We start from the raw sequence: 224,220 nt of genomic DNA, 5'->3' as shown, positions 1-224,220 counted from the left end.
GGACACCACGCGCCGGGCGTTGAAGGTCGCGCTGCTCGACGAGAACGGCAAACAGGTCGAATCACGCAGCCCGGCGATCTCCGAGACCATGACGATCAAATTCGGCGGATTGCCTCCTGGCGCCTACTACGTGCAGGTCAGCGGCATCTCGGCGGGTGCTCCGGTGGTGCCGGTGACCTCGGCGGCGCTGGTCATGGATTGCCCCGGCGTCTGACCGGGAGGACGATGCTCCTGGCACGCGAGGAGGCGAGATGACCACGATCAAGCCAACGCCGGTGGTACCTCATCCCGGGGCTGCGCGCGCACGGCCGAAGGGGTCGTACTTCCTCTCGCTGTTCAAGACGACAGATCCCAAGCAGATCGGGATCATGTACCTGACCACGTCGTTCGCGTTCTTCATGATCGGCGGCGTGATGGCGCTGCTGATGCGCGGCGAGCTGGCGCGGCCGGGTCTGCAGTACCTGTCGAACGAGCAGTTCAACCAGCTGTTCACCATGCACGGCACGATCATGCTGTTGCTCTACGCGACGCCGATCCTGTTCGGGTTCGCGAACTTCATCCTGCCGCTGCAGATCGGCTCGCCGGACGTCGCGTTCCCGCGCCTCAACGCCTTCTCCTACTGGCTGTACCTGTTCGGCGGCATCACCGTCGTCGCCGGGTTCGTGACGCCGGGTGGCGCGGCCGACTTCGGCTGGTTCGCCTACACGCCGCTGTCCTCCGCGGTGCACTCGCCGGGCGTCGGCGCGGACCTGTGGATCATGGGCCTCGCGGTGTCCGGTCTGGGCACGATCCTCGGCGCGGTCAACATGACGACGACGGTCGTGACGCTGCGGGCGCCGGGCATGACGATGTTCCGGATGCCGATCTTCACCTGGAACATCCTGGTGACGTCCGTGCTGATCCTGCTGGCCTTCCCGATCCTGACCGCGGCGCTCATGGGCCTCGCGGCGGACCGGCACCTCGGGGCGCACGTGTTCGACCCGGCCAACGGCGGCGTGATCCTGTGGCAGCACCTGTTCTGGTTCTTCGGCCATCCCGAGGTGTACATCGTCGCGTTGCCGTTCTTCGGGATCGTGACGGAGATCTTCCCGGTGTTCAGCCGCAAACCGCTGTTCGGCTACAAAGGACTGGTGTTCGCGACGCTGGCGATCGCGATGCTGTCCGTGGCCGTGTGGGCGCACCACATGTACGCCACGGGCGCGATCCTGCTGCCGTTCTTCGCCCTGATGACGTTCCTCATCGCCGTGCCGACCGGGATCAAGTTCTTCAACTGGATCGGCACGATGTGGAAGGGACAGCTGACGTTCGAGACGCCGATGCTGTTCAGCGTCGGCTTCCTGATCACGTTCCTCTTCGGCGGCCTGACCGGCATCCTGCTGGCGTCACCGCCGGTCGACTTCCACGTGTCGGACACGTACTTCGTGGTGGCGCACTTCCACTACGTGCTGTTCGGCACGATCGTGTTCGCGACCTACGCCGGCATCTACTTCTGGTTCCCGAAGATGACGGGCCGCATGCTCAACGAGCCGCTGGGGAAGCTGCACTTCTGGACCACGTTCTTCGGCTTCCACGGCACGTTCCTCGTCCAGCACTGGCTGGGCAACGAGGGCATGCCGCGCCGCTACGCCGACTATCTGGAGTCGGACGGCTTCACGACGCTGAACACCATCTCCACGATCGGCTCATTCCTGCTCGGCGCCTCCGTGCTGCCGTTCGTCTACAACGTCTTCAAGTCCTACCGCTACGGCGATCCGGCACCGCAGGACGACCCGTGGGGCTACGGCAACTCGCTGGAGTGGGCGACCACGTCTCCACCGCCGCGGCACAACTTCAAGGAGCTGCCGCGGATCCGGTCGGAGCGCCCGGCGTTCGAGCTGCACTACCCGCACATGGTCGAGCGGATGCGCGAGGAGTCGCACTTCTCCCTGCTGCATCCCGGAAGGCGCGAGGTCGGCAAGGACGAGCCGACCGAAAAGGCGCTGGCCTCAACGCATCGGGAGATGGACACCGAGTAGCACCCGGATGGTGTCGGTGAGCACGCTGATCGAGGGCTCACCGTCGACGAACCGCTGCACGCCAAGCCCCACGCCGAGGCTGAGCAGCGCGCGGGCGACGTTCTCGGTGGGCAGCACGGGCCGCAGGCCGAGCTCCTCGGCCTGGTGGTCGATGAGGCCCCGCAGCGCGTCCACGACCGAGTTGGCACGCCGGGCGAGCTCCTGGCGCAGCTCGGGGTCCTTGCGCGCCTGCAGGGCGAACTCGACCTCGAACCGCGTGCGCGGCGCGTCGCCGATCATGGTCTCGGCGTAGGCCTCGAAGGCCTGGAGGCGTTCTTCGATGGTGGTGCCGGTCGTGAAGACCTCGGCGATCCGCGTGATGCGCTCGGCGTAGAGGGCGTCGAGGACCACCAGGCAGAGCTCGTCCTTGCTGCCGAAGTTCGAGTACACCGCGCCCTTGGAGAAGCCGGCCGCGTCGGCGACCTTCTCGAGCGACGTGGCGTGGTAGCCGTCGCGCAGGAACAGCTTCTGGGCCGTCCCGCTCAGCAACGTCCTGGTGCGCGCCTGGCTCTCCGCGCGGGTCAACCGTGCCATGCCTGGGAGCATACGTTGACATGCCATTGGAATCGAAATACCGTCAGTATCTGTGGACGTACTCGTCATCGGAGCGGGACCAGCGGGCATCGGTGCGGCCATCAGGCTGCGCGAACTGGGATTCGACGCGCACGTGATCGAGAAGGCGCCGTCCCTGGGCGGGACGTGGCGGGACAACGTCTATCCGGGGTGCGCGTGCGACATCCCGTCGGCGCTGTACTCGTACTCGTTCGCGCCACGGCGGTGGAGCGCGGCGTTCTCGGGACAGCCGGAGATCCTGGCTTATCTGCGGGAGACGGCTGCGTCCTTCGGGGTTGAGCCGCAGTACGACACGGAGATGCTGGACGCGGTCTGGGACGGGTCGCGCTGGCAGGTCACCACGACCTCAGGAGTCATCTCCGCGCGTGTGCTGGTGTCGGCCACCGGGCCGTGGCACGAGCCGAAGATCCCCCTGGACGCGTCGGTGTTCCAGGGCGAGGTGTTCCACTCCGCGCGGTGGCGCGACTTCTCCGGGCGCCGGGTCGCAGTGGTCGGCACGGGCGCGTCGGCGGTGCAGTTCGTGCCGGAGATCCAGCCACGCGTCGATCAGCTGTTCCTGTTCCAGCGCACGGCTCCCTGGGTGTTGCCGAAGCCGTCGCTGAAGCTGCCGCGGTCGGTCGTGTTCGGCTTCCTGGAGCTGTTCAGCTTCGGGTTCCGGCACCCGGCGGCGATGAAGGTGGTGCAGCGGCTCGGGTTGCTGCATCTGCGGCGAGCGATCCGGGATCGCGCTCTGCGTTCCGTGCTCACCCCCGACTTCGTGCTGGGGTGCAAGCGGTTGCTGATGTCGAACACCTACTACCCCGCGCTGGCGCAGCCGAACGTGTCCGTTGTGCCGCACGCCGTTCAGGGCTTCACCGCGGACGGGATCATCGGCGCGGACGGCGTGGAGCGCAAGGTCGACACGATCATCTTCGGCACGGGTTTCCACTTCAGCGACCCGCCGATCGCGTCTCGCGTGCGGGCCGGCGGGGCCTCGCTGGCTTCGGTGTGGCGCGGCAGCCCGCAGGCGTACCTGGGGACGTCCGTGCACGGGTTCCCGAACCTGTTCCTGTTGCTGGGTCCCAATCTCGGCACCGGGCACTCGTCGGCGTTCACGATCATCGAGACCCAGCTGCGCTACATCGCCTCGGCGTTGACCGCGTTGCGTGATCGCGACTGGCCCGTCGCCGACGTGCGCCCGCCGGTGCAGGCGGCGTTCAACTCGTCGGTGCAGGTGGCGTTGCAGCGCACTGTCTACAACGCCGGTGGCTGCACCTCGTACTACCTCGACGCCAACGGCCGGAACTCGACGATGTGGCCGTGGTCGACCATCCGCATGATGCGCCGCATCCGTTCGTTCAACCCGGCCGACTACGACCTCACTCAACGCCGGCCAGGCACCATCCCCGCTTCGACGACGGCCTTGCTCAACGGCCCCGCCAGCTCCACATAACGCCGCTTTTCGTGCTCCGACAACACGTCGTAGGCAGGCGCGTTCATGCGGTCGGTCTCGTCCTCGATGCTCTGCCGCAGCTCGCGCCCGGCCTCCGACAGCAGCTGCTCGTCGTCGACCAGGCCACGCTTCCGCAGATCCTCGACCGTCTCCGCCCACTGCTCCTCGGACCACCCGCGCGTCTTCCGCAACGTCTCGGCCGGGATCTCCCCTTCGGCCGCGTGCAGCACGAGCGCCTCGATACCGGTGATGTTGTGCCGCAGCAACGCCGCGAGGTGCCCGTCCCCGCGGAACTCGCGCAGCAACGTCTGCGCGTGCCACAGCTGCAGACGGGTCTCCTCGGGCCACGGCAAACTCGCGTGCGCGGCGAACAACGTCCGCCCGTGCAACATCTCCCCGGCCCGCTCGGCGGCCTTCCTGGCGAGCTCGGTGATCTCCTTGAGGTCGTCCGGCAGCACCTTCTTGAGCGCCTCGTCCGCGGCCTCGAGCCTCATCTCGAGCATCCGCTCGGGCGTGACCGTCTCCCACACCTGCGGAATCCGCGCCCGGACCAGCGCGGGGTTGAAGTTGTAGAACGTGGAGATCACAACCTCGGCGCCGGCCGCCCCGAGCGCCGCCGCCCGTGAAGCGAAGTACCCGCCGGCCCGATCCAGCCCCGCGGCCGCGTACCGGCTGTCCGCCTCGGGAGCGAAGTAGATCATCGCGTGCACGGCTTCGAGCGAACGCCACAAGGTCCTGATCATGCTTCCAACCTAGATCGTCCCCACGTCGTTCGTCAGTCCCCAAAACTGTCAGACCCCTCTGCCACGCTGAGGAACGTGGAAACCTTCTGGCCCCTGATAGCCGCCGCCCGCTCCGCAGTCCCCGACCCCACCGACTGCTGCGCCGTGGCCACCGCCGCCACCCGCCTGCTAGCCGGCGCGCCGCCCGCCCAGATCGTCGCGACCCAGCAAACCCTGTGGGACCTCCTGGCGCTCTCGTACCGGAACCCGCTGTGGGCAGCCGCCTACCTGATGAACGGCGGCTGCTCGGACGACGGCTTCGACTACTTCCGCGGCTGGCTCCTCCTGCAGGGCGAGGAGGTCTTCACGGCCGCCGTGGCGTCCCCCGACACCCTCGCCACCCTGCCGGCCGTGGTGTCGGCAGCCGAGTCGGGCCTGGAGTTCGAGTGCGAGGCAGCACTCTCCATCGCGTGGGACGCACACCTCGCCGCCACCGGCATGAAGCTGCCGGAGGACGCCTTCACGATCCGCTACCCGGAGCTCGACCCGGACTGGGACTTCGCGTTCGACGACGAGGCGGAGATGGGGCGCCGGTTGCCGCGGTTGGCCGCGCTCTACGACGTCTGACCCACGCGCGAAGCCGACCCGACCCGAGCCGACTCACACGCCTGAGCCGACCCACGCACCTGAGCCGCCCGCGCCGAGTTGCCCTCGCACACGAGCGGCCCCACGCGCCTGGGCCGACCCGCGATCCGAACCGACCCACGCACCCGAGCGGACCCGATCACCCCAAGCAGACCGCACATCCAGACTGCCGGCCAGCCCGACCGGCCCCACCCATCCTCGCCAACCCGATCACCCCACGCTGGCCGTACATCCAGATTGGCCGACACACCCGAGCTGATCTACCCGCCCGAACTGACTCGCCCGCGCCGACTCGCCCGCCAGGGCTCGCCGGCCATCCGCCCGAGCGACCGAACGGTCACCTCCGGCCGCGTGCCGCCACGAGGACCCCGAACGCCACGTGGTCCAGCCACTGCGGCACCCGCGGCAGCGCACGGATCTGTGAGTTGCGCCGCCCGATGACCTCCAGATCCAGGGCCGCGATCAGCAACCCTGCCACCGCCCCGCCGACCACACCCCGCACCCCGAGCCGCGTCAGCACGAACGCCCACCACGCCGACACGGCCAGGTGGACCGCCACACCCGCGCCGGCACCGCCACCCACCAGCGAACCGGCGGCCCTGGTCGCGCGCAACGGGTCGTCGCCGGTCGCCAGCGCATGGACGGTCGACGGCACGCCGCTCAGCACCGCGGCGAGGACGAACCTGTGGAGCGGCACTATCGCCCTCCGTTCCCCGGCCCCCGCGTTCCACCTCTCTGCGGGAGAAAGATGACCATGATTTCGTGACATCCAACAGACGGTGCCGGGCGTGGATCCGGACAGGTTTCACTCGTCCGAGTGGAACCGCCAGCACCTCCGGCAAGCCTCAGCGGCGGCACGAACCGTCAGCGGCGCCGCCGAGACCTCAAGTAGTCGCTGACCACCGCAGCACCCAGCCCATCCTCATCCGGCGACACCACACGCCCACCACCCCGCCGAGCCACGATGTCGACGAACGCGGCCAACCGCGGGTCATCACCCAGCTTGAACACCGAGATCGTCGCCCCGAGCCGGGCCAGCGAGTCCACCTCGTTCAGCGTCTTCGTCAACGTCCGAGGCAGCGGCGGATAGTTGAACTCCGCGTCACCCTCAGGCTCCAGGTGCGCGGTCGGCTCACCATCGGTCACGACCAGCACCACAGGCTGCGCATCGGGATGACGGCGGACATGGCGGCCCGCCAGCAGCAGCGCGTGGTGCAGGTTCGTGCCCTGCTCCCACACACCCTCCAGGGCGGTCAGCTGACCGATGTCCACGGCCTCGGCGTAGCGGCCGAACGTCACGAGCTGAAGGGCGTCGGTGCGGAAACGGGTGCGCACGAGGTGATGTAGCGCCAAGGCCGTGCGCTTCATCGGTACCCAACGGCCGTCCTGCACCATCGACCATGAGGTGTCCACGCACAGAGCGACGGCCGCGCGCGTGCGGTGTTCGGTCTCCGAAACCTCCAGATCTACTACGTCCAAGGACATCGAGCCGGAGCGCAGTACGGCGTTGCGCAGGGTTCGCGGCACGTCCCAGGGTTCGGTGTCGCCGAACTGCCAGGGACGGGTGGAACCCATCAGCTCGCCCGCGGCACCGGCGGACACCGTGTCGCGGGAACCCTGCGAGGAGCGCAGCTGGTCGACCACGCCGCGCAGGGCGGTCTCGCCCAGGCGCCGCAACGCCTTGGGCGTCAGCCGCAACGAGCCGTCCGGCGCGCGCTCCAGGATGTTCTGTTGCCGCAGGGCTTTCTCCAGCTCCGCCAGCCGGCGGGCGTCGACCGAGGCCGACGCGCCCAGCTGGCGTTCCAGCGCCTCCAGGTCGATGTCCTCCAGGCGCGCGCCGGGATACGACTGCGAGAGCTGTTCAGCGAGCGCGTCCAGCTCGGCGAGGTCCGACATCGCCTGCGCGCCTTCGCCCAGGCCCAGCGGGTCCTGGCCGCGGAAGCGGGCGGAGGAGGTCCAGTCCTCGCCGGGACGCAGCCGTTGCAGCAGCGAGTCCAGAGTGGACAGCTGGGAGCCGATACCACCGAAAGCCTGCTGGGACAACGCCGACAGCTCGGCGCGCTGGGCATCGGTCATCGAGTTCATCATGCGTTGCGCGGCTGCGGAACGGGCGGCCAGGGCGTCGATCAGCTCGTCGACGTTGCGGGGCTTCTCCGGGAAGAACTCGCCGTGCTTGCGCATGAACTCGTCGAACAGGCGCGGCGTGTCCGGGGAGCCGGCGGCGTGGGCCTCCAGCAACGAGTTGAGGTCGCGCAACATGCGCTGGATGCGGCGGACGTCATCGGAGTCCACATTGGACAGGGCTTCCTTCATGCCCTGGAAGCGCTGGTCCAGCAGTTCGCGGCCGAGCAGGTCGCGGATCTGCTCGAACGCGGCACGGGCATCGGGAGAACGCCAGTCGTACGACGACAGTTCCTGCACGGCGGCGGCGGTTCCGGGCGGCAGCGCGTCGAGCTGGGCCTCGCGGAAGCGCGCGTCGTCGGACGGGTCCGGGAACAACGCGCGGCGCTCCGCCGACAACGCCTCGTCCAGCAACCGGCGGACCTCGGACAGCGTGCCGTCCAGCCGGTGGCGGCGCTGGATCGACGCGCGGCGCTGCCACAGGCGCGAGGTCAGGTCGTCCAGCCCGCGTGTTCCGTCGACACCGCGCCGCAGCAGCTCGCGCAGGGCCGAGGAAGGTGAGGCGCCCTCCATGATCTCGCGGCCGAGCTCGTCCACGGCCGCACGCAGGTCCACCGGCGGCGCCAGCGGGTCGGCGCCGCCGCTCCAGCGTCCGTAGCGGTATTTCATCCGTACACCGCTCGGTCGTCGTCGGAGGACGTGTCCTTCGCCAAATGGCGGGTCAGGTACAGCGACTCCAGGGCCAGCTCCACGGCCGAGGCGATGCGGCCCACCGGGTCCTTCGGGCCGGCGCCCAGGCGGGCGGCCACCTCGTGCAGGATCGGCAGTTCCGGCAGCGCGGCCAGGATGTCGCCGGCGTGCACGCGGTCGCCGGTCGCCACCGGGTGGCCGTCGGAGACGACCTCGGCCAGCGCGCGCAGGTTCAGGCCCGCCAGGCGAGCTCGGGCGGTGTCGGCGATCGAACGGCGCAGCAGGTGGACCAGGACCTCGTCCTCGCGGCCCTCCTCCCCCGCCTCGAACTCCAGCTTGCCGCGCAGCACGTCCGGGACCGACTCCAGGTCGATCGGGCGGGCGATGGCCGGGGACTCGCCGATCAGCGCGGAACGGCGCAGTGCCGACGCCGCAACGGTTTCCGCCGCCGCGACGGCGAACCGCGCGGAGACGCCGGAGCGCTGGTCGATGGACGACGACTCGCGCAGGTGGCGGACGAAACGGGCGATGATCTCCAGCAGATGGTCGCCCACCTCCGCGACGAGATCGGCTTCCTGACGGACCAGGTCCACCTCGGCGTCGATGTCCAACGGGTAGTGCGTGCGCACCTCGGCGCCGAAGCGGTCCTTCAGCGGGGTGATGATGCGGCCGCGGTTCGTGTAGTCCTCGGGGTTCGCGGTGGCGACGAGCAGCACGTCCAGCGGCAGGCGCAGCGTGTAGCCGCGGACCTGGATGTCGCGCTCCTCCATCACGTTCAGCAGTGCGACCTGGATGCGTTCGGCCAGGTCAGGCAGCTCGTTGATGGCGATGATGCCGCGGTGGGCACGCGGGAGCAGGCCGTAGTGGATCGTCTCCGGGTCGCCCAGCGAGCGGCCCTCGGCCACCTTCACCGGGTCGACGTCGCCGACCAGGTCACCGACCGACGTGTCCGGCGTCGCGAGCTTCTCGGCATAACGCTCGTCGCGGTGCCGCCACACCACGGGCAGGTCGTCGCCCAGCTCGGCAGCGCGGCGCCGCGACTCGGGCGTGATCGGGTCGAGCGGGTGTTCGCCCAGCTCAGAGCCCTCGATGACGGGGGTCCACTCGTCCAGCAACGAGATCAGGGTGCGCAACAGCCGGGTCTTGCCCTGACCGCGCTCACCGAGCAGGACGACGTCGTGGCCGGCCAGCAGCGCGCGTTCCAGCTGCGGGAGCACCGTGCGGTCGAACCCGACGATGCCGGGCCACGGGTTGCGCCCCTCGCGCAGTGCCGCGAGGAGGTTCTCCCTGATCTCGGTCTTGACGCCGCGCGGCAGGTGCCCGGCGGCGCGCAGTTCGCCCGCCGTGCGGGCCAGGTTCTGGGTCACGCAGACGACGCTACGCAACCGAACCTGACCCGTCGACGTGGAGCGACTCCAGCGTCTACGAAACAGCTGCGTTCATCGCGTTCAGGAGAATCCGCGACATCCGCGGGTCATGGGCCAGCGCACCGTTGAAACACAGGGAACCCGCGCTGAACACCCATCCGCCGTTCGGCTTCGGCAGCACGCACATCTCGGCGCCGCGGTGCTGTACGCCGTGAGCGAACTGGACGACGCCCGGTGCCTCGGCGCCCGCACCGGCGCGCGTGTCGACCTCCCAGCCGCTGGCCGCGAAGTTGTACCCGGTCTTGCCGAACTCGTCGCCGACCGCGAGCCCGGTGCCCTCCAGGACGGGTGCTCGGCGTCCACCACGTACGGATGCATGTCCATGTAGGAGTAGCTGTCGTACGCCACGCCGAGCACCAACGACTCCGGCCGGCCCTGATCGCGCCACAGCCACCGGTTGCCGTCCACGTTGCAGCACGTGCGGTCCCGCCTGGGCGAGGTGGTCGACGCGCTCGTACATGCCGTTGCCACCGGTGTAGGTCACGCGATCGCCACCCGCGAGGTAGTTCTCCACGGCGTCCCGCATCTGCGGCGTCCAGTACTCGGGGTGCGTGGCGAGAACCAGCACCTTGTACTGCGACAGCCAGGCCGGGTTGTGCAGGTCCGTGTCCTGGTAGCAGTCGTAGGCGACGTTGTTGTCGGAGAACCACTTCAGCAGCAGCAAGTCGCCGTAGAACCGGACGTCGATGAACCCGGGCGCCTCGATGTAGGCGTTGGCGAACGGCCGCTGAGTGGTGATGCGGCGGCGCGCGGCGCGATCGTCCACGTGTACTGGAAGTGCCCGCCCCAGTGGTTGTAGGCGTTGTGCGTCAGGTACGGCAGCAGCAGCGCGACCTTGTGCCGAGGCTGCTGCGGCTTCACCACGAACGGGATGTACTGCCGCATTCCGTACGCGCCTTCGAGCTTCACGACGTGGAACCCGGACTCCCAGGAACCCCCGGGTACGGTGGAGTCCGTCTGCCAGTTGCAGCCGTTGGCCCGGTAGCCCTGCTGCAGCAGCTGCCTGCGGCCGGTGAACGTGCGCGGCGCCCACACCTCATGCGCGCCACCCTGCTCGATCACGACCGGGAGCTGTCCGCCTTCCGGGACCGACCAGCTCGTGTAGCCCTGCAGGTTCGCGGCCCTGGTCACGGTGAAGCCGGTGCCGACGAGCGCGCCGTTGCCGTTGATCCACACGACGCCGTCGCGGTCGACCGTGGTGTGGTTCCTGAGCTTGTACCAGCGCAGCTCGTGGTCGGGCTGGTTGTGGTCCTTGTTGACCCACACCGTAGAAAATGCCGTCCCAGCCACCGAACACGTACGAGTACTAACCGAAACCGCGGTGTGAGCACCCACTTGTGCCACCAGATCGTGCCGTCACCGCAGAAGCCGAAGATCTGGCCGTCCTGCGACGCGAGCACCGTGGGGGTGGATCTGCCAGCCGGAGCCGATCTCGCGGCCGTTGCCGTCCGCCCAGTTGTACGTGCCGGTGTCGCGGCCGAGGTGCTTGAACCACTTCAACCGGCCGTCGGCGTACAGCGTGCAGATCACGCCGTTGCCGCCGGGCACCATCTGCAGCAGCCGCTGTTCCGGGTCGTCCACCGCCGCGTGCGCTGTCCCCTGGTCCGGCGAGCGCCGCGGCCGTCCCCCTGAAGACGGTTCTGCGCGCGAATCTCCTGTTTTCTGAATCCCCCAGACCCATGACCGCATCCTGCAGGAGAATGCGTGGCGATGAGCAACAGTGTCGATTTCAAGTGGGCCCCCTCGCCCGCGGACTGGCGTGCCAGCCTGCGTGCGATGGTGCCGATGTTCAAGTGGGCGCCCTGGTTCGCGGTGGTGCTCGGCGGGTTCTCGCTCGTGCTGCTGTTCGGCTTCGACGACGCCATGTTCCCCGTCGCGCTGTTCGGCCTGGTGTGCGCGTTGGTCATCGGCTTCATGGAGCCGGTCGCGGTGTGGTGGCGCTTCTCGTCCGACGAGATGATCAGCCGGACCGTGGTGGGCAGCGCGGACGACCAGTCGTTCCGGATGGCCGTGGGCAACGCGGTGCGCGAGGAGATCGTCTGGGAGGAGCTGCCCGGCTGGACCGAGACGCGGCAGGGTTTCGTGCTGGAGGCGCTCGACGACGGCGCGGCGTCGCTGTCGGTGCCGCACCGGGCCTTCGCGTCCGATGAGGACCTCTCGTCGTTCCGGACGCTGCTGGAACAGCACATCGGCCCCGCGAAGCAGGTGTCTCGGATCGGGCACACCGGGTGGGGCAGCCGGGGCGCGGCAACGTAATCTCGTCGGGTGTCCTGTGCGAGTGCCACGCTGGTCGTGTGGACGTCGGGATGGCTGCACGGTCTGGCCGCCTCCGACGACGTCCTCGACGCCCTGCACACGTGGGCCGAGCAGCACGAGGTGGTGGCCGACGACGACGGCACCGCCACGGCGCTCGACCTGCCCGGTCCCGACGAGGCCCCGGTGGGCCCCGCCCTGCTGCTCGCGTCCTTGCGGCGCGCGGGCGCGACCTCGGCGCGGCTCGTGCTGCCCGTACCGGGTGACGTGCGTGGACTGGGCGGCAAGGGCCCGCTCTCGACGTGCGCGCTGCGCTCCGGTGAGGCGCTCGTGATCCCGTCCGTGCACGTCGGCCTGGTGCCGAAGATCGTGGCCGACGGCGTGATGCGGTGGACGGTGTTCGACCTGCCGTCGTCCAACGGCCTGGAGCACATCCCGATCGGCGAGGCCGAGCAGGGACTGGGCGCCGCCCTGCGCGAGGCGACGGCCGCGCTGGCGTCCCTCGACGTGGCCAAGCACCGCCCGAACGTGCGCAAGGAGATCGCCGAGCTCGCGGCCGCGCACTCCTCGCTGCCGTGGCCTGACGCGATGCCGCCGCGCGCGCTGCGGGTGCTGCAGCGGGCCGCCGAGGTGGACGCGATCCTGTCCGTCGCCAGGTCGGACTCGCCCGGTGGCGCGATGTCGGCGTCGGCGATGTCGGCGCGGACCGATGCGCTGCGTCCCGTGTCGGAGGCCGTGCGACGCGCACGGTGCGCGGCGGTCGACGAGGCCGTGCGCGTGCTGGCGGACACCGGCGCCGGGCGGCACTGACCCAAACGAGTGGTTCTCCACCGCTGACCTCGCGAGAAGCCGCAACTCCCCCAGAACTGTCGGTGCCCCCTCCTAAAGTGCGCTCAGGGGAGGACGCCGGATGGAGGACGTCGACCAGCGCCGGTCGAGCACAGCGCCGCGCTACGCGGGTGCGGTCATGCTGGCCGCCGTCGCCGGGCACCTGTTGTCCGAGGCGGCGACGGGGTCGCTCGCGACGTGGCAGTCCTGGGTGCTCTACGGCATCGGCGCGTTCCTGCTGGTGCTGTCGGCCTCCGCGATCGAGCAGCTGAACCGGTTGGTGAAACGCATCCGGTTGCGCTGGGTCGTGTTCACCGCGGTGCTGGTCGTCGCGGCCGCGGTGATCGCACTCGCCGCCCCGCCGGTGATCGCGTACGGCCGGGTGCTGCTGCTCGGGTGCCCGCAACCGACCGAGGTGCGGGTGCTGACGTCGGCGGACGTCCTGCCCGCGATCGGGGACGTGGCGCGCCGGTTCGAGCAGCACACGGCGGAGCGCAACCACGGCTGCCGCACCGCGCGTCTGTACGTGTACTCCGCGCCGGGCAACCTCGGTGCGCTGGCGTTGCGCTCGTCGTGGTCCTCCCAGGCGCTGCGCGAGGTCGGCCCGCACCCGGACGTGTGGCTGCCGGACTCCACCACCGAGACCGCGGAGGTGGTGCGCCGCACCGGCCGCGTCGGCTCCGCGGTGCGGATCGAGCAGGGTGAGTCCGTCGCCTTCTCCCCAGTCGTCCTCGCGGTGCCCGCCGCCGTGGGCCGCGACGTCGTCTCCAGCACGCCGGAGAAGTGGGGCGAGCTGCTGACCAAGGTCGCCGGCACGGGGCTCCCGATCGGCCGCCAGAACCCGCTGACGTCGGCCGACGCCAGGCTGGCCACGCACGCCCTGTACGAGACGCTGGAGCCGGCCGTCGTGGAACGCCGCGTCGACGAGGCCACGCGGCTCTCCCCCGCCTCCGCGCAGATCACGACCGAGCAGGTGTTGCTGCGCCACAACAAGACCAGCTGCCCCGCCGAGCCCTGCCTGGTCGCGCTGTACCCGTCCGACACCTACCGCGCCGACTACCCGGTGAACCTCGTCGAGTGGGACGCCCCGGACACCTCCAACCACGCGGCCCGCGCACCGGCGAGACAGTTCCGGGCCTGGCTGACCACCGCGGAGGGCATGACCGCGCTGAACACCGCCGGCCTGCGCCCCTCACGGCAGACCGCGGGCGCCGAGTTCCGCGAGGAGCACGGCGTGCAGGCCGGCCTGGCCCTGGACCGCGACGAGGCCGCGCCGCCCGAGTCCGCGTGGCCCGAGTTCCAGCGCAGGTACGACCAGGCCAAAAGGGACGGCCGCATCTGGCTGACCCTCGACGCGTCCGGCTCGATGACCGAACAGACCGCCACCGGCGACACCCGCTTCGACGTGGCGGTGGCCGGCGTGCGCAAAGCCCTGACCCAGATGGGCGTCCGCGACACCTACGGCCTGTCCGTCTTCAGCGACAACGAGGTCAGGCCGGTGATCCCGCTGGGCCGCCGCGACCGCGACGCCGCCGCGGCCACCCTCAGCGCGGTCCGGCCCAGCGGCGGCACTCCGTTGCACCAGGCGATCCTCGACAGCGTCGACCGGGTGGGCGCGAACGACGCCGGCCACATCAGCGCCGTGATCGCCCTGACCGACGGCGAGGACACGACCAGCGCCCACACGCGCCAGGACGTGGTGGAAGCCGTGCGGCGCAAGGGAGTTCGCGTTTTCGTGATCGCGGTGGGCGACGCCAGCTGCGCGGCCCACGCCCTGACGACCATCACCGACGCGTCCGGTGGCGAGTGCCGCGACTCGACGGTCGACACGCTGGGCGACGACCTGGCTGGCCTGTTCCGCAAACTCTGGGGAGGCGCCGGATGAGGTGGCTGAAGCGGATCTGGGCCGCGCGCCCCAGGCTGGGCCCGCCGGGCGTCGTCTGGGCGAACCGCTCGTGGCTCGCGATGGGCCTGGCGGTCGGGGTCGTGCTGACGATCCTGTTCACCAACGGTGTGCAGCCGCTGTTCCGCGAGTCCACCGAGTGGGAGAAGGGCAAGCTGGTCGTCCTCAGCGGCCGCGACCAGAGCGACGACGGCCAGCGGCGGGCGCTGATCAACCAGTGGAACGCCGAGCACCCCGAACACCCGGCCGAGATCGTGGAGCTGCCGCTCGAGGCGGACGGGCAGCGCAGCGAGATGATCGCGCGGGCCGAGGAACGGGTTCCGAACGTCGACGTGTTCAACCTCGACGTGACGTGGACGGCCGAGTTCGCCCAGTCCGGCCACCTCAGACCGCTGGAGGGTGTGGACACCAGCGGGTTCCTCCGCCGGCCGCTGGAGAGCTGCCGCTACCAGGGCGTGCTGTGGGCGTTGCCGTTCAACACGGACGCGGGTTTGCTGTTCTACCGCAAGGAGTTCGTGCGGGAGGAGCCGCTCGAGCTGGAGGAGATCACAACCGTTTCGACGAAAACCCTGCGCGCGCAACAGGACGCGCGGCTCGCGGCCGGCTACGCGGGCCAGTTCGCGGACTACGAGGGCCTGACGGTGAACGCCCTGGAGCTGATCTGGGTGGAGAAGGGCGAGGTGGTCGACGAGACCGGCAAGGTCGTCATCGACTCCGACCGCACGCGGCGCGCCCTGCGCTGGCTCGCCGACGGGCTCAAGGGCGACAAGCCCGTGGTGCTGCCGGAGTCGCGGTCGCACACGGAACTGCTGAGCACACAGGCGTTCCGCGACGGCAAGGTCGTCTTCATGCGCAACTGGCCGGTCAACCACCGCGTGCTGCAGGGCAACCAGCAGGAGTCCGCCGGCCGGCCCCGGCTCGACTTCGAGGTGGCCCCGCTGCCCGGCCCGAGCGTCCTGGGTGGACAGAACCTGGCGATCTCCGCCAAGTCCGCGAAACCCCGCGCCGCCAAGGCGCTGATCGAGTTCCTCACGAGCCCGCGCAGCCAGCAGCTGCTCTTCGAACGGGGCGGCCTCGCCGCCACCCGCGGCATCGTCTACCAGGACAGCCGCGTCGCCACCGAGCACCCGTACGCCCGCACGCTGCTCAGGGCCATCGAGAACGCCCGATTACGTCCGGTCACTCCGTACTACTCGCGCTTCAGCGACGAGTTCCGCGCCATCGTCCGGTTCGCCATCGACCACGACGGCGAGCTCCCGGCGGGCGCCGAACAGTCGCTCATCGGAGCCCTGCAAGGGCGATGACCACACGGTCGGGTCATCTGCGCCCGAACATCCACGTGGCCGCCACCGCCGCTGAAAGGCTGCGTTCGTGGCACCACGCACCTGGCGATCACGGCAGGACTCGTACTCGCAGCCGTTGTCCGTTCGTACTGACGCGCAATTCCGTTGAAGACAACGACGCGCAGGAGAGCTACCTCGGCGTGTTCGTGGACGCCCGGTACTTCGGCGAGGTCGAGGCACAGCGGGCCCGGCTGGTCAGGAAGACCCGCCTCGAGGTGATGTACCTCGAGGACGACTTCGCGACCATGCAGGCGGAGTGCCGGGCGAAGGTGACTTCCTCGACCGCGGTGACGACCTGCGTCGCGACGCTCAGCGCGGTCGCCAGAGCCCGTCTGGTGCACAAACCGACCGGCGCGTCATGATCACGGCGTCCGCCTGCGCAACGTCACCGCACCGAGGACCAGCGCCAGCAGCCCGCACGCCGCCACGATCGACAGGTCCTTCACCAGTTCGCCCGTGATGTCGGAGGACGCCGTCACCGCGGTCAGCGCGTCGACCGCGTACGACAACGGCATGACGTTCGACAGCCACTCCAGCACCGGGGTCATCTCGGAGCGCGGCGAGAACAGTCCGCACAACAACACCTGCGGCATCACGAACAGCGGCATGAACTGCACGGCCTGGAACTCGGTGCGGGCGAAGGCGCTCGCGAACAGGCCGAGAGCCGTGCCCAGCAACGCGTCCAGCCCCGCGATGACCACGAGCAGCCACACCGAGCCGCCGATCGACAGCCCGAGCCAGGACAGCGACACCCCGACCGCGACGAGGACCTGGACCAGCGCCACCACGCCGAACGCGAGCGCGTAACCGAAGAGCAGGTCCAGCTTGGCGATCGGCATCGTCATCAGGCGTTCCAGCGTCGCCGTCGTGCGTTCCCGCAACGTGGTGATCGACGTGACGATGAACATGATCGCGAACGGGAAAACGGCCAGCAACGCGGGAGCGGCGCGGCTGAAGGCGGCCTCGGAGTTGAAGACGAAGCGCAGCAGGACCAGCAGCAGCGACGGCATGAGCACCATCAGGGCGACGGTGCGGCGGTCGTGGCGGAACTGGTTGAGGATCCGCGCGGTCGTGGCGAGCAGGATCGAGGTGTTCACGCCGCCTCCCTCGCCCGGACCAGCGAGAGGAAGGCCTGCTCCAGGTCGTCCGTGCCAGTCGTGGACAGCAACGAGCCCGGCGTGTCGTCGGCGAGCAGGGCACCATCGCGCATCAGCAGCAACCGCGAGCAGCGAGCGGCTTCGTCCATGACATGACTGGACACCAGCAACGTGACACCGCGCGAGGCCAACGTGCGGAACAACGTCCACAACTCGTCACGCAGCAACGGATCGAGGCCGACCGTCGGCTCGTCGAGCACCACCAGCTCAGGCGTGCCAAGCAGTGCCACCGCGAGGCTCGTCCGGGACAACTCGCCGCCGGACAACGACGACACGAGCTGAGAGGCGTTCGCCGCCAGCCCGACCTCGTCGATCACACGCGCCACGTCGGAACGGGGAGCGCGCAGCACCGAGCAGAAGTAGCGCAGGTTCTCCGCCACGGTGAGGTCGGCGTAGACCGCGGGGTTCTGCGTCGCGTACCCGATCCTGTTGCGCAGGCCGGGGTTGCCGGCGGGCGAGCCGAGCACCGTCACCGAGCCGGACTCGACGATCTGCACGCCGACGATCGAACGCATCAGGGTCGTCTTGCCGCAGCCAGACGGGCCGAGCAGCCCGGTGACACCGCCCTGCGGGATCGTGCAGCTCACGTCCCGCAGGACCAGACGCTTGCCCCGGCGGACCCGGAGCCCGGTGACCTCAACGGCCGCGGAACTGGTCATCGACCAATTCTTCACCCGTTGAAAACGGTGGTCTAGTGGTGTTGCCGGGGAATTCGCGGTCAGACGGGTGCATCGTGCCGCGAGGCACCCTGCTGAGCGTGAATCACCTCGCCAACGGTCCGGAACGCACCACTAGCTCCGGACGGGCCTCTTGACCGGTTCGCAACACAACGGCGCGCACGGCTCGCCGTTGACCGTGCAGCCCGCGGCGACGAACTCCGAGAGCTTCCGCGCGGGCACACCGGACGTGTGCTCGGCGACCAGCTCCACGACCAGCTCGGCGAAGCGCGGGTCCGAGTTCGGGGTGGCGGCGCGGGCGAACTCCATGCCGAGCTCGGCGGCCCGGTCGCGGGCCTCGGTGTCGAGGTCCCACACCACCTCGAGGTGGTCGGACACGAACCCGATCGGGCACACGACGACCCCGGTGACGCCCTTGGCGTGCAGGGCTTCGATGTGGTCGACGACGTCCGGTTCGAGCCACGGGATCTGCGGCGGGCCGGACCGCGACTGCCACACCACGTCGTACTCGGTGACGCCCAGCTCGGCGGCGACCAGGCGGGAGGCCTCGACGACCTGGCGCGAGTACCGGTAGCCGCCCTCGGCGGGCGGTCCGGCGGCCTTGTCGGCGGACACCGGCACCGAGTGCGCGGTGAAGACCACCCGGTACGACCCCGTCAACGACGAGGCGGCGGCACGGACGGCGTCGGCGAAGGCGCCGATGAACAGCGGGTGGTCGAAGAACTGGCGCAGCTTCACCAGCTCGGGACCGCCGGGAACGGCCTGCAGCGCCCGCACGATGTCCTCGTCGTACTGCCGGCACGCGGAATAGCCGCCGTAGGCGCTCGTCGGGAACACCAGCGCCCGCTGGACGCCGTCGGCCTTCATCTGCGCGACGGTGTCCTCGACCATCGGGTGCCAGTTGCGGTTGCCGAAGTAGATCGGCAGCTCGAAGCCGCGGGCCTTGACCGCCTCGATGGCGTCGAGGTTCAGGCGGTTGATCGGCGACACGCCGCCGAAGTGCTGGTAGTGGGCCTCGACCTCGTCCAGCCGCTCCGGCGGCACGCCACGTCCGCGGACCACGTTCTCCAGGAAGGGGCGGACGTCCTCAGGACCCTCTGGGCCACCGAACGACAACCAGAGCAGCGCATCGAAACTCACCGCCCCATCCAATCAGACGCCAGATCGGCTCACACGACGAGCCGGTGAGGTGTCAGAGACCGAGGAAGTGCACACCGCCGTCGACGAAGACCATCGAACCCGTGGTGGCGGGGAACCAGTCGGACAGCAGGCCGCAGACCGACTTCGCGACCGGCGTGGGGTCGTCGACGTCCCAGCTCAGCGGAGCCTTCTCGCCCCACATCTTCTCGAGCTCGGAGAAGCCGGGGATGGACTTCGCGGCCATGGTGCGCACCGGGCCCGCCGAGATGAGGTTCACGCGGATGCCGTCGGGACCGAGGTCGCGCGCCATGTAGCGGTTGATCGACTCGAACGCCGCCTTCGCCGCGCCCATCCAGTTGTAGGCGGGCCAGGCCTGACGGGCGTCGAAGTCGAGGCCCACGACCGAGGAACCGTGCGACAGCAACGGGCGGACGGCCTGCACGAGCGCCTTGTACGAGTATGCCGAGACGTGCATCGCGACGGAGACGTCCTCCCACGGCGCGTCCATGAACGGCGCGCCGAGGCAGCTCTGCGGGGCGAAGCCGATGGCGTGCACGACACCGTCGAGGCCGTCGACGTGCTCACGCACGCGGTCGGCCAGCGTGTCCAGGTGCTCCTGGTTCTGCACGTCGAGCTCGACCACGGGTGCGGGCTTGGGCAGGCGCTGGGCGATCCGCTGCACGAGGCTCATCCGGCCGAACCCGGTCAGCACGACCTCGGCGCCCTGCTCCTGGGCGACGCGTGCGACGTGGAAGGCGATCGACGCGTCGGTGATCACACCGGTGATCAGCAGTCGCTTGCCTTCGAGCAGTCCGGTCACTTGACTAAACCCTTTCGCAGTACGAAAACTCGGAAAACTTTCAGTGGCCCATGCCGAGGCCGCCGTCGACCGGCAGCACGGCACCGTTGATGTAGCCCGCCTCGTTCGCCGCGAGGAACGTGACGGCGCGCGCGATCTCGTCCGCCGCACCGTAACGACCGGCCGGGATCTGCTTCAGCGCGGCCTCGCGGACGGCCTCCGGCAGCTCGGCCGTCATGTCGGTGGTGATGAAGCCGGGCGTGACGACGTTCGCGGTGATGTTGCGCGAGCCGAGCTCCAGCGCGATCGACCGCGCCATGCCGACCATGCCCGCCTTGGACGCGGCGTAGTTGACCTGGCCGGCGCCACCGGTGAGACCCACGACGGACGAGATGAAGATGATGCGGCCGAACTTCTTGCGCAGCATGCCGCGGGAGGCGCGCTGGGCGAAGCGGAACGCGCCGGTCAGGTTCGCGTCGACGACCTGGGTGAACTGCTCCTCGCTCATGCGCAGCAGCAGCGTGTCCTGGGTGATGCCCGCGTTGCAGACCAGCACCTCGACCGGTCCGTGCGCGGCCTCGACCTCGGTGAACGCCGCGTCGATCTCCTCCGAGTTCGTCACGTCGCACTTCACGCCGAGCAGGCCTTCCGGAGCGCCGGAACCGCGGTGGGTCACCGCGACCTTGTCGCCCTGCGCCGCGAACGCCTGCGCGATCGCGAGGCCGATGCCGCGGTTGCCTCCGGTGACCAGAACGGACCGACTCACTAGCTCTCCCGAGAATCGCTGCTGGTTGATCTGGGTGAGGCTATCGGCTACCGGCAGGTAGGCCGGTATCGGCGCAAGCCATCTCACATCCGGCCAGGCATGATCGGGTGATGCGGGCGTTTCTCGATCAACTTCGCCGTCACGTGGACGGCGACGTCCTCGACGACCCGGCGAGCCGGGCCCTGTACTCGGCGGACGCGTCGAACTACCGCCACGTGCCGCGTGTCGTCGTCCGTCCACGCACGACCGACGCCGTGGTCACGGCCGTCGGGCTGGCCGCGGAGCACCGCGTGCCCATCACCAGCCGCGGCGCGGGGACGTCCATCGCGGGCAACGCGTGCGGCACCGGTCTGGTGATCGACTTCAGTCGGTACCTGAACGCGATCGACATCGACGGCGACAGGGCCCGCGTGCAACCCGGCGCGGTGCTCGACCGCGTGAACTCCCTGGCGGGCGACCACGTCTTCGGCCCGGATCCGTCCACGCACTCGCGCTGCACGATCGGCGGGATGATCGGCAACAACGCGTGCGGCGCGCACTCGGTGAAGTGGGGCAAGACCAGCGAGAACGTCACGAACCTGCACGTGCTGACCGCCGACGGGCGCACGTTCGACACGACGAGCCCGCCCGCGTTCGACCTGCCGTCGTTCGACCCGGCGTGGTTTCCCCGGCTCAGCCGCCGGGTCAGCGGGTACGCCCTGGACGCGCCGACGCTGACCCAGCAGCTCGTCGGCACCGAGGGCACCTGTGTCGTGGTGCTGGGCGCCGAGCTGAAGCTGGTTCGCCGTCCCGAGCGGCGCGTGCTGGTCGTGCTCGGCTTCGCGGACACCTACGACGCCGCCGACCAGGTCACCCAGATCGAAGACGCGCTGGCGGTCGAGGGCATCGACGAGGCGCTTGTGCGCAACGTGCGGGTGCGCCCTGACCTGCCGGAAGGCCGCAGCTGGCTGTTCGTGGAGGTCGAGGACCACCCCGAGCGCGTCGCCAGGCTCACCAGGAACTCGATGATCATCCACGATCCCGCGCACCAGCGGGCGCTCTGGCGGATCCGCGAGGACGGTGCCGGACTCGCCACCCGCATGCCCGACGGCGGCGAGGCGTGGTCGGGCTGGGAGGACGCGGCCGTCCCGCCGGACCGTCTCGGCGCCTACCTGCGCGAGTTCGACCAGCTGCTCGCGAAGCACGGCCGGCGCGGCATCACCTACGGCCACTACGGCGAGGGCTGCCTGCACGTCCGCATCGACTTCGACCTGGCGAACGGCTACCGCGAGTTCCTGGAGGACGCCGCCGACCTGGTGGTGAGCCACGGCGGCAGCCTCTCCGGCGAGCACGGCGACGGCCAGGCGCGGTCCGAACTGCTCAGCCGCATGTACCCGCCCGAGGCGATCAGCGCGTTCCAGGACTTCAAGAACGCGTTCGATCCGGGCAACCTGCTGAACCCCGGCCGGATCGTGCAGCCGCGAAAGCTCGACGAGGACCTGCGGATTCTCGTTGCACCACCCCGGATTCCGACACGTGCGGAATTCGCGAGCGACACACGGCGGTGCGTCGGTGTCGGCAAGTGCCTGAACACCAAGGGCGGCGTGATGTGCCCGAGCTACCGGGTCACGCGAGAGGAGAAGCACTCCACGCGCGGCCGGGCGCACCTGCTGTTCGAGATGCTCGCGGGTGACGTGATCAAGGACGGCTGGCGGTCTCCGGAGGTCGCCGAGGCACTGGACCTCTGCCTGGGCTGCAAGGGCTGCAAGCGCGACTGCCCCGTCGACGTCGACATGGCGAGCTACAAGGCGGAGTTCCTGCACGAGCACTACAAGGGGCGCGTGCGGCCGCGGTCGCACTACGCGATGGGCTGGCTGCCGACCTGGCTGAAGTACGGGCTGGTCAACCGGTTCACCGCTCGGTTCGGCCGGTTCGCCGGGATCACGCCCGAACGCGAGCTGCCCACGCCGACCACTCCCCTGGTCCGCCAGCTGCACCCGCTCGGCAAGGGCGATCCGGTGCTGCTGTTCCCGGACACGTTCACGAACTTCTTCGAGCCGGGCATCGGCATCGACGCCGCCAACGTCCTGGCGCACCTCGGAAACCGCGTCGAGATCCCGTCCGCCAACGTCTGTTGTGGACTGACGTGGCACTCGACCGGCCAGCTCGCCAAGGCCCGCCGCGTGGTCGAACGCACCGCGCGGGCCCTGCTGCCGTGGACGAGCCGGGGCATCCCGGTGATCGGCCTGGAGCCGAGCTGCACGGCGTTCCTCAAGACGGAGGCCCCGAAACTCTCCGACGACCGTGCCGTGCGAGCGCTTGCCGACGCCACCCGGACGTTCGCATCGCACGTCGCACCGAAGCTGCCCGTGCTGGAAGGCGCACGGGAGGCCGTCGTGCAGACCCACTGCCACCAGTACGCGGAACTCGGCTTCGACCCGGACCGCGAGGCGATGACCAAGGCCGGGATCGCGCCGAGGATCGTCGAGGGCTGCTGCGGCCTCGCGGGCAACTTCGGGTTCGAGCAGGGACACTACGAGGTCTCGATCGCGTGCGCCGAGCAGGACCTGCTGCCCGCCCTCCGGGACGACGAGGACGCGGTGGTCATCGCGGACGGCTTCAGCTGCCGCACGCAGATCCGCCACACCACCGACCGCGAACCGCTGCACCTGGCCACCGTGCTCGCGACCCGACTCGGTGTGATCAACCACTGACCAACCGGCGTCGCCCATCGTCCCGGGCATGCACAAGAGGATTGGTGCCGCCGTCCTAACGGCCGCGGCGATCGCCGTGACCTTCACGGGCGCGGCGCAGGCCGAGTCGAACCCGCACTGCGGCAGCGTCACGCAGATCGGTTCCACGAAGCACATCAAGTCGGGCGGCGAGACCGTCGCCTCGGTCAAGCAGTTCAAGGGCTGCAACAAGAACTACGGCTACGTCTACGTCTGGGACTCCTGGAAGGCCGAGCACGGCAGCAAGTTCCGCGCCGCCGCGGGCATCTACACCCGCACCAGCGAGGGCCCGCTCGGCTACAGCGGTCCCGGCGAAGGCGGCCAGGAGGCGTGGTCGAACAGCTCGAACACGCTGTCGGTGTGCACCAGGGGCTACGGCTCGGTGATCTCCGCGTCCCACTCGTACACCGGCATGACCGAGGAGCGGTGCTGACATGCGGAAGCTGAGTGCGGTCGTCCTCGGGGCCGCCGCGATCGGGATGACCTTCACCGGTGCGGCACAGGCCGAGACGAACCCCCGGTGCTCGAGCGTCACGCAGATCGGCGCCACGAAGCACATCAAGTCGGGCGGCGAGACCGTCGCCTCGGTCAAGCAGTTCAAGAGCTGCAACAAGAACTGGGGCTACATCTACGTCTGGGATTCGTTGAAGTCCGGCCACCGCAACTTCGTCGCCTCCGTAGCCGTCACCAGGGGTGACGGTGCGATCGACGAGAACAGCGGCGCACGCGGCCGACAGGAGGTGTGGTCGCGGGGCGCGAACACGCTGCAGGTTCTGCACCATGGCGTACGGCTCGGTCTCCGGTGGAGGCGCCGCCTTCACCGAGGAGCGGTGCTGAGCTCGTGGAGAGAGGCGGAGGGCGGTCGCCGCAAGACCGCCCTCCGCGTGGTGTGTGCTCGAACGCGGCTAGTCCTTGTCCAGTACCGAGTCCTTCGAGGTCTCGCGCATGAACCCGTAGACCAGCAACGAGATCAGCACGCACCCGGCGACGTAGTAGAAGAACACCGACTCCATGCCGGCCTGCTTGAACCACAGCGCCACGTACTCGGCGGTCCCGCCGAAGATCGCCACCGTCAGCGCGTACGGCAGACCGACCCCCAGCGCGCGGATGTTCGTCGGGAACAGCTCGGCCTTCACGATCGCGTTGATCGACGTGTAGCCGGTGACGATCACCAGGCCGCCCAGCATCAACAGGAACGCCGGGAACGCCTCGGACGTCTTCGCGAGCGTGGACAACAGCGGCACCGTCACCAGCGTGCCGAGCACACCGAACCCGAGCAGCAGCGGACGGCGCCCGATCCGGTCGGACAGCGCACCCGCGATCGGCTGCAGCACCACGAAGACCAGCAGCGCGGCGAAGTTGATCCAGCTGACCGTCGCGGCGTCGATCTTGCTGGTGTTCACCATGAACTTCTGCAGGTAGGTCGTGTAGGTGTAGAACGCGACCGTGCCGCCCAGCGTCAGGCCGACGACCAGCAGGCATTCCTTGGGGTGCTTGAGCAACGCCCGGAAGGTGCCCTTTTGGGGGTTGTCCTTCTGCCGCTCGAAGTTCTCCGACTCGTCCATCCCGCGCCGCAGCCACATCACGACGATCGCGCCGGTCGCGCCGATGACGAACGCGATCCGCCAGCCCCACTCCGTCATCTCGGGCTTGGAGAGGAACTGCTGCAGCACGATCTGCACGCCCAGCGCCACCAGCTGACCGGCCGTCAGCGTCACGTACTGGCAGCTCGAGTAGAACCCGCGGCGGCGCGGTGAGGCCACTTCGGACAGATAGGTCGCCGACGTCGCGTACTCGCCACCGACGGACAGACCCTGCAGCAACCGCGCCAGCACCAGCAGGACGGGCGCGGCTACACCGATCGTGGCGTACGACGGGGTCAGCGCGATGATCAGCGAGCCGAGCGCCATCAGGGTGACCGAGAGGGTCAGAGCCGCCCTGCGGCCGTGGCGGTCCGCGTAACGGCCGAGCAGCCACCCGCCCAGCGGTCGCATGAGGAACCCGACGGCGAACACGGCGGCGGTGTTGAGCAGCTGCGCGGTCTGGTCGCCTTTGGGGAAGAACGCCGCCGCGAAATAGATGCTGAACGCGGTGTACGCGTACCAGTCGTACCACTCGATCAAATTCCCGACTGATCCGCGCAGCACGTTCGCCACCACTCGGCGTTCGGCGCGTTTCTCCTGAACGACTGTCATGGCCGACACGATCTCGGCGCCGCCACACCCCTCACAACCTGGGCAGAAGCTTCTTTACATTCACTTAGGCGCGTCGAGATACACCGGAAACGACCATCTGGGGCGATACTTCTCCCATGCGGGTGCTGTTGGTCGAAGACGACGACGGTGTCGCCGACGCCCTGGTGGAAGCGCTGCGGGCGAACGGCCACCGGCCTGCCCGCGTGCGCAGAGGCGCCGACGCGCTGATCGCCCACCGCGACGCGGACGTGGTGCTGCTCGACCTCGGCCTGCCCGACCAGGACGGCCTGGAGGTGCTGCGCAAGCTCCGCAAGATCGACCCGGTGCCGGTGCTCGTGCTGACCGCGCGCGGCGACGAGCGGACCGTGGTGCGCGGGCTGCGCCTGGGTGCGGACGACTACCTGGTCAAGCCGGTGCGGCTGGCGGAACTGCTGGCGCGCATCGACGCGGTGGCGCGGCGCAGTGCGGCACGGTCGCAGGAGCCGGGCGACGTCGTGCGGGTGTCCGATGTGGAGATCGACCTGCAGAGCCGCCAGGTCCAGGTGGGCGGGCGCGAGATCTCGTTGACCACCAAGGAGTTCGACGTTCTGGCGGTGCTCGCGCGCCGGCCGGGCACCGCGGTGAGCCGTCAGCAGCTGATGGACGAGGTGTGGGGCAACGCCTTCGTGGCGGTGTCGCGCACGCTCGACGTCCACCTCACGCAGTTGCGGGCCAAGCTCGACCGGCCAGGACTGCTGCACACGATCCGCGGTTTCGGCTACCGGCTCGGTGAATAGATGCGGCAACGGCTTCTGTTGGTGCTGCTGCTCTTCTCGCTCTCGGCCGTCACCGCGTTCGCCGTCCCGCTGCTGATGAGCACCGCCTCCGAGCGCACCCAGCAGTTCGTGATCAGCCGCACCGCCGACCTCGACCGCTTCGCCACCCTGCCCGCCGACGTCGTGGTGTCCGAGGCCTTGCGGTACCACGAGATCTACGGCGAGGAGGTCGTGGTCGTCAACGCGGCGGGCGAACCCGTCGTCGAGGCCGGGATGAAGATCGCCGAGGTGTCCGCGCAGATCGACGCCGCCCTGCGCAACCAGCCTGCCGCACCCGTGCCGACGGTCATGCCGTGGAGCGGCGGCGACGTCCTGTTCGCCCGCCCGGTCGGCACCGGCACGAAGGTCGCGGGCGCCGTCGTGCTGCGCGCCTCGACCAGCGTCGCAGCCCTGGACGTGGCCCGCCGGTGGGCGTTCGTGCTGGCAGGAGCGTTGCTTGCGGCCTGCGCGTGCGTCCTGCTGGCCCTGGTGGTCGCCCGCTGGCTGCTGCGGCCGCTGAAGGAACTCGATCGCGGCGTCCGCGCGGTCGCCGAGGGCCAGCGCCGTACACACGTCGCCGACACCGCCGGCCCGGCCGAGCTGCGGGCGTTGTCCGAGTCGTTCAACCGCATGTCCGACGCCGTGGCCGAGGCCGCCGACCAGCAACGACGGCTGATCGCCGACGCCTCGCACCAGCTGCGCAACCCGATGGCGGCCCTGCGGCTGCGCGTGGACATGCTGCCTTCCAACGGGTCACTCCTGACCGAGGTCGAACGCCTGGAGTCGCTGCTGGACGGCCTCCTGGCTCTGGCCTCCGCCGAGAGCACCGCCACCGAACGCGCGGCGGGAGGCGTGGAACCGGAGCTGGCCGATCTGCAGGTGGTCGCACACGACCGCGTCGACGCGTGGCGCGCGGCAGCTCACTCGGCCGGCGCGACGATCACCGTCGAGGACCGGGCGGCCGGACTGGTGCGGTGCGCGGTGTCGGACCTCGCGCAGGTGCTGGACGTGTTGCTGGACAACGCCATCAAGTACGGCGGACCGGAGATCACGGTGATCTGCGACCGGGCAACGCTGATCGTCAGGGACAACGGTGACGGACTGTCCGAAGAGGACATCGCGCGGGCAACCGAACGGTTCTGGCGCGGCGACGACTCGCAGCGCGGTACGGGACTCGGGCTGGCCATCGCGGAGAGGATCGTGACGGCGCACGACGGAACCTTGACGCTGCGCAGCGACGATACCGTCGGTGGCCTGGTCGTGACGGTGGAACTGCCGAAGGAGCCGTTGCTGTGAAACGACGAACGTTCCTCCTCGGCGCCCTTGCCCTCACCGCCTGCGGCACCAGCGAGCCGTCCGGCACGATCCGCATCGCCGGCGGCGAGCCAGGCGGCTTCTACCACGACTTCGCCGCCCTGATCTCCCGCCTCTCCCCCAGTCCGCTGACCATCATCCCGGTCCAGACCGGCGGCAGCGCCGACAACCTCAAACACCTCCGCGAGGGCACGGCCGAGCTCGCGCTGACCCTGAGCGACAGCGCCCACCTGGAGCCCGGCCTCGTCGCCGTGGGCCGCGTCTACGAGAACTACCTGCAACTCGTGGTCCTCGACTCGTCCCCGTACCGGTCCGCCGCCGACCTGATCGGCAAACCGGTGTCCCTGGGCGCGGCCGGCTCCGGCGCCGCCCTGCAGGGCGAACGGCTCGCGCTGGGCGTGAAAGAAGAGCACTACCCGTTGCGCAACGCCATCGACGCCCTCAAAGCCGGCGAGATCGCGGCGCTCCTGTGGTCCGGCGGCGTGCCCACCCCGGAGCTCAACAAGGCCAGCGGCATCCGGCTCCTGCCGCTCGACAGCTTCCTGCCCAGGCTCCGGCAGGACTACGGCAAGGTCTACGAACGCGTCGACGTGCGGATGGGCGTGTACGGCTCCAACGCCGACATCCCCACCATCGGCACCCCGAACCTGCTGGTGTGCCGGCCGGACCTGAGCACGGAGTACGCGGGCGCCGTCGTGCGGCTGCTGGTCGCCAAGGCGGCGCAGCTCGTGCCCGACCAGGCCCTCGGCACGCAGTACCTCGACGTGCGCAGTCTCATCGACACGGGCAAAGTGCCACTGCATCCAGGCGCGGCGGCGGAATACCGGAGGTTGCACGGGTGATCATCACGATGGCGTCGATCTCGCTGGACGGGTTCTTCGAAGGACCCGGCCACGACATCAGCTGGCACCACATGAGCGAGGACATGCACGACTACGTCAACGCCGACCTGGCGACGATGAGCGCGCTGCTCGACGGCCGCCGCACGCACGAGCTGATGCTGGAGGCGTGGCCGCACGCCGAGGACAACCCCGACTTCACACCGAAAATGCGCGAGTTCGCCCCGATCTGGCGCAACGTGCGCAAGATCATCTACTCGCGCACGCGAACGTTCACCGAGTGGAACAGCGAGACCCGCACCGAGGTCGACGCGGACGAGATCAGGAACCTGCCGGGTGACAGCATGGTCGGCGGCCCCAACCTGCTGGAGACGTTCTTCGAGCACGACCTGGTCGACGAGATCAGGCTCTACGTCAACCCGGTCGCGATCGGCGCGGGCACCCCGTTCTTCAAGAAGCCGAACGCCCTGGCGCTCAAGGGCACCAGGGCGTTCGACAACGGAGTCGTGCTGCTGACCTACGGCAGGCGTTGACCGAGCAACAAAGCTGCCGCCGCCGCGAACATCGCCGTCATCGTGCCGAGCAACAGCCACGGCTTCGACGCGTCTGCCTGCTTCTTCTCGTAGCCGATCTGCTCGCCGAGCGTGTCGTAGACGCGGCGCAGCTCCTCGGCGGAGGCGGCCTTGAAGAACTCGCCACCGGAGAGCTTCGCGATCTCCTTCATCGAGTCGTCGTCGACGGGCACGGACTGCTGGCGGCCCTCGATGTCGACCACGCCGTCCTCGGTGCCGAACGAGATCGTGGAGATCGGGACTCCGGCCTTCTTGGCGTCCTCCGCCGCGTCGAAGGCCTTGCGGGTGCCGACCGTCTCCTTGCCGTCCGTCATCAGCACGATGCGGGCGGGTGGCGGACCCTCGGCGCCGCCGACGACCTTGCCGAACGAGTCGATCGACGCCAGCGCCGCCATGATCGCGTCACCGGTCGCGGTCGACTGGGCGAGCTTCAGGCCGTCGATCGACTGCGTGACGGCCGTGCGGTCCGTCGTCGGCGCCACCAGCACGGTGGCCGAGCCGGCGAACGAGATCAGGCCCAGGTTGATGCCGGGGGTGAGGCCCTCGGCGAACGACTTGGCGGCCACCTGCGCGGCCTCCAGCCGGGACGGCTTCACGTCCGTGGCCTTCATCGACAGCGACACGTCGACGACCATCATCACGGTCGCCCGGTTGCGCGGCACCCTCTGCTCGGACGTCGGACCGGCCAGCGCGACCGTCAGCAACGCCAGCGCGGCCAGCAGGAACGCCGCCGGCACGTGCCGCGACCAGCGTTCCCGCTTGGGCGCGACCTTCTCCAGCAGCTCCAGGTTCGTGAACCGCAGCACCCGCTTGCGCCGCATCCGCTGCACCACCACGTAGGCGGCGGCGAGCAGTGCGACCGCGATGAGCAGAAGGAACCACCACGGGGCGACGAAGTTCGAGAAGCTCACGCGACACCCCCTGACCAGCGGCGCTTGCGCGCCACCACGAAGCGGACGGTGTCCGCGATCCAGTCCGAGTCGGTCCGCAGCACCAGATGCCCGGCCCCCGCCCGGCGCAAACCCGCGGCGACCTCTGCGCGGTGTTCCGCGGCCGCCGCGTTGAACTCCTTGCGCAGCAACGCCGACGCCGTCACCTCGCGCTGGCGGCCAGTCTCCGGGTCGGACAGCACGACGGTGCCGACCTCTGGCAGGTCGACGTCACGCGGGTCCACGATCTCGATGGCGACGATGTCGTGCCGCGCGGACAACGCGCGCAGCGGACGTTGCCACTCCATGCCACCGAGGAAGTCCGAGATGACCACGATCAGGCCGCGCCGCCGTGGTGGCCTGCGCAGCTGTTCCAGCAACGCCGCCAGGTCGCCGCGTGTGCCCTCCTCGGCCCGCGGCAGCTCGGCGATCTTGCGAATCATGCCCCGCGCGTGCGCCAGCCCACCGCGGGCCGGGATGCGCATGCTCTCGGCGCCCGTCGAGACCGCCGCGCCGATCCGGTTGCCGCCGCCGCGCGTCAGGTGCGCGACCGCGGCCGTCGCGGCGATGGCCAGGTCGCGCTTCTCGCAGACCGCGGTGCCGAAGTCGAGTGACGGCGACAGGTCGATCGCGAGCCAGGTCTCCAGCTCGCGGTCCGCGACCGTCTCGCGGATGTGCGGCACCGTGGTGCGCGCGGTGACCGCCCAGTCCATCCGGCGCACGTCGTCGCCCGGCTGGTAGGTCCTGGCCTCGCCCGGTTCGGTGCCGGGCCCCGGCACGAGGCCGAGGTGGTTGCCCTGCAGCAGGCCGTCGAGGCGGCGCCGCACGTCGAGCTCCAGCATCCGCAGGGCGGCTTCCATCCGGACGCCGCGCAGGATGGGCGGCGCCCACGAGGGGCGCTCCTTCTCGGCCTTCGCTGAAGCGTCTTTGGGGCTCACTGCCTACCAGCCGCGACCGGCTGCTGCGGACGGGCCGACACCTGCGGCAACGGCACGATCTGCAGCACTCGGGTGATGATGTGGTCGATCGGCACGCCGTCGGCCAGCGCGTCGTAGGAGAGCACCAGGCGGTGGCGCAGCACGTCCGGCACCACGTCCACGACGTCCTGCGGCAGCACGTAGTCGCGGCCGCGGACCAGCGCGAGGCCGCGGGCGGCGGCGATGATGCCGAGCGACGCACGCGGCGAGGCACCGTAGGCGACCCAGCCGGCGACGTCGGTGAGGCCGTGCTCGCCGGGCGCGCGGGTCGCGATCACGAGGCGCACCACGTAGTCGACGAGCGCGTGGTGGACGAAGACGCGCGACGCCACGCCCTGCAGGCGCACCAGTTCCTCAGGCGAGAGGACCTGGCTCGGCGTGGGCGCCTCGACGCCCATGCGGTAGACGATCTCGCGCTCTTCCTCGGCGGTCGGGTACTCGACCTGGATCTTGAACAGGAACCTGTCGCGCTGCGCCTCCGGCAGCGGGTACACGCCCTCGTTCTCGATCGGGTTCTGCGTGGCCAGCACCAGGAACGGGTTGGGCATCGGGAACGTCCGGCCACCGATCGACACGTGCCGCTCGGCCATCACCTCGAGCATCGCCGACTGCACCTTGGCGGGCGCGCGGTTGATCTCGTCGGCGAGCACGAAGTTCGCGACGACGGGGCCGAGCTCGACGTCGAACGCCTCGCTGGACTGGCGGTAGATGCGGGTGCCGAGGATGTCGGCGGGCACCAGGTCGGGCGTGAACTGCACGCGCGAGAACGATCCGCCGACCACGCGGGCGAACGTCTCGACGGCGAGCGTCTTCGCGACGCCCGGCACACCTTCGAGCAGCAGGTGGCCCTTGGCCAGCAGACCCACGAGCATCCGCTCGACGAGCCGGTCCTGGCCGACGATGACCCGCTTCACCTCGAACACGGTGCGTTCGAGCAGCTGGGCGTCACGAGCCGGGGTGACGGGCGCCGATGCGTTCGGCGTTGCCTCGGCGGCGGGCTCGGTCACGTGCGGGCCTCCATGCGGAACAGGGTTTTACCGATAGTGGAACAGTCTTGCTCTTCGCCTGTTCAACCGCTGTGAAGGGTGTCCAGGTCGGCCGGTGTGTCGACGTCACGCGCCTCACCGGGCAAAGCGGACACCTCCACCGGGTTCAACTGCTGCAGAGTCTTGCGCAGCGGCAGATCGCGTGGATCTTCAGGTAGGGCTCCGCGCAGCTCGGCCGTGTTCCACATGCCGATCAGCCACTGCGTGCGATCGTCCTTGAGCACAGCGTTGCCGCCGGCTTCGCGCAGCCTGGCGATCGTGTTCCTGGTGAGACCGGGCTGGTCGACCGCAAGGACCGCGACCCGTTCGGCGGTGACCTCACGCAGTCCCGCGGCGAGCCCGGCGAGCGGGCCACCGCCGGGCGGGTCCTCACGCGTCCAGATGACGCCGGGAAGATCTTTCTCCGGTCCCACCACGATGATCTGACTCGCATCGTCCACAACGGACAGCACGTGGTCGAGCAGCGTCGCGTCCCGATAGGACAGTGCGGCCTTGTCGACGCCGCCGAGCCGTTCGCCCTTGCCGCCGGTGAGGATGATCGCCGCGTAGGTCATGTGCTCTTCCCGTCGATGTGGGCCGCGACGCCTTCCAGGAACAGGTGCAGGCCGAAGTCGAAGTCCGCCCCGAGGTCCTCGACGTCGAGCACGTCGTCCAGGTCGAACACGCCGGCCTCGACGACCTTGGCGAGCGCGGGCATTTTGCGGGGGTCGACGACCTCGCGCAGCTTCTGCCCGTACTGGTGGTTGAACTGGGCCGGGTCCTCCTCGAACCCCTGGGACAGCGTGAAGCTCAGCCGCGCCTCGCCCTGCACGAAGGTCGAGAGGCCCATCACGACGCCGATCTTCTCCCCCGGCTCCAGCGGCACGCCTTCGAGGGCGGTGAGCGCGCTGTCCAGCCAGGCGAGGTTCTTCGGGCCGGACGGCGGGCCGCTGATCGGGATCTGCAGGAACCACGGGCGCCTGCGGATGGCCGTGAGCACCGCTCTCGCCCAGAACCCGAGCTTGTCGCGCCACTCGCCGTCGGGCAGCGGCGGCGGTTCCTCCATCGCCGCGTCCCACATCAACGCGAGCAGTTCGTCCTTGTTCTTCACGTGCCGGTAGAGGGCCATCGTCGCGTTGCCCATCTCCTGCGCGACCCGTGCCATCGACACGGCGGCCAGACCCTCGGCGTCCGCGATCGCGATGGCAGCCCGCGTGATGTCGGCGGCGTCGATGGTCGGCTTGCGCCCCCTCTTCATACCCCCTAGTCAAACAGATGCGTATGTCATACGCTAATTCAGGTTTTGCGTATGAGGTACGCATAAAGGGGGTGGCGAGTGATCGTCGAAACAGCAGGGCTGAGGAAGAGTTACGGCAAGAACACCGTGCTCACCGGCCTGGATCTGAAGGTGGCGGAGGGATCGGTGCTCGCGTTGCTCGGGCCGAACGGTGCGGGCAAGACGACCACGATCCGGATTCTCAACACGCTGACCAGGCCGGACGGCGGCACGGCGCGCATCGCCGGGTTCGACGTGGTGCGCGAGCCGGGGAAAGTGCGCGGCGTGATCAGCCTGACCGGCCAGTACGCGGCCGTGGACGACGAGCAGACCGGCCGGGAGAACCTGGTGATGATCGCCCGGCTGCGCCGGTTCTCCCGCGCGGCGGCCCGTGCTCGTGCGGTGGAGTTGCTGGAGCGGTTCGACCTGGTGGGCGCCGCCGACCGCAGGGTCCGCACCTACTCCGGCGGCATGCGGCGGCGGCTGGACCTCGCGATGAGCCTGGTCTCCCGGCCCCGGCTGCTGTTCCTGGACGAGCCGACGACGGGGCTCGACCCGATGAGCCGCACGACGATGTGGGACGCCATCGGTGAGCTGGTGCGCGAGGGCGTGACGATCTTCCTCACGACCCAGTACCTGGAGGAGGCAGACCGGCTCGCGGACCGGATCGTGGTGCTGCACCGCGGCGACGTCGTCGCGGACGGCACGGCCGACGCGCTCAAGAACCAGGTCGGCGGCACCCGCCTCGACCTGGACTTCGCCACCGCGCTCGACGCGGGGCGCGCGGAGGCCCTGCTCGGTGGCGTGCGGGCCGAGTCACGGCTCAGCGTGCCGTCCGACGGCAGCGCGGCCCACCTGCACCGGGTGCTGGACGATTTGCTGGTCGCGGGCGTGCGCACGGAACGCGTGTCCACCCACCGACCGACCCTCGACGACGTCTTCACCAGCCTGACCAGGGTGGCGGCATGACCGGAACGCTCACGATGGTCGGCCGCAGCGTCCGGCTGAGCCGCCGCAACCTCGACACGCTCCTCATGTCGATCTTGCTCCCGGTGATGATGATGGCGCTGTTCGTCTACGTCTTCGGCGGCGCGATCGCCACGGGAACGTCCTATGTGAACTACGTGGTGCCCGGAATCATCGTGCTGTGCACCGGTTACGGCGCCACGTCCACGGCCATGTCGGTGGCCGACGACATGAAGAAGGGCGCCGTCGACCGGTTCCGTTCGATGCCGATCAGCAGCTTCGCCGTGCTGACGGGTCACGTGACGGCGTCGGTCGCGCGCAACGCCCTCGCCACGGCGATCGTCGTGCTGGTCGCCGTGGGGATGGGGTTCCGGCCCACGGCGACCGTGCTCGGCTGGGTGCTCGCGATGGGTTTGCTGCTGCTGTACGTGCTGGCGCTGTCGTGGCTCGCCGCGGGCTTCGGCGTCATCGCGCGGTCGGTGGAGTCGGCGAGCGTGCTCGGCTTCTTCATGCTGTTCCTGCCGTACCTGAGCAGCGCTTTCGTGCCGACCACGACCATGCCCGCGGTGCTGCGGGCGGTCAGCGAGCACCAGCCGATCACCCCGATCATCGAGACGGTGCGGACGTTGCTGGCCGGCCAGCGCGCGGACGCGGGGTGGCTCGCGCTGGCGTGGTCGGGCGGGTTGCTGGTGGTGGCCTTCGCGTTCGCCACCTGGTTGTTCCGGCGGATCAGCTCCCGTTGAGGTGAAGGGCGTCGAGGCGGGTGAGCTCCTCGGAGGTCAGGCTCAGTTCGCCCGCCGCGACGTTCTGCCGCAGGTGCTCCGGGTCGCCTGTACCGGGGATGACGAGCACGTGCGGTCCGCGCGCGAGCGTCCAGGCGAGGCGGACCTGCGCTGGCGAGACGCCGTGGGCGCGCGCGATCTCCGTGACGTCGTCGTCGTCCGCCGACGTCCCGGCCTCCTTGTTCGCGCCCGCGAGCGCGAAGAACGGCACGAACGCGATACCTCTGTCCCCGCAGACGCCCAGGAAGTCGTCCTGTTCCGGGTGGTGGCCGAGCCCGTACGAGTTCTGCACGCACACCACGGGCGCGATCTTCTGCGCCTGGTCCAGGTGGTGCGGCCGGACGTTCGACAGCCCGAGGTGCCGGATCAGCCCCTCCTGGCGCAGCGCCGCGAGCCGCTCGAAGTGCCGGCTGATGTCGTCGAGCCCGCTCACCCGCAGGTTCACGACGTCGAGGTGGTCCCTGCCGAGCTGACGCAGGTTCTCCTCGACCTGGCCGCGCAGCTGGTCCGGCGTGGCGAGCGGCAGCCACTCCCCCTGCGGCGTTCTGCTCGGCCCGACCTTGGTGGTGATCACCAGGTCGTCCGGGTACGGCGACAGCGCACTGTTGATCAGCTCGTTGGCCGACCTCGTGGCGGAGAAGTAGAACGCGGCCGTGTCCACGTGGTTGACGCCCAGCTCGACCGCCGTGCGGAGCACCTCGATCGCCTGCGCGCGGTCCCGGGGTTTCGCGTTGGGATCGAACGCGCCTCCCTGCTGCGGCAGGCGCATCGCGCCGAAACCTATCCGATTCACCGTCAGGTCACCCAGTCGCCACGTCACCCTTCCCACTGTGCCAGCCTTGACGTCGTGGGACTGTTCACCCTCGACGAGGCCCGAGCCGAGCTCGCCAGGTTGCTGCCGGTGCTGGACGAGATCGTGCGTCTGCGCGCCGACGCCGCCGAACTGGCCGTCGGCTCGTCCTCTTTGGGCGGGCTGCCGGAGTTCAAGGCCGCGCAGGCACGGCTCGACGAGCTGCTGGAGGCCGTCCAGCAGACCGGGGCCGAGCTGAAGGGCTTCGCCCCGCTGCTGGTCGACTTCCCGTCCGAGCTGGACGGTGTGCCGGTCCTGTTGTGCTGGCTGGAGGGTGACCGGACGCTGGACTGGTACCACCGCGCCGACGTGGGGTTCGCGGGCCGCCGCCCTCTCTAGTGCCGCGACAGCCAACCTTCGCCGCGTCTTCGACGCTCAGCGGGCCACCTCGCGACCGTCTGACCACCGAACACGGGGCAAAGGCCGACTGCCACGGCACTAGCGCGGTGCGAGGAAACCCGCGACCAGCAGCATGCTGATCAGTCCCGCGATGAGTCCCAGCGCCGCCAGGTACTGCTTGGCGGTGGTGCGGCCGGGCATCCGGTGCAGGATGACCCCGCCCGCGACCGACAGGGCGATCGCGATCGGCACCAGCGCCCGCCACGCCTTGTCCCACGTGAACGGCAGGTAGTCGTCCGCGCCGTACAGCGACAGGATCAGCGCGGGCAGACCGAGTCCGGCGGCGGCCGCGGCGGCGAGCATGTTGAACCGTTGCTGCGACTCGCCTTCCTGCGCGACGGCGAACGTCGACACGCTGCTCAGCAACGACTGCAGCCGCGTGACCTCGTCGCCGAGCTCGACGTCCATGGCCTCGCAGTGCCCTCTCGCGCCAGGGTTCCTGACCTCGCGGAGCGTGTCACGGGCCTGGTCACGGGCGCGGCTGACCGCGATCGAGAGCTCGACGAGCTGGGCCATCACCATCCGCAGCGCGGTGTTCCTGCGCTGCGCCAGCAAGTCGGCGACCTGCCGTTCCATCTCGTAGCGCAGTCCTCGCAGCTCCGCGACCGTGTTCCGCGGCCCCTCGGCGATGGCTTTCGAGATGACGCCGGGCCTGTCGTCGCCGTCGGGGATCAGGTGGGCGGGGTGCCGCAGCAGCTCGGCCACGCCGTCACCGGGCCACGACTCGCGGTGCCAGCCGCCGTTCTCCCGCCAGGCCGCCCTGACCAGCACGTCGATCCGGGCGCCGTCCGTGCGCGCCTGTCCCACGAGGATCCTGCGCACCTCGCCCTTCGTGACGCGCACGAACGGCACGGCGTCCCCGGCGAGGCCCTCCCCCACCGACACCGTCACCTGAGCGCCCAGGTCCGGGTCCACGGGATCACCCGCCAGCACGCGCAAGTCCACGTCGTGATCTTCGCATGGTGACCGGATCCGTCCGCTCCTCGGCCGGGTCGTGCCTGTCTCGGCAGCCGGGCGACGGCGAGGCTTGCTGCCATGAAGCGAGCATTGATCGTCATCGACGTGCAGGAGTCGTTCCGCCAGCGCGCCAACTGGGCGGAGGTGTCCGACCCGGACGTCGTGGGCAAGGTGAACCAGCTGGTCGACATGACCAGGGACGCCGGTGATCTGGTGGTGTGGGTGTTGCACTCCGAGCCCGGCACCGGCGGCGTGTTCGACCCCGCGCTGGGCCACGTGCGCCTCATCGACGGGCTCAAGCCGCTGGACGACGAGCCGGTCCTGACCAAGACCGCGCACAACGCGTTCACCACGACGAACCTGCAGCAGACGCTCACCATGCGGGGCGTGCGGGAGCTGCTGATCAGCGGCATCCGGACCGAGCAGTGCTGCGAGACGACCACGCGCGTGGGGTCGGACCTCGGGTTCGACATGACGTTCGTGACCGACGCGACCGCGACCATGCCGATGGAGCACTGGCGGACCGGGAAGGTGCTCGGGGTCGAGGAGATCATCGAGCGGACCGAGTACGTGCTGGCCGGTCGGTTCGCGCGGATCTCGGATGTCGCTACGCTGACCGGATCGTGACCAGAGTCGTTTTCCTGCTCGTACCGGGAGTGCACCTGCTCGACCTCGCGGGGCCGGCGCAGGTGTTCTCCAGCGCGGCCGACCTCGTGGGCGGGTACGCGCTGGAGTACGTGGGCGACTCGGAGTCCGTGCCCAGCCATCAGGGTGTGCCGCTGGGCGCGACGACCGAGCTGCCCTCGCTCGACGTGCACGACCTCGTGTTCGTGCCGGGATGGCGCTCGCCGAAGATCGCCGGGACCGGACCGTTGAGCGGCCGGGCGTTGGCGTGGTTGCGCGCGCACCACGCGGACGGAGGCACGGTCGCGAGTGTGTGCGCCGGTGCGGATGTGCTGGGCCGCGCCGGTCTGCTCGACGGTCGGCGTTGCACCACGCACCACGAACTGCAGGACGAGCTCGAACGGCGCTATCCGCATGCACGGGTCGTCAGGGACGTGCTGTTCGTGGAGGACGATCGGATCGTCACGTCGGCGGGCATCGCGAGCGGCATCGACCTCGCGCTGAACCTGGTCGCCACCCGGCACGGGCCAGCGGTTGCCGCCGCCATCGCACGCACCATGGTCGTCTACGCGCGCAGGAACGGTGACGACCAGCAGGCCAGTGTGCTGCTGCGGCACCGTTCGCACGTCAACGAAACCGTGCACCGCATTCAGGACGTCATCGAGTCGCGCCTCACCGACCGGCTTTCGCTCACCGAACTGGCCACTGTCGCCGGATGCAGCGAACGGACCGTCACGCGGTTGTTCGGCAAGGCGACGGGCATGACGCCGTTGCGGTACCAGCAGGCGTTGCGCGTCGAACGGGCCGAGCACCTCATCGGGCAGGGTGCCACGGTCGAGACCGCCGCGCGCAACGTCGGCTTCGAGGACGCCCGCATGTTGCGCCGCCTGCGTTCCCGCTGAAAATTGTCAGACCCGAGGCATAGTGTGACCCGCGTGACGACTCTGGCGAACCGCCCCAACACCGCGTTGCTCGTGATCGACGTGCAGAACGGCGTGGTGAACCACGCGCACAACCGCGACGAGGTCGTGGCCAACGTCGCCACGCTCGTCGACAAGGCCCGTGCGGCCGGTGTCGACGTCGTGTGGGTGCAGCACAGCAACGCCGAACACATGCCGAAGAACTCCGACGGCTGGCAGTTCGTGGCCGAGCTCGAGGTCGCCGAGGGCGAACCGGTGGTGCACAAGACGTACGCCGACTCCTTCGAGGACACCGACCTCGAGGAAGTGCTGGCGGGCAAGGGAATCGGCAGTCTCGTGGTCTCCGGCGCGCAGACCGACGAGTGCATCCGCTCGACCCTGCACGGCGCGGTCGTCCGCGGCTACGACGCTCTGCTCGTGAGCGACGCGCACACCACGGAGGACCTGTCCGAGTGGGGCGCCCCCACTCCGGACAAGGTCATCGCGCACACCAACCTCTACTGGGAGAACCACACCGCGCCCGGCCGCGCGGCGGGTGTCGTCAAGACCGAGGACGCCTTCAAGCCAGCCGGTTGATCTCGTCGCTGCGCAGCAACTTCGGAGCCTGAGCACCCTTGGCCAGCGCCACCATGGCACGGCCGAGGTTCTCGGTGCTCGTGACGTACGCGGGCGCCACCCGCCGCAGCAACGGGAACAGCCACGACGACCACGAATAGAGGTAGCGGTAGATCCGGGTGCGCGAGGTGATCCCGTGCCGCGGCTGGATGAATCCGGGCCGCACGACGAACACCGGCCGGTCCAGCGCCAGCAGCTCGTTCTCGGTCCGGCCCTTCACCCGCGCCCACATCGTCTTGCTCTCGGCGTTCGCGCCCTCGCCCGACACGTACACATACGTGCCACCGACAACACGTGCGGCCTCAAGCGCGTAGTCGTGCGTCACGGGCAGGTACTCGGCCTCGGTCAGACCCGCTGATGTCACGCCCATGCAGTAGAAGCACGCGTCGGCGCCGGCCAGTTCATCGGCAACCGGTGACAGGTCACGGAAATCGGCGTGCACGACGTGCCGGCGCCTGACGTCCGTCACGTCCATCGGGGCACGCCCCACGGTGACCACCGAGTCGACGTCGGGGTCGAGCAGGCACTCGCGCAGCGCACCCTGACCCACCATGCCGGACGCGCCGAACACCACGATCTTCACGCCGCCAATCTAGCTGTTCGGGCACCCGCACCCCCGGCGGTGAGGCATCCTGGCGACATGGACGTCTCCGCGCAGCTGGCGAGCGTTTTCACGGCCGCCGCGCCTCGCCCCGAACTCGCCGAGCACCTGAACGTGTTCGAGCCGTTGATCGGCAGCTGGTCGCTGGTCGTGCAGAACTTCGGCGAGGACGGGACCGTCCAGACCACCGACGCCGAATGGCACTTCGGCTGGGCTCTGGACGGACGGGCGCTCGCCGACGTGTGGATCAGCCCGGCCAGGGCGAGCCGGTCCGGCGACACGGACGGCGAATGGGGCCTGAGCCTGCGGTTCTACGACCCGGAGCTCGGCGCGTTCCGGTCGACCTGGCTCGGGCCCGGCCGCGGCTGGGTGATCCCGTTCATCGGCAGGCGGACCGAGGACGGCTTCGCTCTCGAAGGCGACAAGAACGGCGTCCGGCTGCGCTGGATCTTCTCGGAGCTCACCGCCGAGAGCTTCTCGTGGCGCGCGGAGGAGACGGAGCCGGGCGCGGACGAGCCCTTTGTGCGCCAACGCTTCCAGGCTCGCCGCACATCCTGGCAAACCGGTGGACACCGCCCGCCACACTGAGCAGATGAACCGGACCGTGTATCGCCGCGCACCGGGCCCAGTGCCCGTCCTCGGACAGAACCTCCGCCTCGTCGACGACGAAGACGACGCCGCCCTGGCCGACCTCATGGAACGCGCCTATGCCGGCACCATCGACGAACACCTCGGCGGCAACAGCGACGGCGCCGTCGAGATCGCGGACTGGCGGCCCGACGCGGTGCCGCACGCGAGCTTCGTGGCGGAGGAGGACGGGATCGTGGCCGCGTCGCTCATCTCCAAGAACGGCGACGACTTCTGGCTCGCCTACGTCATCACGCATCCCGAGTGGAAGGGCCGCGGCCTCGGCACCGCCGTCGTCGCCGCGTCCCTGCGCGCCCTCGACGCCCCTGTCCTCGCCGGCTGCACCGACGGCAACACGCCCTCGGAGCGCCTCCTGGCCACCCTCGGCTTCACGCCAGTGCCGCGCTGACCCGTTCCTCGTCCCCGGTCGCCAGCAGGTCCAGCAGCGCGCCCCGCAGCAACGCGAGCTCCCGCGTCCGCTGAGCGAGCCCGGCAGGGGTGTCGCGCACATCTTCGGGCTGCGCTGAAGCAAGCACCTCCAGCCAGTCCTCTACGGTCGCGCGCGCAAAGCCGGCCCACGGCCCGTCGGGCTCCACGAGAGAGCGGGCGTAAGCCTCCAGCCACAACGTCAGCAACGGCCGATGCGCCGGCGCGGACAGCCACTCCCACAACCGCGCCACGACCCCGGGCCCGGTGCCGATGTCGGCGAGCAACGCCAGCTCATCCGCACGCGCCCGCGCCAGCAACGCCCTGACCAGGCCTTCCTTGCTGCCGAACAGGTACAGCAGCACCCGTGTGCTCGACCCGATGGCCGCCGCCAGCGGCCGCAGCGACACGTCCGCCAGCCCGTGCGTGAGCACGTACCGGTAGGCGGCTTCGAGCAGTTCGGTCTCCCGCGCGGACGGCATGAGCGCTATCTTCGCATTACTGAAACACTCGTGTCAGTGGAGGTACGTCATGCTGATCCGCCCGCTCGGCCGGCCCGGCGACCTGGGCTGGGTGGTCCAGGCGCACGGCGAGCTCTACGCCGCCGAGCACGACTGGGACACCTCGTTCGAGGCGCTGGTCGCCAAGATCGTCGGCGACTACGCGGCGGACCACGACGACGCCAGGGAGGCCGCCTGGATCGCCGAGCTCGACGGTGAACGCGTCGGCTGCGTGTTCTGCGTGCGCGAGGACGACACGACGGCCAAGCTGCGAGTGCTGCTCGTGCACCCGAAGGCACGCGGCCTCGGCGCGGGCAACCAGCTCGTCGACACGTGCGTCAGGTTCGCGCGCGACGCCGGGTACGAGCGCATGGTCTTGTGGACGGTCGACGGACTCACTTCGGCCAGGAAGATCTATGAGGCGCACGGGTTCGAACTGGTCGAGAAGACGCCTCAGCACAGCTTCGGTCACGACGTCGTCGGACAGCGCTGGGAACGGGCACTTCAGCCCTGAACAGTGGATTTCATCAGCACCACATAGTCGTCGAACAGACCGCTGACACCTTTCCCCTCGCAACACCGAACAACACGGAGGGGAACAGAGCATGAGGAACTCAGCTCGCGCCATCGTCGGGGTCGCGGCCGCGGCACTCGCGGGGCTGGACCCTCCTCGACAACCCCGGCGACGACCGGAAGCGCGGCCGCACGGACGTCTACGACAAGACGCTGTCCGACCTCGGCACTGTCACGTCGGTCGACATCTACTTCGCCAACAACGACGACAGCCCGCACTGGTGTCTCGAGGAGATCACCATCCGCAGGCCGGACGGCGTGACGACGATCCACCCGTTCCACAACTGGCTCACGCGGGCGTACTCGAAGACCGCCCCGCTGCGGCTCGCCGCGGCCTGAGCAGGTCTCCCGGTGGCCCGCCCCTGCGGCGGGTCACCGGGTCCCACTACAGCATGCGCGTCACGAACGGCATGATCCCGCCGTACCGCACGGGCGAAATCCGCACCACGGCACCGGAATGCGGCGCTTCGACCATCATTCCGCCGCCCAGGTACAGCGCCACGTGCGTGCCGCCACCGGGACCCCAGAAGATCATGTCTCCCGGCGCCATCTGCGACAGCGGAACCTTGCGTCCCGAGTTGTACTGGTAGCCGCTGTAGTGCGGCAGATACACGCCGACACCGGCGAACGCGTACATCATCAGCCCCGAGCAGTCGAAGCCGATCTTGCGGTAGTCGCCGAACGAGTCGGCTACGCCGCCGTCGCGCACGCCATAAGTGGGGCCGTAATAGTTGCCACCGCCCCACGCGTAGATGACGCCGCGCTGCGACAACGCGCGGTTGATCACCGTCTGCACGCGACTGCCGGACGGCGCGGCCGGAGCGGCGACCGGACGCCGTGGAGCCTGAGCGGCGGCCTGGACGGCTGCGGCAGCGGCGGCACGGCGAGCGTTCTCTTCTTCTTCGCGCTTCTTCGCCTCGACCCACTGGCCGTACTGACGGCGTTGCGCCTCAAGGCTGTTGACCTCACCGCGCGCGGCGACGAGCTCACGTTCCACAGCGTCCTTATCGGACTGAAGCTGCGCCGTGGCGGCGGCCTGAGCCGTGTGCGCGTCCACCGCCACCTGCTGCGCCTGCTCCGCGACCTTCTTCGCCTCGTCGGCGGCCGCCTGCTTCGCCTCGGACTTCTGCAGCGCGGCACGGGCGGCGGCGTCGAGGTTCGCGGCGACGCCCTGGTCGCGGGTCACCTGCTCCAGCTGGTTCAGGCTGGACGACGACACCGCCTCCAGCAGCTGGGCCCGGGCCAGCAGGTCCTCCGGCGACTTGGCCCCGAAGTACGCGGAGAAGGAACCGACGGTGCTGCCCTGCGCGTAGGAAGCCGCCGCGAACTCGTCCAGCGCGCGCCGACTTTCCTCCACGGCCCGAGAAGCGGCATCGGCCTGCACGCGCGCGGCTGTTGCCTCACGACGGGCGGCTTCGGCCTCCGAGATGGCCGTCTCGAGGTCGACGCGGGCCTTGTTGGCCAGCTCGCGCTTGTAGGAGACATCGTCCATCAGCTCCTGCAGGCGTGACTCGGCCTGGGTCAGCCGGCCGGTCAGCTCGCCCACGCGGGCGGCCTTCGCGTCGGCTTCGGCTCGCGACGCCGAGATCTCCGCGTCACCGGGGTTCGGCGGAGGCGGCGGCACGGCGGCGGCCGTCCCCGTGAGGACGGCTGACATCAGTACCACCACGGCGGAGAGTCTTGTCAACACCGGACATCACCTCCGACCGCATTAGACCAATCAGACTCATTCGGCGCATCTGGAACTAACGCACCGTCAACCACTCGTGTCACAGTGGAACACGCGTGGTAGTCCTTTTGGGACGATCGGAGTCCGGCGTGTCGCCGGAGTGGCGTAGTGCCGTGGCTCTAGTTGACGCCGCGGTCGCGCCCGGCCCAGTACGGTTCGCGGAGCTTGAACTTCTGGATCTTGCCGGTCGCCGTGCGCGGGATCGTGTCGCGGAACTCCACCGACGTCGGCGCCTTGTACCCGGCGAGCCGTTCCTTGCAGTGCTTGATCAGGTCGGCCTCGGTGACTTCCCCGGAGCGCACGACCAACGCCTTGATCGTTTCACCCCACTTCTCGTCGGGCACGCCGATGACCGCGACCTCGGCGACGGCCGGGTGCGAGAAGAGGCAGTCCTCGACCTCGATCGACGAGACGTTCTCACCGCCGGTGATGATCACGTCCTTCTTGCGGTCCGAGATCGTCAGGTAGCCCTCGTCGTCGAAGTGCCCGCCGTCGCCGGTGTGGAACCAGCCGTCCTCGATGGCCTCCGCGGTCGCCGAGGGGTTGTCCCAGTAGCCCTCCATGACCACGTTCGACCGCGCGAGCACCTCACCGGTGTCGGAGATCCGCAGCTGAGCGCCCAGCGCCGGCGCGCCCGCCCGCGACTGCTTCTTCGCCTTCTCCTCGCCGGACGGTCCCGGCTGGGCCCGGTTGAACGTGAGCAGCGGCGCCGTCTCGGTCAGGCCGTAGATCTGCAGGAACTCCCACCCGAGCTCCTCGGTCACCCGCTGGATCGTGCGCGAGGGCGGCGGCGCGCCGGCACACACGATCCGTACGGTGTCACGGCCGGGGATCTCGCCGTCCCACGACTGAGCGGCGTCCAGCACGGCGTTCCACACGGCCGGTGCACCGCACATCAGCGTGACGCCGTGGTCGCGCACGCGGCGCAGGATCTCGGCGCCGTCGACCTTGCGCAGCACGACCTGCGGCACGCCCAGGCCGGCGAGCCCGAACGGCATGCCCCAGCCGTTGCAGTGGAACATCGGCAGGACGTGCATGTACACGTCGCCCTCCCACGCACGGGTGTGCATGGCGAACGTGACCGCGTTCAGCCAGATGTTGCGGTGCGTGAGCTGCACGCCCTTGGGCCGCGCGGTGGTGCCGGACGTGTAGTTGATGGTCGCGGTCGCGTCCTCCGACGGATCGCTCCACGGCCGTGGCTCCGCATCGAACCGGAGCAGCGACTCCGACTCCTCGCCGAACGTGAACCGGTGCCGTGCCGTCACGTCGTCGAGCGACAGCTCCGGATCGACGAACAACGCCGAGGCGCCGCTGTGCTCGACGATGTACTTCACCTCGTCGGGTCGCAGGCGGAAGTTCACCGGCACGCAGATCCGCCCGCTGCCGGGCACCGCGTGCAGCAGCTCCAGCAACCGCGCCGAGTTGTGGCTGACGACGGCGATCCGCTCGCCCTCGCCGATGCCCAGGGCGTCCAGCCCGGCCCGCCACGCCCGCACACGGGTCGCCATCTCCGCATACGTCGTCGTCTCGACCGGCTTGGCCGGCTGGTCGGGTTCGTCGATGGTCGCGGTCGTCGCGGCGAACGCGAACGACGCCCGGTCCAGGAAGTCCGTGGTGATCAGCGGTACGCGCATGAACCCGACCCTACGACCAGGTGCTCGGATCTCCCCAGGACGAGAATCGGGCTCCCCCGGATGGAGGAACCGAGCTGAGGTCGGGCAGCACCTCACCGACGGGTTCGTGCAGGACAACGGCCGCCAGCGGGTCGTACGGGGTCGGTTCGGCGTTGCAGATGATGACCTGCGCGCCCGCCTTCGCCGCCAGCGGCACGAGCCCCGCCGCGGGCTGCACCGACAGCGACGTTCCCGCGACCAGCAGCACGTCGCAGTCCAGCGCGGCGAGCCGGGCGCGGCGCAGCACCTCGCCGTCGAGCTCCTGTCCGAACGAGATCGTGGCCGACTTGAGGATTCCGCCGCAGCGCAGGCAAGCGGGCTCCGGCTCTCCGTCGGCGACGCGCTTCAACGCGTCGCGCATCGGGCCCGCGGCACCACATGCGAGGCACACGGTCGCGTGCAACGTGCCGTGCAGCTCCAGCACGCGATGCGGATCGGAGCCGGCTTTCTGGTGCAGGCCGTCGATGTTCTGCGTGACGACGGTGCGCAGCCGCCCGGACCGTTCCAGCTCCACCAGTGCCTTGTGCGCGGGATTGGGTTTCGCCGTCCACACGGGACTGTCGAGCCGCGTGCGCCACGCGAGCCTGCGCACCTCGGGATCGGCGAGGTAGGTGTCGAGCGACGCGGCCCGTCCGGCGTCGGCGTCACGCGTCCACATCCCGTCCGCACTGCGGAAGTCCGGGATGCCCGAATCGGTGGAGACTCCGGCGCCGGTCAGCACGGTGATCCGGTGCGCGGACGCGACCAGCGCCCGTGCCGCTGTGCACGCGTCCGAGACCATCGGTTCACACTAGTCCGGTGCGCAGCGCAGTGGGAGCCGCGATCGCGGCAGTGGGCTTGATCACTTCCATCACCGGAACCTTCCTTCCCTGGCTGAAGTCCGGATCGACCACGAGGGACAGTTACGAGGTGCTTTCGCTGCGTGATCTCGCCGGGTTGGACGGGGTGGCGGGCGGTGTCGTCACGTCGGTCTGGGTGGGTCTCACGCCGCTCGCGATGATCGCGGTGGCGCTGTACGTGGTCCGATTTCGTCGAATTGCCGCGTGCGTGGCGCTTCTCTTTGGCACGATCGGTGGAACCGTGGCCCTGCTAGCCGCGGTCCAAGGGGATAGCAAGGGTGCATTGGTCGGAATCAGCATCGCCGGACCGGTCGTCACCCTTGCCGGTGCCGTACTGACGATCGTGGGGGCGATCACGGTGCTCACCTCCAACAGGCGCAGCGCAGTGAGAACTCCGGGAGGAAATCCGTGAGCTACCCAGGTGGTGGCGGCGGCCAGTGGCAGCCGCAGAACAACCCGTACGGGCAGCAGCCCCAGCAGGGCGGCTACCCGCAGACGGGACCTCAGCCCCAGCAGGGCGGGTACCCGCAGGGTCCGCCGCAGACGGGGCCGCAGGGTTTCCCGCAGCAGGGCTACCCGCAGCAGGGTTATCCGCAGACGGGGCCGCAGGGCTTTCCGCAGCAGGGCTTCGAGCAGCAGCCGTACGGCTACGCCCCGACGGGTGGCGAGCCGCCGAAGAAGAAGCGCACCGGCCTGGTCATCACGGCCGTCGTCGCCGTGCTGCTCCTCGTGGGCGGCGCTGTCACGTTCTTCGCGCTGAAGAAGTCCGACCCGGCGGCGAACGCGGGCAAGGACACCCCGGCCGTCGCGGCGAAGAACCTCATCGAGCAGCTCGGCAGCGGTGACGTCGTCGGCATCATGGCGTCGCTGGCGCCGGCAGAGGCCGCGCTGTCGAAGGACTACATGGACTCGATGACGAAGGAGATGAAGCGTCTCGAGATCCTGAAGCCCGACGCCGACCCGAACAAGATGTCGGGCATCGAGTTCAAGAGCGAGAACATCAAGTTCGACGAGGCCAAGGCCGAGAAGATCAACGACCGCCTCACCATCAACAAGCTGGTCGAGGGCAAGATCACGGTCACCTCGGACATCTCGAAGGTCCCGCTGACCGACAAGCTGATGGACGCGATCGGCGACAAGGTCAGCCTGACCAAGTCCGAGACGAAGACCTGGGACATCACCGCCGAGGTCCAGAAGCGCGGCACGCCGATCGGCATCGCGACCATCAAGGTCGGCGACGAGTGGTACCCGAGCGCCTTCTACACGATCGCCAACGTGGGGCTGGAGGAGGAGAAGCTCAAGTGGCCGCAGCAGGGCTTCGCGCCGCAGGGCGCGGGTTCGGCGCAGGAGGCGGCCAAGCAGCTCGTCACCGCCGCGATGGACGGCGACCTGAAGCAGGTCATCTCGCTGCTGCCGCCGGACGAGGCCGGTGTGCTGCAGGACCTCGGCCCGGTGCTGCTGGAGCAGGCGGGCAAGATGGGCCCGACCGGCGTCAAGCTGAACGAGCTGGAGACCGACGTCAAGGACGTGACCGGCGGCAAGCAGGTCACGGTCAAGAAGCTGTCGGTGACCGTCGAGGGCGAGACCGTCACGGTCTCCCGCGAAGGTGACTGCTACGCGGCCGAGGTGCCGGGCCAGGGCTCGCAGAAGATGTGTGCCGACGACATCACCCAGCTCCTTCAGCAGCAGGGCCGCGGCAAGATCCCTGCCCCGGCCGTCGAGGTCATCGGCCGCGTGGCCGCGTCGGTCATGAAGACCGGTGTCGGCGTCGTCGCGACCGAGGTCGACGGCAAGTGGTACGTGAGCCCGATCCGCTCCTACTACGAGCTGGCGCTGACGGTGTTCCGCGGCTTCGAGCCCAAGGACGTCGACGCGCTGATCGAGCTGCTCAAGAAGTAAAACCACAGGTCAACCACGGCCCTGTCACCCGCAACAGCGCGGTGACAGGGCCGTGGCAGTTCACGCGCCGAGTGTTGGCGCCATGGACACTCAGGTTCTGATCATCGGCGCCGGGCCGACCGGCCTCACCCTCGCCCTCGACCTCTCCCGCCGCGGCGTCCCGTTCCGCATCGTCGACGCCTCGTCCGCGCCGTTCGCCGGCTCACGCGGCAAGGGCCTGCAGCCGCGGTCGATGGAGGTCTTCCACGACCTGGGCGTCATCGAGCCCGTTCTGGCGTCCGGCCGGTTCCACATGACGATGCGGGCCTACAACGGTCGCGAAGTGTTGCGCGAGTGGGATGTGCACGAGGGCCGCCACCCCACCACCGACCGCCCGTACGCGAGCACGATGCTCATCCCGCAGTTCCGCGTCGAGCAGATCCTGCGGGAGGCGTTGCCACAGCCGGTCGAGTACGGCACGGCGCTGACGTCGTTCAGCCAGGACGACGACGGCGTCACCGCGGTGATCGGCTCCGAGACCGTGCGCGCCAAGTACCTCGTGGGTTGCGACGGCGGGAAGTCGTTCGTGCGCAAGCGTCTCGGCGTGCAGTTCGTCGGCGAGACGCGGGAAGACCTGCGGATGCTCGTGGGCGACGTCCGGGTCTCCGGGCTGGACCGCGAGCACTGGCACAGCTGGGGCGGCAGCCCCGACCGGTGGCTCGCCCTGTGCCCGTTGCCCGGCACGGACCTCTTCCAGTTCCAGGCGGCCGGCGACGGCGAGCCGTCGCTCGAGCTGTACCAGCGGATCGTCCGCGAGCGCACCGGCCTCGACGACGTCGTGCTGCACGACGCGACGTGGATGTCGTTGTACCGCACCAACATCCGCATGGTCGACCGCTTCCGCGCCGGCCGTGTCTTCCTCGCGGGCGACGCGGCGCACGTGCACTCCCCCGCCGGAGCGCAGGGCATGAACACCGGCATCCAGGACGCCTACAACCTGGGCTGGAAGGTCGCGACGGAAACGCTGCTCGACACCTACGAGTCCGAGCGCAAGCCCGTCGCCGAGTGGCTGCTGGGCCTGACGACGAAGATCATGACGTCCGGCGACCCGTTCGCCAAGCGCGACGACGAGACCCTGCAGCTCTCGTTGTCGTACCGGACCTCCGACGGCCCGGGCCTGCAGCCCGGCGACCGCATGCCCGACGGCGAGACCGAGCAGGGCCGGATCTTCGATCTGTTGCGCGGCCCCGACTTCGTGACGCTGGACTTCCCCGACGGGCCTGTGCTGGTGCGCCCGGACGGCTACGTCGCGGCGATCGGCAGGTCAGCGATCGACGCCTACTTCGGCGCGCACCCGGTCACGCAACTGCACCACCGCCGGGTCGCTGCTCGGACCGCCGCGTAGCCGTTCCGCCTCGGCCAGGGCCTCCCCCGCGCCACGGGGGTCGCCCTGGGCGACCAGCCAGTCCGCGTACCACTCCAGCACCATCGCGCGGGCCGGTCCGTCCGCGCTCTTGCTGACGGTGTCGAGCGCCGCCGCGTGGTGCTCGCCCGCCGCGCCGAGCCGGCCGAGGCGGGTCAGCGCCAGCCCGAGTCCGGCGTGGACGGTCGCGCGGAACTGGGTCGCCTGCGAGTCCTCCGTGGCGTCGAGCGCCTGCTGGTAGAGCCTGACGGCTTCGGCGAAGTCACCGTTCCAGTACGCCATCTCGCCGTTGACCTGCAGCACACGCCCCCGGTCGAGGCCCAGCTCCGGCGCCCGCACCAGGCCGAGATCCTCGCGAGCCCCTTGCAGGTCACCGATCCGGATCTTCAAGCGCGCCGTCTGCACCAGCACCGACATCGGCACCAGCACGGAGTCCGGCTCGCCCAGCTCCTCGGCGACCTTGCGCGCCTCGGACACGGCCTCGAAGCCCTCGGCGAACGCGCCGCGGTTGACCAGCACCATGACCAGGCACGACAGCCCGAACACGATGGCCCACCGGTCGCCCACCCGCCGGAACCCGTCGAGCGCCTCGCGGTACGCGGCCTCGGCCCGCGGCGCCGAACCGTCGCTGAACTCGCCCGCCACGACGCCCCGGATGAGCGCCGAGAACGCCCGCATCCACTCGTCCCGCGAGCCCTCCAGCCGGTCGGCCAGCGCGGCGAGCCTGTTCCCGAGCTCGGCCTCACCCCACACCTGACCGCTGGTGAGCATCAGCGCGCACAGGGCGGTGGGCACGTCCGCCTGCCACAGCCGCTCGGCCGCCGCGAGAGCCTCGGGCGTGCCCAGTGACGTCAGCACCTCCGACAGCGGATCGTCCGGCGTGAGCGGCGCCCAGCGGCGGATCTCCTCGAACCGCTTGGTCATCACCAGCAGGTGCCAGGTCCGCGCGGCCATCATCCGGCGGGCGAGCTCCGCGTCGTGCTGGACGGCCCACGACTGGGCGGCGTCGAGGTTGGCGCGTTCGGCGTCGAAGACCTTGAGCGCTTCGAGCTGGCGTGGCCCTCGCAGCAACGGCTCGTGCTGCTCGGCCAGCGCCACGTAGTACTCGGCGTGCTTGGCGGGATCGGCCTGGCCCTGCTCCAACGCGTACTCGCGCACGGTCTCCAGCAGCCGGTAGCGCTCGTCCGACCTGACGACCAGCGACTTCTCGACCAACGCGGCCAGCAGGTCCTCGGTGTCCCAGAGATCCTGATCTTGTCGGGGCTCCTGAGTACGTTGAGATGCAGGGGTTCCCAGCCCGGGGGTACCCCTGCGCAAGCCTGCCCCGCACACCGCGTGCACCGCCGCGGCCGTGGCCCCGCCGACGAAAACACCCAGCCGCGCCAGCAACAACCGTTCAGCGGAGTCGAGCAGCTCCCAGCTCCAGTCGATCACCGCGCGCAGCGTCCGATGCCGGGCGGGACCCGTCCGCGAACCCCGGTCCAGCAACCGCAACCGGCTGTCCACCCGAGCCTCGAGCTGCGCGGCCGACAACGACCGGGCCCGAGCCGCGGCCAGCTCCAGAGCCAGCGGAATCCCGTCCAGCGCGGCACAGACCCGCCGCACGTCAAGATCGAGCGCAACGCCGACCCGCGCCGTGAACAACCGCACCGCGTGGTCCAGGTCCAACGGCGAGACCGGATGCACGACCTCCCCGGGAATCCCCAACGGCTCCCGCGAGGTGGCCAGCACCCGGACCTCCGGCGCCGAGGCCAGCAGCTCGACACAGAGCGCGGCCGCCGACGAGACCACGTGCTCGCAGTTGTCCAGCACCACCAACGACGATCCGAGCCGCGAGAACACCGGCGTCGCCAACGGGTTCGGTCCCAACGCCGCGTCCAGCGCCGCCAACGGCTCAGCCGCGGAGTCCAGCTCGACGAACCACGCCTCGGGAACCGAAGCCGCGCAGGTCAGCGCCAGCCGGGTCTTTCCCACCCCGCCGAACCCGGTCAGGGTCACCAACCGGTTGTCCCGCAACAACGACGACAACCGCGCCAGGTCCTCGTCCCGCCCGAAGAACGACCCGACGGCAGCAGGCAGGTTCCCCCGCCCCGACCGCTCCCGCAACACGGTCAGATGAGCGGCGGCCAGCGCCTCCCCTGGACCCACCCCGAGCTCGTCGGCCAGCGATGCACGGACCCGCGCGAAAACCTCCAGCGCGTCCGACCTTCGTCCGGCCGCGTGCAAGGCCAGCATCAACCGCGCCTGCACGTCCTCCCGCAAAGGATGCGCGGCGGCCAGCGCCTCCAGCCCGGCCAGGTCGTTCCGCAACAACGCCAGCCGCACACCCTCGCCCACCGCGAACGGCGCTCCCTCGAACGCCGCCCCGCGCCACAACGCCGCGGACCGGGTCCGCGCGAACTCCTCGACGTCGGTCGACGCCTCCAGCCGGTACCCGAGCGCGTGCGAAGACACCACCGAAGCGCCGACGGTCCGCCGCAACCGCGACACCAACGACTGCAACGCCGCCGGACCATCGGCAGGCGGCTCGTCCGCCCACAGGTCCGCGATCAGCCGCTCGGCGGCCACGATCCGGCCGGGCTCCATCGCGAGCCGCAGCAGCAACCATCGCAGCCGCTTCCCGCGCACCTCCACCGGAACGCCGTCGACGAGGACCTGCAACGGCCCGAGAACGTTGACCCGCGTCAAGCCCGCCGCACTCCCACGACGACAGCACCGGACACCAACGCGGCCCCGACCACGGCGGCCCACAGCACCGAGAGCGAGAAACTGTTGTGCCCCAAAGCATCCAGCACCCACCCGAGCGGAGTCACCCGCCCCAGCGGATACGTCAGCACCACCACGGCGAACACCGCCAGCACCGTTCGTCCGATCGCGTCGAACACCGGCCGCGCGAACATCAGCCCCACCCCGACGCCGAGCAACGCACAGGCCGTGTGCGCGGCCAGCCCGATCAGGAACTCGCCGAACGTGTACGGGTGCGGGTTCGTCACCACCGGCCACACCGCCGCCAGCAACGCCATCGCCAGCGCGATCGCCACCGCGACCAACGCCGCGGCGGTCAGCACCCGGGACCACCCGCCGGCGGACACCACGGTGATCCCGCGCCGCACCACGTCCTCGGAGGTCGCCACGACCACGGCCATCCACGCCGCGACCGGGTACAGCAACGCGGACGAACCCGCGTAGGCCTCCAGCGGCTGCCCGGCGTCGCTGGAGAACAACATCCCCATCACGCCGAGGAACACCAGCAGCGGCGCCAGGAAACGCTGCCCGCGGAAGACGTCGGCCGCGAGGTACCGCACCAGGGAGATCACCGCACGCTCCGCACCGAACACCCGAGCCGCAACGCCTCGGCCAGCACGTGGTCGCTCCGGTCCGGCGCCACCACCACCCGAGCCGACGACCCCCGCGACAACACCGACCGCACGCCTTCCAACGCCTCCAAGGCCTCCAGCCCGACCACCCGGCTGAGCTCGATCGTCACGTGCCCACCGGCGAGGTCCACCCGCGTGGCCGACGCGAGGTGCCCTTCGTGGTCGGACACCAGGGCCGTCCGTCCCTCCAGCAACGACACCAGCTCCGCCGACGCCGCGGGATCGAGCCCGGTCCACGGCTCGTCGAGCACCAGGAGGTCGGCAGCCAGAAACGCCTGCGCCAGCGCGACCTTCTGCGCGTTCCCCTTCGACAGCTCGGCCATCGGCGCCGTCAGCGACCCCACGAACCCCAGTCGTTCCAACACGTCGCCGGCCGCCGCACGCCGGATCCGCCCCATGTGCGCCAAATAGGACGAAGCAGACATCTTCACGTCCGATGGAAACCGCTCCGGCACGTAGCCGACGGAGGCAGGCCGGACCACCCGCCCCGAAGTCGGCTTCAGCACCCCGGCGGCGATCTTGAGCAGGGTCGACTTGCCGGTGCCGTTCGCGCCGGTCAGCACCACCAGGCCGGAGACTTCCAAAGTGAGGTCGCGCAGCACCCAGGGCCCACGCCCGTACCGCTTGGAGACCTGATCGAGGAGCACCCCGTCAAGATAGCCATCCATGACACCTCTCCCGCTCGCTTTGGCGTGCGTCTGGCTCGGCATGGTCGTCGCGATCGCCGTCGAGGCGCCGCTGAAGTTCCGCGCCCCGGCATCACGCTGCCGCTCGGCCTCGGCATCGGCCGGCTCGTGTTCCGCGCCCTCAACGCGTCCGAGATCGTGCTCGCGACCGCCACCGCCATCACGTTCGCGCTCGCTCCGCGTCCGCTCGCGGCAACCGTTCTGCTCGTGGCGCTCGCCGTCACCCTGGCCGTCCAGGTGGTCGTGCTGCGGCCGCGGCTCGAGGCCAGGTCCGCACTGATCATCGACGGAGTGACGCCTCCGAAGTCCCGCGCGCACCTCGCCTACATCGCGCTCGAAGGCGCGAAGGTCCTGATGCTGGCCACGTTCGGAATCGTGCTCATGTTCGCCGGGTGAGACTCACCGGCCGCACCCGAAAGTACGTTGGGTTTGCGGCACCACCAGGCCTTCGGTAGTCCGATTAGGACAGATCATGCGCGTGAGGATGTCACCGTGTTTGTGGAGGTGGACGGAATCTCCGGTGTCGAGGCGTCCGACTCGACGCGAAGTCTCGGCCGCGACGCCGGAAACAGGCCGCGCTCCGAGTGGAGAAGCAGAGCGACGCCACCATCGACGCCCTGCTGAGCGGCCTGCGCGTCGAGAAGATCGGCCGCACCCACAACGCCGTTCCCGGTGTCCAGCTGCGCACCAGCCGGTCCACCGCGGGCGCACTCGCCACCTCACCGCCGAACAGCTGGGTGCGATGAGGATCGTCACCACAACACCACCGGGAACCGCGCCCAGCAGGCGGAGGTGACAGCGCCGGCCGCGCGGCCGCGACCGGGGAGAGGCCCGGTGACTTAGGTCAGCCTTCCTTGAAGTCGAATACAGGACGCGCGTACTGTTTACGTCGCGAGGGCGGTTCTGCACGAGCACCAAGCGTGTAGAAGACTCGTCCTGTTCCCCAAGAACTGACCAGCGCTGTCCAGATGGAGTTGCACGTGACTGCACCAGCGAGCAAGGACAGCTTCGGCGCCCGCGGAACGCTCAACGTCGGTGACGCCTCGTACGAGGTGTTCCGGCTGAGCGCCGTGGAGGGCGCGGAGCGTCTTCCGTTCAGCCTGAAGATCCTGCTGGAGAACCTGCTGCGGACCGAGGACGGCGCGAACATCACCGCCGACCACGTGCGCGCGCTCGCCAACTGGGACCCGGCCGCCGAGCCCAGCACCGAGATCCAGTTCACGCCCGCCCGTGTCGTCATGCAGGACTTCACCGGTGTGCCGTGCGTCGTCGACCTCGCCACCATGCGCGAGGCCGTGACCCAGCTCGGCGGTGACGCCGAGAAGGTGAACCCGCTCGCGCCCGCCGAGCTCGTGATCGACCACTCGGTCATCGCCGACATCTTCGGCCGCCCGGACGCGTTCGAGCTGAACGTCGACCTGGAGTACGAGCGCAACAGGGAGCGCTACCAGTTCCTGCGCTGGGGCCAGACGGCGTTCGACGAGTTCAAGGTCGTCCCGCCCGGCACCGGCATCGTGCACCAGGTCAACATCGAGCACCTCGCTCGCGTCGTCATGGTCCGCAACGGCCAGGCGTACCCCGACACCCTGGTGGGCACGGACTCGCACACCACGATGGTCAACGGCATCGGCGTGCTGGGCTGGGGCGTCGGCGGCATCGAGGCCGAGGCCGCGATGCTCGGCCAGCCGGTCTCCATGCTGATCCCGCGCGTCGTGGGCTTCAAGCTCTCCGGTGAGCTGCCTCCCGGCGCCACCGCGACCGACCTCGTGCTCACGATCACCGAGATGCTGCGCAAGCAGGGTGTCGTCGGCAAGTTCGTCGAGTTCTACGGCGAGGGCGTCAGCGCCGTGCCGCTGGCGAACCGCGCCACGATCGGCAACATGTCGCCGGAGTTCGGCTCCACGGTCGGCATCTTCCCGATCGACGGCGAGACCATCGACTACCTGCGCCTGACCGGCCGTTCCGAGGAGCAGATCGCGCTCGTCGAGGCCTACGCCAAGGAGCAGGGCCTCTGGCACGACCCGTCCCGCGAGCCGGTGTTCTCCGAGACGCTGGAGCTGGACCTGGCGACGGTCGTCCCGTCCATCGCCGGCCCGAAGCGCCCGCAGGACCGCATCGAGCTGACCAACGCCAAGGAGGCGTTCCGCCAGGCCCTGGGCGCCTACGTCGCGCACACCGAGTCCCCGGCGCTGTCCGGTGTGGACGAGGCGGTCGACGAGACGTTCCCGGCCAGCGACCCGGTCGCCATCCACGAGGGCGACAACGGCTCGGGCGCACCGAAGGTGTTCCAGTCCGCCGCGGAGGGCGCCACCGGCCGCGTGTCCAACCCGGTCAAGGTCACCGTCGACGGCAACGAGTTCGAGCTGGACCACGGCGCCGTCGCGATCGCCGCGATCACGTCGTGCACCAACACCTCGAACCCGTCCGTGATGCTGGGCGCCGCCCTGCTCGCGAAGAAGGCCGTCGAGCGCGGCCTCGAGCGCAAGCCGTGGGTCAAGACGACCCTGGCGCCGGGCTCGAAGGTCGTCATGGACTACTACGAGCGCGCGGGCCTCATGCCGTACCTGGAGAAGCTCGGCTTCCACCTGGTCGGCTACGGCTGCACCACCTGCATCGGCAACTCGGGCCCGCTGCAGGAGGAGATCTCGGCAGGCGTGCAGGAAGGCGATCTCGCGGTCGTCTCGGTGCTGTCCGGCAACCGCAACTTCGAGGGCCGGATCAACCCGGACATCAAGATGAACTACCTCGCGTCGCCGCCGCTCGTCGTGGCGTACGCGCTGGCCGGTTCGATGGACAAGGACATCACCACCGAGCCGCTCGGCACCGACCCCGAGGGCAAGCCGGTCTACCTGTCGGAGATCTGGCCGTCGCCCGCCGAGATCGCCGAGGTCATCTCGACCTCGATCTCCGCGGAGGGCTTCACCAAGGGCTACACCAACGTGTTCTCCGGCGACGAGCGCTGGCAGTCGCTGCCCACGCCGACCGGCAACACGTTCGAGTGGGACCCCCAGTCCACCTACGTGCGCAAGCCCCCGTACTTCGAGGGCATGGAGATGGAGCCGAAGCCGGTCACCGACATCTCGGGTGCCCGCGTCCTCGCGCTGCTGGGTGACTCGGTCACCACGGACCACATCTCCCCCGCCGGTTCGATCAAGGCCGACTCGCCCGCGGGCAAGTACCTGACCGAGCACGGTGTGGAGCGCAAGGACTTCAACTCCTACGGCTCCCGCCGCGGCAACCACGAGGTGATGATCCGCGGCACGTTCGCGAACATCCGCCTGCGCAACCTCCTGCTCGACGACGTCCAGGGCGGCTTCACCCGCAACTTCCTGGAGGCCGACGCCCCGCAGACGACGATCTACGACGCGTCGGTGGCCTACGCGGAGGCCGGCGTCCCGCTGGTCGTCCTGGCGGGCAAGGAGTACGGCTCTGGCTCGTCGCGCGACTGGGCGGCCAAGGGCACCTCGCTGCTCGGCGTCCGCGCCGTCATCGCCGAGTCCTACGAGCGCATCCACCGCTCGAACCTCATCGGCATGGGCGTCCTGCCGCTGCAGTTCCCGGCGGGCGACAACGCCGCGTCGCTGGGCCTGGACGGCACCGAGACGTTCGACTTCGCCGGCATCACGGAGCTGAACAACGGCACCACGCCGTCGACGGTGCACGTGACCGCGACGAAGGCCGACGGCTCGAAGGTCGAGTTCGACGCGGTCGTCCGCATCGACACGCCCGGTGAGGCCGACTACTACCGCAACGGCGGCATCATGCAGTACGTGCTGCGCAAGATGGTCCGCAGCTAGTCAGCTGAATTGAGAAAGGGCCGCTCACCGCAGGTGGGCGGCCCTTTTCACGTTCACAGAATTATTCCCACAGTAATCTCGTGAATGCGCGTTGCATGTGATGTAACAAATTTCCGATCCGCTCGATTTCCCGAGGAACACCCTTACTACGGGAAGCGGTGAGACATTTGTTGAATCGTCCACGAGCACTGCTGGCCGCCGCCGGTCTCGGGGCGGCTCTGTGTGTCGCCCCGGCGATCCAGGCCGGTGCCGCGACGGAGTCCACCTACGTCGTCCTCTACCACGAGGGCGCATCGTCGTCGAACGCCGCGAACACCATCGCGAGCGCCGGCGGCACCGTCGTCGCGAACTACAGCCAGATCGGCGTCGTGATCGCCCGGTCGTCGAACAGTGGTTTCGCCTCCGCGTTGAAGCAGAACGGCAACGTCGAGGGCGTCGCCGCGACGACGGGGCTCGGCGTCCGGGTCGCACCGGAGCAGGACAGTGCCGCCGAGGACGTGGCAGCCGCCGCCACGTGGGGCGACTCGCTGTCGGGTCTGCAGTGGGACATGCAGCAGATCAACGTGCCGCAGGCGCACCAGGTGACGCCCGGCAGCAAGCAGGTCGTCGTCGCCACGCTGGACACCGGCCTCGACTTCACCCACCCGGACCTCGCACCGAACTACGACGCGGCCCGCAGCGCCGACTGCTCGAGCGGCGCGCCGGCACCGCTGCTGCCCGGCAACGACCAGAACGGCCACGGCACCCACACCGCGGGCACCATCGCCGCTGCCGCCAACGGCACCGGCATCGTCGGTGTCGCGCCGAACGTGCGTCTCGCGGGCGTGAAGACGAGCAACGACGACGGCTACTTCTTCCCGGAGATGGTCGTCTGCGCCTACATGTGGTCCGCCACGAAGGGCATCAACGTCACCAACAACAGCTACTTCGCCGACCCGTGGCTGTTCAACTGCCGCAACGACGCCGAGCAGCGCGCCATCTGGAAGGCCGAGCGCAGGGCCATCCGGTACGCACAGTCCAAGGGAGTGCTGGTGGTGGCCTCCCAGGGCAACGACAGCACGGACCTGTCGCACCCGCGCGTCGACGTGATCAGCCCCGACTACCCGCCCGGCAACGAGCAGGAGCGGGAGATCACCAACGCGTGCTCGGTCGTCCCGGTCGAGGTTCCCGGTGTCGTCGGCGTGACGGCGACGGGCAACAAGCGGTTCAAGTCGTACTACTCCAGCTACGGCATCTCGACCGCCGACGTCGCCGCGCCCGGCGGTGACGCGATCCTGCAGCTGACGCCGGCCGCCCCCAACGGCCGTGTGCTGTCGACCTACCCGAGCTACCGGCCGTGCACGCGGCAGGTGATCGAGAACGGCGCGAAGTACTGCTACCTGCAGGGCACCTCGATGGCCGCGCCGCACGTGGCCGGTGTCGCCGCACTGCTGCTGAGCCAGCGGGGCGGCGCGGGTGCCGCCGCCAAGCTCCAGCAGGCGACCAACCCGCTCCCGTGCCCGGACACGTCGATCTACGCGGCTTTCCCGCAGAACAGCGGGGAACCGCAGACGTGCCAGGGCGGAACGGCGCACAACAGCTTCTACGGCGCGGGTGAGATCGACGCCCTCAAGGCCGTGAGCTGACAGGTGGGGCCGCTCACCGGATCACGATGAGCGGCCCCTCACCGTTGGATCTACGATTCCCCGCACCTCATCGGGCTGGAGGAATCATGAGCTTCAGCGTTCTCGGCGACCTCAACTGGTTCGCCGTCATCGTCGCCACCATCGTCTACTTCGGACTGGGCGGCCTCTGGTACGCCGAGTTCCTCTTCGGCAAGGCCTGGCAGAGAGCCATGGGCTGGGACGGCAACGCCCCCGAGGGCGCGGGTGCCGGCATCTACGTCGTCCCGCTCGCCACCTGCTTCGTCGCCACCCTCGCGACGGCGATGATCGCCGCGGCCACCGGCACGGACACCGTCGGCGAGGGCATCGTGCTCGCGATCGTCGTCGGCATCGGCCTGTCCGCCGCGGTCCTGGCGGTCACCGGGATGTTCGACTCGACCAAACCGGCCGCGATGACCACCGTCGCGATCAGCGCCGGCTACCACTTCACCGGCTTGCTGCTGGCCTCCGTCATCCTCGCGCTCTGGCAGTAACGGCGCGCGTTCACCCCGCGATGCCAAGTCACCCTGACATCGCGGGAGACCCCTCATGACCTTGAGCGTGCTCGGCGACCTGAACTGGTTAGCCGTCATCGTGGCCACGATCGCGTACTTCGCGCTGGGTGCCTTGTGGTACGCGGAGTTCGCCTTCGGCAGGGCCTGGCAGCGGTCCGCCGGCTGGGACCTCAACCCACCGGAGAACGCGGGCGTGGGCATCTACGCCGTGCCGCTGGCCACCTGTTTCGCCGCCACGCTCGCGACGGCGATGATCGCTGCCGCGTCCGGCACCGGCAACGTCATGAAAGGCATCCTGCTCGGGCTGGTCGTGGGCATCGGCGTCGCGCTTCCGGTGATCTTCGTGACCGGCACCTTCGACATGACGAAGCCCGCACCGAAGACCTTCGCGGCCATCAGCGCGGGCTATCACATCGTCGGGCTCGCGCTCGTGGGCGCGATCCTGGGTCTCTGGAGCTAGACCCCGTTGCGCCGGGCGTACCTGGCCGCCTCCGCCCGGTCCGGGACACGCAGTTTGCGCAGCACGGCGGCGACGTGGTGCTCGACGGTCCGGCGGGACAGGAACAGCTCCTCGGCGATCTCCGTGTTGCGCCGCCCGTCGGCGAGCAGGGTCAGCACCTCGCGTTCCCGCGCGCTGAGGCCGTCCGCGCCGGTGGTGCCCGGCCGCCGCGGGATGTCGCGAACTCCGCGCCGGCGCAGGCGGCTGGCGGTGGCGTCGCGCATCGGCAGGGCTCCGAGCCGGTCGAACTCGGCGAGAGCTTCGCGCAGGAGCCTTTCGTCGCCGCTGTCGATCAGGGCGAGCGCTGCCTCGTACGGGCAGCCGACCTCCCGCCACCTCAGCGCCGCCTCCTCGGGCAAACCGTTGAGCTGCAACCGATACGGCTCAGCCACTCCGGCCGGCACCGCCGATCCGGCGCCGGTCTGCGCCAGCAGGTGGGCGAGCGCGCCCAGGTGCCACGGCTCCCCCTGCTCCTGTGCCGCAGGCAGAGCAGTGGTGACGATGGTGCGCAGTTGAGCGAGATCGCCTGCGTACCAAGCGGTTTCCGCCAGTGCACGCGTCGCACCGACCAGCCACCCGACCACGGGTTCGGCGTCGACCATGGCCGGTTGCACGCGCGTGAGCAGCTCGTGCGAGTCCGGGTCGCCGCGGCGGGCCCGCAGGGTGCACAGCACCACCATGCTGATCATCGTGCGGCCGTCGTCCACGGCAGCCGACCGCAGCACCTCGGAGGCGAGCGCCTCGGCCTCGTCCCAGCGGCCCTGGTCGAGCAGCGCCCGTGCCCGGAACGCGCGCAGCCACTGGCGCCAGATCTCCTGGCCGTGGTCTTCGGTGAACGCGATCGCCTCCGTGTACCAGCGGTCGGCCTGCCCGTACCAGCGACGCGTCACGCAGATCAGCTGCGCCCAGAAGTAGGCGAGCCCGGCCTCGTCGTACGCACCGGCCGCGCAGGCCAGCCGAACGGTCTCCGCGATGAGGTCGAGGCCTCGCTGATCCCCGTTCTGCGCACGGCCGATGCCGATCGACAGGGCGGCCAACGCGCGCACGAGCGGACTCTCACCGATGGCCGCACGCTCTCCCCACGCGATGGCCTCGTCGTTGCGGAACCCCATTGCCGCGAACTTCCCGCGCACGGCACAGGCGAGAGCGAAGTCGGGTCCGGGTGGCAGGCCGCTGAGCACCTGGATGGCCTGATCGCTCGACCGTTCGCCGAGCGGGATCTCCCTCGCGAGGTGCAGGGCGGTGATCGCGAGACCCACCAGCGCCGCGCCCTGGCCGCGCCGGTCACCGATCGCCGTCCGCGCCGCGACGGCCTCCCGCCACCAGCGCAGCGCGCCTTCCAGGTCGTCGGCCAGATGACATTGCCGGCCGAGCCCTTCCAGCAACTCCGCTCGTAGCGCGCTGTCTCCACACACGTCCAACGCACGCCGCAGTTGCGCGGCCGCTTCTTTGTGCGCGCCCAGCGTCGAGGCCTGCTCGGCGGCCGCACGGGCGTGGGTGAGCAACGCGGTCCAGTCCTGGGCCAGCAACGCGTGGTCTGCCAGCCGGGCGGGCTCCACCTCTCCTTGCGGACGGCCTGCCAGCACGGTCAGCGCCTGCCGGTGCAGCCGTGCCGCGCGTCCCGGTGCGATCGCCTCCTCGACCGCCACGCGGGCGAGCTCGTGCCGGAACGACACCAGCCCGCGGTCGGCGACCACCAGGCCTCGATCGGCGCACTCGTCGAGGTCGGCAGGCGGACGGCCCGACACCGCCTCCACCACCCACGGCGCGGCCCGGGATCCGAGACAGGCCAGAGCGTCGAGCACCTCGCGCGCACCGGGGGTCAGCCGGGCCGCCCTGGCCAGCACCGCGTCCCGAACCGTGCCGGGAACGGCACCGGCGCCGTCGCACAGCACCTCTGTCACGAAGAACGCGTTGCCGCCCGTGCGGTCGTGCAGTTCGGCGGGATCGACTCCAGACCCTTCCGCCAGTGCGGTGACCGCGGCGAGCGAGAGCGGCGGCACGGTCAGTCTGCGCACCACGGGCACGGTTGACAGATCACCGGCCATCACGCGCAACGGATGGCGGACGCCGACCTCGTCGTCCCGGTAGGCCACGACGACCATCGCCGGGCACCGCTCGATGCGCCGCCCCAGGAACCGCAGCAGGTCGAGCGTGCCCTCGTCGGCCCACTGCGCGTCGTCCAGCACGACCAGGGTGGGAGTGTCGCGCAGCTCGTCGAGCAACAGCTGCCTGATCTCGACCGGGTCGCCGCTGAGTCCCATGTCTCGCAGCGAACCCAGCGGTACCGGAGTCGTGAGCGGCTCGCAGGTGCCGTGCAGCAGACGTCCGGTGACGTGACTCGCGAACGCGGCGACCAACGCCGTCTTGCCCGCTCCCGCGTCACCGCCCACGAGCACGAGCCGGCCGTGTCCGGCGGCGGCCTCGTCCCACCACGAGGCCAGCGCGGCACTCTCGCGGTCACGCTCCACCAGCGCGGTTGTGCCCACGCGCTGATGGTAGGTAGTCGGCGGAGGGAATGGGTACTCACCACGGATGTCAGCGGCATGCGCTCGGCCGCACCCTCCTGAGCATGGACTACGACGTGATCATCGTGGGAGCGAGCATCGCCGGCTGTACCGCGGCGACCGAGTACGGGCGCGCGGGTCTTCGGGTGGCGTTGCTGGAACGGCATCGCAGCCCTCAGGCGCACAAGACGCTGTGCGGGCACTTCATCCTCGGCGGCACGCACGAGGTGCTGCGGAGACTCGGGTTCTGGCAGCCCATGCTCGACCGAGGCGCGGCCGTCACCACCGGGCTCGGCGTGTGGACGGACGCCGGGTGGATCGCGCCGGCGCCCGGCCACGGTGTGCCGCCCGCGATCAGCCTGCGCCGCAGCAAGCTCGACCCGTTGCTGCGGGAGATCGCGGCCGGCACGCCGGGCGTGGACCTCCTGATGGGACATCGGGTCACCGGGCTCGTCGAGTCCGGCGTCGTCACGGACGCCGGAACGACGTTGCGGGCCCGTCTCGTCGTCGGTGCGGACGGCCACCACTCGACTGTCGCGCGCCTCGCCGGTGTGCCCGAGGACGTCGCGCCGAACGAGCGCTTCCTGTTCTGGGCCTACTACGAGGGCGCGGAGATGACCGGCCCCGGTGACGGCCAGGTGTGGCAGCTGGATCCCGACATCGCCGTGTGCGTGCAGGTGGACGACGGGCTCACGCTCGTGGGCGTCTTCCCGGCGAAGGAGCGGCTGGCCGAGTTCGCCGACGACCGGCTCGCGGCGTTCGACAGGTTCGTCGCACGCCTGCCCGGCGGCCCGTCCCTCTCCGGCGCCCGCAGGGTGTCGAACCTGGTCGGCACCACCGACTACCCGTGCGTCCGGCGCGATCCCGTGCCACGGCCGTGGCTTGCCCTGATCGGTGACGCGGCCACGGCATCGGACCCCGTGCCGGCCGTGGGGTGCGGGTGGGCGTTCCGCAGCGCGGCGTGGCTCACGGACGCCACCGCCGGACCGCTGCGCGACGGCGGTGACCTCGGTCGTGCGTTGCGCCGCTACCGCCGTGCGCACCAGTTCATCGACAAGTACGACGACATCGGACGCCAGGACGCGCTCGCCACCCCGCCGAACGCGCTTCAGCGCGCCATCCGCGCCGCCGCGGTCAGCGACCCGTGGATCGCCCGCAGGCTGGCCGCCTTCGGGATGCGGGCCGAGGCGCCGTCGGTGCTGCTCAACCCGAAGGTCGTCGCGCGGGCACTGCTCACTCGCCGGGCAGCTCGGCCGGCGTGACGCGGCGGCCCGCGATGGCCCGCAGCGTCTCCCAGTCCGGTTGGGCCGTGGCGGGGTCGTCCGGCCAGGCGCCGACGACCTCGCCCGCCCACTGCGCCCACCGTTCCAGCATGTCCGCGAGGTCGGTCATGAACCTGCCGGTGAGCGTGATGGCGGCGAGGCGCTCGGGAAACGGGCCGCCCTGCTCGGTGTAGAGGCGGGCGAACGCGACGTTCTCGGCGTTCTGGCGCGCCGCCCACGATCGGATCGCGTCGATGTTGGCCATGACGTCGTCCGTGGTGGCGTGCTCGGCGAAGAAGACCTTGAGCATCGCCTCGAACTCCACCACCGGTCCCGCACCCGGCTCGGCCAGCCAGCGCGCCAGGATCTCGCGGCCCTGCGCGGTGATCGAGTAGGTCGTGCGGGGGCGCTTGCCGACGCTGCCGGCCGTTGCCTCCGCCAGACCCAGCGCGACGAGCCGTTTCGGCTCCTCGTAGATCCGGCTCGCGGCGCGCGGCCAGTAGTGCTTGAGGCTGCGGTCCATCTGTTTTGCCAGCTCGTACGTAGTCCACGGCTTGATTGCGAGCAAGCCCAGAACGGCGTACGAGGTGGTGGTGAGCTCCCTTGACATCATCCTCCTGACAGGAGTAAATAATGCTCCAGTCCGGAGTATAGGGGCCGAGTGAAGGGCACCGCCATGCCGACGTTCTCGAAGGTCTCCCACATCTCGTTCTCCGCCCGCGACGCGGAACGCAGCGCCGCGTGGTGGCGCGACGTCTTCGACATGAAGGACCTCGACCGGGCGCAGGGCGACGGGTGGCGGGCGATCCTGCTCATCCACCCGCCGACCGCGACGATCATCGAGTTCCAGCAGCACGACGCGAATCGGGGCGAGCGGTTCGACCCGGCGCGCACCGGCTTCGACCACCTGGGGTTCAAGGTCGACGACCCGGCCGAGCTCGACGGGTGGCAGCGGCACTTCGAGGAGCACGGCGTCACGTTCACACCGGTGGTGCACCGCGAGTACGGGTCGGTGCTGACGTTCAAGGACCCGGACGGCATCCAGTTCGAGATGTTCTACCGGGCCGGGCACCCCTGAGCTACCTGCGCCAGAACAAGTGGTGCGTCACGCCGCTCGGGCTGGGAACCACGTCCAGGTGGAACCGGTCGAGCAGCTCGTCCGGCGACTCCCAGAGCCGCAGTCCCGACCCGAGCTTCAGCGGCGAGACCGCCACGTGCAGCGTGTCGACGAGGTCGGCGTCGAGGAACTCCCGGATCGTCGTGACGCCGCCGCCGAGCCGCACGTCCTTGCCCTGCGCGGCCTCCCGAGCCTGCTCGAGCACCGCGGCCGGATCGCCGTCGACGAAGTGGAACGTGGTGTCGCCCAGCGTGAAGGACGGCCGCGGGTGGTGGGTCAGCACGAACACCGGCGTGTGGAACGGCGGCTCGTCGCCCCACCAGCCCTGCCACTCGTGGTCGGTCCACGGTCCGCGCTGGGGCCCGAACTTGTTGCGGCCCATGATCTCGGCGCCGATGTTGTGCGTGAAGTCCCGCGTGAAGTAGTCGTCGAGGCCCCGGCTGCCACCGGGATCGGTGCGGTTGGGCCAGCTCGCGGTGGCACCGGCCCAGGCGAACAGCCGCTCGGGCGCGACGTCGAGGCCGAACGGGTTCTCGAGGCTCTGGTCCTCGCCGGCAGCGATCCCGTCGCTCGAGACCATGAAGTTCTGCACTCGCAGCAGTTGAGTCATGTCCGTGCAGACTCCCTCAGCCGGCGGAACTCATCGCTGGTTCTGCGCCGCCTTGTGCAACTCACGCAGCGCGCGCACGGACGACACGGCGTACTCGCGGTCCACGGCCTGCACGGCCATCACCGAGATGTACTCGTCCTCCGGCAGCTCCAGGCGGGCCCACGCGGCACCGTCCGGGAAGCTCACCGAGAGCACGTCCTTCCAGTCGAAGTGGTGGGACGTCACGACGTTGCGCACGTCGACACCCGAGGCGTCGGCGGTGACGCGGGGGCGGGTCAGCAGCAGCACGCCGCCCGCCAGCAGGAAGCCCAGGATGATCATGGCGACCTGGTCGGACGTCCGGAAGATCACGCCGGTCGGGGTGTTGCCCAGCAGCAGCCCGACCACGGTGAACACGGCGACCAGGCCGATCGCGCACGCCCACGCGACGCGGCGGATCTTCTTGGGGCGGAAGACGAGGGTGGTCACTCGAACCCCCGCTCGGTCCACGGCTGACGCAGGCCGCGCAGCACCAGCGCGGTGTCGATCGCGGCCACGGTCGCCTCGTACCCCTTGTCCTCCACCGAGTCCGGCAGGCCGGCACGGGCCAGCGCCTGTTCCTCGGTGTCGCACGTCAGCACGCCGTTGCCGACCGGCGTCGACTCGTCCAGCGCGACCCGCGTGAGGCCGTCGGTCACCGAGTCGCACACGTACTCGAAGTGCGGGGTGCCACCGCGGATCACGACGCCCAGCGCGACGACGGCGTCGTGGTGGCGCGCGAGCTCCTGCACCACAACGGGAAGCTCGATCGCGCCCGCGACGCGCACGACGGTCGTGTCCGCACAGCCCGCGTCCTTCGCCGCCTCCAGCGCGCGTTCGACGAGCTGGTCGGTGATCTTGGTGTGCCAGCGCGTCGCCGCTATCGCGACGCTCAGGCCCTTGCCGTCGAGCTGTGTCTGCTCAGGACGGCCCTCGCCACTCATTCCTGGTCCTCCGTAGCGGAAACAACGGCCTCGTACTGCTCCAGCTGGTGCAGCTCGTGACCCATCCGGTCGCGCTTGGTGCGCAGGTACCGCAGGTTCTCCGGGTTCGGGGAGATCGGCAGCGGCACCCGGTCGAGCACCCGCAGACCGTATCCGGCCTCCAGACCGACGCGCTTGGCCGGGTTGTTCGTGAGCAGCCGCATGGACTTGATACCGAGGTCCACGAGGATCTGCGCGCCCGTGCCGTAGTCGCGGGCGTCGGCGGGAACGCCCAGCGCGAGGTTCGCGTCCACGGTGTCCGCGCCCTGGTCCTGCAGCTGGTAGGCCTGCAGCTTGTGCATCAGCCCGATGCCGCGGCCCTCGTGCCCGCGCATGTACAGCACGACGCCACGTCCTTGTGCTGCAACGGCTTCCAGTGCCGCGTCGAGCTGCGGGCCGCAGTCGCAGCGCAGTGAGCCGAAGACGTCACCGGTGAGGCACTCGGAGTGCACGCGCACCAGCACGTCCTCGCCGTCGCCGATCTCGCCGTACACCAGCGCGACGTGCTCGATGCCGTCGAGCAGGCTGTCGTAGCCGACGGCGGTGAACACGCCGTGCGCCGTCGGGATCCGCGCCTCCGCGACCCGTTCGACCTGGGTCTCGACCCGGCGGCGGTACGCGATCAGGTCGGCGATCGTGATCAGCGCGAGGTCGTGGTCCGCGGCGAACACTTCCAGCTCGTCGCGGCGGGCCATGTCGCCCTCGTCCTTCTGCGACACGATCTCGCAGAGCACACCCGCGGGTGACAACCCGGCCAGCCGCGACAGGTCGACGGCGGCCTCGGTGTGACCGGGACGGCGCAGCACGCCACCGGCCTTGGCGCGCAACGGCACGACGTGACCGGGACGGTTGAAGTCGCTGGCCTTCGAGGTCGGGTCGGCGAGCAGCCGGATCGTGCGGGCGCGGTCCGCGGCCGAGATGCCGGTGCTGACGCCCTCACGCGCGTCGACGGTGACGGTGTACGCGGTGCCCCGCACGTCCTGGTTGGTGTGGAACATCGGCGGCAGGTCGAGGCGGTCGCAGTCGGCCTCGGTGAGCGGCACGCAGATGTAACCGGACGTGTAGCGCACCATGAACGCGAGCAGCTCCGGCGTCGCCTTCTCGGCGGCGAAGATCAGGTCGCCCTCGTTCTCGCGGTCCTCGTCGTCGACGACGACCACGGGACGACCGGCGGCGATGTCCTTGATCGCCCGCTCGATTTCCGCGAACTCCGTGCTCACTGGGCCTCCTCGCCCGCAATGGCCCGCAGGTGCGGGATGGCCAGTCGTTCAACGTACTTCGCGAGCACGTCGACCTCCAGGTTCACCAGGTCGCCGGGCAGGCGGTGCCCGAGCGTGGTGAGTTCGAGCGTCGTGGGGATGAGGCTCACGGTGAACTGGTCCTCGGAGACGGTCACGACCGTCAGCGAGACGCCGTCGACGGTGATGGAGCCCTTCTCCACGACGTAGCGGGCGAGCTGGGGCGGCAGTCCGATGTGGACGATCTCCCAGTGCTCCGCCTTCTCCCGCGCGAGAATCGTGCCCGTGCCGTCGACGTGACCCTGCACGATGTGGCCGCCGAGGCGCTGGCCGACCGCGGCCGCGCGCTCCAGGTTGACCCGGTCGCCCTGGGCGACCTTCGCGAGGCTGCTGCGCACGAGCGTCTCGCGCATCACGTCGGCGGTGAAGGTGTCGTTCTCGACCTCCACGACGGTGAGGCAGACGCCGTTCACAGCGATGGAGTCGCCGTGCTTGGCGTCGCTGGTCACGATCGGTCCCGCGATGCGGATCCGTGCCGCGTCGGGCAGATCCTCCGTCGCGACCACGTGGCCGAGTTCCTCGACGATCCCGGTGAACACCGCTCCTCCTAAGTTTGCGGAACCGCGCTGATCCGCAAGTCCGGTCCGCTCATGGTGACGTCTTGCACGGTCAACCGGACAGCGTCCGTGATGGTTGACACGCCCGCGCCGAGGATCGCCGCGGGCCCGTCCCCGAGGATCGCCGGCGCGATGTAGGCGAGCACGCGGTCGATTCTCCCAGCGCGCAGGAACGCGCCGGCCACAGTTGACCCGCCTTCGAGCAGGACGTCCACCACACCTCGAGCGGCGAGCGCGCTCAGCACCTCGTCCGGGTCGTGCGTGCGCAGGTGCAGCGCGGTGTGCCGGAGCTTGGCCCCGTCCGGCAGGTCGCTCATGCCCATCACCACGGGCAACGGCTGGCGGGGCAACGGCATTCCGTCGTCGTCCCTGGCCGTCAGCGCGGGATCGTCCTTCTTGACCGTGTTCGTGCCGACGATGATGGCGTCCAGCTTCGCGCGCATGGCGTGGACCTCCTTGCGGGAGGTCTCCGAGCTGATCCACTGGCTGGTGCCGTCCTGCGCCGCGATCCGGCCGTCGAGCGACGCGGCGTACTTCCACGTGACGTGCGGGCGTCCCGTTCTGGCGAAGTGCAGCCACGCCCGGAGCGGGCCGTTGCCGATCTGGTCCGCGAGCAGGCCGCTCGTCACCGTGATGCCGGCCCGTTCCAGCTGGGCCGCGCCGCCCCCGGCGTCCGGGTTCGGGTCGCTGACGGCGTGGATGACGTGCTTGACGCCGGCTTCGACGAGCGCCTCGGTGCACGGCGGCGTGCGGCCGAAGTGGGAGCACGGCTCGAGGGTGACCACCGCCGTGCCGCCGCGGGCCCTCGTGCCGGCTTCCTTGAGCGCCATGACCTCGGCGTGCGGGCCACCGGGTGGCTGCGTGCCACCGAAACCGACCGGTCTGCCGTGTTCGTCCAGGACGACGCAGCCGACCGGCGGGTTGGGGCTGGTGGTGCCCCGCACCCGCTCGCTCTCCGCGATGGCGAGCACCATCGCGTCCTCGGGCGTCACCTCGCCCCGGCTGCCTGGGCGCGCAGGGCCTCGACGGCCTTGCCGGGATCGGCGGCGTCGTAGACGGCGGACCCGGCGACGAAGCAGTCCACTCCGGCCTGCGCGGCCTGTTCGATCGTGTCGGCGTTGATGCCGCCGTCGATCTCCACGATCAGCTTGAGGTGCCCGGTGTCGACGAGACGACGGGCCGTCCTCACCTTCTCGAGCACGTCGGCCATGAACTTCTGCCCGCCGAAGCCGGGCTCGACCGACATGACGAGCAGCGTGTCGTAGTGCTTGAGCACGTCGACGTACGGCTCCAGCGGCGTGCCCGGCTTGATGCTGAGCCCGGCCTTCGCACCCGCCGCCCTGAGGTTCCTGGCCAGCGCGACGGGATCGTCGGCCGCCTCGACGTGCACGGTCACGTTGTACGCGCCCGCCTCTGCGTACCCGATGGCCCAGCGGTCCGGGTCGTCGATCATCAGGTGGCAGTCGATCGGGATGTCGGTCACCTTGAGCAGCGACTTCACCACGGGCAGGCCGAGCGTCAGGTTCGGCACGAAGTGGTTGTCCATGACGTCGACGTGGATCCAGTCCGACGTGGGCACCGCGGCGAGCTCGTCGGCGAGCCGCGCGAAGTCGGCGGACAGGATGCTGGGGGCGATCATCGGCGTGTGGACCACAAGGGTGAAGTCTAGGTGTCCAGCAGGTCGAGCAGCCTGCCGGGAGCCTCGTCAGTGACCACCACGACACCCGCTCCGGTGAGCGTCGCGACGTGCGTCTCCCACATCGGGTGCCGGCGCTTGTCCGCGTTGGCCTGGGGCATGACGACGACCTTGCATCCCTCGACGCCGATGGCCTCGTTCAACGCGGTCAGCGCCTGGTTGTCGCCGATGCCCAGGGCCAGCTTGGCCACCGAGTTCGCGCTGGCGGGGGCGAAGATGACCGCGTCCGGCGTCGGGTAGGGCTTGGGCTGGCTCGGCAGGCGCGGGGTCCAGCGGATGTCGAGGTCCGTGAGGGCCTGGAGCTTGTCCAGCTCGCCCGCTTCCTCGAACCACGGGACCACGGTCGGGGTCAGCGTGATGGCGAGCCGCCAGCCCCGCTGTGCCGCGGGTTCGGCAAGGTCCTTCCTGAACCAAATTTCGACGCCGCCGCAGCCGCTTGCGACGAGTCCGAGCAGTCCACGTGTCATTGCGCCGATGTTAGGCGGATCGTCCGGGGTGGACGATCATCGGGGAACGACGCGGAAATCGCCTGCCGTGGTCGACTTCTGCTCGCCGTTCGCAACCCGGTCCACGACGAGAGCGAAGCGGCAGTCGCGGCCCTCGGTGACCAACCCGATCTCGAACACCTCGGGATCACCGCGGCGCACGCGGTACGGGGACGTCGACGTGGCCGCGTCCTCCCCTGGTCTCACCGGTTTCGGCCGCGGCGTGAGCCGCGGTGTCGAAGCCGATCGTGAACTCCCGCACCGGCACCTCACCGGGTGCGCACGGTGCGCCTGGGACCCGATCCGCGCGCTCCGGGCGTGGACGTCCCTTTCAGCTCCACCCGGATCCCGACGACCACGACCTCCGCGGTGCTGGCGTTCTGAGCCACGAGTGCGCCACACGATCGTGGCCGCTACCACCACGACCAGGGCACCGACAGCTCCCTCGGCCACCCTCCGTCACCGCCGAGCCGGAGAGCAGCCGATGTGCACGTCACCGTGGATGTCACCGATCTGGGTGACGCCACCGTGCACGTCACCGGCCGTGTTGCCGCCCGGATCCCCCGCGCCCATCAACCGCCCGGAACTGTCAGACCCCGTCACTACCGTCGTTCACGAGCGCTCGAACAGGGCGTCGCAGCACCGCGCAGAACATCGCGTCGGTGCCGTGCAGATGAGGCCAGAGCTGAACGTGCGGCCCTTCCCCGAGGTCCGGAACTCCCGGGAAGAACTCCCGCGCGTCCAGCACTTCGGCCCCCGTCCGCCGGGCGACGTCCGTCACCACCCCGACGGTCTCCGAGAGATGAGGTGAGCACACGACATAACCGACCACGCCGCCAGGACGCACCAGTCGCAACGCCTCGGTGAGCAGTTCGTGCTGCAGCTTCGTGAGCGTGCCGACGTCGGTGGGCTGGCGCCTCCACCGCGCCTCCGGGCGCCTGCGCAGTGCACCGAGACCGGTGCAGGGCGCGTCGACCAGTACGCGGTCGAACGCCCCTTCGACGAAGTCGGTCTCGCGGCCGTCGGCCACGTGCACGGTCACCGGCAGGCCTGAGGTGATCTTGCGCACGAGCTCGGCGCGATGGGGTGCCTTCTCCACGGCGATCAGCTCGCCGCCTTCGAGGCCGACCAGGGCGGCGAGCAGCGCGGCCTTGCCGCCGGGGCCCGCGCAGAGGTCCAGCCAGCGGTCGTCCGTACCCCCGCCGGCATCACCCTCGCCGCCTTCCAGAGGCGCGCGGGTGAGGGCCAGGGCGCACAGCTGGCTGCCCTCGTCCTGCACGTTGGCGAGGCGTTCCCGGACGGGCTCGAGATCGCCCGGGTCGCCCGCCCCGGCCTCCAGGTGCACGCCGTAGGGCGAGTAGGGCGCCACGTCGCCGCCGACGATCGCGGCGAGCTCGTCGGCGCTCACCTCGCCGGGACGTGCGACCAGGTGCACGGCCGGTCGGGCGTCGTCGGCCTCCAGGGCGCGCTTCAGCGGCTCGTCCCGGCTGCCGAGGGCCTCCGCGAACGCCTGCGCGATCCAGCGCGGGTGGGCGTGGGTGAAGGCGAGGTTGCCGATCGGATCTGTGTCCGGGTCGGGCGCCAGCTCGTCGACCCACGCGGCCTCGTCCTGCTCGGCGATCCGGCGCAGGACGGCGTTGACGAAGCCCGCGATCCCGGAGCCGAGCTCGGCCCGCACGAGGTCGACGGTCGAGGCGACCGCCGCGTGTGCCGGAATGCGGGTGCGTAGCAGCTGATACGCACCGAGCCGCAACGCGTCGAGCGCCGAGCCGTCCACTTCGGACAGCGGGCGGTCGGAGCACGCCTCGATGACGGCGTCGAGCAGGCCCTGGGCTCGCGCCGCGCCGTAGGTGAGCTCGGTGGCCAGCGCGGCATCACGGCCTGTGATGCGGCGCTCGCGCAACAGCTGTGGCAGCACGAGGTTCGCGTACGCGTCGCGCTGCCGCACGGCCCGCAACGTCTCCAGCGCGGCGAGGCGTGCCGGGTCCTCCACGGGCGGCCGGGAGGGTCCGGTGCGCCGGCGCGGCGGGTGTGGCCTGCGCGGGCGGGAAGGCTTGGAAGCTCCTCGCGAGTAGCCGGTCATGCGATGTGTTCCCCTGCCTCGATGCGCACGCCGCGGGCCCAGTCGGTGGCGGCCATGCGCTTCTTTCCCTGCGCCTGGACCTCACCGAGGGCCACGGCGGTGGTCGCCGTGCCGACGAGCACGCGCTTGCGTTCGACGAGCACCTCGCCCGCGGGCAGCGTCACGTCGTCCACGGGTGTCACCGGGCCGAGCTTCAGCCGCTCGCCCCGGAACTCGGCCCACGCGCCGGGCTCCGGCGTCACGGCGCGCGCCAGGCGGTCGACGACCACGGCGGGCGCGGTGAAGTCGAGGCGTGCGTCCTCGACGGTGATCTTGGCGGCGTACGTGACGCCGTCGGCCGGCTGCTCGACGGCACGCAGGGTGCCGTCCTCGATGCCGTCCACAGTGGACAGCAGCAGCTGGGCGCCCGACTCGGACAGCCGGGCCAGCAGGTCGCCGGAGGTGTCGCGCTCGCGCACCTTCTCGGTGACCACGCCGAACACCGGGCCGGCGTCGAGCTCGCGCACGATCCGGAACGTCGAGGCGCCCGTGATGTCGTCGCCGTTGCGCACGGCGGCCTGCACCGGCGCGGCACCGCGCCACGCGGGCAGCACGGAGAAGTGGAGGTTGACCCAGCCGAACCGCGGGATGTCGAGCGTCCGCTGCGGCAGCAGGTTGCCGTAGGCGACGACCGGGCAGAGGTCGGGCTCGAGCGCGCGCAGGCGGTCCAGGAAGTCCGGGTCGCCGGCCTTGGCGGGCGTCAGCACCTCGATGCCGTGCTCGTCGGCGAGCGCGGCGACGGGCGAGCGCTCCAGCTTGCGGCCGCGGCCGGAGGGGGCGTCGGGACGGGTGACCACGGCGACGACGTCGTGGCGGGGAGAGTCGATGAAGGCGCGCAGCGAGGGAAGTGCGACCTCGGGCGTACCGGCGAACACGAGTCGCATGGTCAGCTGGACCTGCCGAAGAGTGGGTGCGGGCTCTGCTTCAAGGTGGGGACCGTACCGTCGAACCACTCGGACTGCCGGATTTCCCGCATGGCCTGCTTGCGGGTCTCGGCGTCGAGGCGGTCGAGGAACAGCACGCCGTCGAGGTGGTCCGTCTCGTGCTGGATGCAGCGGGCCAGCGTCTCGGTGCCCTCGACCTCGACCGGCTCACCGTGCATGTTCCAGCCCTTGGCCACGACGTGCAGGTGGCGCTTGCAGTCCCACGACATGCCGGGGATGGACAGGCAGCCCTCGGGGCCGTCCTGCATCTCCTCGCCGACCACGTCCCACGTCGGGTTGACGAGGTGTCCCGCGAAGCCGTCGCAGTGGTAGGTGAACACCCGCAGTCCAACGCCGAGCTGAGGCGCGGCGAGTCCCGCTCCGCCCGCGTTCTGCATCGAGTCCCACAGGTCCTTGACCAGGGTGCGCAGCTCCTTGTCGAAGTCGGTGACCTCGACGGCGGGGGTGCGCAACACCGGGTCGCCGAACAGGCGGATGGGTTGGACGGTCACGCAATGCTCCTCGTGGTGGACTGGAGGCCAGTCTACGAGGAGCGCGGTCAGTGCTCGGACGCGCTGCCGAGGAAGATCACGCCTACCAGCGCCACGACGAAATGACCGGTGAAACGCAGCGCCGTGAGCACCGGGCGGAACAACGCGTGGAAGTTGAAGTGGGCCGCCGCAGTGCCGGTGAAAGTCGTCGTCGTCATGCCACACACTGTGCCGTTCGCGCAGGTCAGCCCACATCGGCTCGCAGTATCGAGCTTCGGTCAGCCCGAGGTAGGAAGATCGGGTGCAACACTCGGCCGGAAGGTGGACACCTCCAGGTCATGAGGCTGATGCGACCGAGCTGGGAGGGGGCGGCCGCAGTGCCCGACGACGCCCCGCCGGACGCCGAACTGTGGGCACGAGGCGACGAGCAGGCGTTCGGCTTGCTGTACGACCGCTACGCCGAGGCGGTGTGGAACCACGCCTACCGGCTGACCGCGTCGTGGTCGACGGCGGAGGATCTGACCTCGGCGACCTTCTTGACGGCCTGGCGCCGCCGGGCCGAGATGACCCTGGTGCGGGACAGCGCGCTGCCGTGGCTGTTCACCGTCGCGGGCAACCTGGCGAGGTCCGAGTTCCGCCGCAAAGCCAGGTTCACCCGTCTCCTGCTGCGCGTGCCCCGCAACGACGTGCAGCGCGACCACGCGGACGAGGTCGCGTCGGCCCTCGACCACGAGGCGCGGCTGAGCCGGGTGCTGCGGGCCGTCGAACGCCTCCCCCGCGCCGAACGCGAGGCGGTGCAGCTCGTCCTGCTCGGCGAACTGTCCGCCGCGGAAGCCGCGGAGGCCGCGGGCGTGGCCGAGGTGAGCGTGCGCTCGCGCATCTCCCGTGCCCGGTCCCGCCTGCGCAAGGAACTCCTCGACGACACCCTGGAGGTGGAGTGATGACCATCGACCTGCCACCCCGCCGCCGGCTGCCGGCGGACGTCAGGGAACGCATGCGCCCCGACTTCACCGAGGTCCGGAGCCGGCGAGACCACACCCCGCTCGCCGTGGCGGCCGGTGTGGCGCTCCTGATCGCGAGCGGCATCGCCATCACTCAGTCGGTCGTCGACAGGACTCCCGCTCCCGGCCGAGGCGACGTCCACACCCCGTCGAGCCAGGACCTCTCCCGCTGCCGCGCCGCGCTGAACGACCCGAACTGGTCCTCCACCGAAATGGTGGTCTTCGGCCTGCAGAAGGTCCTCGTCGGCGAGAACAGCCGCTTCTGCGAACTGGCCGCTTCCACCGCCGGCGTCGCCGCGCCGGACGCGCGGCCCGTCCAGCTGGAAGCGGGCTCGATCACCTACCGGTCCGGTCAGATCATCGCGGGCGTCCCCCCGCTCGGCGCGCTGACGGCCCGCGCCCGCGAGGTCTCGACGTCCCACAGCCGGGCGTCCAGCGCCGCCGTCGTGACACCGGACTTCTTCGTGATCCACACACCGGTCCCGCTCACCGTGACCGAGCTGGTCTTCGACAACCGCACCGTGCCGCTCCCGGCCGGCGCCGTCCTGCCGGCCGCCGCGACCTTCGACAGCTTCGAGAGCGGCAACGCCGACCCGTGGACCCCGGCGAACATCGTGGCCAGGTGCGCGGACAACGCCTACGCGAACGGCACGCGCGCCGAGGACCTGCGCGGCTGGGAGCCCCTGATCTCGGCCCAGGGCATCCTGGTGGCGCACCGCGACCACCGGGAATGGGCCACCTGCACGTTCACCACTGGCCCTGAGACCCTGCAGCCCCGCCCCGGCCTCCCCGCGGGGGAGAACAAGCCGGCCATCGTCAGCGGAGCCATCGGCGACGCCGGCTTCCTCATGGTCGGACGCACCAGCCGCGACGCGAAAACCGTCGAACTGCGCGGCGCTTCCACGCCCGCTCAGACGGTGAACGTCACCGAGGGCTTCTTCGTCGCCGCACTCCCCCAGGTGACCGGCCTGACCGACCCCAGAGCCATCCAGGTCACGGTCCGCGACGCGAAGAACGCGGTCGTCTACGAGGGCCCGATGGGTTGATCATGAGCGGATGACCTGGACGGCACCCGAAGCAGAACCGGCCGACGAACCGCTCGTCGGCGCCGAACGCCCGATGCTGGAAGCGTGGCTCGACCGCCATCGAGCCACCTTCCTGCGCAACTGCGCGGGCCTGACCGGCGAGCAGCTCGCCACGGCCTCCGCACCGCCGTCGAACCTCAGCCTGCTGGGCCTGATCCGTCACCTGACCGACGTCGAGCGCGTCTGGTTCCGCGTCCGCCTGGCGGGCCACGACGTCAGGGCCCGCTACAGCGAGCCTGGCAAGTGGGACGGCGCCTTCGAGGACCTGGACCCGGCCCGCGCCGAGGCCGAGTACGCAGATCTCGTCGCCGAAATGGCCGAAGCCCGCACGGCGGCCGCCACGCGCGACCTCGACGACACCTTCCTGCACGAACGGGCGGGTGAGATTTCGGTGCGCTGGCTCTACATCCACATGATCGAGGAGTACGCACAGCACAACGGCCACGCCGACCTCATCCGCGAACGCATCGACGGACACACCAACCAGTAGTGCACGCACCACACACACGGCTTCGGCCGGGTTCCCCCAATTTCAAGACTAGTCGGGAGGTCTGACAGTTCTTGCGCGTTTTCCGTGCTGTGCAAGCGCATCCAGGACTGTCGGTGCCGCGTGCCAGCATGGCGGTGGGGCCTGGAAGGCAGGCAAGGGAGGACTCACCGCAATGCGAAGAACCACTGTCCGGTTCGCCGCCGTGCTCGCGGCAGTCGTGTCGGTCGTGTTCGCGGCCGGCGCACCGGCCGGGGCGTCCACGGGGGAGCTGTCCGCTTCGTGCGAGGCTCGGCTGCGCACCGCCGGAAAGCCGGAGGCCACGCTCACCGTGCGCGGCGGATATCGGCTCCTCGGCACCGTGCCGGCCACATCACCGTCGACCGCTCCGCTGACCGCGAGCGGCTGGGGCGTCTCGGTGCGGCTCGACCTCGACGTACTGGGCCCTGAGCTCGCCGCGCGCGGAGTGACCTTGTTCGACCAGGTCTCCGTAACTGCCGCACACCTGTCGGTGCACCACGACGGTGTTGAGGACTGGCCGCAGAACCTCGGCGGCGACATCGGCCGCGGTATCGCCGTCGACCGGTTCGCCGCCGGCGTCACCGGTCCGGTCTCCGACCGGCAGCTGTATCCGGGTGATGCCCTGCCCGGCCAGTGGCGGTTCGCGAGCAGCGGTGACATCCGGCTCAGCTTCCACAAGTTCAGCGGTGTGCAGACGCAGATGAGCGTCCACTGCACCGCGGCTCCCGACCAGGACCTGACCTGGGGCGAGACCGTGGTCGCCGGGTAGCGCATCGTCCACACGGGACTTGTCATGCGACCGGCTGGAGTGCGGGCTTCCGCACTCCAGCCGGGGTTCGAGCAAAGGTGACCGAGGTCGCGCTCAGCCCACCTTCACCACGCGGGCCGCTCCTCCCCCGCGCCGCGTCGGTTCGGCCACCGCGCGCCAGCGGCCGTCCGAGGCCCGTTCGACGGCGGTGGCGGCGCCGATCTCGGCGTTCTGGCTGAACTTGTGGCCGATGGCCTGCAGGCCCGGGGTCGTGGCGGCCGCGATGAACGCCGCCTCTGCCGGGGTCGTGGCCGCGTTGCGCTGGGAGGCGCGCGGGGCGGCCACGGCGTCACGCAGGGACATCTTGCGGTCCAGGCGGGCGGTCAGGATCTGGGTGACCGTGGTGATGATGGTGGAGCCGCCTGGGGAGCCGACCGCGAGGACGACCTTGCCGTGGTCCAGGACGATGGTCGGGGACATGGACGAGCGCGGGCGCTTGCCGGGGCCGGGGAGGTTCGGGTGCGGGACGCCGGCGGTCGGGGCGACGAACTCGAAGTCGGTGAGCTCGTTGTTGAGCAGGAAGCCCCGGCCGGGGACGACGATGCCGCTGCCGCCCTCCGCCTCGATCGTGAGGGTGTAGGCGACGACGTTGCCCCAGCGGTCGGCCGTGGTGAGGTGGGTGGTGCGTTCGGCGTCCTCACGCAGTGCCGAGAGGCCGGCGGTCGCCTCGCACGCCTTCGGGTTGTACGGATCGGCTGCCGGTTGCGGGGCGGGCAGCACGGCGTCGGGCTTGATCAGGCACGCGCGGGAGTCGGCGAACTTCTGCGAGAGCAGGCCCTCGGTCGGGACGCGGGAGAAGGCCGGGTCACCCACCCAGCGCAGGCGGTCGGCGAAGGCGAGCTTGGTCGACTCGATGAAGCGGTGCAGGTACTCGACGTCGGACGCCTTGGAGAGGTCGGTCGACTCCAGGATGTTGAGCGCCTCGCCGACGGTGGTGCCGCCGGACGACGGGGCCGCCATGCCGTAGACGTCCAGGCCGCGGTAGCGCGAGTGCGTGGGGTCGCGGCGTTCCACCTGGTAGCGGGCCAGGTCGGAGATCTCCATGGCGCCGGGGCGGACGTTGCGGGTCGAGCCGGGCACGACCGGGGGCTGCTGGACCGTCTTCACCAGGTCGCGGCCCACCGCGCCGCCGTAGAGGGAGGCGAGCTCGGTGCGGGCCAGTTCGCGGTAGGTGTCGGCCAGCTGCGGGTTGCGGAACGTGCTCCCGACGGCAGGCGGCTGGCCGCCCGGCAGGTAGAGATCACGGGTCGAGGTGAAGTCGGCGAAGCGGGCGGCGTTGTTCGCGATCTGCGAGTTGAACGTCTGGTCGACGACGAAACCGCGCCGTGCCAGCGCTTCGGCGGGCGCCATGGCCTCGCGCAGGTTCAGCGTGCCCCACTTGCGCAGGGCCTGCTGCCACGTCTTCGGCGTGCCGGGGACACCGACGGACAGGCCGCTGGTCATCGCCTCGGCGAACGGGAGCGGCTTGCCGTTCTCCACGAAGAGCTGCTCGGTCGCGGCGCGCGGTGCGGTCTCACGTCCGTCCAGAGTGGAGACGCGTTTGGTGCGCGCGTCGTAGTGGACGAAGAACCCGCCGCCACCGATGCCCGCGCTGAACGGGTCGGTCACGCCGAGCGCGGCGGCGGTCGCGACGGCGGCGTCGACGGCGTTGCCACCGCGGCGAAGCACGTCGATACCGATCTGGGACGCGTCGGGGTCGACGCTGGAGACGGCACCGCCCCAGCCGACCTGCTCCGGCACGCGAGGCGGTGGTTCCGCCGCACCTGCGTGCGCAGGAGCGACCAGTACGACGGACAGCGTCAGTGCGGCAACCGTTCGCAACATGCGCACTCTTCTACTCCGTTACGACCGGATGGCAACACTGTCCTTGAGGAAGGCCTAAGGTGCGGAGGTGATCGATCTTGACCGGTTGCGAACGGATTTCGCGAACACCCCGCTCGACGAGGCCGACCGCGAGGACGTCCTGCGGCTGCTGCTGAGCCAGCGCCGCGACGACGACGCGGACCTCCTGCGCCACCTCCTGGCCGAGGAGACGGCTGCCCACCGAGAGGGCTGGGGCGTGAGCGAGGCGATGCTCCTCGCCGCGCTGCTCCTCGCCGAGTGCGGCCGTGAGGAGGACGTCTGGACGCTGTGGGAGGCCAAGAACGCCTCTTTCGACACCATGGCGGGCCTCGACGGCTTCCTGCTGTTCCCGGCGGGCATCGCGGGCACGACGGCGCACGTCATCGCGAGCGAGGACCACCCGGAGCGCGTCGACCTGATGACGTACATGAGCGAGTACCTCGAGTACGAGAAGCTCACCGACGACGACATCCGCGACCACATCGCGAACCTGCGCTCGTACCACGAGGGCTGACCAAGCGGCAGCCGGTCAGAGGACCTCCAGCGGATCAAGCTTGATGCGCACCAGCTCCTGTTCCTTCCGCGCGGTCCGCACGGCCTGCGCCTCGGCCAGGACGGCGGCCAGCTGACGGCCCTCGCTGCGGGCGACCCGGACCAGCGCCCGCTCCTTGGTCTCGTCGTCGCCCAGCGGCACGGGCCCGAGGATCTCGCCGGTGGGCGGCAACCGCAGCTCGTCGAGCAGCGCGTTCACCGCGTCCGGCGTGCCGTCGATGGTCGCCATCCGCACCGCCGGGGGGAACCCGAGCTCCGTCCGCGCGGCGAGCTCGGTGGCCGCGTGCCACACCGGGTCCCAGCGCACCAGCGCCTGCACCGGCGTCAGGCCCGAGTCCGCGATGACGACCACGCGTCCGTTGCCGGGGCGCACCAGGCCGGCAGCCGTCATCCAGCGGCGCAGCGCCTCCTCGGACGCCCTCAGGTCGGCGCGCCCGAGCAACGCCCAGCCGTCGAGCAACAGCACAGCACCGTAACCGCCCTCGGCCACGGGTTCGGCGCCCGGCGTGGCCACGACCAGGGAGGGCTTGCCCGGCACCTTGGTGAGCACCTCGTCGGCGCCGCTGGTGCGCACCGGATACCCGGGAAACGCCCGCCCCAGCTCCTCCGCCGTGCGCCGGGCACCGATGACCTGACCGCGCAGCCGACGAGATCCACACGTAGGACACCGGAACCCTGCCTCCGTGGCCGCACACCACCGGCAGTACGCGGGCTTCGGCATCCCGTCCTCGGTGCCGCCGGGCAACGCCAGCGGCCCCGCACACCGCCGGCAACGCGCGGGCCCCCGGCACTGCCCGCAGGCGAGCGCGGGCACATACCCGCGACGCGGCACCTGAATGAGAACCGGCGAGTCGGTCAGAGCGAAACGAGCCGCGTCGAACGCGATGGACGGCAGACGCGCCGTACGTGCGGCCGGGTCCTTGACCTCCTGCCACTCGTTGTCGCCCACCGACACGACGCGCGGCGCCACGGCCCGCAGGGTCTCCCGGGAGGCCACGATCTCGTGGGCCCAGCCCGTCTCGACCAGGAGCTGCGCCTCGGCCGTACGAGCGAAGCCACCGATCAGCAGCGCCGCCCCGGACATGTGCGCGCGCTGAACGAGCACGTCACGCACGTTCGGATACGGCGAACGCGGCTCAACGTGCAGGTCGTCGCCGTCGTCCCACACGACCAGCAGACCGGGATCCCTGACCGGGGCGAACGCGGTGGCGCGGGTGCCCACGACAACCCTGGCGATCCCCCGCCGCACGGCCAGCCAGCGCTTGTAGCGCTCCGACGGCCCCAGGTCGGCGGACAGGGTCACCACGCCCTCGATCAGCCTGTCGCACGCCTCGGAAACACGCGCCAGATCGCGGTGGTCCGGAACGACGATGACGACACCCCGGCCGGTGGAAGCGACCGCGGCAGCCGCCTCGGCCAGGCGCGCAGGCCAGTCCTCTGAGGGCAGGGCCTGCCAGACGGCGTGAGCGGGCCGGCCGGAGCGGAGTGCTTCGAGGTACTTGGGCCCACGGGGGTAGCGGGACCAGGCGTCGGCGGGGACGGGCGGCAGCTGCGAACGCACGGGCGGTGCCACGCCGCCAGCAGGGACGGACTCCGCACCAGGAGCGGCGGACCCGGCGGTGGGAGAAACAGGTCCGGCGGTGGGAGCGGTGGGCTCGGCACCAGCAGGAACGGACTCGGCACCAGAAGCGATGGCCCCCGCGGTGGGAGAAACAGGCCCGGCGGTGGGAGCGGCAGATTCGGCAGTGGGAGCAGCGGACTCGGCGGCACGAGCGGTGCGCTCGACTGAAGGGGCGGTGCGCTCGACTGAAGGGGCGGCAGGCGCTGTGGCAGGAGCGACGGGTTCGGTGACCGGTGCGCTCAGGGCCGCGGTGGACACGGTCGGTCCTGCGGCGGGTGCGATCGGCTTGGCGGAGGTCACGGCGTCCCCGGCAAGCGCGGCAGCCGACGAGGGCTCGGCGAAGGTGACGGAATCCCCGGCAGGTGCAGCGGCCGACGTCGAGTGGGCGGACGGCGCGGTCGATGCGGACTCGGCGGATGGTGCGACCGACGCGGACCGCGCGGCCGACGCGAGGTCGACGGACGGCGTGGCCGACTCGGGCTCCGCAGCCGGTGCGGCGGACCAGGAGTTGGCAGACGGTGCGGACGACTCGAGCTCGACGGACGGCGTGGCCGGCTCGAGCTCCGCAGCCGGTGCAGCGGAGTCGGAGCCGACGGCCGCAGCGGAGGCGGGCGCGGAGTCGGCGGCCGCGTCGGACGAGGCGCCCACCTGCTGCTGCGACACCCACGCCGGGACCTGGGGCAGCGGTGCCGGGGCGCTGGGCGCGGCGGCTTCCGCTCGGGCGTGACGGGGTGGGATCGCGAGCCTGAGCACGTCGATCATGCCGCCCGCGTACCTGTCGGCGATGGCGCGGGCCAGGGCGGCGATTTCCGGCGTCAGCACCGGCTCGGGTGAGACCACCTTTTCGATGAAGGCGAGCTTCTTCTCGTAGTCGGAGGTCTCGACTCGTTCGAGGAGGTAGCCGTCGACGAGCTGGCCCGCGAAACGGACGCGGACGCGGCAGCCCGGTACGGCCGCCTCGTCCAGTTCGGACGGAACCGCGTAGTCGAAGGGGCGGTCGAGGTGGGCCAGCGGCACGTCCACGACTATGCGGGCGACCGGCAGCACGGCCGCGGGGACTCGTTCCCCTCGCCTTGCTCCGGTCTTCGCGCTCATGCCTCTTGGTGTATCAGACACCCCCGACAGTCACGCGTTGCGCCTCACCAAACCGGTGAAGCCCGCCACGAACAGGGTGGCGAACGCCCAGGCCAGGATCTGCAGCAGCCACGTCGAGGCCAGCACGAACTGGCCTGCGCCCGACGCGGTGTCCACCGTGCAGCGAGCCGCGTCGACCTTGACCAGGGGTGTCGCCACGTTCAGCGCGTAGCCGACCTGTTCCACCACGGAGCACCGCACGGCGCCCGACGCCAGCACAACGGCCACCGACACCGCGAGCACGCCGGCCAGCCACAACAACGCTAGAGCCGGCCGGTAGCCGTGCCCGATGGTCAAGCCGCGGATGAGGTGCCAGATCCGGCCCCACCGCGACAGCTGGCCGCGGCGGCGCAGATCACGTTGGGCGGCAACGCGAATTCGCCGGACGTCGCGTTCGTGCCCGGCCGCCTGGTGGGCGGCGGCGAGTTGCACCCACGGCTGGGTCGAGTAGTAGGGCGTGCGCGTGGCCAGCAGCGACAGCCATTCGTCCACTGTGGCGTCACGGGGCAGGCCCTCGTAGACCAGGCCTTCCAGCTGAACGGAACCCTCGATCCCCTCGAACGGCATGAGCAGGTCCTTGCCGACCTTGACGTGCCGCAGGTCGACCGCGACCGCCGGCGAGGTGAAGCGGCCGTCGCGCAGGACGATCTGGCCGTCGACACGGGCGCCGCGCATCCGGACCGCGGCGTGGGTGCCGTCGCTCGAGGCCCGGCAGCCGTGGGACAAGAAGATCGCGTCGCCGACCTGGACGTCCACCAGGTGCAGGGTCGAGTCGAACCGCGCGCCGCGGCAGGAGATCACGCCCGCGACTCGTGAGCCGCTCAGCACCACCGAACCCGCGGCCTGGAACCCGTCGTCGAGGTAGACGCTGCCGCCGATGCGCATGTGCAGCGCGTAGATCGACTCGTCGCCGCTCAGCCGGGCCGAGCTCAGGTGCAGGTCGTGGTCCACCGTCAGGCCGCGGGCCCGGATCGACGGCGCGACCAGGCCCTCCAGGTCCAGCTGGGAGAAGTGCGCCCGGCTGAGCAGCACCGGCTGCTCAGCCGTGCAGTCGCGCAGCACCAGCGGCCGCTTGACCACCAGGTCCCGCAGGTCGAGCTGGCCCTCGATGTGCGCGCCGACCACGCGCAGCCCGCTGGGATCCAGGTCGTCGGCCTCCGTCAGCAACCGCCGGATCTCGTCCCCCGTGATCTCCACGGGGCCACGTTAACCGGAGATCGACTCCTGGCCGTTCTCAATGTGACCACACAAACGACGGCGGAACCGCGGCTCCTCCTCCACCGTCACGGTCAGGTCGTACCAGCCGGAGTTCATCACGGTCAGCCAAGGGATCACGTGCCGATGGCCGGGGCGCACCACGTACTTCCGCCGGCCCAGCACGAACGTCAGTCGTGCCGGGCCGCTGTTCTCGAACGTCAGCGTCAGCACGCGGCTGTATCCGCGCACCGACGACGACACCCGCGCACGGTCCGTGGCAGACCCGGCGAACTCACGGCGGAAGCCGTTGGGGCCCAGCAAGACCAGGTCGTGATCACCCGCGACCTCGAGGGAGGCCGACGACGCGACGTCGAAGTGCTGCGGCAAGGCGAACTGGCCGGAGTACGGGTACAGCGCGAAGTGCACGGAAGCGGAGCCGGAGTTCGTCATCTCCAGCAACTCCCCGCGCAACGACGCGTCAGGCTGATACGGCAGAGCGCGCGCACGTCGCCGTCCGGGCTCCTGCTCCGGCATCTTCTGCGACGACGGCGGCGCGGGACGCCAGCGCGGCGTCGCGGGAGGCACCGGCGCGGGCTCGCCGACCTCGGGCCACGTGCGGCGCCGGTCGAAATCGAACACCGAGGTCAGGTCACCCGACACGGTGCGGCGCCACGCGGAGATCTCCTCTGAGCGCACGCCGGTCCACCGCTCCAGGAACTGCGTCATCGACGTGTGGTCGAACACCTGCGAACACACGTATCCGCCAACGGACCACGGCGAGACGACGGTCATCGGCACGCGCGCGCCCAACCCCAACGGCTTGTCACCCACGTACTCATCGGCGACGGACAGCGGCGGACGCGGCGGTGGCACGTGGTCGTAAAAGCCGTCGTTCTCGTCGTAGGTGATGAACAGGACGGTGGACTCCCACACGTCCTGGTTGGAAGCCAACGCGTCCAACACCTGATAGGTGATCGAGGCGGACGCGGCGGGCGACGACGCGCCGGGGTGTTCCGAGTCCACAGAGGACGGGACGAGGTAGGAGACAGCGGGCAGCCGGCCGGACTCGACATCGGCCCGGAACGCCTCCCCCAGCCCGCCGGGACGAACGCGGTGCAGTCCCCTGTCGTACAAGGACCTCTCCGCGGCGGTGAGCCGCGACAGGTCGATCGCGCCGATCAGCGCCGGGTCCCCGGTCCCGTAGAGCTTGTCCAGCGACTTGAACCCGGCCGGCAGCACCTTGCGCGCGATCTCCTTGAACCGCACGAAGAACTCCAGGTTGTTGTCCTGGAAGTTGTCCCACTCCTGGTACACCCGCCACGACTTCCCCGCCGCCTCAAGACGTTCCGGGTAGGTCTTCCACGTGTAGCCGGTGTGCTTGTCCTCGTTGTAGGCCGCGTTCCCGGTCGCCCGAGCACCGGAAGGCTCGAAACCGGTGTACCCGGACACCCAGTAGTTCCGGTTCGGCGACGTGGAAGAAGGCACCGAGCAGTGGTAGGCGTCGCACAACGTGAAGGTGTCGGCCAGCTCGTAGTGGAACGGGATGTCCTGCCGCGTGTAGAACGCCATCGTCGCCGCGGTCTTCGCCGGCACCCAGTTGTCGTTCCACCCGCCGCGCAACGCCGAGTGCCCGCCGTTCCAGCTGTGGTCCAGGTCGCCGATGTAGTGGATGTCCCGCCCGGAGGCCGACTCGCGCACCGGGAACGGCAGCACGCCCGACTGGTCGAACACCCCGCGCAACGCGTTCCGGTCCGAGAACCCGCGCACGCCACGAAGTGTGCCGTAGTAGTGGTCGAACGATCTGTTCTCCTGCATCAACAGCACGACGTGCTTGATCGCGCGCAACCCTCCCGCACGAGGCTCACGGGCCAATGCGGCGTACACCGACGGCGGCAGCAACGTGCCAGACGCAGCAGCAGCGACGGCGGCCATGAACCCACGACGAGAAAGCGACATGGAACGAGTTTCTAGTCTCAAATGGTGACGCGGAACCAACCCACGTATGAACTGACATGGTCCGCGCGATGTATCAGGGTCCGTGCCGAGGACTCCGCTGGATGCGTGGACCCACTCGACGTCCGCCTGCTCGGACCCCTCGAAGTCACCGGGCCAGGCGGCGTGCTGCGCCTCGCCGGTACGCGCCAGCGCTCCCTCCTGGCGCTGCCGGCGTTGCGCGCACACTCGGTGCTCCCCGCAACGCACCTGATCGACGCGTTGCGGGGCACCGAGCCCCACGACGGTCCGGTTAGCGTTCGGGCAACGCCCGGTTGTGACGCTTCTGTCCGTACGCCAAACACGGACAAGGGGAAACAACCATGAGACTGCGAATCGCCGCCGCGACACTCGCCATCGGCCTGTGCACCGCGGGTGTCGCCACAGCGGACGAGGTCCCCCTGGAGTTCCAGAACAGACCGGACGTCGCGGCCTGCTACAACGCCGTGCCCACGATCACCGGCTCCGGCTTCATCCAGGGCACCCCGCTGCCGGACGTGATCCAGGGCAGCCCCCTGCCCGACGACATCTGGGGCCTGGACGGCAACGACATCATCCTCGGTCTCGGCGCCGACGACGTCATCCACGGCGGCAGCGGCAACGACCTGATCTGCGCCGGCTGGGGCGACGACAGGGTTCAGGGCGGCCCCGACGACGACACCGCCCACGGCGAACCGGGCAACGACCGGCTGCGTGGCGGCGACGGGATGGACCTGCTGTCCGGCGACCTGAACGCCGACGCCGGCGACGGTGAGGCCGGCTTCGACTTCTGCACGCCGTCCACGGAGGTCCAGGTCAGCTGCTGACCGACTGCCTCAGCAGGATCTCCGTGGCGGGATCGGGGCGCACCCCGAGCTGCCGCAACGAGTCCAGCACGCGCGCACGGGTCTCCGCAGTCCTTTGTGGATTCCGTGCGCGCAGCGCTGCGGCCAGCGCCAGCCGGTGGCCGCGCGGCTCGAACGGTTCCAGCCTCAGCGCGCGGTCGGCCAGCCGCCACGCCAGCACCGGATCCGCGGTGACGAGCCGGAGCTCGCCCAGTGCCAGCAGGTTGTGCACGTACCGGGCCCGCACCTCGGTGATCTCGGCCTCGCACACGTCCGCCAGGTCCGGCAGCGGCTCGCCGCGCCACAGCGCGACCGCCTGGTCCAGCTGGTCGGGGTCGCTGAGATCCTGGACCGACCTCGTCCGCCGTCGCGCACCCGAGGGCGACCAGCGCCGTCAACGCCGTCCGCACCTCGCCGGACACGCGGCTGAGCACCTCTTCCGCGGCGTAGCGCCACGACGCGGCGGGCCCGGCGCTGAGCGACAGCCTGATGAGGGCGGGCCAGCCGTGCAGGTCCTCGGTGAGCTCGCGGCCGAACCGGCGGGCCAGCGCGGCCGTCTCGGCGCCGGTGAAGGCCAGGTCGTCCGTCCCGATCGTGGCCACCTCGCCCGCCGCCTCCCTGCGGGCCAGCGGGAGGCTCACGCACCGGCCGGACAGCACCAGGTGCGCGGTGTCAGGCAACGCACGTGCGACGGCACCGAGGAGCTCGGCTCCCGGTGAACCGCCGGGGATCTCGTGGACGTCGTCGAGCAGCAGGCACACGTCGAGCGGGCCTCGCTGACGCAGTGCCGCGATGACCTCTCGCGTGCCCGGCTCAGGACCGTGAGCGGTGGCGAGGGCGTCCAGGATCGCGGCGGCCAGCGTGCTCGCGTCCTCGTGGCCGGGCCCGCAGGTCACCCACACGTCGACGCCGCGCGGGTCTAGGAGGTTCGCCCGGACCGCCTGGGCCAGCGCCGTGGTCTTGCCGAAGCCGGGACCGGCGACGACCAGCGTGACCGGGCGGCACCAGCGTTGCCGCAACCGGTCGACGAGCCGCAGGCGCGGCAGCTCGACGTCCAACGGCCGCGGCACCCCGCGCAGGTGGTCCTCCCCCACTCACTGCGGAGACCGCCGGGCGGCCGGAAATACGCGGAACGGCCCGCCTCCCGAGGGAAGCGGGCCGTTCGCTGAACGACGATCAGGCGCCGGCGGCAGCGCGCAGGGCGTCGGCACGGTCCGTCGACTCCCAGGGCAGGTCGACGTCGGTGCGGCCGAAGTGGCCGTACGCGGCGGTCGGGGCGTAGATCGGGCGCAGCAGGTCGAGGTCGCGGATGATCGCGGCCGGTCGGAGGTCGAACACCTCGGTGATGGCCTGCTGGATCTTCTGCGGGTCGACCGTCTCGGTGCCGAAGGTCTCGACGAACAGACCCACCGGCGCCGCCTTGCCGATCGCGTACGCGACCTGCACCTCGACGCGAGTGGCCAGGCCGGCCGCGACGGTGTTCTTCGCGACCCATCGCATCGCGTAGGCGGCGGAGCGGTCGACCTTCGACGGGTCCTTGCCGGAGAACGCACCACCACCGTGGCGGGCCATGCCGCCGTAGGTGTCGACGATGATCTTGCGGCCGGTCAGGCCCGCGTCACCCATCGGGCCACCGATGACGAACCGGCCGGTCGGGTTGGTCAGCAACCGCACACCGGACGTGTCCAGACCCAGCTCCTCGATCTCCGGCTGGACCACGTGCGTGCGCAGGTCGACACCGAGCAGCTTCTCCAGGTCGATGCCGTCGGCGTGCTGGGTGGAGATCACCACCGTGTCGAGGCGGACCGGCTGGTCGCCCGCGTATTCGATGGTGACCTGGGTCTTGCCGTCCGGGCGCAGGTACGGGACGGTGCCGTCCTTGCGGACCGCGGTCAGCCGGCGCGAGAGCCGGTGAGCCAGCGCGATCGGCAGCGGCATGAGCTCGGGCGTGTCGGTGCACGCGTAGCCGAACATCAGGCCCTGGTCGCCCGCGCCCTGCTTGTCGATCTCGTCCGCCGCACCCTCGACCCGGTTCTCGAACGCGACATCGACACCCTGCGCGATGTCCGGGGACTGCGCGCCGATGGCGACGTTCACGCCGCACGAGTGACCGTCGAAGCCCTTAGCGGACGAGTCGTAGCCGATCTCCAGGATCTTCTCGCGCACGATCGTGGGGATGTCGGCGTAGGCCTCCGTGGTGACCTCACCCGCGACGTGGACCTGCCCCGTGGTGACCAGCGTCTCCACCGCGACACGCGAGCGCGGGTCCTTCGCCAGCAGCGCGTCGAGGATCGAGTCGCTGATCGCGTCGCAGATCTTGTCGGGGTGTCCCTCGGTCACCGACTCACTGGTGAACAGCCTGCTGCTGTGCTGGCTCACGGACACTCCTTGTTCGCAGTCGTGACGTCGTAAAAAGCTTACTGAGGTTCAGCGGAACGGGCGGTAACTGCGTCCCACACCACGGACGCCAGTTGCACTTTCGAACCGTGTGGTATAGGGGTTTCGGCGCCCTCGGCGGACAACAGCCAGCCGGCGTTGTCCTCCTGTTCGAAGGCCTTGCCGTCACCGACCGCGTTGACGACCAGGAGGTCGCAGCCCTTGCGGCGCAGCTTCACCCGGCCGTAGTCGAGCACCGAGGTCGTCTCGTCACCCGTCTCCGCGGCGAACCCGACGATCACCTGACCCTCCCGACGTGCGGAAACGAGCTCCGCGAGGATGTCGGGGTTCTTCGTCAGCGTGATCGGGTCCGGGTCGGCGGACGTCTTCTTGATCTTGTGCCCGGCGAGTGCGACGGGCCGGAAGTCGGCCACCGCGGCGGCCATCACGACCACGTCCGCGTCCGCCGCGACCTTGTGCATGGCGTCGCGCAGCTCGAGCGCCGAGCCGACCCGCACCAGGTCGACCCCGGCGGGCGTCGGGAGATCCGCGGTGTTGCCCGCGACCAGCGTCACCCTGGCGCCGCGCTGAGCCGCGACCCGCGCCAGTGCGTAGCCCTGCTTGCCGGACGAGCGGTTGCCGAGGAAGCGCACCGGATCGAGGGGTTCGCGCGTACCGCCGGCCGAAATCGCGACGTGCACGCCCTCCAGTGTCCGCTGCAGAGCGTCACGGCGCACCAGCAGCAACCGGGCCAGCTCGACGATCTCGGCGGGGTCCGGCAGGCGGCCCTTGCCGGTGTCCTTGCCGGTGAGACGGCCGCTCGCCGGTTCGGCGACGACGACACCGCGGCTGCGCAGCAGTGCCACGTTGTGCTGGGTGGCCGGGTGCTCCCACATCTCGGTGTGCATCGCCGGGACCAGCAGGACCGGGCAGCGCGCGGTCAGCAGGGTGTTCGTCAGCAGGTCGTCCGCGAGGCCGTGCGCGGCCTTCGCGATGATGTTCGCGGTCGCGGGGGCGACCACCACGAGGTCGGCGTTCTGCCCGAGCTTGACGTGCGGCACCTCGTGCACGTCGTCGAACGGGTCAGCGGTCACGACCTGGCCGGACAGCGCCTCGAACGTGGCGGCTCCCACGAACTTCAGCGCGCCCTCGGTGGGGACGACCCGCACCGAGTGACCGGACTCGGTCAGCCGCCGCAGCACCTCACAGGCCTTGTACGCGGCGATGCCCCCGCCGACCCCGAGGACGATCCGGGGTTTGACGGGGGCATCAACGACGTCATGCGAAGCGGAAGTCAACAGTTCTCCTGTGAGGAACGACCGATGAGGGCCACGCCCCCCACGAGGAGGACCCCCGCAGGTTGCCGGTGCACTGCCCCAGCAGGTAGTCCAGACGCGCGCCCGGACGGGGGTCCGGGGGCGGAGCCCCCGGCTGGGGGTGTGGGGGCTCCGCCCCCACAAGACGCCAAGCGTCGAGCTCGGTCTGCGCCTTCTGCAGACAGACCTCTCCCCGAGACGCTTACTCGCCCTCGGTGTGCTCGAGGAGACCAGCGTGAATCTCCCGGAGAGCGATGGAGAGGGGCTTCTCACGCGGGCCCGGCTCGACGAGCGGGCCGACGTACTCGAGCAGGCCCTCGCCGAGCTGCGCGTAGTAGTCGTTGATCTGGCGGGCACGCTTCGCGGCGTAGATCACCAACGCGTACTTCGAGCTCACCTGCTCAAGCAGGTCGTCGATCGGCGGGTTGGTGATGCCCTCCGGAGAACCGGTCAGATGACCGAGCTCGGTGTGGGTGATCACTCTCAAACTCCTGAGATTCGTGGTCCGACCATCAAGGATAGCAAGTCGGCGGCCGCCGACTTCACGTCGGCGTTCACGACGACCTCGTCGAACTCTTTTTCGGCCGCGAGTTCCTCACGCGCGATGGCGAGCCTGCGCTCGACGATCGCCGGGTCCTCGGTGCCACGTCCGGTCAGCCTGACGACCAGATGCTCCCAGGACGGGGGCATCAGCATCACCAGCTGGGCGTCCGGCATGGCCTCTCGGACCTGCCGCGCTCCCTGCAGTTCGATCTCCAGCAGAGCGGGCTTGCCCGCGGCCAGTGCTTCCTCGACCGGTTTTCGGGGAGTTCCGTAGCAGTTGCCGGCGAACTCGGCGTGTTCGAGGAACTCGCCGGCGTCGATCATCTGCTGGAACTTCTCGCGGTCGACGAAGTGGTAGTGCACCCCGTCGACCTCGCCCGGCCTCGGCTTCCTGGTGGTCGCCGAGACGGAGAAGTACACATCGGGTTGCTGCTTGCGCAGCTCCGCCAGGACGCTCGACTTGCCTACGCCTGACGGCCCGGACAGGACGGTGAGACGGGAGCGGGCAGAGCCCGCTCCCGTCCCGGTGTCACTCACTCTCCGCTGAACTCGGAGAGCAGGGCCTTGCGCTGGCGGTCACCCAGACCGCGCAGGCGGCGGCTCGGAGCGATCTCGAGGCGCTCCATGATCTGCTGCGCGCGCACCTTGCCGACGCCCGGCAGGGCCTCGAGCAGCGCGGACACCTTCATCTTGCCCAGGACCTCGTCGCTCTCGGCGGCCTTGAGCACGTCCGTCAGGGTCGTGCCGCCGCGCTTGAGGCGCTCCTTGAGCTCAGCCCGAGCGCGACGAGCGGCAGCAGCCTTCTCCAGCGCTGCGGCTCGCTGCTCCTCGGTAAGCTGGGGAAGAGCCACGATTTCCTCCGTGGTGTGGATTCTTTTCGGATCGGTGCCGCGACCGTACCGACCGCAATTGCCTGGGGACAACGTGACCCAGTCAGGTAAATCTTCAGCGGCCATGAGTGAAGCGGCGGGTGGTAGTAGTACCAACACCCTCCAGCGGCCTGATCACCGCCACCGGCGACTCTTCGCACACCAGAGGTGTGCTATGAAGCCGGTGACCAGCGGGGCAGCCGGTGGGCTGGACCCTACCAACACATGTTTCCCCAGGTGAGCGCGCCACACCCCAAAAGTTGTGGCGCGCCCGCCCGTCAGAGGCCCTCTTGAACCCTCTGCACGGCGCTGACCAGCGACGATACGTCCGGCCCATGCCTGAGAACATCTCGTGAAGAAGTCGGCAAAACGTTGCGCATGTCGGGGCCGAAGAGCCGTTTTAGATCGGCCACCGAGCCGCCCTGAGCACCGAAACCGGGGGCCAGGATCGGTCCGTTGAACCCCGCGAGGTCCACATCCGTTTCCCCGATCGTGGCACCCACGACGAGACCAACATCGCCGCACGGGGAAATGCCGGAATTCCGAGCCGCGGCGAAATCGATGATCGTCTGCGCCACCGTTCGCCCGTCCGGAGCAACCGCGCGCTGGACCTCGGCACCCTCCGGGTTCGACGTCAGCGCGAGCACGAAGACCCCGCGGCCGGTCGCCCGCGCCGTGTCCAGTGCTGGCTGCAGCGACCCGAAGCCGAGGAACGGAGACAGCGTCACCGCGTCTCCTGCCAGCGGCGATCCGTCGCCCAGGTACGCCTCGGCGTAGGCGGCCATGGTCGAGCCGATGTCGCCGCGCTTGGCGTCCACGAGCACCAGCGTGCCCGAGTCGCGCAGCTCCGAGATCACCCGTTCGAGCACGGCGACGCCACGTGACCCGTAGGCCTCGAAGAACGCCGCCTGGGGCTTGACCATCGCCACCTTGCCGCCGAACGCCTCCGCGGCCGTCAGAGCGAACCGTTCGAGGCCCTCCGCGGTCCGCGAGAGGCCCCAGGCGTCCAGCAGGCTCGGGTGCGGGTCGATGCCGACGCACAGGGGTCCGTGCGCCGCAACGGCTTTCGCCAGTTTTTCGCCGAAGGTCACACGCCCTCCCTCAGCGCCGCCTGGAGCGCCTGCAGCGGCTGCACCCCGATGTCACCGCGGATGAGCGCCTCGATGCCGTGCACGGCCGCGGCAGCGCCCTGGATGGTGGTGACGCACGGGATGTCCTTCGCCACGGCGGCGGTGCGGATCTCGTAGCCGTCCACGCGCGGGCCGCTGTTGCCGTACGGCGTGTTGAAGATCATGTCGATCTCGCCGGCCAGGATCATGTCGACGACGTTGCCCTCGCCCTCGAAGTGCTTGCGCACCTCGGTGCACGCGATCCCGTTGCGCTTGAGCACCTCCGCGGTGCCGGACGTGGCGAGGATCTGGAAGCCCAGGTCCGCCAGGCGCTTCACCGGGAAGATCATCGCGCGCTTGTCGCGGTTCGCGAACGACACGAACACCTTGCCCGAGGTAGGCAGCGAGCCGTAGGAGGCCGTCTGCGACTTCGCGAACGCCTTGCCGAACGACGAGTCGATGCCCATGACCTCGCCGGTGGACTTCATCTCCGGCCCCAGCAGCGAGTCGACGCCGTGGCCTTCCGGCGTGCGGAAGCGGTGGAACTGCATGACCGCCTCCTTGACCGCGACCGGCGCGTGCTCCGGCAGCCGGGCACCGTCACCGGTGGCCGGCAGCAGGCCCTCCTCGCGCAGCTCCGCGATCGTGGCGCCGAGCATGACCCGAGAGGCGGCCTTGGCCATCGAGACAGCCGTCGCCTTGGACACGAACGGCACCGTGCGCGACGCACGCGGGTTTGCCTCCAGGACGTACAGCACGTCGTCCTTGAGCGCGTACTGGACGTTCAGCAGGCCCTTCACGCCGACGCCGCGGGCGATGGCCTCGGTGGAGCGGCGGACGTTCTCGATGTCCGACGCGCCGAGCGTGATCGGCGGCAGCGCGCACGACGAGTCGCCGGAGTGCACACCGGCTTCTTCGATGTGCTCCATCACGCCGCCGATGAACACCTCGTCGCCGTCGCACAGCGCGTCGACGTCGATCTCGATGGCGTCGTCGAGGAACCGGTCGACCAGCACCGGGTGCTCGGGCGTCACCTCGGTCGCGCGGGCGATGTAGCCCGACAGCGACTCCTCGTCGTACACGATCTCCATGCCGCGCCCGCCGAGCACGTAGGAGGGCCGCACGAGGACCGGGTAACCGATCTCGTCCGCGATCTCCTTCGCCTCGTCGAACGACGTGGCCGTACCGAACTTCGGCGCGGGCAGACCGGCCTCGGTCAGCACCTTGCCGAACTGGCCGCGGTCCTCGGCGAGGTGGATCGCCTCGGGCGTCGTCCCGACGACGGGCACGCCGGCGTCGGCCAGGCGCTGCGCCAGACCCAGCGGCGTCTGGCCGCCGAGCTGCACGATCACGCCCGCGACCTCACCGGAGGCCTGCTCCGAGTGCACGACCTCCAGCACGTCCTCGAACGTCAGCGGCTCGAAGTACAGGCGGTCGGAGGTGTCGTAGTCCGTCGACACGGTCTCCGGGTTGCAGTTGACCATGACGGTCTCGTACCCGGCCTCCCGCAACGCCATCGCCGCGTGCACGCACGAGTAGTCGAACTCGATGCCCTGCCCGATGCGGTTCGGCCCGGAGCCCAGGATCAGCACCTTCGGCTTCTCCCGCTGCTCGGCCACCTCGGACTCGGCGTTCGGGTCCAGCTCGTACGCGGAGTAGTGGTACGGCGTCTCGGACTTGAACTCCGCCGCGCACGTGTCGACCGTCTTGTAGACCGGCCGCACGCCCAGACGGTGCCGCAGCGTGCGCACGCCGTCCTCACCGGCGAGCTCCGGCCGCAGCACGGAGATCTGCCGGTCGGACAGACCAGCTCGCTTCGCCTTGCGCAGCAACGGCTCGTCCAGCACGGGAGCGTCCAGCAGCTCCGTGCGCAACGTGCCGAGCCAGGCGATCTGCTCGATGAACCACGGGTCGATCCCCGACGCGCGGTGGACGTCCTCAATGGACGCACCGAGGCGGAGAGCACGCTCGACCGTGTACAGGCGGCCATCGTGACCGCGTTCCAACTGTGCCAGGACCGATTCGAGCGTAACGCCCTCCGGGTCCGGCTGAGTCCAGAAACCGACCGATTTCGTTTCCAGCGAACGCAGCGCCTTACCCAGCGCCTCAACGAAGTTCCGGCCGATGGACATGGCCTCGCCGACCGACTTCATCGTGGTCGTCAGCGTGGGATCCGCGCCGGGGAACTTCTCGAACGCGAACCGCGGCGCCTTCACCACGACGTAGTCGAGCGTCGGCTCGAACGACGCCGGGGTCTCCCCCGTGATGTCGTTGGTGATCTCGTCGAGCGTGTAGCCGATGGCGAGCTTCGCGGCGATCTTGGCGATCGGGAAACCGGTTGCCTTGGACGCCAGCGCCGAAGAGCGCGACACCCGCGGGTTCATCTCGATGACGACCATGCGGCCGTTCTGCGGGTGGATCGCGAACTGGATGTTGCAGCCACCGGTGTCGACGCCGACCTCGCGGATGACCTTGATGCCGACGTCGCGCATGTGCTGGTACTCGCGGTCGGTCAGCGTCATCGCGGGCGCGACCGTCACCGAGTCACCGGTGTGCACGCCCATCGGGTCGATGTTCTCGATCGAGCAGATGACGACCACGTTGTCGTTGCGGTCGCGCATGAGCTCGAGCTCGTACTCCTTCCACCCGAGCACGCTCTCCTCGATGAGCACCTCGGTGACCGGAGATTCCTCGAGACCGATGGACGCCAGACGCTCCAGCTCGTCGGGAGTGTGCGCCATGCCCGAACCCAGGCCGCCCATGGTGAACGAGGGGCGGATGACGACCGGCAGGCCAAGCTCGGCGACCGTCGCGCGGACCTCGTCCATCGACTTGCAGACGGCCGAACGCGGGACGTCGGCGCCGATCTTGCGCACGATGTCCTTGAACATCTGCCGGTCCTCACCGCGCTGGATCGCGTCGATGTCGGCACCGATCAGCTCGACGTGGTACTTCTCCAGCACACCGCGCTCGTGCAGCGCGATGGCGGTGTTCAGCGCGGTCTGGCCACCCAGGGTCGCGAGGACGGCGTCCGGGCGTTCCTGCGCGATGACCTTCTCCACGAACTCGGCCGTGATCGGCTCGATGTAGGTGGCGTCGGCGAACTCGGGGTCGGTCATGATCGTCGCCGGGTTGGAGTTCACCAGGCTGACCCTGATGCCCTCCTCCCGCAGCACCCGGCACGCCTGGGTGCCGGAGTAGTCGAACTCGCACGCCTGACCGATGACGATCGGGCCGGAGCCGATGACGAGAATGTGCTTGAGATCGGTCCTCTTCGGCATCAGCGGGCCTCATTCATCAGCGTCACGAACTCGTCGAACAGGGGCGCGGCGTCGTGGGGACCTGCCGCGGCCTCGGGGTGGTACTGCACGGAGAACGCCGGCGCGTCGAGCAACCGGACGCCCTCGACGGTGCCGTCGTTGGGGCAGTAGTGGGACAGCACGGCGCGGCCGAACTCGGAGGAGAACTCCTCGCCCGGCGTGCCCTCCAGCGCGAACCCGTGGTTCTGCGAGGTGATGGCGACCTTGCCGGTGGCCACGTCGATCACCGGGATGTTGATGCCGCGGTGGCCGTAGCGCATCTTGTACGTCCCGCGGCCGAGCGCGCGGCCGAGGATCTGGTTGCCGAAGCAGATGCCGAACAGCGGCAGCTTGCGGCCCAGCGCCTCCTTGGTGAGCGCGATCGCGTGGTCCTGGGTGGCCGGGTCACCGGGACCGTTGCTCAGGAACAGGCCGTCCGGGCTGACCGCGAGGATGTCCTCGAAGGTGCTCGTCAGCGGCAGCACGTGCACCTCGATGCCGCGCGCCGCCATCATCCGCGGGGTGTTCGACTTGATGCCCAGGTCGAGCGCCGCGACGGTGAACTTCTTCTCGCCGATGGCCTCCACCACGTACGGCTTGTCCGTGGTGACGTCGACGGCGAGGTTCGCGCCCAGCATCTGCGCGCTGGTCTTGACCTGCTCGACCATCGACGCGTCGTCGGTGAGGTCACCGCCGGAGAAGACACCGGCCCGCATGGCACCCTGCTCGCGGATGTGGCGGGTCAGCGTGCGGGTGTCGATGCCCGCGATGCCGACGACGCCCTGCTTCGCGAGCTCCTCGTCCAGGCCGCGCTTGGACCGCCAGTTCGACGGGGTTCGCGCGGGGTCGCGGACGACGTAGCCCGCGACCCAGATCCTCGACGACTCGTCGTCCTCGTCGTTCCAGCCGGTGTTGCCGATCTGCGGCGCGGTCTGCACCACGATCTGGCGGTGGTAGGACGGGTCGGTCAGGGTCTCCTGGTAGCCGGTCATGGCCGTGGAGAACACGACCTCGCCGAGCGAGACGCCTGTCGCTCCGTACGCCTCACCGCGGAAGACACGTCCGTCTTCCAGCACCAATGCCGCGTTCGTCACGCCTTGCCTCCCACTAGAGCTGCTACCCATTCCTCGTAAACGTCCTTGTCGTCACCGCGGAAACCGGTGTCGAAGAGGTGGCCCTGGTTCTCCCACCGGACCACCAGCAGTCCCTCTTCGCTGAACATGACCTTCCCGGCGAGCCCGCGGTCGGTGCGGGCGTCCCGGACGGCCTCTGCGGGGATGAAGATCGGCGACGCGCCGGTCCGGTCGATCGCGATGCCTTCCGGCACCAGGCTCAGCATGGCCTCCGCGCGGTGGCCGATGTCGCCGACCTGGATGCGGTCCTGCCAGTTGCCCGCGTTCGTCGTTCCGATGTAGACGCCCGTGGTCGAGAGCCTCGGCGCGCCCAGGGTCTCCGGTCGCGCCGGGAACGCGGGCAGGCCGGCCTGCTTCGCCTGGCGCCGCTTCCAGCCGTGCCACATGCCGTACACGCACAGCGCGAAGAACAGGAGAACCGCCAGCGAGAGCAGTACGCGGGTCATTCCGCAATCCTTCCCGCCAGAGCGGTGACCCGGCCACGCAAGATGGTCGCCGTCACCGCGCCGGGCAGTTCCATGCCCTCGAACGGGGTGTTGCCCGCGACGCTCGCGAGCTCCGCGCCGTTCACGGTCCACGTCGCGTCCGGGTCGACCAGTACGAGGTTCGCGGGCTCACCGGCCGCGATCGGGCGGCCCTGGTCGGTGAGACCCGCGATCTCGGCGGGCCTCTCGCTCATGACCCGTGCGACGCCGCGCCAGTCCAGCAGTCCGGTCTTCACCATCGTCTCGACGACGATGCCGAGCGCGGTCTGCAGTCCGAGCATGCCCGGCCTGGCCGCCGACCACTCGCAGTCCTTGTCCTGGATCGCGTGCGGGGCGTGGTCCGTGGCGACGCAGTCGATGGTGCCGTCGGCCAGTGCCTGCCGCAGCGCGTCGACGTCGGCCTGCGTGCGCAGCGGCGGGTTGACCTTGTTGACCGGGTCGTAGGTGCTCAGCCGGTCGTCGGTCAGGATCAGGTGGTGCGGGGTGACCTCGGCGGAGACCTTGGTACCGCGCGCCTTGGCCCACCTGAGGACGTCGGCCGTGCCGGTGGTGCTGACGTGGCAGACGTGCAGCTTCGCGTCGACCTGCTTCGCGAGGATGCAGTCGCGGGCGACGATCGACTCCTCGGCGGCCGCGGGCCAGCCCTGCAGGCCGAGGCGGGACGCGTTCTCGCCCTCGTGCGCCTGGGCGCCGATGGTGAGGCGCGGCTCCTCGGCGTGCTGGGCGATGACGGCGCCCAGGGCCTTCGAGTACTCGAGAGCGCGGCGCATGATCAACGGGTCGTGCACGCAGAGGCCGTCGTCGGAGAAGACCTTCACGTTGGCCTTGGAGTTCGCCATCGTGCCGAGCTCGGCGAGCTTCTCGCCCTTGAGGCCGACGGTGACGGCGCCGACCGGGTGGACGTCGACGAGGCCGACCTCCTTGCCGCGGCGGGCGACGTGCTCGACGATCACCGCGTTGTCGGCGACCGGGTCGGTGTTGGCCATCGCGAAAACCGCCGTGTAGCCACCGAGAGCGGCCGCTTTGGAGCCCGTCTCGATGGTCTCGGTGTCCTCGCGGCCGGGCTCGCGCAGATGGGTGTGCAGGTCGACGAATCCGGGCAGCAGGACCGCTCCGTTGCCCTCGATCACTTCGGCGTTGTCGTCCGTACCTTCTGCGATCACGCCGTCGCGGATCAGCAGATCGATCGGTTCCCCCTCGCCGTAGGGCCTAACTCCCTTGATCAGCAAGGGCTTCACGCGTTTTCCTCCTCGTGGGCAAGCAGGTGGTAAAGCACGGCCATGCGCACGTGGACACCGTTGCGGACCTGCTCGGTGATGGCGGCCTGCGGGCTGTCGGCGACGACGGAGGCGATCTCCATGCCGCGCAGCATCGGGCCGGGGTGCAGCACGACGGCGTGCTCTGGCAGCAGCTTCAGGCGGCGCTCGTTGAGGCCGTAGGCGATCGAGTACTCGCGCGAGCTCGGGAAGAACCCGCCGTGCATCCGCTCGGCCTGGACCCTGAGCATCATGACGGCGTCCTGCGACGCGAGCTCGGCGTCGATCTCGTGCGAGACCGTGACCGGCCACTTCTCCACACCGGTCGGCAGGAGCGTGGGCGGCGCGACGAGCGTGACCTCGGCACCGAGCGTGGTGAGCAGGTGCACGTTCGACCGCGCGACCCGGCTGTGCAGGACGTCGCCGACGATCGCGACGCGGCGGCCGTCGAGGCTGCCCAGCCGGTCGCGCAACGTGGCGGCGTCGAGCAGCGCCTGCGTGGGGTGCTCGTGCATGCCGTCGCCCGCGTTCACCACGGACGTGCTGGTGTGCTTGAGCCAGCCCGCGAGCCGGTGGGCGGCGCCGGACGCCGGGTGCCGCACGATCACGCAGTCCGCGCCGGCGGCCTGCAGGGTCAGCGCGGTGTCCCTGAGCGACTCGCCCTTGCTGACGCTGGACCCGGAGCTGCTGACGTTGATCACGTCCGCGGACATCCACTTGCCGGCGATCTCGAAGCTCACGCGGGTGCGCGTGCTGTTCTCGTAGAACATCGTGATCACCGTGCGGCCGCGCAGCGTCGGCAGCTTGCGGACCTCGCGGCCGAGCAGCGCCTGCTTGAGGCGGTCGGCGGTGTCGAGGATCGCGATGGCCTGGTCGCGGTCGAGACCGTCGGTGGAGAGCAGGTGCTTCACTTCAGCACCACTCCGTCGCGGCCGTCGAACTCGTCCAGCATCACGACGACGTCCTCGGTCTTGGACGTGGGCAGGTTCTTGCCGACGTAGTCCGCGCGGATCGGCAGTTCGCGGTGCCCGCGGTCGACCAGCACGGCGAGCTGCACGGCGCGCGGACGACCGTGGTCCCGCAGCGCGTCGAGCGCGGCGCGGATGGTGCGGCCGGAGAACAGGACGTCGTCCACGAGCACGACGAGCTTGTCGTCGATGCCACCCTCGGGCAGCTTCGTCGTCTCCAGCGGCCTGGTCGGGCCTCTGCGCAGGTCGTCGCGGTAGAGCGTGATGTCCAGAGTGCCTTCGAGCACCTGCCTGCCGGAAAATTCGGCGATCTTAGCGGCCAGACGGCGTGCGAGGGGGGCTCCCCGGCTGGGAATACCCATCAAGACGACGTCGGGTGCGCTCGGTGCATCGAGAGCGGTCTTCTCGATGATCTGATGGGCCATTCGGGCGACAGTGCGCGCGACATCACCAGCCGACAGGATCTCGCGATCCCCGGCCGGATCCGTCGCGCCACGTTGACGTGACGCCACGGCTGGACCTCCTTCCCCGCCTCACTGGACGGGTCCTTAAAGGACGTCGGACACCCGGTTATAGCCGGGCTGACCTGCACCGTATCACCTACGGACGGTCAACCATCCGAGTGGTGTCGCACGCGTGAGGCGCGTCTCGTCCTGAGATCAGCTTGACCTGTCGACCACGGCGAGTAATCATTACTCTGCGTATTGATCTAAGCCTCCCCGCAGCACCGCCGTACTGCTGACGGGGCGAATGAACGGAGAACCGCCACATGGGCGACTACGCCAAGGCGCTGGGGGCCAAGCTCCGCGCTATCCGCCAGCAGCAGGGTCTGTCCCTGCACGGCGTCGAGCAGAAGTCCGGCGGTCGCTGGAAGGCCGTGGTCGTCGGATCCTACGAGCGCGGCGACCGCGCGGTGACCGTGCAGAAGCTGGCCGAGCTGGCCGACTTCTACGGGGTTCCCGTCGCCGAGCTCCTGCCCGAGGGCCGCGTGCCGTCGGGTGCCGAGCCGGCCACCAAGATCGTGATCAACCTCGAACGGCTCCAGCAGCTGCCGGTCGAAAAGGTCGGCCCGCTGGCCCGCTACGCCGCGACGATCCAGTCGCAGCGCGGTGACTACAACGGCAAGGTCCTCTCCATCCGCACCGAGGACCTGCGCTCTCTCGCGATCATCTACGACATGACGCCGGGTGAGCTCACCGAGCAGCTCATCGACTGGGGCGTGCTGCCTCCCGAGGCCCGTCCCGCCAAGGAAGACTGAGCGTCACACGTTCGGAGCAGTGGCTCCCTCGACGTCCCGTTAGTCGCCCTGGGACGGCGAGGGAGCCACTGCTGCACCCAGGCCTCGATCGAGGTCCACCGGTCCGTAGACCGCGTGATCGGCACCGGTGACGAACGCCCAGTACCGGTCGCCGTAGGACCAGTGCCACCACTCGGTGGGGTAGTTGACCAGGCCTGCGCCGCTCAGCACGCCGGAGAGCAGCCGCCGGTTGGCCCGAGCCTCCTGGCCGATGTTCTCCGCCTCCGTGTAACAGGCACCCTCGCTCTCCTCGGGACTGGCGTTCACCCGAGTCCCCAGGTCGAGCTCCCGTCCGTCGTCGGAGACGAGCGTGAGGTCGACGGCGGAGCCCGCGCTGTGCGGGGCGATCTCGGGCGGCGACACGTACCTGCTCGCGGCCGCCCCGACCTGCTCCGCGGACCACTCCGGATGACCGGCCCTCAGCTCGTCGGCGTAGCGCTCGAAGTAGAAGCGCTGCAGTGAGGGCGGCCGGTAGCCCTCGACGAACAGGAGCCGGACACCGCGCGGAAGCAGGTCCTGGGCGTCCATCAGCCGGTTCAGCAGACCTTCCCTCAGATGTGCGAACGCGCCCTCGTCATCGCTCTTGCGCTCGTCGACGGCGATCACCCCGCCCCGCCGGACGTCGCGGAGGGGTTCTCCGCAGTCCCGGACGGGAATCGCCGCGATCCGCGCGTCCGACATCAGCACGACCTCACCCACCGTGGCTCACCAGCGCCGCGAGCTGCTCCTTGTCCTGAATGACGTGGATCGCGACGATCTTGTCGTCGCGGACCGTGAAGGCCATCGCCGAGAACAGCACGCCGTCGACCCGCGTGACGAAGCCGAACTCGCCGCCGATGAGCGCGAACTGGACCTCCGCCATCGAGGCGTACTTGCGGAACGTGCCGGCGCGCCCGGCCACCGTCCGGCCGCCGATGACCTCGAGGTCTCCCGCGCGCAGCACGACGTCGGGATGCAGCACCGACACGAGGCCCTCCAGGTCGCCCTCGCGCGACGCCTTGAGGAACGCGTTCACCACCTCGCGCTGCTTCGGCAGGTCGACGGTCGGCGCGGGCCGGTCCTGCACGCGCTTGCGCGCCCGGCTGGCGAGCTGCCTGGCCGCGGCAGGCGTCTTGTCGATCAACGGCGCGATGTCGTCGAACGGCACCGCGAACATGTCGTGCAGCACGAACGCCAGCCGCTCGTCGGGCTTGAGCGTGTCGAGCACGATGAGCATCGCGAGCCCGACCTCGTCCTTGGCGACGGCCTGGTGCTCGGGCTCCTCGTGGACGTCGATCACCGGGTCCGGCATCTCGAACGCGTGGTCCCTGCGGGCCCGCAACATGTTCAGGCAGACCCGCGCGACAACGGTCGTGAGCCAGCCCTGGGGGTTCTCGACCTCGCTGGTGTCGGCCTTCTCGACCCTGATCCACGCCTCCTGCAGCGCGTCGTCGGCCTCGGCGAACGACCCGAGCATCCGGTGGGCGACGGCGCGCAACCGCGTGCGCTCCTGCTCGAACTGCGCGATCAAAACTCCCCCTGTGGCCTGGCACACACCGTGTCACGTTCCCGAGCGCCGCCGGGTCAACCGGGCAACAGCTCACTCGGGAGGGTAATCATGAAGATCCTCGTCACCGGCGGCACCGGCACCCTCGGCAAGCACGTCGTTCCGTCGCTGCGCTCGGCCGGTGCTCACGTCACGACCCTGAGCAGGCACGGCGACATCGCCTGCGACCTGCTCGCCGGAGACGTCCCGCCCGTCGAGGCCGACGTCGTCGTGCACCTGGCGGGCGGGCAGAAGGGCGACGACCTCGCGACCCGCAACCTGCTCGCCGCGTGCGCCGGGGTCCGCCACCTCGTCTACATCTCGGTGATCGGCGCGGACACCGTGCCGCTGGCCTGGCTGCGCACCAAGCTCGCCTGCGAGAAGGCCATCGCGTTGTCGGGCATCCCGTTCACGATCCTGCGCGCCGCCCAGTTCCACGACCTGACCTTGACCATGGTCCGCGGCCTCGCGAAGCTGCCGATCGTGCCGGTGCCGGGGCTTCGGCTGCAGCCGGTCGACGTGTGCGACGTGGCCGGGCGGATCGTGGAGCTGGCGCTGGGTTCGCCTGCAGGACACGTGCCGGACCTGGCCGGACCCGCCGTTTTCGAGCTGCGGCAACTGGTGCGGGACTACCTGGACACCGCGGGCAAGCGGCGGCTGACGGTGCCGGTGCGGTTGCCGGGCAAGGCCGGGAAGGCGTACCGGGGCGGGCAGAACCTGACGCTGGACGGCGACCGCGGCACCCGCACGTGGGAGGAGTTCGTCGCCGGCGCCGCCCGGTAACGTCCTCACGGTGGCCATCACGTTGATCCGCTCGTCGTCGCTGTCCGATAGGGCCGGCTACGCCTACGCGGCGACGGCGCCGGCCACGCTCGGCTGATCTTCCTCGCCGGGGCGTGCCTGTTGAACGAGGACGGGTCCACGGCAGCGGTCGGGGACTACGCGGAGCAGGCGGCGAAGCCGTCGACAACATGCGGATCGCCCTCTCCGACGCGGGTGCGTCGCTGCACGACGTGATCAGCACGAGGGGGCTCGTCGCGTCGGCACGCGGGGAGGACCTGGTGACCGCGTGGGAGGTGGTCCGGGAGGCGTTCGGCGATCACGACGTCCCGAGCACTCTGCTGGGTGTCACGGTGCTGGGGTACCCCGACCAGCTTGTGGAGGTCGAGGCGGTCGCCGCGGTGCTCGACTCCTAACGCAGCTGGTCTGCCACGAACGCGCTCCAGGCCGAGGTGCTGAACGCCAGCACCTCACCAGCCACGTTCTTCGAGTCGCGGACGAGTGCGTCGTGGGCGAGCGAGACCTCGACGCAGGCACTGTCCTCCGTACCCCCGCTGTAGCTGCTTTTACGCCAGGTGCGGTCCTGCGTCATAGAGTTCCTCTCGCGGTCGACCGGCGTACTCCGCCAGCTTCCTCCGCGATTGTTCCTCATCCAAGGCGAGCTCCTCCAAGCGATTGAAGATCAGCCTCGTCCGTGCGATGGCGCCAGGATCCTGCACGAACACCTTCGCGAGATCGGCGTCGCTGTAGGCGACGGGCTTCGCCTTGTCGAACTCCCACAACATCAGTCCTGCCGAGATGGCGGGCACATCAGCGGGCACGAGCCGGATCATGCGCACGTTGAACAGCAGCCGGAGGTACTGATCCTCCATGACACGGTCGTCGCCGAATCGCTGCTGTAGCGCTAGCTCATGGATGTAGAACAAGCAATCCGGCCGATTGTGCTTCCGCAGGACAGCCTGGCGGTCGGTCCGGATCTGCACGAGTTCTGGAATCCGCTCCTCCACGACGAATCCACACTCGCGGAACACGCCTTCGGCGTACCCAGGCGTCTGCAGAAGGCCGGACACGGTCAGCACGTCGTAGCTGAAGATCTTCGTCGCCGTGGACTCGGCCATCGCCACCGTCCGCAGGTTGCCCGGCACCTGGACGATGTACTCGTCGAAAGCGTTGCGGTAGCGGCGTTTGAAGTCCTCGAAGAAGTCGATGTCCTTGCCGCACATCGTGAGGTACTGGACGAGGTCGATCTCGCTCGGCCGCGCCTTGCCGTGCTCGATGTTGGAGACCTTGCTCGGGTCCCAGCCGAGCCGGACAGCCAGGGCATTACCGTTGAGGTTCGTGTGGGTCTCGCGCAAACGCCGTAGTTCGTCGCCGAGGTCCCGGCTGTATGCGGTGGACGGAGTGCTGTGGGCCATGCGGCCGACGCTAGGACTTGTTCCCGGTCCACGATACTGGCTCGTTCGGGTGAAAAAGAAAGGCTGAAGCCATCCTCACAGACAGCAATCCGCTGCCGTCCGGTTTGGACTCCCGGCTGCACGACCACCTCACGTTCCTGATCGAGGTCGACCAGCTGAAAACGGTGCTGCGGCAGTCCCCGCTCGCCGCGGCCGACCGGCGCGAGAACGACGCGGAGCACTCCTGGCACCTCGCGCTGATGGTCATGGTTCTCGCCGAGTACGCCGACGAGCCGATCGACGTCGGCCACACGATGAAACTCGTGGTCGTCCACGACCTGGTCGAGATCTACGCGGGCGACACCCCGATCTACGACACCGCGATGGGCGAGAGCCAGCAGGAACGCGAGGAGGCCGCGGCGGACCGGTTGTTCGGCATCCTGCCCGGCGACACCGGCCGGCAGTTGCGGGAGCTGTGGGACGAGTTCGAGGCGCGCGCGACGCCGGAAGCGCGGTTCGCGAAAGCCATGGACCGGCTCCAGCCGTTGTTGCTCAACTGGATGGCCAAAGGCGGGACCTGGCGCACGCCCGGCGTCACCGCGGACGACGTACGCGGTCGCAAAGCGGTCATCGGCGAGGGCTCGACAACGCTCTTCGAGGCGGCCATGCACCTGATCGACGAGGGTGAGCGGCGAGGCTGGGCGCGCAGCTGACGGGGTAACCAACAGGGTGTTCGTATTGGTGGGAGGGTGGCCCGGGTCGGGCAAGACCACGCTGGCGACCGCGCTCGGTCCGTGGCTGGGATTGCCGGTGCTGGCCAAGGACGAGGTCAAGGAGGCCCTGGCCGACGAGCTCGGGCGGCCGGGCACGGTGAGCGAGTCGCGGCGGCTGGGGCGGGCGGCGGTTCTCGCGGTGCTGCGGATCGCGCGTCGCTGTCCAGGCGCGGTGGTGGACAGCACCTGGTTCGACTACACCCGGCCCCTGGTGACGGCGTTGCCGGGTCCGGTGGTCGAGCTGCGGTGCGTCGTACCGGTGGAAGTGGCCAGGGAGCGCTACTACGCCAGGGCCGCCGGTCGCCACGCGGGCCATCTGGATCTGGAGCGCGCCGAGGCCGAGCTGTGGGGAGAACCGGTGCGCCCGTTGGGCGTCGGCCCGCTCGTGGAGGTCGACACGACCGGGCCGCTGGACCTGCGCGTGATCGCCGCCGAGGTCCGCCGCGCGCTAGCGGCGTGACCTCAGGGCCAGCAGGACGGCGATCGTGCGTCCGGCTCCGAACACCGGCGGAACGGGCAGCGCGAAGCCGATCCAGTACGCGGCCTCGAACGGGAGCAGGGCGAGCGCCAGCGTCTTCCCCGAGCGTCGTCCACGCCAGAGCAGGCTCGCGGCGACCACCTCCGCGCCGCACACGACGGCGAAGCCGGCGAGCAGAGGCACGGTGGTGGGGATCCCGATCTTCTCGAACGGTCCCTCTCCGTAGGCGGGGAAACCCATGAGGTGCCAGATCTCCCCGTGGCGCGCTAGGTGCACGGCGCCGTACACCGCGGGCACTCCGAAGCCGAGCGCGGGCAGCAGCGCGAGGATCGCGGCCACTCTGGCGGCGATCATCGCCGGTTCCGCGCGCGACGTTCCAGCGCGGTGCGCAGGTGGATCATGTTCGCCTTCTCCTCACGGCGGATGACCAGCAGGAAGAGCGGGAAGATCAGCCGGAACCAGCCGTGCGGCCGTGGCGTGAACTCGGCGTGGAGCACCGTGTCCTGCCCTGCCGGTTCGAGGCGGGCGGAGAAGGTGACCTCGATGGGGCCGCCGTTGTGCGCCGTCCAGGTGCGCGGGCGGTCGTAGTGGATGATCTCCACTTCGACGTACGGGCTGGACTTCCACTTGGCGCGGTATTTCGTGCCCTTGCCGACCGGGCCCTCGGTGATCTTCTCCATCACCTGGCACTTGGGGTTCCACTCGAGTTCCGCGCGGAGGTCGGAGAGGTGGTCGAACGCCTCTTCCGGTGTGCAGCGGATCAGCACGGAGTTGCGCAGGACGACCACGGCGGCCTCCTCGTTCTCGCAGTACTAGAGGCTCCACTAGTGACGGCTTCAGTATCATCGCGGCCATGGCACCGGTCAAGCCCACGAGAGCCGAACGAGCGAGGCAGACGCGCCGCCGCATGATCGACGCGGCACGAGGGCTGTTCGTCGGGCAGGGGTACGCCGCGACGACGATGGACCAGATCGCGGCGGAGGCGGGTGTCGCCGTGCAGACCGTCTACTACACGTTCCGCACGAAGGGGCAGCTGCTCGCCGAGGTCGTCGAGGTCACGGCGGCCGGCGAGGACCATCCGGTGCCCGTGCCGGCCCGGGCCTGGGTGCGGGAGATGCTGTCGGCCACCTCGGGTCAGCGCGTACTCGCTCTCGGCGTGGAGCACGGCACGGCGATCTACGAGCGGGTGGCCGCGCTGTGGCCCGCCGTCGGCGCCGCGGCGGCCGCCGACCCCGCCGTGAACGACTACTGGCGCGGCGTCACCACCGACCGCCGCAGCGGACAGCGCGCGATGGTGGCCAGGATCGCCGAACTCGGCGAGCTCCGTCCCGGCCTCGGCGTCGACCGCGCGACCGATCTGGTCGTCGTGCTGGTCGGCCACGACGTCTACCACGGGCTGGTGGAGGACGCGCGGTGGAGCGTGACCGCCTATCGCGCGTGGCTGTTCACGACACTGGCCGGGCAGCTGCTGGTCTCCGGCGAGACAGATCCCGACGCCGTGAGCGGACTGTCGTTCGCCGGACTGGTGCTCGGAAGCTGAACACGGCAACGGCCGCCCGCCCCGGTCAGGAGCGAGCGGCCGTTGCGCAGTCCAGAACTACAGAACAGCGCGCAGCTGGTCCGCGATCACCGCGATCCGGCCGAGCACGCCGTTCACGAAGCGCGGCGAGTCGTCCGTGGACAGGCCCTTGGCGAGCTCCACGGCCTCGTCGATCGCCACCGCGTCCGGCACGTCGGCCGCCCACAGCAGCTCGTACAGGCCCAGGCGCAGGATCGCGCGGTCGACCGCCGGCATGCGCTGCAGGGTCCAGCCCTCGGCGTGTTCGGAGATGAGGTCGTCGATGCGCGCGCGGTGAGCGGCGACGCCCTCGACGAGGGTCACCGTGTAGTCGTTCACCGGCGGCACGTCCGGGGACCCGACCCGCGAGGCCAGCAGCGTCACGGGGTCGCTGCCGAGCAGGTCGGCTTCGTAGAGGAAGTCGACCGCGCGCTTGCGGGCCTTGCTGCGAGCGCCCATTACTTGTCGCTGACGCGGCCGAGGTAACGGCCGTCGCGGGTGTCGACCTTGATCTTCTCGCCGGTCGTGACGAACAGCGGGACCTGGATCTCGGCGCCGGTCTCGAGGCGGGCGGGCTTGGTGCCACCGGTGGAGCGGTCGCCCTGCAGGCCGGGGTCGGTGTGTTCGATGACGAGCTCGACCGAGGTCGGGAGCTCGATGAACAGCGGCACGCCCTCGTGGACGGCCACCACGGCCTCCTGGTTCTCCAGCATGTAGTTGGCGGCGTCGCCAACGGTCTCGGCGGGAACCGGGATCTGGTCGTAGGTGTCGCCGTCCATGAAGATGAAGTCGGCGCCGTCCTTGTAGAGGAACGTCATGCCGCGCTTGTCCACGGTGGCGGTGTCGACCTTGGTGCCCGCGTTGAAGGTCTTGTCGACGACCTTCCCGGTCAGCACGTGCTTGAGGGTCGTGCGCACGAAGGCGCCACCCTTGCCGGGCTTGACGTGCTGGAACGCGGTGACGGTCCAGAGCTGGCCGTCGAGGTTCAGCACCAGGCCGTTCTTCAGGTCGTTCGTGGTGGCCACGGGGGAATTTCTCCTGTGATTGGACGGGGTGTCAGACGACCACGAGTTCCTTCGTGGTCAGGGTGAGGAGCTCCGGCCCGCTTTCGCGCACCACGAGGGTGTCCTCGATGCGGACTCCGCCCCGCCCCGACAAGTACACGCCGGGCTCGACGGTGACCGCCATACCGGCCGAAAGTGTACCGTCACCCGCCTTCGACAACGCCGGTGCCTCGTGGATCTCCAGCCCGACCCCGTGCCCCAGGCCGTGCAGGAACTCCTCGCCGTGCCCGCCCTTCTCGATCACCTCGCGCGACGCGTGGTCGACCTCACTCACCTTCACCCCGGGCTTGAGGGCGTTGCGCCCGGCCGCCTGAGACCGTGCGACCAGGTCGTACAGGTCGCGCTGCCAGTCGGCGGGCTTGCCGAGCACGAGCGTGCGGGTCATGTCGGAGTGGTAGCCGTCCACGAGCGCGCCGAAGTCGAGCTTGATGAAGTCGCCCTGGTGCAGCACCGCGTCCGTCGGCGAGTGGTGCGGCACCGCGGAGTTCGCCCCGAACGCCACGATCGAGGAGAACGACGGTCCTTCCGCGCCGTGGTCGAGCATGCGGCTCTCCAGCTCGCGCGCGATCTCGCGTTCCGTGCAGCCCGCACGCAGCCCGCCGTGCCCGATCAACGCCGCCAGCGCCCGGTCCGCCGCCGCGCACGCCATGCGCAGCGCCTCGATCTCGACCTCGTCCTTGACCAGCCGCAGCTTCTCGACCAGGCCGCCTGCCCTGGTCAGCTCCGCCTTCTCCGCCGCGCCCGTGAGCGCTTCGAGGCCGTCGACCGTGACGTGGTGGCTCTCGAACCCGAGCCTGCCCTTGGCCCGGCGCGCCAGCGCGATGTCGCACGGCCGGTCGATCAGCCGCTCGAGGTCCGGAACCTGACTCGCCGACTGCGTGAGATACCTGCCGTCGGTGCAGAACACCGACTTGTCGTCACCGCCGGCGTCGATCAGGACAGCCGCGTTCGATCCGGTGAACCCCGTGAGATAACGGACGTTCAGCAGATTCGTGACGAGCAGCCCGTCCAGGCTCGCGGCCTGGAGCTCCTGGCGCAGTGCGATGCGGCGAGCGGCGTAGGACGACATGTCTCGCAGCGTACGGCCAGTCCTAAGCTGTCCGCATGCGTCCTTGGTTCGTCCGTGCGTTGTGGATGGGGCTCCTGCACGGGGCCGTGCAGACCGGCGTGGCGGCCGTGGGCGTGCGCAGCCCGGAGGCCACGTCGGTCCGCCCCATCGCGATCGGGTTGCTGGTCGCCGCCGCCGTCATCTGGGGCGCGGTCGACCGGCTCCGCGAGCTGCCTTCGGCGGGCATGCAGTGGTTCATCGCCGCGCTGATCGCCGGGCCGTTCGCCGGTGCGCTGGGCGTGATCGGGTCGGCACTGCTGGTCGACCAGACCGGCCAGGAGGCGCTGTGGGTGGCGCTGACGGGCGGGGCGGCGTTCACGGCGTTGCTCGTGCTGGCACCGGCCGGGCTCGGGATGCTGCTGGGCGGGTTCCTCGCGCAGAAGGACTCAGCCCGCCACTAGCTCCACCTCGAAGCCGTCCTCGTTCTCCAGGAAGGCGGCGTAGTGGTCCTCGCCGCCGGCGTGCGGGTGCCTGTCGGCGAACATCAGCTGCCAGCCGTTGCGCTGGGCTTGCGCGGTGAGCCGGTCGACGTCGGCGCGGGTGCCCGCGTGCAGGGCGAGGTGGTTGAGGCCCGCTTTCATTCGATCGTGTGGACCTGTCAGGGCCGGGGACTGCTCGACCACGACGTAGGTGCGGTCGAGTTTCCAGCTGACGCCCGCGTTCCAGCGCTGGTGCTCGGTCCAGCCGAGTTCGGTGAACAACCACCCGAAGGTGGCTTCGGCGCGAGCGAGGTCCGGAACCCACAATTCCACGTGGTGCAGCAACGATCTCTCTTCCGTGTCAACGAATTGGCTAGAAATTTGTGCGGCCGAACGGGTGACTTCTTCCCTAGCATCCCGCCATGCGCAACGAGTTCACCGGTCGGGCACGCACCAGCTTTCAGTTCGGGAACGTGGAGGGCGACGTCATCGTGGGTCGCGGTTCCAAGCCGGACCGCGGTGCACGGTCGAAGCCGCCGGCGAAAAAGCAAAAGGCGACTCCTGGCCAGTTCCTGGCGGGCATTCTGGCCTTCTTCGTCCTCGGTGCCATCGCCAACGCGTGCGACGCAGGCGCAAAGGACACCGACTTTCCCGCCACCGACCAAGGTTCCCGACCGAGTGAAGTCAGCGACGACGCGGTCGCCCAGGTGGTCGCGAACAAGCTCCAGCAGTGCACGACCGAGGTCGTGCTCGCCCCTGCGAACTGTCCCCAGACCCACGCCGCGGTCTCTGCACGCAACGTCCGCTGGGAACTCGTCGGCGACCCCCGCGACGGGATGCAGGTCAGATGGCAGGACGGCAAGTTCGTCGCGCGTGGCACTGCCGTGATGACCGTCAGCTACGACTCGTACTCGGGTCCGGACTTCGCGATCAAGGGCTTCCACTTCCTGACCGACCTGCCGTGGCGCGGCGCGGACACCCGGATCGACATGATCCACCAACCGAAGACTGCTCCTGCGGCGGGGACCATCTCCAAGGACCGGTTCACGCTCCCTGACGGCGACCTCATCAAGGCCGTGCGCGACGGGTTTGCCGCTTGCGCGTCCGCGACCGGTTCGCCACTGCCCCCGACCTGCCCGCGCACAGCCACCACACCATCGGCAACGAACGCGTCGTGGTCGGTCGAGGGTGACCCGGTCGCCAACTGGACGACCGCCGGCGACAAGGAGTTCGGCCTGCTGCGCCTGACCGCCAGCTACTCACTCGTGGCCAGCTGGAAGTACACGTTCTTCGTGGAAGGAGTGTCGACGCACACCCAGGCCGGGACCTATGAAGCCACGCTCATCCGGACACCGAACAAGACCGCGCGTCTGCTGGCGATCAAACACGTCCCTTGAGCGACAGCCAGCGCAGCGCGAGCAGGTAACCCTCCACGCCCAGCCCCACGATCACACCGTTCGCAACCGCCGAGATGACGCTGTGGTGCCGGAACTCCTCGCGCTGGTGGATGTTCGAGATGTGCACCTCGACCAGCGGCGCGGTGAGCTGCGAGCACGCGTCGCGCAGGGCGATCGAGTAGTGCGTCCACGCGGCGCCGTTCAGCACGACCGGGATCGAGGCGTCGGCGGCCTCGTGCAGCCACGCGACCATCTCGCCCTCGTGGGCGGTCTGGCGGACCTCGACCTCGAAGCCGAGCTCCTTGCCCTCCGCCACGCACATCTCGACGAGGTCGGCGTGGGTGGTGCTGCCGTAGATGAGCGGCTCGCGGGTGCCGAGGCGGTTCAGGTTCGGGCCGTTGAGGACGAGGACCTTCACAGCAGCACCTTTCCGGAACCGGACGTCGGCTCGGCGGCGACGGCCGAGTAGGCGGCGGCGATCAGGGCCGGGTCCGGGCCCTCCAGGCGGCCGGGCTTGGCGAGACCGTCGAGGACGACGAAGCGGAGCACGCCCGCCTTGTTCTTCTTGTCGACCTTCATGCCCTCCATCAGCTGCGGGAGGGCGTCCGGGTCGTAGGACGTCGGCAAGCCCAGGAGCTGCAGAACGGACTTGTGGCGGTCGGCGGTCTCGTCGTCCAGGCGGCCGGCGAGGCGGGCCAGTTCGGCGGCGAAGACCAGGCCCACGCTGATGGCGGCGCCGTGGCGCCAGCGGTAGCGCTCGCGGCGTTCGATGGCGTGGCCGAGGGTGTGGCCGTAGTTGAGGATCTCGCGCAACGACGACTCGCGGAGGTCGCTGGTGACGACGTCGGCCTTGATCTGGATCTTGCGGCGGACCAGTTCGGCCAGCACCTCACCCGTGGGGTCCAGGGCTGCCTGAGGATCCGCCTCGATCAGGTCGAGGATCACCGGGTCGGCGATGAAGCCGCCCTTCACGATCTCGGCCATGCCGGCGACGAGCTCGTTGCGCGGCAGGGTTTCCAGGGTCGCCAGGTCGACGAAGATGGCGTCCGGCTCGTAGAACGTGCCGACGAGGTTCTTGCCCGCGTCGGTGTTGATGCCGGTCTTGCCGCCGACCGCCGCGTCGACCATGCCGAGCAACGTGGTCGGGATGTTCACCAGGCGCACGCCGCGCATCCACGTGGAGGCGACGAAGCCCGCGAGGTCGGTCACCGCGCCGCCGCCGAGGCCGACGACGACGTCGGTGCGGGACAGGCCGATCTTGCCCAGCACGTCCCAGCAGAAGCCGGCGACGGCGAGGTCCTTGCCGTCCTCGGCGTCGGGGATCTCGACGCGGTGCGCGTCGGCGCCCGCGGCCTTGAGCTCGTCGACCAGCACCTCGGCCGTGGCGGCGAGGGTCGGCTGGTGGACGATCGCGATCTTGGCGGTGCCCTTCAGGAAGTCCACGATGTCGCCGAGCAGGCCTCGGCCGATCACGACGTCGTAGGGCTTCTCCGCGGCGACCCGGATGCGGACGGGCTCGGTCATTCGCTGGCTCCCTTGATCACCGCTTCGGCCACCTGCTCCGGGTCGAGGGCGTCTGTCAGCACCTCGATCGTCGCGACCTCGCGGTACAGCGGCAGGCGTGCGTCGAGCAGCGCCTTGAACGTGGCGCGCGGGTTCACCCCGGACAGCAGCGGCCGCGCGGACGACAACCCGGTGCGGCGCACTCCCTCGGCCATGCCGACGTTGAGGAACACGACCGTGTGGTTCTTCAGCCGCTCGCGGGTCACCGCGGACAGCACGGCTCCCCCGCCGAGCGCGAGCACGCCGTCGTGTTCCTCGAGCGCCTTGGCGACCGCTTCTTCTTCCATGGCACGGAAAACAGGCTCACCGTCGCCGGTGAAGATGTCCGCGATCGGCTTGCCCGCGGTCTCGACGATGTCCGCGTCGACGTCGCGGAAGGCGAGGTTCAGCTGCTTGGCCAGCAGTTCGCTGACCGTCGTCTTGCCGGCCCCAGGAGGCCCGACGACGACGAACTTCGGGCTCACAGGCCCTCCCAGCGGGCTTCCAGCGCCTTCAGGTACGCGTGGGCGTTGCGGCGCGTCTCGTCCAGCGAGTCGCCGCCGAACTTCTCCAGCGCGGCCTCGGCGAGCACCAGCGCCACGACGGACTCCAGCACGACACCGGCACGCGGCACGGCGCAGACGTCCGAACGCTGGTGGATGGCGACGGCGGGCTCACCGGTGCGGACGTCCACAGTGGACAGTGCACGTGGGACGGTCGAGATGGGCTTCATCGCAACGCGCGCACGGAGGATCTCGCCGTTGGTGATGCCGCCTTCGAGGCCACCCGCGCGGTTCGAGCGACGCGTCACGCCGACCGGGCCGCTGCCGCGGTCGATCTCGTCGTGCGCCTGCGAACCCCAGCGCCGGGCGGAGGTGAACCCGTCGCCGATCTCCACGCCCTTCATCGCCTGCACACCCATCAGGGCGGCGGCCAGGCGCGCGTCGAGGCGGCGGTCCCAGTGCACGTGCGAGCCGAGGCCCGGCGGCAACCCGTACGCGAGCACCTCGATCACGCCGCCGACGGTGTCACCGGCCTCCTTCACGGCCTCGACCTCGGCGACCATGGCCTCGGTGCCGCGCGCGTCGAAGCAGCGCACCGGCGACTCGTCGATGGCGGGCAGGTCGTCCGGCGTGGGCAGCGCGCTGTCCTCCGGCGTCTGCGCCTTGCCGATGGACACCACGTGGCTCAGGATCTGCACGCCCAGCAGCTGCTGCAGGAACTGCCGCGCCACCGTGCCCAGCGCGGTGCGAGCCGCGGTCTCCCGGGCGCTGGCGCGTTCGAGCACGGGTCGCGCCTCGTCGAAGCCGAACTTCTGCATGCCCGGCAGGTCGGCGTGACCGGGCCGGGGCCGCGTGAGGGCCTCGTTGCGGCCGGTCGGCTTGAGCAGGCTCGGGTCGACGGGGTCCGCGGACATCACGGTCTGCCACTTCGGCCACTCGGAGTTGCCGATGGTGACCGCGATCGGGCCGCCCTGGGTCTTGCCGTGACGCACGCCGCCGAGGATCTCGACCTCGTCCTGCTCGAAGCCCATCCGGGGCGAGCGACCGAAACCGAGCCTGCGACGCCCCAGCTGGGTGACGAGGTCCTCGGTGGTCACCTCGACACCGGCGGGCATGCCCTCGAGGACGGCGACGAGAGCGGGGCCGTGTGATTCTCCAGCGGTGATCCAGCGCAGCACGTTCACAATCCTTTCACAGCGTCGTCAACGCCCAGGTGGCGGCCAGCAAGCCCGGCCCGTGCGGCACTCTCCTGCTGCGCCTGATGCCCGCGAGCACGAGGGTGACCGCGCTGGACAGCATCGCCGCAGGTAGGAGCAACGGCAGTCCGAGCGGTGCGCCCAGGCCGAACGCGAGCTTCACGTCTCCGCCGCCCATGAGGGCAGGCTTCAGGCGCCGGACCGCGAGATGAGCGCCACCGAAGATCACCGCTGCGAGCGCCGCGGCTCCCAGTCTGTGGGACTCCAGGAGCAGCAGCGCGGCGGCCAGCGGGAGGGTCAGCGCGTCCGGCAACCGGTGGTGCCGCAGGTCGACCATCGCGAGGACGATGCCGAACCAGGCGAGCAGGTACGACGACGGCGGCGCGTCCAGCGCGTCCGCGACCGTCCACAGCGAACTCAGCAGAGACGCGAGCAGGACCGTGGTCATGGCACCACGGTCCTGCCGGGTACGACTCGGGCACAAATCGCGACCGGTCGTGAACGGTCCGTTCACGCACGGCCCCACCGTGCCCTGTTACGGGCTGGGAAAACGCCCGAAGCGGTGGTGCCGCAGGCCTGCGCAGGGGTACCCCCGGCCTGGGATCCCCTCGCAACCCAACTTGGCCGGCACCACCGGCAAGATCAGCGAGACCAGTCGAACAGGGCGTCGTTCGCCGCCACGTCCACGTCCACGGCGACGTCGGCCAGCACGTCGGCGGAGGCGTCCAGCGCGATCACCGGGCAGATCGGGGCGAACCCCGCGGCCTCGACCTCGGCCGGGTCCCAGGTCACGATCCGCTGGCCCGCCCGCACCTCCTCGCCCTTGACCACGTGCAGCTCGAAGCCCTCACCCTTGCGCTTCACGGTGTCGATGCCGAGGTGGACCAGCACGGCGGCGCCGTCGCCGGTCGCGACCACGAACGCGTGCGGGTGCAGCGTCACCACGGTGCCGTCGACGGGAGAGACCACGTCGGCCTTCACGCGCTCGGGCTCGACGGCCACGCCGGGGCCGACCATCGCCTGCGAGAAGACCGGGTCCGGCACCGCGGAGAGCGCGACCGCGCGGCCGGTCACGGGGCTGCCGACGCGGAGGCTCACAGGAGGTCCTCGATGTCGGACGCGATCGTGTCCGCCTCGGGGCCGACGACGACCTGAACGACGTTGCCGGAGCGCATGACCCCGTGTGCTCCCAACGCCTTCAGGGCCTTCTCGTCCACCACGGAACCGTCCTCGAGCTCACACCGCAGGCGGGTGATGCACGGTTCGATCTCGACGATGTTGGACGCGCCGCCCAGCGCGTCGATGATCTTCTGCGCCTTGTCGTCAGCCACGTTCGTACCTCTCGTTCCCGTAACAGCGGTTGACACCCGCTCAGTGCGCGGAGCATTCTCCCGCACCAACTGGTCTAGACCGGAAAGTACCACTGCGAGGAGGTGAGCGAGTGCACGAGATCGTGGACGGGCCCAAGCCCAAGCACGCACAACTGCGCGAGATCCTGCGTCGCCTCGCCGAGCACGACCTCGCCCCCGGCTCGCCCATTCCGTCCGAACGCGACCTCGCCGAGCGGTACGGAGTGTCCCGCATCACAGTGCGGGCGGCAGTAGGCCAACTGGTCGCAGAAGGCCTGCTCACGCGGGCCAAGGGGCGCGGCACGTTCACCGCGCGGCGCCGCTACGACCTGCAGTTGTTCCTGGCCTCGTTCACCTCGGACATGAAGGCGCGCGGGCTCGAGCCCAGCACCGAGGTGATCAGCTGCGGGCAGGCGGTTCCCGGTTCGAAGGCCTCGCTGGGGCTGGACGACGACGAGTACGCCTATCGCGTCGTGCGGCTGCGCAAGGCCGACGGGGCACCGTTGGCCGTCGAGGCCGGCTGGTACAGCCCGCACCTGCTGCCCGAACTCGACCGGTGCGACCTGACCGGGTCGCTCTACGAGCTCTTCGCGGCGACGTACGGGGTCCAGCTCGACCACGCGAGGCAGACCGTGTGGGCAGAGACCGCCGACGCCGACACGGCCAAGGCGCTCGACGTCCGCAAGGGCAGCCCGCTGCTCGTGTTCAGAAGGGTCGCCAGCTCACAGGGGCGGCCGTGCGAAGACGTTACTTCCTGGTACCGGGGCGATCTCTACCAGGTGACCATGCAACTGGACCGGACCGTCCCGGGGACCGGACCGAACTCCGCCAAGGGAGGTACCCGATGAGCGCCAACACCGCAGATGTGGGCGGTCGTCAGATCAAGGGCCTCGCCACGTTGCAGCGCTTCGGTCGCAGCCTCATGCTGCCGATCGCCGTGCTGCCCGCGGCAGGTCTCCTGCTCCGCTTCGGTCAAGACGACATGCTGGGCAAGGACGGTCTCGGCTGGAACGCCGTCGCCGCGGTGATCGGCGCGGCGGGCGACGCGCTGTTCAGCAACCTCGCCCTGCTGTTCGCGGTCGGCATCGCCGTCGGGTTCGCCCGGCGCGGTGACGGTTCCACGGCCCTGGCCGCCGTGGTCGGCTACGTGACGCTGACCAGCGTCTTCAAGGCCATGTCTCCGCTGGTCCTCGACCAGCCGACAGACCCTGCCGCGAAGCCCGAGTTGATCGACTACCGAGTGCTCGGCGGTATCGTCGTCGGGCTCCTGACCGCCCTGCTGTGGCAGAAGTACCACCGCATCAAGCTGCCTCCGTACCTGGCGTTCTTCGGTGGCCGGCGGTTCGTGCCGATCATCGTCGCGGGCGTCATGGTGCTCGTCGGCGTGGTGCTCGGTCTGGTGTACCCGTGGTTCGACGCGGGCATCACCGCCCTGGGCAACTGGGTCACCGGCAGCACGATCATCGGTGCCGGCCTCTACGGCATGATCAACCGTCTGCTCATCCCGCTCGGTCTGCACCACATCATCAACAACGTCGTGTGGTTCCAGTTCGGCGAGTACAACGAGAAGACCGGTGACATCCCGCGCTTCTTCGCGGGCGACCCGAGCGCCGGCACGTTCCAGACCGGCTTCTTCCCGATCCTGATGTTCGCGCTGCCCGCCGCCGCACTGGCGATCGTGCACACCGCGCGGCCCAGCCAGAAGAAGATCATCGCCGGCATCATGGGCTCCGCCGCGCTCACCGCGTTCATCACCGGTGTGACGGAGCCGCTCGAGTTCGCGTTCATGTTCGTCGCGTGGCCGCTGTACCTGATCCACGCGGTCCTGACCGGCACCTCGCTGGCGATCTCGAACGCACTCGGCATCCACGACGGCTTCTCGTTCTCGGCCGGTGCGATCGACTTCATCCTGAACTGGAACATCGCCACCAAGCCGTGGCTGCTGATCATCCTCGGCCTCATCTACGCGGCGATCTACTACTTCCTGTTCCGCTGGGTCATCACCAAGTGGAACCTGAAGACGCCGGGCCGCGAGGACGACGAGTCGCCGGAAGCCGACGAGAGTGTCGTGGGCAGCGCACGGGACGAGGCGAGCACCACGAAGACCGACGTCCGCGACCCGAAGACCGACAAGTAGCAGCTCTACCGGGAGGAACCATCATGGCCGAGCGACGGGTCACCGTGGCCAGCAAGGTCGGACTGCACGCCCGACCTGCCGCACTGCTGGCGAAGGCCGCCGCCGACCAGCCGGTGACGGTCACCATCCGCAAGGACGGCGGCGAAGCCGTGGACGCGGCGAGTGTGCTGGGTCTGATGACCCTCGGCGCCATGCACGGTGACGAGGTGGTGCTCAGCGCCGACGGGGACGGAGCGGACGCCGCTCTGGACGCCATCGCCGAACTGATCGCCACCGACCACGACGAGTGAGTCGGGTGAGTGGTTCCGGTCGCCCCGACGGCCGGAACCACTCACCGCCCACCCGAAGTGCAGGACGACACCCGCGGTCACGACGCCGGCCAAGGTCGACGGCGTGGCCTGCGGGTACGTCACCATGAGCCACACCCCGCCCGCCGCGATCGCGGGCGGCACGACCAGCCCCGCGGTCCACTTGCGCAGCACCAGGAACGCGAGCGTCGAGACCAGCAGCGCCGCGCCGAGCGTGTCGCTGAACCGGTGCCAGCCGAGCGACACCGTCTCCGCCGCGACCGCACCCGCCCCGAGCGCACCGGGCACCGCGACCAAAAGGGCAAACCGCTTCGGCACCGCCATGGTCACCGCGATCACCGACCCCACCGCCGCGGTCGTGTGCCCACTGGGAAAGCTGTTGTGCACCAGCACCGCGTCCTCGTCGAGCGCGGGCCGCACCAGCACGTAGAGCTTCAGCATCTGCGCGAGCAACACGGACCCGCCGAGCACCAGCAACGGCGGAAACGCCTTCTTGCGCGCTATGAGGATCACGAGGACCGCGGCGACGATGATCACCATGTCCACGTCGGACGCCCAGGAGCGCTGCAGCGACAGCTCTGGCAACGCGGCGTTCTCCGCCTTCTGCCCGAACGACGTCCACACCAGCGCGAAGTACGTGAAGAGGAATCCCACCAAGCTTCCGGCCATGCGATCGAGACTCCGCGAGCCGGTCTACGGGAACGTCCACGCCATGTCATGGTTCCGCTACAGAAACGGCGCAGGTGCCGTTACCTGCCGATAATGGATCTCGTGGCGATGGTCTTGCTGGTCGAGGACGACCCGTCTGTGCGTGAAGGACTCGGTTTGGCGCTGCGCCGCCAGGGCCACGACGTCCGGGCGGCCGGAACAGGAGAGGAAGGCGTCGAGCGACTGCGCGAGTCGCGTCCCGACATCGTCGTTCTCGACATCATGCTGCCGGGCATCGACGGCTTCGAGACGTGCCGCCGCATGCGCATGCAGGCCGAGGTGCCCATCATCATGCTCACCGCGCGCGGCGACGACTTCGACGTGGTCGCAGGCCTGGAGGCGGGCGCCGACGACTACGTGGTGAAACCCGTCGAGCCACGCGTCCTGGAGGCGCGGATCCGCGCCGTGCTGCGGCGGACGGTGTCCGAACCGTCCAACGTGGAGCGTCACGGCTCGCTGATGATCGACCGCGCCGGCCTGCAGGTGCTGAAGAACGACGTGAAGGTCTCACTGACGCCCACCGAGCTGAAGCTGCTGCTGGAGCTGTCCAGGACACCGGGCCGTGTGCTGACCCGCCAGCAGATCCTGGAGGCGGTCTGGGAGCACGACTACCTGGGCGACTCCCGGCTGGTCGACGCGTGCGTCCAGCGGTTGCGCGCCAAGATCGAGGACGTGCCGTCCGAACCCCGTTACGTCCACACCGTACGAGGCTTCGGCTACCGCTTCGGCCCGCGATGAGGTCGCTGTTCCGCGGGCTCCGGCCCCGGCTGATGGCCGCTTTCCTGCTGCTGACCCTGCTCGGCGCGGTGGCGGCGACGGGCGCCTCGTACGCGACCGCCCGCAACCTCCTGCTGGAGGACGCCCAGAACGGCTTCATGAACCCGCTGGTGGAGCAGGTCCGCAACTACGCGCCCCGCCTGACCGTTCCTCCCACCCAGCAGGACCTCGACGAGTTCCAGTCCTTCCTGCGCAGCCCTGCGGTGGTGGTCTTCGAGGGGCTGCGTTCCCGCAACGGCCCTGACCTCGGCGCCGTGTCCGCCGAGATGCGCGAGGCGTTGAAGTCGAGCAGGACGGTCATCTGGCAGCGCCGCACCGACTCCGCCGAGCCCTACGTGGTCATCGGCATCCCGCTGCTGCGCCCCGACGGCACCTCCACAGGCGTCGAGGTGTGGGCGTGGACGTCGCTGGGCGGCCCTCAGCGCGCCATCGACAGCTTCGCCACCGCCGCCTGGGTCGGCGTCAGCCTGGTGCTCCCCCTGGCCCTCGGCCTGGCCCTCTTCACCGCCCGTGGCGTCCTGCGACCGGTTCGCCGGCTGGGCGCAGCGGCCCGCGCCCTCGGTTCCGGCCGCCTGGACACCCGCGTCGAGGAACGGGGCTCCGACGAGCTCGCCGACCTGGCCCGCACGTTCAACAGCGCCGCCGAGCAGCTCGAGGCCTCCCAGGCGGCTTCGCGGCGTTTCGTGGCGGACGTGTCCCACGAGCTCCGCACACCTCTGACCGCGATGAACGCCGTGACCGCCGTGCTGGACGAGGACGCCGCTTCCCTCCCGGAGGACACCGCCGTGGCGGCCCGCCTGGTGTCCGCCGAGACCCGCAAGCTCACCCGCCTGGTCAACGACCTGATGGAGATCTCGCGCTTCGACGAGGGCGGCAACCTCCTGGAGCTGGACGAGTGGGACATCGGCACCGCTGTCCGCGACTCGCTGGCCGCACGCGGCTGGACCTCGTCCGTCGAGGCGTCGCTCCCCGACGGCATCACGGGGCGGGTGGACCGCCGCCGCCTGGACGTGATCGTCGCCAACCTCGTCGGCAACGCCCTGAAACACGGCGGCGCCCCGGTGCGGGTGGCCGTGCGCCCCGGCGTGATCGAGGTGTCCGACCAGGGCCCCGGCATCCCCGAGGACGCCCTCCCCCACATCTTCGACCGTTTCTACAAGGCAGACACGGCCCGCTCCCGTTCCGAGGGCAGCGGACTGGGATTGGCGATCGCATGGGAGAACGCACGTCTGCACGGCGGCACCATCGAAGCGGCCAACGCGCCCTCGGGCGGCGCGGTCTTCACCTTGCGCTTGCCCTGGTGACCCTGGCCGGCTGCGGTGTGCGCCCCACTCCGGTGCTGACCGGCGCGGAGGCCCCCACGATCTCCTCGCACGAGCTGACCGTCTACCTGTTGACGCCGAAGCACGACGACCTGGTGCGCCGGACCCGCACCTACTCCGGCACCGTGGACACCGCGACCGCGATCAACCTCCTGGTGGCCGGGCCGACCGAGGAGGAGAAGAAGCTCGGCCTGTCCACCGAGGTCCCTTCGACGTCCTCGCGGGTGTACGCGGTGTCGAACGTGATCGTGCTGCCGGAGGACCTGGGCCCGTTGTCGAAGATGGCGCAGTTGCAGCTGTACTGCACGGCGATCGCGAGCCGGGCGAAGGTGGAGGGTGTGCCGCAGCCGGGCTTCTCCTGCCCTTAGCGGAGCGAGCACGCGGTTACGAGCGCGTCGCGAGCTCCGCGTCCAGCGCCGACCGCATGACCTCCCGCGGCGCGGGCAACCCGGTGAACTGCTCGACCTGACCGAAAGCCTGGTGCAGCAACATGTCCAGCCCGGTGGCCAGCCGCGTCCCGGCCTCCTCCACCGCCACGGCGACCGGCGTGGGCCACGGGTGGTAGATCACGTCCAGCACGTGGGGCGCCCGCGCGATCGCGGACGCCAACGGCACGGTCGCGTCAGCAGGGACCGTGGACACGAGGACGTCCGACGCGGCGGCCAGCTCACCGAGGTCCACAGAGGACAAAGCCAGCACCTCGACGGAAACCCCGACCCGCCCAGCCGTGGCAACAGCCTCGGCGGCACGCGAAGGGTCCCGCACCACGAGGGAGACCGAGGAGATCCCCAGGGCGGCGAACCCGGCCAGCACGGCCGTGGCCGTGCCACCCGCTCCGATCACCACGCCACGTGAGCCGCCGGAGAAACCCTTCTCCCGCAACGCTCCCACCACACCGTCCACATCGGTGCAGTCGGCGTGCCATCCGGAGTCTGTGCGCACCAGCGTGTTCGCCGCACCGACCGCCGTGGCCCGCGCGGTCACCGACGAAGCGACGGCCAGCGCCGCTCGTTTCGTCGGCATGGTGCACGAAAGCCCTGCCCACTCCGGGCCCAACGAAGCGACCAGAGAGGCGACGCCGGCCTCCGCGCACTCCAGCCGCGTGTACTCCCAGTCGAGCCCGAGCGCGGCGTACGCGGCGTTGTGCAGCACGGGAGACAGGGAGTGCTCGATCGGCGAACCGATCACCGCCGCCTTGCGCACTAGTAGACGCCCTCGTTCCTGGACTTCTCGTCGATCACCTTGTGCTCGTCGTAGGTGTTGGAGAAGCACGACGTGCCGTCTTTCTGGCACTTCACGAAGTACATGATGCTGCCGCCCTCCGGCTTGATCGCGGCCGCGATCGCCTGCTGTGAGGGCGAGCCGATCGGGGTCGGCGTCAGGCCGGGAGACTTGTACGTGTTGTACGGGCTCTGGCTGGCGCGGTTCGCGTCCGACGTGCGGATGTGCGGCTGGTCCAGCAGGTAGTTCACCGTCGAGTCGAACTGCAGCGCCATCGGCTCCTTCAGGCGGTTGTAGATCACCTGGGAGACCTTGGCGAAGTCCTTCTCGATGGCTTCCTTCTCGATCAGCGACGCCATGATCAGGATCTCGTACGGGCGGAAGCCCGTGTTCACGGTGCCACCGGGGATGCCCGCGCCCTGCAGCTTCTGGGCAGAGGAGACGATGACGCCGCGGATCAGCTCGACCGCCGACCCGCCCGGCTTGACCTGGTAGACGCCGCGCATGATCAGGCCTTCGAGGCGGTACCGGGGTTCGGCCTTCTTCACGTCGGCCAGTGCCCACTCCGGCACGCCGAGCGCGACCGGGTCGGTCTGCTCCGCGGCGGCGCGGATCTCGTCGACGGTCAGGCACTTCTTCTGGCCGTCCTTCTCCGTGCAGCTCGCGTCGGCGAGCAGGGAGTAGACGCCCTTGACGACCTTGTCGCCCACCTTGATGTCGGTGAGCTTGGTCCCGCCGATGATCTGGACGGCGGGCACCCTGGTCTTCGGGTCGACCATGCGGGCCACGGCCTGCTGGCCCGACATCTTCGTCTTCATCAGGTAGAAGCCGGGCTGGATCGACGTCACACGGGTGTCCTTCTTGCCCGCCTCGGTGAAGGCGCGGCCCGAGGCCACCACACCGTTGTCGTACAGGCTCGACGCGATCTGGCTGACGACCTCGCCGTCCTTGACCTCGACGATGACGTCGGCCTCGCCGCTGCCCGTGTAGTCGTCGTAGGAGCCGATGCCGCGCAGCTCCTTGTAGCCGTAGTAGGCACCGCCCATGCCGACGGCGAGGATGAGCGCCACGACGAGCCACAGGATCGTCTTCTTGCGCTTCTTCGCCTTGGTGCGGGCGCTGTTGTCCCGTCCGCGCTCACGCTTGAGCGGGCGCCGTTCGTCCACGTCGGGGTCGGTGAACAACCCGAGATCGTCGCTCACACCTCGTCCTTTCGGGCGGTCGCAGTGCGTGCCCGTGCGTCCAGCCAAGACTGCAGGATCTCGACAGCGGCAGCCTGGTCGACCACGGCACGCTGCTTCTTGCCCTTCACACCGCGCTGTGCCAGCACCCGGCTCACCACGACCGTCGTCAGCCGCTCGTCGCTCAGCCGGACCGGCACAGGAGCGACGCGTCCGGCCAAGGCGGCAGCGTACGCGGTCGCTGCCTGGGCAGCCGGGCCGTGCCGCCCCGCCAGTGTCCTGGGCAGGCCGACCACGACCTCGACCACGTCATGCTCGGCCACGAGACGTACGAGCTCGGTGAGGTCCGAGCCGCGCTTCTCGTCACGCTGCAGGGTAACCAGCGGAGTCGCCAGAAACGCCGACGGATCGCTGAGTGATACACCCACGCGGACCGATCCGACGTCGACGCCGAGCCTCCGTCCGAGGCCCGGGTCGTCGACACCAGGAACGTCAGCGCTGTTCAAGCACCTTGTCCAGTTCGTTCGTGAGAGCCGTGATGGCGTCCTGCACGCCGGCGGGGTTCGTGCCGCCGCCCTGGGCCAGGTCCGGCTTGCCGCCACCGCGGGCGGCGATGGCCGGGCCGAACACCGGGACCAGCTTGCCGGCGGCCAGGCCCAGGTCACGGGCGGCGGCCGTCGTGGCGACCACGAAGCTCACCTTGTCGCCGTCGACCGAGAACAGGGCCACCACACCGGGCTTGTTGCCCAGGCGGTTGCGGACCTCGCCACCGAGGGTGCGCAGGTCGTTGCCCGACACTCCCTCCAGGCCGAGGGCCACCAGCGACAGGCCGCGCACGTCGAGGGCCTTGTCGGCGAGCGACCCGGCGTTGCCGAGCAGCTGGGCGGCGCGAACCTTCTCCAGCTCCTTCTCGGCGGCCTTCAGGCGCTCGACCAGCGACTCGATCCGCTCGGGCAGGCCGTCGGAGCCGACCTTCAGCATGTCGGAGAGGTTCTGCACGATGGCGCGTTCCTTGGCCAGGAACCGCATGGCCTCGATGCCGACGTAGGCCTCGAGACGACGCACGCCGGAACCGACCGAGGATTCACCCAGCAGGGTGATCGGACCGATCTGCGACGAGTGCTCGACGTGCGTGCCACCGCACAGCTCGCGCGACCACGGGCCACCGATCTCGATGACGCGCACGGTCTCGTCGTAGGTCTCGCCGAACAGGGCGACGGCACCCATCTCCTGGGCACCGGCCATGTCGGTGTAGACGATGCTGACCGGCAGGTCCTTGCGCACGGCGAGGTTCGAGACCTCTTCGATCTCGCTGCGGGCCTCGTTCGACAGACCACCGGTCCAGGCGAAGTCGAGCCGCAGGTAACCGGGCTTGTTGTACGAACCGCTCTGCAGGGCCGACGGGCCGAGCACCTGGCGCAGGGCGGCGTGCACGACGTGCGTGCCCGAGTGGCCCTGGCGGGCACCGATGCGCCACTCCGGGTCGACGCGGGCCTCGACGTGCTCGCCCTCGCTGATCTCGCCGTTCACGACGCGCACCTGGTGCACCCACAGCTTGCGGGCGACCTTCTGCACGTCGAGCACCTCGAGCTCGGCGCTGCCCGTCACGATCGTGCCGGCGTCGGACTCCTGGCCACCGGACTCGGCGTAGAGGGGCGTGCGGTCGAGGACGACCTCGACGATGTCGCCCTCCTTGGCCGACTTGATCCGCTGACCGTTCAGCACGATGCCGCGCAACGTGGCCTCGGAGGCGAGCTCGGTGTAGCCGGTGAACTCGGTCGGGCCCTGCTCGAGCAGCTCGCGGTACACGGTCTGGTCGCCGTGGCCGGTCTTCTTGCCGGCGGCGTCGGCCTTGGCGCGGGCGCGCTGCTCGGCCATCAGCTTGCGGAAGCCGTCCTCGTCCACCGACAGACCGGCCTCGGAGGCCATCTCCAGCGTGAGGTCGATCGGGAAGCCGTAGGTGTCGTGCAGCTGGAAGGCGCGGTCACCGGGAAGCGTGGCGCGGCCGTCGGCCTTCACCTCGGCGGCGGCGTTCTCGAAGATCCGCGAACCGGCGTCGAGCGTGCGCAGGAACGCGTCCTCCTCGGCCTTCAGCACCTGCTGGATGCGGGCGAACCCGCTGACCAGCTCGGGGTAGGCCGGGCCCATGGCGTCGCGGACGACCTCGGCGAACTGCACCAGCACCGGCTCGGTCACGCCCAGCAGGCGGGCGGAGCGGACGATGCGGCGCAGCAGGCGGCGCAGCACGTAGCCGCGGGCCTCGTTGCCGGGGGTGACACCGTCGCCGACCAGCATGACGCCGGAACGAGCGTGGTCGGCGATCACGCGAAAACGGACGTCGTCCTTCTCGTCGGCACCGTACTTGCGGCCGGACAGCTCCTCGGCCTTGTTGATGACGGCACGGACCAGGTCGGTCTCGTAGACGTTGTCGACGCCCTGCAGCAGGTAGGCGACGCGCTCGACGCCCATGCCGGTGTCGATGTTCTTGGCGGGCAGGGACCCGATCGGCTTGTGGCCCTCCTTGGGGCTCAGCTCGCCGCGGACGTCCTGCATGAAGACCAGGTTCCAGATCTCCAGGTAGCGGTCCTCGTCGACGACCGGGCCGCCCTCCTTGCCGTACTCGGGGCCGCGGTCGAAGTAGATCTCCGAGCAGGGGCCACCGGGACCGGGCACGCCCATGTCCCAGTAGTTGTCCTTGCCGTCACGGCGCTGGATGCGGTCGGTCGGCAGCCCGGCGACCTTCTGCCACAGCTCGATGGCCTCGTCGTCGTCCTGGTAGACGGTGACCCAGATGCGCTCGGGGTCGAAGCCGTAGCCGCCGGCGTCCTGCGAGCCGGTGACCAGCTCCCAGGCGAGCCTGATGGCGTCTTCCTTGAAGTAGTCGCCGATCGAGAAGTTGCCGGCCATCTGGAAGAACGTGAGGTGGCGCGTGGTCTTGCCGACCTCGTCGATGTCCGGCGTGCGCACGCACTTCTGGATGCTCGTCATCCGCACGGCGGGCGGCGGGGCCTCGCCGAGGAAGTACGGCTTGAACGGCACCATGCCGGCGTTGACGAACAACAGGTTCGGGTCGTCGAGCAGCAGCGAGGAGGACGGGATGTACTTGTGCCCGTTGCGCTCGAAGTGCTCGCGGAAACGCTTGATGATCTCGTGGGTCTGCACGGGAAGTCCTTGTTTGTTGCTGGGGTTGTCAGGGGATGCCCCGAAAGGGCATGCAGCCGAGGCGAACGGTGCTAGTGCTTTCCGTTCGCCCTGGGCGCTCGACGCCCCGGCGTGAAGCCCGTCTGACGTTCCACGGTCTCCTGCAACTCCTGTTCCCGCTCGGCCATGCCCGCGCGCACCTCGGCCCCGAAGGAACCGATGGCGCCGGCGAGCTCACGCAGGCCTTCACCCACGTTAGCGCCGATACCGGCGGGAGTCGCCTGCTTTGTGACCTCGGCGGCCTTCTTCGCGACGAAGAGACCGGCGGCGGCGCCCAGCCCGAACCAGAAGAGACGGCTCATTTCGCACCTCGCCTCGGACGGCGCTTGCTGTGCTTGTTCGGCTGCTCGGCGGCCTTGCGGCGGGCCTTCACGGCCTTGCTCACGCCGTAGGACAGCGCGGCGGCCTTGACCAGCGGCCCGCCGAGCGTGGCGGTGAAGAGGCTGGTGAGCGCGGAGACGTTGCCGGTGACGGCGCGCGCGTTGGCCGTGATGCCGTCGACGCGCTCCAGCTGCGTGTTCACGTGCGTCAGCGTCGTGTTGGCGCCGGCGAACAACGGATCGCTGCCGTCAGCCGCCTTCTCCATCGCGATCGCGGCCTTGTCGAAGAACCGCGCTGCCTTGATCCCCACGATCAGCACCACGAGCGCGACCAGCACGAACGCTCCGGCGCCGACCCACGCGGCGATCTCCCCTGGCGACACGGATCCTCCTGGTGACCGGCGTTGTGGCTTGATTGCCGGTGAGATTACCGGGTGGGTCCGACACCCAAATGAGCGGCACGGCAGTTGATCATCAGTAGTTGATCTTCAGCGGCCGGTCCCGCCGTCGAGCTGCTCCCGGATGATGTCCGCGTGGCCCGCGTGCCGGGCGGTCTCGGTGGTCATGTGGGCGAGGATCCAGCGCAGCGAGTGCCGCACGCCGTCCGGAAGCGGGATCGCCATCGGCGCCTCGGGATCACCGGCGGCCTCGATGGCCCGGTCGCTGTCCGCGGCGGCCGCGAGATAGTCCGCGATCACCTCGCCCGAGCTCATCCCCGCGGGCACCGCCATGTCCAGCTCGTCCTCTTCCGACCAGTGGGCGCCACCGAGGTGGTGGTCGAACCAGAAGCGCTCGGCCTCCATGAGGTGCTGAATCAGCCCCAGGATCGACGTGCCGCTGTCCACCATCGGCCTGCGCAGCTGGTCCTCGGTCAGCCCTTCCGCCTTCTTGAGCACGCAGTGGCGCTGGAACTTCAGAAAGGCGTGCGCGACGTCGAGCTCACCCGTGTCGACGCGCGGCACCGGTTCGCGCTGAGTCTCGGCCATGACACGAACCTACGCCGCGGGCCAAACGAATTCGGGCCGCTTCATTGACTCGGCAGGTCACCGCCTGTGAAATACCCGTCACACAGGGCTTGACGCCGGCACGCCCGCACAGTGAAGTAAGGCAACCCTTAGTGGACCGTGCAGGAGGCCACGTGAAGCCGGTGTCGCACCTGGACTCCTACCGCAGGCACGCCACCGCGGGCGCCCCGCCGATCCCGGTGCTCACGGACCCGTGGGAGGCGCGCGTCGCCCGCTCGGACGGCTACGACCTGCACCTCGTCCACCGCTGGAACCAGGCACCGCACGTGGCGGCGTTCTCGCGGCGCGCCTGGTCGTTGCCCCGGTGGGAGGAACGGCTGCGGACGCATCTGGAGGGCGACGACGTCCGCCCGTTGCTGATCAGCTGGCACGGGCGCCCGGTGATCTACGCGGAGGTCTACCGCGCGGCACGGGACGCCGTCGCCGAGTGCTACCAGGCCCGGCCGCACGACCTCGGCCTGCACCTGGCCGTCGGCGAGCTGGCGATGACCGACCGCGGGCTGGTGCGGTCGCTGCTCCCCCGGCTCACCGACGCGCTGTTCGAGGCCGACTCGCACTGCACGCGGATCGTGCTTGAACCGGACGTGCGCAACAAGCGGGCCATCAGGTCGTTCGAGGCCGGCGGGTTCATGGCCGCTGACGAGGTCATGCTGCCGAACAAGCTGGCCCTGCTGATGGTGTGCCTGCGCTAGTGGTGTGGAACGTTGCCGGGGGAATTCGCGGTCAGACGGGTGCATCGTGGTGCAGCCCCGCGTCCTCGTACTGGGTGTACGGGGGCTCGGGGGCGGTGCCGCGAGGTGCCCTGCTGAGCGTGAATCACCTCGCCAACGGTCCGGGACGCGCCACTAGAACGCGGTGATGTCCTGCGGTGCGCGCTCTTTGCGGCTGAACGCCCGCACGAGGTCCACGGCCCTGTGGCGGTTGAGCGACATGCGGGTCAGCAGGTCGATCACGGTCTCGTTGACGTGGCGCGGGAACTCCGGGGTGTCGAGGCCGACGCTCACCGCGAGGTCGTCGGAGTGCACGACGAACTCCATCAGCCGGCTCACGAGGTAGTCGTCGAGCGGCACCGCCCACGGGCCCCAGTGCGGCATGCGGACCGGGCGGTTGTCCTGGCCCGGCAACGTCTTCGCGAGCTCGCCGAGCGTCTGCTCGAACCGGTCGCAGAGCGCGTCCCGGCCCTCCGCCGCGATCTTCTCGCCGCCCGCGCGGATGCGGGTGTGGAACTCCGAGTCGACTTCCAGCTCGGTCCAGTTCGCTCGCGCGTAGTGCTCCATCAACGAGACCACCGGCTCGTCGCCGACCGGTGAGGAGATCATCGACGGGAGCGGCAGGGCCTGGTAGCCGATGTGGCCGACGAGGCCGCTGACGCCGAACTCGGGCAGGGCGCTCGGCTTGTCCCAGTTCTCGCCGACCTGCTGGTGGCGCATGAGCTCCAGCGCGATGCGGGCGGTGGCGAGGAAGTCGTCTTTGATCGTCACTTCGCCGAACCTACGCGAATTTTGGCTGGAGCAAAGGGAATTGCGGCGTCGCTCAAGTCCTCGTCGTCCTCGGGACGGCGAGGTGGCTGCGGCGGACGGGAAACCAGAATCATCGTTGCCCCCGGTGGTCGTGCGGTCACTCAACGCGATCGTCAGCGTACTCGGCGCAGGTCAGCCGGCGGCGACCACCTCGATCTCGACCAGCCAGTCCCTGACGAGGGTGGTGGCGACGATCGCGGTGGTCGGCACGGGCCTGCCGCCGAGCGCCCGCACGCGTGCGGCGGCGTTGGCCTCCGCGTACGACGCGTCACGCAGGTAGCTGGTGAGGCGGACGATGTTGTCGACCGTCATGCCCGCCGAGGCGAGGATCGTGCGGATGTTGGACCAGATCAGGTCGAGCTGCTCGGCGAGGCCGGCGCCGGGCTTCCCGGACGGGTCGAGCCCCATGGTGCCCGCGACGAACAGCAACCGTTCGGCACCACGGACTTCCATGGCGTGCACGTAGTCGTCGGTGGCCGGGTAGACGCCGTCGGCGGGGTTGTGCGGCACGAGTTCCATGTGGTGATCATGCGACATGACCTCAACCGAAATACGGGACGCGGTGCCCCGGCGACATCGTGGCGATACGCACCCGTAAGCAGCTCCGCTTCCGGACGGCCACGCAGATCACCAGGGCGTGACCAGGGGCCTGGCGGTCTCACGGAGGCACAGGGCAGGACGTCATCTACGAGCTGTACCTGCACCCGGACTTCCGCGGCCGCGGAATCGGACCGCGCCTGATCGACGCCCTCATCGCGCAGATGGACATCGACAAGGTCCACATCGAACAGTTCGCCGCCAGCGTGCGCGAGGGCGTTCTACGAGCGCGAAGGCTCCGCGGTCGAGAGCCGTCACTCGCCCCTGATCACCCGGCGCAACCGGGGCAGCCGCTCGGCCACCGCGCGTTCGGCACCGCGGCCCGTCGGCTCGTAGTAGTCGCGGCCCACCAGGTCGTCCGGCGCGTACTGCTGCGTCAGCACGCCCTCCGGCACGTCGTGCGGGTAGCGATATCCCTGCGCGTTCCCCAGTTTCGCCGCACCCGCGTAGTGCCCGTCGCGCAGATGTGGTGGCACCGCGCCGATAGCACCCTTGCGCACATCCGACATGGCGGCGTTGATGGCAGTGGTGACCGCGTTCGACTTCGGTGCGGTCGCCAGGTGGATCGTGGCCTGCGCGAGGTTCAGCGCGCACTCGGGCAACCCGATGAGCTGCACGGCCTGGGCGGCCGCGACGCACGTCTGCAACGCGGTCGGGTCCGCCATGCCGACGTCCTCGCTCGCGTGGATCACCAGCCGCCGCGCGATGAACCGCGGGTCCTCCCCCGCCTCGATCATGCGGGCCAGGTAGTGCAGGGCGGCGTCCACGTCCGAGCCGCGGATCGACTTGATGAAGGCCGACGTGACGTCGTAGTGCTGGTCGCCGTCGCGGTCGTAGCGCACCGCCGCCTTGTCCACGGTGGACTCCAGCAGCTCCAGCGTGATCACGCCGTTGTTCGACGCCGCCGCCGAGTCCGCCGCGGCTTCCAGCGCCGTCAGCGAACGACGCGCGTCCCCGCCCGCGAGCCGCACCAGGTGGTCCTCGGCGTCCGGCTCCACCACCACCGAGCCGCCCAGCCCGCGTTCGTCCGACACCGCGCGGCGGATCACCGCGCGCACGTGGTCGTCGGTCAACGACTTGAGCTGCAGCACCAGCGAACGCGACAGCAACGGCGACACCACGGAGAAGAACGGATTCTCGGTGGTGGCCGCGACGAGCAGCACGATCCGGTCCTCGACCGCGCCCAGCAACGCGTCCTGCTGGGTCTTGGAGAACCGGTGCACCTCGTCGATGAACAGCACGGTGGACTCACCGGACCGCACGAGCCGCCGCCGGGCCTCGTCGATGACGGCCCGCACCTCCTTGACGCCCGCCGACAGCGCGGACAGGGCCACGAACCGGCGCCCGGTCGCCTTCGACACCAGCGTCGCGAGCGTCGTCTTGCCCGTGCCGGGAGGCCCGTAGAGCATCACGGACGCCGGCGTGGCGCCCTCCACCAGGCGGCGCAGCGGCGCGCCGGGGCCGAGCAGGTGGTCCTGGCCGACGACCTCGTCCAATGTGGCCGGACGCATCCGCACGGCCAGCGGGGCGTTGGCCGCGATGCGCTCGGCCTTCTCCTCGTCGGTCGCACCGAAGAGGCCCTCGTCGAACAGACCTTCGCTCATGCGTTCGAGCGTAGCGCCTGCTTCGCGGGTCCATGTTCGCGACAGCGGGGGCTGAGGCGGCCCCCTGGGGCACGGGCGGCGGACCCGAATACAACACCGGTATGCGGGTCGGCCGCCCGCACCGCCAGGAACCACCTCGGCCGCGGCTCTCATCGAACGAGACCCGCGAAGCAGGCGCTGGTCATGTGCGAAGATTGCGTTCCGTGCCCATCCCCAGAGCCGTGCTGCTCGCCGGACCCTCCGGCTCAGGCAAGTCGACACTCGCCGCCCACCTCGGCTGGCCCGTGCTGCGCCTGGACGACTTCTACCGCGACGGCGACGACCCGCTGCTGCCCCGCGACGACCACGGGCGCGCGGACTGGGACGCGATCGGCTCGTGGAACGCCGAGGCGGCGCTGAACGCCGTGATCGAGCTGTCGGACACCGGCAAGACCGAGGCGCCGGTGTACTCGATCAGCGAGGACCGCAGGGTCGGCACGCAGACGATCGAGCTGGGCGACGCGCCCGCGTTCATCGCGGAAGGCCTCTTCGCGGACCTTCTGGTCCAGGGCGCGAAAGAAGCAGGTGTGCTGAGGGACGCCGTCGTGCTCGCGCCGAGCGCGCCCGTCACGTTCGCGCGCAGGTTCGCCAGGGACGTCGCCGAGGCCCGCAAGCCGGTGCCGACGCTGGTCAGGCGCGGTCTGCGGCTGATGCGCGAGCAGCCGCAGGTGGTCCGCCGCTGCGTGGACGCCGGCATGCGGCGCACCACTCCGGCACGGGCGCGGCGGGAACTCGCCGGAAACGTGTAGGCCTCGAGCAGCGGGACTCGTGCCGCAACCACGCGTCGACCGTGAGGTGCGTGGAGTGCATCTGGACCTCCGCGTGGAGGTGCACGTGTCCACTGACGACGCCGGAGCCGGAACCGGCGACATCCGCCGCATCGGCATCAAGACCACGCTCACCTGCCCGGACTGCGCGGGCTCGCTCGTCGAGCTGCCGGTCGGCGGCGGCGTGTACCGGTGCCTGGCCGGAGGCGCCGGCGGCGCCGGTGTGCTGCGGAAGTACCTGCCGCACGGAGGTCTGCGGCAGGAAACGGGCAGGTGACGGCGATGAGGATCGAGACGACCGACATGGCGGGCGTCGTGGTGGCGACTCCGTGCGGACGACTCGACCTCTCTGGATATCCGTCGTTGCGGGACGGCCTGCTCAAGCTGGCGGCGGCGTCGCCGGCCGCGCTGGTCGTGCGGCTCGGAACGGGCTTCGAGGTGGCGAGTACAGCGATGCTCGCTGTGTTCAGCACCGTCAGGATGCAGATCTCGAGGTGGCCGGACATCCCGCTGATCGTCGCCGCGGAGACCGATGTGCACCGGCGACAGCTGGCGCGCAGCGGTGTGGCGAGGTTCGTGTCCACCGTGCCTGATGTGGCGTCGGCGCTGGATGTCGCGGCGGAACCACCGCCACGCCGGCTCCACCGCGTGCCGCTGCCCAACTCGCCGACGGCGCCGATGATCGCGCGCGAGTTCGTGCGCGACGTGTGCGAGCAATGGCAGCTGCCCGCGCTGCGGAACGACGCGCTGCTCGTGGTCAGTGAACTGGTCGAGAACGCGGTGCGGCACGCACGCTCGGAACCCGATCTGCAGGTTGAACTGCGTCCTTGCACACTGTCCATCGCCGTGCGCGACGACGACCCGACACCTGCGGTGCAGACCGAGGCGCTGCCGGACGTGGGTGGGCACCGAGGGCTGGAGCTGGTCGACCGGCTCAGCCTGCGCTGGGGCAACACGCCATCATCCGATGGGGGCAAGATCGTGTGGGCGGTCCTCGCGCGCTGGCCGGGCGAGTAGTTCAGCGCCGCGAGCGACGGCCGGACGAGGGCTTCGACACCAGTTCGCCAGACGTCGAACATCTTGGGTGTGGTCGAGGGCGATCCGATGAAGCGTTGGCGGTACTCGCAGACGCCCAAACCGGCACCACCGGGCCGCTGACCTCCAGCGTCCGCAGCACGATCCGCGAGCACTCGCCGAGGACGAGGTCGACGCCGCGGCGCTCGCACTCCGCGCGCACCGCGAGCAGCACGGCCATCCCGGCGGAGCCGAAGTACGCCACGTCGGCCAGCTCGACCATCAGCACCGCGTGGGTCCGGGCCAGCTGGTCGCGCAGGAACTCCTCGAACGCCGCGGCCGTCACGAGATCGATCTCCCCGGCCACGCGCACGACCGTGGAGACGCCGACGTGATCGGCCTCCAGGACGACCGGCAGCGGTTCGTTCACGAAACGCATTCTATTCGTGTCCAGGTTCCCCGGTGACCTGCGTTCACGTCTGGCAGGATGCCGATCACACTCACTACCGGGGGTAGCCGCGATGACCGAAACGCCCGGCTGGTCCTCACCCGACCAGCAACCGAACCAGCCGCAGCAGCCGCCGCAGCCGCCTCCTGGGCAGCCTCAGCCGGGCTACTACGCGCCGCCGCCACCCGGAGCGCAGCCGACGATCAAGCCGGGCGTGATCCCGCTGCGCCCGCTGGCCGTCGGCGAGATCGTCGACGGCGCCATCACGACGATGCGCCGGTACCCGAAGCTGATCATCGGCGCGGCCGCGGTCGTCGCGGCGATCACGCAGATCGTCGGCCTGCTGGTGCAGCTGCCGTTCCTGGACGACCTCACCGCCGTGGCGACGCTCGACCCGAACACGGTGACCCAGGAACAGGCGGTCGACCAGGTCACCGGCGCCCTCGCCGGCTTCCTCACCGGCACGCTGCTCAGCGTCGTGCTGCTGCTGTTCGGCACGGTGTTCCTGTCCGGCTTCATCACCGTGATCGTCGGCCACGCGGTGCTGGGCCGGCAGGTGACGTTCGCGCAGGCATGGGAGGAGTTCAAGCCGCGGCTGCTGCCGTTGCTCGGCGCGACCCTGCTGTCCGGTCTCGTGATCACCGTCGGCCTGATCCTCTGCGTCGTGCCCGGCATCTGGCTGTGGGTGCTGTTCGCGCTCGTCACGCCCGCGCTGGTGCTGGAGCGCTGCGGTGTCGGCACGGCGTTCGGCCGTTCGAAGAACCTCGTCAAGGGCGCATGGTGGCGCACGTTCGGCATCCTGCTGCTCACCGTGGTGATCAGCTGGGTGATCAGCTGGATCATCAGCCTCCCGTTCGGCCTGCTGGGCGCGGCGACCACCGGCTTCAGCGGCGACCCGACGGCGGCGCTGAGCGCGGGCTCGCTGGTCCTGTCGACGATCGGCGCGATCATCGCGTCGACGATCACGCTGCCGTTCAGCTCCGCGGTGACCGTGCTGCTCTACGTCGACCGCCGGATGCGCGCGGAGGGCATGGACATCGAACTCCAGCGGGCCGCGGGACATGGCGGTATCTGACGTACCGGTAGATCTCGACCGCGACGAGGCCCGCGAGGCGGCCGTACGGGAGCTGAGCGACCCCGCGTACGTCTCGGACGACCCGAACCCGCTGGAACGCGCCCTCGACTGGGTGCTGGACCGGCTGGGCGAGCTGCTCGCCGGTGCGGCGGGCATGAACGGGATCACCGCGATCACGATCATCGTCGTGGCCGTGGTGATCATCGTGATCGTGATCAGGCTCCGGGCCGGCCGCACCACCCGCTCCGGGCGGACGCGTGGTGGTGAGGTGTTCGACGCCGTGCTGACCGCGGCCGAGCACCGTGCCGCCGCCGACCGTGCCGCGGCGGCGGGGAACCTGGCCGAGGCCGTGCGCGAGCGTTTCCGCGCTGTGGTGCGGGAACTGGAGCAACGCGGCGTGCTCGACCCGCGGGCCGGCCGCACGGTCGACGAGGTGGCGGTCGAGGCCGGGAGGGCTCTTCCTGTGCTCGCGGACGACCTGCGCGGCGCGGCCGTGCAGTTCGACGACGTCTGGTACGGCGGCAGGCCCGCCACCGAGCAGGGGTACCGGCAGCTGGTCTCCGTCGACGACAGGGTGCGCGGATGACAGCGGTCTCCCCCGACGCCGGGCGGATCTGGACCGCCGCGCGCGGGCCCGTGCTGATCGGCGTGATCATCCTGTTCGCGGCTGTCGTGATCACGTTGCTGCGCGGCGGCGGTGAGGGCGGTTCGCTCGACCCGCGCTCGTACCGGCCGGAGGGCAGTCACGCGGTCGCCGCACTGCTGGAGCAGAACGGTGTCCGCGTCGAGCTGACCGACAACGTGTCCTCTGTGGAGGGTGCGACGCTGTTCGTCACGCACCCGGACCTCATCGACCCCGAACGACTGTCGGAGCTGAGCCGCCGGGCCGCCGCCACGGTGCTGCTCGCCCCGGCGACCGAGGTCGGCAAGGTGGAGGTCGAGACGCGGCAACCAGGCTGCCCGCTGGCGTCGAAGGCGGGGCCGGCGACCACCGGTGGGTTCGTGTACGAGGGCGAACAACGGTGCTACGACTCGACGTTGGTGCGCACCGGCACGGTCACGACGATCGGGTTCGGCGCGATCTTCACCAACCGCGACCTCGACGAGGAGGGCAACGCGGCACTCGCGCTCGCGTTGCTGGGCCAGCACGACCGGCTGGTCTGGTACCTGCCGTCGGCCGCGGACCGCTCGCAGCAGAAGTCGTTCACGGACCTGATCCCGGACGGCTGGAAGTTCGCCGCGTGGCAACTGGGGATCGCGGCAGTGGTGATCGCGCTGTGGCGGGCGCGCAGACTGGGCCGGGTGGTGCCGGAACGGCTGCCGGTGGTGGTGCGCGCGGCCGAGACCGTGGAGGGCAGGGCGCGGCTGTACCGGCGGTCGCACGCGTCCGCGCACGCCGCTTCGGTGCTGCGGCAGGCGGCCCGTGACCGGCTGACCCCGTTGCTGGGGTTGCCGCACGGTGAGGATCCCTCGGAGGAGATCGCCCGCAGGACATCGCGTTCCGCCGGTTCGGTGCGGACGCTGCTCTACGACGAAGTGCCGGTGGACGACCGGGGGCTGGTCGCGCTGGCTGACGAGCTCGATGCTCTGGAGAACGAGGTGCGCAGGGGATGACGGTCACCACAGAGGAAGCACGCACGGCGCTGGTGGCGTTGCGCACGGAGATCGGCAAGGCCGTGGTGGGCAACGACTCCGCCGTGACGTCGTTGATCCTCGCGTTGCTGTGCAAGGGACACGTCCTGCTGGAGGGTGTGCCTGGCGTCGCGAAGACGTTGCTGGTGCGGGCGATGGCCCGTGCGCTGGACCTGTCGACGACGCGTGTCCAGTTCACGCCGGACCTGATGCCGGGCGACCTGACCGGGTCGCTGGTCTACGACTCGCACAACGCGGCGTTCTCGTTCCGCGAGGGGCCGGTCTTCACGAACCTGCTGCTCGCCGACGAGATCAACCGCACGCCGCCGAAGACGCAGTCCGCGCTGCTGGAGGCGATGGAGGAGCGGCAGGTGTCGGCGGACGGCAGGACGCGGCCGCTGCCGTCGCCGTTCATCGTCGTCGCGACCCAGAACCCGGTGGAGTACGAGGGCACCTATCCGCTGCCGGAGGCGCAGCTGGACCGGTTCCTGCTGAAGGTGAACATGCCGATTCCGGAGCGCGACCACGAGATCGACGTGCTGACGCGGCACGCGTCCGGCTTCGACCCGCGCGATCTGTCGGGGCTGTCGCCGGTCGCGGGTGCCGCGCACCTGGAGGCGGGTTCGGCGGCCGTGCGCGCATTGACTGTGGCACCCGAGGTCATCGCCTACGTGGTCGACGTGTGCCGGGCGACGCGGCAGTCCCCCGCCGTCCGGCTGGGCGTTTCTCCGCGTGGCGCAACGGCTCTGCTGGCGGTGGCGCGGGCGTGGGCCTGGCTGTCCGGGCGCGACTACGTGACGCCGGACGACGTGAAGGCCCTGGCCCGCCCGGCTCTGCGGCACCGGCTGGAGCTGCGGCCGGAGGCCGAGCTGGAGGGCGTGACGTCGGACGGCGTGCTGGACGGCGTGCTCGGCGCGGTCCCGGTGCCGCGCTGACGTGGCGCTCACGGGCCGCGCGGGGTTGCTCGCGCTCATCGGTGTCCTCGTCGTCGGGCTGCTCTTGCCGTCGTGGCAGGGGATTCTCCTCGTGCTCGCCGTGTTGCTGGCGTGCGTTGCCTTCGACCTGGTGCTGGCGGCCGGGGTTCGGCGGCTGACCTTCGTTCGCGCTGGTGCTTCCTCGGTGCGGACGGGTGAGCTTTGTTCCGTGCAGCTGACGGTGCAGAACCCGGGGCGTCGGTTGCGAGGTGTTCTTCGTGACGCGTGGGCACCTTCTGCCGGTGTGGTCGCCGACCGCGTTCCTGTCGATGTGCCTGCGGGTGGCTCGCGGACGTTCTCCTTCGACCTCCGGCCCGTACGCCGAGGCGATCGCATTGCCGACCGTGTGACCGTGCGTTCTATCGGGCCGTTGGGGATCGCGGCGCGGCAGGGATCTCACGTCGTGCCGTGGACCGTGCGCGCGTTGCCGCCGTTCCACAGCCGCCGCCACTTGCCGCCGCTGCTGGAACGCTTGCGCGAGCTGGACGGCCGCCGGGCGTCGTTGATCCGTGGTGCCGGCACGGAGTTCGACTCGTTGCGGGCCTACGTGATCGGCGACGACGTCCGTTCGATCGACTGGCGCGCTTCGGCCCGGTCGTCGGACGTCGTGGTGCGGACGTGGCGACCCGAGCGCGACCGTCAGGTGACGATCGTGCTCGACACCGCCCGCACGGCGGCTGGACGCGTGGAAGGCGCCCTGGGTGGCGTGCCGCGGCTGGACGCGGCGATGGACGCGGCGTTGTTGTTGTCCGCCTTGGCGTCGCAGGCTCGTGACCAGGTGGACTTCCTGGCGTTCAGCCACAAGGTGCGTGCCTCGGTGCCGCGGGCCACGTTGCCCGTGCTGGTGCAGGCGATGGCTCCGCTGGAGGCGGAGCTGGTGGAGTTCGACGCGCGCGGTGTGGTCGCCGAGGTGCTGCGCCGGGCCGGGCGCCGGTCGTTGGTGGTGCTGCTGACCTCGCTGGAGCCGTCGATCGAACACGGGCTGCTGCCGTTGCTTCCCGCGCTGGCCTCGCGGCACCGGTTGCTGATCGCTTCGGTGTCCGACCCCGCCGTGCACGCAATGGCTGCCGGACGTGGGGACCTGGAGTCAGTTTACGCGGCTGCTGCTGCGGAACGGACATTGGCCGAACGACGCCATCTGACCGCTTTGCTTGCACGGCACGGTGTTGACGTTGTGGACGCACTGCCCGATGATTTGCCACGCGCTCTCGCGGATCACTACTTGTCGTTGAAGGCCGCGGGCAAACTCTGAACTTGTACCGACTCCAAAAAGTACTTCCTTCAGGGCTATTCGGGCGGAAACGATGGAGCGGAAGGCCTTGCTGCTCCTAGTTTCTTGCCATGCCACGACGAAACTCCAGCGTGGTGGGCCGGGAGTTCGGCATCGGCGTTCGTCACGCCATCGAACAGACCAAGATGACCCACCGCGAGATCGCCAGGATGCTCGACTGGGACGAGTCCAAGCTTTCCGACCTGGTCCGGGGCAAGGGCGGTGTCAGCGAGGCCGAGGTACTGCAGCTGCTCGCCTTCTGCCGGGTCCCGCCGACCGAGGTCCGCCGACTGCTCGCGCTGTTCCGTGAGACCCGCGAGACCGGGTATCTCCAGATTCCCGAGGACGGTGTCCCGGACCTGGTCCGCAGCCTGGTCGAGCAAGAGCGCCTCGCCAACGTGATCACGGTCTGGTCGATGAACCTCATCCCGGGCCGACTCCAGACCGCTGACTATATGCAGGCACTGCTCGCAGGTCTCGCCCGTTCAAAGGCTGTCAACTACGACGAAGTCATCGCTGCGAGGCTCGCTCGCCGCGAACTGTTTCACTGGAGCCGCGAGTTCGTGTTCTTCGTCCACGAACAGGCGCTGCGACTTCCCGTAGGTGGGCTTGACGTCATGAAGGACCAGTTGCTCCACCTTCTGGCCATGGCGCAGCGCTCGTACATCAGCTTGCGGATCGTGCCGATCGCCATCGGTGCACACGCCGGACTTGGCGGCTCGTTCATGCAGCTCAAGTACGAGAAGTTCGAGCCCGTGATCTACCTCGAAGGTGAGAAGTCCAGCCTCTTCCTCGAAGACAAGGCATCACTCACCACCTACACCGAGGTACTGAAGTTGCTCGACCGGCAAGCGCTGGATGAGGAACAATCGAAGGAGCTGATCAACAGCATCCTGATCTGAGGAGATGTTTCCGGATGTCGGTCTGGCGCAAGAGCAGCTACAGCCTGAACTCGAACGACTGTGTTGAAGTCGGTCGTCGCATCGGCATTCGGGACAGCAAGGCGCCAGCCTCCCACCTGCCGGTCTCCTCGGCGGCCTGGTCGGCGTTCCTGCGCAGCGTGAAGTCCTAGACGGCGACGGGGGCGACGTCCTCGCGTTCGCTCGCGTCCACGTCGCCCGTCTCCCCCTGCTGCGCGGCCCGCCGTCCGATCACGAACACGTACAGCAGGAACAGCACCTCGGCGACCACCCCGATGCCGACGCGCACCCACGTCGGCCACCCGGACGGTGTCACGAACCCCTCCAGCACGCCGGAGACGAGCAGCACCACGACGAGTCCGAGCGCCACCGCCACCACCGACCGTCCCTCGGCGGCCAGCGCGGCGGCGCGGGTGCGTTTGCCGGGGTCGATGACCTGCCAGCCCAGCCGCATGCCGATGCCCGCCGCGACGAACACCGCCGTCAGCTCCAGCAACCCGTGCGGCGCGAGCAGCCCGAGGAACAGCCCGCCCCGGCCGGCGCCGAACATCAGGCCGACGCCCACGGCGAGGTTCACCGCGTTGGTGAAGAGCAGGTAGACGGGTGGGATGGCGAACAGCACGCCCAGCAGCAGGCAGGCGGCGGAGACCCAGGCGTTGTTCGTCCACACCTTCGCGGCGAACGAACCGGCCGGGTCGCTGGAGTAGTAGGCCTCGTAGCCGCCGCCGACCCTGGTCATCTCGCGGAGATCCTCCGGCGCGGCGATGGTGGCCTGCACGTCGGGGTTCGTGGCGATCCAGGCCGCCATGATGCCCGTGACCAGGTAGAACACCACGCCTGCCGGCACCCACCAGCGCCAGCCGAGGTAGATCGCGGCGGGCAGCCGGTGCGTGAAGAAGCGGGTGACCAGGCGCCACGCGGGGGTGTGCGTGCCCGTCAGCGCCGACCGTGCCTGCGCGACCAGCGACGACAGGCGTTCGACGGTGGCCGGGTCCGGGGTCTGGCTGCGCACGACCGACAGGTGCGTCGTCACGCGCTGGTAGAGCTCGATCAGCTCGTCGGCCTCCGGGCCGCTGAGTCGGCCGGACCGCTTGACCAGCTGCTCGAGCCGCTCCCACGACGCGCGGTGGCGATCGATGAACACGTCCAGATCCACGATGAGTCACACTATCCGCGTGGGGGACCTCGTCACCGGTGAAGCCGTAGTTCTGGACCTGCGCGTCGCTCAGCTCGCGAGCAGGGCGGTCGCGTACGCGTTCGACGTGGCCGTGCAGTTCCTCTTGCTGCTCGGCGTGTACCTGATCGCGCCGATCGGGTTCGACGACGCTCTGCAGAGCGCGCTCGCGCTGAGCCTGACCGTCCTCGTGCTGGTCGGCTACCCGACGCTGGTGGAGTCGCTGACGCGCGGCCGTTCGGTGGGCAAGTTCGTGATGGGCCTGCGGGTCGTGCGCGACGACGGCGGCTCGATCCGGTTCCGGCACGCCCTGGTGCGCGCGCTGGGCGGGTTCTTCGTGGACTTCTGGATGCTCGGGCTCGGTGGCGCGATCGCCTTGTTCGTGTCGCTGTTCTCGCCGCAGGGCAAGCGGGTGGGCGACTACCTGGCGGGCACCCTGGTGATCCGCACGCGGATACCGCAGCAGGAAGTGGAGCTCGCCGACATGCCTCCGCAGCTCGCCGAGTGGGCGCGCGGGCTGGACCTGTCGCAGCTGTCCGACGAGCTGGTGCTCGCCGCGCGGCAGTACCTCAGCCGGTACCACGAGCTGGGCGAGCAGGCGCGGTGGGACCTGGGCGCGCGGCTGTCGGACGACGTCGGTGCCGCGATCCGCTCGCCCCGCGTCGAGTACACGCATCCGCATCCGTACCTGGCGGCGGTGCTGGCCGAACGGCGGCGCCGGGCCGGCTGAGCAACGCCGTCACACGTCGCAGGTCAGCTCGCCGGACCAGGCACGACGGCCTTCGTTGAGGGCGAAGAGCGCGATGAACAGTCCCGCCACCGCGTCCAGCCAGGTCCAGCCGAGCAGGGCGTAGGCCACCAGGCCGAGGAACGTGGTCACGCTCAGCCAGACGCACAGCCGCGTCTCGGCCGCGTCGACGTACGTCCGGCAGCGCCCTGGCCTGTTCCACGGGTTGCTCCTCAGGGCGCGATCTCTGGTTCAGGTCGCGCGATCACAGCTAGGCGTTCGCTCTGCGGAGGCGCTCGGCCGCCTGCTCCCGAACAGCGTTGAGGGACACCGGCGCGTCACCGTGCAGAACTTCCCAACGCGCGTTGTGCACGGCTGTCCACATGCTCCCCGCCCACGCGATCTCCAACTCCTCCGCGGTGAACGCGCGCCCGCGAAGTTCCTGGTACGTCTCGATGAACGCGGCCGAGCTCTCGATCGGAGGGAGGGTCGGCGGCGAAGCGTTGGCGAACGCTCCGCTCGCCGCACCCACCAGTGCCGCCTCCGGTTGCCACGCGAGGCTGTCCCAGTCGTGCACGGCCCACACCTCGCCGTCGAGCCAGCGGAGGTTCTGCGCCTCGAAGTCGGCATGCCCCAGCACGCACGGCAGCTCAGCCGCCAGCAACCGCTTGCGCACCCGCTCGGCCGTGTCGACGACGAACGCGGGCACGACGCTCTGGTCTCGTTCGTCGAGGAAGCCGATCGCCGGCCACAGCCCGGAATCCGTGTGGTCCCAACGGGCCCAGCGCGGGCTGGGCAGCGGCGGCGCGACGTCGACGTCCTCCAGTCCGGCCATCAGGCGGGCGAACACGGCCGCGTAGCGCCGAGCAACTGACGGTGTGTCGCCGAGCAGCATCGAACCGCCGGGCAGTGACTCCTCGGCGTGCACGGCGAGTGCCCCGACACGGGTGACAGGTGTGACGGGCCGGGCGCACGGGAACCCCCGCTGGGCGAGCTGGGCCTGCGCGGCGACACACGACGCGGCACGGCCGTCGTCCTCGCGGGCCTTCACCACGACCTCCCGCCCACCGGCCAGCCGCAGGCCGAACACCGCCGAGATCGACCGCGCCTCGAACAGCACATCGACCGGCTCGTCCCCCAGCTGGTCCACGCACCAGTCCGGCAGCCAGTCCGGCAGATCGTTCAACGGCACGGTGACGACTGTGCCAGACGCGCAACGGATCGGAGAGATCATGACGACCTCATTGCACGGCCGCCCGCCCGTCGTCGACCGCGCCACCTGGCAGGCCGCCCGTGACGAGCTTCTCGTCCGCGAAAAGGCCCACACCCGTGAGGGTGACGCCATCGCGGCGGCCCGTCGCCGGTTGCCCATGGTGGAGTTCGACGCGACGATCGAGCTCACCGGCTCCGACGGCCCCGTCCCGTTCGTCGACCTGTTCCAGGGCCGCGACGAGCTCGTGGTCTACCAGCACATGTGGTACGACGGAGCGCCGCCACAGGGCCAGTGCGAGGGCTGCACCACCACGGTCTGGCACCTCAAGGACGCTCTCTACCTCAACGCTCGCGGCGTCTCGTTCGCCGTCCTGAGCACGGGCGGCTGGGAGGAGGTGGCCGCCTACGTCGAGTTCATGGGCTACACCCAGCCCTGGTACTCGGTGCGTGACGCGGACGCGCCGATGGGCCCGGGACACCTCACCAGTCTCCTGCGCGACGACGACCGCGTGTTCATCACCTACTCGACCACGGGCCGTGGCACCGAGCGGCTCAACTCGTCCATCGGCGTGCTCGACATGACGCCGTACGGCCGCGGCGAGGCGTGGGAGGACAAGCCGGAAGGATGGCCCGAGGGCGACGTCCCCTGCTGGTACTGGCGCACGGACGCGGACGGGAACGCCACCTGGGGAGAGACCAGCCGTCCCGTGCCGCAGTGGACCCGTCCCGGCGCGAGCCCCGTGGAGACGCTGGGCCGGCGCGACGACGACTTCCACTGACCGGGTTCAGTCGAGCCGGAAGCCGTAGGGCAGTTCGAGGCGGTGCCGGGCGAGCAGGGCGGCGTCGGCGAGGATCTCGCGGGTCGGGCCGTCCGCGACGACCACGCCGTCGTCGATCAGCACGCTGCGCGGGCAGATCTGCAGTGCGAACGGCAGGTCGTGCGTGACCATCAGCATCGTGCGGCCCAGCGACAGCAACAGCTCGGCGAGCTCGCGGCGGGCCACGGGTTCGAGGTTCGCGGACGGTTCGTCGAGCACCAGGATCTCCGGGTCGCACGCCAGCACCGACGCCAGCGCCACCCGGCGGCGCTGACCACCGGAGAGGTGCAGCGGCGAGCGGTCCGCGACGGACTCCATGCCGACCGCGCGCAACGCCTTCTGGACCCGTTCGTCCACATCGGACATGCCGAAGTTGCGCGGGCCGAACGCCACGTCCTCCCCCACGGTCGGGCAGAACAGCTGGTCGTCGGGATCCTGGAAGACGAGCCCGACGCGGCGGCGGATCTCGCGCAGGTTCTTCTTCGCGACCTCGAGCCCGGCGACCGACACCGTGCCGCTGCCGCCGGAGAGAACTCCGTTGAGGTGCAACGCGAACGTGGTCTTGCCGGCGCCGTTCGGGCCGAGGACGGCGACCCGTTCACCGCGCTCGACGCGCAGGTCGACGCCGAACAGCGCCTGGTGCCCGTCGGGGTAGGCGAAGGCGAGCTTCGAGACCTCCAGCGCGGGCTCGGCCGGTGTTTCCGGGACGATCGTGGCCGAGCCCGCGGGCCCGCCTGTCCAGCCGCGCGACACCATCGCGAGGTGCACCCTCTCTCCGCGTTCGTAGGACCGGATGAACAGTGTGCCGACCGCGCGTGCCGTCGCGCCCGCCTGCCACAGGAAACGCGGGTCGTCGCCGCGGGAGATGCGGGCGACGCGCATGCGTTTCGCCTCTGCCACCACGACTTCGCCGTAGCGGAGCATCAGCGTGGCGATCATGATCAGCGGTGCGGGCACTTTCAACGTTTGCAGGCCGCGCAACAACTCCCCCGGCGCCGTCGTGGCGGCCAGGGTGAGGCTGACGAGGACGCCGAGCGTGCCCTTCGCCAGAATGTTCCAGCCCGCCAGCGCGCCTTCCACGGACACCGAGACGCCGAGGAAGTCCGTGCGCGGATCGGTGCCGAAGATCGGCAGCAGGAACGCGAGCACCACGAACGGTAGCTCGATCACCGCGCGCTTCACGAACCACAGCACGGGAACCCGCGCGATCGCCCACACCGCCACGATCAGCAGCAGGTACAGGCCGAAGAGCGGGAACAGCGTGCGCGGGGTCGCCACGACGCCCAGCACCGCCCCGAACGCCACGAGGATCTTCACGTGCGGTGCGAGGCGGTGCACCGGCGAGTCGCCGGCGTGGTGCAGGACGTCGTGGCTGCCACCCATCAGGCGTCAGATTTCTTGCGCAAGAACCAGAACAGGCCGAACGACACGGCGAGCACGACGATCACGCCGAGCACACCGGCGAGGCCGGTGAACTTGTCGTCACCGCCGAGCGCGTAGTCGGCGAACGTGCTGCCGGCGAACGGGTGCTCCTGCGCGTGCTCGGCGATGCCGGTGTCCTCCACCGTCTTGTCGAGGCCGTCGGGGTCGCCGGACGCGAAGTACGACAGGACGCCCGCGATGAGCAGGGACACCAGGGCGAACCCGATGAAGAACTTCTTCACGACCGCACCTCCAGCGGCTTGGCGTTGCCGCGCAGCAGATGCACGAGGTCGGGCCGGATCGAGGCGACCGACGTGACGGTGACAGCGGTGATCAGGCCCTCACCGATGCCGATCAGGGCGTGCAGGCCCCACATCAGCAGCGCGACCTTGCCGATCTCGACACCGCCGGCGCCGCCGATCGCGTACTCGACGACGAAGCCGGTCGCCGCGAGCAGGGTGTTGACGAACGCCGAGACGAACGCGACGGCCGCGAGACCCCCCTTGCCCCGCACCGCCAGCTTGCGCAGGGCCACGGCGACGAGGAACCCGGCCGCCGTGCCGATCAGCGCCATGTTGGTGACGTTGGCACCGAGGGCCGTGAGACCGCCGTCCGCGAACAACAACGCCTGCACGACCAGCACGATCGTCACGCACAGCGCGCCGACGTACGGGCCGACAAGGATGGCCGCGAGCGCGCCGCCGAGCAGGTGCCCCGACGCTCCCGGCAGGATCGGAAAGTTGATCATCTGGACGGCGAAGATGAACGTGGCCACCAGGCCCGCCATCGGCGCCGTGCGGTCGTCGAGGTCAGCACGTGCCCTGACCAGCGCGATGCCGACGCCCACCGCCGCGATGACGAGTAAGGCGACCGACAGCGGCGCGTTCAGCAGACCGTCGCTCATGTGCATGGCAACAGGTGACATGGGTGGTCACGCTAATTGCCTGGCGGCGGCTATGGCCAGCGGTGTGCAACAACAATTTGGAGGTAAGTGCGAGTCGGTGGTCACAGCGTGGCTTTCGCACCGGGAGGCCCGCCCGGTTCGCTAGTGGCGTGGCCCGGAACGTTGCCGGGCGAATTCGCGGTCAGACGGGTGCATCGTGGTGCCGCCCCCGCGTCCTCATACTGGATGTATGGGGGCGCGGGGGCGGTGCCGCGAGGTGCCCTGCTGACCGCGAATTACCCAGCCGACGTTCCGGGTCACGCCACTAGGGTGGCCCGAAACCTGGGGGTTTCACACATGAAGCGATTCACGCTGATGCTCGTGGCCGCGCTCGCGGCCTGCTCGCCAACGCCGGACGACGACACGCCACGCCCGGAGGCGAAGCCGCTCACGGTGTACGCGGACTCGGCGCTGACCGAGGCGTTCACGCAGATCGGCAAGGACTTCGAGGCCTCGCAGGGCATCAAGGCCGGCTTCGTCTTCGGCGCCAGCTCGGCACTCGAGAAGCTGGCCGCCGACGCCGACGTCTTCGCGTCCGCGAGCGTCGACAACATGAAGTACGACTCGAAGGTGTTCGCACTGAACCGGCTGGTGCTCGCGATACCGCAGGGCAACCCGAAGAACGTCAGGGTCTACGACAGCTTCGTCCCCGGAGCGGCGCAGACGTCGTACGCGATGTGCGTCGAAGAGGCGCCCTGCGGTGCGGCCGCCAAGAACGTGCTGAAGAGCGCACCCCTCAGGGCGGCGTGCCCGGACCGAAAGCGGTCGGGCAGGACGTCAAGGAGACGCTCGCCAAGCTGACCTCGGGCGAGGTCGACTCGGCGTTCGTGTACGCCTCGGACGTGAAGGCGAACCCCGGGCTCTTCTCGGTGCCGACGCGCCTGGGCAACGAGCCCTCGCAGAAGGCGGACCTGAAGTTTCCGATCGCCATCGTGTCCGGTTCGCCCGAGGCGAAGAAGTTCTACGACTTCGTGTTGAGCGAGAAGGCGCGTGCCGTGTTGACCGACGCCGGATTCGAGCTCCCCTAGTCATCCGATGATTTCTGCGTAAGATCCCTCCCGCCGCCGCCACGGCACGGAGGGACGAACAGTGACAGAGCTGTCGCGTAGAACCTTTCTGTACGGGACAGGCGCGGCCGTAGGGGCTTCTGCGCTCAGCGCGGGCACCGCGGTCGCATCTCCCGCAGCCCCCGAAACATCGGGTCACACCGGAAGCTCGACAGTGCATCGGGACGTCGTGCGCGACGCCCGCATGGAGTGGAAGCGCCTGCCCAAGAACTGGGGCGACAGCCCGTTCCTCGCGAACGGCTTCCTCGGCGTCCAGGTCTACGCCGGACGCACGCCGAACGAGCTGAAGCTCATGCTCAGCCACTCCGAGGTGCAGGACCAGCGCGAGCACTGGGAGGCCGCGATCGGCCTGTCGCGGCTGCCGATCGGGTACCTGACCTTGGCTTTCGCCGGCGCGATCACCGCGGTCGACTGGACGCTGGACCTGTGGAACGCCGAGCTCACGGGCTCGGTGACCACCACACAGGGCAGCGCCACCTTCACGATGCTCGTGCACAACGCGCGCAGCACGTTCCTCGCGAAGGTGAAGGGCGACGTGACGTGGGGTTTCCAGCCGCTGCAGTCGGCTACCACGCGCACGATCCGCAAGCCGGCCGACTACACGCCCAACCCCGACCCGACGCTGGGCACGGCCAATGGCGTCTCCTACGCCGCACAGCCGCTGCACGCGGGCGGTGGCTACACAACGGCCTGGCACGCCCGTGACGGCCGTTTCGCGGCCCACGTGGCGTACACACATCCTGCGAACACGCACACGTCTGACGCGATCCGTGAGGTGCGTCAGGCGCTGGCGATCCCGTTCGAGGTGCTGACGATGCAGCATCGTCGCTGGTGGAACGCCTACTACAGCAAGTCGCTGGTGTCCGTGCCGGACAAGCTCGTGCAGCGCTTCTACTGGGCGCAGCTCTACAAGATGGCCGCCGCCACCCGTTCCGACGCGCCGGTCATCACCGAGTGGGGCCCGTGGTTCCCCGAGCAGGGTGCCAGCTGGACGGCCGTGTGGTGGAACCTCAACGTCCAGATCTCGTATCCGCTGGTCAACGGCTCGAACCACCACGAGCTCGACGCCGTCACCACCACGTTGAAGCGGTACGAGCACAACCTCGAGCTGAACGTGAACCCCGTCTACCGCGACGGCAACTCGTACGCGATCTGCCACCCCGGCGACCGCACGTTGCGCTCAGGGCCGCGCTACTGCGGCGTCCCCGGCGTGGCACCGAACGACCATACGGGCAATCTTCTCTGGGCCTGCCACAACGTGTGGCTGGGCTACCGGCACTCGATGGACGAGCGGATCCTGTCCGACGTCCTGGTCCCGATCCTGACCAAGGCGGTCAACTACTACGCCCGGTTCCTCGTCGAGGGCACCGACGGCAAGCTGCACCTGCCGGAGACCCGCTCTCCGGAGTACGCGAACAGCGTGGACGCGACGTACGACCTGTCGCTGATCCGCTGGGGCGTGAAGACGCTGCTGTCGATCGAGGAGAACCCGCGCTGGCGCGACATCCACAACCGCCTGACGCCCTACTCCCAGGACGCGACCGGCGTGCGGATCGGCAGGGACAAGGCCCTCGAAGACTCGCACCGCCACTTCTCGCACCTGCTGTGGTTCTACCCGCTGCGCGAGCTCACGTGGGACATGCCGGAGCACCGCTCGCTCATCACGCAGACGGTCGACCTCTGGACCTCGCGCCGCGAGGCGTGGGCCGGCTACAGCTACGGCGCCGCGTCCGCGATGTACTCGGCGATGAACCGGCCGGAGGACGCGCTGTCGTTCCTGCGCTACTTCCTCGACCGCAAGCAGGTCGGCACCAACGCCGTGCTGACCGAGAACACCTTCTACCGCGAGGGCGGCAACCTCGCGATCGAATCGCCGCTCATGTCCGGCCAGGCGGTGCTGGAGATGATGGTCCAGTCGCACAACAACGTCGTGCGCGTGTTCCCGTCGGTTTCGTCCACTTGGGCTGACGCGTCCATCAGTTCGTTGAGGACGCAGGGCGCGTTCCTCGTCGACGCTTCTCGTTCGGGCGGCCGCACCGACTGGGTCCAGGTCCACTCCGAGGCCGGCGCGCCGCTCGTCCTGGAGCACGGCATCACCGGCGACATCGACGTGCGGGACCGCTGGGGCCGTCGCCTGGACTACAAGACGCGCGGTTCGGCGATCGAGATCCCGTTGCGCCGAGGTCAGACTGCCGTCGTCTCGCGACGTGGAACACGCCCTGACGTCTCGCCACGCGACGTGGCCGCCAACGGCTCGTCTTCGCGCTGGGGTCTGCCGTAACGTACAAATTCGAACATTGTGCGGACGAGTGGGGTGTGCGGTGGATCTTCAGCACTGGCTCAACGAGGCGCTGGCCAACCACGAGAAGTGGACCGCCGAGTACGGAGCCTTCACACCCCACTCGTCCCTGCAGGTCGACCCGGCGGTCTTCGGCTCCGCGCTCGCCGAGCTGCAGGACCGCCTGCGCGACAACTACCCGTTCTTCCACCCGCGCTACGCGGGCCAGATGCTCAAGCCCCCGCACCCGGCGGCGGTCGTGGGCTACCTGTCCGCGATGCTGATCAACCCGAACAACCACGCCCTGGACGGCGGCCCCGCGACCGCCGCCATGGAGCGCGAGGTCGTCTCCTCGCTGGCCTCGATGTTCGGGTACTCCGAGGAGCACCTCGGCCACCTGACGTCCAGCGGCACGATCGCGAACCTGGAGGCGCTGTTCGTCGCCCGTTCGCTTCATCCGGGTCGTGGTGTCGCCTACTCCTCCGAGGCTCACTACACACACACACGCATGTGCGGTGTGCTCGGGATCGAGGGTTTCCCGGTGCCTGTGGACGGTCGCGGGCGCATGGATCTTTCGGCTCTCGAGGAGCTTTTGCGGACCGGCAAGGTGGGCACGGTCGTAGTCACCCCGGGAACCACCGCATTGGGTGCCATCGAACCGGTGCATTTCGTGCTGGACATCGCACGCCGCTACGACGCACGGGTGCATGTGGACGGTGCGTACGGCGGCTTCTTCACGTTGCTGGCGGGCACGGACCTGGAGCCTGAGCCGTGGGAGGCCATCGCCTCGTGCGACTCCGTGGTCGTGGACCCGCACAAGCACGGCCTGCAGCCCTACGGCTGCGGCGCGGTCCTGTTCCGCGACCCGTCCGTCGGCCGCTTCTACCTGCACGACTCGCCCTACACCTACTTCACGTCCGACGAGCTGCACCTCGGCGAGATCAGCCTGGAGTGCTCCCGCGCCGGCGCGGCCGCGGCGGGACTCTGGCTGACGCTGCGGCTGCTCCCGCTGACCCGCGACGGTCTGGGCGAGGTGCTGGCGGCCGGACGGCGGGCGGCCGTGCGGTGGGCGTCGATGATCCGCGAGTCGGAAGGGCTGGAGCTCTACCAGGAGCCGGAGCTCGACATCGTCACGTACTTCCCGCGGACCAGCCCGCTGACCCTGTCCGCGGTGGACGCCGCCTCGCACCGGGTCATGGAGACCGGCATGAACGCCGCCGTCGACCCGATCTTCCTGAGCGTGGCACGGGCGTCGAAGGCGGCGTTCGCGGCGCGGCATCCCGAGGTGGAGGCCGATGTGGACGGTGCGAGGGTGCTGCGCAGCGTGCTGATGAAGCCGGAGTCCGAGGACTACCTCGACACGCTGCACGCGCGGGTGCTCAGCCTGCTCTGAGCCCGGCCCCGGCAACGCCGAAATGGGCGACTCACCCCGCGGTGAGTCGCCCAGCAGGCGGGCGGATCAGCCGTGCTTGGCCCGCCGCCCGGACCGGCGCGGCGGCAGCGGCGTGTCCCCGCGCAGGTCGAGCCGCCGCTGCTCGCCGTTGGCCTCGAGGTGCGTCACCATGCGGCGCAGCATCTCGGCCAGCGACTGGGCCTCGGAGGACTCCAGCGGGTCGGAGACGAACACCTCTTCCTCGTTGAACTTGGGGAAGAGGTCGCCCATCAGTTCTTCACCCTCGGGGGTGAGACGCAGAACCGCCAGGCGCCCGTCCGTGGGGTGGCCGAGGCGCTCCAGCAGCCCCCGTGACTGCAGCGTCTTGGCGACGCCGGTCAGGGTGCCCTTGGAGATGCCCGCCTCCTCGGCCACGTAGCGCGTCTCCATCTCGCCCCAGATCCACACGACCCAGAGCACGACGAAGCCGGTCCAGGTCAGATCGCTGGTGCGCAGCACCGAGTTCTCGAGGTGCTGGCGGATCGCGGTAGCGGCGCGGTGGATGTTCGACACCGCCGCCATCTGCTCGCGATGCAGCGGCACCGCACCGAGCTTCGCCTGGACGGCTTTCTCGGTCTCGGCAATCGTGTGGTGACCAGACAACTCAAAGTCTCCCGTGCTCGAGCTCAGGTGTTCCCGGCACAATACTTGCGGTTCCGAACTATGTCTGTGCTGTGGTGCGAGTCGGTCCGCAACCACTTTGATCACGATCCCACATCGTGCATGATCTCGTGACGGTCGTCACCCGTCCAGTTACGGACTGTTGCCCCGTGGTGGACGATGAGTGTGGAGCACGCACTGAGACCGATCATGGTCTTTACTCCACGGACGGGTCGATAGCGTTTGCCCCTCAACGTTATCCCCTCCGCGCCAGCGACACACTGTGCCGGAAAGGTAGTTCGACGTGGTCGGTGAACAGGTGACACGGGAACTCGCGGAGAGGCTGGGCGAGGACGGTATCGACGTCGTGCGCGTCGTCTTCCCCGACCTGCTCGGAACTGACCGGGGCCGTGATGTTCTCGTGGAGCATCTACCTGCGGTTACGCAGCGCGGGCTGTCGTTCTGCCGTGCCGTTTACAGCACCACTCCCGGCGGCAAGACCACCGAGAACGGGGGTGTGCTCGACGCCGGGCTGCCCGACGTGATCGTGGTCCCGGATCTCGACACGCTCCTGCCGATTCCGTGGGAACCGGGGGTTGCGTGGTGCATCGGCGACGCCGTCAGTCCCGCTGACGAAAGACCCGTGGACGAATCGCCGCGGCAGGTGCTGCGCCGGGCCCTCGAGATATTCGAGACGACGGGGCTCTCGCCGGTGGTCGGTCCCGAGCTGGAGTATTTTCTCTGCGAGCCGGACGAAGATCGCCCGAACGGGTGGCGTCCCTACTGCGATGAGCCGGGCAACGTATATGCGACCGGACGCAGGGGCGATTCAGACGGTCATCTGTTGAGAACTCTTCGCACACTCAGTTCGGCGGGCCTGCAGACGACGGGCGGCAACCACGAGTACGCGGGCGGGCAGTTCGAAATCAACTTGGTCCATTCGCCCGCCATGGACGCGGCCGATCGCGCGTTCCGGTTCAAGACCTCGGTCAAGGAACTGGCGAGACGGGAAGGCCGCCTCGCGACGTTCATGGCCAAGCCGTTCAACGACGGCGGCGGCAGCGGTTTCCACCTGCACCTCTCGTGCCACGAGAAGGACGGCCGCAACGCCTTCCAGGCGGCCGGCACCTCGCACGGCCTGAGCGACGAGGCGCGCTGGGCCATCGGCGGCATCCTCAAGCACGCCCCCGCCCTGGCCGCGCTGCTCAACCCGACGGTCAACTCCTACAAGCGGTTCGGCCCGGACTCGCTCGCGCCGTGGCTGATCGACTGGGGCCTCGACAACCGCAGCGCCATGCTCCGCGTGCCAGCCGAGCGCGGCGAGACCACCCGGCTCGAGCTGCGGCTCGGTGACGCGAGCGCCAACCCCTACCTCGGCATCGCGGGCCTGATCGCGGCCACCTACCTGGGCATTCGCGACCGGATCGAGCCGCCGCGGCCGTCCGCGGGATACGGCTACGACCCGTCGAAGGCCCCCACGCTGCCCGCCACGCTGCCCGACGCCCTCGCCTATCTGGAGGAGAACACGGCGATGGTCGAGGTGCTGGGCAAGGACTTCGTGCGGTCCTATGTGGACTTCAAGTGGGAGGAGGTGGCCCGGTTCCAGCGGTTCGTGACCGACTGGGAGTTCACCGAGTACGCGTACCACCTATAGTTCACCTGCGATGACTGCACTCACGGACCGGCTCACCTCGATCGCCGACGAAGACGAACTGTTCGACACCTTCTCCCACTGGGCCGCCGAACGCGGCCTGGCGCTGTACCCGGCGCAGGAGGAGGCGGTCATCGAACTCGTTTCCGGGGCCAACGTCATCCTCAGCACGCCGACGGGGTCCGGCAAGAGCCTGGTGGCCATCGGTGCCCATCTCGTGGCGATGGCGGGCAACCAGCGCAGCTTCTACACCGCGCCGATCAAGGCGCTGGTCTCGGAGAAGTTCTTCGCGCTGTGCGAGGTGTTCGGCCCGGAGAACGTCGGCATGATGACCGGCGACGCCTCGGTCAACGACCAGGCGCCCATCATCTGCTGCACGGCGGAGATCCTCGCGAACATCGCCCTGCGCGACGGCGCGTCCGCCGACGTCGGCCAGGTCGTGATGGACGAGTTCCACTTCTACTCCGAGCCCGACCGCGGCTGGGCGTGGCAGGTGCCGCTGATCGAGCTGCCGCAGGCGCAGTTCCTGCTGATGTCGGCGACGCTGGGCGACGTCACGTTCTTCGAGAAGGACCTGACCCGGCGCACCGGCCGCCCGACCGCGGTGGTCCGCTCGGCGCAGCGCCCGGTGCCGTTGAACTTCCAGTACGTCCTCACGCCGTTGCACGAGACGATCGAGGACCTGCTGCACGGCCGTGAGGCGCCGATCTACGTCGTGCACTTCACCCAGGCCGCCGCGCTGGAGCGCGCGCAGTCGCTGATGAGCATCAACGTCTGCTCGAAGCAGGAGAAGGAGGCGATCGCCGCGACGATCGGCAACTTCCGCTTCAGCGCCGGGTTCGGCAAGACGCTGTCGCGGCTGGTGCGGCACGGCATCGGCGTGCACCACGCGGGCATGCTGCCCAAGTACCGGCGGCTCGTGGAGCAGCTCGCGCAGGCGGGCCTGCTGAAGGTCATCTGCGGCACGGACACGCTCGGCGTCGGCATCAACGTCCCGATCCGCACCGTCGTCTTCACCGCGTTGTCGAAGTACGACGGCACGCGGACCCGGATCCTGAAGGCCCGCGAGTTCCACCAGATCGCCGGGCGGGCGGGCCGCGCGGGCTACGACACAGTGGGCACCGTCGTGGTGCAGGCTCCGGAGCACGAGGTCGAGAACATCAAGGCGCTCGCCAAGGCGGGCGACGACCCGAAGAAGCGCCGCAAGGTCGTCCGCAAGAAGGCACCGGACGGTTTCGTGTCGTGGAGCGAATCGACGTTCGAGCGGCTCGTCGGCGCCGAACCGGAGCCGCTGACGTCGTCGTTCCAGGTCTCGCACGCCATGCTGCTGAACGTGATCGGCCGTCCCAGCGGTGGCGCGTTCCACGCGATGCGGCACCTGCTGGAGGACAACCACGAGGACCGCCCGAAGCAGCTCAAGCACATCAAGCGAGCTCTGGCGATGTACCGGGCGCTGGTGGCGGCGGGCGTGGTCGAGCGCGACGGCGACGACTTCCGGCTGACCGTCGACCTGCAGTTCAACTTCGCGCTGAACCAGCCGCTGTCGCCGTTCGCGCTGGCCGCGATCGAGCTGCTGGACCGCGAGGCGCCGGGCTACGCGCTGGACGTGCTGTCGGTGATCGAGTCCACTTTGGACGACCCGAGGCAGATCCTGGGCGCGCAGGAGCACAAGGCGCGCGGCGAGGCGATCGGCGCGATGAAGGCCGACGGCATCGAGTACGACCAGCGGATGGAGCTGCTGGACGAGGTCACGTACCCGAAGCCGCTCGCCGAGCTGCTTGACGCCGCGTTCCTCACCTACCGCCGCGGCCACCCGTGGGTCGGCGACTACGCGCTGTCCCCCAAGGCCGTCGTGCGCGACATGTACGAGCGCGCGATGACGTTCACCGAGTACGTCTCGTTCTACGGCCTCGCCCGCTCCGAGGGCCTCGTGCTGCGGTACCTCGCCGACGCCTACAAGGCACTGTCGCAGACGGTGCCGGAGGAGGCGAAGACCGAGGAGCTGCAGGACCTGATCTCGTGGCTGGGCGAGCTCGTCCGCCAGGTCGACTCGTCGCTGATCGACGAGTGGGAGAAGCTCACCAATCCGGACGCTCCCGTCGAAGAGGTCCGCGTCGACCTGCCGCCCGCCGTCACCCGCAACGTCCGCGCGTTCCGCGTGCTGGTCCGCAACGCGCTGTTCCGCCGCGTCGAGCTGGCCGCGAAGCGCGACTGGTACTCGCTGGGCGAGCTCGACCACGAGTCGGGCTGGACGGCCAAGGAGTGGATGGACGCCCTGGAGCCGTACTTCGAGGAGCACTCGGACATCGGCGCGGGCCCGAACGCGCGCGGCCCGGCGTTCCTGATCATCAACGTCGAGCGCGAGCGCTGGGTGTGCCGGCAGATCTTCGAGGACCCGGCCGGGGACAAGGACTGGGGCTTCAACGCGGAGGTCGACCTGGCTGCGTCGGACGAGCTGGGTGAGGCGGTCGTGGTCATCACGGATGTCGGCCGCCTCTGACGAGCAGGCGCAACTCCTTCAGTCCGCGCAGCGCCGGGTCGGGCCGGAACTCCGGTTCGCCCGCGTCCGGGTCGAGCCGCAGCCCCGGAAACCGCTTGGCCAGCATCGGGAACAGCACCTGGCCTTCCAGCCGACCGAGGAACGCGCCGATGCAGTAGTGGATGCCCGCGCCGAACGTCAGGTGCGTGACCGCCGACTCCCTGGTGAGGTCGAGAGTGTCGGGGTCGGTGTACTTGGCCGGGTCGCGGTTGGCCGCGCCGAGCACCGGGAACAGCAGCTCTCCCGCCCTGATCCTCCTCCCCCCGATCTCCAGGTCCTCGCTCGCGAGCTGCGGGGTGATGATGGGTGCGGGCGAGTCGTAGCGGAGCAGTTCCTCGGCGGCGGTCTCGGCGACGGGTGCGGTGCGCAGGAGCTCGTACTGCGAAGGGTTGCGCAGCAGGGCGAGCACACCGTTGCCGAGGTGGTTGGCCGTCGTCTCCAGGCCCGCGTTGATCAGTGAGATGACGTTGACGATCAGTTCGTCGTCGCTGCCCCACTCGCCGCGCTCTCCGAACAGGTCGGCGCCGGAGGCCTGCAGCTGTTCGGAGATCAGGTCGTCGCACGGGCGTCGGCGGCGTTCGGCGACCAGGGCTCGCAGGTAGTCGACGAGCTCGTCCATCGCGGCGGACGAGGCGTGCGCGACCGCGATCGGGTCTGCGCCGAACTGGCCCTCCCCCAGCGTTTTCATGACGTCGGTGCCCCAGCGGGTGAGCTGCCGCTGGTCGTCTCTCGGCACGCCGACGAGATCCATCACGACACGGGCGGGGAACGGGTAGGCGACCTCGGTCATGGAGTCGCCGCCGGTGAAGCCGTCGAGCAGTTCCCGACAGGTTTCCTCGACCACGTTCCGGCGGTGTGCCATGGCGCGCGGGGGTGAAGCTGCGGTTCATGAGCTTGCGCAGCCGCGTGTGCGACGGGCGGTTGCTGAACGGCAGCGACGAGTCGAGGCGAGCGCAGGCGCGGCCACTCCGGTTTGCTCTGGTCGAAGAACCCGGTCACGGCGCCGACGGTGCGGGCACGGTCGTAGGCGCTGTTCGTCAGGACGGCTCGCGGTCTGCAGCTGTCCACTATGGACCGGAAACCGGCCAGGTCGTGACCCAGCCGCACGGGGTTCGGCGGGTACACCGGGACCCGGCGACGCCCGCCGCGAGACAGCCGAGCAGGGCGCGCACGAAGTCCGCGCCGGGCGGGTGGACCAGCAGCGCGCGGTCGCCGGGCTGGAAGCCCCAGCCGCGCAACGCGCCGCCGATCGCCGCCGCCGCCTCGCCGAGGGCCGCGGCGGTGATCGTCTCCTCGTCGCGGCCGTGTTCGTCGACGAACGTGAACAAAGAGCGCTCGGGAGAGCGTTTCCACAATGCCCGGAAAGCAGCACCGACAGAGCCGGACGAAATGCTCGTTTTCATCGTTCAGGACCGTAGCAACGCACACCCGACCACGGAACCCATCCGTATCCGAAGATTCGGTCATCGTCTGTCATCCGCATGACACAGACGGCCCAGCAGGATTCAAGGAGCAGCAAAACAAGCACAAAGAGCCATGGCTGACCTGCATAAACAGTTCATTTGCTGGCAATGTAAGTGCTCGCCAAACGAGACAACCGGAGCCGTCAAGCAATGCGTTACCCGCCACCAGACGTCAATCACCGGAATGAGCGGCCTCGACGACCGAGCGGATGATCGAGCGATTCCCCGCCACCTCGAACGCGACCGCGCGAGGCACGGCTGGGCAGTGGAACCTTCCCAGGGTGATCACCCGCCGACCGCCACCAACCCTGTACGAACCCGAACGACTGAACTCCGGACACACGCTCAGGCACACCGGACGGCACCCCACTGCAGCAAAAGAGTTAATACGGCCGCCGAGAAGTCACCGCGCCGTGAACACAATGCGGCGATTGATGCTATCCAGGACACACCGATTCGGCCCAACACCCCGGCTCCACCTGGCCTACCAGGCACGAACCGTGAAAGCAGGCCAATTCAGCCGACGGCCATAAGAGTGCGCCAGTTGAGACGAACCAATTGAGACGGAATGGCGTGCGATTGACCGCGCGGTCCGGGATGGGGCAACATCATTGCGCTGGACCACAGCTTTCGAGATATGGTGTTGCTCAGTGGGGGAAATGCCCGCACCTGTACTCAGCTCTGGCGCAGCACGACGGGAGGGTTCCGTGGACCCGGCACTGGACGCGCTGCGCGACCGGCTGGCGGAGATCATCGCGTCGCCGCCGGAGAACACCGACGACCTCGTCGACACGCTCAGCGGCCTCGCCAAGCTGTCGAACCAGTGGTCAGAGGCGATCCAGGCGTTGCGCGCGCCCACCCGCAGGCTCGTCGGGCCGGCCGCGGCCGCGTCGGTGAGCGTCGCCGCCCGCCGCGCCGAGGAGTCGTTCATCGAGCTGGAGATCACGCTCGGTGACGCGCTGGCCGCCCAGCCGCGCGCCCTCCGCCAGCCGTGAGCGCGAGCCCGGGCCTGACCAAGAAAAGCAACGCTGCGTGATAGCGGTGTCGTCTCCCATCCGAGACACACCCGATCGGCGGGTTTCCGCACCTCCTCCGCCTGACGGATGATGCGCCCAACCGGGGCTTTTTCATGCGGCGAAGGGGGGAGGTATGCACACTTTGTGCAATCCGACCCCCGTTTCGGGTCACCCTCCGTGAGCGGGCATGATCGCGTATCCGACGCCCACGGCTCACCAGGCGCGCGATGACCGAGCGTGGTCTAATCGCCGCCACGTGAGGATCGGCCGTACACAGTTTGGACTCGATCTCGAATGACCTCAGGTCTGCCCTGCCCCGTCTGCGAGGGGCCTGATCGACGTGGCAGCCTCGAGCGCTCCCTCCGGGTGCTCGCCGTCGACGACGAGGCGCCCGCGCTGGAAGACCTCGTGTACCTGTTGCGCTCCGATCCGCGCATCGCTCACGTGGAAGCGGTCACCGACGCCACGAAGGCGCTTCGGGTGCTGCACCGCGCGATGGACGCCGGGCAGCCGCTGGACGCGGTGTTCCTCGACATCCGCATGCCGGGCCTCGACGGTCTCGACCTCGCCCGTGTGCTGTCGCGGTTCGCGCAGCCGCCGCCCGTCGTGTTCGTGACGGCGCACCAGCAGCCCGCGGTGGAGGCGTTCGAGCTCAAGGCACTGGACTACCTGCTCAAGCCCGTGCGGCAGGAACGGCTCGCGGAGTCCGTGCACCGCATCGTGCACGAGGTCTGGGACTCCAAGGCCCCGACCGAGCCCCTGCCCGCCGCCTCCGCGCAGCCCGCGAACACCACGCCGCCGGAGATGGGCGACGAGGTCATCCCCGTCGAGCTCGGTGGCGTCACGCGGTTCATCCGCCTCGCCGACATCCGCTACGTCGAGGCGCACGGCGACTACGCCCGCCTGCACACCGCGACCGGCAGCGGCCTGGTGCGCGCGGCGTTGAACGGACTCGAGGAACGGTGGCGCAGCGCGGGGTTCGTCCGCATCCACCGCAGCCACCTGGTGTCGCTCGGCCACATCGACGAGCTGCGGCTCGAGGACGGTCACCTCAGCGTCACGATCGGCGGCGCCGTGCTGCCGGTGAGCCGCCGGCACGCGAGGCACCTTCGGCAGCTGCTGGTGCGGCGCGCCCGGCCCGCGCCGGTGCCCGGTCAGGCCACGCCCGCCGGCGCCGCGCAACCGAGGAACGGGCTCGGGTCGTGACGACGCCACCACCCCAGGGAGGGTCGGCGCCGAAGCCGACCCAGCGTGTGGTGGTGACGAGCCCGCGCACGAGGGCACCGCGTGCGCGCCGCCCGTACTCGGGCACGCGCGAGATCAACGAGCAGAGCGAGCTCGGCGCCGTCTACATGCGCACGCTGATCAAGGCGCAACGGCGGCTCGGGCTGTCGGTGTGCCTCGTCGTGTGCACGTCGCTGGGCCTCCTGCCGCTGCTGTTCACGATCGAACCGGACCTGGGCAAGGCCCAGGTGCTCGGGCTCGGGCTGCCGTGGTTCCTGCTGTGCGTGGCGACGTTCCCGATGCTCCTGCTGGCCGGCTGGTTCTACGTGCGGCAGGCCGAGCGCAGTGAACGCGAGTTCGCGGAGCTGGTCGAACGTCCATGACGAGTGGTTACGCCATCGTGGCGGTGCTGATCGTCGCACTGGGCACGATCCTGGTCGGTGCCTACGGACTGCGCGTTTCCCGCACCACGTCGGACTTCTACGTCGCCTCGCGCACGGTGTCCCCGTGGTGGAACGCGTCCGCAATCGGTGGCGAGTACCTGTCCGCCGCGTCGTTCGTCGGCATCGCCGGGCTGATCTTCGCCTACGGGCCGGACATGCTGTGGTTCCCGGTCGGCTACACCGCCGGATACCTGGTGCTGCTGACGATGGTCGCCGCTCCGCTGCGTCGCTCCGGTGCCTACACGCTGCCGGACTTCGCGGAAGCTCGCTTCCGGTCACGGGTGGTGCGCGGGGTCGCGTCGGTTCTGGCGCTGGCGATCGGGTGGCTGTACCTGTTGCCACAGCTGGAAGGCGCGGGCCTGACGCTCAACACCGTGACGGGCGCGCCGGATTGGGTGGGCGCGCTGATCGTCGCGGTCGTCGTGACGGTGAACGTGATGTCCGGCGGCATGCGGTCGATCACGTTCGTGCAGGCGTTCCAGTACTGGCTCAAGCTGACCGCGATCACCGTGCCGATCGTGTTCCTGATCGTGGTGTGGCAGGTGCACGGCGCGGAGTCGATGACCAAGCCGGAGTACCCGCAGTTCCGGCAGGACACCAAGGTCACCTTCAGCCACCAGACCACGATCCACGCCGAGCAGTCCATCTTCATCAACGGCACCGGCGAGATCGACGGGCTCCGCATCGAGAACGCGGGCCACGTGCTGACCGACGGCTACCACCGCATCGGGCACGGCTCGGAGTTCACCTTCCCCCAAGGCGCCCCCGTGCCGCACGTGTCCACAATGGCCCACAACACCAACGAGTCGTGGGCGCAACCGGAGTCGAGCGGGCAACGCTTCCCGTTGTACGGCGTGTATTCGCTCATCATCGCGACGTTCCTGGGCACGATGGGCCTGCCGCACGTGATCGTGCGCTTCTACACCAACCCGAACGGCTCGGCCGCGCGCCGGACGACGCTGATCGTGCTCGGCCTGCTGTCGGTCTTCTACCTGATGCCGCCGCTCTACGGTGCCCTGGGCCGCCTGTACACGCCCGAGTTGCTGATGACCGGCCAGACCGACGCCGTGGTGCTGGTGCTGCCCGCCAGGATGATCGACGGCATCGGCGGCCAGCTGCTCGGCGCGCTGGTGGCCGGTGGCGCGTTCGCGGCGTTCCTGTCGACGTCGTCGGGCCTGGTCGTGTCGCTGGCGGGCGTGCTGTCGCAGGACGTGCTGCGGCTCGGCGGTGTGCGCGGCTTCCGGATCTCCACGGTGCTCGCGGGCATCGTGCCGCTCGCGATGACGTTCGTGTCGACCGGCATGCCCGTCGCGGACATGGTCGGCCTGGCGTTCGCGGTCGCGGCCTCGTCCCTGTGCCCGTTGCTGATGCTGGGAATCTGGTCGTCGCGAATAACGACCATCGGCGCCATCGCCGGCATGCTCGCGGGCGGGGTGCCCGCGCTGACCGCCGGCCTCGTCACGATGTTCACCGACACCGGCGACTCCTGGTACACGGTGCTGCTCTCGCGCCCTGCCGCGTGGACGGTGCCGCTCGGCTTCTCCGTCATGTACGTCGTCTCCCTGCTCACCCGGCGGCACGTGCCGCCGGGCGTGCAGCGGACGATGGTCAAGCTCCACGCACCCGAGAACCTCGGGCTGGACGGCTCGGGGTCCACCACGGCCGACGAGCGCTCCTAGAAGGTGATGCGAGATGCAGGACTTCCTCACCGCCGCCGCGATCCTCATCGTCGGTGGAGCGGCCGTTCTCGTTCTGTGGCGGGGCACGCGCAACAAGCAGTCGCTCTCCACCGAGGCCCAGCGCGTCACTTACGAGACACTGCACACGGCGTGGTCCGCCGCTCCCCCGCTGCGCGCCGGCCTGGTGCCGGACGCGGCGAAGAAGTCCGCGCGGCACCTGCGCACCCTGCTGGACACACCGGCGCTGGCGCTGACCGACGAGACGGAAGTCGTCGCGTGGGAAGGGGTTTCCGACCACCACGCGGCCGACGCCATGACGCAGGCCGAGGACGTGTTCGTGACCGGGCGCACCCAGGCGTACGACATCGGCTGCACCGAACCGAACTGCCCGATCAACTGCGCGGTCGTCGCCCCTCTCACCGTGGAGGGCCGGGTCGTCGGGACGCTGGCCGCCTACTCACGTGAGGCGTCGGCCGGCCTCGTGCGGGCGACGAACCAGGTGGCGCGGTGGGCCGCCGGGCAGCTGGAGCTCGCCGAGCTGGACCGGTCGCGGACCCGGCTGGTGGAGGCGGAGGTGCGTGCGTTGCGCGCGCAGATCTCGCCGCACTTCATCTACAACTCGTTGTCCGCCATCGCTTCCTACGTGCGGACCAACCCGGAGCGCGCGCGGACCCTGCTCCTGGACTTCGCGGACTTCACGCGGTACTCGTTCCGGCGCCACGGCGACTTCACGACGCTGGCCGAGGAGCTCCGTTCGATCGACCAGTACCTCGCGCTGGAGCGGGCGCGGTTCGGCGAACGGCTCAAGGTGACCTTGCAGGTGGCGCCGGAGGTGCTGCCGGTCACGGTGCCGTTCCTCTGTCTGCAACCGTTGGTGGAGAACGCGGTGCGGCACGGCATGGAGGGCAAGGTCGAGCCGGGGCACATCCAGATCTACGCCAACGACAGCGGCGCCGAAGCCCAGATCACCATCGAGGACGACGGCATCGGCATGGACCCGGAGAAGCTCCGCCGGACGCTGGCCGGGCAGGTGGACGAGTCCGCCGGCATCGGGCTCGGCAACATCGACGAACGGCTGCGGCGCGTGTACGGCGACGAGTACGGGCTCGTGGTGGAGACGGCGTGCGGGCTCGGCACGAAGATCACCGTGCGGGTGCCGAAGTACCACGCGGGCATCAGCGACGTGTGAGCGAAGATGAGGCTCGTTGTGCCCGTGGTGCATCAAGGACGGGAGCGCGGCCGCGGCGTTCGACGCCACCTTCACCGATGCCTTCGCGCCCGACGGAGTCCCCCACGCGGTGGTGGACGAGATCTGCCGGCGCACACCGGGATTCTCGGGCTGGCAGCAGGAGCGGTGGCTGTTCCACTGCGGCGACGGGGCCGAGTTCCTCGGCAGGGCCGGCGGCGACGAGCTGAACACGGCGGCGCTCAACGCCGTGCGCGCGGAACTCCTGGGGTGGTCGGATGACGCCATCAGCGCGTACGTCGCCGCGCTCAGCCGGGACGACCCACCCACGGCCTACCTGTTCCGCTGCCGGGTCTGCCGCACGCACCTCGCCCACACCGGCTCCACTTGACCGACCGGGGCCACCCTTGTTCAGGATGACCCCGGCCAAATCCAGGAGATCAGCTGGCGGCCTTCGCGGCACGACGGTCGGCCGCGTCCAGCACCGCCCGGATCCAGTCGATCTCTTCGGTACCGCACGCGCCCTCGGCGGCCGCACGGCGCAGGCGGACCCACAGGCCGAGGTCGGTCCACTCCTGGAACCGGCGGTGCACGGTCGGCACGGTCACGCCGAACGACGCCGGCAGGTGCCGCCACGCGCAGCCGGAGGAGAGCACGAAGACGATCGCGGTGAAGACCGAGCGGTTGCACACGCGGCCCCGGCCGCCACCCTGGCGGCGGACCTTGGCCGGCGGGATCAGCGGCTCGACCACGGCCCACAGGTTCGGCGAGACCAGGCGCGCCGAGAGCTGTTCGATGACGTCACCGCGACCGGGCTCTGCGCCGTGCTCCGGCCAGGACGTGCGCATCCAGGAGTCCTGGCGCGGCGCGGCGTCGACGGGCCGTGCGTCCTGGCGAGCGGACTCGGCGCGCTGACGGGAGCGGAGCAGGGTGGCCAGTGCCGTGTCCTCGGCCGTGGTGCGGCGCTGGGGGACGGCGTAGGCCGAGTGCTGCTGCGCCTGGCGGATCTCGGCGCCGACGGTGCGGCGGAACGAGGGGTTCGCGGCGAGACGCGGGTCCACGGGCTGGCCGTAGCGGGCCGGCACCTGGCCGACCGGGGCCTGCCGCGGGGGAAGGGGCCGCTGGGGCACTTGACGGGGCGGGACCTGCCGCGCGAGACGCGGGTCCGGGGTGCGAGCGAACTGTGAGTCGGTCATGGTGTGGTCCTCCGCCAGGACTTTTCCGTCAGGTGACAGCGCTCACAGTAAGAAGGCGGTCAGAAAACCGGTAAGTACGTGGGCCGTGGAAGGCGATGAGCGGGCGTACACCGGCGATACGCGGCTTGCCCTGTTGAGACGAGTGGCCCACTGTCTGCGACGAACGGATAACCGGTCGGGGCATGGTTCCCACGACCGAGTGTCGCCGGCCGTTCACGGACCGCTCGCCACCGGACGGTAGTGATCCCGGTCGTTGACGCCAGAGATACCGTTCGAACTGTGAAGCTTCTGGCCACGAGCGACCTGCACGTCTCCTACCAGGACAACCGCCGGGTCGTGGACGCGATCGCCTCATCCGGCCAGGAGGACTGGCTGATCATCGCCGGGGACGTCGGCGAGAAGTTCACCGACGTGGAATGGACTCTGCGGACACTGCGGCAGCGGTTCGCGCAGGTCGTCTGGTCGCCCGGCAACCACGAGCTCTGGACCACGAAGGACGACGAGAACCAGGCCCGCGGGGAGATGCGCTACAAGCAGCTCGTCGAGCTGTGCCGCAGCCTGGACGTGATCACCCCGGAAGATCCGTACGTGGTCTTCGAGGGCGACGGAGGCCCGGTCACTGTCTGTCCACTGTTCCTCGGCTACGACTACTCCTTTCGGCCGCATGGCGCCACGGACGTGCAGTCGGCCCTCGCCATCGCGCACGAGGCGGGAGTGGTGTGCACGGACGAGTACTTCCTGCACCCCGACCCGTACCCGTCCCGCGAGGCGTGGTGCCGGGCACGGGTCGCGGAGACCGAGGAACGCCTGAAGGAGGTCACCGGCCCGACCGTGCTCATCAACCACTACCCGCTCGTCCGCGACCCCACGTTCGTGCTGCGCTACCCCGAGTTCGCGCTCTGGTGCGGCACGACGCTGACCGCGGACTGGCACCGCAGGTTCAACGCGGTCGAGATGGTCTACGGCCACCTGCACATCCCGCGCACGACGCACTACGACGGCGTGCGCTTCGACGAGGTCTCGCTCGGCTATCCGCGCGAGTGGAAACCACGCGGCACCACCCAGGTGAAGCTGCACGACGTGCTGCGGGAGTCATAGGTGCTGGAACAGCTTCTTCCCCCGCCGATCGCGGCGGTGGAGCGGTACGACGACGATCTGCCCGTCGAGCTCTTCCCCGAGGAGGAGGCGCTCGTCGGCAACGCCGTGCCGAAGCGCAGGTTCGAGTTCGGCACGGCCCGCTGGTGCGCCCGTGAGGCGATGAAACGTCTCGGCCTGGCACCGGTGGCGATCCTGCCAGGCCCGAAGCGGGAGCCGCAGTGGCCGGAGGGCGTCGTCGGCAGCCTCACCCACTGCGCCGGCTTCCGAGCCGCTGCGCTGGCGCTGACCAGCGACTTCCTCACCATCGGCATCGACGCCGAACCGCACGCCCCTGCACCGGAGGGCGTGCTGAACGCCATCGCGATCCCGGCGGAGCTGCGCAGGATGCCGGGGCTGAAGGTCGACGACCCGAAGATCTGCTGGGACCGGCTCCTGTTCAGCGCCAAGGAGTCCACCTACAAGGCCTGGTACCCGCTCACGCAGCGGTGGCTGGGCTTCGAGGACGCCGACATCACCCTCAACGCCGACGGCACCTTCCACTCGCGCATCCTGCTGCCCGACACCCCCGTCGCCGGGTTCGGAGGCCGCTGGCTGGTGCAGGGCGACATCCTCGTCACCACCATCGCCGTGCCAGCGGCCACGCAGGGGAAATGACCGTGTAGGGGACGTGTAGAGGCGGTCACCAGACTGCCTCTCATGGTGAGACTTCCCCCGGTACCCGCCGAGCGGCACGAGATCGGCATCGACGTCGACGTGCTGTTCGGCGCGGTTCCGCACCGGCAGCTGGACGCGTCGCTGGACGCGGTGGCCCATCAGCAGGAGAGCCACGGGATCCGCCGCGGCCTGCTGTGCTCGCTGCGCGGTGCGTTGTTCGACGTCTGCTCCGGCAACGACGAGACCCGCAAAGCCACCGAGCAGCAGCAGCGGTTCGTGCCCGTCGGCAGCGTGGACATCCGCGACGCGCTCGGCGCCGAGGACGAGATCGGCAGGCTCGCCGAGGCCGGGGTGAAGATCCTGCGGCTCTTCCCGCCCGAGCAGTGGGTGGAACCGGGCTCCCCCGGCCTCGCCGCGATCATCGACACCGCCGTCGGCCACGACCTGGTGCTGCTGACGAGCGGTGACTTCAGCCAGTTCTGGCGGCCGTTCGCCGACCGCGGCGCGCGGGTGTGCTTCCTCGACGTGCACGCCTACCGGGTGGCGGACTTCGTCGTGACGGCCCGCCGCGAGCCCGGTTTCGTGGCCTCGACGAGGATGCTGGTGGGCCCGGACTCGATCGAGCGGATCGCCGGCGAGGTCGGCGCGCACCACCTCGCGTACGGGTCGCGGACGCCGCTGCACGACGTCATGCCGTCCGCGCTGCGGCTGCGCATGGCGGGTCTGACCAAACAGGAGTGGAAACAGGTCGCCGGGGGCACCGCGGCCGGGTGGCTGGGAGAAGCACTGTGATCATCGACGTTCACGCGCACGCCGGGCCGTGGTTCTTCGCCACGGACGTCGGTGCCGCCGAGCTCAACATCACCCTGATGGACCGCTACGGCATCGACCGGCAGATCGTCTCCGCGTCGGAGGCCGTCACCTACGACATGGTCGCGGGCAACAGGTGGATGGCCGAGGTGCTGGAGGCCCACCCGCGGCTGCTCGGCTACGTCGTGGTGAACCCGAACGACCTCGCGGCCGGGGCGCGCGAGCTGGAGAAGTACCAGCCGACCGGCAGGTTCGTCGGTGTCAAGGTGCACACCACCTATCCCGGCCAGACGCTGCTGTCGAAGGCGATCCAGGACACGATGGCGCTCGCCGCGCAGGCCGGTCTGCCGGTGCTCGTCCACACCTGGGACGAGTCCGTGCTCGGCCTGGTCGACGTGCTGGAACGGCATCCCGGCCTGCGGGTGATCGCCGGGCACATGGGCGGACCGGCGTGGCGGACGGCGGTGGAGGCCGCCACCCGCACCGACCGGCTCTACCTCGAACCGTGCTGCTCGATCACCGACGCCGGCCGCTACCGGTACGCGCTCGACCGGGTGCCGCTGGAGCAGATGCTGTTCGGCACCGACAGCACCTTGGTCGACCCGGCCATCGCGATGGGTGTAGTAGTGGATGCCGCCCTCACCGAGGACGAGTACGAACACGTGATGTGGCGCAACGCCGCGCGCCTCTTCGGCATCGAAACGGACCAAGCCGCATGAAGAGAACGGCAGCGCTCGTCGCAGCCTGCACGGTCGCGACGCTCACCGGCTGCGGTGCCCAGCCCGGCGACGACGCCGTGACGCTGTGGATGTACCCGGTAATCGCCGACCAGGCGCAGAACCGGGCCTACTGGCAGAAGGTCGAGGCGGGTTTCGAGGCCGAGCACGGCCTGAAGGTCCGCATCGAGCTGCAGCCGTGGGAGAGCAGGCAGGAGAAGCTCGGCGCCGCGCTCATGGCGGGCAGCGGGCCGGACGTCGTGCTGCTGCAGCCGGACATGATTCCCCAGTACGTGGAGGAGAAGGCGCTGCTGCCGGTCGGCGACGTGCTGAAGGCCGGTGACCGCCAGTACCGGCCGTCGGCGATCACCGCGCTGACGGTCGGGGACCAGACCTACGGGCTGCCGCTGTACCAGACCGTCACGACGACGGTGTACAACCGCAAGCTCTTCACCGAGGCCGGCATCACCGAGTTGCCGGACACGTGGGACGAGGTGAGGGCCGCGGCGCCGAAGCTCGCCGCGAAGGGCGTCCCGGTGCTCGACTACGCGGGCTCCACCGAGGAGACGCTCAACATGACCTTCTACCCGCTGCTGTGGCAGGCGGGTGGCAGCGTGTTCAACGAGGAGGGCACGAAGAGCGCTTTCTCGTCGGCACAAGGCGTTGACGCGTTGCGGTTCCTCGTCGACCTCAACGCGATGGGCGGCCTGCCGCGCGACGCCGCGACCAAGCGCGCCCGGCTCGTGGACGACGCGGTGGCGGCAGGAAAGGCCGCGATGTCGCACTCCATGGTCTCGACGACGGCCCGCAACGTCGTCCGCTCGGCCGGCGCGGAGAACACGGTGGTCGGCGCTCCCCTGCGGCACAGGGCGCAGGTGACGTTCGGGCAGCCCGGAGCGCTGTCGTTGCTGCGCACGGCCAAGAATCCCGACGCGGCCCGGAAGTTCCTGTCCTACATGACCACGCCGAAGGTCATCGAGGAGCTGTGCGTCCACTCCGGCTTCTTCCTGCCGTGGACCGGCGCCACGCCGCCCGTCGTCGACGACGTGGACAAGGGTTTCGCGCAGGCGCTGGAGTTCGCCAGGGCCGGGGACACGCATCCGCAGGCGCGCAAGGTGATGGGGCTGCTGGCACCGCACCTGCAGGCCGCGCTGCTCGGCGAGAGGACACCCGAGCAGGCGCTCGCCGACGCGGCGGTAGAGGTCGACGCGTTGCTGCAGCAGAAGCGATGAGCCGGCTGCGCGAACCGCTGACGGTGCTGGTGTTCCTGCTGCCCGTGCTGGTGCTGTTCGGCGCGTTCCGGTTCCTGCCGATGCTGGGAGCGGCCGGGCTGAGCGTCACCGACTACCAGCCGGGCGGCGACGTGGAGTTCGCAGGCACGGAGAACTACGCGAGCCTCGTGCGGGACGACCACTTCCTGGCGAGCCTGCGCACGACCCTGACCTACGCCGCGATCTACGTGCCGCTCATCCTCGTGGTCGCGCTGGGGACCGCGCTCCTGCTGCACTCGGTGCCGTGGGGACGCGGGTTCTTCCGTGCCGCGTTGCTCGCGCCGTACGTCACGAGCCTGGTGCTGAGCGGCGTGATCTGGAAGTGGTTGTTCGAGCCCGCGGGCCTGCTGCGGGATCCGTCGACGGTGCTGCCCGCGCTCGCCGTCGTCGGGGTGTGGAAGGGGTTCGGCTACGCGATGCTGGTCCTGCTCGCGGGCATCAGGAACGTGCCGGCCGACTGCCTGGAAGCAGCCAAAGTGGACGGTGCAAGCGTTTGGCAACGGTTCCGGCACATGATCCTGCCGTCGTTGCGGCCGGCGATCTTCTTCGTCGTCGTGGTGGAGACCATCGGCGCGTTCCAGGTCTTCGACCTCATCTACGTGATGACCGGAGGTGGTCCGGTGCGGGCCAGCTACACGCTGGCGTACGCGGTGTACCAGTACGGCTTCACGTACGTCGAGATCGGCAAGGCCGCGGCGGCCGGGCTGGTGTTGTGGGCCATCGTGCTGCTGGTGTCACTCACCCAGCGCCGAGCTTTCGAACGGAACCCGTGATGCGTTCGCGTGTGTGGCTGACCATCCTGCTGTCGGTCGTGTCGCTGCTGGCGATCGGCCCGTTCGCGCTGATGGTGGTGATCGCCCTGACGCCGCGCTACTCACCGGTGCTCCCGCACGCGTGGCCGGCGTCGCTGACCCTGGACAACATCGTCCAGGTGCTGTCGACGGAGAGCTTCCTGCGGTGGACCGGCAACACGGTGATCTACTCGGCGGTGTCGGTCGTCGCCGTGCTGCTCTCGGCGTCGATGGCCGCGTACGTGTTCGCGCGCAAGCGTTTTCCCGGCCGGGACGTGCTGCTGTGGTCGTTGCTGTCGACGCTGATGGTGCCGTTCCACGCGGTGCTGATGCCGTCGATCGTGATCATCCAGCTGCTCGGCTGGGCGGACACCTACTGGGGACTGATCATCCCGACGCTCGCCAACGCGCAGGCGGTGCTGCTGCTCCGGCAGTTCATCCGCGCGCTGCCGGACGAGGTGTTCGACGCCGCGCGGATCGACGGCGCCGGGGACTGGCGGGTGTACTGGAACGTCGTGCTGCCGCTGTGCCGCCCGGTGCTCGCGACGCTCGCGGTGTTCGTGTTCCTCTGGCACTGGAACGACTTCCTGTGGCCGCTGGTGGTGTCGGGGACCGGCGACACCGGCACGCTGACGGTCGGTCTGTCCACACTGGACGCCGGGCACCTCACGATCCCCGAGCTGATGTCCGCGGCGACCGTCACCGGGCTGCCGTGCCTGCTGGTTTTCCTGCTGCTGCAACGGCGGCTGGTCAGCACCGTCGGCTTCACCGGCCCTGGACGGTGAGCCCCAGTTGCTGCAACGCGTTGACGGTCCTGGAGACGTGCACCTGCATGTCGAGGCGCTGGAAGAGCCGCAGCGCCTGCTCTAAACAGGCGGCCGCCTCGTCGGGACGCTGGTTGCGGTGCGCGACCCAGCCGAGGCTGTAGAGGGTGGCCGCCTTGCCTGCGCTCTCGTCCTCCGGCGAGAACACGGTGAGCGAGCGGGACATCATCTCCGACGCCTTGCCCGCGTCGCCCTGCTCGGCGTAGCTGGCGGCGAGGACGTGCAACGCCAGCGCCTCGTCACGCGGGCAGGAGGCCGCGCGGAACAGCTCGATGGCGTCGAGCAGCGCCTGTTCTGTCTGGGAGAGGTCTCCCCTGGCCTTGTGGTGCAGGCCGAGGCTGAACAACGCGCAGGCCTGCCCGTACCGGCTGCCCAGACGGCGGAAGATCTCCAGTGCCTTGCCGAGGCACCGCGCGGCGTCGTCGAGCCTGCCCTGGTTGCGGTGGACAATTCCGAGCGCCTGCAACGCGAACGCCTCGCCGCTCTCGTCCTGGCAGCAGCCGAACGTCTCACGGGACCGCTCGAGCCGGACCGCGGCCTCGTCCAGTCTGCCGTGGAAAAGGTGCACGCTGCCGAGGCCGAGGTTCGCGTAGGCGTGGCCGCGGTGCTCGCCGGTGCGGGCGAAGATCTCCTGCGCCTGGCCGAAGTGCTCGCTCGCCTCGCCGTAGTGGTCGCGGTAGAACGCCAGCGCGCCGAGCCCCTGGTGCAGGATCGCCTGGTGCCGGTCCTCGACGGCGGCGCTCAGCGCGAGCTCGTGGGTGTGGCGCCACAGGTCGTAGTGGCTGCGCAGGTCGAACAACGTCGTCAGCGCACAGGCCAGGTCGCAGGCCAGGCTCGTCATGCCGAGTTCGAGGGCCTGCTCGACGACACCGACGAGCGCGTCCCGTTCGGCTTCCAGCCACGCCAGCGGATCCGCGAGCAGGCGACCGGTGTCGAGCCCGCTGCGTTCGGGAGCGAGCCGCACCTTGAGGAACCGGCACGGCAGGCCGGACTCGGCCTGGACGGCGAGGTCGAGCCACGCGGCGAAGGCCCGGTGCAGCGCGCTCGCACGGTCGTCCGCGGAGTCGACCTCGTTGGCGCGCTCCCTCGCGAACACCCGCAGCAGGTCGTGGAAGCGGTACCGGCCCTGCCACACCTCCAGCAGGTGCACGTCGGCGAGGCTGTCGACGATCTCCTCGGCGTCCGGCACGTCGACGCCGAGCAGCGCCGCGACGACCCAGCCGGGGAAGTCCGGCACGTCGAGCAGGCCGAGCAGCCGGAACGCGCGCTGCTGCACCTCGTCGAGCGCGTCGTAGCTCCACGCGAGGCTGGCGCGGGCTTCGAGGTCGTCGATGCGCAGCTCGTTCAGCCGGGTGCCCTCGCCGGCGAGGCGTTCGGCGAGGCGGCCGACCGTCCAGTGGCCGCGGCGGGCCAGGCGCGAGGCGGCGATGCGCAGCGCGAGCGGGAGGTTGCCGCAGTAGCGGGCGACGGCGGCAGCCGCGTCCGGTTCCGCGGTGATGCGGTCCGCGCCGGCGATCTCGCCGAGCAACCGGACCGCGTCCTCGGCGCCCAGCACGTCGAGGTTCACCGTCTGCGCGCCGACCAGCTGCACGCGGCTGGTGACGAGGACGGCGGACGAGTCGGAGCCGGGCAGCAGCGGGCGGACCTGGGCCATGCTCTTCGCGTCGTCCAGGACGATCAGGACCTGGCGGGCGGCGAGCTGGGAGCGGTAGAGCGCGGCGCGCGCCTCGAGGTCCTCCGGGACCGCGTGCGGGTGCACCCCCAGCGCGATGAGCAGTTCCGCGAGGACGGTCGCGGGGTCGCGCGGCGACGAGCCGGTGCCGCCGAGGCGGACGTAGAGCTGGCCGCCGCCGAACTGGTCGCCGACCTCGTGGGCCGCGCGGACCGCCAGTGACGTCTTGCCGACGCCCGCCTTGCCGGTGATCGCGGCCAGAGTGGACCTGGTGCGTTGCGTGAGGACCTTGCGGAGCTCGGCCAGTTCCGCGGCGCGGCCGGTGAAGTTGTCGACGTCGGGCGGCAACTGCATGGGGCGCACCGGGTTCAGGCCCTCGGGTCTGCCGCCGCGCAGGATCTCCTGGTGCAGGTCCTGGATCTGGTCGCACGGGTCGACGCCGAGCGCGTCGACGAGCACCTCGCGGACCGCGCGGTAGGTCTCGAGCGCCTCCGCCCTGCGACCCGCCTCGTGCTGGGCCCGCATGAGGCGCCACCACAGGCCTTCGCGCAACGGGAACTGCCGGACCTGCACCCCGAGCTCGGTGATCAGGGCGCCGTACTGGCCGGCGGCGAGCCGGGCGTCGGCGGAGTCCTCCCGCGCGGCGGCGGCCATCTCCTCCAGCCGGACCACGTCGGCTTCCAGCCAGCCGGCGCGCGGGACGTCCTCCAGCAGCGTGCCGCGCCAGACCTGCCACGCCTCCTGCCAGATCGCCACGGCCTTCGCGGCGTCCCCTGCCGCCAGTGCGGCACGGGCGCGCGCCGCCGTGGCCTCGAAGACCTCGCTGTCCAGCTCGTCCGGCTCGACGTGCAGCCGGTAGCCCGCGCTGTCGGTGGTGAGCCTGCGGGGCAGGCCGATGTCGGTGAGGTCGCGGCGCAACCGGCTCACGTAGGTGTGCACGTTCGCGACGGCGGACACGGGCGGGTTCTCGCCCCACAACGCGTCGATGAGACCGGCGAGGCTGACGGGTTGCCGGGCACGCACGAGCAGCGCGGCGAGCAACGCGCGCTGCCGTGGACCGGCCGGCTTGAGCGGCTGGCCTGCGTTGGCCACCCTCAGCGGACCCAGAATCTCGAAACTCGCCGTGTTTCCCAAGGCTCCCCACCCTGACCGGCCACCAGCTTCGGATCGTAGCAGCAGGTCGGCGGGCCGGAAGATGCACAAACAGTGCCAAAATGCTGACATTCGCCGTGCGTTCACCACATGCGGGGCGAGAAATGCTGTAGATGACGTGTAGAGGCCGTGTAGATCGGCTCCATAAATTTTCTCGCAGAACGCCGGAAAGCGCCGGCATTTGGTCAGGGTCTGACCACCTCCACCGCGAGAGAAATGGATTCCGTGATGTCTTCCAGAATCGGCAGAGCGGTCATCGGCGTCGCCGTGGCCGCGATGGCGCTGGCACTCGCCCCGCCCACCGCCCAGGCCGCCGCTCCCGCGCTCGAGCTGCCGTTCATCTGCGGCACGTCCTGGAAGGGCGACTCGGGCTCCAGCAGCGCGCACCGCAACAACGAGATCGACTGGAACATGTCCGGCACCACGGGCAACGAGGATCTCGGTGAGCCGGTGCTGGCCGCGGCGGCGGGCACCGTGCGGTGGGAGGGCGGCGAAACCTCCGCCTACGGCAACTACGTGGAGATCGACCACGGCGGCGGCTACTCGACGCTGTACGCCCACCTCGACAAGAAGTCCGTGCACCTCAACGACGTCGTACGGCAGGGAGACGTGATCGGCACGGTCGGCAACACCGACGGCAACACCTCCGGCCTCTCCGCGCACCTGCACTTCGAGTTCCGCAACCGGGGCGGCGGCCAGAGCTACCCCGACTACATCCGGCCCGCCTCGTTCCACGGTGACGCGTTCGACTACGCCGCTGGCACCGAGACGTACGTGAGCCAGAACTGCGGCACGCTCAACAAGGCGGCCAAGAGCATCAACGGCGACAAGTACGACGACGCGATCGGCGTCGACTCCGAGGGCGTAGCGTGGGTCTACTACGGCAGGTCCGGTGGTGGCTTCAGCGCCGCCGTGCGCCTGGGCGCCGGCTGGGGCGCGTTCAGCCGCATCGCGATCAACGACTCGAACGGCGACGGCTGGGCGGACCTGTTCGCCGTCGGCAACGGCACCCTCTACTACTGGAACAACCGCGGCAACGCCACGTTCAGCACGGCGCAGGAGGTCGGCCCCGGCTGGGGCGCGTTCGAATACGTGTCCTTTGTGGACATCAACGCCGACAACAAGACCGACATCCTCGCCCGTGACGGCGGCAAGATGTACGTCTACACCGGCCAGGGCGGCGGCGCGTTCGCCGCGCGGTCGCTGCTCGGTGAGGGCTGGTCGGGTCTGCTCAGGCACACGGCGGGGGACGCCGACGCGGACGGCGACGGCGACATCTGGGCGACCAACTCCGCCGGTGATCTCTACTTCTGGAAGAAGACCGCCGACGGCTACGCCACCGCGGCGCAGGTCGGCTCCGGCTGGAACGGGTTCCGCCATCTGGTGGCGATGGACGTCAACGGCGACTCGAAGGCCGACCTCGTGGCCATCCGCACGTCCGACAACACGCTCTGGCAGTGGCTGGGCGGTGGCGCCGGCACGTTCGGCAAGGCCACCCAGATCGGCAGCGGCTGGGCCGGCTTCACCCTGGCGGTGAACTGATGAGGATCCTTTCCGGACTTCTGGTGGCGGCCGCGTTGTGCACGGGCGTTGTGCTGCCCGCTCAGGCCGCCGGTGACATCGACCTGTGCGTGTCCAACGGTCGTAACGCGGGGTTCTCCGGTGAGAAGCTCGTCGTCGCGGTGGCGGTCGGGATGGCGGAGTCCCGTTGCGACCCGTCCGCCCGGTACGTGAACAGCGACAGCCACAACTCGGTCGACCGCGGCCTCTGGCAGATCAACGACTACTGGCACAGCGAGGTCAGCGACTCCTGCGCCTACAACGCCGCGTGCAACGCGAAGGAGGCGTACCGGATCTCCGACCAGGGCACCGACTGGACGCCGTGGTCGACCTACAAGTCGGGCTCCTACAAGCAGTTCATGGACGACGCCCGCACGGCAATCGGCGCCGCGCCTGCCCCCGTGCTGCCGGCGAAGAGCGTGAACGGCGACAAGTACGACGACGCGCTGGGCGTCGACCCGTCCGGCACGGCGTGGATCTACAAGGGTAAGGCCGGCGGCGGTTTCATGGCCGGCGCCCGGCTCGGCCCCGGCTGGGGCGGGTTCTCGAAGATCGGCATCGGCGACTCCAACGCCGACGGCTGGGCCGACCTGTGGGCCATCGGCAGCGGCACCCTCTACTACTGGCACAACCAGGGCAACGGCACCTTCGGCTCGGCGCAGACCGTCGGCACCGGCTGGGCGGCCATGGAGAACGTGGCGTTCGGCGACGTCAACGGCGACAACCGGGCGGACATCCTGGCCCGCGACGGCGGCAACATGTACCTCTACGTCGGCCGCGGCAGCGGCAGGTTCGCCGAGCGCGACCTCGTCGGCGCCGGCTGGGCGAGCCTGTTCCGGCACACCGCCGCGGACGCCGACGGAGACAGCGATGGCGACATCTGGGCGACCAACAGCTCCGGCGAGCTCTACTTCTGGAAGCGCAGCGGTGCTGACTTCGCCACCGCGGTGCAGGTCGGGTCCGGCTGGAACGGGTTCCGGCAGATGACGTCGATGGACGTCAACGGGGACAACAAGGCCGACCTCGTCGCAATCCAGACCTCGGACAACACGCTCTGGCAGTGGCTGGGGACCGGGAACGGCGGATTCGGGACCGGCACGCAGGTCGGGTCCGGCTGGACGGGCTGGACGCTGGCCGCGAACTAGTTCGATTTGCCCGGCAATGGCCGGCCGTCTTCGCGACGGCCGGCCATTCTTTTGTGCGGAAACTCGCAGCCGCCCGAATGCGGATCACGTGCAGAACAGCTCGATGAATTCCCTTGTCATGAGCCGGCCAGCCGACGCGGCGGACCGTCCCCGGGCGACCCGCCGTCCCGGAACGTGACACACGGGTGTCGGATTGATCAACCATGGTGCACAGTGGTGGGGTGAACCCTCGACCGTCGGGAGGCCGCCATGGGCGAGGACGTCGCGAAGCACGAGTTCACGCGTGAGGACCGCACGCGGTACCGCACCAAGGTGCGGCGATGCCTCGACGTGTTCGCCAGGATGCTGCGTGAGGCGCGGTTCGACTTCGAGAGGCCGATGACCGGTCTCGAGATCGAGATCAACCTCATCGACGAGCACGGCGACCCGGCGATGAAGAACCACGAGGCGCTCCAGGTCATCGACGACCCGGACTTCGTGACGGAGCTCGGCCAGTGGAACATCGAGATCAACGTGGCACCGCGGCGGCTCGCGGGCGGGGGCATCACCTCGTTCGAGGAGACGGTCCGGCGCAGTCTGAACAAAGCCGAGGAGAAGGCGCGCGAGATCGGCGCGCACATGGTCATCAACGGCATCCTGCCGACGCTGCGCAGCAAGCACGTGACGCCCGACCAGCTGTCCAGCAACCCTCGGTACGCGCTGCTCAACGAGCAGGTGCTGGCCGCGCGGGGCGAGGACCTGCAGATCTCCATCGACGGTGTGGAGCGGCTGCACCTCACCGCCAGCTCGATCGTGCCGGAGGCGGCCTGCACCAGCACGCAGCTGCACCTGCAGGTGAGCCCTGAGCAGTTCCCCGCCTACTGGAACGCCGCCCAGGCCATCGCCGGTGTGCAGGTCGCGGTCGGCGCGAACTCGCCGTTCTTCCTCGGCAAGGAGCTGTGGCGCGAGACCCGCATCGCGTTGTTCCAGCAGGCCACCGACACCCGTGGCGACGAGCTCAAGGCGCAGGGCGTGCGGCCGCGGGTGTGGTTCGGCGAGCGGTGGATCAACTCGATCTTCGACCTGTTCGAGGAGAACGTCAGGTACTTCCCCGCGCTGCTGCCGATCTGCGAGGAGGAGGACCCGCTCGCCGTGCTCGACCACGGCGACACGCCCGCCCTGAGCGAGCTGAAGCTGCACAACGGCACCATCTACCGCTGGAACCGCCCGGTGTACGACGTGGTGCGGGACAGGCCGCACCTGCGCGTCGAGAACCGGGTGCTGCCCGCGGGCCCCACCATCGTCGACACGCTGGCGAACGGCGCGCTGTACTTCGGTCTCGTCAGGGCGCTGGCCGAGGACGAGCGTCCACTGTGGTCGCAGATGAGCTTCCAGGCCGCGGAGGAGAACTTCAACGCGGCCTCCCGCAACGGCATGGACGCGCAGATGTACTGGCCTGGTGTGGGCACGGTGCCGGTGGTCGAGCTGGTGCTGCGCCGGTTGTTGCCGCTCGCCCACGAGGGGCTGATCCGGTGGGGCGTCGACTCGGCGGAGCGGGACCGTTTACTGGGCGTCATCGAACAGCGCTGCCTCACCGGCGTGAACGGCGCGACCTGGCAGGCACGTGAGTTCCACCGGCACTACGACCACACGCACCTGGACCGCGCGGACGCCCTGCGCACGATGCTGCGGTCCTATGTGGAACTCATGCACGCCAACGAACCCGTGCACACCTGGCCGCTGAGCTCGTGAACGGGTGTGGCCGCCGGAGCGACCACACCCGTCACGACCCAGTTCAGGCGCCCCGGCTCTTCTCGGGGGACGCCATCCTGTACTGGTTACTCGTTCAAGACACAGGGAAGTTGTCCGGTGTCCGGATGCGCTCGCGCACCCACACACCGGCCGGCTTGAGCACACCGGTTCCCGCGAACGTGCTACCGGCACACGTGCCGGTCTTGAACACCGCGCCCGACAGACCGTCGTCGGAGTAGTTCCAGTTGGCCCAGGAGATCTTCTTCTGCGCCATCAGGTCCAGGTACCGCTGCGACATGGTGAAGTCGTTGGTCCCGCCACCGGACGAGGTCTGGGTGCCGAACTCGGTCACGAACACCGGGACCTGGCTCGACACGCGGTCCAGGACGGCGAGGTGGGAGTCCCGGTGCGAGGTCGCGTAGAAGTGGAACGAGTACATGAAGTTGGTCGCGTTGACCCTGTTGTTCAGCACGACCGACGGGTCCTCGCCGATGGAGTGCCCGAAGGTCGACCAGCCGTGCGTGCCCGAGACGATGAGGCTGTCCGGGTCGATGTTGCGGATGACCGGGATCATCTGCTCCGCGTAGGACTTGACCTTCGCCCACGTGACGTTGTTCGGCTCGTTGGCGATGTCGTAGATGATGTTGGTCTTGTCCTTGTGCCGCTGGGCGATCTCCGTGAAGAACGTCTTGGCGCGAGCCAGGTTGTAGTTCGGGTCACCGGGGGTGAGCTGGTGCCAGTCGACGAGGACGTAGATGCCGCGGCGCGTGGCTTCCTCGATGTAGCCGTGCATCATGTCGGTGAACTTGCGGGGGTCGGTCTCGTACCCGTCCTCCTGGATGTACATGGCGACGCGGATGAAGTCCGCGTTCCAGTCGTTCACCAACGCGTCCCACCACGCGGCCTTGGAGCACTGGTGGTACCACTGGATGCCGTGCGTGCTCATGCCGCGCAGCTGGATGGGCCTGCCGTACTGGTTGCACAGCTGCACACCACACACACGCAGCAGACCGTTGATGTCGTGCGGCCTGGTGCCGCCGGGCGTGCCCGGCGACGTCTTCACCGTGACCGAGTTCGACGCGCCGGAAAGGTTCCCCGCTGCGTCACGCGCCTGCACGGTGAAGGTGTACGAGGTGTCCGGCGTGAGGCCGCCGACGGTGTGCGTGGTGCCGGTCGCGGTCTGGCCGTTGGACAGCACGTACGACGTCACACCCACGTTGTCGGTGGACGCGTCCCACGCCAGCGTGATCGACGACGAGGTCTTGGCCGTCGAACGCAGGTTGCCCGGCGTGGACGGGGCGATCGTGTCCGGCGGGCCGGACGGGGGTTCGACGTCGAGCCGGTCGACGTTCGGGCCGCCGTTGGACGTGGTGGCGGTCGCCTTGATCGTGTTGGTGCCCGCGTTCAGGTTCACCGTGGTGGTGCGGATCTGCCACGACGTCCAGGCGCCCGTGCCGGGGAACGAGAGCTCGTCCGCCGCCAGCGAGCCGTTCACCGCGATGTCCATCGGGCGGTTCGCCGTGGTGCCGTTGGCGAACCGGAACGTGAGCGTCGCCGGGCCCGCGCTGGGCGAGCTCACGGTGAACTCGACGGAGCTGCCGACCTCGTTGTCGTAGTTGACGAAGCCCGTGCCGGTGAAGCCGGAGTGGTTGGACTCCACGAGCCCGTTCGAGATGGTCGCGTTCTCCGCCTGGTACTGGACGGGGGCGGCGACCGCGACGGCCGGGACGGCGAGCGCTAGAGCTGCTGGTAGAACCAGGAACAGGGATCTGGCCACAGGGGTGCCTCCTGTGATGAGGAACAGCAGGGTGGCGGCGATTTAGTTAGGAAGCTTTCCTATCTGATGTGCGTTGAATCACAGCACTAGACCACTGCTCCTGTCAACAAATTCGCGCGACCGGAACACCCCGGGTCGGGCATCCTCACCTGCGATGAGATCCACAGTCACCGTGACACCAGCCCAGCTTCCGGAGGTGCTGCTGCACGTAGCCGTCGTCCGACCGGTCTTCCTCTGGGGAGCACCGGGTATCGGCAAGTCCTCGCTCGTCCGCGAGTTCGCGACCGAGCTGGGCCTCGAGTGCGTGACGATGCTGGGCACGCAGCTCGCTCCGGAAGACCTCATCGGGGTTCCGGAACTGGTAGGTGGCCGATCCCGGTTCGCCCCGCCGGAGTCCATCGCCCGCCACGACCCGTACTGCCTCTTCCTCGACGAGCTCAACGCGAGCAGCCCCGAGGTGCAGAAGGCGTTCTACTCGCTGATCCTCGACCGCCGCATCGGTTCCTACGAGCTGCCGAAGGGCTCGATCGTGATCGGCGCCGGCAACCGGGCCGTCGACAACGCCCTGGCACGCCCGATGGCGTCCGCGCTCGTGAACCGCATGGTCCATGTGCACCTCACCGCGTCGGCGAAGGACTGGCTGGCATGGGCGCGTGAGAACGACATCCACCCGTGGGTGCTCGAGTACCTCACCCAGCGCCCGGACCACCTGTGGAGCACGGCACCGAAGGTCGAGGAGACGTTCTCCACGCCGCGCGGCTGGCACATGCTGTCCGACGCGCTGCACTCGTTCGGCGAGGACGTCTCCGAGGAGCTGCTCGGGGTGCTGGCGTTCGGCACGGTCACCGCGAACCACGCGTCGATGTTCAAGGCGTTCGTGAAGACCGTGCGGCACGCGTACGGGCTGGAGGCCGTGCTGCGCGGGGACGCCCGCTGGCCGTCGGCGCCGGGAGACCGCGACCTGCTGTACTTCCTGGCCGAGGCGTTCCGCGCCCGGCTGGTGAAGGAGCTGCCGCACGACAAGGCGCACGCTCCGGCGGCGGGCAAGCAGCTCGCGCACCGCGGCAAGGCGCTGCTGCTGGAACTGGCCGAGCTGTCGCTGGAGATCGCGCAGATGGTGATCGCGGCCGACGACGACGGCAACCCCGTGCTGCCCGCGTGGTTCCTCGTCGAGGTGACCCGCGATCTGCCGCGACTGGTCGCCGCACGGGCATGAGCCGCCGCTCCAGGGCTCGCACCGACCCGGCCGCGCAGGCGTTCGCGGCGGCGGAACAGCGGATCAACAGGCATCCGCTGTTCGCCGCCCTCACCACGTACGTGCGCCGGGACTCCTCGCACGACTGGGCGGACATCTCGCTCGACGGCTTCCTGCTGGCCCATCCGGCGCGCAAGGCGAGCGAGGACGAGTGGGCGTGGGTGTTCGCGCACTGCCTGCTGCACCTCGGTTTCGGCACGCACTCGTGTGACGACGTGCTGGACTTCCAGCCCGCGCTGAAGTTCGGCGCGCGCCCGTCGTCCTGGGAGCCGGGCGCGTGCGTGCGCGGCGAGGAGTCGAAGGATCCGGAGAAGTGGGCGCGACGGTTCGCCACCGGGCTGTCCAACGCCGCGGTGGCCGCGATCGACGTGGCGGGCGGCGCGCGCTCGTCGTTGTCCGACGCACGGCCGGCGAAGACCGAGTGGGACCTGGCGCTGAGCTGGTTCGTGTCGAACTACCCCCTGCTGGGTGCTTTGGCGTCGGCGATGACCGTGGTGGCGGACGCGGAACTGGCGCGAGGCTGGGACATCTCGGTCGCGGCGGTGTCCACGGCGTCGGCGGAGATCTACGTGAACCCGCTGGCGGGGCTGTCCCGCGTGGAGTGGCGGTTCGTGCTCGCGCACGAGATGCTGCACGCCGCGCTGCGCCACTGCGACCGGGTCGGCGGGCGGGACCCGTACCTGTGGAACATCGCCGCGGACTACGTCGTCAACGGCTGGCTGATCGAGATGGGCGTGGGTTCCGCACCTGAGGGTGTGCTGCACGATCCCTCGTTGAGCGGACTGTCTGCGGAGTCCGTCTACGACCGGATCACGACGGACCTGCGGCGGTACCGGAAGCTGCTCACGTTGCGGGGCGGGCACAAGGGCGATCTGCTCGGCGAGCCGTTGCGCGGCCCGGCGGACATCACGGACCTCGACGAGTTCTACCGGCGGGCGCTGCTGACCGGGCTGAGCCACCACACCTCGTCGCGCGGCCTGCTGCCCGCCGGGCTGGTCGAGGAGATCCGCGCGCTGGAGCACCCGCCGCTGACGTGGGACGCCCAGCTGGCGCGGTGGTTCGAGGAGTTCGTTCCCGCGGTGGAGAAACGGCGCACCTACGCGCGTGCGTCACGGCGACAAGCGTCCACTCCGGACATTCCGCGGCCGGGCCGGGTGCGGCCGGAGACGCTGGAGTCGCGGCCCACGTTCGGGGTCGTGCTCGACACGTCCGGGTCGATGGATCCCAAGCTGCTGGGCAAAGCGCTGGGCGCGATCGCCTCCTACGCCGCGGCACGTGACGTACCTGCGGCCCGCGTGGTCTTCTGTGACGCGATGGCATATGACGCCGGATATGTTCCCGTCGAGGACATCGCGGGCAGGGTGACGGTGCGCGGGCGCGGTGGCACCGTGCTGCAGCCCGGCATCGACCTGCTCGAACGCGCGTCCGACTTCCCCTCCACCGGCCCTGTTCTCGTCATCACCGACGGGTGGTGCGACGTGCTGAGGATCCGGCGCGAGCACGCGTTCCTGATCCCCGCCGGTGCGCATCTGCCGTTCCGCGCCCGTGGCCCCGTCTTCCGGATGTCCTGATTGAGATCGCCTGCGACGAGTCGGGTTCCGAGGGCGAGAAGCTCGTCGGCGGGGTCACCGCGGTCTTCGCCCACGCCGGTGTGCGGCTGTCGCACGAGGAGGCCGCCGCCTGCGTCGCGTCGCTGCGCCGGATGATCAAGTCGCCGGCGCTGGAGTACAAGGCGAACCACCTGCTGCGCGAGAAGAACCGGTGGGCGCTGCTGTGGTTCCTCGGCCCGGCCGGCCCGCTGGCCGGTCGTGCCCGCGTGCAGCTCGTGGACAAACGGCTGCTCCTCGCCTCACGGGTGCGCGCGGAGTTCGGCGCCGTGACCGGACCGCTGGAGCACTACAACGACCTGCTGCGCGCCCGCGGGCCGCGCGGAACCCTGGATCCGCTGTTCCCGGCCATTCTCCGCGCCGTCGCGCAGTGGCATTTCTCGGGAGGTGGTTCGGTCTCGATCGTGCACGACCAGCAGCTGTCGCTGACCGACGGGCGGATCCGGCAGCTCAAGAAGCTGGCACCGGGGCTGGAGAGCCTGACTCTGGTGGACTCGCAGCACGACGCGCGCGTGCAGGTTGCCGACTTCCTGGCCGGGATCGCCCGTCGCGTCGCGGAGGACGAGCTGAACGGTCGGCCGGACCGCGAGGTGATCGCGCTGCTCCGGCCGTTCGTCGCCGGACCTAGGATGTGGCATGCCTGATGCGATATTCGCCGACCCCCGGTTGGCACGGATCTACGACGCCTTCGACGCACCGCGCGACGATCTGAACCTCTACCTGGAGATCGCCGCCGAGGTGGGGGCGTCGAGCGTGCTCGACGTCGGTTGCGGCACGGGCTCCCTCGCGGTGTTGCTGGCGGCGTCCGGGCGTGCGGTGGTCGGCGTCGATCCTGCACTGGCGTCGTTGGAGATCGCGCGGGCCAAGGATTCTCGGGTCACCTGGATTCACGGGGACGCGACCGCTCTGCCCGCGCTGTCCTTCGATCTCGCGACGATGACGGGGAACGTGGCGCAGGTGTTCCTCGGTGACGACTGGGAAGCCGCGATTCGAGGTGTGCGCGACGCGCTGCGGCCCGGTGGGCACTTCGTGTTCGAGACGCGCCGGCCGGAGCGACGAGCCTGGGAGGACTGGGCTCGCGCGAAGCCACGAGTGCTGGTCGGGGTGCGCGAGCAACTCGACCTGCTCGGCGTGAGCCTGCCGTTCGTGTCGTTCCGTCACACCTACCGGTTCCCGGACGGCTCGGAGATCTCCTCGGAGTCGACGCTGCGGTTCCGGTCGCGCGCCGAGATCTCCGCCAGCCTCGTGCGCTGCGGCTTCGAGGTCGTGGACGTACGCGACGCGCCGGATCGGCCTGGGCGTGAGTTCGTGTTCGTGGCGCGGAAGAGGGGATCGCACGCATGACGTTCGGCTACATCGGCTCGATGAGGACCAAGCCGGGTCACCGCGACGACGTGGTGGCGATCCTGACCCGCGGTGAGCAGGGTCTGCGGGAGGCCGGGTGCCGGTTGTACGCGGTCGGGCTCGACCCCGAGGACCAGGACAAGATCTGGATCAGCGAGATCTGGGAATCCGCCCAGCACCACGCCGACTCGTTGCAGCTCCCCGAGACCAAGGCCGCCATCGCCGAGGCGATGCCGATGCTGACCGGCGAGTTCAGCGGTCAGCGGGTCCAGATCGTGGGTGGGCTCGGAGTCAGCTGACGAGCGCGGGCTGCGTCCACGCCTGCACGAGCCACGGCAGGATGCGCGGCATCCGGTCGGCCACGATGTCGTGGAGCACCAGCACCATCCGGCCGGAACGATCAGGTCCGGCGTCCAGCCACACGGCCTGCATCAGCACGCCGGCCTGAAGGTCGAGCCCCGCCTCCGCCCGCGCCAGCGCGGCGTCCGTGGCGGCGGCGGGGTCGACGACGTTGACGTGCGCGAAGCCGGAACGACGCAGTTCGGGATGCAGTGCCACGAGGGAATCCACCGCGGCGGCAAGGCGTCCGACGCCCAGGCCCGCCCGAACCTGCACCGTAATAGCTCTCACGTTAGGAGAGCCTAACTTAGGTTCCAGCCGGGATCCCGCCCACTGAGTCCCACGACACGGTCGAGCAGAGGCGCGTCCGGGCTGACCTCCACCGCCGCCCCGAACAACGACCCATCGCGGTCGTCCGGGCCGATCGACGACACGAACCCGTGAACGACCTCGAGCAGGTTCTCGTCGACGTCGAACGGCTGCCCGGTCGCTCGGGCGAGATCCCAGCCGTGCAGCACGATCTCGTCCAGCGCCACGGCAGCCGCGACCTCGCCGGGCAGGTCGACGCCGCCCGCGCGCGTCATGCCCTCCCAGGCCTGCGGTGCGCGCCAGGCCTGCGCGAGCTCGGCCAGCCGCTCGGGCACCGACTCGCGGAAGTCCGGCGGCAGCCGGGACGCGTCGCCGGAACCCGTGGCCTCCAGCGGGGTCTTCAGCGCGGCCATCGTGAACGCCACCGCCAGGCCGTTGACGTGGTCGAGCAGGTCGCCGACCGTGTAGTCCGGGCACGGAGTCGGCGCTTTCAAATCGCCGTCCGTCACGTTGCGCACGAGCCCCGCCAGCCGATCGGCCGCGGGCGTCAAGTCGTACATCAGTACCCGTCCCCTCCCCAGAACTGTTCCTCGAGCGTGTCCGCCGTGCCGGCGAGCAGCTGGAGCGGGTCGGTGAACTCGTGGATGTCGAGATCGACCAGCGGCAACGAGTGCCGCACCACGACGTGCTCCCCCATGATCGCGAGGCCGCACGCCACGGTCGACTTGCCGACCTCCTCCAGCACGTCACGGAGGTTCACTTGCGAGGCCAACCCGCAGGGGGAGGCGATCTGCACCCATTCGTGCATCTTGTCGAGCACTTCCCGGACGATGATCACGACCTGCGTGCGGCTGTCGTCGTCCTCCTCCTCATCCCCGAAGGTGAAGAGGATCCTCAGCTCCTCGTCCTCGTCGTGGATGACGTCGTACTCGGCGCGGATGTAGTCCGCGAGATCTCCCCAACTCGCCATGGCGCAACCCTACTTGCCGCGATCGCCCACAGCCCGACGACGAGCACAGCGCCCACCTCGGCGATGAGCAAGATCCTCTCGATGTAGCCCAACGGGAACACGCGCCACCACCGAACGCCGCCCATCGAGCCCATCACGATGGCGTAGAGGATCGGCATGAACGCGATGACGCTCAGCACCCCGGACGCCATCGTCCACCGCGCGTGCTTGCCCCACACGTGGTCCTTCAGCCACGGCCGGGCGAGCAGGATGATCGCGATCGGCAGGCTGACGAACGCCAGCATGCTGCCGAAGCGGTGGATGCTGCCGCTGACCTGGTTCGTGCCCATCGCCCAGTTCGTCTTCGGGAACGCCACCACCAGCAGCAGGCCCACCGACCACAGGATCAGCGCGATCGACCCGCCGGACCGCCATCTCGTCAGTCCCTTGTGGACGAGCGCGGCGAGGATCGCGAGGGAGCCGAAGGCCAGGAGCAGCACGGCGACGTCGAAGACGGGGCGGTAGTCGCCCAGCGCGTACTCGCTGATGGTGCGGCGCAGCGGGCCCACGGTCAGGTCGAGCAGACCGACCATGGCCACCGTCACGACGACGGCGAGTGAGCCGCCGGTGGCGGCGAGTCGAGGAATCAGCACATAACGCCCAACGCCGGGACGAGCCCGTGCGGTTCCTGGGTTCAGGAAGCCGACAGGATGCTCCCAGCTTTCCGACAGGTTCAGTTCAGCACGGCTCCGCACGTGACGTTGACCTGCGTTCCTGTGATCGTGCGGCCCCAGTCCGAGGCCACGAACACCGCTGCTCTCCCGACGTCCTCCAGTGTCGCCGCTCTGCCGAGCGCCGTCTGGCCGACGATGTCCGGCTCGACCTGGTCACGGATGCCCGCGGGGATGGACTCGGGGATTCCGCCGGTCTGCAGCGTCACGGCCCGGACGCCGTGCGGCCCGAGCTCCTCGGCGAGCTGGCGGCACATCGCCTGGACCGCGTCGAACGCCGTGACCAGGCCGCCGAGCTGCCAGCGGCGGTGCACCGAGCCGTCACTTGTGCCGCCGAAGAACAGGATGACGCCGCTGCCCTGCCTGACCATGTGCCGGGCGGCGGCGCGGGCGGTGAGGAACTTCGAGCGGACGTTGGTGACGACCGGGCTGAGGTAGTCGTCGACGCTCATCTCGTGGATCGGTGTGCCCTGCACGTCGTTGTCGGAGATGACGTTGACCGAGATGTCGATCCGCTCGAACGCGGCCGCGTGCCGGTCGACGCTCTGCTCGTCCAGCGCGTCGACCACGGCGTACCCGACGCCGAGCTCTTCCGCCTTGGCCTTGAGCGCCGCCTCGGTGCGCGCGGCGAGGTGCACTTCGGCACCCGCCTCGGCGAACGCCCCGGCGATCGCGCCGCCGATCGTGCCGGCGCCGTAGACGACGGCGACCTTGCCGGTGAGGTTCACCGGTACGCCCTGAACCACTCGACCTCGAACTCCTTCGGATAGCGCCCGGTCCGCTCCGGCCCGAACTCGAAGACGGCGAGCTGGAACTGCATCGGGTAGTCCGGCGCCTGGTGCACCGTGTTGACCAGGTCGCCGTCCACGAAGAAGTCGACGCGGCCCGGCTGCCAGTCCGCGCCGTAGACGTGGAACTCGCGCCCGTCGATCGGCACGTCCACGACCTCGAACTCGTCGGTGATCCTCGGGTCGCCGAACGGGTGCAGCCCCATCCCGACGCCGGTGTTCGCCGGGTAGACGTGCTTGCCGAAGATCTCCGCGATGCAGATCTCGGCCGACCGCTCCGGCACGTCCTCCAGTCCGATCATCCACAGCGCGACCATGCAGCTGGGGTCGTCGATCGCCTTGCAGCGGATCTCGAACCGGCCGTACGTCGGGGTGTAGAGCCGCAGGTCCTGCTGCTTCTCCCGCACCTGGAGGTCGGGGCGGAACCGGGACTGTCCCTCGGTGAGCGCGGTCTGCAGGCCCGAGACCCTGGTGTCGCCGTCGAACTCGGGGCACCACGGCTCCTGGTCGGCGTCGATGCGCAGGACCAGGCCGTTGTCGTTGCGGTAGCGGGCGGCGGTGGCCGACCTGGAACTCCAGTGCGGCAGATAGTGCGGGTACCACCGGTCCAGCGTGGTGAACCGGTCCTCGAACTCGAGCTCTCGTCCGGTCATGTCACCGAGGGTAACTCCTACCGCAGCGCGACAGCCGCTTCTGCGGCCACCGCGTCGGCCACGGCGGTCAGCGCCGGCGAGTCCAGCTTCCACTGCTGCCAGTACAGCGGGATGTCGACGGTCCGGCCCGGCGCGAGGTCGACCAGGCCCTCCTGCAGCTGCTGCGGCGGCACCATGCCCCACCCGAGCCCGGCCACGATCGCCCGCACGTACACCTCCGACGACGGCACGTAGTGGCGGTGTTCCGCGGCGCCCCGGCCACGGGTCAGCGTGCGCACGAACCTGTCCTGCAGGTCGTCGTTGCGGTCGAACACCACCACCGGCGCGTCCGGCAGCCACGACTTCACGGGACCGTCGGCGTACGTGTCTATAAAGGACTGCGACGCCATTGCCGCGTAACGGATGCTGCCCAGCTTCCGCACGGAACAGCCCGCGACCGGCTCACGCGAGGACGTCACCGCGGCCATCACCACGCCCTGTCGCAGCAGAGCCGTCGTGTGGTCCTGGTCCTCGCGGTGGAGGTCGAACGAGATCTTGAGCGACGAGGGAACCCGTTGCAGCGCGGGAAGGAACCACGTGGCGAGCGAGTCGGCGTTGACCGCGATCGGCACCCGGACCACGGCGTCCGACCCGAGGGCGGCGTCAAGATCCTGGTCCAGCGCGAGCAGTTGCCGACCGTACCGGACCAGCACCTCCCCCGACGGCGTCAGCCGCACCGGCCGCGCCCGCACCAGCAGCACCCGGCCCGTTCGCTGCTCCAGGGCTTTGATCCGTTGCGACACAGCGGAAGGCGTGACGTGCAGCATCGCCGCGGCGGCGTCGAACGTGCCCGCGTCGACGACCGCGAGCAGCGTGCGCACCAGGTCCAGATCCATCACAGCTGCTAATGGTACGTAAGAATCTTTAGCTGGTCTCATCAAGACGCCGTCAATACCGTCGATGGTGTGACTGACCTGCTGCTCGGCTTCGGCACCATGCTGACCCTGATCGTCGCCATCGGCGCGCAGAACGCTTTCGTGCTGCGCCAAGGACTTCGCCGCCACGCCGTGGCGAAGGTCGTCGCGGTGTGCGCCGTCTCGGACGCGATCCTGGTCGCGGTCGGCGTCGCCGGCTTCGGAGCCATCGTCAGCAAGTGGCCGCAGGCGATCACCGTCGCCGCGATCGTGGGCGGCCTCTTCCTGCTGGGCTACGGGTTTCTGGCCGCCCGTCGCGCGTTCAACCCGTCCGCACTGACCGTGGAGCCGGCCCGGAGCGGCCGCCCCGTCCTCACCGCGCTCGCCCTCACGTGGCTCAACCCGCACGTCTACCTGGACACCGTGCTGCTGCTCGGTTCGATCGCGGCCGGCCGGTGGCTCTTCGGGGTCGGCGCGGTGACCGCGAGCGTCACGTGGTTCGTCGCGCTCGGGTTCGGCGCCCGGCTGCTCAGCCCGCTGTTCGCGAAGCCCCGCGCGTGGCGGGTGCTGGACGGCGTGATCGCGGCCGTGATGATCAGTCTCGGCGTGACCCTGATCGCCGGGTCGTGATCATCACCAGGACCGCCGACACCGCCAGCACGCCGCTCGTCACGGGCGCCGCGGCACCGGCCGCGAGGGACGCCGAAGCCAGCCCCGCGCTGACGAGAGCACCTGCGATGATCTTCGGCCGAACTTCACCCACGTTGATCACCCTAACCCACGACACGCCCATGTTGGGTGGTGATCCAGAGCCCACCACCACATGTAGTATCTGCCGCGCTGGTGGTTCACCGGCCCGGAGCAACGGGCCGGTGAGGCAAGAGGGAACCTGGTGCGAGTCCAGGACTGCCCCGCAGCGGTGAGTGGGAACGAAAGCCGTCAACGAAGCACTGGGTCGCGAGACCTGGGAAGCGACGGCCGGTAGGAGCGAGAGGTGCGCCCACGAGTCCGAAGACCTGCCACTGGTGTGCGCGCAAGCCTGCGCGCACGACACGGTGCCCCGAGGGAGGGCGGCTGTGTGCACCAGTGGTCTCGTCACTGGCGTGCGCGTGCGTTTCCTCGGGCCGAGCTCGCGAGGAGAGAGCGTGCCCGACCGCCCAACGGCTATGGATCACCTGTCTGGGGTCGTCAACGAAGCATGTGCCGACCTGCCCAACGCGTCGGCAGAGGCGGTTCTGACCGAGACCAAGCGGAACCTCTACGCCGGCATCACCGACGCCGAGCTCGCCCTGGCGCCGATCATGGCCGCCCGCACGATGGTCGAGCACGACCCGGACTACTCGTACGTCAGCGCCCGGTTGCTGCTGGACAGGCTGCGCGCCGAGGCGTGCGGCACACCCCTGTCCCACGCCGAGATGACCGAGCGCTACCCGTCGTACTTCACCGAGTTCGTCCGCCACGGCATCGAGCTGGGCCAGCTGGACCCGCGCCTCGCGGACTACGACGTGGCCCGCCTGGGTGCCGCACTCGACGCGTCGCGTGACCTGAACTTCCAGTTCCTGGGCATGCAGACGTTGTACGACCGCTACTTCCTGCACCACGACGGCCGCCGCTACGAGCTGCCGCAGGCGTTCTTCATGCGCGTCGCCATGGGCCTCGCCCTCGACGAGGACGACCGCGACGCCCGCGCCGTCGAGTTCTACGAGCTGCTGTCGTCGTTCGACTTCATGTGCTCGACCCCGACCCTGTTCAACTCGGGCACCACCCGCCCGCAGCTGTCGTCGTGCTTCCTGACCACTGTGGACGATGATCTTGCGGGCATCTTCCACGGCATCAGGAACAACGCGCTGCTCAGCAAGTTCGCCGGTGGTCTCGGCAACGACTGGACCCCGGTGCGCGGCATCGGCGCGCACATCAGGGGTACCAACGGCAAGTCGCAGGGCGTGGTGCCGTTCCTGAAGATCGCGAACGACACCGCCGTAGCCGTGAATCAGGGCGGCAAACGCAAGGGCGCGGTCTGCGCGTACCTGGAGACCTGGCACATCGACGTCGAGGAGTTCCTCGACCTGCGCAAGAACACCGGCGACGAACGCCGCCGCACACACGACATGAACACCGCGAACTGGGTGCCGGACGAGTTCCTGCGCCGGGTCCGCGCGAACGGCCCGTGGACCCTGTTCTCGCCCGACGAGGTGCCGGATCTGCACGACGCGTTCGGTGACGACTTCGCGCGGAAGTACCGTGCGTACGAGGAGAAGGCCGACCGCGGCGAGATCAGGGTGTTCCGCCGCGTGCAGGCCGTGGACCTGTGGCGGCGCATGCTGACCATGCTGTTCGAGACGGGCCACCCGTGGATCACGTTCAAGGACCCGTGCAACCTGCGTTCGCCGCAGCAGCACAGCGGTGTCGTGCACTCCAGCAACCTCTGCACCGAGATCACCCTCAACACCTCGGTCGACGAGGTCGCGGTCTGCAACCTGGGCTCGGTCAACCTCGCGCGGCACGTCACCGAGCAGGGCATCGACCACGCGCGGCTCGAGAAGACCGTGCGCACGGCGGTGCGGATGCTCGACAACGTGATCGACGTCAACTACTACACGATCCCCGAGGCGCGGAACTCGAACCTCAAGCACCGCCCGGTCGGCCTGGGCCTGATGGGTTTCCAGGACGCGCTGTTCACGCTCGGCACCCCGATGGCGAGCGAGGAGGCCGTCGAGTTCGCGGACCGCAGCATGGAGGAGATCAGCTACTACGCGATCGAGGCGTCCGCCGACCTCGTGGCCGAACGCGGCGCGTACCGGTCGTTCGAGGGATCGCTGTGGAGCCAGGGGATCCTGCCCATCGACTCGATCGGCATCCTCGCGCGGAACCGCGGCGAAGACGAGCTCGACGTCGATCGCGAGTCCACGATGGACTGGGGCAGGATCCGGGAGAAGGCCCGCAAGGGCATGCGGAACTCCAACGTCATGGCCATCGCGCCGACCGCGACCATCGCGAACATCACCGGCGTGAACCAGTCGATCGAACCGCTGTACCGCAACCTGTACGTGAAGTCGAACATGTCCGGCGACTTCACCGTGATCAACCCCGACCTGGTGCGCGCGCTCAAGCAGCGCAAGCTCTGGGACGAGCAGATGGTCGCGGACCTCAAGCTGCACGACGGCAGCCTCGGCGCGATCGACCGCGTGCCGCCGTACCTCAAGGCGTTGTACGCCACCGCGTTCGAGGTCGACAGCTCGTGGCTGATCGAGGCGGGCGCGCGCCGGCAGAAGTGGATCGACCAGGCGCAGTCGCTGAACCTGTACCTCGGCCAGCCCAGTGGCCGCAAGCTCGACGAGCTGTACCAGCTGGCGTGGGTGCGCGGTCTCAAGACCACGTACTACCTGCGCACCCAGAGCGCCACGCACGTGGAGAAGTCCACGCTGCAGGGCACCGACGGCAAGCTCAACGCCGTCTCCCCCGTCGCTTGCTCCGTCACCGAACCTGACTGTGAGGCTTGCCAGTAATGAGCAACATCGAAGCGGGCGCGGCGCGTGTGAGCGTGGACGACAAGGCGATGATCAACTGTCGCGCCGACGTCAACCAGCTGCTGCCGCTCAAGTACCACTGGGCGTGGGAGAAGTATCTCAACGGCTGCAACAACCACTGGATGCCGACCGAGGTGTCCATGCAGGCGGACATCGCGCTCTGGAAGACAGCGTCTTCATCGGGCGGCCTGACCGACGAGGAACGCCGCATGATCAAGCGGAACCTCGGCTTCTTCGCCACGAGCGAGTCGTTGGTGGCCAACAACATCGTGCTCGCGGTGTACCGGCACCTGACGAACCCCGAGTGCCGCCAGTACCTGCTGCGCCAGGCCTTCGAGGAGGCCGTGCACACCCACACGTTCCAGTACATCTGCGAGTCGCTCGGCCTGGACGAGGGCGAGCTGTTCAACATGTACCGGGAGATCCCGTCCATCACGGACAAGGCCGCCTGGGCGCTGCAGTACACGCAGCACCTGGAGGACCCGGAGTTCACGACCGGCACGCCGGACAAGGACCAGGCCTTCCTCAAGGACCTCGTGGCGTTCTACGTGGTCTTCGAGGGCATGTGGTTCTACACCGGCTTCGCGCAGATCCTGTCGCTGGGCCGCCGCAACAAGATGGTCGGCATCGCCGAGCAGTACCAGTACATCCTGCGCGACGAGTCGATCCACCTGAACTTCGGCATCGACGCGATCAACCAGATCAAGATCGAGAACCCGCACCTGTGGAACGACGTGTTCCAGAAGGAGGTGCGCACCATGCTCGCCGAGGGCTGCGAGCTGGAGATCGCGTACGGCCGGGACACGATGCCGAACGGGATCCTGGGTCTCAACGCCGAGCTGTGCGAGCAGTACATGCGGTTCATCACGAACCGCCGCTGCGCCCAGCTCGGGCTGGAACCGGTGTGGGAGCAGACGGAGAACCCGTTCCCGTGGATGTCGGAGATGATGGATCTGAAGAAGGAGAAGAACTTCTTCGAGACCCGCGTCATCGAATACCAGAACGGTGGCTCACTGGAGTGGTGAGCCACGACTCCTGTCAGCCGAGCCGGACAGCGCTCGGAAGCCCGGCCCGGTCCGCGACGGGCCACCGCAGCGGATCGGGCCCCAGCTTCACCAGTTCGGCGACCTGCAGCTTCGACCACGGCGAGATCTCACGCGTGCCGTCCAGCACCGAAGAGGCGAACTCCGCCCACGGCACGCGCTCGGCCGAGTCGACCTCGTCCGGGTTCGGGGTGGGCTCGTCGTCGGAGAGGACCCGGAACACCGGGCACATCTCGTTCTCGACGACGCCGCCCATCTCGGCGCGGTAGCGGAAGCGGGGCAGCAGCAGTTCCGGATCGGAGCACTTCAGGCCGAGCTCGTCGCGCAGGCGGCGCAGCACGGCCTGGCCCATGTCCTCGTCCGGCAGCGGGTGACCACAGCACGTGTTCGTCCACACGCCGGGGAACGTCTTCTTGTGCAGCGCGCGGCGGGTGAGCACGATGCGTCCGGCCGAGTCGAAGACGTAGCTGGAAAACGCCAGGTGCAGCGGGGTCTCCGCGTGGTGCACCACGGCCTTGTCCTCGACGCCGATCGCCGAACCGTCCTCAGCGAGGAGAACCACCTGTTCCACAGTCACGACAGTACGTAATCACAGGAACGACCGGAACCGGAAGCCGGAGGTGTGAGCTTGAGCGTGGAGATAGCGGGACCATAGGTGTCCCAGGTCACCCTGGAGTCATGACTTCCCCGTTCGCTCAGGCTCACACCACGTTGTTCCTGGTGCTGGTCAGCCCGACGGGCCAGTACTCGATCTGGCCGGCGGTGCTGCGGGTGCCCGCTGGGTGGCAGGTCGTTCACGGCGTCGCGTCCTGGATGTCCTGCGAGGACTTCTTGAACGCCACCCGCGGCGACCTGCCCTCGGCCGCTTAGACACCTGCTTTCTCAAGCACCCCGTTTGGCGAGGGTGGACCGCAGGACGTAGTACGCGGGCTTGCGCGTGAAGTCGTCCCACATCACCGTGGCCGCGCCCTGCCCCTGGAAGAAGACCGGTACCCACGAGTACTTGTCGACGAAGCCCCAGATGGTGAACGACCTGCAGGAGCTGACGTTCAGGCAGGCGACGAGCATGCGCTGGTAGTAGTCGGCCTGCTGGCGCAGCTGCGCCTCGGTCGGCACGCCGCTCGCGGGCAGGGTCATCCGCACGTCGACCTCGGTGAGCGCGGTCTCGAGGCCGAGGCCCGCGAACCGCTTCAGGTTGCGCTCCAGGTCGTCGGGAAAGCCGTAGTCCAGGCTGAGGTGGCCTTGGGCGGAGAAGCCGTGCACGGGCACGCCGGCGGCACGCAGGTCCTTGATCAGCGCGTAGTACGCGTCGCTCTTCGCGTTGACGCCTTCGACGTTGTAGTCGTTGAAGAACAGCTTCGCCCTGGGATCGGCCTGGTGCGCCCACCGGAACGCGTCGGCCACGATGCCGGGGCCGAGCTCGCGGATCCAGATGTTCTCCGTGGTCCGCAGCGCGCCCGAGTCGGTGAAGATCTCGTTGGCCACGTCCCACTGCTGGATCCGGCCCCGGTACCGCCCGACCACGGTCGTGATGTGCTCGCGCAGGATCTGGCGCAGTTCGGCCGCGGTGAACTGCCCCTGCTCCAGCCACTCCGGGTTCTGGCTGTGCCACATCAGGGTGTGGCCGCGGACGACCTGCCGGTTCTGCTGGGCGAACCGCACGATCGCGTCCGCCGTGCCGAAGTTGTACCGGCCGCGCTCCGGGTGGATGTACTCCCACTTCATCTGGTTCTCCGGCGAGACCGAGCCGAACTCCGCGGCCAGCACCTGCCGGTACTTCCTGTCCGAGGTGAAGGGGTCCGGGTAGGGCTGGTTCTCGTGGTGACCGCCACCGGCGACCGCAGTTCCGATGTGGAAACCCTTGGGCGCGGCCCAGCGCAAGGTCTGTTTGTGGCCGCCCGTGTCCGGCGCGGCCGAGGCCACCGGGGCCAACGGGATCGACAACGTCACGGCGGCGAACAACGTGATGATCACACGAGCCGGTTTCATCAGAACCTCGTTTCGGCACGACTGGTGACCGAGACTTTGGGCTCGAACGGGCGAGCCTTTCGGCACCCTATGGCGCTTGTCGCGGGAGCGTCAACCGCACGAAGTCCTTGGCACAGCGTCGAAATCCGGTTCCGCCGAATCGACTGCGCATTCGACGGAACCGCTGTCGAACAGATCGACGCCTCACCCCCGGCACGTCAGCCGCGCGTCACCCCACACCGCGTGGTCGAGACTGGTGCCATCGCCGCCATCGGTCACTCGCAAGGTCAGCGAATGCACACCGGAGACGTCCACGCTGACCGGCAGCGCCGGATCGACGGACCTGCGCAGCCCGCTCTCGTACAGCACCCGCCCGTCACCGACGACCACGAACATGACGGATCCTCCGACGCCCGCAGCGCGGTCCACCCGGCCGTCGACCTCGTCGTCCACCCCGACGGTGGCGTCGAACCTCGTGCACGGCCCCAGCTCGACGACCTTGTCCGCGGGTGTCGTGCCGATGCCCTTGCCGAACCGCACACCGCCGGTCGTCAGCGTCCTGCCCTCGACGGAACGATCGTTGCCCGCCACGTAGGACTGCCCGGCAGGCAACGGCTTCCACAGGTGAACGCGCGTCGCCTTCTCCGCCTCGACGCCGGAGCCGAACCTGTGTGGCTGGAACCGCGCCACCGCGGGCACCTCCGTCAGACCGGCCGGATCGGCGCCCGCCGCGACCGTCCACCTGCCGGACAGCGACTCCCCCGGCGCCACCCGGAACGCCCGCGCGGAACCGGAAGTGCTCCAGCCGGACGGCACGCGCGGCGCGAACGAGACGTCGTACAGCGGCTGGGCCGACGTGTTGGTGAACGTGCCGGTCATCTCGAACGTCTGCCCCGGCTGCACCGACACCTGCGACGGCGTGGTCACGACGGTGGTTGACGGGATGCCGTACGTCGGCCGCGCGCAGGTGTCGCGGACCGGACGGCACACCAGCGCGGCGAACCCGCCGTCCTTGGCCACCGGAATCGTCAGTTTCCCGTCGGTGACATGGGTTTCCTTGACCAGGCCGGCCGCGCCGTCACGCACGACCTCGACCAGCCAGCGTCCCTTGCCGAGCGCCGGCAGATCGAGAACACGGGCCTCTCCCGCGACCGCGCCGCCGACGAACCAGCGGTCGTCGCTGCGCCGTGCCATCACCACGCTTTCGGTGGGGCGGCCGGACAACAGCCGCGTCTCGTCCCACGCGGCCGGTGCCTGCTCCAGGTACCAGCGCGCCCACGGCCGGGCGTCGTAGGAGTCCGGGCGGCCGGCGAGGTTCTGCACCCCGGACTCGTAGAGCACGGTCAGCGCGAGCTCACCGGCGTCGGTGTTGGCGCGGGCGCGGTGGAAGCCACCCGGCGTGTAGTCCATGCCTCCCACCACGTTGCGGGTGAACGGCAGCGCGGTGAGGTGCGAGGTGGTGAGACCGCTGGACTTCTCCGCGCCGTGCACAGCCTCGGTCGTCATGACGTGCGGCCACGTGCGGTGGATGCCGTGCGGCAGCGTGGCACCGTGGAATTGATCAGGAAACGCATGCGGGCGGTCTCCGGCAGGATCTCGTCGTACCAGCGGTAGCGGTCCTGGCCGTCGGAGTCCATGAAGTCGATCTTCAGCCCCCGCACGCCCACTTTTGCAGCCACGGCAGGTAGTCCGCGCGTTTCTCGGCCGTGTCGACGCTGCTGAACCGCACCCACGTGTGGATGCCGACCCTGCGCGCCTCGGCGTACCGCACGAGCTCGGGGATGAAGCTGGTCCGCCGCCAGTTCGGGTCGTCGTACCAGCCGGCGTCGACCACGACGTACGGCCAGCCGCGCGCCGCGGCGTAGTCGACGAACTCCTTCTGCCGCGTGAGGTCCTGCTGGACCGACCGCCCACCGGCGAGCCACGTCCACACGGCCGGGCCCGGCTTGATCCACGACGTGTCCCGCACCCTGGACTTCGGCGCGAGGTCGTCCACGAGCGTCGACTCGGTGACGGTGGCCAGTGAGCCCACGATCATGGTGCGCCACGGGGTCTTCAAGGCGCCGGACACCGCGACTTTCTCGTCCCACAACTTCAGCTGGAACCGGCCGCCACCGGTGTGCACGAGACGGCCACCGGAGTAACGACCGTCCACATCGGACTCGGTGATCAACGCGAACGTGCCGCCGACCTCGAACAGCGCCGGGTGCATGTACTCGGCCTGCTCGGCGGTTCCCGTGGTGTACCGCAGGAACGGGTTCTCGTAGTCACGGCGGAACTTCGCCAGCCAGGCGGCGGAATCCGCCGGCAGCACGAACGCCGACGCCTCGCCGGTGACCGCACCGGTGTCCTGCGGCAGCTCGTACCGGTACGCGACGCCGTCGGCGGACTCGCGCACCACGAGGTTGAGCCTGTTGGCCCCGGAGGTGAACCGGTACGTCGTCTCGGTGGCGCGCACGGTCCGGTCGAGCTTCTTGCCCGACGTCGTGCGGTAGCGCTCGAAGATCGCCCGCTTCGACCTGCCGGCGGGCGTCAGGCCGGAGGACAGGTCGGCGCGCTCGGTCGTGATCCCGACCGGCGACGGCCGCAGCACCGTCCTGCCCCCGTGCGTCACCGCCAGGGTGACGGTCCCGCCGGAAGCGCTGACGACCGCCTGCGGACCGCGCGATCCGGCCTGCGCAGGCGGTACGACCACCAGTCCCGCGACCAAGGCGACCACGGCCAAGACTCTCACCGCCACGGACACTCCCCTCGTGATCCGGGGCGGCGGTCACCGGAAGACATCCAATGACTCGGACGCTATGCCGGGCATTTCGTCCGAGTCAAGGGATGTAACAACCGTGACAACTCCGATGACTACAACAGGGCGATGGGACCGTGTGCCGAAGCGCCACCGTGCTCGTCGTTGCCCGCGTGCGAGGCCGTGAAGCCCTGCAGCAGGGTTGACAAGCCGACCAGCAGAGACACCTGAGCATCACAGGTGGCCTTGCCGTCGGAGTTGGTCGTGGCGGTGCACAGGGGGTTGCCCTTGACCGTGCTGAACACGATCTTCTGACCCGCGACCGGCGCCCCGGTGTGCTTCTCGGTCAGCGTCGCGTCGAGCGAGCGGACCGTGAAGCCGAGGAGCCGCAGCTGCAGCTGCGCGGAGCCGGCCACGAGCTTCGACGGGGCGGGCGGCACGAAGCTGATCGCGATGCCCACCGGGCGCTGGCCGACCGGAACGGACCCGGTGACCGTGTTCGACGCCGTGTCGATGATCGACACCGTGTTGCTGTTGAAGTTCGTGACGTAGGCGCTGGCACCGTCCGGCGTGAGGGCCACGCTGATCGGGCGGTCACCGACGACGATCTTCTGCAGTTCCACCATCGCCGTCAGGTCCACGACGGACACCGAGTCGAACTCGCTGTTCGTCACGTACGCGCGGGTTCCGTTGGGCGACAACGCGATGCCGTGCGGCACGAAGCCGACCTTCGCGGTGCCGACCACGGTGCGCGTGGCGACGTCGATGGCGGAGATGTCGTCAGACCCCTTGTTCACCACGTACATGCGCGTGCCGTCGGCGGAGGCCGCGACCGCGGTCGGCGTGCTGCCGACGTTGATCGTGGCGATGACCGCGTTGGCCGTGGTGTCGATCACCGAGACCTTGCTCGGCCCGACGACGTCGTGCGTCACGTAGACGGCCGTGCCGTCCCTCGTGACGACCACACCGTCCGGGTTCTGTCCGACCGTGACGGTCGCGGTGACCGTCAGCGTGGCCGTGTCGACCACGGAAACCGTGCCGTCGGCGTAGTTGGTGACGTAGACGAAGCCGCCACCCGGAGCGACCGCGACGCCCGCCGGGTGACTCCCGACGGGAATGGACTTGTCGACCGTGTTGGTCGGCGTGTCGATGACGGTCAGCGTGTTGTGCGCGGAGTTCGTCACGTAGCCACGAGTTCCGTCGAACGCGACCGCCGCCATGTACGGCGAGTTACCACCGCTGTCGGCGATCGCCTCGGTCACCGCGTTCGTGGCCGTGTCGATCACCGACACTCCGCCGCCGTTGTTGGCGACGTAACCCAGCACCCGACCGGCGGGAGCCGCCGAGGCCGAGGGCACCACCAGTGCCGCGGTGACGGCAACAGCCATCACCAGTGGACGCAACCGCATGTTCAATGCCTCCTGGCGCGCGTCTTCCCGACCTTCTCAGGACATCGCGACCGGAGGAGCGGACGTTAGCCTCTTCAGCCTCTTCTCGAACCAGTGATCGGCGTACCCGGCGTCGTTGTAACGGCCGATCTCCGCGAAACCGTGCTTGGCGTAGAGGTTTCGCGCCTCGACGAGGTCCTTGCGCGTGTCAAGCCTCAGCGTCGTCACACCGCGCGCGAGCGCCTCCTCCTCCATCGCCTTCAGCAGCGCCGACGCGGCACCCTTCCCGCGGAACGGCGTTCGCACGAACATCCGGGTCAGCTCGCCGGCACCGTCGCCGAGGAACCGCATCCCGAGGCAGCCCACGTCCTCGCCGTCGCGGGAGACCACGAGGAACACCGGCACGTCGCGGTCCTGCTCGTCGCGTTCGTAGGCGTCGATCTCGGCGTCGTTCGTGGGCCGTCCCCAGTAGCGGCTGATCATCTCCGCGTTGTACTCGCGGTTGAGCGGCGAGCACGCGGCGTCAGCAACTCTCACGGTCCAGTTGGTCATGCGAACATCATCGAGAACGCGTCCACTCAATTGTGACCCACGTCACTGCAACACCCGTGCCGCGAGAAGCCAACTGGGGTCGTGATGTTCGCGGAGCTGTTCGACGAGCACGCCCACCCGCTGCACCGGTATCTCGCGCGACGGGTGGGTGTTGACGTCGCTGACGACCTCGTCAGCGAGACGTTCCTGGCAGCCATGCGCAGCAAGGAAACCTACGACCCCGGGAAGGGCAGTGTCGTCGGCTGGCTCTACGGCATCGCGACGAACCTGTTGCGCGGCCACGCCAAACGCGAGACCCGGCTGTTGCGCACCGCCGAGCGCTACGGCGTCGACCTCGGCGTGGCGGAGACGCTGGAGCACACGGTGGTGACCCGCATCGACGCCCGCTCGCACCTGCGGCGGATCGCCGGTGCGCTCGCGAAGATGCAGGAGACCGACCGCGACCTGCTGCTGCTCGTGTCGCTGGCGGGGCTGAGCGTGCAGGAGGCGGCAGAGGCGCTCGAGATGAACCCCTCGACCGCCAGATCCCGCCTGCACCGCCTGCGCGCCAAGCTGAAGGAAGTGGAACATGCGTGACGTGCTGGACGACGACCTCGCCGAGCTGTACCCGGTCCGGGGCGCCGACGACGTGCGGCTGGCCCGCCTGCGCGAGCAGCTGTTCGCCGAGAAGCCGGTGAGCCGGGCACCGCGCTGGGTCGGCATCGCGGCCGCGGCCGTCGGCGTGGTGATGATCGCCGGGCTGGTGGTCCTGCTGAGGCCCGCCCAGCGGGACGCGCCCGCCACGATGCCCAGCACACCTGCCACGTCCCTCCAGGAGGCCGCGACCCTGCTGGAGCTGAGCGAGAAGCCGGCCGCCAAGTACCAGCACATCACCTACCGGATCTGGGAGGTGATCAGCGCTTCGGCGTTCCGCGTCGAAGGGGTCGGCAGGACCCTGACCGAGTTCGAGTACGACGTGTGGCTGCCCACCGCGCCGGACGAGATGGTGGTCATCTACCGCAGGGAGACCGGGCAGCGCCGGCCGATCTCCGGCGCGCAGCCGCGGCCGGAGCAGACGCTGAGCACGATGAGCTACCCGCAGGTGTGGACCACGTTCTGCGCGGCCACCCCGTGCAAGGAGGAGACCCTCTCCACGCCGCTGCCCGCCGACCCGAAGCAGAAGCTGCTGGCCGCGTCGCCGCGTCTGCTCTCGCCGTTCACGACGAACGAGGAGAAGGCCGCGGTGTACCGCGCGCTCGCCGAGTCTCCGGAGATCCGCTGGAACAACGGGAGGCTGTCGGTCGACGGCAGCGTTGTCCAGTTCGCCGTCGATCCCGCCACGGGCCGGGTGACCGGCAAGGAGGAGGTCGAGACCGCGACCAGCCCGTTGCCGCAGGGGATGCCGCCGCGGACGGTGACCATCACCTACGAGTGGACCGATCAGCGCCCGTCGTAGGAGCGGGGCAGGTACCAGGCCAGGGCGGCGCGCAGCTCGGCGATGTCACGCTGGCGCCGCCGTCTGGACCGCTCGTGGGCGATCGGGAAGACCCGCACCCCGCCGTGATTCGCGCCGAAGAACCGGCGCGGCGCCGGGTCCTTCAGCCAGACGACGACCCACGGCCGTTTCTTGTGCGGCACGACGCGCACCCGTGCCAGCTCGTACCACCAGTACTGGTGGAACTTGCCGTTGCGCGTGGTGGCGATGCCCTCGCGGCTGATCTCGATGACGATCTTGCTGCGGGCCGCGGCGCCGAAGTACCGCACCGCACGCACGACCAGCACGCAGAACGCGGCCAGCGCCAGCAGCTGCGTGGCACCGTTGGCCCCGGCGGCCGGGTCGGCGATCGCGGCGGCGAGCAGGCCGGCGGCGAGGTTCGTCAGGCCCCACGCGAACGGCACGATCCGCGACGTCGAGAACGTCGCCGCGGCGGGTGTCATCGGCGCGGGCAGCTTGGTGGTCGCCGGCTTCGGCGAGACGACCTGGGAGAGCAGGCGCGTCACCTCGGCCGGCTCCGGGCGCTTCGCGGGGTCGCGGTGCATGCACTTCTGCACCAGCGGCCGCAGCGGCTTGGGCACGCCGTCGAGGTCCGGTTCGCCGTGCGCGGCGCGGTAGAGCAGTGTCGCGGTCGGGCCCTCGCCGAACGGCCCCTTGCCCGTGGCCGCGTAGACGAGGACGGCGCCCAGCGCGAAGACGTCGCTCGGCGTGCCGACCTCCTGGCCGGTGATCTGCTCCGGCGAGAGGAAGCCCGGCGTGCCGAAGACCATCCCGGTCTCGGTCAGCGCGGTGTGCTCCATGGCGCGCGAGATGCCGAAGTCGATCACGCGCGGGCCGTCGGCACCGAGCAGCACGTTGGACGGCTTGAGGTCGCGGTGCACCAGGCCGGCGCGGTGGATCGCGGTGAGCGCCTCGGCCAGGCCCTCCGCGAGCCGGCGCAGGTGGTGCTCCGGCAGCGGGCCGTGCCGTTCGATCGCCTCCTGCAGCGTCGGGCCGGGCACGTACTCCGTCGCCATCCACGGGCGGGGCGCGCGCGTGTCGGCGTCCACGACCGCCGCGGTGCCGGCGCTGCCGACCGCACGGGCCATCTGCACCTCGCGGCGGAACCGCTCGCGGAAGCGCGGGTCGTCGGCGAGCTCGGCGCGGGCGACCTTGACGGCGACCTGCCGCCCGTCGCTGCCTTGCCCCAGGTAGACCGTTCCCATGGCACCACGACCAAGCCTGCCGAGCAGCAGGTAGTCGCCTATGCGTTGTGGTTGGTCCACCTTCACCGGATCGAGGGTAGCGGGAACTCGGGCTGGAACCTCACATCTGAGTAGATCTACGTATCGTTGTCACCCATGGGTCGGACCCGCTTGTACCGCAACGGCGAACTCGTGGACCGGGACTTCCCGGTCGCCGACGTCGCGCGGCACCTGGAAGATCCCTCCTCGGTCGTGTGGTTCGACCTCTGCGCGCCGTCGCAGGACGAGATGGGTCTGCTGCGCGACGAACTGGGACTGCACGAGCTCGCGATCACGCTGGGCATCTTCGGCCTCTCCTACTTCCTGTACGTCATGTTCAAGCGCCGCGACTGGCTGTGAGGGGCTCCCGCACGATGAAGATCCATCTGACCAGGCAGAACGAGCTCGCGATCATCACGATCGACGCACCGCCGCTCAACCTCTACGCCCTGGACCTCGACGCCGAGTTCCACGACGCCCTGGACGAGCTGGGCGACGCACGGGCGTTGCTGGTCAACGCGACGGGCAAGGTCGTGTCCGGCGGGGTCGACGTGTCGCTGTTCGCGGCCCAGGAGTACCGCGAGGACGCGCAGGCGTTGTTCGACCGCATGCTGCTGCTGCCGCAACGCCTCGCCGCGCTGCCGATCCCGACCGTCTTCGCCGCGCACGCGTTGTGCCTGACCTGGGCGTTCGAGCTGGCGGTGGCGTGCGACCTGATCCTGGCGGCCGAGAGCGCGCGCTTCGGCCTGGTGGAGAAGGTCGTGGGCCTCACACCGACGATGGGCGGCACGCAACGCCTGGCCGCCCGCGCGGGGGTTGGCCGCGCGAAGGAGTTCGTGATGACCGGCGACCTCTACGACGCGACGACGCTGGAGCGCTGGAACGTCGTGAACCGCGTCCTGCCGGACGAAGGCTTCGCGCTGGCCGCCGAACAGTTCGCCCTCTCGCTCGCCGTCGGCCCCACCAGGGCCCACGCCGCGACCAAACAGGTGCTCGCGCACTTCGAAAACGGAGGCGTTCCGGAGGCCGACGCTCACGTGACGACGATCGCGTCCGCGTTGTTCGAGACCCAGGATCTGCCACGGGCTGTGCACAGCTTCCTCACGGACGGTCCCGGCCGCGCCACATTCCTGGGTCGTTGATCTCACACATCAAGGAATCATATGGCTCGGAGATAAAACCGTGATCTGCCAGGTCACACGGACGGACTATTCCCGCCCGGTGCGAAGATGACCTTGCGGCACAAGGAGATCCGCTTGACTCCTCCCGTCGGCCCGTGCAATGTGCAGTCCGTTCAACGGCCCAGCGCGAACTCCGTCGCACGAGTTCCGTACACATTCCGCACCGGCCGACGACACAATAAGCGAGTTCACGGTCCCCCGTCGTGAACGCGCGTGGAGGTAGAACCAGCCGTGAAACTGAGATTGGCCGTACTGCTGACCGGTGGTGTCATCACACTGGCCGCCTGTTCCCCGACCAAGGCGGTCAACCCGACACCCGTAGCGGAGAGCACGAGCGCCACCTCGACCAGCACGTCCAGCAGTTCTCCCGCCCCGAGCAGCAGCTCCTCCGCCCCGGCCCCGGCACCGCAGTCCGCCACCAACGGCCCGGTGAAGCCCCCGGCCAACCCCGGCACCCCCGCTCCCGCCGGCTCTCCCGGCTGGAAGCTCACCCAGGCCAACACCGGTCTGGCCGCAGTCGGCCTGAACTGCGACTCCCTGCCCGTCTACACCGGCCCCGCGACCCCCGGCTCGGGCACGGTCATCTCGGGCAAGCGCATCGAGCAGGCTCTGACGTTGTTCGCTGGCAACATCACCATCGAGAAGTCCTGCATCCGCCCGACCAAGCTCAACGAGGCCGCCCCGCTGGTCACCACGAACGGCCCGTGCGGCAGCAACTCCTGCCAGGTCACCGGCGCCCCGGTGACCATCCGCGACTCGAACATCGACGGCTCCCGGCTGTCCGCGTCCACGATCGCGAAGTCCTGCGCGTTCCTCGGCGTCGGCACCCTGCAGCGCAACTACATCACCGGCATGGGCTCCGGCATCTGCTTCTACAACACCGGCAACACCCTCAGCGGCCTCGCCGAGGGCAACTACGTCCGAGGCCTTCGCACGGCCGGTGACGCGCACAACGACGGCGCCACCGTCCGCGACTTCCCGCTGGACCGCAACGCCGGTCGCACGCTGACGTTCCGCAACAACCGGATCGACTGCTCCACCGGCCAGGACACCGGCGCGCTGTTCATCCAGACCTACGGCGGCGACATCGACAACGTCACCGTCGAGGGCAACCTCCTGGAGGGCGGCGGCTACCAGCTCGGCCTGGAGTCGAGCCACGGCAACCAGTACGGCCGCAACATGAAGGCCATCAACAACCGCTTCACCGGCAGCGGCTGGGGCGCGGCCTACGTGACCTCCAACAACGTCGGCTACAAGTGGGCGGTGTGGCAGGAGAACTACCTCCTCGACCCCAACGCCCCGGACGCGAAGGGCAAGCCCGCGGGCACGCCGTAGCAGGTCACGGATTGTGGAAGACGCTGGTGAACGCGCGGTCGAAGCGCCGCGCGGCCAGGTCCTGGCGCTGGATCAGCCAGTGGACGGTGGCGTTCTCTCAGTCCTCCACGCCGACGTACCGGGCGGCCAGTTCCTCAGATCGGGATGCCCTGGCAGCGGGCGGCCGTCCGGCAACGGGAGCGCCGTGACAGGGCAGCGACACGTCGATCGCCGCCCGCAGCGGCCCCCGCGGGTGCTCCTCGAACGTCGCCCCGGTGGGCATGGCCGCGACGTCGATCGAGGCCACGAAGGGAACGCTGGGTCCCCGGCGTCGGCGGGAAGCAGGAGCGGATCGCCCAACCGGACGGGGCCCTAGCCGTTGTCGCGGTACTTGAGCCAGCGCGAACTCAGCGAGTCCCAGATCTCCTGGTACTGCTGGAACATCTCGCGCACCCGCTCGACGTCGATCTCCTCGGCGGGGCGTGAGGCGATGTAGTACGCCAGGTCGTCTTCGAGGCGGTGGAACCGGTAGCTCGCGTCCTCCATCAGCACCCACAACGAACGCCAGGCGAAGAAGGGCTCCAAAGCGGACACCACGGTCACCACCGCGATCAGGGAGAACGCCGTGCCCGTCCAGGGATCCAGGTTCTGCAGCCCGAGGATGATCGTCGACGCCGCCGAAAGGACCAGCGTCGTCAGCCTCACCAGCACCGATTTCCAGCGGAACCGGTGTTTGCGGGAGCGGGCATAGGCGTGGCCCCGCTCGATCTGCGCGCGGACGTGGTTGGCGAGTTCCAGCGGCTTCAGGCCGGACGGCAAGTCGGTCACGCGCGGCAGACTAGCCACCGGGTACGTTCGCCCGCGTGCAGTTCGGTGGACCGAGAACCTTGCTGGCCGTGCACGCCCACCCCGGCGACGAGTCGACGGCGACCGGGGGCGTGCTGGCGCACTACGCCAGACAGGGCGCCAGAACCGTGGTGGTGACATGCACCAACGGGGAGTTCGACGATGCTCCGAACGGCGCAGTGCCCGGCGAGGTCGGCCATCACCCGAAGGCCGTGGCGGCGCATCGCAGGGCCGAGCTGCAGGCGGCGTGCGACGCGCTGGGCATCTCGGATCTGGAACTGCTGGGCTATCACGACTCCGGCCTGAGCGGTGAGGTGCCGGAGGGCGGGCTCTGCACCATTCCGGTGGAGACCGCGGCCGGCCGGCTCGCCGCGCTGATCGAGCACTACCGGCCTCAGGTCGTCGTCACGCACTACAGCTCGCACCGCGACCACATGCACGTGATCCGCATGGCCAAGCTCGCCGTCCACCGCACCGGCATCCCGGCCAAGCTCTACCTGACCGCCAAAGAGGGTTCCACGACGATCGACATCAGCGAGGTCGCCGACGTGAAGCGCAAGGCGTTGCGGTGTCACGCGAGCCAGCAGGTGCACGGGGCGTTCGCCGTGCAGGAGCACTACTTCCGCGCGCTCGACACGACCGACGCGCCGCTGCCGGAGACCGACCTGTTCGCGGGCATCACCGGCCACGGCCCGGATCTGCCGCGGTGGTGAGCGGGGCGCTCCGTCGAGCGCCCCCGTCACCCGGCGTCAGAGCGGCAGCGCGGACAGCAGGCCGTTCGCGAGCGAGCTCGCCTGGCCGAGGAGACCGCTCGCCTGGTTGACGAGACCGCTGATGACGTCCATGAGTCCACCCACGGTGAAACCTTCCGACGCACCTCGGCGGCTGGTCCCGCCGGGTGTTGCCGGAGATCAAAGCGCCAGCACGGCAACACCGCTCGCCGACTCACACCATTGAGCCGAAAAGGACTGTCTCAAATGGATTACCGTCCGAGCGACGTGCAGGTGAACCCCGCACGGCGGATGACGTCCGGGTCCAGCAGGTTGCGGGTGTCCACCACGACCGGCTGCCGCACGGTCTCCGCGAGACGCGCCCAGTCCAGCGAGCGGAAGTCCGGCCACTCGGTCAGCACGACGAGACCGTCGACGTCCTTCGCCGCCTGGTACGGATCGTCCACAACGGACACCGAGCCCAGGTCGGTGCCGCCGGTCAGCGCCGGGTCGTAGCCAACGAGGTCGGCACCGGCCTGCTTCAGCAGGGCCGCCACCGCCAGCGCCGGCGAGTCGCGCAGGTCGTCCGTGCCCGCCTTGAACGTGAGGCCCAGCAGCCCGAGCCGCACGTGGGACAGCGAGCCGCCGCGCTTGCCGGTGACCGCGAGCCGCACCTTCTCGACCATCCGCTGGCGCTGGCGCTCGTTGGTGTCGATCGTGGCGCGCAGCAGGCGGAACTCGAAGTCGGCGGCGTCCGCGACCTGGAGCATCGCGTGGGTGTCCTTGGGCAGGCACGAGCCGCCCCAGCCGGGGCCGGGGTTGAGGAACGCCTGGCCGATGCGCTTGTCGTAGCCCATGCCCTCGGTGACGTCGGTGATGTTCGCGCCGAGCCGCTCGCACAGCTCCGCCACCGCGTTGACGTACGAGAGCTTCATCGCGAGGAAGCAGTTCGCGGCGTACTTGACCATCTCCGCCGAGGCCGCGTCGGTCAGCACCGTGGGCGCGCCGAGGCGGGCGTACAGGGCGGCGACGCGCTCGGCCGCGTCCTGCTGGTCGCAGCCGACGACGATCCGGTCCGGGTTCAGGAAGTCGTGCACCGCCGAGCCCTCACGCAGGAACTCGGGGTTCGACACCACGGCGACGTCGTCGCGCCGCAACAGCTCCGCGGTCCGGACGGACGTCCCCACGGGCACCGTGGACTTGTTGACGATCACGCAGCCGGACGGCAGCAGGTCGCGCGTCTCGTCCACAACGGACTCGACGGCCTGCAGGTCCGCGATGCCGCCGACACCCATCGGCGTCGGCACGCAGAGGAAGACGACCTCGGCGTCGGCGACCGCGGCCGAGGCGCCGAGCACGAAGGTCAACCGGCCGGACGCCAGGCCTTCCGCGACGAGCTCCGCGAGCCGGGGTTCCAGGATGTCGACCTCGCCGCGCGAGAGCCGCTCGACCTTGGTCGCGTCGACGTCCGCGCACACCACGCGGTGGCCCAGCGACGCGAGACAGGCGCCGGTCGTGAGACCGACGTAGCCGGTGCCGACGACCGCGATCCTTCTGACGAACATCATTCTCCCGTTCGGTCCACGGCGAACGTGCGGAGCACGGCGTCGTCGCTCACGTCGATCATCTTGTTGCCCCATTGGTCGGTGCCGGCACCGAGCGCCGGCCTGCCGTCGGGGAACGGCCCGCGCGAGGCGAAGCCGGTGAGCCCGTCGAACACCGCCACGTAGTTCTCGGCCTGCGGGCGCCAGTCGAGCTCCGCCTCGCAGCGGCGCCTGCCCTCGAAGCCGAGGCGTCCGCGGCGTTCCGCGTCGTCCAGCAGATCCAGCAGAGCCGTGGTGAACCCCTCGACGTCACCAGGCTCGACGTAGACGGCGCAGTCGCCGGCGGACACCACGGTCTCCGTCAGCCGGTACGAGACGACCGGCAGCGCGTAGGCCATGTACTCCATGGTCTTGTTCATAGTGGACACGTCGTTCAGAGGCGACAACGGATCCGGGCCGAGACCGACGGCCGACGTGGACAGATAACGGGTGATCTGTTCGGGCCCGACACGTCCGGTGAACTCCACGTACGGGTCGAGTCCCCAGGCCGTGGCCTGCTTCTTCAGGTCTTCCAGGCAGTCGCCGAAGCCCAGCAGCGCGAACCGGACGTCGGTGCGGCCGCGGTCGAAAACAACTCTGCGTGCGACTTCGAGGACGCCGTCGACGCCGTCCTGCGGCCCCATGATTCCCAGATAGGCCACCAGATGTTTGCCGCCGCGCCGGAGCTCGTCCACCGCCTCGACAGGTCGCATCACGGTCGTGTCCGGGCCGGAGCGCACGACGGTGGTGTGCTCGGGCGGCACGGAGCCGCGGGTCCACGCGATCTTCTGGTACGAGGTGTTGGTCGACGTCACCCGGTCGGCCGTGCGGAACGTCCGGCGCTCCAGCCACTTCAGGATCCGGTACTGCAGCTTGCCCGCGGCACCCTTCGGCTCGCCGAACCGCGAGAGGAACACCTCGGGATTGAGGTCGTGGTGGTCGAAGACGAACTTGACGCCACCGAGCCGCCACAGCAGGGCGAGCGCCCAGTAGGTGTCCGGCGGGTTGCAGGCCTGCATGACGTGGAACCGCCTGCGCGCGCGAACCTTCACGCTCAGCAACGCCGTGCGCACCCAGCAGTACAGGAACTCCCACGCGTAGCCGAGGGCTCCCTCGGCCTGGGGCGGCGGAGCGTACTTGTACAGATGCACTCCGTCGAGCAGTTGGTAAGCGGGATCACCCGGTCCCTTGGGGCAGATCACCGAAACCTCGTAGCCGGCGGCGGTCAGGGCGCGGCACTCGAGCCACACCCGGCGGTCCAGCGGCACGGGGAGGTTCTGCACGATGATCAACACGTGCGGCGATGACGTCACGCCTTTGTTCTCGTTCGGGAGGGCGAAACGGTTACAGCTCGCGCCAATCCAGCGCCGTGACCGCCGACCTCCACCGCGTCTTCGACGCTCAGCAGGGCACCTCGCGGCACCGGCCCCACGCCCACAGCCAACCAGGATGAGGACGCGGGGCCGGCACCACGATGCACCCGTCTGACCGCCGAACACGGGGCGAAGGCCGACGATCACAGCACCGGTAACAACGGTTCCGAAAAGCTCGATGTAGCGGGCACAAGCCCAAAAGCGAGGAGCGGTTGTGGAGCGGTCACCTGTCGCGGTGGTCATCGTCACGTACCAGAGCGAACAGGTCATCGCGGGATGCCTGGCCTCGCTACCCGACGACGTGAAGGTCTTCGTCGTCGACAACGCTTCCACCGACGACACCGTGAGTGTGGCGGCCGCCACTCGACCGGACGCGCGGATCATCCGCAACCCGGTGAACGCGGGATTCGCCGCGGGCGTGAATCTGGGCATCAAAGCCGCCGAGGGCCACGACGTGCTCGTGCTGAACGCGGACACCCGCCTGCACCCCGGCACGATCGACACCCTGCGGGCGGCGGACAAGCCCATCACCGTGCCGAAGATCGTCGGCGTGGACGGGCTCACCCACTTCTCGCTGCGCCGCGAGCCCAGGCTGCGCACCGCGATCTCCGAGGCCCTCATCGGCGGCCACCGCGCCGGGCGGATCGGGCTCGGCGCGACGGTGACCGACCTCAAGGCCTACGAGCACGCTCACCCGGCCGAATGGGCCACCGGCTGCGCGTGGCTCGTCAAGCGCGAGACCATCGAGCGACTGGGCCTTTTGGACGAACGCTACTTCCTCTATTCGGAGGAGGTCGAGTACATGCTGCGCGCCGGAGGCGTCTGGTACGAGCCGCGCGCGGTGGCCACGCACATCGGTGGCGAGGTCTCCACGAACGCGCGGCTGTGGTCGCTCCTGGCCGCGAACCGGGTCCGCCTGCACCGCGAGCGGCACGGCAAGGTCGCCGCGTTCTTCATGTGGCTCGCGGTGGTGCTGAACGAGGGCCTGCGCGCCCGCTCGCCCAAGCACCGGGCCGCGCTGAAGGGACTGTTCCGGATGCGGACCTGGCCGGAGGAAGTGGCCTCCGAGGGCCCGAGCTACCTGTGCTTCTCGGCGCAGGACTGGTGGTACCACAACCGGGCGCACTCGGACTTCCAGCTGCTGCGCCGGGTCGCGAAGCACCGCAAGGTGTTGCTGGTCAACAGCATCGGCCTGCGGATGCCGTCGCCCGGCAAGAGCACGCAGTTCCTGCGCCGGATCCTGCGCAAGGCCAAGAGCGTCGCGATGCTCGTGCGCCGGCCGATCCCGGAGACGCCGAACTTCTACGTGATGACGCCCGCTCCCCTGCCGTTCTACGGCAAGCCGTGGCTGCGCAAGCTCAACTCGGTGCTGGTGCGCACGCAGGTCCGCCTCGTGTGCCTGTTCCTGCGGATGGGCACGCCGGTCGTCGTCGCCACCATCCCCACGGCGTGGGACGTCGTGGAGCCCATGCGGCACAAGGGCCTGATCTTCAACCGCTCGGACCGGCACTCGGCGTTCCCCGAGGCCGACCAGGGCACGATCGCCGCGCTGGAGAACCAGCTGCTGTCCAATTCGGACACCGTGCTCTACGTGAGCCGCGCGCTGCAGGAGGAAGAGTCCCCGCTGACCGGTGAACGCGCGCACTTCCTCGACCACGGCGTGGACGTCGACCACTTCACCCGCCGCGACGAACTGCCCGCCGACATCGCGTCGATTCCCGGGCCGCGCATCGGGTTCTTCGGCAGCCTCGACGACTACCTGGTGGACTTCGACCTGATCGAGAAGGTCGCGCAGGAGTTCCCGGAGGCGTCGGTCGTGCTGATCGGTGACGCCACCTGCTCGATGGAGCGCTACGCCAGGTACCCCAACGTGCACTGGCTGGACTTCCGTTCGTACGAGCAGATTCCCGGCTACGGCTCCGGTTTCGACGTGGCGCTGATGCCGTGGCTCGACAACGACTGGATCAAGCACGCGAACCCGATCAAGATGAAGGAGTACCTGGCCCTCGGCCTCGCCGTGGTGTCCACGGACTTCCCCGAGGTCGAGCGCTACGCCGACGTGATCCGCATCGCGAAGGGCGAGGCCGACTTCATCGACCAGATCCGCCTGACGCTCAAGGACGGCGGCCTGAAGACCCCGGCCGAGCGGCGTGCGGCCGTGCTGACCGCGTCGTGGGACTCCCGTGCCCGTGAGCTCATGCAGATCGCGGAGGGTCGCTGACCATGTGCGGAATCGCAGGCGTCAGACGGTTCGACGGCGCGCCCGTCTCCCGTGAGCTGCTCGCCGAGATGGCGAAGCGGCTGCACCACCGCGGCCCGGACGACAACGGCTTCTGGTCCGACGGGCCGATCGGCTTCGCCCACACGCGGCTCTCGATCATCGACCTGGCCGGCTCACCGCAGCCGATGGCGGGAGCGTCGGGCACCACGCAGATCGCGTTCAACGGCGAGATCCTGAACTACCGGCAGCTGCGCACGGAGCTGTCCTATCCGTTCCGCACCAACGGTGACACCGAGGTGCTGCTCGCGATCTACGAACAGCACGGCGCGAAGGGCGTCGCCAAGCTGCGCGGCCAGTTCGCGTACGCCATCCACGACGCCAAGACCGGCGAGACGCACCTGTTCCGCGACCGGCTGGGCATCCTGCCGCTGTACTACTACGCGGACTCGTCGTTCTTCGCCTTCGCGTCCGAGATCAAGGCGCTGCTGCCCGCGATCGGCTCGGCCGACGTCGACCAGGAGTCACTGCACGACTACCTGGCGCACCGGTCGGTGCCCGCGCCCTACACGCTGCTGCGCGGCGTGCGGAAGGTGCCGCAGGGTCACCACCTCGTCGTGTCGGCCGACGGCTCCGTCCGGACCGAACCGTACTGGGAGCTGCCGCGCGAGTCGCGGATCCGTGCGGTGACGCCGGAAGAGGCCGTCCGGCTGGTCGACGAGGCGCTGACGGCCTCCGTGCGCGACGCGCTGGTCGCTGACGTGCCGGTCGGCGCGTACCTGTCCGGCGGCGTGGACTCGTCGTTGATCACCGCGCTGGTGGCCAGGGAACGCGACGGTGCCCCGCTGCACACGTTCTCCGCCGGCTTCGGCGACCCTCGCGTGGACGAGCTGCACTGGGCCGAGAAGGTGGCGGGCATCGTCGGCAGCCGGCACCACAGCGTGATCGTGACGGCCGACGACTTCCGCGACAGCTGGGCGAAGCTGTCCTGGCACCGCGACGCGCCGCTGTCCGAGCCCGCCGACGTAGCGGTGTTCCGGCTCGCCGAGCTGGCCCGCCGCGAGGTGAAGGTCGTGCTGTCCGGTGAGGGCAGCGACGAGCTCTTCGGCGGCTATCCCAAGTACCGCTTCGCCAACGCCACCCGGTACGCGGGCGTCCTGCCGTCCGCTGTCCTGCGGCGCTTCGAGAAGGCCCTCCCGGCGTCCAGGGCACGGCTGGGCATCGCGGTCCGCGCGATCGCCGAGCCCTCGTACGCCGAACGCATGCGGGGCTGGTTCGCGCCGTTCACGGTGGCGGAACGGGCCGCGCTGCTGGGCGGGCCCGCGACGAGGTCCGTGCTGGCGCCGTACGAGAACGGGCGCGGCGACGCGTTGCGCCGCATGCTCTACGCCGACTCGCACACCTGGCTCGCCGACAACCTCCTCGAACGCGGCGACCGCATGTCGATGGCCGCGTCGCTGGAGCTGCGCCCGCCGTTCCTCGACCACCGGGTGGCCGAGCTCGCGTTCTCGTTGCCCGGCAACGTGAAGGTGCGCCGCGGCACGACCAAGTGGGTCGTCAAGGAGGTCGCGCGCCAGCACCTGCCGGCCGACGTCGTCGACCGGCCGAAGTCGGGCTTCAAGGTGCCGCTCGACGCGTGGTTCCGCGACGGGTTGCGGGACATGGCCTACGACCTGCTGACCGGGCCCACGTCGTTCGTGGGCAAGACCTTCGACCGGGCGGCGGTCCGCGCGCTGCTCGACGACCACGACTCGGGTGACCGCAACGAGCAGCCGCGCATCTGGACGCTGTTGTCGCTCGAGGTGTGGCACCAGACCCTGAGCTGGTAGGCCCGCCGTGTACGTCGCCTCGTCCCGCCCCTCCAAGACCGACTTCCGCAAACGGTTGCCGGGCACCGTCTTCGCGCTGGGCACGGTCAGCCTGCTGACCGACATCTCGGCGGAGATGATCACCGCGTTCCTGCCGGTGTACCTGCTCTTCACGCTGCAGCTGGGCTACGCGCAGTTCGGTCTGCTGGACGGCATCTACACCGGCGCCACGGCGGTGCTGCGGCTGGTCGGCGGCGGCATCTCGGACAAGTTCCGCAAGCCCAAGGCCGTCGCGGCCGCGGGCTACGGGCTGTCGGCGGCGACGAAGGTGTTCTTCCCGCTGGTCGGCGCCTCACCGTTCGGCATCGGCGCGCTGATGGCCGCCGACCGGGCGGGCAAGGGCATCCGGACGGCGCCGCGCGACGCGATGATCTCACTGGCCACACCCGAGGACCGGCTGGGCGCGGCGTTCGGCGTGCACCGCAGCATGGACACGTTCGGCGCGCTCCTCGGGCCGCTGGTGACGTTCCTGCTGCTCGCCCAGATCGGCATGGTGCCGGGGCCGATCTTCGCGGTGTCCGCGGCGTTCGCGGTCATCGGCCTGATCGTGCTGATCTCGTTCGTGCGGGACACCCCTGCCAAGGAGAAGCCGAAGGGGCCGCGGCCGTCGTTCCGGGCGGGCCTCGACCTGCTGAACGACCGGCAGTTCCGCCGGACCACCATCTCCGCCGGTCTGCTGGGGCTCGCGACGGTGTCGGACGCGTTCGTCTACGTGCTGGTGCAGAAGGCCACGAACATCTCGCTCGGCTTCCTGCCCCTGCTCCCGCTCGGCACGGCGGTCGTCTTCCTCGCGGCCGCCACGCCGCTCGGGAAGCTCGCGGACCGGGCCGGCCGCTGGCGGATGTTCCTCGCCGGGCACGCACTGCTGCTGGGCGTGTACGCGCTGCTGTTCATCCCCGAGGGCGGGATGGTCGTCGCGGTGGTCGCGTTGGTGCTGCACGGACTCTTCTACGCGGCCACGGACGGCGTGCTGTCGGCGAAGGTGAGCGAGACGGCGCCGGAGTCGCTGCGGGCATCGGGGCTTTCCGTCGTGCAGACGGGCCAAGCGCTCGGGCGTCTCGTCTCGTCCGTCGTTTTTGGACTGCTGCTGCAGTACACGAGCTTCGGGACGGGCGTGACGGTGGCGCTCGCCGCACTCACCGTCACGCTGATCATCAGCGCTGTGTTGAACCAACGAGACCAGGTCCGCTTCCGCTCACGAGAAGAGCGCTCGTGAGCGGAAGCGGAATCAACCGCGAGCAGCCAGCTTCTGCTTGACGGCCTCGAAGCCGCCCTTGCCCAGCACCTTCATCGCCGCGTTCTTCGCGGCCACCCGGCCGGAGTCGCGCATGAACCGGATCGGCTGAGCCACCAGCCGGTCCTGCGCGACGGCCTTCAGGTCAGGCGATGCCACGTCGTCCAGCGAGTCACCGAACGACGCCCGGTACGGCTCCGGCGAGACCAGCCGGCCGCGTGTGCGGTTGGACACGTTGCCGCCGTGCACGACCTGCAGCCAGCCCGGCGCGCCGCCCAGTTCCACGACCGGGAAGTGCAGGTGCATGTGGTTGTGCCAGTGCGCCCAGCACGTGACGGGCTCGTCCCAGGTCTCGCGGACCGAGACGAAGGCGTTGTGCCGGTCCACCCGGTGGTACAGGCCGCCCGGCGACTTGATCAGACCGTTGACCAGGTAGTACGCCGCCGTGGTCGTCGGCCGCGGCGCCGCGCAGAGCCGTTCCACGAAGTCGACGGCCAGGCCGTCGTCGTTGTCCAGGTTCGTGGTGATGAGCTCGTCGCCGGTCTGGGAGTAGAGCGACCGGATGTCGGACCTAAGCTCTTCCCGCGACACCTCCGCGCGGTAAACGGGCGTGTACGCGTCACCGTGTCCGGCGATCTTGTCCTTGAGCCACTTCGGTGATTCGGGGTCGAAATAGATGAGCCACCGCGTCCGTTTGTCCGTCTGGGCGAGGACCGATGGCAGGCAGTAGCGCTCGAACAGCGCAACGCGCTCGGTCAGCCATCCTTCCTTCGCCCGCACGTAACTTTCGGCGCCCTTCGACGGCAGGTTGAAGCGCGTCAGGATGACGTGGTCCATGACTCCCCTTACTCCGGTCACCACTACATCGTCCGAACGGCACGAAACGTTGCGGCGCTAACGAAAACGGCGCCATACCGATAACCAGGTTGTGCCAACGCTTCCCACAGTGGACGTCGTGATCCCCTGTTACAACTACGCCCACTTCCTGCCGGTCTGTGTCCGCAGCGTTCTCGACCAGCCCGGTGTGGACGTGCGAGTGCTTGTGATCGACGACACGTCGTCGGACAACACCCCTGAGGTCATGGCCGAGCTGATGGCCGCCGACAAGCGCGTCGAGGGGTACCGGCACGAGGTGAACAAAGGGCACATCGCCACGTACAACGAGGGCCTGCTGGACTGGGCGAGCGCCGACTACACGGTGCTGCTGTCCGCGGACGACCTGCTGGCACCGGGAGCGTTGCAGCGCGCGGCCGCGGTCTTCGAGCAGAACCCGGACGTGGGCATGGTCTACGGGCGGGTCGTCTACTACAGCGACCACGACGCGTTGCCGAAGGTCACCCAGCTGCCGACGACGTCGAAGGTCTGGCGCGGCGAGGAGTGGATCGAGAACCGCTTCCGCAGCAGCCGCAACGTGATCTCCTCGCCGGAGGTCGTGGTGCGCACCAAGATCCAGCAGAAGGTCGGCGGCTACCGCGCCGATCTGCCGCACGCGGGCGACCTGGAGATGTGGCTGCGCATCGCGGCCGTGTCGGACATCGGGTACGTCAGCGGCAAGCCTGCCGCGTACTACCGGGTGCACGAGAACTCGATGATGCGCACGACGTTCAAGTCGGTGTTCGCCGACCTGGAACAGCGCCGTGACGTGTTCGACCTGGTGCTGGAGCAGAACCCCGGCCTGCCCGCGCGGCTGAAGCCGTTGGTGCGCAAGGCGATCGCGGGTGACGCGCTGTGGCGCGCGGTCCGGCTGCACGACCGCGACCAGCTCGACGGCACCGAGAAGGAGCTGCTCGGCTTCGCCCGCGAGACCTACCCCGCGCTGGAGGAGCTGCCGGAGTACCGGGCACTGCTGCGGCGCCGGAAGTTCAGCCCCTCGTTCCTCAGCCGCACCCAGCTGTTCCTCGCGCCCCACGCCTACAAGCGCGCCAAGCTGTGGGTCGGCACGCAGCGCTGGAAGTGGCGGGGCGAGTGGTGAGCACCCGGCAGCTCGAAGGCAAGGTCTCCTCCGCGATTCGGTGGAGTGCCGTCAACTCACTGTTGCAAAGGCTCGCCGCCGTCGGCTTCAGCATCCTGCTCGCCCGGCTGATCGCGCCCGAGCAGTTCGGTGTCTTCGCGGTCGCCCTGGTCGTGCTCAACATCGTGCTGAGCGTCTCCGAACTCGGCGTCAGCGCGGCGCTGGTCCGCACGAACGACCCGGTCGAGAAGATGGCGCCGACCGTCACGACGCTGTCGCTCGCGTCCGGCACGCTGCTGGCGCTGATCTGCGTGATCGGCGCGCCGTGGTTCTCGAACGCGATGGACACACCGGAGGCGACCGGCGTCATCCAGCTCATGTCGGTGGCCCTCGTCATCGCCGGCGCGACCGCGGTTCCTGGCGCGATGATGCAGCGGAACTTCCGGCAGGACCACAAGTTCTACGCCGACACGGCCGCGTTCGTGTGCGGCACCGCCGTCGCCGTCGTACTCGCGTTCATGGGCTTCGGCGCCTGGAGCCTCGCGTGGCAGCGGATCGTGCAGAACCTGGCCGCGGCGATCATCATGTTCTGGCTCACCAAGGACCGGTTCCGGCCGGGCTGGGACCCGGTGCAGGCACGGGCGCTGCTGGCGTTCGGCCTGCCGCTCGCCGGGTCGAGCCTGCTCATCTTCGGCGTGATGAACGTCGACTACATCGTGGTCGGCTCGCTGCTCGGCACCGTGCCGCTGGGCTTCTACCTGCTGGCGTTCAACCTGGCGAGCTGGCCGGTGTCGGCGTTCTCCGCCCCGGTGCGCAGCGTTTCCCTCGCCGCGTTCTCGAAGGTGCGTGAGGACCCCGAGCTGTTCCAGAAGTCGTTCGGGCGCGCGTTGGGCCTCCTGGCGCTCGTCACCGTGCCCGCGTGCGTGCTGCTGGCGGCTCTCGCCGAACCGCTCATCCGCGTCGTCTACGGCGAGCGCTGGGCACCCGCGGCGGCCGCGCTGGCGATGCTGGTGCTGCTCGGCGCGGTCCGGGTGGCGCTGGAGCTCGGCTACGACTACCTGGCCTCCGCCGGGCGGTCGCGGGCGATCCTGGTGATCCACCTGGTGTGGCTGGGCGCGCTGGTGCCGTTGCTGGCGCTGGGCGCGAAGCTCGACGGCATCCGCGGGGTCGCGGTGGCCCACGTGATCGTCGCGGTTCTGCTCATCGCGCCCGCGTACCTGATCGCGTTCAAGCCCTACGGCGTGCGCGCGGGTGCGTTGGGCGCCCGGCTGTTGCGGCCTTTCCTCGGTGGCGTGCTGATGGTCGCGGTCGTGCTCGCGGTGCGGAGCCTGATCGACGGTGAACTCCTGCAGATCCTCGTCGGCGGCACGCTGTCGTGCCTCGCCTACGTGCTCGTGGTGTTCCCGATGAGACACGAAATCCTTGGCGTGCTGCGGAAGAGAGCCGACGCGTGAGACGACTGAGACAGGTCACGAAGATCGTCCGCGAGCAGGGTGCCCGCCAGCTCGGCATCCGCGTCCTCAACGCGGCCACGCGCAAGCTCGGCGCCGAGGGCGAGGACCTGCCGGTGCGGCTGGAGGACGTCCGCAAGGCCGACGTCGAGTCGCGCAGGCCGGTGGTGATCCCGCCGATCCCGCAGGACGGCAAGCTCACGATCAACTGGGTGACCGCTCCCCCGTCCAGGGGATCCGGTGGCCACACCACGATGTTCCGCCTCATCCAGCACCTCGAGTCGCTCGGCCACGAGTGCCGGCTGTACCTGTACGAGACGTTCGGCAACACCGTCGCCGACCTCGAACCCGTGGTGCGCGACGCGTTCCCGTTCTTCAAAGGCCCGATCCACGACGTGACCGACGGCATGGCCGACGCCCACGCGGTGTTCGCGACGGCGTGGATCACCGCGTACCCGGCGTTCAACGACCCGTGCGCGGGCAAGAGGTTCTACCTCGTGCAGGACTACGAGCCGTGGTTCTACCCGTCCGGCGGCCTCTACGCGCTGGCGGAGAACACCTACCGGATGGGCATGCACGGCTTCACCGCCGGTCGGTTCCTCGCCGACAAGGTCCGCGACGAGCACGGCATGCCCGCCGACCACTTCGACTTCGGCTGCGACGCCGACCGGTACAAGCTCGGCGGCGAGAAGCGCGACGGCATCGTGTTCTACGCCCGGCGCAAGGCACCGCGGCGCGCGTTCGAGCTGGGTGTGCTGGCGCTCGAGGTGTTCGCCGAGAAGCACCCCGACGTGAAGATCCACGTCTACGGCGAGAAGATCGGGCAGCTGGGGCCGCAGTTCGTCGACCACGGCCTGGTCACGCCCGACGACCTGAACGCCATCTACAACCGTTGCTTCGCCGGGTTGTCACTGTCGATGACCAACGTGTCACTCGTTCCGCACGAGATGCTCGCGGCCGGCTGCATTCCCGTGGTGAACGACGCGCACTTCAACCGCGTGGTCCTGGACAACGACCACGTCCGGTACGCGGCACCCACCCCGCACTCACTGGCGCGTGCGCTGTCCGAAGTGGTCACATCGCCGGACTTCGACGCGATCGCCCGCGCGGCCGCGTCCAGTGTGGAGGGACGTTCCTGGGATGCGGCAGGCCATGAGCTCGAAAAGGTGCTCCGCCGCGAACTCGCTACATGACGGGCGACGGCGAAGTGGCGTCCGGGATCAGGACTTTCGCGGGCTGCGAGCCGTCGGCAGGGGTGACGTGAACCGCGGGCAGCTTGGCGTCCCTGGGCACCGCGGCGAACGCGAGCTCAGTCTCGCTCAGCCACGTCGCCTGGTCGTCGATTCCTGCTGTGCCGGGCAGCCGCTTCTCCGTGTTCGTGGCGAGGTCCAGCACCGCCAGGTCCCACGGCCCGAGACGGCCGATGCGCTTCTTGTAGGCGACCTTCGTGCCGTCCGGGGACAGCGATGGACACTCGGCGTCGCGGCGCAGCGACGTGACGGTCTTGGCGGCGAGATCGCCCTTGACCAGCCACGTGAAGCCACCGCTGGCCAGCGTCGCGTAGAAGGTCCTGTCGTCGGAGCCGACGGTCAGGCCCCAGTAGTTGATGTCACGCGCTGTGAGCGGGGCACCCTCCACAGTGGCGGCGAAGTGCTCCAGCGACTCGGCGGTCTCGCCGGTGCGGACGTCGTAGAAGCCGGTGCGGGTGGAGAACCCGCCGGGCACCGAGTACGAGTCGCCGGTGACGAAACTGGTCCAGGACACCACGTTCCCGGACCGGGACACCTTCGCGCGGCTCGGGATGCCGGGCAGCGCGACGGTCTTCACGACCTTGCCGTCGCGGCTGATCTCGGCGGCGTAGGACGGACCGGGACCGGCGAGCTTGAGGCACGCGCTCGTGCCGCCGGCGACGTAAAACCGCTGGCAGGCGAGCTCGGTCGAGGTGCGGGCACCCCCGCCGGCGAGCTTCTCGACGCGGTTCTGCCCACCGGCGAGGTCGACGAACAGCAGATCACCGGTCTTGGCCTGCGAGACGTGCTCGGCGTTGGCGGCCGGCTCGTTCGCCTCGGTGGCGGCTGTGACGACATACGCCGCTGTCCCGCCGATGACCACGAGAATGGCCGCGACGGTCACGGTCAGTCGTCGTACACGCATGCTGCCTCCTGGATTCCTCTTCTTCATCGTCGTACGGCTACGGCCTGTAACAGTTGGCAGCTCACCACGATTTTCCAGGCAGGCGATACCCTACAAACATTGCGTTCGCAAGACCGAGCCGCGGATCGGGGATTTTGATGGATTTCTGGGGAACCGTACGAGTGCTGCGGCGGCGGTGGTACATAGCCCTGCCCGCGGTGCTGCTCACCGGTGTCCTCGCCCTGTACGTCTACATCACCGTGCCGACGCGGTACGAGTCGAGCGGCGTGCTGGTCCTCACCTCCCCCGCGGCGGGCGGCCGGTACTCGGAGAAGACCAAGCCCGAGGACGTCGTCAAGGTCAACCCGCTGCTGCAGTTCGACGGCAGCCTCACGACCACCGCGCAGATCCTGACCCAGATCCTCGGCGACCCGAAGACGGCGGAGGAGCTGGCGGGCAAGGGTTCCACGGCGACCTACACCGCGAACACCGGCCCCGTCGGCGGCCCGCTGCTGTTCGTCTCGACCGAGGCGGATTCGGCGGAGGCGGCCGAGGGCCTGGTCGGCAAGGTGCTCGACAAGACCGTGGCCGAGCTCGCCTCGCAGCAGAAGGCGCTGAACGCGCCCGAGCAGACGTTCATCACGGCGCAGATCCTGGTGAAGCCGACGACGGCCTCGGCCAAGATCGGGGGCAAGGTCCGGTACGTGGGCGCGGCGACGGTCGTGCTCCTGTTGCTGACGATCGCCTCGACGTTCGCCGCCGACTCGATCCTGCTGAAGATCAAGCGCCGCAAGGAAGGCGGGGCACCGTCCGGGAAGGACGCTCCCGCAGCGCCGCCGCCCTCGCACGCTCCCCCGGCCCGGCCGCAGCCGCAGGGCAACGGCGGGCACCCGCACCGGCCCCCGGCCCAGGCCGTGCCCAACGCGCACCAGAAGACGGTCATCATCCCCGCGCCCAAGCCACCGAACCCGGCATGGCCGACCAAAGACGACTGACCGAGCAGCGTGCCGACGGCGCCACCCTGCTGATCTTCTACGTCCTGGCCCTCCTCGTCGTCCCGGCCAGGTTCACCATCGCGTTCGTCCCGATCACGTTGCCGCCGGCGTTGTTCGTGGCGCTGTGCCTCGCGGTGGTGTGGTTCGCCGCGCACCTCGTCGACCACCTGGCGATGGCCAAGGGCCGAAACGCGGTGCGCACCCTGCTCGCGGCGTACGTGGTCCTGCATCTCACGACCTACGCCATCGCCACGCGCCGCTACCTGCCGGCCGACGAGCTGTCGGTGTCGGACTCGGCCCTGGTCCGGATCGTGGCGATGGCGGCACTCGCGGTGTTCGTGTGCGACGCGGTGCGCACCGGCGAACGACTCGGCCGCCTGCTGCGGGTGATGGTGGGCTGCCTGACGTTCGGCGCGTTCATCGGCCTGATCCAGTTCGGCCTGGGCGTCGACCTCGCGTCGTACGTGACCCTGCCCGGCCTGCGCGTGCAGGACAACGGCTACTCGGCGCTGGAGTCGCGGTCGATCTTCTTCCGCCCGGCGGGCACGGTGAACCACCCCATCGAGTTCGGCCTGGTGTGCGTCCTGGGCGTACCGTTCGCCGCGCACTTCGTCTTCCAGGCGCGTGACCGGGGCGAGCCGCAGGGCCGCTGGTGGTTCGCGCTCTCGCTGCTCAGCCTGATGGCGATCCTGTCGCTGTCCCGCACCGCGATCATCGGCCTCGTGGTGACGGGCATCGTGCTCGGCCTGCTGCTCCCCCGCCGGCGAGGCCTGCCCCTGCTGGGCGTGGGCGCGGTGTTCCTGGGCGGCGCGGCGGCCGTGGTGCCGGGCCTGTTCGGAACGGTGACGTCGATGTTCTCCAACATCGAGGACGACCCGTCGTTCCAGGGCCGCACCAAGGACTACGACGGCGCGTGGCTGGAGATCGCCAAACACCCGTGGCTGGGCCGCGGCTTCGGCACGTTCCTGCCGTCGAAGTACACGATCCTCGACAACCAGTACCTGCTGACGATGATCGAGAACGGCTATCTGGGCCTGCTGGCCTTCGTGCTGCTGTTCCTCGGCGGCATCTTCGCGGCGCTGCGGGCTCGCGCGCTCTCGAAGGACGAGAACATCCGCGGCATCGCCGTGTGCCTGGTCGGCGCGATGCTGACGTCGGCGCTGGGGGCCGCGACGTTCGACTCGCTCAGCTTCAGCGTGGCGACCGGGCTGACGTTCCTGCTGATAGGCGCTTCCGGTGCGTTGCTGCGGACAGCCAGACAGGAGGCCGCCGTCAGGACGGCTCCGGTCAGCGGGAGCCCAGCCAGCTGACCAGGTCGCGCCACGCCGGGGCGGAGAACGCGAGAACAGCGCCGCTCGCGTTCTTCGAGTCCCGTACCAGGGCGTTGCCGGCGAGCGACACCTCGACGCAATCGGTGTTGCCGTTGCCGTGGCTGCGACTGCTTTTACGCCAGGTCCGTTCCGTGGTCATGAGGGTCCTCTCGCAGTCCGCTGACGTACTCCGCCAGCTTGCTCCGAGATTGTTCCTCATCCAAGGCAACGGCATCTAGTCGCTCGAACAGCCTCCTGCTCTGCTCGACAGCGGCGCTGTCCTGGGCGAACACCTGAACCATGTCGGTCTCCGTGTAGGCCACCGGTGGCGCCTTCTCGAACTCGTAGATCGTGCATTTCGACTGGAAGGCGGCAGCCTTGACGTCCGCCGGCACGACCCGCAGTACGTGGGTGTTGAAGAGCAAGCGCAGGTACTGGTCCTCTACGGTCTTCGCATCACCCAGCAGCATCTGCAGGGCGAGTTCATGGATGTAGAACACGCACTCGGGGCGGTTCGGGCGCCGCATGACCGCCTGTCGTTCCATGCGGATCTGGACGAACTTCTCCACTTCAGCCTCGTCGTGCCATCTGGTCTCCATGATCAACGTTCGTGCGTATTTCTCCGTCTGCATGAGGCCGTTCACGGTCAGGACGTCGTAGGCCGTGATCTTTTTGGCCATCGACTCCGTCATCGCGAGCGTGCGGAGGTTGTCGGAGACCTGGGCGAAGTACGGGTCGAAGGCGTTGTGGTACCTGTTGCGGAACTCGTGGAAGTAGTCGAGGTCCTTGCCGCAGGCCGTGAGGAACTGGACGAGATCGATCTCGCTGGCGCGCGCTTTGCCGTGCTCGATGTTCGAGACTTTGCTTGGATCCCAGCCAAGGTGGATCGCGAAGGCGCGGCCGTTGAGATTGGTGCACGTCTCGCGCAGCAGCCGCAGTTCGTCGCCGAGGTCCCGGCTGTAGGCGGTGGAGGTGGTCGCGGTCATGCGCCCGACGCTATGCCTTGGTTTTACTCCACGGTACCGGCTCGTTCGGGTGAAACGCAGCGGGTTCTGCGGATGCGTGCGGTGCGTGGGTTGGGCGGCGGTTGCGTTGGGGCGGCACGGCTTCGCCTTACGCCGACCCGGCACATGCCCTCCTGCGTCGGGCGTGCGCCGGACCGAATTTCTGTGGTCGCCGTGCGTAGGTTGTTGCTGGGCGTGGACCTGGTGCGTGCGACGGGCGCCGGTTGCGCAGGTGGTTGCTGGGCGCGTGTTGCGTACTAGAGAGAGTGTGCGCGCACGGTGCCATAGGGCGCTGACCTGCACGTTCACCCGATTGTGGAATGGGGCGTGTCATGCGAACCGTGTAAGTCAGAGGTGTACCAAGATCGACGCGCCGCATTGGCGGTCGGAGGGGGCACCGAGTGACACAGGACACATCGTCTCGTCAGGGAGATGAGGCGGCAGCGCGGCGGCTCGCGGGGGCGTTCGCGCCCGAGGCGATCGACGCGTTGCTGAAAGACGCCA

Annotated in this window: 236 protein-coding genes, 8 pseudogenes and 1 riboswitch (1 of these 245 only partly in view); of the genes and pseudogenes, 117 read left to right on the top strand and 127 right to left on the bottom strand. The window is 69.6% G+C overall.

Annotation, left to right across the window (positions count from 1 at the left end; all coding sequences use genetic code 11):
* Together ABFX45_RS06530 and ctaD are read left to right on the top strand one after the other, a co-directional pair.
* On the top strand, positions 1-214 hold the end of the coding sequence (locus tag ABFX45_RS06530) for an esterase/lipase family protein (protein WP_346128338.1). 1,112 nt of this gene lie to the left of the window's left edge; the window shows 214 of its 1,326 coding nt (coding positions 1,113-1,326); the start codon falls outside the window, past its left edge; the stop codon is at positions 212-214.
* 37 nt (positions 215-251) lie between these two features.
* Positions 252-2,015: an aa3-type cytochrome oxidase subunit I gene (ctaD, locus tag ABFX45_RS06525; protein WP_109640271.1), complete on the top strand. Its 1,764-nt coding sequence runs from the start codon at positions 252-254 to the stop codon at positions 2,013-2,015.
* Here the strand turns inward: ctaD and ABFX45_RS06520 are convergent.
* Positions 1,986-2,588 carry a TetR/AcrR family transcriptional regulator gene (locus tag ABFX45_RS06520; protein WP_109640272.1) on the bottom strand — a complete coding sequence of 201 codons (603 nt, stop codon included), beginning with the start codon at positions 2,586-2,588 and terminating at the stop codon, positions 1,986-1,988. The two genes, ctaD and ABFX45_RS06520, sit on opposite strands and share 30 nt — an antisense overlap.
* A 52-nt stretch (positions 2,589-2,640) precedes the next feature.
* Between ABFX45_RS06520 and ABFX45_RS06515 the strand changes: the two genes are divergently transcribed.
* Positions 2,641-4,059 (top strand): flavin-containing monooxygenase, encoded by a 1,419-nt coding sequence (locus ABFX45_RS06515; RefSeq protein ID WP_346128335.1) that lies wholly within the window; start codon positions 2,641-2,643, stop codon positions 4,057-4,059.
* Here the strand turns inward: ABFX45_RS06515 and ABFX45_RS06510 are convergent.
* Positions 3,990-4,802, bottom strand: coding sequence for an SCO6745 family protein (locus ABFX45_RS06510; RefSeq protein WP_109640274.1), 813 nt, complete (start codon positions 4,800-4,802; stop codon positions 3,990-3,992). The genes ABFX45_RS06515 and ABFX45_RS06510 overlap by 70 nt on opposite strands.
* A gap of 75 nt (positions 4,803-4,877) precedes the next feature.
* On the opposite strand from ABFX45_RS06510, the gene ABFX45_RS06505 reads away from it, so the two are divergent.
* Complete coding sequence (locus ABFX45_RS06505) at positions 4,878-5,408, top strand: DUF4240 domain-containing protein (RefSeq protein ID WP_211337619.1); 531 nt, start codon at positions 4,878-4,880, stop codon at positions 5,406-5,408.
* 355 nt (positions 5,409-5,763) lie between these two features.
* Here the strand turns inward: ABFX45_RS06505 and ABFX45_RS06500 are convergent, their stop codons facing one another.
* The 5 genes and pseudogenes from ABFX45_RS06500 to ABFX45_RS06475 form a co-directional block, all read right to left on the bottom strand.
* On the bottom strand, positions 5,764-6,123 hold the full coding sequence (locus ABFX45_RS06500; RefSeq protein WP_346128332.1) for a hypothetical protein: 360 nt from the start codon (positions 6,121-6,123) through the stop codon (positions 5,764-5,766).
* Between the two features lie 167 nt (positions 6,124-6,290).
* Positions 6,291-8,216, bottom strand: coding sequence for a vWA domain-containing protein (locus ABFX45_RS06495; protein ID WP_112229497.1), 1,926 nt, complete (start codon positions 8,214-8,216; stop codon positions 6,291-6,293).
* A complete protein-coding gene (locus ABFX45_RS06490) occupies positions 8,213-9,604 on the bottom strand; it encodes a sigma 54-interacting transcriptional regulator (RefSeq protein ID WP_346128330.1) in 1,392 nt (463 codons plus the stop codon). The genes ABFX45_RS06495 and ABFX45_RS06490 overlap by 4 nt, the downstream gene beginning before the upstream one ends.
* Before the next feature lie 55 nt (positions 9,605-9,659).
* A pseudogene (locus ABFX45_RS06485) lies at positions 9,660-10,699 on the bottom strand (N,N-dimethylformamidase beta subunit family domain-containing protein).
* Positions 10,700-11,020: 321 nt separating this feature from the next.
* Positions 11,021-11,245 carry a hypothetical protein gene (locus ABFX45_RS06475; RefSeq protein WP_346128324.1) on the bottom strand — a complete coding sequence of 75 codons (225 nt, stop codon included), beginning with the start codon at positions 11,243-11,245 and terminating at the stop codon, positions 11,021-11,023.
* Positions 11,246-11,374: 129 nt separating this feature from the next.
* Here ABFX45_RS06475 and ABFX45_RS06470 point away from each other — a divergent pair, with 129 nt between their 5' ends.
* The 5 genes from ABFX45_RS06470 to ABFX45_RS06450 all read left to right on the top strand — a co-directional run bounded on the left by ABFX45_RS06470 (position 11,375) and on the right by ABFX45_RS06450 (position 16,353).
* Positions 11,375-11,920 carry a YcxB family protein gene (locus ABFX45_RS06470; RefSeq protein ID WP_346128322.1) on the top strand — a complete coding sequence of 182 codons (546 nt, stop codon included), beginning with the start codon at positions 11,375-11,377 and terminating at the stop codon, positions 11,918-11,920.
* A 9-nt stretch (positions 11,921-11,929) separates the two neighbouring features.
* On the top strand, positions 11,930-12,727 hold the full coding sequence (locus ABFX45_RS06465) for an FHA domain-containing protein (protein WP_109640281.1): 798 nt from the start codon (positions 11,930-11,932) through the stop codon (positions 12,725-12,727).
* Positions 12,728-12,827: 100 nt separating this feature from the next.
* Positions 12,828-14,630, top strand: a complete 1,803-nt coding sequence (locus ABFX45_RS06460; protein WP_109640282.1) for a vWA domain-containing protein — start codon at positions 12,828-12,830, stop codon at positions 14,628-14,630.
* Complete coding sequence (locus ABFX45_RS06455) at positions 14,627-15,952, top strand: extracellular solute-binding protein (RefSeq protein ID WP_346128319.1); 1,326 nt, start codon at positions 14,627-14,629, stop codon at positions 15,950-15,952. Before ABFX45_RS06460 ends, ABFX45_RS06455 begins: the two co-directional genes overlap by 4 nt.
* Positions 15,949-16,353, top strand: coding sequence for a hypothetical protein (locus ABFX45_RS06450; protein WP_346128317.1), 405 nt, complete (start codon positions 15,949-15,951; stop codon positions 16,351-16,353). The genes ABFX45_RS06455 and ABFX45_RS06450 overlap by 4 nt, the downstream gene beginning before the upstream one ends.
* On the opposite strand, the gene ABFX45_RS06445 is transcribed toward ABFX45_RS06450, so the two are convergent.
* The 5 genes from ABFX45_RS06445 to fabG all read right to left on the bottom strand — a co-directional run bounded on the left by ABFX45_RS06445 (position 16,354) and on the right by fabG (position 20,530).
* On the bottom strand, positions 16,354-17,088 hold the full coding sequence (locus ABFX45_RS06445) for an ABC transporter permease (RefSeq protein ID WP_109640285.1): 735 nt from the start codon (positions 17,086-17,088) through the stop codon (positions 16,354-16,356).
* Positions 17,085-17,807, bottom strand: coding sequence for an ABC transporter ATP-binding protein (locus tag ABFX45_RS06440; RefSeq protein WP_346128314.1), 723 nt, complete (start codon positions 17,805-17,807; stop codon positions 17,085-17,087). The genes ABFX45_RS06445 and ABFX45_RS06440 overlap by 4 nt, the downstream gene beginning before the upstream one ends.
* Positions 17,808-17,939: 132 nt before the next feature.
* On the bottom strand, positions 17,940-18,965 hold the full coding sequence (locus tag ABFX45_RS06435) for a ferrochelatase (protein WP_109640287.1): 1,026 nt from the start codon (positions 18,963-18,965) through the stop codon (positions 17,940-17,942).
* Between the two features lie 52 nt (positions 18,966-19,017).
* On the bottom strand, positions 19,018-19,785 hold the full coding sequence (fabI, locus tag ABFX45_RS06430; RefSeq protein ID WP_030471460.1) for an enoyl-ACP reductase FabI: 768 nt from the start codon (positions 19,783-19,785) through the stop codon (positions 19,018-19,020).
* A 40-nt stretch (positions 19,786-19,825) separates the two neighbouring features.
* On the bottom strand, positions 19,826-20,530 hold the full coding sequence (gene fabG, locus ABFX45_RS06425) for a beta-ketoacyl-ACP reductase (RefSeq protein ID WP_112229485.1): 705 nt from the start codon (positions 20,528-20,530) through the stop codon (positions 19,826-19,828).
* A gap of 110 nt (positions 20,531-20,640) precedes the next feature.
* Between fabG and ABFX45_RS06420 the strand changes: the two genes are divergently transcribed.
* Positions 20,641-23,223: an FAD-binding and (Fe-S)-binding domain-containing protein gene (locus ABFX45_RS06420; RefSeq protein ID WP_346128311.1), complete on the top strand. Its 2,583-nt coding sequence runs from the start codon at positions 20,641-20,643 to the stop codon at positions 23,221-23,223.
* 28 nt (positions 23,224-23,251) lie between these two features.
* On the top strand, positions 23,252-23,674 hold the full coding sequence (locus ABFX45_RS06415; RefSeq protein ID WP_346128309.1) for a hypothetical protein: 423 nt from the start codon (positions 23,252-23,254) through the stop codon (positions 23,672-23,674).
* Positions 23,675-24,146: 472 nt separating this feature from the next.
* Here ABFX45_RS06415 and ABFX45_RS06410 read toward each other — a convergent pair whose 3' ends face one another.
* Positions 24,147-25,436: an MFS transporter gene (locus ABFX45_RS06410; protein ID WP_346128307.1), complete on the bottom strand. Its 1,290-nt coding sequence runs from the start codon at positions 25,434-25,436 to the stop codon at positions 24,147-24,149.
* Positions 25,437-25,552: 116 nt separating this feature from the next.
* Between ABFX45_RS06410 and ABFX45_RS06405 the strand changes: the two genes are divergently transcribed.
* From ABFX45_RS06405 to ABFX45_RS06390, 4 genes are read left to right on the top strand one after another with little or no spacing between them, the layout of a single operon-like run.
* Entirely contained in the window at positions 25,553-26,212 is a 660-nt protein-coding gene (locus tag ABFX45_RS06405) for a response regulator transcription factor (protein ID WP_109640291.1), read from the top strand.
* Entirely contained in the window at positions 26,213-27,526 is a 1,314-nt protein-coding gene (locus ABFX45_RS06400; protein WP_109640292.1) for a sensor histidine kinase, read from the top strand. It abuts the gene before it with no gap.
* Positions 27,523-28,386 (top strand): TAXI family TRAP transporter solute-binding subunit, encoded by an 864-nt coding sequence (locus ABFX45_RS06395; RefSeq protein WP_109640293.1) that lies wholly within the window; start codon positions 27,523-27,525, stop codon positions 28,384-28,386. The genes ABFX45_RS06400 and ABFX45_RS06395 overlap by 4 nt, the downstream gene beginning before the upstream one ends.
* Positions 28,383-28,916 carry a dihydrofolate reductase family protein gene (locus ABFX45_RS06390; RefSeq protein WP_215732551.1) on the top strand — a complete coding sequence of 178 codons (534 nt, stop codon included), beginning with the start codon at positions 28,383-28,385 and terminating at the stop codon, positions 28,914-28,916. The genes ABFX45_RS06395 and ABFX45_RS06390 overlap by 4 nt, the downstream gene beginning before the upstream one ends.
* On the opposite strand, the gene ABFX45_RS06385 is transcribed toward ABFX45_RS06390, so the two are convergent.
* From ABFX45_RS06385 to ABFX45_RS06365, 5 genes are all read right to left on the bottom strand, one after another.
* On the bottom strand, positions 28,901-29,866 hold the full coding sequence (locus tag ABFX45_RS06385) for a VWA domain-containing protein (protein WP_109640294.1): 966 nt from the start codon (positions 29,864-29,866) through the stop codon (positions 28,901-28,903). The genes ABFX45_RS06390 and ABFX45_RS06385 overlap by 16 nt on opposite strands.
* The gene (locus ABFX45_RS06380; protein WP_109640383.1) at positions 29,863-30,744 is read right to left on the bottom strand and encodes a DUF58 domain-containing protein; all 882 of its coding nucleotides are present in this window, start codon (positions 30,742-30,744) and stop codon (positions 29,863-29,865) included. The genes ABFX45_RS06385 and ABFX45_RS06380 overlap by 4 nt, the downstream gene beginning before the upstream one ends.
* A 74-nt stretch (positions 30,745-30,818) precedes the next feature.
* Positions 30,819-31,868, bottom strand: coding sequence for an AAA family ATPase (locus tag ABFX45_RS06375; protein WP_109640295.1), 1,050 nt, complete (start codon positions 31,866-31,868; stop codon positions 30,819-30,821).
* Positions 31,869-31,930: 62 nt separating this feature from the next.
* Positions 31,931-32,461: a molybdenum cofactor guanylyltransferase gene (mobA, locus tag ABFX45_RS06370; protein ID WP_346128302.1), complete on the bottom strand. Its 531-nt coding sequence runs from the start codon at positions 32,459-32,461 to the stop codon at positions 31,931-31,933.
* A complete protein-coding gene (locus ABFX45_RS06365; protein ID WP_109640297.1) occupies positions 32,458-33,144 on the bottom strand; it encodes a TetR/AcrR family transcriptional regulator in 687 nt (228 codons plus the stop codon). The genes mobA and ABFX45_RS06365 overlap by 4 nt, the downstream gene beginning before the upstream one ends.
* Positions 33,145-33,222: 78 nt before the next feature.
* Here ABFX45_RS06365 and ABFX45_RS06360 point away from each other — a divergent pair, with 78 nt between their 5' ends.
* Complete coding sequence (locus tag ABFX45_RS06360; protein WP_346128299.1) at positions 33,223-34,131, top strand: ATP-binding cassette domain-containing protein; 909 nt, start codon at positions 33,223-33,225, stop codon at positions 34,129-34,131.
* Entirely contained in the window at positions 34,128-34,871 is a 744-nt protein-coding gene (locus ABFX45_RS06355) for an ABC transporter permease (protein ID WP_346128297.1), read from the top strand. The genes ABFX45_RS06360 and ABFX45_RS06355 overlap by 4 nt, the downstream gene beginning before the upstream one ends.
* On the opposite strand, the gene ABFX45_RS06350 is transcribed toward ABFX45_RS06355, so the two are convergent.
* On the bottom strand, positions 34,858-35,730 hold the full coding sequence (locus ABFX45_RS06350; RefSeq protein ID WP_346128295.1) for an oxidoreductase: 873 nt from the start codon (positions 35,728-35,730) through the stop codon (positions 34,858-34,860). The two genes, ABFX45_RS06355 and ABFX45_RS06350, sit on opposite strands and share 14 nt — an antisense overlap.
* Positions 35,731-35,757: 27 nt before the next feature.
* On the opposite strand from ABFX45_RS06350, the gene ABFX45_RS06345 reads away from it, so the two are divergent.
* Positions 35,758-36,099 carry a DUF2203 domain-containing protein gene (locus tag ABFX45_RS06345; protein ID WP_346128293.1) on the top strand — a complete coding sequence of 114 codons (342 nt, stop codon included), beginning with the start codon at positions 35,758-35,760 and terminating at the stop codon, positions 36,097-36,099.
* A gap of 99 nt (positions 36,100-36,198) precedes the next feature.
* On the opposite strand, the gene ABFX45_RS06340 is transcribed toward ABFX45_RS06345, so the two are convergent.
* Positions 36,199-37,104 (bottom strand): hypothetical protein, encoded by a 906-nt coding sequence (locus tag ABFX45_RS06340; protein WP_346128291.1) that lies wholly within the window; start codon positions 37,102-37,104, stop codon positions 36,199-36,201.
* Between the two features lie 90 nt (positions 37,105-37,194).
* Between ABFX45_RS06340 and ABFX45_RS06335 the strand changes: the two genes are divergently transcribed.
* From ABFX45_RS06335 to ABFX45_RS06325, 3 genes are read left to right on the top strand one after another with little or no spacing between them, the layout of a single operon-like run.
* Entirely contained in the window at positions 37,195-37,743 is a 549-nt protein-coding gene (locus ABFX45_RS06335) for a cysteine hydrolase family protein (RefSeq protein WP_109640301.1), read from the top strand.
* Entirely contained in the window at positions 37,740-38,642 is a 903-nt protein-coding gene (locus ABFX45_RS06330; RefSeq protein WP_109640302.1) for a GlxA family transcriptional regulator, read from the top strand. The genes ABFX45_RS06335 and ABFX45_RS06330 overlap by 4 nt, the downstream gene beginning before the upstream one ends.
* Positions 38,643-38,675: 33 nt before the next feature.
* Positions 38,676-39,236, top strand: coding sequence for an isochorismatase family protein (locus ABFX45_RS06325; protein WP_346128288.1), 561 nt, complete (start codon positions 38,676-38,678; stop codon positions 39,234-39,236).
* Here ABFX45_RS06325 and ABFX45_RS06320 read toward each other — a convergent pair.
* Positions 39,220-39,858 (bottom strand): Rossmann-fold NAD(P)-binding domain-containing protein, encoded by a 639-nt coding sequence (locus ABFX45_RS06320; RefSeq protein WP_346128286.1) that lies wholly within the window; start codon positions 39,856-39,858, stop codon positions 39,220-39,222. The genes ABFX45_RS06325 and ABFX45_RS06320 overlap by 17 nt on opposite strands.
* Positions 39,859-39,915: 57 nt before the next feature.
* Here ABFX45_RS06320 and ABFX45_RS06315 point away from each other — a divergent pair, with 57 nt between their 5' ends.
* On the top strand, positions 39,916-40,464 hold the full coding sequence (locus tag ABFX45_RS06315; protein WP_346128284.1) for a hypothetical protein: 549 nt from the start codon (positions 39,916-39,918) through the stop codon (positions 40,462-40,464).
* A gap of 4 nt (positions 40,465-40,468) precedes the next feature.
* Entirely contained in the window at positions 40,469-40,912 is a 444-nt protein-coding gene (locus ABFX45_RS06310) for a GNAT family N-acetyltransferase (protein WP_109640306.1), read from the top strand.
* Here ABFX45_RS06310 and ABFX45_RS06305 read toward each other — a convergent pair.
* Positions 40,893-41,411: a TetR/AcrR family transcriptional regulator gene (locus ABFX45_RS06305; RefSeq protein ID WP_109640307.1), complete on the bottom strand. Its 519-nt coding sequence runs from the start codon at positions 41,409-41,411 to the stop codon at positions 40,893-40,895. The two genes, ABFX45_RS06310 and ABFX45_RS06305, sit on opposite strands and share 20 nt — an antisense overlap.
* A 49-nt stretch (positions 41,412-41,460) precedes the next feature.
* Between ABFX45_RS06305 and ABFX45_RS06300 the strand changes: the two genes are divergently transcribed.
* Complete coding sequence (locus tag ABFX45_RS06300) at positions 41,461-41,943, top strand: GNAT family N-acetyltransferase (RefSeq protein ID WP_211337621.1); 483 nt, start codon at positions 41,461-41,463, stop codon at positions 41,941-41,943.
* Between the two features lie 206 nt (positions 41,944-42,149).
* Positions 42,150-42,341, top strand: a pseudogene (locus ABFX45_RS46350) (hypothetical protein); the annotation flags it as partial.
* A 46-nt stretch (positions 42,342-42,387) separates the two neighbouring features.
* On the opposite strand, the gene ABFX45_RS06290 reads toward ABFX45_RS46350, so the two are convergent.
* The 3 genes from ABFX45_RS06290 to ABFX45_RS06280 all read right to left on the bottom strand — a co-directional run bounded on the left by ABFX45_RS06290 (position 42,388) and on the right by ABFX45_RS06280 (position 46,185).
* Positions 42,388-43,659 carry an NlpC/P60 family protein gene (locus tag ABFX45_RS06290; RefSeq protein ID WP_346128279.1) on the bottom strand — a complete coding sequence of 424 codons (1,272 nt, stop codon included), beginning with the start codon at positions 43,657-43,659 and terminating at the stop codon, positions 42,388-42,390.
* 191 nt (positions 43,660-43,850) lie between these two features.
* Entirely contained in the window at positions 43,851-45,365 is a 1,515-nt protein-coding gene (locus ABFX45_RS06285) for an AMP-binding protein (RefSeq protein WP_346128277.1), read from the bottom strand.
* Between the two features lie 10 nt (positions 45,366-45,375).
* The gene (locus ABFX45_RS06280; protein ID WP_346128275.1) at positions 45,376-46,185 is read right to left on the bottom strand and encodes an SIR2 family NAD-dependent protein deacylase; all 810 of its coding nucleotides are present in this window, start codon (positions 46,183-46,185) and stop codon (positions 45,376-45,378) included.
* A 17-nt stretch (positions 46,186-46,202) separates the two neighbouring features.
* Between ABFX45_RS06280 and ABFX45_RS06275 the strand changes: the two genes are divergently transcribed.
* The 3 genes from ABFX45_RS06275 to ABFX45_RS06265 all read left to right on the top strand — a co-directional run bounded on the left by ABFX45_RS06275 (position 46,203) and on the right by ABFX45_RS06265 (position 49,526).
* Positions 46,203-46,655, top strand: coding sequence for a hypothetical protein (locus ABFX45_RS06275; RefSeq protein ID WP_146231777.1), 453 nt, complete (start codon positions 46,203-46,205; stop codon positions 46,653-46,655).
* Positions 46,652-48,142, top strand: a complete 1,491-nt coding sequence (locus ABFX45_RS06270; RefSeq protein WP_109640313.1) for a flagellar basal body protein FliL — start codon at positions 46,652-46,654, stop codon at positions 48,140-48,142. The genes ABFX45_RS06275 and ABFX45_RS06270 overlap by 4 nt, the downstream gene beginning before the upstream one ends.
* An 82-nt stretch (positions 48,143-48,224) precedes the next feature.
* Positions 48,225-49,526 carry an FAD-dependent monooxygenase gene (locus ABFX45_RS06265; RefSeq protein ID WP_346128272.1) on the top strand — a complete coding sequence of 434 codons (1,302 nt, stop codon included), beginning with the start codon at positions 48,225-48,227 and terminating at the stop codon, positions 49,524-49,526.
* Here the strand turns inward: ABFX45_RS06265 and ABFX45_RS06260 are convergent.
* From ABFX45_RS06260 to ABFX45_RS06250, 3 genes are read right to left on the bottom strand one after another with little or no spacing between them, the layout of a single operon-like run.
* Positions 49,446-52,232, bottom strand: a complete 2,787-nt coding sequence (locus ABFX45_RS06260; RefSeq protein WP_346128270.1) for an ATP-binding protein — start codon at positions 52,230-52,232, stop codon at positions 49,446-49,448. The genes ABFX45_RS06265 and ABFX45_RS06260 overlap by 81 nt on opposite strands.
* Positions 52,229-52,861: a hypothetical protein gene (locus ABFX45_RS06255; protein ID WP_146231778.1), complete on the bottom strand. Its 633-nt coding sequence runs from the start codon at positions 52,859-52,861 to the stop codon at positions 52,229-52,231. Before ABFX45_RS06255 ends, ABFX45_RS06260 begins: the two co-directional genes overlap by 4 nt.
* Positions 52,858-53,589 (bottom strand): ATP-binding cassette domain-containing protein, encoded by a 732-nt coding sequence (locus tag ABFX45_RS06250; RefSeq protein WP_346128267.1) that lies wholly within the window; start codon positions 53,587-53,589, stop codon positions 52,858-52,860. The genes ABFX45_RS06255 and ABFX45_RS06250 overlap by 4 nt, the downstream gene beginning before the upstream one ends.
* A 24-nt stretch (positions 53,590-53,613) precedes the next feature.
* Between ABFX45_RS06250 and ABFX45_RS06245 the strand changes: the two genes are divergently transcribed.
* The 6 genes from ABFX45_RS06245 to ABFX45_RS06220 all read left to right on the top strand — a co-directional run bounded on the left by ABFX45_RS06245 (position 53,614) and on the right by ABFX45_RS06220 (position 60,022).
* Positions 53,614-54,003, top strand: a complete 390-nt coding sequence (locus tag ABFX45_RS06245) for a hypothetical protein (RefSeq protein ID WP_346128265.1) — start codon at positions 53,614-53,616, stop codon at positions 54,001-54,003.
* Between the two features lie 188 nt (positions 54,004-54,191).
* Positions 54,192-54,353, top strand: coding sequence for a hypothetical protein (locus ABFX45_RS06240; protein ID WP_346128263.1), 162 nt, complete (start codon positions 54,192-54,194; stop codon positions 54,351-54,353).
* 234 nt (positions 54,354-54,587) lie between these two features.
* Positions 54,588-57,404, top strand: coding sequence for an aconitate hydratase (locus ABFX45_RS06235; protein WP_109640389.1), 2,817 nt, complete (start codon positions 54,588-54,590; stop codon positions 57,402-57,404).
* 170 nt (positions 57,405-57,574) lie between these two features.
* On the top strand, positions 57,575-59,029 hold the full coding sequence (locus tag ABFX45_RS06230; RefSeq protein WP_146231779.1) for a S8 family serine peptidase: 1,455 nt from the start codon (positions 57,575-57,577) through the stop codon (positions 59,027-59,029).
* Between the two features lie 86 nt (positions 59,030-59,115).
* Positions 59,116-59,541, top strand: a complete 426-nt coding sequence (locus ABFX45_RS06225; protein ID WP_170155212.1) for a DUF1761 domain-containing protein — start codon at positions 59,116-59,118, stop codon at positions 59,539-59,541.
* Positions 59,542-59,596: 55 nt separating this feature from the next.
* A complete protein-coding gene (locus tag ABFX45_RS06220; RefSeq protein ID WP_346128260.1) occupies positions 59,597-60,022 on the top strand; it encodes a DUF1761 domain-containing protein in 426 nt (141 codons plus the stop codon).
* On the opposite strand, the gene ABFX45_RS06215 is transcribed toward ABFX45_RS06220, so the two are convergent.
* Entirely contained in the window at positions 60,019-62,550 is a 2,532-nt protein-coding gene (locus ABFX45_RS06215; RefSeq protein WP_109640320.1) for an ATP-binding protein, read from the bottom strand. The two genes, ABFX45_RS06220 and ABFX45_RS06215, sit on opposite strands and share 4 nt — an antisense overlap.
* Positions 62,551-62,633: 83 nt before the next feature.
* Here ABFX45_RS06215 and ABFX45_RS06210 point away from each other — a divergent pair, with 83 nt between their 5' ends.
* On the top strand, positions 62,634-63,830 hold the full coding sequence (locus ABFX45_RS06210) for an FAD-dependent oxidoreductase (RefSeq protein ID WP_346128257.1): 1,197 nt from the start codon (positions 62,634-62,636) through the stop codon (positions 63,828-63,830).
* Here the strand turns inward: ABFX45_RS06210 and ABFX45_RS06205 are convergent.
* Positions 63,802-64,443 carry a helix-turn-helix transcriptional regulator gene (locus tag ABFX45_RS06205; protein WP_109640322.1) on the bottom strand — a complete coding sequence of 214 codons (642 nt, stop codon included), beginning with the start codon at positions 64,441-64,443 and terminating at the stop codon, positions 63,802-63,804. The genes ABFX45_RS06210 and ABFX45_RS06205 overlap by 29 nt on opposite strands.
* A gap of 48 nt (positions 64,444-64,491) precedes the next feature.
* Here ABFX45_RS06205 and ABFX45_RS06200 point away from each other — a divergent pair, with 48 nt between their 5' ends.
* The gene (locus ABFX45_RS06200) at positions 64,492-64,908 is read left to right on the top strand and encodes a VOC family protein (protein WP_109640323.1); all 417 of its coding nucleotides are present in this window, start codon (positions 64,492-64,494) and stop codon (positions 64,906-64,908) included.
* A gap of 1 nt (position 64,909) precedes the next feature.
* On the opposite strand, the gene ABFX45_RS06195 is transcribed toward ABFX45_RS06200, so the two are convergent.
* The 13 genes from ABFX45_RS06195 to ABFX45_RS06135 all read right to left on the bottom strand — a co-directional run bounded on the left by ABFX45_RS06195 (position 64,910) and on the right by ABFX45_RS06135 (position 74,348).
* Complete coding sequence (locus ABFX45_RS06195; protein WP_112229458.1) at positions 64,910-65,557, bottom strand: dihydrofolate reductase family protein; 648 nt, start codon at positions 65,555-65,557, stop codon at positions 64,910-64,912.
* Between the two features lie 30 nt (positions 65,558-65,587).
* Positions 65,588-66,025 carry a PH domain-containing protein gene (locus tag ABFX45_RS06190; protein WP_109640325.1) on the bottom strand — a complete coding sequence of 146 codons (438 nt, stop codon included), beginning with the start codon at positions 66,023-66,025 and terminating at the stop codon, positions 65,588-65,590.
* Positions 66,022-66,519, bottom strand: a complete 498-nt coding sequence (gene ribH / locus ABFX45_RS06185) for a 6,7-dimethyl-8-ribityllumazine synthase (protein ID WP_109640326.1) — start codon at positions 66,517-66,519, stop codon at positions 66,022-66,024. Before ribH ends, ABFX45_RS06190 begins: the two co-directional genes overlap by 4 nt.
* The gene (locus ABFX45_RS06180) at positions 66,516-67,778 is read right to left on the bottom strand and encodes a bifunctional 3,4-dihydroxy-2-butanone-4-phosphate synthase/GTP cyclohydrolase II (RefSeq protein ID WP_109640327.1); all 1,263 of its coding nucleotides are present in this window, start codon (positions 67,776-67,778) and stop codon (positions 66,516-66,518) included. Before ABFX45_RS06180 ends, ribH begins: the two co-directional genes overlap by 4 nt.
* Positions 67,775-68,395 (bottom strand): riboflavin synthase, encoded by a 621-nt coding sequence (locus ABFX45_RS06175; protein ID WP_109640328.1) that lies wholly within the window; start codon positions 68,393-68,395, stop codon positions 67,775-67,777. The genes ABFX45_RS06180 and ABFX45_RS06175 overlap by 4 nt, the downstream gene beginning before the upstream one ends.
* Positions 68,396-68,403: 8 nt before the next feature.
* Complete coding sequence (ribD, locus tag ABFX45_RS06170) at positions 68,404-69,387, bottom strand: bifunctional diaminohydroxyphosphoribosylaminopyrimidine deaminase/5-amino-6-(5-phosphoribosylamino)uracil reductase RibD (RefSeq protein WP_109640391.1); 984 nt, start codon at positions 69,385-69,387, stop codon at positions 68,404-68,406.
* 14 nt (positions 69,388-69,401) lie between these two features.
* Positions 69,402-70,052 (bottom strand): ribulose-phosphate 3-epimerase, encoded by a 651-nt coding sequence (gene rpe, locus ABFX45_RS06165; protein ID WP_346128252.1) that lies wholly within the window; start codon positions 70,050-70,052, stop codon positions 69,402-69,404.
* A gap of 26 nt (positions 70,053-70,078) precedes the next feature.
* A complete protein-coding gene (locus ABFX45_RS06160; protein WP_346128250.1) occupies positions 70,079-70,576 on the bottom strand; it encodes a flavoprotein in 498 nt (165 codons plus the stop codon).
* A 36-nt stretch (positions 70,577-70,612) separates the two neighbouring features.
* On the bottom strand, positions 70,613-70,801 hold the full coding sequence (locus tag ABFX45_RS06155) for a hypothetical protein (RefSeq protein WP_346128248.1): 189 nt from the start codon (positions 70,799-70,801) through the stop codon (positions 70,613-70,615).
* Between the two features lie 382 nt (positions 70,802-71,183).
* Positions 71,184-72,677 carry an RsmB/NOP family class I SAM-dependent RNA methyltransferase gene (locus tag ABFX45_RS06150; RefSeq protein WP_112229454.1) on the bottom strand — a complete coding sequence of 498 codons (1,494 nt, stop codon included), beginning with the start codon at positions 72,675-72,677 and terminating at the stop codon, positions 71,184-71,186.
* Complete coding sequence (gene fmt / locus ABFX45_RS06145; RefSeq protein WP_109640331.1) at positions 72,674-73,600, bottom strand: methionyl-tRNA formyltransferase; 927 nt, start codon at positions 73,598-73,600, stop codon at positions 72,674-72,676. The genes ABFX45_RS06150 and fmt overlap by 4 nt, the downstream gene beginning before the upstream one ends.
* A gap of 2 nt (positions 73,601-73,602) precedes the next feature.
* On the bottom strand, positions 73,603-74,151 hold the full coding sequence (gene def, locus ABFX45_RS06140; protein ID WP_109640332.1) for a peptide deformylase: 549 nt from the start codon (positions 74,149-74,151) through the stop codon (positions 73,603-73,605).
* Positions 74,152-74,198: 47 nt separating this feature from the next.
* Positions 74,199-74,348: a hypothetical protein gene (locus ABFX45_RS06135; protein ID WP_346128245.1), complete on the bottom strand. Its 150-nt coding sequence runs from the start codon at positions 74,346-74,348 to the stop codon at positions 74,199-74,201.
* Positions 74,349-74,468: 120 nt separating this feature from the next.
* Here ABFX45_RS06135 and ABFX45_RS06130 point away from each other — a divergent pair, with 120 nt between their 5' ends.
* The 4 genes from ABFX45_RS06130 (at position 74,469) to ABFX45_RS06115 (ending at position 77,493) form a co-directional block, all read left to right on the top strand.
* Complete coding sequence (locus ABFX45_RS06130; RefSeq protein ID WP_428834089.1) at positions 74,469-75,071, top strand: sigma-70 family RNA polymerase sigma factor; 603 nt, start codon at positions 74,469-74,471, stop codon at positions 75,069-75,071.
* Entirely contained in the window at positions 75,071-76,177 is a 1,107-nt protein-coding gene (locus ABFX45_RS06125; protein ID WP_346128243.1) for a hypothetical protein, read from the top strand. The genes ABFX45_RS06130 and ABFX45_RS06125 overlap by 1 nt, the downstream gene beginning before the upstream one ends.
* A 10-nt stretch (positions 76,178-76,187) precedes the next feature.
* Positions 76,188-76,706, top strand: coding sequence for a DinB family protein (locus ABFX45_RS06120; RefSeq protein ID WP_346128241.1), 519 nt, complete (start codon positions 76,188-76,190; stop codon positions 76,704-76,706).
* Positions 76,707-76,878: 172 nt separating this feature from the next.
* Positions 76,879-77,493 (top strand): hypothetical protein, encoded by a 615-nt coding sequence (locus tag ABFX45_RS06115; protein WP_112229449.1) that lies wholly within the window; start codon positions 76,879-76,881, stop codon positions 77,491-77,493.
* 93 nt (positions 77,494-77,586) lie between these two features.
* Here ABFX45_RS06115 and ggt read toward each other — a convergent pair whose 3' ends face one another.
* Positions 77,587-79,356 (bottom strand): gamma-glutamyltransferase, encoded by a 1,770-nt coding sequence (gene ggt, locus ABFX45_RS06110; protein WP_109640393.1) that lies wholly within the window; start codon positions 79,354-79,356, stop codon positions 77,587-77,589.
* Between the two features lie 67 nt (positions 79,357-79,423).
* Here ggt and ABFX45_RS06105 point away from each other — a divergent pair, with 67 nt between their 5' ends.
* On the top strand, positions 79,424-79,888 hold the full coding sequence (locus ABFX45_RS06105) for a hypothetical protein (protein ID WP_109640336.1): 465 nt from the start codon (positions 79,424-79,426) through the stop codon (positions 79,886-79,888).
* A 15-nt stretch (positions 79,889-79,903) separates the two neighbouring features.
* On the opposite strand, the pseudogene ABFX45_RS46345 reads toward ABFX45_RS06105, so the two are convergent.
* The 4 genes and pseudogenes from ABFX45_RS46345 to ABFX45_RS06090 form a co-directional block, all read right to left on the bottom strand.
* Positions 79,904-81,493, bottom strand: a pseudogene (locus ABFX45_RS46345) (primosomal protein N'); the annotation flags it as partial.
* A 798-nt stretch (positions 81,494-82,291) separates the two neighbouring features.
* Positions 82,292-82,642 (bottom strand): annotated as a pseudogene (locus ABFX45_RS46340) (primosomal protein N' family DNA-binding protein); the annotation flags it as partial.
* Between the two features lie 30 nt (positions 82,643-82,672).
* The gene (locus ABFX45_RS06095) at positions 82,673-83,878 is read right to left on the bottom strand and encodes a hypothetical protein (protein ID WP_346128236.1); all 1,206 of its coding nucleotides are present in this window, start codon (positions 83,876-83,878) and stop codon (positions 82,673-82,675) included.
* A gap of 9 nt (positions 83,879-83,887) precedes the next feature.
* Positions 83,888-85,834 (bottom strand): phosphocholine-specific phospholipase C, encoded by a 1,947-nt coding sequence (locus tag ABFX45_RS06090; RefSeq protein ID WP_346128234.1) that lies wholly within the window; start codon positions 85,832-85,834, stop codon positions 83,888-83,890.
* A 359-nt stretch (positions 85,835-86,193) separates the two neighbouring features.
* Between ABFX45_RS06090 and ABFX45_RS06085 the strand changes: the two genes are divergently transcribed.
* Positions 86,194-86,676 (top strand): calcium-binding protein, encoded by a 483-nt coding sequence (locus tag ABFX45_RS06085; RefSeq protein ID WP_346128232.1) that lies wholly within the window; start codon positions 86,194-86,196, stop codon positions 86,674-86,676.
* Here the strand turns inward: ABFX45_RS06085 and ABFX45_RS06080 are convergent.
* Positions 86,666-87,019 carry a bacterial transcriptional activator domain-containing protein gene (locus ABFX45_RS06080; protein ID WP_346128577.1) on the bottom strand — a complete coding sequence of 118 codons (354 nt, stop codon included), beginning with the start codon at positions 87,017-87,019 and terminating at the stop codon, positions 86,666-86,668. The two genes, ABFX45_RS06085 and ABFX45_RS06080, sit on opposite strands and share 11 nt — an antisense overlap.
* Before the next feature lie 181 nt (positions 87,020-87,200).
* Between ABFX45_RS06080 and ABFX45_RS06075 the strand changes: the two genes are divergently transcribed.
* The gene (locus tag ABFX45_RS06075; RefSeq protein WP_112229443.1) at positions 87,201-87,413 is read left to right on the top strand and encodes a hypothetical protein; all 213 of its coding nucleotides are present in this window, start codon (positions 87,201-87,203) and stop codon (positions 87,411-87,413) included.
* A 15-nt stretch (positions 87,414-87,428) separates the two neighbouring features.
* On the top strand, positions 87,429-87,617 hold the full coding sequence (locus ABFX45_RS06070) for a hypothetical protein (protein WP_346128230.1): 189 nt from the start codon (positions 87,429-87,431) through the stop codon (positions 87,615-87,617).
* A 253-nt stretch (positions 87,618-87,870) separates the two neighbouring features.
* On the opposite strand, the gene metK is transcribed toward ABFX45_RS06070, so the two are convergent.
* The 12 genes from metK to pyrR all read right to left on the bottom strand — a co-directional run bounded on the left by metK (position 87,871) and on the right by pyrR (position 100,560).
* Complete coding sequence (gene metK, locus ABFX45_RS06065) at positions 87,871-89,073, bottom strand: methionine adenosyltransferase (protein WP_170166654.1); 1,203 nt, start codon at positions 89,071-89,073, stop codon at positions 87,871-87,873.
* A gap of 38 nt (positions 89,074-89,111) precedes the next feature.
* The gene (gene coaBC, locus ABFX45_RS06060; RefSeq protein WP_346128227.1) at positions 89,112-90,368 is read right to left on the bottom strand and encodes a bifunctional phosphopantothenoylcysteine decarboxylase/phosphopantothenate--cysteine ligase CoaBC; all 1,257 of its coding nucleotides are present in this window, start codon (positions 90,366-90,368) and stop codon (positions 89,112-89,114) included.
* 220 nt (positions 90,369-90,588) lie between these two features.
* Positions 90,589-90,867 (bottom strand): DNA-directed RNA polymerase subunit omega, encoded by a 279-nt coding sequence (gene rpoZ, locus ABFX45_RS06055; RefSeq protein ID WP_045313812.1) that lies wholly within the window; start codon positions 90,865-90,867, stop codon positions 90,589-90,591.
* A 2-nt stretch (positions 90,868-90,869) separates the two neighbouring features.
* Complete coding sequence (gene gmk, locus ABFX45_RS06050) at positions 90,870-91,466, bottom strand: guanylate kinase (RefSeq protein ID WP_109640345.1); 597 nt, start codon at positions 91,464-91,466, stop codon at positions 90,870-90,872.
* Positions 91,463-91,780 (bottom strand): integration host factor, actinobacterial type, encoded by a 318-nt coding sequence (gene mihF, locus ABFX45_RS06045; protein WP_030471603.1) that lies wholly within the window; start codon positions 91,778-91,780, stop codon positions 91,463-91,465. The genes gmk and mihF overlap by 4 nt, the downstream gene beginning before the upstream one ends.
* Before the next feature lie 296 nt (positions 91,781-92,076).
* Complete coding sequence (pyrF, locus tag ABFX45_RS06040) at positions 92,077-92,889, bottom strand: orotidine-5'-phosphate decarboxylase (protein WP_109640346.1); 813 nt, start codon at positions 92,887-92,889, stop codon at positions 92,077-92,079.
* Positions 92,886-96,188, bottom strand: a complete 3,303-nt coding sequence (gene carB / locus ABFX45_RS06035) for a carbamoyl-phosphate synthase large subunit (RefSeq protein ID WP_346128223.1) — start codon at positions 96,186-96,188, stop codon at positions 92,886-92,888. Before carB ends, pyrF begins: the two co-directional genes overlap by 4 nt.
* Positions 96,188-97,330: a glutamine-hydrolyzing carbamoyl-phosphate synthase small subunit gene (gene carA / locus ABFX45_RS06030; protein WP_109640348.1), complete on the bottom strand. Its 1,143-nt coding sequence runs from the start codon at positions 97,328-97,330 to the stop codon at positions 96,188-96,190. The genes carB and carA overlap by 1 nt, the downstream gene beginning before the upstream one ends.
* Positions 97,297-97,785, bottom strand: coding sequence for a PH-like domain-containing protein (locus ABFX45_RS06025; protein WP_346128220.1), 489 nt, complete (start codon positions 97,783-97,785; stop codon positions 97,297-97,299). Before ABFX45_RS06025 ends, carA begins: the two co-directional genes overlap by 34 nt.
* Positions 97,782-99,062, bottom strand: coding sequence for a dihydroorotase (locus ABFX45_RS06020; RefSeq protein ID WP_109640350.1), 1,281 nt, complete (start codon positions 99,060-99,062; stop codon positions 97,782-97,784). The genes ABFX45_RS06025 and ABFX45_RS06020 overlap by 4 nt, the downstream gene beginning before the upstream one ends.
* Positions 99,059-99,991, bottom strand: a complete 933-nt coding sequence (locus tag ABFX45_RS06015) for an aspartate carbamoyltransferase catalytic subunit (RefSeq protein ID WP_109640351.1) — start codon at positions 99,989-99,991, stop codon at positions 99,059-99,061. The genes ABFX45_RS06020 and ABFX45_RS06015 overlap by 4 nt, the downstream gene beginning before the upstream one ends.
* On the bottom strand, positions 99,988-100,560 hold the full coding sequence (pyrR, locus tag ABFX45_RS06010; protein WP_109640352.1) for a bifunctional pyr operon transcriptional regulator/uracil phosphoribosyltransferase PyrR: 573 nt from the start codon (positions 100,558-100,560) through the stop codon (positions 99,988-99,990). The genes ABFX45_RS06015 and pyrR overlap by 4 nt, the downstream gene beginning before the upstream one ends.
* Positions 100,561-100,817: 257 nt before the next feature.
* On the opposite strand from pyrR, the gene bldD reads away from it, so the two are divergent.
* Positions 100,818-101,306 carry a transcriptional regulator BldD gene (gene bldD, locus ABFX45_RS06005; RefSeq protein ID WP_030471611.1) on the top strand — a complete coding sequence of 163 codons (489 nt, stop codon included), beginning with the start codon at positions 100,818-100,820 and terminating at the stop codon, positions 101,304-101,306.
* Between the two features lie 39 nt (positions 101,307-101,345).
* Here the strand turns inward: bldD and ABFX45_RS06000 are convergent, their stop codons facing one another.
* Both ABFX45_RS06000 and ABFX45_RS05995 read right to left on the bottom strand, forming a co-directional pair.
* Positions 101,346-102,044, bottom strand: coding sequence for a M15 family metallopeptidase (locus ABFX45_RS06000; RefSeq protein ID WP_346128216.1), 699 nt, complete (start codon positions 102,042-102,044; stop codon positions 101,346-101,348).
* Positions 102,037-102,855 (bottom strand): sigma-70 family RNA polymerase sigma factor, encoded by an 819-nt coding sequence (locus ABFX45_RS05995; RefSeq protein WP_346128214.1) that lies wholly within the window; start codon positions 102,853-102,855, stop codon positions 102,037-102,039. Before ABFX45_RS05995 ends, ABFX45_RS06000 begins: the two co-directional genes overlap by 8 nt.
* Positions 102,856-102,942: 87 nt before the next feature.
* Here ABFX45_RS05995 and ABFX45_RS05990 point away from each other — a divergent pair, with 87 nt between their 5' ends.
* The gene (locus ABFX45_RS05990) at positions 102,943-103,653 is read left to right on the top strand and encodes an SDR family oxidoreductase (RefSeq protein WP_346128212.1); all 711 of its coding nucleotides are present in this window, start codon (positions 102,943-102,945) and stop codon (positions 103,651-103,653) included.
* A 188-nt stretch (positions 103,654-103,841) separates the two neighbouring features.
* Complete coding sequence (locus ABFX45_RS05985; RefSeq protein WP_346128210.1) at positions 103,842-104,066, top strand: RidA family protein; 225 nt, start codon at positions 103,842-103,844, stop codon at positions 104,064-104,066.
* Here the strand turns inward: ABFX45_RS05985 and ABFX45_RS05980 are convergent.
* Together ABFX45_RS05980 and ABFX45_RS05975 are read right to left on the bottom strand one after the other, a co-directional pair.
* Positions 104,063-104,242, bottom strand: a complete 180-nt coding sequence (locus tag ABFX45_RS05980; protein ID WP_346128208.1) for a DUF397 domain-containing protein — start codon at positions 104,240-104,242, stop codon at positions 104,063-104,065. The genes ABFX45_RS05985 and ABFX45_RS05980 overlap by 4 nt on opposite strands.
* A complete protein-coding gene (locus ABFX45_RS05975; RefSeq protein ID WP_346128206.1) occupies positions 104,217-105,065 on the bottom strand; it encodes a helix-turn-helix domain-containing protein in 849 nt (282 codons plus the stop codon). The genes ABFX45_RS05980 and ABFX45_RS05975 overlap by 26 nt, the downstream gene beginning before the upstream one ends.
* A 104-nt stretch (positions 105,066-105,169) precedes the next feature.
* Between ABFX45_RS05975 and ABFX45_RS05970 the strand changes: the two genes are divergently transcribed.
* Both ABFX45_RS05970 and ABFX45_RS05965 read left to right on the top strand, forming a co-directional pair.
* Positions 105,170-105,757: an HD domain-containing protein gene (locus tag ABFX45_RS05970; protein WP_233440214.1), complete on the top strand. Its 588-nt coding sequence runs from the start codon at positions 105,170-105,172 to the stop codon at positions 105,755-105,757.
* Positions 105,758-105,785: 28 nt separating this feature from the next.
* Positions 105,786-106,277 carry a P-loop nucleotide/nucleoside kinase family protein gene (locus ABFX45_RS05965; protein WP_346128203.1) on the top strand — a complete coding sequence of 164 codons (492 nt, stop codon included), beginning with the start codon at positions 105,786-105,788 and terminating at the stop codon, positions 106,275-106,277.
* Here ABFX45_RS05965 and ABFX45_RS05960 read toward each other — a convergent pair.
* Positions 106,266-106,649 carry a hypothetical protein gene (locus ABFX45_RS05960; protein WP_109641653.1) on the bottom strand — a complete coding sequence of 128 codons (384 nt, stop codon included), beginning with the start codon at positions 106,647-106,649 and terminating at the stop codon, positions 106,266-106,268. The genes ABFX45_RS05965 and ABFX45_RS05960 overlap by 12 nt on opposite strands.
* Positions 106,646-107,083, bottom strand: a complete 438-nt coding sequence (locus ABFX45_RS05955) for an SRPBCC family protein (protein WP_346128200.1) — start codon at positions 107,081-107,083, stop codon at positions 106,646-106,648. Before ABFX45_RS05955 ends, ABFX45_RS05960 begins: the two co-directional genes overlap by 4 nt.
* A 65-nt stretch (positions 107,084-107,148) precedes the next feature.
* Here ABFX45_RS05955 and ABFX45_RS05950 point away from each other — a divergent pair, with 65 nt between their 5' ends.
* Positions 107,149-107,835 (top strand): TetR/AcrR family transcriptional regulator, encoded by a 687-nt coding sequence (locus tag ABFX45_RS05950; RefSeq protein ID WP_109641655.1) that lies wholly within the window; start codon positions 107,149-107,151, stop codon positions 107,833-107,835.
* 57 nt (positions 107,836-107,892) lie between these two features.
* Here the strand turns inward: ABFX45_RS05950 and nusB are convergent, their stop codons facing one another.
* Genes nusB through ABFX45_RS05935 form a run of 3 tightly spaced genes read right to left on the bottom strand, consistent with a single transcriptional unit; the run spans position 107,893 to position 109,986 of the window.
* Positions 107,893-108,312, bottom strand: a complete 420-nt coding sequence (gene nusB / locus ABFX45_RS05945; RefSeq protein WP_109641656.1) for a transcription antitermination factor NusB — start codon at positions 108,310-108,312, stop codon at positions 107,893-107,895.
* Positions 108,312-108,878 carry an elongation factor P gene (efp, locus tag ABFX45_RS05940; RefSeq protein WP_109641657.1) on the bottom strand — a complete coding sequence of 189 codons (567 nt, stop codon included), beginning with the start codon at positions 108,876-108,878 and terminating at the stop codon, positions 108,312-108,314. Before efp ends, nusB begins: the two co-directional genes overlap by 1 nt.
* 31 nt (positions 108,879-108,909) lie before the next feature.
* Positions 108,910-109,986: a M24 family metallopeptidase gene (locus tag ABFX45_RS05935; RefSeq protein WP_346128197.1), complete on the bottom strand. Its 1,077-nt coding sequence runs from the start codon at positions 109,984-109,986 to the stop codon at positions 108,910-108,912.
* Positions 109,987-110,021: 35 nt separating this feature from the next.
* Between ABFX45_RS05935 and ABFX45_RS05930 the strand changes: the two genes are divergently transcribed.
* Positions 110,022-110,426 (top strand): B-4DMT family transporter, encoded by a 405-nt coding sequence (locus ABFX45_RS05930; protein ID WP_146231871.1) that lies wholly within the window; start codon positions 110,022-110,024, stop codon positions 110,424-110,426.
* Here the strand turns inward: ABFX45_RS05930 and ABFX45_RS05925 are convergent.
* Entirely contained in the window at positions 110,412-110,777 is a 366-nt protein-coding gene (locus ABFX45_RS05925) for a VOC family protein (protein WP_267900120.1), read from the bottom strand. The two genes, ABFX45_RS05930 and ABFX45_RS05925, sit on opposite strands and share 15 nt — an antisense overlap.
* An 89-nt stretch (positions 110,778-110,866) precedes the next feature.
* Here ABFX45_RS05925 and ABFX45_RS05920 point away from each other — a divergent pair, with 89 nt between their 5' ends.
* A complete protein-coding gene (locus ABFX45_RS05920; RefSeq protein ID WP_346128194.1) occupies positions 110,867-111,841 on the top strand; it encodes a hypothetical protein in 975 nt (324 codons plus the stop codon).
* Here ABFX45_RS05920 and aroQ read toward each other — a convergent pair.
* The 7 genes from aroQ to ABFX45_RS05885 form a co-directional block, all read right to left on the bottom strand.
* Positions 111,825-112,259 (bottom strand): type II 3-dehydroquinate dehydratase, encoded by a 435-nt coding sequence (gene aroQ, locus ABFX45_RS05915; RefSeq protein ID WP_346128192.1) that lies wholly within the window; start codon positions 112,257-112,259, stop codon positions 111,825-111,827. The genes ABFX45_RS05920 and aroQ overlap by 17 nt on opposite strands.
* On the bottom strand, positions 112,256-113,365 hold the full coding sequence (aroB, locus tag ABFX45_RS05910; protein ID WP_109641663.1) for a 3-dehydroquinate synthase: 1,110 nt from the start codon (positions 113,363-113,365) through the stop codon (positions 112,256-112,258). The genes aroQ and aroB overlap by 4 nt, the downstream gene beginning before the upstream one ends.
* Positions 113,362-113,868 carry a shikimate kinase gene (locus ABFX45_RS05905; protein WP_109641664.1) on the bottom strand — a complete coding sequence of 169 codons (507 nt, stop codon included), beginning with the start codon at positions 113,866-113,868 and terminating at the stop codon, positions 113,362-113,364. Before ABFX45_RS05905 ends, aroB begins: the two co-directional genes overlap by 4 nt.
* Positions 113,865-115,064 (bottom strand): chorismate synthase, encoded by a 1,200-nt coding sequence (aroC, locus tag ABFX45_RS05900; RefSeq protein ID WP_109641762.1) that lies wholly within the window; start codon positions 115,062-115,064, stop codon positions 113,865-113,867. Before aroC ends, ABFX45_RS05905 begins: the two co-directional genes overlap by 4 nt.
* 13 nt (positions 115,065-115,077) lie before the next feature.
* Complete coding sequence (locus ABFX45_RS05895) at positions 115,078-115,530, bottom strand: prepilin peptidase (RefSeq protein WP_109641665.1); 453 nt, start codon at positions 115,528-115,530, stop codon at positions 115,078-115,080.
* A gap of 194 nt (positions 115,531-115,724) precedes the next feature.
* Complete coding sequence (locus ABFX45_RS05890) at positions 115,725-116,180, bottom strand: PTS sugar transporter subunit IIA (protein WP_109641666.1); 456 nt, start codon at positions 116,178-116,180, stop codon at positions 115,725-115,727.
* A complete protein-coding gene (locus tag ABFX45_RS05885; RefSeq protein WP_109641667.1) occupies positions 116,177-116,413 on the bottom strand; it encodes a PTS sugar transporter subunit IIB in 237 nt (78 codons plus the stop codon). Before ABFX45_RS05885 ends, ABFX45_RS05890 begins: the two co-directional genes overlap by 4 nt.
* A gap of 110 nt (positions 116,414-116,523) precedes the next feature.
* Here ABFX45_RS05885 and ABFX45_RS05880 point away from each other — a divergent pair, with 110 nt between their 5' ends.
* Genes ABFX45_RS05880 through ABFX45_RS05870 form a run of 3 tightly spaced genes read left to right on the top strand, consistent with a single transcriptional unit; the run spans position 116,524 to position 118,858 of the window.
* On the top strand, positions 116,524-117,279 hold the full coding sequence (locus ABFX45_RS05880; RefSeq protein ID WP_346128187.1) for a GntR family transcriptional regulator: 756 nt from the start codon (positions 116,524-116,526) through the stop codon (positions 117,277-117,279).
* On the top strand, positions 117,276-118,568 hold the full coding sequence (locus tag ABFX45_RS05875) for a PTS transporter subunit EIIC (RefSeq protein ID WP_109641668.1): 1,293 nt from the start codon (positions 117,276-117,278) through the stop codon (positions 118,566-118,568). Before ABFX45_RS05880 ends, ABFX45_RS05875 begins: the two co-directional genes overlap by 4 nt.
* A gap of 23 nt (positions 118,569-118,591) precedes the next feature.
* The gene (locus tag ABFX45_RS05870; RefSeq protein ID WP_170155338.1) at positions 118,592-118,858 is read left to right on the top strand and encodes an HPr family phosphocarrier protein; all 267 of its coding nucleotides are present in this window, start codon (positions 118,592-118,594) and stop codon (positions 118,856-118,858) included.
* Between the two features lie 195 nt (positions 118,859-119,053).
* Here ABFX45_RS05870 and ABFX45_RS05865 read toward each other — a convergent pair.
* A pseudogene (locus tag ABFX45_RS05865) lies at positions 119,054-119,317 on the bottom strand (phosphatase PAP2 family protein); the annotation flags it as partial.
* A gap of 330 nt (positions 119,318-119,647) precedes the next feature.
* Here ABFX45_RS05865 and ABFX45_RS05860 point away from each other — a divergent pair.
* From ABFX45_RS05860 to ABFX45_RS05850, 3 genes are read left to right on the top strand one after another with little or no spacing between them, the layout of a single operon-like run.
* Complete coding sequence (locus ABFX45_RS05860; RefSeq protein WP_109641767.1) at positions 119,648-120,322, top strand: response regulator transcription factor; 675 nt, start codon at positions 119,648-119,650, stop codon at positions 120,320-120,322.
* The gene (locus tag ABFX45_RS05855; RefSeq protein WP_109641670.1) at positions 120,319-121,665 is read left to right on the top strand and encodes a sensor histidine kinase; all 1,347 of its coding nucleotides are present in this window, start codon (positions 120,319-120,321) and stop codon (positions 121,663-121,665) included. Before ABFX45_RS05860 ends, ABFX45_RS05855 begins: the two co-directional genes overlap by 4 nt.
* Positions 121,662-122,051, top strand: coding sequence for a hypothetical protein (locus tag ABFX45_RS05850; protein ID WP_146231872.1), 390 nt, complete (start codon positions 121,662-121,664; stop codon positions 122,049-122,051). The genes ABFX45_RS05855 and ABFX45_RS05850 overlap by 4 nt, the downstream gene beginning before the upstream one ends.
* A gap of 16 nt (positions 122,052-122,067) precedes the next feature.
* On the opposite strand, the gene ABFX45_RS05845 is transcribed toward ABFX45_RS05850, so the two are convergent.
* From ABFX45_RS05845 to ABFX45_RS05815, 7 genes are all read right to left on the bottom strand, one after another.
* Positions 122,068-122,886, bottom strand: a complete 819-nt coding sequence (locus ABFX45_RS05845) for a shikimate dehydrogenase (RefSeq protein ID WP_346128184.1) — start codon at positions 122,884-122,886, stop codon at positions 122,068-122,070.
* Positions 122,886-124,106 (bottom strand): endolytic transglycosylase MltG, encoded by a 1,221-nt coding sequence (gene mltG / locus ABFX45_RS05840; RefSeq protein WP_346128182.1) that lies wholly within the window; start codon positions 124,104-124,106, stop codon positions 122,886-122,888. Before mltG ends, ABFX45_RS05845 begins: the two co-directional genes overlap by 1 nt.
* The gene (gene ruvX / locus ABFX45_RS05835) at positions 124,103-124,591 is read right to left on the bottom strand and encodes a Holliday junction resolvase RuvX (protein WP_109641673.1); all 489 of its coding nucleotides are present in this window, start codon (positions 124,589-124,591) and stop codon (positions 124,103-124,105) included. Before ruvX ends, mltG begins: the two co-directional genes overlap by 4 nt.
* Positions 124,578-127,247: an alanine--tRNA ligase gene (gene alaS / locus ABFX45_RS05830; protein WP_346128179.1), complete on the bottom strand. Its 2,670-nt coding sequence runs from the start codon at positions 127,245-127,247 to the stop codon at positions 124,578-124,580. Before alaS ends, ruvX begins: the two co-directional genes overlap by 14 nt.
* A 71-nt stretch (positions 127,248-127,318) precedes the next feature.
* Positions 127,319-127,588, bottom strand: a complete 270-nt coding sequence (locus tag ABFX45_RS05825) for a hypothetical protein (RefSeq protein WP_030471638.1) — start codon at positions 127,586-127,588, stop codon at positions 127,319-127,321.
* Entirely contained in the window at positions 127,585-127,989 is a 405-nt protein-coding gene (locus ABFX45_RS05820; protein ID WP_109641676.1) for a DUF948 domain-containing protein, read from the bottom strand. Before ABFX45_RS05820 ends, ABFX45_RS05825 begins: the two co-directional genes overlap by 4 nt.
* 105 nt (positions 127,990-128,094) lie before the next feature.
* On the bottom strand, positions 128,095-128,592 hold the full coding sequence (locus ABFX45_RS05815) for a DinB family protein (protein WP_346128176.1): 498 nt from the start codon (positions 128,590-128,592) through the stop codon (positions 128,095-128,097).
* A 152-nt stretch (positions 128,593-128,744) separates the two neighbouring features.
* Here ABFX45_RS05815 and ABFX45_RS05810 point away from each other — a divergent pair, with 152 nt between their 5' ends.
* Positions 128,745-129,323 carry a GNAT family N-acetyltransferase gene (locus ABFX45_RS05810; RefSeq protein WP_346128174.1) on the top strand — a complete coding sequence of 193 codons (579 nt, stop codon included), beginning with the start codon at positions 128,745-128,747 and terminating at the stop codon, positions 129,321-129,323.
* A gap of 153 nt (positions 129,324-129,476) precedes the next feature.
* On the opposite strand, the gene ABFX45_RS05805 is transcribed toward ABFX45_RS05810, so the two are convergent.
* Together ABFX45_RS05805 and ABFX45_RS05800 are read right to left on the bottom strand one after the other, a co-directional pair.
* Complete coding sequence (locus ABFX45_RS05805) at positions 129,477-130,112, bottom strand: maleylpyruvate isomerase N-terminal domain-containing protein (protein WP_346128172.1); 636 nt, start codon at positions 130,110-130,112, stop codon at positions 129,477-129,479.
* 171 nt (positions 130,113-130,283) lie between these two features.
* Positions 130,284-130,670 carry a RidA family protein gene (locus ABFX45_RS05800; RefSeq protein ID WP_346128170.1) on the bottom strand — a complete coding sequence of 129 codons (387 nt, stop codon included), beginning with the start codon at positions 130,668-130,670 and terminating at the stop codon, positions 130,284-130,286.
* A gap of 164 nt (positions 130,671-130,834) precedes the next feature.
* Here ABFX45_RS05800 and ABFX45_RS46335 point away from each other — a divergent pair.
* Positions 130,835-130,879, top strand: a pseudogene (locus ABFX45_RS46335) (hypothetical protein); the annotation flags it as partial.
* Between the two features lie 123 nt (positions 130,880-131,002).
* On the opposite strand, the gene ABFX45_RS05795 reads toward ABFX45_RS46335, so the two are convergent.
* Positions 131,003-132,352, bottom strand: a complete 1,350-nt coding sequence (locus ABFX45_RS05795; RefSeq protein ID WP_109641680.1) for a replication-associated recombination protein A — start codon at positions 132,350-132,352, stop codon at positions 131,003-131,005.
* 203 nt (positions 132,353-132,555) lie between these two features.
* Here ABFX45_RS05795 and ABFX45_RS05790 point away from each other — a divergent pair, with 203 nt between their 5' ends.
* From ABFX45_RS05790 to ABFX45_RS05780, 3 genes are read left to right on the top strand one after another with little or no spacing between them, the layout of a single operon-like run.
* A complete protein-coding gene (locus ABFX45_RS05790) occupies positions 132,556-133,140 on the top strand; it encodes a uridine kinase family protein (RefSeq protein ID WP_233440220.1) in 585 nt (194 codons plus the stop codon).
* Positions 133,141-133,195: 55 nt separating this feature from the next.
* Positions 133,196-133,435 carry a hypothetical protein gene (locus ABFX45_RS05785; protein WP_346128167.1) on the top strand — a complete coding sequence of 80 codons (240 nt, stop codon included), beginning with the start codon at positions 133,196-133,198 and terminating at the stop codon, positions 133,433-133,435.
* A gap of 5 nt (positions 133,436-133,440) precedes the next feature.
* Entirely contained in the window at positions 133,441-134,175 is a 735-nt protein-coding gene (locus ABFX45_RS05780) for an ATP-binding protein (protein WP_346128165.1), read from the top strand.
* Between the two features lies 1 nt (position 134,176).
* Here ABFX45_RS05780 and ABFX45_RS05775 read toward each other — a convergent pair whose 3' ends face one another.
* Positions 134,177-134,602, bottom strand: coding sequence for an anti-sigma factor antagonist (locus ABFX45_RS05775; protein WP_170155331.1), 426 nt, complete (start codon positions 134,600-134,602; stop codon positions 134,177-134,179).
* Between the two features lie 91 nt (positions 134,603-134,693).
* On the opposite strand from ABFX45_RS05775, the gene ABFX45_RS05770 reads away from it, so the two are divergent.
* The 7 genes from ABFX45_RS05770 (at position 134,694) to ABFX45_RS05740 (ending at position 140,643) form a co-directional block, all read left to right on the top strand.
* Positions 134,694-135,695: a DUF7847 domain-containing protein gene (locus ABFX45_RS05770; RefSeq protein ID WP_346128162.1), complete on the top strand. Its 1,002-nt coding sequence runs from the start codon at positions 134,694-134,696 to the stop codon at positions 135,693-135,695.
* The gene (locus ABFX45_RS05765; protein ID WP_346128160.1) at positions 135,682-136,281 is read left to right on the top strand and encodes a DUF4129 domain-containing protein; all 600 of its coding nucleotides are present in this window, start codon (positions 135,682-135,684) and stop codon (positions 136,279-136,281) included. The genes ABFX45_RS05770 and ABFX45_RS05765 overlap by 14 nt, the downstream gene beginning before the upstream one ends.
* Positions 136,278-137,309 carry a DUF4350 domain-containing protein gene (locus tag ABFX45_RS05760; RefSeq protein ID WP_346128158.1) on the top strand — a complete coding sequence of 344 codons (1,032 nt, stop codon included), beginning with the start codon at positions 136,278-136,280 and terminating at the stop codon, positions 137,307-137,309. Before ABFX45_RS05765 ends, ABFX45_RS05760 begins: the two co-directional genes overlap by 4 nt.
* Positions 137,306-138,262 carry an AAA family ATPase gene (locus ABFX45_RS05755; RefSeq protein WP_109641687.1) on the top strand — a complete coding sequence of 319 codons (957 nt, stop codon included), beginning with the start codon at positions 137,306-137,308 and terminating at the stop codon, positions 138,260-138,262. The genes ABFX45_RS05760 and ABFX45_RS05755 overlap by 4 nt, the downstream gene beginning before the upstream one ends.
* Position 138,263: 1 nt before the next feature.
* Positions 138,264-139,553, top strand: coding sequence for a DUF58 domain-containing protein (locus tag ABFX45_RS05750; protein WP_346128155.1), 1,290 nt, complete (start codon positions 138,264-138,266; stop codon positions 139,551-139,553).
* Positions 139,554-139,666: 113 nt separating this feature from the next.
* Positions 139,667-140,473 (top strand): helix-turn-helix domain-containing protein, encoded by an 807-nt coding sequence (locus ABFX45_RS05745; protein ID WP_346128153.1) that lies wholly within the window; start codon positions 139,667-139,669, stop codon positions 140,471-140,473.
* 14 nt (positions 140,474-140,487) lie between these two features.
* Complete coding sequence (locus ABFX45_RS05740) at positions 140,488-140,643, top strand: DUF397 domain-containing protein (RefSeq protein WP_346128151.1); 156 nt, start codon at positions 140,488-140,490, stop codon at positions 140,641-140,643.
* Here the strand turns inward: ABFX45_RS05740 and ABFX45_RS05735 are convergent.
* Positions 140,640-141,647 carry a stage II sporulation protein M gene (locus tag ABFX45_RS05735; protein ID WP_109641691.1) on the bottom strand — a complete coding sequence of 336 codons (1,008 nt, stop codon included), beginning with the start codon at positions 141,645-141,647 and terminating at the stop codon, positions 140,640-140,642. The two genes, ABFX45_RS05740 and ABFX45_RS05735, sit on opposite strands and share 4 nt — an antisense overlap.
* A 19-nt stretch (positions 141,648-141,666) precedes the next feature.
* Here ABFX45_RS05735 and ABFX45_RS05730 point away from each other — a divergent pair, with 19 nt between their 5' ends.
* Positions 141,667-142,395 carry an RDD family protein gene (locus ABFX45_RS05730; protein WP_346128149.1) on the top strand — a complete coding sequence of 243 codons (729 nt, stop codon included), beginning with the start codon at positions 141,667-141,669 and terminating at the stop codon, positions 142,393-142,395.
* 9 nt (positions 142,396-142,404) lie between these two features.
* Here the strand turns inward: ABFX45_RS05730 and ABFX45_RS05725 are convergent, their stop codons facing one another.
* Both ABFX45_RS05725 and ABFX45_RS05720 read right to left on the bottom strand, forming a co-directional pair.
* The gene (locus tag ABFX45_RS05725; protein ID WP_170166650.1) at positions 142,405-142,545 is read right to left on the bottom strand and encodes a hypothetical protein; all 141 of its coding nucleotides are present in this window, start codon (positions 142,543-142,545) and stop codon (positions 142,405-142,407) included.
* Between the two features lie 118 nt (positions 142,546-142,663).
* A complete protein-coding gene (locus ABFX45_RS05720; protein ID WP_346128574.1) occupies positions 142,664-143,584 on the bottom strand; it encodes an aminoglycoside phosphotransferase/kinase family protein in 921 nt (306 codons plus the stop codon).
* Between the two features lies 1 nt (position 143,585).
* Between ABFX45_RS05720 and ABFX45_RS05715 the strand changes: the two genes are divergently transcribed.
* The gene (locus ABFX45_RS05715; protein ID WP_407657035.1) at positions 143,586-144,383 is read left to right on the top strand and encodes a DUF899 family protein; all 798 of its coding nucleotides are present in this window, start codon (positions 143,586-143,588) and stop codon (positions 144,381-144,383) included.
* A gap of 6 nt (positions 144,384-144,389) precedes the next feature.
* Here ABFX45_RS05715 and ABFX45_RS05710 read toward each other — a convergent pair whose 3' ends face one another.
* The 4 genes and pseudogenes from ABFX45_RS05710 to ABFX45_RS05695 all read right to left on the bottom strand — a co-directional run bounded on the left by ABFX45_RS05710 (position 144,390) and on the right by ABFX45_RS05695 (position 146,769).
* The gene (locus ABFX45_RS05710) at positions 144,390-145,178 is read right to left on the bottom strand and encodes an energy-coupling factor ABC transporter ATP-binding protein (protein ID WP_109641775.1); all 789 of its coding nucleotides are present in this window, start codon (positions 145,176-145,178) and stop codon (positions 144,390-144,392) included.
* Positions 145,167-145,805: pseudogene (gene cbiQ, locus ABFX45_RS05705) on the bottom strand (cobalt ECF transporter T component CbiQ); the annotation flags it as partial. The gene ABFX45_RS05710 and the pseudogene cbiQ, both read right to left, overlap by 12 nt.
* Positions 145,805-146,086, bottom strand: a complete 282-nt coding sequence (locus tag ABFX45_RS05700; protein WP_112229405.1) for a PDGLE domain-containing protein — start codon at positions 146,084-146,086, stop codon at positions 145,805-145,807. The pseudogene cbiQ and the gene ABFX45_RS05700, both read right to left, overlap by 1 nt.
* Positions 146,083-146,769, bottom strand: a complete 687-nt coding sequence (locus tag ABFX45_RS05695) for an energy-coupling factor ABC transporter permease (protein ID WP_346128145.1) — start codon at positions 146,767-146,769, stop codon at positions 146,083-146,085. The genes ABFX45_RS05700 and ABFX45_RS05695 overlap by 4 nt, the downstream gene beginning before the upstream one ends.
* 315 nt (positions 146,770-147,084) lie before the next feature.
* Between ABFX45_RS05695 and ABFX45_RS05690 the strand changes: the two genes are divergently transcribed.
* The 4 genes from ABFX45_RS05690 (at position 147,085) to ABFX45_RS05675 (ending at position 151,525) form a co-directional block, all read left to right on the top strand.
* The gene (locus tag ABFX45_RS05690) at positions 147,085-147,588 is read left to right on the top strand and encodes a molybdate ABC transporter substrate-binding protein (RefSeq protein ID WP_346128143.1); all 504 of its coding nucleotides are present in this window, start codon (positions 147,085-147,087) and stop codon (positions 147,586-147,588) included.
* Entirely contained in the window at positions 147,534-147,815 is a 282-nt protein-coding gene (locus ABFX45_RS05685; protein ID WP_346128141.1) for a molybdate ABC transporter substrate-binding protein, read from the top strand. The genes ABFX45_RS05690 and ABFX45_RS05685 overlap by 55 nt, the downstream gene beginning before the upstream one ends.
* 193 nt (positions 147,816-148,008) lie before the next feature.
* Entirely contained in the window at positions 148,009-150,135 is a 2,127-nt protein-coding gene (locus tag ABFX45_RS05680) for a glycosyl hydrolase family 95 catalytic domain-containing protein (RefSeq protein WP_346128139.1), read from the top strand.
* Positions 150,136-150,175: 40 nt separating this feature from the next.
* A complete protein-coding gene (locus tag ABFX45_RS05675; RefSeq protein WP_346128137.1) occupies positions 150,176-151,525 on the top strand; it encodes a pyridoxal phosphate-dependent decarboxylase family protein in 1,350 nt (449 codons plus the stop codon).
* A gap of 66 nt (positions 151,526-151,591) precedes the next feature.
* Here ABFX45_RS05675 and ABFX45_RS05670 read toward each other — a convergent pair whose 3' ends face one another.
* A complete protein-coding gene (locus ABFX45_RS05670; protein ID WP_109641700.1) occupies positions 151,592-152,167 on the bottom strand; it encodes a MarR family winged helix-turn-helix transcriptional regulator in 576 nt (191 codons plus the stop codon).
* 316 nt (positions 152,168-152,483) lie between these two features.
* On the opposite strand from ABFX45_RS05670, the gene ABFX45_RS05665 reads away from it, so the two are divergent.
* Together ABFX45_RS05665 and ABFX45_RS05660 are read left to right on the top strand one after the other, a co-directional pair.
* Positions 152,484-153,818: a glutamine synthetase family protein gene (locus ABFX45_RS05665; RefSeq protein WP_233442386.1), complete on the top strand. Its 1,335-nt coding sequence runs from the start codon at positions 152,484-152,486 to the stop codon at positions 153,816-153,818.
* A 10-nt stretch (positions 153,819-153,828) separates the two neighbouring features.
* Positions 153,829-156,315, top strand: coding sequence for a DEAD/DEAH box helicase (locus ABFX45_RS05660; protein ID WP_109641702.1), 2,487 nt, complete (start codon positions 153,829-153,831; stop codon positions 156,313-156,315).
* Here ABFX45_RS05660 and ABFX45_RS05655 read toward each other — a convergent pair.
* The gene (locus tag ABFX45_RS05655; protein ID WP_346128133.1) at positions 156,293-157,216 is read right to left on the bottom strand and encodes a cytochrome P450; all 924 of its coding nucleotides are present in this window, start codon (positions 157,214-157,216) and stop codon (positions 156,293-156,295) included. The genes ABFX45_RS05660 and ABFX45_RS05655 overlap by 23 nt on opposite strands.
* A gap of 205 nt (positions 157,217-157,421) precedes the next feature.
* Positions 157,422-157,757 (bottom strand): AMP-binding protein, encoded by a 336-nt coding sequence (locus ABFX45_RS05650; protein WP_346128131.1) that lies wholly within the window; start codon positions 157,755-157,757, stop codon positions 157,422-157,424.
* Between the two features lie 767 nt (positions 157,758-158,524).
* Between ABFX45_RS05650 and ABFX45_RS05645 the strand changes: the two genes are divergently transcribed.
* From ABFX45_RS05645 to ABFX45_RS05620, 6 genes are all read left to right on the top strand, one after another.
* Positions 158,525-158,812, top strand: coding sequence for a hypothetical protein (locus tag ABFX45_RS05645; protein ID WP_109641705.1), 288 nt, complete (start codon positions 158,525-158,527; stop codon positions 158,810-158,812).
* 315 nt (positions 158,813-159,127) lie between these two features.
* Positions 159,128-160,039, top strand: coding sequence for a LytR/AlgR family response regulator transcription factor (locus tag ABFX45_RS05640; RefSeq protein ID WP_233440223.1), 912 nt, complete (start codon positions 159,128-159,130; stop codon positions 160,037-160,039).
* A 53-nt stretch (positions 160,040-160,092) separates the two neighbouring features.
* A complete protein-coding gene (locus ABFX45_RS05635; RefSeq protein WP_233440224.1) occupies positions 160,093-160,440 on the top strand; it encodes a hypothetical protein in 348 nt (115 codons plus the stop codon).
* On the top strand, positions 160,437-162,179 hold the full coding sequence (locus tag ABFX45_RS05630) for a sodium/solute symporter (protein WP_346128128.1): 1,743 nt from the start codon (positions 160,437-160,439) through the stop codon (positions 162,177-162,179). Before ABFX45_RS05635 ends, ABFX45_RS05630 begins: the two co-directional genes overlap by 4 nt.
* A gap of 13 nt (positions 162,180-162,192) precedes the next feature.
* Positions 162,193-163,368: a sensor histidine kinase gene (locus tag ABFX45_RS05625; RefSeq protein ID WP_346128126.1), complete on the top strand. Its 1,176-nt coding sequence runs from the start codon at positions 162,193-162,195 to the stop codon at positions 163,366-163,368.
* A 16-nt stretch (positions 163,369-163,384) separates the two neighbouring features.
* A complete protein-coding gene (locus ABFX45_RS05620) occupies positions 163,385-163,756 on the top strand; it encodes a CbrC family protein (protein WP_346128124.1) in 372 nt (123 codons plus the stop codon).
* Between the two features lie 52 nt (positions 163,757-163,808).
* Here ABFX45_RS05620 and ABFX45_RS05615 read toward each other — a convergent pair.
* Positions 163,809-164,213: pseudogene (locus ABFX45_RS05615) on the bottom strand (transposase); the annotation flags it as partial.
* Positions 164,214-164,840: 627 nt separating this feature from the next.
* On the opposite strand from ABFX45_RS05615, the gene ABFX45_RS05610 reads away from it, so the two are divergent.
* Genes ABFX45_RS05610 through ABFX45_RS05580 form a run of 7 tightly spaced genes read left to right on the top strand, consistent with a single transcriptional unit; the run spans position 164,841 to position 170,686 of the window.
* Complete coding sequence (locus ABFX45_RS05610) at positions 164,841-165,659, top strand: metallophosphoesterase family protein (protein ID WP_233440225.1); 819 nt, start codon at positions 164,841-164,843, stop codon at positions 165,657-165,659.
* Positions 165,660-166,313, top strand: coding sequence for a 4'-phosphopantetheinyl transferase family protein (locus tag ABFX45_RS05605; protein ID WP_109641710.1), 654 nt, complete (start codon positions 165,660-165,662; stop codon positions 166,311-166,313).
* Between the two features lie 42 nt (positions 166,314-166,355).
* A complete protein-coding gene (locus tag ABFX45_RS05600; RefSeq protein WP_109641711.1) occupies positions 166,356-167,105 on the top strand; it encodes an amidohydrolase family protein in 750 nt (249 codons plus the stop codon).
* The gene (locus tag ABFX45_RS05595; RefSeq protein ID WP_109641712.1) at positions 167,102-167,842 is read left to right on the top strand and encodes an amidohydrolase family protein; all 741 of its coding nucleotides are present in this window, start codon (positions 167,102-167,104) and stop codon (positions 167,840-167,842) included. The genes ABFX45_RS05600 and ABFX45_RS05595 overlap by 4 nt, the downstream gene beginning before the upstream one ends.
* Positions 167,839-169,071, top strand: a complete 1,233-nt coding sequence (locus tag ABFX45_RS05590) for an ABC transporter substrate-binding protein (protein WP_109641713.1) — start codon at positions 167,839-167,841, stop codon at positions 169,069-169,071. Before ABFX45_RS05595 ends, ABFX45_RS05590 begins: the two co-directional genes overlap by 4 nt.
* A complete protein-coding gene (locus ABFX45_RS05585) occupies positions 169,068-169,883 on the top strand; it encodes a carbohydrate ABC transporter permease (RefSeq protein WP_346128120.1) in 816 nt (271 codons plus the stop codon). The genes ABFX45_RS05590 and ABFX45_RS05585 overlap by 4 nt, the downstream gene beginning before the upstream one ends.
* Positions 169,883-170,686 (top strand): carbohydrate ABC transporter permease, encoded by an 804-nt coding sequence (locus ABFX45_RS05580; RefSeq protein ID WP_109641782.1) that lies wholly within the window; start codon positions 169,883-169,885, stop codon positions 170,684-170,686. Before ABFX45_RS05585 ends, ABFX45_RS05580 begins: the two co-directional genes overlap by 1 nt.
* Here ABFX45_RS05580 and ABFX45_RS05575 read toward each other — a convergent pair.
* On the bottom strand, positions 170,667-173,489 hold the full coding sequence (locus ABFX45_RS05575) for an AfsR/SARP family transcriptional regulator (protein WP_170155332.1): 2,823 nt from the start codon (positions 173,487-173,489) through the stop codon (positions 170,667-170,669). The two genes, ABFX45_RS05580 and ABFX45_RS05575, sit on opposite strands and share 20 nt — an antisense overlap.
* Before the next feature lie 288 nt (positions 173,490-173,777).
* On the opposite strand from ABFX45_RS05575, the gene ABFX45_RS05570 reads away from it, so the two are divergent.
* The 3 genes from ABFX45_RS05570 (at position 173,778) to ABFX45_RS05560 (ending at position 177,985) form a co-directional block, all read left to right on the top strand.
* The gene (locus ABFX45_RS05570; protein WP_346128117.1) at positions 173,778-175,091 is read left to right on the top strand and encodes an FG-GAP-like repeat-containing protein; all 1,314 of its coding nucleotides are present in this window, start codon (positions 173,778-173,780) and stop codon (positions 175,089-175,091) included.
* The gene (locus ABFX45_RS05565; RefSeq protein WP_346128115.1) at positions 175,091-176,254 is read left to right on the top strand and encodes an FG-GAP-like repeat-containing protein; all 1,164 of its coding nucleotides are present in this window, start codon (positions 175,091-175,093) and stop codon (positions 176,252-176,254) included. Before ABFX45_RS05570 ends, ABFX45_RS05565 begins: the two co-directional genes overlap by 1 nt.
* A 249-nt stretch (positions 176,255-176,503) precedes the next feature.
* The gene (locus tag ABFX45_RS05560) at positions 176,504-177,985 is read left to right on the top strand and encodes a glutamate-cysteine ligase family protein (RefSeq protein WP_346128113.1); all 1,482 of its coding nucleotides are present in this window, start codon (positions 176,504-176,506) and stop codon (positions 177,983-177,985) included.
* Between the two features lie 94 nt (positions 177,986-178,079).
* Here ABFX45_RS05560 and ABFX45_RS05555 read toward each other — a convergent pair whose 3' ends face one another.
* Positions 178,080-179,762, bottom strand: a complete 1,683-nt coding sequence (locus tag ABFX45_RS05555; RefSeq protein WP_346128111.1) for a cellulase family glycosylhydrolase — start codon at positions 179,760-179,762, stop codon at positions 178,080-178,082.
* 154 nt (positions 179,763-179,916) lie between these two features.
* Between ABFX45_RS05555 and ABFX45_RS05550 the strand changes: the two genes are divergently transcribed.
* The 5 genes from ABFX45_RS05550 to ABFX45_RS05530 are packed head-to-tail and all read left to right on the top strand — an operon-like array spanning position 179,917 to position 184,267.
* A complete protein-coding gene (locus ABFX45_RS05550; protein WP_109641720.1) occupies positions 179,917-180,978 on the top strand; it encodes an ATP-binding protein in 1,062 nt (353 codons plus the stop codon).
* Complete coding sequence (locus ABFX45_RS05545) at positions 180,975-182,588, top strand: vWA domain-containing protein (protein WP_346128108.1); 1,614 nt, start codon at positions 180,975-180,977, stop codon at positions 182,586-182,588. Before ABFX45_RS05550 ends, ABFX45_RS05545 begins: the two co-directional genes overlap by 4 nt.
* Positions 182,489-183,268, top strand: a complete 780-nt coding sequence (locus ABFX45_RS05540; RefSeq protein ID WP_346128106.1) for a DUF3800 domain-containing protein — start codon at positions 182,489-182,491, stop codon at positions 183,266-183,268. The genes ABFX45_RS05545 and ABFX45_RS05540 overlap by 100 nt, the downstream gene beginning before the upstream one ends.
* The gene (locus ABFX45_RS05535) at positions 183,261-183,968 is read left to right on the top strand and encodes a class I SAM-dependent methyltransferase (RefSeq protein ID WP_109641723.1); all 708 of its coding nucleotides are present in this window, start codon (positions 183,261-183,263) and stop codon (positions 183,966-183,968) included. Before ABFX45_RS05540 ends, ABFX45_RS05535 begins: the two co-directional genes overlap by 8 nt.
* Positions 183,965-184,267 (top strand): putative quinol monooxygenase, encoded by a 303-nt coding sequence (locus ABFX45_RS05530; protein WP_109641724.1) that lies wholly within the window; start codon positions 183,965-183,967, stop codon positions 184,265-184,267. The genes ABFX45_RS05535 and ABFX45_RS05530 overlap by 4 nt, the downstream gene beginning before the upstream one ends.
* Here the strand turns inward: ABFX45_RS05530 and ABFX45_RS05525 are convergent.
* From ABFX45_RS05525 to ABFX45_RS05495, 7 genes are all read right to left on the bottom strand, one after another.
* The gene (locus ABFX45_RS05525; protein ID WP_146771923.1) at positions 184,260-184,598 is read right to left on the bottom strand and encodes a condensation domain-containing protein; all 339 of its coding nucleotides are present in this window, start codon (positions 184,596-184,598) and stop codon (positions 184,260-184,262) included. The two genes, ABFX45_RS05530 and ABFX45_RS05525, sit on opposite strands and share 8 nt — an antisense overlap.
* 11 nt (positions 184,599-184,609) lie before the next feature.
* Positions 184,610-185,176: a TIGR03086 family metal-binding protein gene (locus tag ABFX45_RS05520; RefSeq protein WP_112229377.1), complete on the bottom strand. Its 567-nt coding sequence runs from the start codon at positions 185,174-185,176 to the stop codon at positions 184,610-184,612.
* Positions 185,176-185,586, bottom strand: coding sequence for a type III secretion system chaperone family protein (locus tag ABFX45_RS05515; RefSeq protein WP_112229376.1), 411 nt, complete (start codon positions 185,584-185,586; stop codon positions 185,176-185,178). Before ABFX45_RS05515 ends, ABFX45_RS05520 begins: the two co-directional genes overlap by 1 nt.
* Entirely contained in the window at positions 185,511-186,218 is a 708-nt protein-coding gene (locus tag ABFX45_RS05510; protein ID WP_233440226.1) for a DUF998 domain-containing protein, read from the bottom strand. Before ABFX45_RS05510 ends, ABFX45_RS05515 begins: the two co-directional genes overlap by 76 nt.
* A gap of 80 nt (positions 186,219-186,298) precedes the next feature.
* Positions 186,299-187,042, bottom strand: a complete 744-nt coding sequence (locus tag ABFX45_RS05505; protein WP_346128101.1) for an SDR family oxidoreductase — start codon at positions 187,040-187,042, stop codon at positions 186,299-186,301.
* Complete coding sequence (locus ABFX45_RS05500) at positions 187,021-187,737, bottom strand: glycoside hydrolase family 16 protein (protein WP_109641730.1); 717 nt, start codon at positions 187,735-187,737, stop codon at positions 187,021-187,023. The genes ABFX45_RS05505 and ABFX45_RS05500 overlap by 22 nt, the downstream gene beginning before the upstream one ends.
* Before the next feature lie 17 nt (positions 187,738-187,754).
* Entirely contained in the window at positions 187,755-188,612 is an 858-nt protein-coding gene (locus ABFX45_RS05495) for a LysR family transcriptional regulator ArgP (protein ID WP_346128571.1), read from the bottom strand.
* A gap of 99 nt (positions 188,613-188,711) precedes the next feature.
* Here ABFX45_RS05495 and ABFX45_RS05490 point away from each other — a divergent pair, with 99 nt between their 5' ends.
* Positions 188,712-189,260: a LysE/ArgO family amino acid transporter gene (locus ABFX45_RS05490; RefSeq protein ID WP_109641785.1), complete on the top strand. Its 549-nt coding sequence runs from the start codon at positions 188,712-188,714 to the stop codon at positions 189,258-189,260.
* Here ABFX45_RS05490 and ABFX45_RS05485 read toward each other — a convergent pair.
* Entirely contained in the window at positions 189,226-189,393 is a 168-nt protein-coding gene (locus ABFX45_RS05485; RefSeq protein ID WP_170155334.1) for a hypothetical protein, read from the bottom strand. The genes ABFX45_RS05490 and ABFX45_RS05485 overlap by 35 nt on opposite strands.
* Positions 189,394-189,457: 64 nt before the next feature.
* Positions 189,458-189,668, top strand: a riboswitch (cobalamin riboswitch).
* Positions 189,669-189,796: 128 nt separating this feature from the next.
* On the opposite strand from ABFX45_RS05485, the gene ABFX45_RS05480 reads away from it, so the two are divergent.
* Both ABFX45_RS05480 and ABFX45_RS05475 read left to right on the top strand, forming a co-directional pair.
* Positions 189,797-192,136, top strand: coding sequence for a ribonucleoside-diphosphate reductase subunit alpha (locus ABFX45_RS05480; protein WP_346128569.1), 2,340 nt, complete (start codon positions 189,797-189,799; stop codon positions 192,134-192,136).
* A complete protein-coding gene (locus ABFX45_RS05475; RefSeq protein WP_109641732.1) occupies positions 192,136-193,182 on the top strand; it encodes a ribonucleotide-diphosphate reductase subunit beta in 1,047 nt (348 codons plus the stop codon). Before ABFX45_RS05480 ends, ABFX45_RS05475 begins: the two co-directional genes overlap by 1 nt.
* A 13-nt stretch (positions 193,183-193,195) precedes the next feature.
* Here ABFX45_RS05475 and idi read toward each other — a convergent pair whose 3' ends face one another.
* On the bottom strand, positions 193,196-193,771 hold the full coding sequence (idi, locus tag ABFX45_RS05470; protein ID WP_109641733.1) for an isopentenyl-diphosphate Delta-isomerase: 576 nt from the start codon (positions 193,769-193,771) through the stop codon (positions 193,196-193,198).
* A gap of 107 nt (positions 193,772-193,878) precedes the next feature.
* On the opposite strand from idi, the gene ABFX45_RS05465 reads away from it, so the two are divergent.
* Entirely contained in the window at positions 193,879-194,070 is a 192-nt protein-coding gene (locus ABFX45_RS05465; RefSeq protein WP_109641734.1) for an MbtH family NRPS accessory protein, read from the top strand.
* Between the two features lie 12 nt (positions 194,071-194,082).
* Here ABFX45_RS05465 and ABFX45_RS05460 read toward each other — a convergent pair whose 3' ends face one another.
* The 6 genes from ABFX45_RS05460 to ABFX45_RS05435 form a co-directional block, all read right to left on the bottom strand.
* Complete coding sequence (locus ABFX45_RS05460; RefSeq protein ID WP_109641735.1) at positions 194,083-195,189, bottom strand: endo-1,4-beta-xylanase; 1,107 nt, start codon at positions 195,187-195,189, stop codon at positions 194,083-194,085.
* A 183-nt stretch (positions 195,190-195,372) separates the two neighbouring features.
* A complete protein-coding gene (locus tag ABFX45_RS05455) occupies positions 195,373-196,674 on the bottom strand; it encodes an NPCBM/NEW2 domain-containing protein (RefSeq protein ID WP_346128096.1) in 1,302 nt (433 codons plus the stop codon).
* The gene (locus ABFX45_RS05450; protein ID WP_346128094.1) at positions 196,671-196,847 is read right to left on the bottom strand and encodes a hypothetical protein; all 177 of its coding nucleotides are present in this window, start codon (positions 196,845-196,847) and stop codon (positions 196,671-196,673) included. The genes ABFX45_RS05455 and ABFX45_RS05450 overlap by 4 nt, the downstream gene beginning before the upstream one ends.
* Entirely contained in the window at positions 196,817-197,908 is a 1,092-nt protein-coding gene (locus tag ABFX45_RS05445) for a glycoside hydrolase family 97 N-terminal domain-containing protein (RefSeq protein ID WP_346128092.1), read from the bottom strand. The genes ABFX45_RS05450 and ABFX45_RS05445 overlap by 31 nt, the downstream gene beginning before the upstream one ends.
* Before the next feature lie 116 nt (positions 197,909-198,024).
* A complete protein-coding gene (locus ABFX45_RS05440; RefSeq protein ID WP_346128090.1) occupies positions 198,025-199,317 on the bottom strand; it encodes a beta-propeller fold lactonase family protein in 1,293 nt (430 codons plus the stop codon).
* Positions 199,318-199,353: 36 nt separating this feature from the next.
* Complete coding sequence (locus ABFX45_RS05435; protein ID WP_346128088.1) at positions 199,354-199,848, bottom strand: GNAT family N-acetyltransferase; 495 nt, start codon at positions 199,846-199,848, stop codon at positions 199,354-199,356.
* Between the two features lie 84 nt (positions 199,849-199,932).
* On the opposite strand from ABFX45_RS05435, the gene ABFX45_RS05430 reads away from it, so the two are divergent.
* Positions 199,933-200,424 (top strand): RNA polymerase sigma factor, encoded by a 492-nt coding sequence (locus ABFX45_RS05430; RefSeq protein WP_233442411.1) that lies wholly within the window; start codon positions 199,933-199,935, stop codon positions 200,422-200,424.
* The gene (locus tag ABFX45_RS05425) at positions 200,417-201,283 is read left to right on the top strand and encodes a hypothetical protein (RefSeq protein WP_346128086.1); all 867 of its coding nucleotides are present in this window, start codon (positions 200,417-200,419) and stop codon (positions 201,281-201,283) included. Before ABFX45_RS05430 ends, ABFX45_RS05425 begins: the two co-directional genes overlap by 8 nt.
* Here ABFX45_RS05425 and ABFX45_RS05420 read toward each other — a convergent pair.
* Complete coding sequence (locus ABFX45_RS05420; protein WP_233442381.1) at positions 201,268-202,593, bottom strand: serine/threonine-protein kinase; 1,326 nt, start codon at positions 202,591-202,593, stop codon at positions 201,268-201,270. The two genes, ABFX45_RS05425 and ABFX45_RS05420, sit on opposite strands and share 16 nt — an antisense overlap.
* A 69-nt stretch (positions 202,594-202,662) precedes the next feature.
* Between ABFX45_RS05420 and ABFX45_RS05415 the strand changes: the two genes are divergently transcribed.
* From ABFX45_RS05415 to ABFX45_RS05405, 3 genes are all read left to right on the top strand, one after another.
* Positions 202,663-202,905 carry a hypothetical protein gene (locus ABFX45_RS05415; RefSeq protein ID WP_346128083.1) on the top strand — a complete coding sequence of 81 codons (243 nt, stop codon included), beginning with the start codon at positions 202,663-202,665 and terminating at the stop codon, positions 202,903-202,905.
* Between the two features lie 14 nt (positions 202,906-202,919).
* Positions 202,920-203,687, top strand: coding sequence for an enoyl-CoA hydratase/isomerase family protein (locus ABFX45_RS05410; protein ID WP_346128081.1), 768 nt, complete (start codon positions 202,920-202,922; stop codon positions 203,685-203,687).
* A 270-nt stretch (positions 203,688-203,957) separates the two neighbouring features.
* Positions 203,958-205,061, top strand: coding sequence for a right-handed parallel beta-helix repeat-containing protein (locus ABFX45_RS05405; protein WP_109641741.1), 1,104 nt, complete (start codon positions 203,958-203,960; stop codon positions 205,059-205,061).
* Between the two features lie 97 nt (positions 205,062-205,158).
* Here the strand turns inward: ABFX45_RS05405 and ABFX45_RS05400 are convergent, their stop codons facing one another.
* Positions 205,159-205,347, bottom strand: a complete 189-nt coding sequence (locus tag ABFX45_RS05400; protein WP_346128079.1) for a hypothetical protein — start codon at positions 205,345-205,347, stop codon at positions 205,159-205,161.
* A gap of 65 nt (positions 205,348-205,412) precedes the next feature.
* Entirely contained in the window at positions 205,413-205,868 is a 456-nt protein-coding gene (locus ABFX45_RS05395; RefSeq protein WP_233440229.1) for an SLATT domain-containing protein, read from the bottom strand.
* A gap of 35 nt (positions 205,869-205,903) precedes the next feature.
* Here ABFX45_RS05395 and ABFX45_RS05390 point away from each other — a divergent pair, with 35 nt between their 5' ends.
* Entirely contained in the window at positions 205,904-206,599 is a 696-nt protein-coding gene (locus ABFX45_RS05390) for a PIG-L deacetylase family protein (RefSeq protein ID WP_346128076.1), read from the top strand.
* Between the two features lie 269 nt (positions 206,600-206,868).
* Here the strand turns inward: ABFX45_RS05390 and ABFX45_RS05385 are convergent, their stop codons facing one another.
* Positions 206,869-208,161, bottom strand: a complete 1,293-nt coding sequence (locus tag ABFX45_RS05385; RefSeq protein ID WP_109641799.1) for a UDP-glucose dehydrogenase family protein — start codon at positions 208,159-208,161, stop codon at positions 206,869-206,871.
* Positions 208,161-209,492, bottom strand: a complete 1,332-nt coding sequence (locus tag ABFX45_RS05380; RefSeq protein ID WP_109641745.1) for a glycosyltransferase family 4 protein — start codon at positions 209,490-209,492, stop codon at positions 208,161-208,163. Before ABFX45_RS05380 ends, ABFX45_RS05385 begins: the two co-directional genes overlap by 1 nt.
* Before the next feature lie 274 nt (positions 209,493-209,766).
* Here ABFX45_RS05380 and ABFX45_RS05375 point away from each other — a divergent pair, with 274 nt between their 5' ends.
* From ABFX45_RS05375 to ABFX45_RS05365, 3 genes are read left to right on the top strand one after another with little or no spacing between them, the layout of a single operon-like run.
* On the top strand, positions 209,767-211,773 hold the full coding sequence (locus ABFX45_RS05375; RefSeq protein ID WP_346128074.1) for a glycosyltransferase: 2,007 nt from the start codon (positions 209,767-209,769) through the stop codon (positions 211,771-211,773).
* Between the two features lie 2 nt (positions 211,774-211,775).
* Entirely contained in the window at positions 211,776-213,599 is a 1,824-nt protein-coding gene (asnB, locus tag ABFX45_RS05370) for an asparagine synthase (glutamine-hydrolyzing) (RefSeq protein WP_346128072.1), read from the top strand.
* Positions 213,600-213,606: 7 nt separating this feature from the next.
* Positions 213,607-214,854 (top strand): MFS transporter, encoded by a 1,248-nt coding sequence (locus ABFX45_RS05365; protein ID WP_109641751.1) that lies wholly within the window; start codon positions 213,607-213,609, stop codon positions 214,852-214,854.
* 12 nt (positions 214,855-214,866) lie between these two features.
* Here the strand turns inward: ABFX45_RS05365 and ABFX45_RS05360 are convergent, their stop codons facing one another.
* On the bottom strand, positions 214,867-215,709 hold the full coding sequence (locus ABFX45_RS05360) for a glycosyltransferase (protein ID WP_346128069.1): 843 nt from the start codon (positions 215,707-215,709) through the stop codon (positions 214,867-214,869).
* Between the two features lie 109 nt (positions 215,710-215,818).
* Between ABFX45_RS05360 and ABFX45_RS05355 the strand changes: the two genes are divergently transcribed.
* The 3 genes from ABFX45_RS05355 to ABFX45_RS05345 are packed head-to-tail and all read left to right on the top strand — an operon-like array spanning position 215,819 to position 219,467.
* On the top strand, positions 215,819-216,844 hold the full coding sequence (locus ABFX45_RS05355; protein ID WP_233440230.1) for a glycosyltransferase: 1,026 nt from the start codon (positions 215,819-215,821) through the stop codon (positions 216,842-216,844).
* Positions 216,841-218,277: a lipopolysaccharide biosynthesis protein gene (locus ABFX45_RS05350; RefSeq protein ID WP_109641801.1), complete on the top strand. Its 1,437-nt coding sequence runs from the start codon at positions 216,841-216,843 to the stop codon at positions 218,275-218,277. The genes ABFX45_RS05355 and ABFX45_RS05350 overlap by 4 nt, the downstream gene beginning before the upstream one ends.
* The gene (locus tag ABFX45_RS05345; protein WP_112229359.1) at positions 218,274-219,467 is read left to right on the top strand and encodes a rhamnosyltransferase WsaF family glycosyltransferase; all 1,194 of its coding nucleotides are present in this window, start codon (positions 218,274-218,276) and stop codon (positions 219,465-219,467) included. The genes ABFX45_RS05350 and ABFX45_RS05345 overlap by 4 nt, the downstream gene beginning before the upstream one ends.
* Here ABFX45_RS05345 and ABFX45_RS05340 read toward each other — a convergent pair.
* Positions 219,460-220,428 (bottom strand): TolB-like translocation protein, encoded by a 969-nt coding sequence (locus tag ABFX45_RS05340; RefSeq protein WP_109641759.1) that lies wholly within the window; start codon positions 220,426-220,428, stop codon positions 219,460-219,462. The genes ABFX45_RS05345 and ABFX45_RS05340 overlap by 8 nt on opposite strands.
* 137 nt (positions 220,429-220,565) lie before the next feature.
* On the opposite strand from ABFX45_RS05340, the gene ABFX45_RS05335 reads away from it, so the two are divergent.
* Together ABFX45_RS05335 and ABFX45_RS05330 are read left to right on the top strand one after the other, a co-directional pair.
* Positions 220,566-221,402, top strand: coding sequence for a YveK family protein (locus tag ABFX45_RS05335; RefSeq protein WP_170155336.1), 837 nt, complete (start codon positions 220,566-220,568; stop codon positions 221,400-221,402).
* Positions 221,381-222,712: an O-antigen ligase family protein gene (locus ABFX45_RS05330; protein ID WP_346128065.1), complete on the top strand. Its 1,332-nt coding sequence runs from the start codon at positions 221,381-221,383 to the stop codon at positions 222,710-222,712. Before ABFX45_RS05335 ends, ABFX45_RS05330 begins: the two co-directional genes overlap by 22 nt.
* On the opposite strand, the gene ABFX45_RS05325 is transcribed toward ABFX45_RS05330, so the two are convergent.
* Entirely contained in the window at positions 222,690-222,872 is a 183-nt protein-coding gene (locus ABFX45_RS05325) for a DUF397 domain-containing protein (protein ID WP_112229356.1), read from the bottom strand. The two genes, ABFX45_RS05330 and ABFX45_RS05325, sit on opposite strands and share 23 nt — an antisense overlap.
* Complete coding sequence (locus ABFX45_RS05320) at positions 222,847-223,698, bottom strand: helix-turn-helix domain-containing protein (RefSeq protein WP_346128063.1); 852 nt, start codon at positions 223,696-223,698, stop codon at positions 222,847-222,849. The genes ABFX45_RS05325 and ABFX45_RS05320 overlap by 26 nt, the downstream gene beginning before the upstream one ends.
* Positions 223,699-224,220: the final 522 nt, after the last annotated feature.

Source organism: Lentzea roselyniae (genome assembly GCF_039537795.1).
GTDB lineage: Bacteria > Actinomycetota > Actinomycetes > Mycobacteriales > Pseudonocardiaceae > Lentzea > Lentzea atacamensis.
This window is presented reverse-complemented; position numbering and strand designations above follow the sequence as displayed.

Bases quoted from the DNA above. Each gene is read 5' to 3' on its own strand.
- ctaD (WP_109640271.1), top strand. From the start codon at position 252: ATGACCACGATCAAGCCAACGCCGGTGGTACCTCATCCCGGGGCTGCG.
- ABFX45_RS06520 (WP_109640272.1), bottom strand. From the start codon at position 2,588: ATGGCACGGTTGACCCGCGCGGAGAGCCAGGCGCGCACCAGGACGTTG.
- ABFX45_RS06510 (WP_109640274.1), bottom strand. From the start codon at position 4,802: ATGATCAGGACCTTGTGGCGTTCGCTCGAAGCCGTGCACGCGATGATC.
- ABFX45_RS06495 (WP_112229497.1), bottom strand. From the start codon at position 8,216: ATGAAATACCGCTACGGACGCTGGAGCGGCGGCGCCGACCCGCTGGCG.
- ABFX45_RS06470 (WP_346128322.1), top strand. From the start codon at position 11,375: ATGAGCAACAGTGTCGATTTCAAGTGGGCCCCCTCGCCCGCGGACTGG.
- ABFX45_RS06460 (WP_109640282.1), top strand. From the start codon at position 12,828: ATGGAGGACGTCGACCAGCGCCGGTCGAGCACAGCGCCGCGCTACGCG.
- ABFX45_RS06455 (WP_346128319.1), top strand. From the start codon at position 14,627: ATGAGGTGGCTGAAGCGGATCTGGGCCGCGCGCCCCAGGCTGGGCCCG.
- ABFX45_RS06450 (WP_346128317.1), top strand. From the start codon at position 15,949: ATGACCACACGGTCGGGTCATCTGCGCCCGAACATCCACGTGGCCGCC.
- ABFX45_RS06440 (WP_346128314.1), bottom strand. From the start codon at position 17,807: ATGACCAGTTCCGCGGCCGTTGAGGTCACCGGGCTCCGGGTCCGCCGG.
- ABFX45_RS06420 (WP_346128311.1), top strand. From the start codon at position 20,641: ATGCGGGCGTTTCTCGATCAACTTCGCCGTCACGTGGACGGCGACGTC.
- ABFX45_RS06415 (WP_346128309.1), top strand. From the start codon at position 23,252: ATGCACAAGAGGATTGGTGCCGCCGTCCTAACGGCCGCGGCGATCGCC.
- ABFX45_RS06410 (WP_346128307.1), bottom strand. From the start codon at position 25,436: ATGACAGTCGTTCAGGAGAAACGCGCCGAACGCCGAGTGGTGGCGAAC.
- ABFX45_RS06405 (WP_109640291.1), top strand. From the start codon at position 25,553: ATGCGGGTGCTGTTGGTCGAAGACGACGACGGTGTCGCCGACGCCCTG.
- ABFX45_RS06400 (WP_109640292.1), top strand. From the start codon at position 26,213: ATGCGGCAACGGCTTCTGTTGGTGCTGCTGCTCTTCTCGCTCTCGGCC.
- ABFX45_RS06380 (WP_109640383.1), bottom strand. From the start codon at position 30,744: ATGGAAGCCGCCCTGCGGATGCTGGAGCTCGACGTGCGGCGCCGCCTC.
- mobA (WP_346128302.1), bottom strand. From the start codon at position 32,461: ATGACCTACGCGGCGATCATCCTCACCGGCGGCAAGGGCGAACGGCTC.
- ABFX45_RS06365 (WP_109640297.1), bottom strand. From the start codon at position 33,144: ATGAAGAGGGGGCGCAAGCCGACCATCGACGCCGCCGACATCACGCGG.
- ABFX45_RS06355 (WP_346128297.1), top strand. From the start codon at position 34,128: ATGACCGGAACGCTCACGATGGTCGGCCGCAGCGTCCGGCTGAGCCGC.
- ABFX45_RS06335 (WP_109640301.1), top strand. From the start codon at position 37,195: ATGAAGCGAGCATTGATCGTCATCGACGTGCAGGAGTCGTTCCGCCAG.
- ABFX45_RS06315 (WP_346128284.1), top strand. From the start codon at position 39,916: ATGGACGTCTCCGCGCAGCTGGCGAGCGTTTTCACGGCCGCCGCGCCT.
- ABFX45_RS06310 (WP_109640306.1), top strand. From the start codon at position 40,469: ATGAACCGGACCGTGTATCGCCGCGCACCGGGCCCAGTGCCCGTCCTC.
- ABFX45_RS06305 (WP_109640307.1), bottom strand. From the start codon at position 41,411: ATGCCGTCCGCGCGGGAGACCGAACTGCTCGAAGCCGCCTACCGGTAC.
- ABFX45_RS06300 (WP_211337621.1), top strand. From the start codon at position 41,461: ATGCTGATCCGCCCGCTCGGCCGGCCCGGCGACCTGGGCTGGGTGGTC.
- ABFX45_RS06290 (WP_346128279.1), bottom strand. From the start codon at position 43,659: ATGTCAGCCGTCCTCACGGGGACGGCCGCCGCCGTGCCGCCGCCTCCG.
- ABFX45_RS06285 (WP_346128277.1), bottom strand. From the start codon at position 45,365: ATGCGCGTACCGCTGATCACCACGGACTTCCTGGACCGGGCGTCGTTC.
- ABFX45_RS06280 (WP_346128275.1), bottom strand. From the start codon at position 46,185: ATGGTCTCGGACGCGTGCACAGCGGCACGGGCGCTGGTCGCGTCCGCG.
- ABFX45_RS06265 (WP_346128272.1), top strand. From the start codon at position 48,225: ATGGACACTCAGGTTCTGATCATCGGCGCCGGGCCGACCGGCCTCACC.
- ABFX45_RS06250 (WP_346128267.1), bottom strand. From the start codon at position 53,589: ATGGATGGCTATCTTGACGGGGTGCTCCTCGATCAGGTCTCCAAGCGG.
- ABFX45_RS06225 (WP_170155212.1), top strand. From the start codon at position 59,116: ATGAGCTTCAGCGTTCTCGGCGACCTCAACTGGTTCGCCGTCATCGTC.
- ABFX45_RS06220 (WP_346128260.1), top strand. From the start codon at position 59,597: ATGACCTTGAGCGTGCTCGGCGACCTGAACTGGTTAGCCGTCATCGTG.
- ABFX45_RS06210 (WP_346128257.1), top strand. From the start codon at position 62,634: ATGGACTACGACGTGATCATCGTGGGAGCGAGCATCGCCGGCTGTACC.
- ABFX45_RS06205 (WP_109640322.1), bottom strand. From the start codon at position 64,443: ATGATGTCAAGGGAGCTCACCACCACCTCGTACGCCGTTCTGGGCTTG.
- ABFX45_RS06195 (WP_112229458.1), bottom strand. From the start codon at position 65,557: ATGACTCAACTGCTGCGAGTGCAGAACTTCATGGTCTCGAGCGACGGG.
- ribH (WP_109640326.1), bottom strand. From the start codon at position 66,519: ATGAGTGGCGAGGGCCGTCCTGAGCAGACACAGCTCGACGGCAAGGGC.
- ribD (WP_109640391.1), bottom strand. From the start codon at position 69,387: ATGGTGCTCGCCATCGCGGAGAGCGAGCGGGTGCGGGGCACCACCAGC.
- rpe (WP_346128252.1), bottom strand. From the start codon at position 70,052: ATGATCGCCCCCAGCATCCTGTCCGCCGACTTCGCGCGGCTCGCCGAC.
- ABFX45_RS06160 (WP_346128250.1), bottom strand. From the start codon at position 70,576: ATGACACGTGGACTGCTCGGACTCGTCGCAAGCGGCTGCGGCGGCGTC.
- ABFX45_RS06150 (WP_112229454.1), bottom strand. From the start codon at position 72,677: ATGACCGGCTACTCGCGAGGAGCTTCCAAGCCTTCCCGCCCGCGCAGG.
- fmt (WP_109640331.1), bottom strand. From the start codon at position 73,600: ATGCGACTCGTGTTCGCCGGTACGCCCGAGGTCGCACTTCCCTCGCTG.
- ABFX45_RS06135 (WP_346128245.1), bottom strand. From the start codon at position 74,348: ATGACGACGACGACTTTCACCGGCACTGCGGCGGCCCACTTCAACTTC.
- ABFX45_RS06130 (WP_428834089.1), top strand. From the start codon at position 74,469: ATGAGGCTGATGCGACCGAGCTGGGAGGGGGCGGCCGCAGTGCCCGAC.
- ABFX45_RS06125 (WP_346128243.1), top strand. From the start codon at position 75,071: ATGACCATCGACCTGCCACCCCGCCGCCGGCTGCCGGCGGACGTCAGG.
- ABFX45_RS06120 (WP_346128241.1), top strand. From the start codon at position 76,188: ATGACCTGGACGGCACCCGAAGCAGAACCGGCCGACGAACCGCTCGTC.
- ABFX45_RS06115 (WP_112229449.1), top strand. From the start codon at position 76,879: ATGCGAAGAACCACTGTCCGGTTCGCCGCCGTGCTCGCGGCAGTCGTG.
- ggt (WP_109640393.1), bottom strand. From the start codon at position 79,356: ATGTTGCGAACGGTTGCCGCACTGACGCTGTCCGTCGTACTGGTCGCT.
- ABFX45_RS06090 (WP_346128234.1), bottom strand. From the start codon at position 85,834: ATGTCGCTTTCTCGTCGTGGGTTCATGGCCGCCGTCGCTGCTGCTGCG.
- ABFX45_RS06085 (WP_346128232.1), top strand. From the start codon at position 86,194: ATGAGACTGCGAATCGCCGCCGCGACACTCGCCATCGGCCTGTGCACC.
- carB (WP_346128223.1), bottom strand. From the start codon at position 96,188: ATGCCGAAGAGGACCGATCTCAAGCACATTCTCGTCATCGGCTCCGGC.
- carA (WP_109640348.1), bottom strand. From the start codon at position 97,330: ATGGGTAGCAGCTCTAGTGGGAGGCAAGGCGTGACGAACGCGGCATTG.
- ABFX45_RS06025 (WP_346128220.1), bottom strand. From the start codon at position 97,785: ATGACCCGCGTACTGCTCTCGCTGGCGGTTCTCCTGTTCTTCGCGCTG.
- bldD (WP_030471611.1), top strand. From the start codon at position 100,818: ATGGGCGACTACGCCAAGGCGCTGGGGGCCAAGCTCCGCGCTATCCGC.
- ABFX45_RS05990 (WP_346128212.1), top strand. From the start codon at position 102,943: ATGAAGATCCTCGTCACCGGCGGCACCGGCACCCTCGGCAAGCACGTC.
- ABFX45_RS05985 (WP_346128210.1), top strand. From the start codon at position 103,842: ATGCGGATCGCCCTCTCCGACGCGGGTGCGTCGCTGCACGACGTGATC.
- ABFX45_RS05980 (WP_346128208.1), bottom strand. From the start codon at position 104,242: ATGACGCAGGACCGCACCTGGCGTAAAAGCAGCTACAGCGGGGGTACG.
- ABFX45_RS05975 (WP_346128206.1), bottom strand. From the start codon at position 105,065: ATGGCCCACAGCACTCCGTCCACCGCATACAGCCGGGACCTCGGCGAC.
- ABFX45_RS05960 (WP_109641653.1), bottom strand. From the start codon at position 106,649: ATGATCGCCGCCAGAGTGGCCGCGATCCTCGCGCTGCTGCCCGCGCTC.
- ABFX45_RS05950 (WP_109641655.1), top strand. From the start codon at position 107,149: ATGGCACCGGTCAAGCCCACGAGAGCCGAACGAGCGAGGCAGACGCGC.
- nusB (WP_109641656.1), bottom strand. From the start codon at position 108,312: ATGGGCGCTCGCAGCAAGGCCCGCAAGCGCGCGGTCGACTTCCTCTAC.
- ABFX45_RS05935 (WP_346128197.1), bottom strand. From the start codon at position 109,986: ATGTCGTCCTACGCCGCTCGCCGCATCGCACTGCGCCAGGAGCTCCAG.
- ABFX45_RS05930 (WP_146231871.1), top strand. From the start codon at position 110,022: ATGCGTCCTTGGTTCGTCCGTGCGTTGTGGATGGGGCTCCTGCACGGG.
- ABFX45_RS05920 (WP_346128194.1), top strand. From the start codon at position 110,867: ATGCGCAACGAGTTCACCGGTCGGGCACGCACCAGCTTTCAGTTCGGG.
- aroB (WP_109641663.1), bottom strand. From the start codon at position 113,365: ATGACCGAGCCCGTCCGCATCCGGGTCGCCGCGGAGAAGCCCTACGAC.
- ABFX45_RS05895 (WP_109641665.1), bottom strand. From the start codon at position 115,530: ATGACCACGGTCCTGCTCGCGTCTCTGCTGAGTTCGCTGTGGACGGTC.
- ABFX45_RS05875 (WP_109641668.1), top strand. From the start codon at position 117,276: ATGAGCGCCAACACCGCAGATGTGGGCGGTCGTCAGATCAAGGGCCTC.
- ABFX45_RS05870 (WP_170155338.1), top strand. From the start codon at position 118,592: ATGGCCGAGCGACGGGTCACCGTGGCCAGCAAGGTCGGACTGCACGCC.
- ABFX45_RS05855 (WP_109641670.1), top strand. From the start codon at position 120,319: ATGAGGTCGCTGTTCCGCGGGCTCCGGCCCCGGCTGATGGCCGCTTTC.
- ABFX45_RS05825 (WP_030471638.1), bottom strand. From the start codon at position 127,588: ATGAGCCGTCTCTTCTGGTTCGGGCTGGGCGCCGCCGCCGGTCTCTTC.
- ABFX45_RS05815 (WP_346128176.1), bottom strand. From the start codon at position 128,592: ATGGCCGAGACTCAGCGCGAACCGGTGCCGCGCGTCGACACGGGTGAG.
- ABFX45_RS05800 (WP_346128170.1), bottom strand. From the start codon at position 130,670: ATGGAACTCGTGCCGCACAACCCCGCCGACGGCGTCTACCCGGCCACC.
- ABFX45_RS05795 (WP_109641680.1), bottom strand. From the start codon at position 132,352: ATGAGCGAAGGTCTGTTCGACGAGGGCCTCTTCGGTGCGACCGACGAG.
- ABFX45_RS05780 (WP_346128165.1), top strand. From the start codon at position 133,441: ATGAGGATCGAGACGACCGACATGGCGGGCGTCGTGGTGGCGACTCCG.
- ABFX45_RS05770 (WP_346128162.1), top strand. From the start codon at position 134,694: ATGACCGAAACGCCCGGCTGGTCCTCACCCGACCAGCAACCGAACCAG.
- ABFX45_RS05765 (WP_346128160.1), top strand. From the start codon at position 135,682: ATGGCGGTATCTGACGTACCGGTAGATCTCGACCGCGACGAGGCCCGC.
- ABFX45_RS05760 (WP_346128158.1), top strand. From the start codon at position 136,278: ATGACAGCGGTCTCCCCCGACGCCGGGCGGATCTGGACCGCCGCGCGC.
- ABFX45_RS05755 (WP_109641687.1), top strand. From the start codon at position 137,306: ATGACGGTCACCACAGAGGAAGCACGCACGGCGCTGGTGGCGTTGCGC.
- ABFX45_RS05740 (WP_346128151.1), top strand. From the start codon at position 140,488: ATGTCGGTCTGGCGCAAGAGCAGCTACAGCCTGAACTCGAACGACTGT.
- ABFX45_RS05710 (WP_109641775.1), bottom strand. From the start codon at position 145,178: ATGGTGTCGCGCGGCTGGACAGGCGGGCCCGCGGGCTCGGCCACGATC.
- ABFX45_RS05695 (WP_346128145.1), bottom strand. From the start codon at position 146,769: ATGTCACCTGTTGCCATGCACATGAGCGACGGTCTGCTGAACGCGCCG.
- ABFX45_RS05690 (WP_346128143.1), top strand. From the start codon at position 147,085: ATGAAGCGATTCACGCTGATGCTCGTGGCCGCGCTCGCGGCCTGCTCG.
- ABFX45_RS05660 (WP_109641702.1), top strand. From the start codon at position 153,829: ATGACTGCACTCACGGACCGGCTCACCTCGATCGCCGACGAAGACGAA.
- ABFX45_RS05655 (WP_346128133.1), bottom strand. From the start codon at position 157,216: ATGGCACACCGCCGGAACGTGGTCGAGGAAACCTGTCGGGAACTGCTC.
- ABFX45_RS05650 (WP_346128131.1), bottom strand. From the start codon at position 157,757: ATGAAAACGAGCATTTCGTCCGGCTCTGTCGGTGCTGCTTTCCGGGCA.
- ABFX45_RS05640 (WP_233440223.1), top strand. From the start codon at position 159,128: ATGACCTCAGGTCTGCCCTGCCCCGTCTGCGAGGGGCCTGATCGACGT.
- ABFX45_RS05630 (WP_346128128.1), top strand. From the start codon at position 160,437: ATGACGAGTGGTTACGCCATCGTGGCGGTGCTGATCGTCGCACTGGGC.
- ABFX45_RS05625 (WP_346128126.1), top strand. From the start codon at position 162,193: ATGCAGGACTTCCTCACCGCCGCCGCGATCCTCATCGTCGGTGGAGCG.
- ABFX45_RS05600 (WP_109641711.1), top strand. From the start codon at position 166,356: ATGGTGAGACTTCCCCCGGTACCCGCCGAGCGGCACGAGATCGGCATC.
- ABFX45_RS05590 (WP_109641713.1), top strand. From the start codon at position 167,839: ATGAAGAGAACGGCAGCGCTCGTCGCAGCCTGCACGGTCGCGACGCTC.
- ABFX45_RS05585 (WP_346128120.1), top strand. From the start codon at position 169,068: ATGAGCCGGCTGCGCGAACCGCTGACGGTGCTGGTGTTCCTGCTGCCC.
- ABFX45_RS05580 (WP_109641782.1), top strand. From the start codon at position 169,883: ATGCGTTCGCGTGTGTGGCTGACCATCCTGCTGTCGGTCGTGTCGCTG.
- ABFX45_RS05570 (WP_346128117.1), top strand. From the start codon at position 173,778: ATGTCTTCCAGAATCGGCAGAGCGGTCATCGGCGTCGCCGTGGCCGCG.
- ABFX45_RS05565 (WP_346128115.1), top strand. From the start codon at position 175,091: ATGAGGATCCTTTCCGGACTTCTGGTGGCGGCCGCGTTGTGCACGGGC.
- ABFX45_RS05560 (WP_346128113.1), top strand. From the start codon at position 176,504: ATGGGCGAGGACGTCGCGAAGCACGAGTTCACGCGTGAGGACCGCACG.
- ABFX45_RS05550 (WP_109641720.1), top strand. From the start codon at position 179,917: ATGAGATCCACAGTCACCGTGACACCAGCCCAGCTTCCGGAGGTGCTG.
- ABFX45_RS05545 (WP_346128108.1), top strand. From the start codon at position 180,975: ATGAGCCGCCGCTCCAGGGCTCGCACCGACCCGGCCGCGCAGGCGTTC.
- ABFX45_RS05535 (WP_109641723.1), top strand. From the start codon at position 183,261: ATGCCTGATGCGATATTCGCCGACCCCCGGTTGGCACGGATCTACGAC.
- ABFX45_RS05530 (WP_109641724.1), top strand. From the start codon at position 183,965: ATGACGTTCGGCTACATCGGCTCGATGAGGACCAAGCCGGGTCACCGC.
- ABFX45_RS05520 (WP_112229377.1), bottom strand. From the start codon at position 185,176: ATGTACGACTTGACGCCCGCGGCCGATCGGCTGGCGGGGCTCGTGCGC.
- ABFX45_RS05515 (WP_112229376.1), bottom strand. From the start codon at position 185,586: ATGGCGAGTTGGGGAGATCTCGCGGACTACATCCGCGCCGAGTACGAC.
- ABFX45_RS05500 (WP_109641730.1), bottom strand. From the start codon at position 187,737: ATGACCGGACGAGAGCTCGAGTTCGAGGACCGGTTCACCACGCTGGAC.
- ABFX45_RS05495 (WP_346128571.1), bottom strand. From the start codon at position 188,612: ATGGATCTGGACCTGGTGCGCACGCTGCTCGCGGTCGTCGACGCGGGC.
- ABFX45_RS05490 (WP_109641785.1), top strand. From the start codon at position 188,712: ATGCTGACCCTGATCGTCGCCATCGGCGCGCAGAACGCTTTCGTGCTG.
- ABFX45_RS05480 (WP_346128569.1), top strand. From the start codon at position 189,797: ATGGATCACCTGTCTGGGGTCGTCAACGAAGCATGTGCCGACCTGCCC.
- ABFX45_RS05475 (WP_109641732.1), top strand. From the start codon at position 192,136: ATGAGCAACATCGAAGCGGGCGCGGCGCGTGTGAGCGTGGACGACAAG.
- ABFX45_RS05465 (WP_109641734.1), top strand. From the start codon at position 193,879: ATGACTTCCCCGTTCGCTCAGGCTCACACCACGTTGTTCCTGGTGCTG.
- ABFX45_RS05460 (WP_109641735.1), bottom strand. From the start codon at position 195,189: ATGAAACCGGCTCGTGTGATCATCACGTTGTTCGCCGCCGTGACGTTG.
- ABFX45_RS05455 (WP_346128096.1), bottom strand. From the start codon at position 196,674: ATGACGACCGAGGCTGTGCACGGCGCGGAGAAGTCCAGCGGTCTCACC.
- ABFX45_RS05440 (WP_346128090.1), bottom strand. From the start codon at position 199,317: ATGCGGTTGCGTCCACTGGTGATGGCTGTTGCCGTCACCGCGGCACTG.
- ABFX45_RS05435 (WP_346128088.1), bottom strand. From the start codon at position 199,848: ATGACCAACTGGACCGTGAGAGTTGCTGACGCCGCGTGCTCGCCGCTC.
- ABFX45_RS05430 (WP_233442411.1), top strand. From the start codon at position 199,933: ATGTTCGCGGAGCTGTTCGACGAGCACGCCCACCCGCTGCACCGGTAT.
- ABFX45_RS05425 (WP_346128086.1), top strand. From the start codon at position 200,417: ATGCGTGACGTGCTGGACGACGACCTCGCCGAGCTGTACCCGGTCCGG.
- ABFX45_RS05415 (WP_346128083.1), top strand. From the start codon at position 202,663: ATGGGTCGGACCCGCTTGTACCGCAACGGCGAACTCGTGGACCGGGAC.
- ABFX45_RS05410 (WP_346128081.1), top strand. From the start codon at position 202,920: ATGAAGATCCATCTGACCAGGCAGAACGAGCTCGCGATCATCACGATC.
- ABFX45_RS05385 (WP_109641799.1), bottom strand. From the start codon at position 208,161: ATGTTCGTCAGAAGGATCGCGGTCGTCGGCACCGGCTACGTCGGTCTC.
- asnB (WP_346128072.1), top strand. From the start codon at position 211,776: ATGTGCGGAATCGCAGGCGTCAGACGGTTCGACGGCGCGCCCGTCTCC.
- ABFX45_RS05360 (WP_346128069.1), bottom strand. From the start codon at position 215,709: ATGGACCACGTCATCCTGACGCGCTTCAACCTGCCGTCGAAGGGCGCC.
- ABFX45_RS05340 (WP_109641759.1), bottom strand. From the start codon at position 220,428: ATGCGTGTACGACGACTGACCGTGACCGTCGCGGCCATTCTCGTGGTC.
- ABFX45_RS05335 (WP_170155336.1), top strand. From the start codon at position 220,566: ATGGATTTCTGGGGAACCGTACGAGTGCTGCGGCGGCGGTGGTACATA.
- ABFX45_RS05330 (WP_346128065.1), top strand. From the start codon at position 221,381: ATGGCCGACCAAAGACGACTGACCGAGCAGCGTGCCGACGGCGCCACC.
- ABFX45_RS05325 (WP_112229356.1), bottom strand. From the start codon at position 222,872: ATGACCACGGAACGGACCTGGCGTAAAAGCAGTCGCAGCCACGGCAAC.
- ABFX45_RS05320 (WP_346128063.1), bottom strand. From the start codon at position 223,698: ATGACCGCGACCACCTCCACCGCCTACAGCCGGGACCTCGGCGACGAA.